The sequence below is a fragment of the Streptomyces sp. MNU76 genome (assembly GCF_020982545.1).
Classification (GTDB): domain Bacteria; phylum Actinomycetota; class Actinomycetes; order Streptomycetales; family Streptomycetaceae; genus Streptomyces.
The window spans coordinates 1-230,686 of sequence record NZ_JAJKLK010000009.1 but is presented as its reverse complement, the minus strand read 5'-3'; the positions used below and the strand labels follow the sequence as shown (position 1 = coordinate 230,686).

Annotated in this window: 179 protein-coding genes, 13 tRNA genes, 3 rRNA genes, 1 other RNA gene, 22 pseudogenes and 1 riboswitch (1 of these 219 cut by a window edge); of the genes and pseudogenes, 105 read left to right on the top strand and 113 right to left on the bottom strand. The window is 70.1% G+C overall.

Going from position 1 to position 230,686, the window contains the following annotated elements; all coding sequences use genetic code 11:
• Positions 1-631, bottom strand: a pseudogene (locus E4N62_RS23420) (bifunctional DNA primase/polymerase); its annotated part reaches 239 nt to the left of the window's first position; the annotation flags it as partial.
• Between the two features lie 398 nt (positions 632-1,029).
• Here E4N62_RS23420 and E4N62_RS23415 point away from each other — a divergent pair.
• The 6 genes and pseudogenes from E4N62_RS23415 to E4N62_RS23390 all read left to right on the top strand — a co-directional run bounded on the left by E4N62_RS23415 (position 1,030) and on the right by E4N62_RS23390 (position 6,893).
• Positions 1,030-1,335, top strand: coding sequence for a hypothetical protein (locus E4N62_RS23415; protein ID WP_215456812.1), 306 nt, complete (start codon positions 1,030-1,032; stop codon positions 1,333-1,335).
• Positions 1,336-1,576: 241 nt separating this feature from the next.
• Positions 1,577-2,604: pseudogene (locus E4N62_RS23410) on the top strand (OB-fold domain-containing protein).
• Positions 2,601-3,014, top strand: coding sequence for a MaoC family dehydratase (locus tag E4N62_RS23405; protein ID WP_230217373.1), 414 nt, complete (start codon positions 2,601-2,603; stop codon positions 3,012-3,014). The pseudogene E4N62_RS23410 and the gene E4N62_RS23405 overlap by 4 nt, the downstream one beginning before the upstream one ends.
• Positions 3,011-4,177, top strand: a complete 1,167-nt coding sequence (locus E4N62_RS23400; RefSeq protein ID WP_230217371.1) for a lipid-transfer protein — start codon at positions 3,011-3,013, stop codon at positions 4,175-4,177. The genes E4N62_RS23405 and E4N62_RS23400 overlap by 4 nt, the downstream gene beginning before the upstream one ends.
• Before the next feature lie 226 nt (positions 4,178-4,403).
• A complete protein-coding gene (locus tag E4N62_RS23395; RefSeq protein WP_230217369.1) occupies positions 4,404-5,069 on the top strand; it encodes a SigE family RNA polymerase sigma factor in 666 nt (221 codons plus the stop codon).
• Positions 5,070-5,234: 165 nt separating this feature from the next.
• Entirely contained in the window at positions 5,235-6,893 is a 1,659-nt protein-coding gene (locus tag E4N62_RS23390; protein ID WP_230217367.1) for a long-chain fatty acid--CoA ligase, read from the top strand.
• Positions 6,894-6,985: 92 nt separating this feature from the next.
• Here the strand turns inward: E4N62_RS23390 and E4N62_RS23385 are convergent, their stop codons facing one another.
• On the bottom strand, positions 6,986-12,409 hold the full coding sequence (locus E4N62_RS23385) for a PAS domain-containing protein (protein ID WP_230217365.1): 5,424 nt from the start codon (positions 12,407-12,409) through the stop codon (positions 6,986-6,988).
• 362 nt (positions 12,410-12,771) lie between these two features.
• Positions 12,772-13,122 (bottom strand): SSI family serine proteinase inhibitor, encoded by a 351-nt coding sequence (locus E4N62_RS48835; protein ID WP_230217363.1) that lies wholly within the window; start codon positions 13,120-13,122, stop codon positions 12,772-12,774.
• Between the two features lie 457 nt (positions 13,123-13,579).
• Between E4N62_RS48835 and E4N62_RS23375 the strand changes: the two genes are divergently transcribed.
• The 10 genes and pseudogenes from E4N62_RS23375 (at position 13,580) to E4N62_RS23330 (ending at position 24,801) form a co-directional block, all read left to right on the top strand.
• Positions 13,580-13,670: transfer RNA gene (locus E4N62_RS23375), tRNA-Ser, on the top strand.
• 200 nt (positions 13,671-13,870) lie between these two features.
• Positions 13,871-13,943, top strand: a tRNA-Arg gene (locus tag E4N62_RS23370).
• Positions 13,944-14,251: 308 nt separating this feature from the next.
• Positions 14,252-14,473 carry a hypothetical protein gene (locus E4N62_RS23365; protein WP_033526723.1) on the top strand — a complete coding sequence of 74 codons (222 nt, stop codon included), beginning with the start codon at positions 14,252-14,254 and terminating at the stop codon, positions 14,471-14,473.
• 220 nt (positions 14,474-14,693) lie between these two features.
• Complete coding sequence (locus E4N62_RS23360; RefSeq protein WP_230217360.1) at positions 14,694-15,581, top strand: DUF2797 domain-containing protein; 888 nt, start codon at positions 14,694-14,696, stop codon at positions 15,579-15,581.
• Positions 15,582-15,939: 358 nt separating this feature from the next.
• The gene (locus E4N62_RS23355; RefSeq protein ID WP_033526721.1) at positions 15,940-16,680 is read left to right on the top strand and encodes a response regulator transcription factor; all 741 of its coding nucleotides are present in this window, start codon (positions 15,940-15,942) and stop codon (positions 16,678-16,680) included.
• On the top strand, positions 16,677-18,446 hold the full coding sequence (locus E4N62_RS23350; RefSeq protein WP_230217358.1) for a HAMP domain-containing sensor histidine kinase: 1,770 nt from the start codon (positions 16,677-16,679) through the stop codon (positions 18,444-18,446). Before E4N62_RS23355 ends, E4N62_RS23350 begins: the two co-directional genes overlap by 4 nt.
• A 40-nt stretch (positions 18,447-18,486) precedes the next feature.
• On the top strand, positions 18,487-19,923 hold the full coding sequence (locus E4N62_RS23345) for a bifunctional glycosyltransferase family 2/GtrA family protein (RefSeq protein ID WP_230217356.1): 1,437 nt from the start codon (positions 18,487-18,489) through the stop codon (positions 19,921-19,923).
• Positions 19,920-22,184: a glycosyltransferase family 39 protein gene (locus E4N62_RS23340; RefSeq protein ID WP_230217354.1), complete on the top strand. Its 2,265-nt coding sequence runs from the start codon at positions 19,920-19,922 to the stop codon at positions 22,182-22,184. The genes E4N62_RS23345 and E4N62_RS23340 overlap by 4 nt, the downstream gene beginning before the upstream one ends.
• Before the next feature lie 169 nt (positions 22,185-22,353).
• A pseudogene (locus E4N62_RS23335) lies at positions 22,354-23,790 on the top strand (MFS transporter); the annotation flags it as partial.
• Between the two features lie 249 nt (positions 23,791-24,039).
• Positions 24,040-24,801, top strand: a complete 762-nt coding sequence (locus E4N62_RS23330) for a TetR/AcrR family transcriptional regulator (RefSeq protein WP_230217352.1) — start codon at positions 24,040-24,042, stop codon at positions 24,799-24,801.
• A gap of 99 nt (positions 24,802-24,900) precedes the next feature.
• Here E4N62_RS23330 and E4N62_RS23325 read toward each other — a convergent pair whose 3' ends face one another.
• From E4N62_RS23325 to E4N62_RS23310, 4 genes are all read right to left on the bottom strand, one after another.
• Entirely contained in the window at positions 24,901-25,365 is a 465-nt protein-coding gene (locus tag E4N62_RS23325) for a PPOX class F420-dependent oxidoreductase (RefSeq protein ID WP_230217350.1), read from the bottom strand.
• A 109-nt stretch (positions 25,366-25,474) separates the two neighbouring features.
• On the bottom strand, positions 25,475-26,338 hold the full coding sequence (locus E4N62_RS23320; RefSeq protein ID WP_230217348.1) for a YceI family protein: 864 nt from the start codon (positions 26,336-26,338) through the stop codon (positions 25,475-25,477).
• Between the two features lie 139 nt (positions 26,339-26,477).
• The gene (locus tag E4N62_RS23315; RefSeq protein ID WP_230217346.1) at positions 26,478-29,018 is read right to left on the bottom strand and encodes an MFS transporter; all 2,541 of its coding nucleotides are present in this window, start codon (positions 29,016-29,018) and stop codon (positions 26,478-26,480) included.
• Positions 29,019-29,158: 140 nt separating this feature from the next.
• Positions 29,159-29,647 (bottom strand): MarR family winged helix-turn-helix transcriptional regulator, encoded by a 489-nt coding sequence (locus E4N62_RS23310; protein ID WP_230217344.1) that lies wholly within the window; start codon positions 29,645-29,647, stop codon positions 29,159-29,161.
• A 172-nt stretch (positions 29,648-29,819) separates the two neighbouring features.
• Here E4N62_RS23310 and E4N62_RS23305 point away from each other — a divergent pair, with 172 nt between their 5' ends.
• Positions 29,820-30,020, top strand: coding sequence for a hypothetical protein (locus E4N62_RS23305; RefSeq protein WP_230217342.1), 201 nt, complete (start codon positions 29,820-29,822; stop codon positions 30,018-30,020).
• A gap of 396 nt (positions 30,021-30,416) precedes the next feature.
• On the opposite strand, the gene E4N62_RS23300 is transcribed toward E4N62_RS23305, so the two are convergent.
• The 8 genes from E4N62_RS23300 to E4N62_RS23265 all read right to left on the bottom strand — a co-directional run bounded on the left by E4N62_RS23300 (position 30,417) and on the right by E4N62_RS23265 (position 35,516).
• Positions 30,417-31,337 carry an RNA polymerase sigma factor SigF gene (locus E4N62_RS23300; protein ID WP_184892098.1) on the bottom strand — a complete coding sequence of 307 codons (921 nt, stop codon included), beginning with the start codon at positions 31,335-31,337 and terminating at the stop codon, positions 30,417-30,419.
• 509 nt (positions 31,338-31,846) lie between these two features.
• Positions 31,847-32,734: an RNA polymerase sigma factor SigF gene (locus E4N62_RS23295; RefSeq protein WP_184892100.1), complete on the bottom strand. Its 888-nt coding sequence runs from the start codon at positions 32,732-32,734 to the stop codon at positions 31,847-31,849.
• Positions 32,735-32,983: 249 nt separating this feature from the next.
• The gene (locus tag E4N62_RS23290) at positions 32,984-33,277 is read right to left on the bottom strand and encodes a Dabb family protein (protein ID WP_045562519.1); all 294 of its coding nucleotides are present in this window, start codon (positions 33,275-33,277) and stop codon (positions 32,984-32,986) included.
• Positions 33,278-33,319: 42 nt separating this feature from the next.
• A complete protein-coding gene (locus tag E4N62_RS23285) occupies positions 33,320-33,496 on the bottom strand; it encodes a hypothetical protein (RefSeq protein WP_184892104.1) in 177 nt (58 codons plus the stop codon).
• A 148-nt stretch (positions 33,497-33,644) separates the two neighbouring features.
• Positions 33,645-33,729: transfer RNA gene (locus tag E4N62_RS23280), tRNA-Ser, on the bottom strand.
• A gap of 77 nt (positions 33,730-33,806) precedes the next feature.
• On the bottom strand, positions 33,807-34,292 hold the full coding sequence (gene tadA / locus E4N62_RS23275) for a tRNA adenosine(34) deaminase TadA (RefSeq protein WP_230217521.1): 486 nt from the start codon (positions 34,290-34,292) through the stop codon (positions 33,807-33,809).
• A 109-nt stretch (positions 34,293-34,401) separates the two neighbouring features.
• Positions 34,402-34,923, bottom strand: a complete 522-nt coding sequence (locus E4N62_RS23270; protein WP_230217519.1) for a hypothetical protein — start codon at positions 34,921-34,923, stop codon at positions 34,402-34,404.
• Between the two features lie 407 nt (positions 34,924-35,330).
• The gene (locus tag E4N62_RS23265; protein WP_230217340.1) at positions 35,331-35,516 is read right to left on the bottom strand and encodes a hypothetical protein; all 186 of its coding nucleotides are present in this window, start codon (positions 35,514-35,516) and stop codon (positions 35,331-35,333) included.
• 302 nt (positions 35,517-35,818) lie between these two features.
• Between E4N62_RS23265 and upp the strand changes: the two genes are divergently transcribed.
• Positions 35,819-36,454, top strand: a complete 636-nt coding sequence (gene upp, locus E4N62_RS23260; RefSeq protein WP_184892106.1) for a uracil phosphoribosyltransferase — start codon at positions 35,819-35,821, stop codon at positions 36,452-36,454.
• Between the two features lie 30 nt (positions 36,455-36,484).
• Here upp and E4N62_RS23255 read toward each other — a convergent pair whose 3' ends face one another.
• From E4N62_RS23255 to E4N62_RS23235, 5 genes and pseudogenes are all read right to left on the bottom strand, one after another.
• Positions 36,485-37,153, bottom strand: a complete 669-nt coding sequence (locus E4N62_RS23255) for a LytR C-terminal domain-containing protein (protein ID WP_230217517.1) — start codon at positions 37,151-37,153, stop codon at positions 36,485-36,487.
• Positions 37,154-37,445: 292 nt separating this feature from the next.
• On the bottom strand, positions 37,446-37,742 hold the full coding sequence (locus E4N62_RS23250) for a type II toxin-antitoxin system VapB family antitoxin (RefSeq protein WP_003999914.1): 297 nt from the start codon (positions 37,740-37,742) through the stop codon (positions 37,446-37,448).
• 1,675 nt (positions 37,743-39,417) lie between these two features.
• The gene (locus E4N62_RS23245; RefSeq protein ID WP_230217338.1) at positions 39,418-40,011 is read right to left on the bottom strand and encodes an HhH-GPD-type base excision DNA repair protein; all 594 of its coding nucleotides are present in this window, start codon (positions 40,009-40,011) and stop codon (positions 39,418-39,420) included.
• A gap of 126 nt (positions 40,012-40,137) precedes the next feature.
• A pseudogene (locus E4N62_RS23240) lies at positions 40,138-40,382 on the bottom strand (SIP domain-containing protein); the annotation flags it as partial.
• Positions 40,383-40,550: 168 nt separating this feature from the next.
• Positions 40,551-41,032 (bottom strand): annotated as a pseudogene (locus E4N62_RS23235) (siderophore-interacting protein); the annotation flags it as partial.
• Between the two features lie 79 nt (positions 41,033-41,111).
• On the opposite strand from E4N62_RS23235, the gene E4N62_RS23230 reads away from it, so the two are divergent.
• The 4 genes and pseudogenes from E4N62_RS23230 to E4N62_RS23215 all read left to right on the top strand — a co-directional run bounded on the left by E4N62_RS23230 (position 41,112) and on the right by E4N62_RS23215 (position 47,131).
• Positions 41,112-43,457, top strand: a complete 2,346-nt coding sequence (locus E4N62_RS23230; RefSeq protein WP_230217336.1) for a penicillin acylase family protein — start codon at positions 41,112-41,114, stop codon at positions 43,455-43,457.
• Positions 43,447-44,076 carry a GNAT family N-acetyltransferase gene (locus tag E4N62_RS23225; protein WP_230217334.1) on the top strand — a complete coding sequence of 210 codons (630 nt, stop codon included), beginning with the start codon at positions 43,447-43,449 and terminating at the stop codon, positions 44,074-44,076. The genes E4N62_RS23230 and E4N62_RS23225 overlap by 11 nt, the downstream gene beginning before the upstream one ends.
• Positions 44,077-44,104: 28 nt before the next feature.
• A pseudogene (locus tag E4N62_RS23220) lies at positions 44,105-44,452 on the top strand (cupin domain-containing protein); the annotation flags it as partial.
• 594 nt (positions 44,453-45,046) lie between these two features.
• A complete protein-coding gene (locus E4N62_RS23215; RefSeq protein ID WP_230217515.1) occupies positions 45,047-47,131 on the top strand; it encodes a copper resistance CopC/CopD family protein in 2,085 nt (694 codons plus the stop codon).
• 100 nt (positions 47,132-47,231) lie between these two features.
• Here E4N62_RS23215 and E4N62_RS23210 read toward each other — a convergent pair whose 3' ends face one another.
• Positions 47,232-48,260, bottom strand: a complete 1,029-nt coding sequence (locus tag E4N62_RS23210; protein ID WP_230217332.1) for a DUF72 domain-containing protein — start codon at positions 48,258-48,260, stop codon at positions 47,232-47,234.
• 99 nt (positions 48,261-48,359) lie between these two features.
• Positions 48,360-49,340: a TauD/TfdA family dioxygenase gene (locus E4N62_RS23205; RefSeq protein ID WP_230217330.1), complete on the bottom strand. Its 981-nt coding sequence runs from the start codon at positions 49,338-49,340 to the stop codon at positions 48,360-48,362.
• 234 nt (positions 49,341-49,574) lie between these two features.
• Here E4N62_RS23205 and E4N62_RS23200 point away from each other — a divergent pair, with 234 nt between their 5' ends.
• On the top strand, positions 49,575-50,525 hold the full coding sequence (locus tag E4N62_RS23200) for an NAD(P)-dependent oxidoreductase (RefSeq protein ID WP_230217328.1): 951 nt from the start codon (positions 49,575-49,577) through the stop codon (positions 50,523-50,525).
• Positions 50,526-50,698: 173 nt separating this feature from the next.
• Here E4N62_RS23200 and E4N62_RS23195 read toward each other — a convergent pair whose 3' ends face one another.
• Positions 50,699-52,066: a cation:proton antiporter gene (locus tag E4N62_RS23195; RefSeq protein ID WP_230217326.1), complete on the bottom strand. Its 1,368-nt coding sequence runs from the start codon at positions 52,064-52,066 to the stop codon at positions 50,699-50,701.
• 7 nt (positions 52,067-52,073) lie between these two features.
• Positions 52,074-52,559: a TrkA C-terminal domain-containing protein gene (locus E4N62_RS23190; RefSeq protein ID WP_230217324.1), complete on the bottom strand. Its 486-nt coding sequence runs from the start codon at positions 52,557-52,559 to the stop codon at positions 52,074-52,076.
• 350 nt (positions 52,560-52,909) lie between these two features.
• Between E4N62_RS23190 and E4N62_RS23185 the strand changes: the two genes are divergently transcribed.
• The 5 genes from E4N62_RS23185 (at position 52,910) to E4N62_RS23165 (ending at position 56,705) form a co-directional block, all read left to right on the top strand.
• Positions 52,910-53,353, top strand: coding sequence for a hypothetical protein (locus tag E4N62_RS23185; protein ID WP_230217513.1), 444 nt, complete (start codon positions 52,910-52,912; stop codon positions 53,351-53,353).
• Between the two features lie 131 nt (positions 53,354-53,484).
• Complete coding sequence (locus tag E4N62_RS23180) at positions 53,485-54,444, top strand: GlxA family transcriptional regulator (RefSeq protein WP_230217322.1); 960 nt, start codon at positions 53,485-53,487, stop codon at positions 54,442-54,444.
• A gap of 140 nt (positions 54,445-54,584) precedes the next feature.
• Complete coding sequence (gap, locus tag E4N62_RS23175; protein WP_230217319.1) at positions 54,585-55,625, top strand: type I glyceraldehyde-3-phosphate dehydrogenase; 1,041 nt, start codon at positions 54,585-54,587, stop codon at positions 55,623-55,625.
• Positions 55,626-56,025: 400 nt separating this feature from the next.
• A complete protein-coding gene (locus E4N62_RS23170; protein ID WP_030973973.1) occupies positions 56,026-56,310 on the top strand; it encodes a hypothetical protein in 285 nt (94 codons plus the stop codon).
• A complete protein-coding gene (locus tag E4N62_RS23165) occupies positions 56,292-56,705 on the top strand; it encodes a DNA-binding protein (protein ID WP_230217317.1) in 414 nt (137 codons plus the stop codon). The genes E4N62_RS23170 and E4N62_RS23165 overlap by 19 nt, the downstream gene beginning before the upstream one ends.
• A gap of 246 nt (positions 56,706-56,951) precedes the next feature.
• On the opposite strand, the gene E4N62_RS48830 is transcribed toward E4N62_RS23165, so the two are convergent.
• Positions 56,952-57,044, bottom strand: coding sequence for a plasmid pRiA4b ORF-3 family protein (locus E4N62_RS48830; RefSeq protein ID WP_230217511.1), 93 nt, complete (start codon positions 57,042-57,044; stop codon positions 56,952-56,954).
• Between the two features lie 96 nt (positions 57,045-57,140).
• Between E4N62_RS48830 and E4N62_RS23155 the strand changes: the two genes are divergently transcribed.
• Together E4N62_RS23155 and E4N62_RS23150 are read left to right on the top strand one after the other, a co-directional pair.
• Positions 57,141-57,641: a hypothetical protein gene (locus E4N62_RS23155; protein ID WP_230217315.1), complete on the top strand. Its 501-nt coding sequence runs from the start codon at positions 57,141-57,143 to the stop codon at positions 57,639-57,641.
• 39 nt (positions 57,642-57,680) lie between these two features.
• Positions 57,681-59,171, top strand: coding sequence for a helicase-associated domain-containing protein (locus tag E4N62_RS23150; RefSeq protein WP_230217313.1), 1,491 nt, complete (start codon positions 57,681-57,683; stop codon positions 59,169-59,171).
• 165 nt (positions 59,172-59,336) lie between these two features.
• Here E4N62_RS23150 and E4N62_RS23145 read toward each other — a convergent pair whose 3' ends face one another.
• Positions 59,337-60,170: a hypothetical protein gene (locus tag E4N62_RS23145; protein ID WP_230217311.1), complete on the bottom strand. Its 834-nt coding sequence runs from the start codon at positions 60,168-60,170 to the stop codon at positions 59,337-59,339.
• A 128-nt stretch (positions 60,171-60,298) separates the two neighbouring features.
• Between E4N62_RS23145 and E4N62_RS23140 the strand changes: the two genes are divergently transcribed.
• Positions 60,299-60,766: a hypothetical protein gene (locus tag E4N62_RS23140; protein WP_230217309.1), complete on the top strand. Its 468-nt coding sequence runs from the start codon at positions 60,299-60,301 to the stop codon at positions 60,764-60,766.
• A gap of 25 nt (positions 60,767-60,791) precedes the next feature.
• Here E4N62_RS23140 and E4N62_RS23135 read toward each other — a convergent pair whose 3' ends face one another.
• Positions 60,792-61,304 (bottom strand): hypothetical protein, encoded by a 513-nt coding sequence (locus tag E4N62_RS23135; protein ID WP_230217307.1) that lies wholly within the window; start codon positions 61,302-61,304, stop codon positions 60,792-60,794.
• A gap of 31 nt (positions 61,305-61,335) precedes the next feature.
• Entirely contained in the window at positions 61,336-61,680 is a 345-nt protein-coding gene (locus E4N62_RS23130; RefSeq protein ID WP_230217305.1) for a hypothetical protein, read from the bottom strand.
• Positions 61,681-62,390: 710 nt separating this feature from the next.
• Between E4N62_RS23130 and E4N62_RS23125 the strand changes: the two genes are divergently transcribed.
• Positions 62,391-62,957, top strand: coding sequence for a Uma2 family endonuclease (locus E4N62_RS23125; protein ID WP_230217303.1), 567 nt, complete (start codon positions 62,391-62,393; stop codon positions 62,955-62,957).
• 232 nt (positions 62,958-63,189) lie between these two features.
• On the opposite strand, the gene E4N62_RS23120 is transcribed toward E4N62_RS23125, so the two are convergent.
• Both E4N62_RS23120 and E4N62_RS23115 read right to left on the bottom strand, forming a co-directional pair.
• On the bottom strand, positions 63,190-64,518 hold the full coding sequence (locus E4N62_RS23120; RefSeq protein ID WP_230217301.1) for a helicase-associated domain-containing protein: 1,329 nt from the start codon (positions 64,516-64,518) through the stop codon (positions 63,190-63,192).
• Positions 64,493-65,242 carry a hypothetical protein gene (locus E4N62_RS23115; RefSeq protein ID WP_230217299.1) on the bottom strand — a complete coding sequence of 250 codons (750 nt, stop codon included), beginning with the start codon at positions 65,240-65,242 and terminating at the stop codon, positions 64,493-64,495. The genes E4N62_RS23120 and E4N62_RS23115 overlap by 26 nt, the downstream gene beginning before the upstream one ends.
• A 447-nt stretch (positions 65,243-65,689) precedes the next feature.
• Here E4N62_RS23115 and E4N62_RS48825 point away from each other — a divergent pair, with 447 nt between their 5' ends.
• A complete protein-coding gene (locus E4N62_RS48825) occupies positions 65,690-67,831 on the top strand; it encodes a 2OG-Fe(II) oxygenase (RefSeq protein WP_230217297.1) in 2,142 nt (713 codons plus the stop codon).
• 14 nt (positions 67,832-67,845) lie between these two features.
• On the opposite strand, the pseudogene E4N62_RS48820 reads toward E4N62_RS48825, so the two are convergent.
• Together E4N62_RS48820 and E4N62_RS23100 are read right to left on the bottom strand one after the other, a co-directional pair.
• Positions 67,846-68,046 (bottom strand): annotated as a pseudogene (locus E4N62_RS48820) (transposase); the annotation flags it as partial.
• A gap of 90 nt (positions 68,047-68,136) precedes the next feature.
• A protein-coding gene (locus tag E4N62_RS23100) for an IS3 family transposase (RefSeq protein ID WP_230213881.1) occupies positions 68,137-69,389 on the bottom strand; the annotation gives its coding sequence in 2 pieces (ribosomal slippage) (positions 68,137-69,107 and positions 69,107-69,389; 1,254 coding nt in all).
• A 530-nt stretch (positions 69,390-69,919) separates the two neighbouring features.
• Between E4N62_RS23100 and E4N62_RS23095 the strand changes: the two genes are divergently transcribed.
• On the top strand, positions 69,920-70,543 hold the full coding sequence (locus E4N62_RS23095) for a restriction endonuclease (RefSeq protein ID WP_374117049.1): 624 nt from the start codon (positions 69,920-69,922) through the stop codon (positions 70,541-70,543).
• Between the two features lie 91 nt (positions 70,544-70,634).
• Here E4N62_RS23095 and E4N62_RS23090 read toward each other — a convergent pair whose 3' ends face one another.
• Together E4N62_RS23090 and E4N62_RS23085 are read right to left on the bottom strand one after the other, a co-directional pair.
• On the bottom strand, positions 70,635-71,129 hold the full coding sequence (locus E4N62_RS23090) for a hypothetical protein (RefSeq protein WP_230217293.1): 495 nt from the start codon (positions 71,127-71,129) through the stop codon (positions 70,635-70,637).
• Positions 71,130-71,157: 28 nt separating this feature from the next.
• A complete protein-coding gene (locus tag E4N62_RS23085) occupies positions 71,158-71,544 on the bottom strand; it encodes a hypothetical protein (RefSeq protein ID WP_230217291.1) in 387 nt (128 codons plus the stop codon).
• A 310-nt stretch (positions 71,545-71,854) separates the two neighbouring features.
• Between E4N62_RS23085 and E4N62_RS23080 the strand changes: the two genes are divergently transcribed.
• The gene (locus E4N62_RS23080) at positions 71,855-72,214 is read left to right on the top strand and encodes a hypothetical protein (RefSeq protein ID WP_230217289.1); all 360 of its coding nucleotides are present in this window, start codon (positions 71,855-71,857) and stop codon (positions 72,212-72,214) included.
• 329 nt (positions 72,215-72,543) lie between these two features.
• On the opposite strand, the gene E4N62_RS23075 is transcribed toward E4N62_RS23080, so the two are convergent.
• The 3 genes from E4N62_RS23075 to E4N62_RS23065 all read right to left on the bottom strand — a co-directional run bounded on the left by E4N62_RS23075 (position 72,544) and on the right by E4N62_RS23065 (position 75,778).
• Positions 72,544-73,392 carry a hypothetical protein gene (locus tag E4N62_RS23075; protein ID WP_230217287.1) on the bottom strand — a complete coding sequence of 283 codons (849 nt, stop codon included), beginning with the start codon at positions 73,390-73,392 and terminating at the stop codon, positions 72,544-72,546.
• Between the two features lie 152 nt (positions 73,393-73,544).
• Positions 73,545-74,471 (bottom strand): NAD-dependent epimerase/dehydratase family protein, encoded by a 927-nt coding sequence (locus tag E4N62_RS23070; RefSeq protein WP_230217285.1) that lies wholly within the window; start codon positions 74,469-74,471, stop codon positions 73,545-73,547.
• 11 nt (positions 74,472-74,482) lie between these two features.
• Positions 74,483-75,778, bottom strand: coding sequence for a nucleotide sugar dehydrogenase (locus E4N62_RS23065; RefSeq protein ID WP_230217282.1), 1,296 nt, complete (start codon positions 75,776-75,778; stop codon positions 74,483-74,485).
• 341 nt (positions 75,779-76,119) lie between these two features.
• On the opposite strand from E4N62_RS23065, the gene metG reads away from it, so the two are divergent.
• Complete coding sequence (metG, locus tag E4N62_RS23060) at positions 76,120-77,844, top strand: methionine--tRNA ligase (RefSeq protein WP_230217280.1); 1,725 nt, start codon at positions 76,120-76,122, stop codon at positions 77,842-77,844.
• Between the two features lie 32 nt (positions 77,845-77,876).
• On the opposite strand, the gene E4N62_RS23055 is transcribed toward metG, so the two are convergent.
• The 6 genes from E4N62_RS23055 to E4N62_RS23030 are packed head-to-tail and all read right to left on the bottom strand — an operon-like array spanning position 77,877 to position 83,793.
• On the bottom strand, positions 77,877-78,515 hold the full coding sequence (locus tag E4N62_RS23055; protein WP_230217278.1) for a histidine phosphatase family protein: 639 nt from the start codon (positions 78,513-78,515) through the stop codon (positions 77,877-77,879).
• A 23-nt stretch (positions 78,516-78,538) separates the two neighbouring features.
• On the bottom strand, positions 78,539-79,093 hold the full coding sequence (locus tag E4N62_RS23050) for an FkbM family methyltransferase (protein ID WP_230217277.1): 555 nt from the start codon (positions 79,091-79,093) through the stop codon (positions 78,539-78,541).
• The gene (locus E4N62_RS23045) at positions 79,045-80,640 is read right to left on the bottom strand and encodes a hypothetical protein (protein WP_230217275.1); all 1,596 of its coding nucleotides are present in this window, start codon (positions 80,638-80,640) and stop codon (positions 79,045-79,047) included. Before E4N62_RS23045 ends, E4N62_RS23050 begins: the two co-directional genes overlap by 49 nt.
• A gap of 6 nt (positions 80,641-80,646) precedes the next feature.
• Positions 80,647-81,789: a glycosyltransferase family protein gene (locus E4N62_RS23040; RefSeq protein WP_230217273.1), complete on the bottom strand. Its 1,143-nt coding sequence runs from the start codon at positions 81,787-81,789 to the stop codon at positions 80,647-80,649.
• A 13-nt stretch (positions 81,790-81,802) separates the two neighbouring features.
• The gene (locus E4N62_RS23035; protein ID WP_230217270.1) at positions 81,803-83,119 is read right to left on the bottom strand and encodes a N,N-dimethylformamidase beta subunit family domain-containing protein; all 1,317 of its coding nucleotides are present in this window, start codon (positions 83,117-83,119) and stop codon (positions 81,803-81,805) included.
• The gene (locus tag E4N62_RS23030) at positions 83,116-83,793 is read right to left on the bottom strand and encodes a trans-aconitate 2-methyltransferase (RefSeq protein WP_230217268.1); all 678 of its coding nucleotides are present in this window, start codon (positions 83,791-83,793) and stop codon (positions 83,116-83,118) included. Before E4N62_RS23030 ends, E4N62_RS23035 begins: the two co-directional genes overlap by 4 nt.
• Before the next feature lie 668 nt (positions 83,794-84,461).
• Here E4N62_RS23030 and E4N62_RS23025 point away from each other — a divergent pair.
• The 4 genes from E4N62_RS23025 (at position 84,462) to E4N62_RS23010 (ending at position 88,053) form a co-directional block, all read left to right on the top strand.
• Positions 84,462-85,625, top strand: coding sequence for a helix-turn-helix transcriptional regulator (locus E4N62_RS23025; protein ID WP_230217266.1), 1,164 nt, complete (start codon positions 84,462-84,464; stop codon positions 85,623-85,625).
• A gap of 25 nt (positions 85,626-85,650) precedes the next feature.
• A complete protein-coding gene (locus E4N62_RS23020; protein ID WP_230217264.1) occupies positions 85,651-86,370 on the top strand; it encodes a 5-formyltetrahydrofolate cyclo-ligase in 720 nt (239 codons plus the stop codon).
• A gap of 182 nt (positions 86,371-86,552) precedes the next feature.
• The gene (locus E4N62_RS23015) at positions 86,553-87,485 is read left to right on the top strand and encodes a hypothetical protein (protein ID WP_230217262.1); all 933 of its coding nucleotides are present in this window, start codon (positions 86,553-86,555) and stop codon (positions 87,483-87,485) included.
• A 181-nt stretch (positions 87,486-87,666) separates the two neighbouring features.
• On the top strand, positions 87,667-88,053 hold the full coding sequence (locus tag E4N62_RS23010; protein WP_230217260.1) for a hypothetical protein: 387 nt from the start codon (positions 87,667-87,669) through the stop codon (positions 88,051-88,053).
• 334 nt (positions 88,054-88,387) lie between these two features.
• Here the strand turns inward: E4N62_RS23010 and E4N62_RS23005 are convergent, their stop codons facing one another.
• From E4N62_RS23005 to E4N62_RS22985, 5 genes and pseudogenes are all read right to left on the bottom strand, one after another.
• Complete coding sequence (locus E4N62_RS23005) at positions 88,388-88,780, bottom strand: hypothetical protein (protein WP_230217259.1); 393 nt, start codon at positions 88,778-88,780, stop codon at positions 88,388-88,390.
• 207 nt (positions 88,781-88,987) lie between these two features.
• Positions 88,988-90,714: pseudogene (locus E4N62_RS49570) on the bottom strand (mobilization protein).
• Positions 90,711-91,379, bottom strand: coding sequence for a MobC family plasmid mobilization relaxosome protein (locus E4N62_RS22995; protein ID WP_230217255.1), 669 nt, complete (start codon positions 91,377-91,379; stop codon positions 90,711-90,713). The pseudogene E4N62_RS49570 and the gene E4N62_RS22995 overlap by 4 nt, the downstream one beginning before the upstream one ends.
• 124 nt (positions 91,380-91,503) lie before the next feature.
• Entirely contained in the window at positions 91,504-92,487 is a 984-nt protein-coding gene (locus tag E4N62_RS22990) for a DUF2637 domain-containing protein (protein ID WP_230217253.1), read from the bottom strand.
• Positions 92,488-92,855: 368 nt separating this feature from the next.
• Positions 92,856-94,376, bottom strand: coding sequence for a DnaB-like helicase N-terminal domain-containing protein (locus E4N62_RS22985; protein ID WP_230217251.1), 1,521 nt, complete (start codon positions 94,374-94,376; stop codon positions 92,856-92,858).
• 281 nt (positions 94,377-94,657) lie between these two features.
• Here E4N62_RS22985 and E4N62_RS22980 point away from each other — a divergent pair, with 281 nt between their 5' ends.
• The 6 genes from E4N62_RS22980 (at position 94,658) to E4N62_RS22955 (ending at position 100,362) form a co-directional block, all read left to right on the top strand.
• On the top strand, positions 94,658-95,197 hold the full coding sequence (locus E4N62_RS22980) for a helix-turn-helix transcriptional regulator (protein ID WP_230217249.1): 540 nt from the start codon (positions 94,658-94,660) through the stop codon (positions 95,195-95,197).
• 166 nt (positions 95,198-95,363) lie between these two features.
• The gene (locus E4N62_RS22975; RefSeq protein WP_230217247.1) at positions 95,364-95,660 is read left to right on the top strand and encodes an excisionase family DNA-binding protein; all 297 of its coding nucleotides are present in this window, start codon (positions 95,364-95,366) and stop codon (positions 95,658-95,660) included.
• Between the two features lie 11 nt (positions 95,661-95,671).
• Positions 95,672-97,435, top strand: a complete 1,764-nt coding sequence (locus E4N62_RS22970; protein WP_230217245.1) for a site-specific integrase — start codon at positions 95,672-95,674, stop codon at positions 97,433-97,435.
• Positions 97,436-97,490: 55 nt separating this feature from the next.
• Positions 97,491-98,003, top strand: a complete 513-nt coding sequence (locus tag E4N62_RS22965; RefSeq protein ID WP_230217243.1) for a hypothetical protein — start codon at positions 97,491-97,493, stop codon at positions 98,001-98,003.
• A 190-nt stretch (positions 98,004-98,193) separates the two neighbouring features.
• Positions 98,194-99,246, top strand: a complete 1,053-nt coding sequence (locus E4N62_RS22960) for a hypothetical protein (RefSeq protein WP_230217241.1) — start codon at positions 98,194-98,196, stop codon at positions 99,244-99,246.
• A 456-nt stretch (positions 99,247-99,702) separates the two neighbouring features.
• Entirely contained in the window at positions 99,703-100,362 is a 660-nt protein-coding gene (locus E4N62_RS22955; RefSeq protein ID WP_230217239.1) for a hypothetical protein, read from the top strand.
• Here E4N62_RS22955 and E4N62_RS22950 read toward each other — a convergent pair.
• The 3 genes from E4N62_RS22950 to E4N62_RS22940 all read right to left on the bottom strand — a co-directional run bounded on the left by E4N62_RS22950 (position 100,319) and on the right by E4N62_RS22940 (position 103,135).
• Positions 100,319-101,068: a PaeR7I family type II restriction endonuclease gene (locus E4N62_RS22950; RefSeq protein WP_230217237.1), complete on the bottom strand. Its 750-nt coding sequence runs from the start codon at positions 101,066-101,068 to the stop codon at positions 100,319-100,321. The genes E4N62_RS22955 and E4N62_RS22950 overlap by 44 nt on opposite strands.
• Positions 101,069-101,094: 26 nt before the next feature.
• Complete coding sequence (locus E4N62_RS22945) at positions 101,095-102,726, bottom strand: Eco57I restriction-modification methylase domain-containing protein (protein ID WP_230217235.1); 1,632 nt, start codon at positions 102,724-102,726, stop codon at positions 101,095-101,097.
• A 321-nt stretch (positions 102,727-103,047) separates the two neighbouring features.
• Positions 103,048-103,135, bottom strand: a tRNA-Ser gene (locus E4N62_RS22940).
• A gap of 130 nt (positions 103,136-103,265) precedes the next feature.
• Here E4N62_RS22940 and ffs point away from each other — a divergent pair.
• From ffs to E4N62_RS22910, 7 genes are all read left to right on the top strand, one after another.
• An RNA gene (gene ffs, locus E4N62_RS22935) (signal recognition particle sRNA small type) lies at positions 103,266-103,362 on the top strand.
• A gap of 45 nt (positions 103,363-103,407) precedes the next feature.
• A complete protein-coding gene (locus tag E4N62_RS22930) occupies positions 103,408-105,330 on the top strand; it encodes a DNA polymerase III subunit gamma and tau (protein WP_374117043.1) in 1,923 nt (640 codons plus the stop codon).
• The gene (locus tag E4N62_RS49565) at positions 105,327-105,917 is read left to right on the top strand and encodes a DNA polymerase III subunit gamma/tau (protein ID WP_374117042.1); all 591 of its coding nucleotides are present in this window, start codon (positions 105,327-105,329) and stop codon (positions 105,915-105,917) included. Before E4N62_RS22930 ends, E4N62_RS49565 begins: the two co-directional genes overlap by 4 nt.
• A gap of 114 nt (positions 105,918-106,031) precedes the next feature.
• Positions 106,032-107,285, top strand: a complete 1,254-nt coding sequence (gene purD, locus E4N62_RS22925) for a phosphoribosylamine--glycine ligase (RefSeq protein WP_230217233.1) — start codon at positions 106,032-106,034, stop codon at positions 107,283-107,285.
• A 526-nt stretch (positions 107,286-107,811) separates the two neighbouring features.
• Positions 107,812-109,857 carry a hypothetical protein gene (locus E4N62_RS22920; protein ID WP_230217231.1) on the top strand — a complete coding sequence of 682 codons (2,046 nt, stop codon included), beginning with the start codon at positions 107,812-107,814 and terminating at the stop codon, positions 109,855-109,857.
• 256 nt (positions 109,858-110,113) lie between these two features.
• On the top strand, positions 110,114-111,637 hold the full coding sequence (locus E4N62_RS22915) for a N,N-dimethylformamidase beta subunit family domain-containing protein (protein WP_230217229.1): 1,524 nt from the start codon (positions 110,114-110,116) through the stop codon (positions 111,635-111,637).
• Positions 111,638-111,757: 120 nt separating this feature from the next.
• The gene (locus tag E4N62_RS22910) at positions 111,758-112,657 is read left to right on the top strand and encodes a phosphoribosylaminoimidazolesuccinocarboxamide synthase (protein ID WP_230217227.1); all 900 of its coding nucleotides are present in this window, start codon (positions 111,758-111,760) and stop codon (positions 112,655-112,657) included.
• Positions 112,658-112,813: 156 nt separating this feature from the next.
• Here E4N62_RS22910 and E4N62_RS22905 read toward each other — a convergent pair.
• From E4N62_RS22905 to E4N62_RS22870, 8 genes and pseudogenes are all read right to left on the bottom strand, one after another.
• Positions 112,814-112,886 (bottom strand) — tRNA-Gly (locus E4N62_RS22905).
• A gap of 23 nt (positions 112,887-112,909) precedes the next feature.
• Positions 112,910-113,542 carry a response regulator transcription factor gene (locus E4N62_RS22900; RefSeq protein WP_230217225.1) on the bottom strand — a complete coding sequence of 211 codons (633 nt, stop codon included), beginning with the start codon at positions 113,540-113,542 and terminating at the stop codon, positions 112,910-112,912.
• On the bottom strand, positions 113,539-114,930 hold the full coding sequence (locus E4N62_RS22895) for a sensor histidine kinase (RefSeq protein ID WP_230217223.1): 1,392 nt from the start codon (positions 114,928-114,930) through the stop codon (positions 113,539-113,541). The genes E4N62_RS22900 and E4N62_RS22895 overlap by 4 nt, the downstream gene beginning before the upstream one ends.
• A 13-nt stretch (positions 114,931-114,943) precedes the next feature.
• On the bottom strand, positions 114,944-115,687 hold the full coding sequence (locus tag E4N62_RS22890) for an ABC transporter permease (RefSeq protein ID WP_230217221.1): 744 nt from the start codon (positions 115,685-115,687) through the stop codon (positions 114,944-114,946).
• A 277-nt stretch (positions 115,688-115,964) separates the two neighbouring features.
• Positions 115,965-116,918: pseudogene (locus tag E4N62_RS22885) on the bottom strand (ABC transporter ATP-binding protein); the annotation flags it as partial.
• Between the two features lie 169 nt (positions 116,919-117,087).
• Positions 117,088-117,160: transfer RNA gene (locus E4N62_RS22880), tRNA-Gly, on the bottom strand.
• A gap of 78 nt (positions 117,161-117,238) precedes the next feature.
• Positions 117,239-117,310 (bottom strand) — tRNA-Gly (locus tag E4N62_RS22875).
• A 158-nt stretch (positions 117,311-117,468) separates the two neighbouring features.
• Complete coding sequence (locus tag E4N62_RS22870) at positions 117,469-117,786, bottom strand: Lsr2 family protein (protein WP_215456724.1); 318 nt, start codon at positions 117,784-117,786, stop codon at positions 117,469-117,471.
• 353 nt (positions 117,787-118,139) lie between these two features.
• Here E4N62_RS22870 and purS point away from each other — a divergent pair, with 353 nt between their 5' ends.
• From purS to purL, 3 genes are read left to right on the top strand one after another with little or no spacing between them, the layout of a single operon-like run.
• Positions 118,140-118,403, top strand: a complete 264-nt coding sequence (gene purS / locus E4N62_RS22865; protein ID WP_033526749.1) for a phosphoribosylformylglycinamidine synthase subunit PurS — start codon at positions 118,140-118,142, stop codon at positions 118,401-118,403.
• On the top strand, positions 118,400-119,080 hold the full coding sequence (gene purQ, locus E4N62_RS22860) for a phosphoribosylformylglycinamidine synthase subunit PurQ (protein WP_184892151.1): 681 nt from the start codon (positions 118,400-118,402) through the stop codon (positions 119,078-119,080). Before purS ends, purQ begins: the two co-directional genes overlap by 4 nt.
• Entirely contained in the window at positions 119,077-121,335 is a 2,259-nt protein-coding gene (purL, locus tag E4N62_RS22855) for a phosphoribosylformylglycinamidine synthase subunit PurL (RefSeq protein ID WP_230217219.1), read from the top strand. The genes purQ and purL overlap by 4 nt, the downstream gene beginning before the upstream one ends.
• Before the next feature lie 108 nt (positions 121,336-121,443).
• On the opposite strand, the gene E4N62_RS22850 is transcribed toward purL, so the two are convergent.
• Positions 121,444-122,004 (bottom strand): L,D-transpeptidase family protein, encoded by a 561-nt coding sequence (locus E4N62_RS22850; protein ID WP_230217217.1) that lies wholly within the window; start codon positions 122,002-122,004, stop codon positions 121,444-121,446.
• Between the two features lie 64 nt (positions 122,005-122,068).
• On the bottom strand, positions 122,069-123,118 hold the full coding sequence (locus E4N62_RS22845) for a helix-turn-helix transcriptional regulator (RefSeq protein WP_230217215.1): 1,050 nt from the start codon (positions 123,116-123,118) through the stop codon (positions 122,069-122,071).
• On the opposite strand from E4N62_RS22845, the gene E4N62_RS22840 reads away from it, so the two are divergent.
• From E4N62_RS22840 to purM, 4 genes are all read left to right on the top strand, one after another.
• Positions 123,117-124,058, top strand: coding sequence for a maleylpyruvate isomerase family mycothiol-dependent enzyme (locus E4N62_RS22840; protein ID WP_230217213.1), 942 nt, complete (start codon positions 123,117-123,119; stop codon positions 124,056-124,058). The two genes, E4N62_RS22845 and E4N62_RS22840, sit on opposite strands and share 2 nt — an antisense overlap.
• A gap of 98 nt (positions 124,059-124,156) precedes the next feature.
• A complete protein-coding gene (locus E4N62_RS22835) occupies positions 124,157-124,975 on the top strand; it encodes an META domain-containing protein (RefSeq protein WP_230217509.1) in 819 nt (272 codons plus the stop codon).
• Positions 124,976-125,059: 84 nt separating this feature from the next.
• The gene (purF, locus tag E4N62_RS22830) at positions 125,060-126,586 is read left to right on the top strand and encodes an amidophosphoribosyltransferase (protein WP_184892164.1); all 1,527 of its coding nucleotides are present in this window, start codon (positions 125,060-125,062) and stop codon (positions 126,584-126,586) included.
• 67 nt (positions 126,587-126,653) lie between these two features.
• The gene (purM, locus tag E4N62_RS22825; RefSeq protein WP_230217211.1) at positions 126,654-127,724 is read left to right on the top strand and encodes a phosphoribosylformylglycinamidine cyclo-ligase; all 1,071 of its coding nucleotides are present in this window, start codon (positions 126,654-126,656) and stop codon (positions 127,722-127,724) included.
• Between the two features lie 236 nt (positions 127,725-127,960).
• Here the strand turns inward: purM and E4N62_RS22820 are convergent, their stop codons facing one another.
• Positions 127,961-128,218 carry a DUF3073 domain-containing protein gene (locus tag E4N62_RS22820; RefSeq protein ID WP_184892168.1) on the bottom strand — a complete coding sequence of 86 codons (258 nt, stop codon included), beginning with the start codon at positions 128,216-128,218 and terminating at the stop codon, positions 127,961-127,963.
• A 312-nt stretch (positions 128,219-128,530) separates the two neighbouring features.
• The gene (locus E4N62_RS22815; protein ID WP_230217209.1) at positions 128,531-129,625 is read right to left on the bottom strand and encodes a Glu/Leu/Phe/Val dehydrogenase dimerization domain-containing protein; all 1,095 of its coding nucleotides are present in this window, start codon (positions 129,623-129,625) and stop codon (positions 128,531-128,533) included.
• A gap of 223 nt (positions 129,626-129,848) precedes the next feature.
• On the opposite strand from E4N62_RS22815, the gene E4N62_RS22810 reads away from it, so the two are divergent.
• Both E4N62_RS22810 and bldC read left to right on the top strand, forming a co-directional pair.
• A complete protein-coding gene (locus tag E4N62_RS22810; protein WP_230217207.1) occupies positions 129,849-130,706 on the top strand; it encodes a hypothetical protein in 858 nt (285 codons plus the stop codon).
• Positions 130,707-131,318: 612 nt separating this feature from the next.
• On the top strand, positions 131,319-131,525 hold the full coding sequence (bldC, locus tag E4N62_RS22805; protein WP_003949541.1) for a developmental transcriptional regulator BldC: 207 nt from the start codon (positions 131,319-131,321) through the stop codon (positions 131,523-131,525).
• Positions 131,526-132,057: 532 nt separating this feature from the next.
• On the opposite strand, the gene E4N62_RS22800 is transcribed toward bldC, so the two are convergent.
• The 7 genes from E4N62_RS22800 to E4N62_RS22770 form a co-directional block, all read right to left on the bottom strand.
• Entirely contained in the window at positions 132,058-132,249 is a 192-nt protein-coding gene (locus tag E4N62_RS22800) for a DUF6274 family protein (RefSeq protein WP_230217205.1), read from the bottom strand.
• A 245-nt stretch (positions 132,250-132,494) separates the two neighbouring features.
• A tRNA-Asp gene (locus tag E4N62_RS22795) sits at positions 132,495-132,569 on the bottom strand.
• A gap of 100 nt (positions 132,570-132,669) precedes the next feature.
• Complete coding sequence (gene hrpA / locus E4N62_RS22790; RefSeq protein WP_230217203.1) at positions 132,670-136,680, bottom strand: ATP-dependent RNA helicase HrpA; 4,011 nt, start codon at positions 136,678-136,680, stop codon at positions 132,670-132,672.
• A 138-nt stretch (positions 136,681-136,818) separates the two neighbouring features.
• A tRNA-Phe gene (locus E4N62_RS22785) sits at positions 136,819-136,892 on the bottom strand.
• A gap of 24 nt (positions 136,893-136,916) precedes the next feature.
• Positions 136,917-136,991 (bottom strand) — tRNA-Asp (locus tag E4N62_RS22780).
• Between the two features lie 37 nt (positions 136,992-137,028).
• Positions 137,029-137,101 (bottom strand) — tRNA-Glu (locus E4N62_RS22775).
• Positions 137,102-137,181: 80 nt separating this feature from the next.
• On the bottom strand, positions 137,182-138,780 hold the full coding sequence (locus tag E4N62_RS22770) for a metallophosphoesterase (protein WP_374117041.1): 1,599 nt from the start codon (positions 138,778-138,780) through the stop codon (positions 137,182-137,184).
• Positions 138,781-138,923: 143 nt separating this feature from the next.
• Between E4N62_RS22770 and E4N62_RS22765 the strand changes: the two genes are divergently transcribed.
• The 6 genes and pseudogenes from E4N62_RS22765 (at position 138,924) to E4N62_RS22740 (ending at position 144,863) form a co-directional block, all read left to right on the top strand.
• Positions 138,924-139,274 carry a metallopeptidase family protein gene (locus E4N62_RS22765; RefSeq protein WP_230217201.1) on the top strand — a complete coding sequence of 117 codons (351 nt, stop codon included), beginning with the start codon at positions 138,924-138,926 and terminating at the stop codon, positions 139,272-139,274.
• A gap of 233 nt (positions 139,275-139,507) precedes the next feature.
• Complete coding sequence (locus E4N62_RS22760; RefSeq protein ID WP_230217199.1) at positions 139,508-140,047, top strand: hypothetical protein; 540 nt, start codon at positions 139,508-139,510, stop codon at positions 140,045-140,047.
• 852 nt (positions 140,048-140,899) lie between these two features.
• Entirely contained in the window at positions 140,900-143,116 is a 2,217-nt protein-coding gene (locus E4N62_RS22755) for a DEAD/DEAH box helicase (RefSeq protein WP_230217197.1), read from the top strand.
• Positions 143,117-143,200: 84 nt separating this feature from the next.
• A pseudogene (locus tag E4N62_RS22750) lies at positions 143,201-143,770 on the top strand (amino acid permease); the annotation flags it as partial.
• A 338-nt stretch (positions 143,771-144,108) separates the two neighbouring features.
• Positions 144,109-144,181, top strand: a tRNA-Lys gene (locus E4N62_RS22745).
• Between the two features lie 241 nt (positions 144,182-144,422).
• Positions 144,423-144,863, top strand: a complete 441-nt coding sequence (locus E4N62_RS22740; RefSeq protein ID WP_230217194.1) for a hypothetical protein — start codon at positions 144,423-144,425, stop codon at positions 144,861-144,863.
• A gap of 57 nt (positions 144,864-144,920) precedes the next feature.
• Here the strand turns inward: E4N62_RS22740 and E4N62_RS22735 are convergent, their stop codons facing one another.
• Positions 144,921-145,496 (bottom strand): DUF4232 domain-containing protein, encoded by a 576-nt coding sequence (locus E4N62_RS22735; RefSeq protein ID WP_230217192.1) that lies wholly within the window; start codon positions 145,494-145,496, stop codon positions 144,921-144,923.
• A 256-nt stretch (positions 145,497-145,752) separates the two neighbouring features.
• Here E4N62_RS22735 and E4N62_RS22730 point away from each other — a divergent pair, with 256 nt between their 5' ends.
• The gene (locus E4N62_RS22730; protein ID WP_230217189.1) at positions 145,753-145,971 is read left to right on the top strand and encodes a hypothetical protein; all 219 of its coding nucleotides are present in this window, start codon (positions 145,753-145,755) and stop codon (positions 145,969-145,971) included.
• Positions 145,972-146,201: 230 nt separating this feature from the next.
• Here E4N62_RS22730 and E4N62_RS22725 read toward each other — a convergent pair whose 3' ends face one another.
• The 3 genes and pseudogenes from E4N62_RS22725 to E4N62_RS22715 all read right to left on the bottom strand — a co-directional run bounded on the left by E4N62_RS22725 (position 146,202) and on the right by E4N62_RS22715 (position 149,211).
• Positions 146,202-147,440 carry a chloride channel protein gene (locus E4N62_RS22725; protein WP_230217505.1) on the bottom strand — a complete coding sequence of 413 codons (1,239 nt, stop codon included), beginning with the start codon at positions 147,438-147,440 and terminating at the stop codon, positions 146,202-146,204.
• A 450-nt stretch (positions 147,441-147,890) separates the two neighbouring features.
• Positions 147,891-147,964 (bottom strand) — tRNA-Met (locus tag E4N62_RS22720).
• A gap of 90 nt (positions 147,965-148,054) precedes the next feature.
• Positions 148,055-149,211, bottom strand: a pseudogene (locus E4N62_RS22715) (dihydrofolate reductase family protein).
• Positions 149,212-149,259: 48 nt separating this feature from the next.
• Between E4N62_RS22715 and E4N62_RS22710 the strand changes: the two are divergent.
• From E4N62_RS22710 to E4N62_RS22690, 5 genes are all read left to right on the top strand, one after another.
• Positions 149,260-149,802, top strand: a complete 543-nt coding sequence (locus tag E4N62_RS22710) for a MarR family winged helix-turn-helix transcriptional regulator (protein ID WP_230217187.1) — start codon at positions 149,260-149,262, stop codon at positions 149,800-149,802.
• Between the two features lie 213 nt (positions 149,803-150,015).
• Positions 150,016-150,675 (top strand): GTP cyclohydrolase II, encoded by a 660-nt coding sequence (ribA, locus tag E4N62_RS22705; protein WP_184892217.1) that lies wholly within the window; start codon positions 150,016-150,018, stop codon positions 150,673-150,675.
• 146 nt (positions 150,676-150,821) lie between these two features.
• On the top strand, positions 150,822-151,925 hold the full coding sequence (locus E4N62_RS22700; protein WP_230217503.1) for a PP2C family protein-serine/threonine phosphatase: 1,104 nt from the start codon (positions 150,822-150,824) through the stop codon (positions 151,923-151,925).
• A 310-nt stretch (positions 151,926-152,235) separates the two neighbouring features.
• Positions 152,236-152,398, top strand: a riboswitch (cyclic di-AMP (ydaO/yuaA leader).
• Positions 152,399-152,408: 10 nt separating this feature from the next.
• Positions 152,409-153,470 (top strand): M23 family metallopeptidase, encoded by a 1,062-nt coding sequence (locus E4N62_RS22695; RefSeq protein WP_230217186.1) that lies wholly within the window; start codon positions 152,409-152,411, stop codon positions 153,468-153,470.
• 115 nt (positions 153,471-153,585) lie between these two features.
• Positions 153,586-154,530, top strand: a complete 945-nt coding sequence (locus E4N62_RS22690; protein WP_230217184.1) for an aldo/keto reductase — start codon at positions 153,586-153,588, stop codon at positions 154,528-154,530.
• 254 nt (positions 154,531-154,784) lie between these two features.
• On the opposite strand, the pseudogene E4N62_RS22685 reads toward E4N62_RS22690, so the two are convergent.
• The 4 genes and pseudogenes from E4N62_RS22685 to E4N62_RS22670 all read right to left on the bottom strand — a co-directional run bounded on the left by E4N62_RS22685 (position 154,785) and on the right by E4N62_RS22670 (position 160,266).
• Positions 154,785-156,132 (bottom strand): annotated as a pseudogene (locus tag E4N62_RS22685) (PrsW family intramembrane metalloprotease).
• A 77-nt stretch (positions 156,133-156,209) separates the two neighbouring features.
• Positions 156,210-157,097 (bottom strand): tRNA (guanosine(46)-N7)-methyltransferase TrmB, encoded by an 888-nt coding sequence (trmB, locus tag E4N62_RS22680; protein WP_230217182.1) that lies wholly within the window; start codon positions 157,095-157,097, stop codon positions 156,210-156,212.
• Between the two features lie 298 nt (positions 157,098-157,395).
• Positions 157,396-158,607, bottom strand: coding sequence for an L-2-hydroxyglutarate oxidase (lhgO, locus tag E4N62_RS22675; protein WP_230217180.1), 1,212 nt, complete (start codon positions 158,605-158,607; stop codon positions 157,396-157,398).
• A 234-nt stretch (positions 158,608-158,841) separates the two neighbouring features.
• Positions 158,842-160,266 carry an MFS transporter gene (locus E4N62_RS22670; protein ID WP_184892229.1) on the bottom strand — a complete coding sequence of 475 codons (1,425 nt, stop codon included), beginning with the start codon at positions 160,264-160,266 and terminating at the stop codon, positions 158,842-158,844.
• A 714-nt stretch (positions 160,267-160,980) separates the two neighbouring features.
• Here E4N62_RS22670 and E4N62_RS22665 point away from each other — a divergent pair.
• Both E4N62_RS22665 and E4N62_RS22660 read left to right on the top strand, forming a co-directional pair.
• Complete coding sequence (locus tag E4N62_RS22665; RefSeq protein ID WP_230217178.1) at positions 160,981-163,074, top strand: asparagine synthase-related protein; 2,094 nt, start codon at positions 160,981-160,983, stop codon at positions 163,072-163,074.
• Between the two features lie 176 nt (positions 163,075-163,250).
• Positions 163,251-164,021 carry a calcium-binding protein gene (locus E4N62_RS22660; RefSeq protein WP_230217176.1) on the top strand — a complete coding sequence of 257 codons (771 nt, stop codon included), beginning with the start codon at positions 163,251-163,253 and terminating at the stop codon, positions 164,019-164,021.
• Between the two features lie 17 nt (positions 164,022-164,038).
• Here E4N62_RS22660 and E4N62_RS22655 read toward each other — a convergent pair.
• A pseudogene (locus tag E4N62_RS22655) lies at positions 164,039-165,759 on the bottom strand (sigma-70 family RNA polymerase sigma factor).
• Positions 165,760-166,348: 589 nt separating this feature from the next.
• The gene (locus tag E4N62_RS22650; RefSeq protein ID WP_230217174.1) at positions 166,349-167,152 is read right to left on the bottom strand and encodes a TetR/AcrR family transcriptional regulator; all 804 of its coding nucleotides are present in this window, start codon (positions 167,150-167,152) and stop codon (positions 166,349-166,351) included.
• 485 nt (positions 167,153-167,637) lie between these two features.
• Between E4N62_RS22650 and E4N62_RS22645 the strand changes: the two genes are divergently transcribed.
• Together E4N62_RS22645 and E4N62_RS22640 are read left to right on the top strand one after the other, a co-directional pair.
• Positions 167,638-169,002: an NAD(P)/FAD-dependent oxidoreductase gene (locus tag E4N62_RS22645; protein WP_230217172.1), complete on the top strand. Its 1,365-nt coding sequence runs from the start codon at positions 167,638-167,640 to the stop codon at positions 169,000-169,002.
• Between the two features lie 225 nt (positions 169,003-169,227).
• Positions 169,228-170,934: a SpoIIE family protein phosphatase gene (locus E4N62_RS22640; protein ID WP_230217169.1), complete on the top strand. Its 1,707-nt coding sequence runs from the start codon at positions 169,228-169,230 to the stop codon at positions 170,932-170,934.
• Between the two features lie 30 nt (positions 170,935-170,964).
• Here E4N62_RS22640 and E4N62_RS22635 read toward each other — a convergent pair whose 3' ends face one another.
• The gene (locus tag E4N62_RS22635) at positions 170,965-171,612 is read right to left on the bottom strand and encodes a response regulator transcription factor (protein WP_230217167.1); all 648 of its coding nucleotides are present in this window, start codon (positions 171,610-171,612) and stop codon (positions 170,965-170,967) included.
• 298 nt (positions 171,613-171,910) lie between these two features.
• On the opposite strand from E4N62_RS22635, the gene E4N62_RS22630 reads away from it, so the two are divergent.
• From E4N62_RS22630 to E4N62_RS22620, 3 genes are read left to right on the top strand one after another with little or no spacing between them, the layout of a single operon-like run.
• A complete protein-coding gene (locus E4N62_RS22630) occupies positions 171,911-172,279 on the top strand; it encodes a peptidase inhibitor family I36 protein (protein WP_230217165.1) in 369 nt (122 codons plus the stop codon).
• A 1-nt stretch (position 172,280) separates the two neighbouring features.
• Positions 172,281-172,973 carry an ABC transporter ATP-binding protein gene (locus E4N62_RS22625; RefSeq protein WP_230217163.1) on the top strand — a complete coding sequence of 231 codons (693 nt, stop codon included), beginning with the start codon at positions 172,281-172,283 and terminating at the stop codon, positions 172,971-172,973.
• A gap of 34 nt (positions 172,974-173,007) precedes the next feature.
• A complete protein-coding gene (locus E4N62_RS22620; RefSeq protein ID WP_230217161.1) occupies positions 173,008-175,737 on the top strand; it encodes a hypothetical protein in 2,730 nt (909 codons plus the stop codon).
• 45 nt (positions 175,738-175,782) lie between these two features.
• On the opposite strand, the gene E4N62_RS22615 is transcribed toward E4N62_RS22620, so the two are convergent.
• Complete coding sequence (locus E4N62_RS22615) at positions 175,783-177,084, bottom strand: MFS transporter (RefSeq protein ID WP_230217501.1); 1,302 nt, start codon at positions 177,082-177,084, stop codon at positions 175,783-175,785.
• Positions 177,085-177,241: 157 nt separating this feature from the next.
• On the opposite strand from E4N62_RS22615, the gene E4N62_RS22610 reads away from it, so the two are divergent.
• From E4N62_RS22610 to rrf, 4 genes are all read left to right on the top strand, one after another.
• A complete protein-coding gene (locus tag E4N62_RS22610) occupies positions 177,242-177,799 on the top strand; it encodes a MarR family winged helix-turn-helix transcriptional regulator (protein ID WP_230217159.1) in 558 nt (185 codons plus the stop codon).
• A gap of 693 nt (positions 177,800-178,492) precedes the next feature.
• Positions 178,493-180,017 (top strand): 16S ribosomal RNA (locus tag E4N62_RS22605).
• 306 nt (positions 180,018-180,323) lie between these two features.
• Positions 180,324-183,446, top strand: a 23S ribosomal RNA gene (locus tag E4N62_RS22600).
• 95 nt (positions 183,447-183,541) lie between these two features.
• Positions 183,542-183,658: ribosomal RNA gene (rrf, locus tag E4N62_RS22595) — 5S ribosomal RNA — on the top strand.
• The 16S, 23S and 5S rRNA genes sit together here, the layout of an rRNA operon.
• A gap of 83 nt (positions 183,659-183,741) precedes the next feature.
• Here the strand turns inward: rrf and E4N62_RS22590 are convergent.
• Positions 183,742-183,963: pseudogene (locus tag E4N62_RS22590) on the bottom strand (response regulator transcription factor); the annotation flags it as partial.
• A 379-nt stretch (positions 183,964-184,342) separates the two neighbouring features.
• Here E4N62_RS22590 and E4N62_RS22585 point away from each other — a divergent pair.
• Both E4N62_RS22585 and E4N62_RS22580 read left to right on the top strand, forming a co-directional pair.
• Positions 184,343-184,920 (top strand): annotated as a pseudogene (locus E4N62_RS22585) (GNAT family N-acetyltransferase).
• A 46-nt stretch (positions 184,921-184,966) separates the two neighbouring features.
• Complete coding sequence (locus E4N62_RS22580; RefSeq protein ID WP_230217157.1) at positions 184,967-185,344, top strand: signal peptidase I; 378 nt, start codon at positions 184,967-184,969, stop codon at positions 185,342-185,344.
• A 37-nt stretch (positions 185,345-185,381) separates the two neighbouring features.
• Here the strand turns inward: E4N62_RS22580 and E4N62_RS22575 are convergent.
• The 7 genes and pseudogenes from E4N62_RS22575 to E4N62_RS22545 form a co-directional block, all read right to left on the bottom strand.
• Positions 185,382-187,150, bottom strand: a pseudogene (locus E4N62_RS22575) (type IV secretory system conjugative DNA transfer family protein).
• Positions 187,147-187,332 carry a hypothetical protein gene (locus E4N62_RS22570; protein ID WP_230217155.1) on the bottom strand — a complete coding sequence of 62 codons (186 nt, stop codon included), beginning with the start codon at positions 187,330-187,332 and terminating at the stop codon, positions 187,147-187,149. Before E4N62_RS22570 ends, E4N62_RS22575 begins: the two are co-directional and overlap by 4 nt.
• Before the next feature lie 52 nt (positions 187,333-187,384).
• Positions 187,385-188,818, bottom strand: a complete 1,434-nt coding sequence (locus E4N62_RS22565; RefSeq protein WP_230217153.1) for an ATP-binding protein — start codon at positions 188,816-188,818, stop codon at positions 187,385-187,387.
• A 54-nt stretch (positions 188,819-188,872) separates the two neighbouring features.
• Positions 188,873-190,429 (bottom strand): SCO6880 family protein, encoded by a 1,557-nt coding sequence (locus E4N62_RS22560; protein ID WP_184892260.1) that lies wholly within the window; start codon positions 190,427-190,429, stop codon positions 188,873-188,875.
• Positions 190,426-191,757 (bottom strand): annotated as a pseudogene (locus E4N62_RS22555) (hypothetical protein). Before E4N62_RS22555 ends, E4N62_RS22560 begins: the two are co-directional and overlap by 4 nt.
• Positions 191,747-192,613: a hypothetical protein gene (locus E4N62_RS22550; protein WP_230217151.1), complete on the bottom strand. Its 867-nt coding sequence runs from the start codon at positions 192,611-192,613 to the stop codon at positions 191,747-191,749. The pseudogene E4N62_RS22555 and the gene E4N62_RS22550 overlap by 11 nt, the downstream one beginning before the upstream one ends.
• A 202-nt stretch (positions 192,614-192,815) precedes the next feature.
• Positions 192,816-193,124, bottom strand: coding sequence for a hypothetical protein (locus tag E4N62_RS22545; protein WP_033525053.1), 309 nt, complete (start codon positions 193,122-193,124; stop codon positions 192,816-192,818).
• 636 nt (positions 193,125-193,760) lie between these two features.
• Between E4N62_RS22545 and E4N62_RS22540 the strand changes: the two genes are divergently transcribed.
• The 4 genes from E4N62_RS22540 (at position 193,761) to E4N62_RS22525 (ending at position 197,980) form a co-directional block, all read left to right on the top strand.
• Positions 193,761-195,335 (top strand): hypothetical protein, encoded by a 1,575-nt coding sequence (locus E4N62_RS22540; protein WP_230217149.1) that lies wholly within the window; start codon positions 193,761-193,763, stop codon positions 195,333-195,335.
• On the top strand, positions 195,292-196,326 hold the full coding sequence (locus E4N62_RS22535) for a hypothetical protein (protein ID WP_230217147.1): 1,035 nt from the start codon (positions 195,292-195,294) through the stop codon (positions 196,324-196,326). The genes E4N62_RS22540 and E4N62_RS22535 overlap by 44 nt, the downstream gene beginning before the upstream one ends.
• Positions 196,326-197,189 (top strand): immunity 49 family protein, encoded by an 864-nt coding sequence (locus E4N62_RS22530; RefSeq protein ID WP_230217145.1) that lies wholly within the window; start codon positions 196,326-196,328, stop codon positions 197,187-197,189. Before E4N62_RS22535 ends, E4N62_RS22530 begins: the two co-directional genes overlap by 1 nt.
• A 179-nt stretch (positions 197,190-197,368) precedes the next feature.
• Positions 197,369-197,980: a hypothetical protein gene (locus tag E4N62_RS22525; protein WP_230217143.1), complete on the top strand. Its 612-nt coding sequence runs from the start codon at positions 197,369-197,371 to the stop codon at positions 197,978-197,980.
• A 72-nt stretch (positions 197,981-198,052) separates the two neighbouring features.
• Here the strand turns inward: E4N62_RS22525 and E4N62_RS22520 are convergent, their stop codons facing one another.
• The 4 genes from E4N62_RS22520 to E4N62_RS22505 are packed head-to-tail and all read right to left on the bottom strand — an operon-like array spanning position 198,053 to position 199,749.
• A complete protein-coding gene (locus E4N62_RS22520) occupies positions 198,053-198,352 on the bottom strand; it encodes a hypothetical protein (protein ID WP_230217141.1) in 300 nt (99 codons plus the stop codon).
• Positions 198,353-198,412: 60 nt separating this feature from the next.
• Complete coding sequence (locus tag E4N62_RS22515) at positions 198,413-198,676, bottom strand: DUF397 domain-containing protein (protein WP_230217499.1); 264 nt, start codon at positions 198,674-198,676, stop codon at positions 198,413-198,415.
• A gap of 21 nt (positions 198,677-198,697) precedes the next feature.
• Positions 198,698-198,889: a DUF397 domain-containing protein gene (locus E4N62_RS22510; protein ID WP_230217139.1), complete on the bottom strand. Its 192-nt coding sequence runs from the start codon at positions 198,887-198,889 to the stop codon at positions 198,698-198,700.
• An 11-nt stretch (positions 198,890-198,900) separates the two neighbouring features.
• On the bottom strand, positions 198,901-199,749 hold the full coding sequence (locus E4N62_RS22505; protein ID WP_230217137.1) for a helix-turn-helix transcriptional regulator: 849 nt from the start codon (positions 199,747-199,749) through the stop codon (positions 198,901-198,903).
• A 142-nt stretch (positions 199,750-199,891) separates the two neighbouring features.
• Between E4N62_RS22505 and E4N62_RS22500 the strand changes: the two genes are divergently transcribed.
• The 3 genes and pseudogenes from E4N62_RS22500 (at position 199,892) to E4N62_RS22490 (ending at position 202,357) form a co-directional block, all read left to right on the top strand.
• Positions 199,892-200,320 carry an ATP-binding protein gene (locus E4N62_RS22500; RefSeq protein WP_230217135.1) on the top strand — a complete coding sequence of 143 codons (429 nt, stop codon included), beginning with the start codon at positions 199,892-199,894 and terminating at the stop codon, positions 200,318-200,320.
• Between the two features lie 66 nt (positions 200,321-200,386).
• Positions 200,387-201,394, top strand: coding sequence for a bifunctional lytic transglycosylase/C40 family peptidase (locus tag E4N62_RS22495; RefSeq protein WP_230217133.1), 1,008 nt, complete (start codon positions 200,387-200,389; stop codon positions 201,392-201,394).
• Positions 201,395-201,629: 235 nt separating this feature from the next.
• Positions 201,630-202,357, top strand: a pseudogene (locus E4N62_RS22490) (phosphatase PAP2 family protein).
• Between the two features lie 151 nt (positions 202,358-202,508).
• Here the strand turns inward: E4N62_RS22490 and E4N62_RS22485 are convergent.
• Positions 202,509-204,061: pseudogene (locus E4N62_RS22485) on the bottom strand (FAD-binding oxidoreductase).
• Between the two features lie 647 nt (positions 204,062-204,708).
• Here E4N62_RS22485 and pstS point away from each other — a divergent pair.
• The 4 genes from pstS (at position 204,709) to pstB (ending at position 208,859) form a co-directional block, all read left to right on the top strand.
• Positions 204,709-205,836 carry a phosphate ABC transporter substrate-binding protein PstS gene (gene pstS, locus E4N62_RS22480; RefSeq protein ID WP_230217131.1) on the top strand — a complete coding sequence of 376 codons (1,128 nt, stop codon included), beginning with the start codon at positions 204,709-204,711 and terminating at the stop codon, positions 205,834-205,836.
• A gap of 144 nt (positions 205,837-205,980) precedes the next feature.
• Complete coding sequence (gene pstC / locus E4N62_RS22475) at positions 205,981-206,985, top strand: phosphate ABC transporter permease subunit PstC (RefSeq protein ID WP_230217129.1); 1,005 nt, start codon at positions 205,981-205,983, stop codon at positions 206,983-206,985.
• Positions 206,982-208,034: a phosphate ABC transporter permease PstA gene (gene pstA, locus E4N62_RS22470; protein ID WP_230217127.1), complete on the top strand. Its 1,053-nt coding sequence runs from the start codon at positions 206,982-206,984 to the stop codon at positions 208,032-208,034. Before pstC ends, pstA begins: the two co-directional genes overlap by 4 nt.
• Positions 208,035-208,082: 48 nt before the next feature.
• Positions 208,083-208,859, top strand: coding sequence for a phosphate ABC transporter ATP-binding protein PstB (pstB, locus tag E4N62_RS22465; RefSeq protein WP_230217125.1), 777 nt, complete (start codon positions 208,083-208,085; stop codon positions 208,857-208,859).
• 490 nt (positions 208,860-209,349) lie between these two features.
• On the opposite strand, the gene E4N62_RS22460 is transcribed toward pstB, so the two are convergent.
• Together E4N62_RS22460 and E4N62_RS22455 are read right to left on the bottom strand one after the other, a co-directional pair.
• A complete protein-coding gene (locus E4N62_RS22460) occupies positions 209,350-210,348 on the bottom strand; it encodes an inorganic phosphate transporter (RefSeq protein WP_230217123.1) in 999 nt (332 codons plus the stop codon).
• Positions 210,349-210,355: 7 nt separating this feature from the next.
• Entirely contained in the window at positions 210,356-210,976 is a 621-nt protein-coding gene (locus E4N62_RS22455; RefSeq protein WP_009326469.1) for a DUF47 domain-containing protein, read from the bottom strand.
• Between the two features lie 188 nt (positions 210,977-211,164).
• On the opposite strand from E4N62_RS22455, the gene E4N62_RS22450 reads away from it, so the two are divergent.
• The gene (locus E4N62_RS22450; RefSeq protein ID WP_230217121.1) at positions 211,165-211,566 is read left to right on the top strand and encodes a metal-sensitive transcriptional regulator; all 402 of its coding nucleotides are present in this window, start codon (positions 211,165-211,167) and stop codon (positions 211,564-211,566) included.
• Positions 211,567-211,685: 119 nt separating this feature from the next.
• On the opposite strand, the gene E4N62_RS22445 is transcribed toward E4N62_RS22450, so the two are convergent.
• Together E4N62_RS22445 and E4N62_RS22440 are read right to left on the bottom strand one after the other, a co-directional pair.
• The gene (locus E4N62_RS22445; protein WP_230217119.1) at positions 211,686-211,871 is read right to left on the bottom strand and encodes a hypothetical protein; all 186 of its coding nucleotides are present in this window, start codon (positions 211,869-211,871) and stop codon (positions 211,686-211,688) included.
• A gap of 142 nt (positions 211,872-212,013) precedes the next feature.
• Positions 212,014-212,846 (bottom strand): annotated as a pseudogene (locus tag E4N62_RS22440) (hypothetical protein).
• A gap of 299 nt (positions 212,847-213,145) precedes the next feature.
• Here E4N62_RS22440 and E4N62_RS22435 point away from each other — a divergent pair.
• The gene (locus E4N62_RS22435) at positions 213,146-213,313 is read left to right on the top strand and encodes a hypothetical protein (RefSeq protein WP_230217117.1); all 168 of its coding nucleotides are present in this window, start codon (positions 213,146-213,148) and stop codon (positions 213,311-213,313) included.
• Positions 213,314-213,356: 43 nt separating this feature from the next.
• Here the strand turns inward: E4N62_RS22435 and E4N62_RS22430 are convergent.
• Positions 213,357-213,674: pseudogene (locus E4N62_RS22430) on the bottom strand (NUDIX hydrolase); the annotation flags it as partial.
• Positions 213,675-213,813: 139 nt separating this feature from the next.
• Complete coding sequence (locus tag E4N62_RS22425) at positions 213,814-213,954, bottom strand: hypothetical protein (RefSeq protein WP_230217115.1); 141 nt, start codon at positions 213,952-213,954, stop codon at positions 213,814-213,816.
• A gap of 244 nt (positions 213,955-214,198) precedes the next feature.
• On the opposite strand from E4N62_RS22425, the gene E4N62_RS48815 reads away from it, so the two are divergent.
• Positions 214,199-215,467 (top strand): ice-binding family protein, encoded by a 1,269-nt coding sequence (locus E4N62_RS48815; RefSeq protein ID WP_308185435.1) that lies wholly within the window; start codon positions 214,199-214,201, stop codon positions 215,465-215,467.
• 261 nt (positions 215,468-215,728) lie between these two features.
• On the opposite strand, the gene E4N62_RS22410 is transcribed toward E4N62_RS48815, so the two are convergent.
• From E4N62_RS22410 to mshD, 9 genes and pseudogenes are all read right to left on the bottom strand, one after another.
• Positions 215,729-216,160 (bottom strand): NUDIX hydrolase, encoded by a 432-nt coding sequence (locus E4N62_RS22410; protein ID WP_230217113.1) that lies wholly within the window; start codon positions 216,158-216,160, stop codon positions 215,729-215,731.
• 50 nt (positions 216,161-216,210) lie between these two features.
• Entirely contained in the window at positions 216,211-216,339 is a 129-nt protein-coding gene (locus tag E4N62_RS22405; RefSeq protein ID WP_268269779.1) for a hypothetical protein, read from the bottom strand.
• A pseudogene (locus E4N62_RS22400) lies at positions 216,339-217,477 on the bottom strand (CHAD domain-containing protein); the annotation flags it as partial. The pseudogene E4N62_RS22400 and the gene E4N62_RS22405, both read right to left, overlap by 1 nt.
• A 79-nt stretch (positions 217,478-217,556) precedes the next feature.
• Positions 217,557-219,791: an RNA degradosome polyphosphate kinase gene (locus E4N62_RS22395; protein ID WP_184898311.1), complete on the bottom strand. Its 2,235-nt coding sequence runs from the start codon at positions 219,789-219,791 to the stop codon at positions 217,557-217,559.
• Between the two features lie 509 nt (positions 219,792-220,300).
• The gene (locus tag E4N62_RS22390; protein ID WP_230217111.1) at positions 220,301-221,281 is read right to left on the bottom strand and encodes an ABC transporter permease; all 981 of its coding nucleotides are present in this window, start codon (positions 221,279-221,281) and stop codon (positions 220,301-220,303) included.
• Complete coding sequence (locus E4N62_RS22385) at positions 221,278-222,294, bottom strand: ABC transporter permease (protein WP_230217109.1); 1,017 nt, start codon at positions 222,292-222,294, stop codon at positions 221,278-221,280. The genes E4N62_RS22390 and E4N62_RS22385 overlap by 4 nt, the downstream gene beginning before the upstream one ends.
• Positions 222,291-223,250: an ABC transporter ATP-binding protein gene (locus tag E4N62_RS22380; RefSeq protein ID WP_230217107.1), complete on the bottom strand. Its 960-nt coding sequence runs from the start codon at positions 223,248-223,250 to the stop codon at positions 222,291-222,293. The genes E4N62_RS22385 and E4N62_RS22380 overlap by 4 nt, the downstream gene beginning before the upstream one ends.
• The gene (locus tag E4N62_RS22375; RefSeq protein ID WP_230217105.1) at positions 223,247-223,651 is read right to left on the bottom strand and encodes a GntR family transcriptional regulator; all 405 of its coding nucleotides are present in this window, start codon (positions 223,649-223,651) and stop codon (positions 223,247-223,249) included. The genes E4N62_RS22380 and E4N62_RS22375 overlap by 4 nt, the downstream gene beginning before the upstream one ends.
• A gap of 139 nt (positions 223,652-223,790) precedes the next feature.
• Positions 223,791-224,732, bottom strand: coding sequence for a mycothiol synthase (gene mshD / locus E4N62_RS22370; protein ID WP_230217103.1), 942 nt, complete (start codon positions 224,730-224,732; stop codon positions 223,791-223,793).
• Positions 224,733-225,016: 284 nt separating this feature from the next.
• Between mshD and E4N62_RS22365 the strand changes: the two genes are divergently transcribed.
• The gene (locus tag E4N62_RS22365) at positions 225,017-226,819 is read left to right on the top strand and encodes a bifunctional UDP-sugar hydrolase/5'-nucleotidase (protein ID WP_230217101.1); all 1,803 of its coding nucleotides are present in this window, start codon (positions 225,017-225,019) and stop codon (positions 226,817-226,819) included.
• An 11-nt stretch (positions 226,820-226,830) separates the two neighbouring features.
• On the opposite strand, the gene E4N62_RS22360 is transcribed toward E4N62_RS22365, so the two are convergent.
• On the bottom strand, positions 226,831-227,682 hold the full coding sequence (locus E4N62_RS22360) for a TioE family transcriptional regulator (protein WP_308185431.1): 852 nt from the start codon (positions 227,680-227,682) through the stop codon (positions 226,831-226,833).
• A gap of 122 nt (positions 227,683-227,804) precedes the next feature.
• Between E4N62_RS22360 and E4N62_RS22355 the strand changes: the two genes are divergently transcribed.
• Complete coding sequence (locus tag E4N62_RS22355) at positions 227,805-228,821, top strand: erythromycin esterase family protein (protein ID WP_308185428.1); 1,017 nt, start codon at positions 227,805-227,807, stop codon at positions 228,819-228,821.
• On the opposite strand, the gene E4N62_RS22350 is transcribed toward E4N62_RS22355, so the two are convergent.
• Both E4N62_RS22350 and E4N62_RS22345 read right to left on the bottom strand, forming a co-directional pair.
• A complete protein-coding gene (locus E4N62_RS22350; protein WP_230217099.1) occupies positions 228,818-229,126 on the bottom strand; it encodes a hypothetical protein in 309 nt (102 codons plus the stop codon). The genes E4N62_RS22355 and E4N62_RS22350 overlap by 4 nt on opposite strands.
• On the bottom strand, positions 229,123-229,350 hold the full coding sequence (locus tag E4N62_RS22345) for a hypothetical protein (RefSeq protein WP_230217097.1): 228 nt from the start codon (positions 229,348-229,350) through the stop codon (positions 229,123-229,125). Before E4N62_RS22345 ends, E4N62_RS22350 begins: the two co-directional genes overlap by 4 nt.
• A 149-nt stretch (positions 229,351-229,499) precedes the next feature.
• Here E4N62_RS22345 and E4N62_RS22340 point away from each other — a divergent pair, with 149 nt between their 5' ends.
• Together E4N62_RS22340 and E4N62_RS22335 are read left to right on the top strand one after the other, a co-directional pair.
• Complete coding sequence (locus E4N62_RS22340) at positions 229,500-230,339, top strand: helix-turn-helix transcriptional regulator (RefSeq protein ID WP_230217096.1); 840 nt, start codon at positions 229,500-229,502, stop codon at positions 230,337-230,339.
• Positions 230,323-230,523: a DUF397 domain-containing protein gene (locus E4N62_RS22335; RefSeq protein WP_230217095.1), complete on the top strand. Its 201-nt coding sequence runs from the start codon at positions 230,323-230,325 to the stop codon at positions 230,521-230,523. Before E4N62_RS22340 ends, E4N62_RS22335 begins: the two co-directional genes overlap by 17 nt.
• Positions 230,524-230,686: the final 163 nt, after the last annotated feature.

Below are 230,686 nucleotides of genomic sequence, written 5' to 3'. Positions count from 1 at the left end.
CGGCAGCAGGAGGTGGAGCAGCGCGGGCGGGCAGGGGGCCGGGAGGAGGTGGGACGTGCCGGGGCCGCGGCGTAGGCGCCGTGTTCGGTGCGGGAGCCGGGGCCGACGAGGTAGCCGCCGGCGCCGCGGATGTCGATGCCGGGGGCGAGACGGCCGGCCGAGTTGGGGACGGCCACGTCGGGCGGGCCGGTGAGCCAGATGTGGCGGCCGCCGCTGGGGGTCAGCACGACCACCGTCTCGGGGATCGTGAAGAGGTGGCGCAGGGCCAGCTCACGCAGGGCCGCCGAGGAGTCCGTACCGGACTTCGTGTCGAGGTCGACCCCGATCAGGTGGTGGGGGCCGACACCGCAGGCGATGCCGTAGCCGGTGGCCCACGGGGCCGCGGCGAAGAGTTCGCGGATGCGTCGGGGGTCGGTGGAGGCGTCGTACACCCCGTGACCGAAGCGCCCGCACTCCCCATGGCATGGGGCTGGGCGGGGCCGGTGTGGTGGAGGCGGGAGCGGCGGGGCGGTGGGGAGCGTAGGGCCGGGAGCTTGGTGCGGGACAGGGGGATCACCGCCAGTCCGCGTTCGGCGGCGGAGAGCGCGTGTGCCAGGGCCAGGGTGCTGGCCTGCCGGTCCGTGGTGGCCATAACTCCATGTTCGTACGAGTGTTCGATAAAGGGAAGAGAGTTCGGGGTGTGCTTTCGGCCGTCGCGGACCTGTTCGCGGGCTGGCCGGAAATGTGCCCGAACGCTTCACCCCTTGTCTCGCTTGATCTTGCGGTCGCTTCTCGCCGCCATCCCGTCTGAACTGGGAGTTCCTTGATTCAAGGGGGTTTATCGACTTGTCATCACGCTTCAGGGGGAATGGGAGCTTCCGGGGTGGTTCGCCGGGGATTCGGTGGGCAACTCTTGATTCGCGACGTCGAAGAAAGTCCCGAAGTCCCGAAGTCCCGAAGTCCCGAAGTCCCGAAGACCCGCACCGAGGCGGTCGGCCAACTGCCCTGGCGCAACCCGTACTTGTGTGAAAGGCCCTGGAGGAAATGCACATGGCAAGCATCCGTACCGCCCGCGTTCTCGCCGCCGTCTCGGCTCTCCCGCTCGCCGCCGCCCTGTTCACCGGCGTCGCGACGGCCGACAACGGTGCCATCGCGGACAACGGATCGAACGCCGGCGTGGCGAACATCGTCGGCAGCGGTGTCGGCCACGACAACAACGGCAACTCGTCGACCTCGCAGCAGCAGGCGAACGGCTCGGGTGCCTCGAACCAGAACAACACCGCCCAGGTCAACGGCTCCGGCTTCACGGCCATCGACCAGGACAACGCGGTCGTCAGCTTCACCAACCTCTGGTGAGCCGAGCGAGGGCGGCCGGCCGGGCCGGGGGTGGACGGATGAGGTCGCCCCGGCCTCGGGGCCACCGCCCTCGGACCACGTAGGACGAGTGGGGCATGTTTTGTGGGGTGTGACACGCCTGTGCGGCGGTGCTGCGGCATCGCCGCACAGGCGTTTCCCGTCCCACGGCGACCTTGACAGTCGTGGCGGCAGGCCCTCAATCTGACGGACAGTCAGAAAAGTCGGAGGGGGCTGCGCCACCATGGTCGAGGACCTGTCCGTACGGCTCAAGGCCTACGAGGGGCGCGCGGCCGTCCTCGGCGGCCGTGGCAAGGATCCCGTCAACTCGCCCATGATCCGGCACTGGTGCGAGGCCATGGGGGACACCAACCCCGCGTACACCGGACCGGACGCCGTCGCGCCGCCGACCATGCTCCAGGTGTGGACGATGGGCGGACTGAGCGGCCACGAGACCCGCGCACCGGCGTACGACGAACTCCTCGCGCTGCTCGACGACGCGGGATGCACCTCCGTCGTCGCCACGGACTGCGAGCAGGAGTACCTGCGGGCGCTGCGGCCGGGGGACGAGGTCACGTTCGACTCGGTCATCGAGTCGGTGTCGGAGCGGAAGACCACCAGGCTCGGCACCGGGTACTTCGTCACGACCCGGATGGATGTGCGCGTGGGCGACGAACTCGTGGGCACCCATCGCTTCCGGATCCTCAAGTACGCCCCGGCCCACGCGCCCTGGCCGTCCCCAGAACGTCCCCACCCCAGGAACGGCCCCGTCGTCCCCGCCCTGTCGTCAACCGCGACAACGCGGGCTTCTGGGAAGGCGTTTCACGGCACCGGCTGCTCATCCAGCGCTGTGCCGACTGTGCCACGCTCCGCCTCCCCTGGCTGCCCGGCTGCAACGCGTGCGGTTCGGCCGCGTGGGACACGGTCGAGGCGAGCGGCGAGGGGGTCGTGTACTCGTACGTCGTCATGCACCACCCGCCCTTCCCGGCCTTCGATCCGCCGTACGCCGTTGCGCTGATCGAGTTGGTGGAGGGGGTGCGGACGGTCAGCGACGTCGTCGGGGTGCCGTACGACAAGGTGCGGATCGGGATGCCCGTCCGGCTCGAATTCGAGCGCTACGACGAGGAGTTGGAGCTTCCGGTGTTCCGCGCGGGTCCCGAGGGGGCCGCGGAGCCGGCGGGGCCTGCGGAGCCGGCGAGTCCCGCGGAGGTGGCGGGGCCCGCGGAGCCGACGGATCCCGCGGAGGCGCAGGAGGGGGCGGTGTCGGCGTGAGGGTCGAGGCAGGGGACGTGATCCCGCCGTCGGAGATCGAGATCACCCGCACGCTCGTCGTCGCGGGGGCGATCGCCTCGCGCGACTACCAGGACGTGCACCACGATCCGGAGCTGGCGCGGCGGCGTGGGTCGCCCGATGTGTTCATGAACATCCTGACGACGAACGGGCTGGTGGGGCGGTACGTGACCGACCACTTCGGACCGGACGCCGTCCTGCGCAAGGTGGCGATCCGGCTCGGAGCGCCCAACTATCCGGGCGACACGATGGTGTTGACCGGCACGGTAGAGACGGCCGACGGACCGACGGTCACGGTCAAGGTGATCGGCGACAACGGCGTCGGGCGGCACGTCACCGGCACGGTGACCCTGACCCTGCCCCGACCCCTGCCCCCGAGGGAGGCGGTGTGAGCGTACGGACCAAGGACCGGCTCGGCGGGCGGGCCGCGATCGTCGGCATCGGCGCGACCGACTTCTCCAAGGACTCGGGGCGCAGCGAGCTGCGGCTGGCCGTGGAGGCGGTGCGCGCGGCGCTGGACGACGCGGGGCTGGCGCCGGCGGACGTGGACGGCATGGTGACGTTCACGATGGACACGAGCCCGGAGATCACGGTCGCGCAGGCGGCCGGCATCGGCGAGCTGTCCTTCTTCTCCCGTGTCCACTACGGCGGCGGCGCCGCGTGCGCGACCGTGCAGCAGGCGGCGCTCGCGGTCGCGACGGGCGTGGCGGAGGTCGTGGTCTGCTACCGGGCCTTCAACGAGCGCTCGGGGCGCCGGTTCGGGTCCGGGGTACGGCACCGGGAGCCGTCGGCGGAGGGCGTGGCCCTGGGCTGGACGCTGCCGTTCGGGCTGCTCACGCCCGCCTCGTGGGTCGCGATGGCGGCGCAGCGCTACCTGCACGCGTACGGGCTGACCCCGGAGGCGTTCGGGCACGTGGCCGTGGTCGACCGCAGACACGCGGCGACGAACCCGGCGGCGTACTTCCACGGCCGCCCCATCACCCTCGACGAGCATGCCGCCTCGCGCTGGATCGTCGAGCCGCTGCGGCTGCTCGACTGCTGCCAGGAGACGGACGGCGGTCAGGCGCTCGTCGTCACCTCGGTGGAGCGCGCGCGGGACCTGCCGAGACCGCCCGCCGTGGTCGTCGCCGCCGCCCAGGGCGCGGGCCGGGCGCAACAGCAGATGACCGGCTTCTACGACAGCGATCTCACCGGGCTGCCGGAGATGGGCGTCGTCGCCCGACAGCTCCGGCGTACCTCGGGGCTGGGCCCCGACGACGTCGACGTGGGCATCCTGTACGACCACTTCACGCCGTTCGTGCTGATGCAGCTGGAGGAGTTCGGGTTCTGCGGGCCGGGGGAGGCGGCGGACTTCGTCGCCGAGAACCGGCTGCCGCTCAACACGCACGGCGGGCAGCTCGGCGAGGCGTATCTGCACGGGATGAACGGCATCGCGGAGGCCGTACGACAGCTGCGGGGCACCTCCGTGAACCAGGTCGCCGGTGCCGAGCGGGTGCTGGTCACCGCGGGGACGGGGGTGCCCACCTCGGGGTTGGTGCTGGGGACGGACGGGTGAGCGGTGCGGGCGGGGCGGCTGAGGGGGCTTCGGGCACTCGGGGGTCCGGTGGGACGGGCGCCGTACACCCTGGGCAGGTGGTTCTCAGGGCTACACCCTCAGTACCTGGGGGCTGTTCATCCACCTCCAGTAGGTGGGGTCCGCCCCACTCCTACAACCTGAGGGGGATTCGTCTTCGGGACCTGCGGCCGATCCGCCGGGCGGGGCCCGCTCCTAGCGTGGAGCCATGACCACACCCGTCTGCACCAGCGCTTCGCAGGCCGCTGCACCAGTGCCGCGGACCCTGTCGACCTCGGCTCGTTCGACCACGGCTCGTTCGACCTCGGCTCGTTCGACCTCGGCCCGCTCGCACTCCGCCCGGTCGACCCGCCAGACCCTGCCGGGCCTGGCGGAGCTGTCGTACCCGTCGTTCTCGGCGTACGTGAAGGCCCGCCAGCCGGTGCTGCTGCGGACCGCCCGCTCGCTGACCGCGAACCCGTGCGACGCCGAGGACCTGCTGCAGACCGCGCTGGCCAAGACGTACGTCGCCTGGGAGCGCATCGAGGACCACCGGGCCCTCGACGGCTATGTCCGCCGGGCGCTGCTGAACACCCGGACGTCCCAGTGGCGCAAGCGCAAGGTGGACGAGTTCGCGTGCGACGAGCTGCCGGAGCCCGACGGGGTCCAGGCCGCCGACCCGGCCGAGCAGCAGGCGCTGCACGACGCGATGTGGCGGGCGATCATGAAGCTGCCGGCACGGCAGCGGGCCATGGTCGTCCTCAGGTACTACGAGGACCTGAGCGAGGTCCAGACGGCGGAGGTGCTCGGCGTCTCGGTCGGCACGGTGAAGTCGGCGGTGTCCCGCGCGCTGGGCAAGCTGCGCGAGGACCCGGAGCTGGAACCCGTCCGCTAGCCCGATCGTTGGCCTGACATGCGGCTGCGATCAAGCTTCTCCAAGCTCCTCGGGCAACGTTCTCTGATCGATCATCCCGACACCTAGTGACATACCGCGCGGTATGTGAGCAGAATCAGCGCAACCGTTACCACCGCGTAGGCAGAGCCGCCCCGGGAGGACGCCGTGCTGAGCACCATGCAGGACGTACCGCTGTTGATCTCCAGGATCCTGGCCCATGGGTCGAGCATCCACGGGACGTCGCAGGTGATCACCTGGACCGGCGAGGGTGAGCCCGACCGCCGCTCCTACGCCGAGATCGGCGCCCGCGCCGCGCAGCTGGCCCACGCCCTGCGCGAGGACCTCGGCGTCGACGGCGACGAACGGGTCGCCACCCTCATGTGGAACAACGCGGAACACGTCGAGGCGTACTTCGCGATCCCCTCCATGGGCGCCGTCCTCCACACCCTCAACCTGCGGCTGCCCCCCGAGCAGCTCGCCTGGATCGTCAACCACGCCGCCGACCGCGTGATCATCGCCAACGGTTCGCTGCTCCCCCTCCTCGCGCCGCTCCTCCCGCACCTCAAGCCGGTGGAGCACGTCGTCGTGGCCGGGCCCGGCGACCGGTCGCTGCTCGCCGGAGCGAGCGTCCAGGTGCACGAGTACGAGGACCTGATCGCCGGCAAGCCGACCACCTACGACTGGCCCGAGCTGGACGAACGCACCGCCGCGGCCATGTGTTACACCTCCGGCACCACCGGCGACCCCAAGGGCGTCGTCTACTCCCACCGCTCGATCTACCTGCACTCCATGCAGGTCAACATGGCCCAGTCCATGGGCCTGACGGACGAGGACCTCTCGCTCGTCGTCGTCCCGCAGTTCCACGTCAACGCCTGGGGTCTGCCGCACGCGACCTTCATGACCGGCGTCAACATGCTGATGCCGGACCGCTTCCTGCAGCCCGGGCCGCTCGCCGAGATGATCGAGACGCTGAAGCCGTCGCACGCCGCCGCTGTGCCCACCATCTGGCAGGGCCTGCTCGCGGAGCTGTCCGCCCGCCCGCGCGAGGTCGCCTCGCTCACCCAGGTGACCATCGGCGGCTCGGCCTGCCCGCCCGCCCTCATGCAGGCCTTCGACAAGCTGGGCATGCGCGTCTGCCACGCCTGGGGCATGACGGAGACCTCCCCGCTCGGCACGATCGCCCGGCCGCCGGCCGGTGTGGAGCCGGGCTCGGAGGAGGAGTTCGCCTACCGCCTCACCCAGGGCCGCTTCCCCGCTTCCGTCGAGGCCCGCCTCACCGGCCCCGGTGGCGAACGCCTCCCCTGGGACGGCGAGTCCGCCGGTGAGCTGGAGGTCCGGGGTCCCTGGATCGCGGGTGCCTACTTCGGCGGCCAGGGTGCCGAGCCCATCCGCCCCGACGACAAGTTCAGCGAGGACGGCTGGCTGAAGACGGGCGACGTCGGCACGATCAGCCCCGACGGCTTCCTCACCCTCACCGACCGGGCCAAGGACGTCATCAAGTCCGGTGGTGAGTGGATCTCCTCGGTCGAGCTGGAGAACGCGCTCATGGCCCACCCGGACGTCGCCGAGGCCGCCGTCGTCGCCGTGCCGGACGAGAAGTGGGGCGAGCGCCCCCTCGCCACGGTCGTGCTGAAGGAGGGCTCCACCGCCGACTTCGCCGCCCTGCGGTCCTTCCTCGCCGACGAGGGCCACATCGCCAAGTGGCAGCTCCCCGAGCGCTGGACGATCATCGAGTCGGTGCCGAAGACGAGCGTGGGCAAGTTCGACAAGAAGGTGCTGCGGAGGCAGTACGCGGAGGGCTCGCTGGACGTGACGCAGATCTGACGCAGATCCAGCACGCGCACGTAAGGCAGTTGGGGCGGTGTTTCACGTGAAACACCGCCCCAACTGTTGCTGTCCGTGGGCTCAGTTCTGGTTCAGTTCGTGCCGACTCGTGCCAACAGGTCCACGATCCGGGTCTGTACCTCGGGGCTCGTCGAGCGTTCCGCGAGGAAGAGGACCGTCTCCCCCGAGGCCAGGCGCGGGAGTTCGGACTGGTCGACGGCGGCCGTGTAGACGACGAGCGGGGTGCGGTTCAACTGGCCGTTCGCCCGCAGCCAGTCGATGATGCCGGCCTGACGGCGGTGCACCTGGAGCAGGTCCATCACCACGAGGTTGGGCCGCATCTGCGCGGCCAGGGTGACGGCGTCCGCGTCCGACGCCGCCCGCGCGACCTGCATGCCACGCCGTTCCAGCGTCGCGGTCAGGGCGAGCGCGATCTCCGCGTGCTCCTCGATGAGCAGCACACGCGGCGGATGCTGCTCGGAGTCACGCGGCGCGAGCGCCTTCAGCAAGATGGCCGGGTCGGCTCCGTACGCCGCCTCACGCGTCGCCTGACCGAGGCCCGCCGTGACGAGGACGGGGACCTCGGCGGCCACGGCGGCCTGCCGCAGCGACTGAAGGGCCGTGCGGGTGATGGGACCGGTCAGCGGGTCCACGAACAGGGCGGCCGGGTACGCGGCGATCTGGGCGTCCACGTCCTCGCGGGAGTTCACGATGACGGGCCGGTAGCCCCGGTCGCTCAGCGCCTGGTGGGTGGTCACGTCCGGCGCGGGCCACACCAGCAGCCGACGCGGATTGTCGAGCGGCTCCGGCGGCAACTCGTCGTCCATCGGCTGCGGATGCGGCCGGTCGGGGACCTCCACCGCGCCGCCGGGCCCGTCGAGAGGCTCGGGACCTTCGTCCGCGTTCTCGTCGGGCGCCCCTATGGCGTACGACCGCCCGGCACCCTCCGTACGGCCCGTCAGCCGGGACTGTCCCGCGAGGGACGGCTGCGGCGGAAGCGGAACCTGGCCGGCGAGCGAGGGCTGCGGCGGGAGCGGGACCTGCCCGGCGAGAGAGGGCTGCGACACCTGCGCGGCCGTCTGTGGCTGGGCCGCGGCCTGGCCGGCGGGCGGAGTCTGACCGGTGCCGACCCGCAGACCCGTGCCATTGCTCGGGGTGGACTGCGGGTGAGGGCGCGCGGCCGTCTCGGGGCGGTCGCCGGTCGGCTGGGGCGGTGTGCCCAGCTTGCGGCGCCTGCCGGAACCGCCGGGCTGGTTCGGGGCGGGCGTGGACCCGGCCTGGGGCTGCGCCTGCGCGGCGGCCTGTACGCCGGACCGTGCTGCCTGCGCCTGCGCCTGCGCCTGCGCCTGTGCCTGCGCTTGGGCCTGTGCCTGCGCTTGGGCCTGGGGGCCGCCCTGACGGGAGAAGGGGACACCCTGGCCGAGCGTCCGCACGCTGATCGACCGTCCCTGGGTGGAGTTGGGGTCGACAGGGGCGGCGGCGGGGGCGGCGGTTCCTGCGGCGTGCGCGGTCGGCGTCGGTGCGGCCTGCGCCTTCACCTGGGCCTGGGCCTGAGGTTGGGCTTGGGTCTGAGCTCGGGCCGGGGCTGCGGCTTCGGCCGGCAACGGCTGTGCGGCGCGCGGCTGCTGGACGGCGACCTCAGGCGGCAGCGGGGTGCCCGAGGACGGGGTCGACTGCGGGGGCAGCGGTGCCTGAGGAGCCGGTCCGGGGATGCCGGCGCCGGAGATCTCGTGGCGCGGGTCCGGCCAGGACTGCGGCGGCTGTTGCGGCTGGGCCGTTCCGGGGGCGGCGACCTGAGCGGGAGCGGACTGGGCAGGGGAGGGCTGAGCGCCGGGTACGCCCTGCATACCGGGCATGGCCTGGATCCCCGGTACGCCCTGTGCGCCCGGTACGACGACGGAGTGCCCGAGGGCTCCGGCCTGCGCGGGCACCTGCTGCCGGTCACCGGGCGCCCCTTGCGGCGGGACGACTCCCTGGACGGCACCGGGCTGTCCGACGACAGGCTGTCCGACGACGGGCTGTCCGACGGTTGGCTGTCCGACGACGGGCTGTCCGACGGTTGGCTGTCCCGGGGCGTTCTGAACAGCGGCGGCCTGCGCGGCGAGAGGCTGCCCCATGGCCGCCTGCCCGGGGAGGGCCTGACCAGGAAGAGCTTGTCCGGGGGCTGACTGAGCGGCGACGCCGGGGACCCCTTGCGGAGCGACGGACTGCGCGGCCGCGATCCCCGCGGGGACGGGTTGACCGGGAACCACCCCGGCGCCCTGGGCGGGTACGGGCTGCGGGCCGCCGGGGACACCCTGTACGGGTACGGCCTGTGGAGAGCCTGGGATCCCCTGCGCGGGAACGGACTGCGCGGCGGCCATCGGCCCGCCCTGGGCGGGGACCGGCTGAGCAGGGCCCCCCTGCGAGGGAATGCCCTGCGGGGCGGCGCCCTGCGGCGTCGCCCCTTGCCCCGGTGCCGTCATGCCCGCGCCGTCGCCCTGCTGGGGGGCGGGCTGCCGTACCGCGCGGCGTCGGCCCGTGGGCGTGGGCACCGGGTGCGGCTGCGGCGGGGTGTGGTCGTCACCGGCGTCGTGGAACGCGGCGTCATGGCGACCGTCGTCGGCACCGCCGACCGGGGCTCCCGGCAGCGCCCCCGCGGCGGCCACTTGGCCACCTCCGGGTGCCGGCCCGGCACCGGCCACCTGCCCCGAGCCCGGCCCGGCAACGCCACCCGGCGCCCCCGGACCGCTCTGCGGAAGCGGCTGTCCGACACCGACACCGCCACCGCCACCGACACCGACGCCGACGCCGGCTCCGGTGAACTGCTGCCCCGCACCGGCGGCGGGCACCGGCCCTCCGGCAGGCACCGCCCCTGCGCCCGGCACGACTCCCCCGGGCGGCACGGGCCCACCGACGAGGACCTGTCCACCGGCGGCGGGCACCCCGGCAGCGGCAGCCGCCGCACCCTGGTCACCCTCGCCGTCATACCCCTCCCCGGCCTGGACGGGAACAGCCGTCCCGGCGGCTCCGGCGGGCAACGGCATCGGCATCGGCATCGGCATCGGTCCGCCGGGGGCGCCGGGCGCCCCCGGCAGCGCAACCGGGCCGAGGCCGGTGGCCTCCGTGTACTCGGGACCCCGGTCGGCCTCGGCCGGTGGCAGGGCGAAGACCGCTCGCGGGCCCGGCTCGGGCGCGGCGGCACGCTCCTCGACGCCCCCGAGGGCACGACGACGGCGACCGGTGGGCTGCTGGGCACCGCCTGCCTCGGCGGCGGTGGCGTCGGCGGTCGCCTCGTTGGCCGCGCCCGGCCCGGCCGGCAGCGCCGGCGGCAACGCGTTCTGTGGCGCGTTCGCGTTCTGTGCACCGTTCTGCGCCGCGGGCTCCCGGCGCGCACGCCGTCCGCCGGGCGCGGGCACACCCTGCGGCGGTACGGTCCCGCCCAATCCGGTGGCGTTGGCAGCCGCACCCGCCGCGTGCTCGGCCGCCGTGACGACCGCGCCCTCGGTGGCCACGCCCTCACCGGCCGCCTCGGCAGCGGCGGCACGTCCACGGCGCCGTCCGGTACCCCCGGAGCCCTCGCCCTCGGCGCCCTCACCGGAACCGGTCGCGCCGACGGCCGCGCCCGGCACACCCGCCGCGTCCTCCGCCCTGCGCCGGCGCCGACCGGTCGGGGCGACCGCGGCCTCGGCGTCCGGGCCCTCGGGAGCGTCCTCGCTCTCCAGGAACGCGTCCACCGATGAACGCCGCGCCCGCCGCCGCCCGCCACCGACGGGGGCCTGCTCGGGCAGGGCGATCTCCGCACCGGTGGCCACGGCCCCGGGATCGGCCTCGACGCCCATCGCGGCGGGCAGCTGCGCGACCGGCATCGCCCCGGCGCCACCGCCGAGCGGTACCTCCAGCACATACGCGCTGCCGCTCATCCCCGGAACCTCGACCGTCTGGAGCACACCGCCGTGCGCCCGCACGATCCCCTGGACGATGGGCTGGTGCACCGGGTCTCCCCCGGCGTACGGCCCGCGCACCTCGATGCGCACGACCTCACCACGCTGCGCGGCCGCCACGACGACGGTGTTGTCCATGTAGCCGCCGGCGGACATGGGCGCGTTGCCCGTCGCGTCGACACCGGCGACATCGGCGACGAGATGCGCGAGGGCGGTCGCGAGCCGCGCCTGGTCCACCTCGGCCTCGATGGGCGGCGCGTGCACGGCGAACTGCACCCGCCCCGGCCCGACCAGCTCCACGGCCCCGTCGACACCGGCCGCGACGACCGCGTCGAGCATCACCGCCGTACGTACGAGGTCGTCCTCGCCCGCGTCGATGCGCTGGTAGCCGAGCACGTTGTCGATGAGTGTCGTGATCCGCGAGTACCCGGCGGTCAGATGGTGCAGGACCTGGTTCGCCTCGGGCCACAGCTGCCCGGCGTCGTCGGCGGCGAGCGTGCCCAGCTCGCTGCGGAGCTGGTCGAGCGGACCGCGCAGCGAGGTGCCCAGCACGGCGAGCAGCTGCTCGTGCCGCGCGGCCAGCGCCTCGTATCGGTCCTTCTCGCGCTCCCCGAGCGCCGCGTACCGCTCGTCCCCGGCGGCGAGTTCCTCGGCGTGCTGCTCGCCCAACTCGGCCAGCTCGGCGGCGTGCTCCTCGCGCACACTCGCGAGTTCCTCAGCGTGCTCCTTGGCGAGCCGCTCCAGCTCCTCCGCGTGCGTCTCGGCCTCGGCGTCCTTCTCCTCGGCGAGCTTGTCGTACGGCCGCCGGTCGGTGAACGTCATCACGGCACCGACGAGCTGGTCCCCGTCGCGCACCGGCGCGGTCGTCAGGTCGACCGACACCTTCTCGCCGTTCTTCGCCCACACCACCTGCCCGCGCACCCGGTGCTTGCGCCCGGACTTCAAGGTGTCCGCGAGCGGCGACTCGGTGTACGGGAAGGGGGCGCCGTCCTCGCGGGAGTGCAGCACGAGGGTGTGCAGCTCGCGTCCGCCGAGGTCACTGGCCCGATAACCCAGTATCTGAGCGGCGGCCGGATTGACGAGGACGATCCGACCGTCGGTGTCGGTCCCGACCACGCCCTCGGACGCGGCCCGCAGGATCATCTCGGTCTGCCGTTGCGAACGCGCGAGTTCGGCCTCGGTGTCGACAGTGCCCGAAAGATCCCGTACGACCAGCATGAGCAGCTCGTCATTGGCGTAGCCGTAACCGTCGTACGCCTGCTGCCCGTTCTCCAGATTCGCGCTTGTGACCTCGACCGGGAACTCGCTGCCGTCGGTCCGGCGGGCGATCATCCGGGTCGGCTTGGTCCGCCCCGTCGGGTCCATGGTGTCGGGCCGCCGCATGGAGCCCGGGATGAGCCGGGAGTCGAACTCGGGCAGCAGGTCCAGCAGGCCGCGTCCGACCAGGGCGGTGCCGGGGGCCTCGAAGGCCTCCAGCGCGATGGTGTTGGCGTTGACGACGGTCCCATTGGCGTTGACCAGCACCAACGCATCGGGCAGTGCGTCCAGTATGGCTGCGAGGCGAGCAGCGCCTCGGGATGGCCTGCTGCTCACGAGACGCTTCCTCCCTGTTACCGCACCTTGCCGACCGCTGGGCCCATGGCCATCTTGCCAACGGGCCCGCAACGTGTCACGCGAGGGAGTCTACGGGCAGAGGTTGCGCTCGCGACGCCGGATGAGAGGGAGGTCGCACACCGAACATACGGAGATGCCGTGACCGCACGGACGGGGATGCCGTGACCGTGTGTTTTGCCGGAGGACCTTGGCGGAGGCACATATGTACGGTCTGGGCGCGGGCACCGGGACGGGTGTATGTGCCGCCCGAGGCATGGCCGATTTCGCGCCCCTCCTCTCTCCTCTCCTCTCCTCCCTCTTACGTCCCTCTCCCTCCCTCCCTCCTCCCTCCCTCCCTCCTCTTACGCGCGGAGGTCGGGCAGGACGGGAACCATGTCGTCCCATCGGGCGATCTCGCAGCCGTCGCCGCGGTCGAAACGGGCGTCGACGCGGCGTCCGGCCCAGGTCCCGGTCACGTGCGCGGTGGCCGGTCCGCCGTACTGCATCGTGCACACGGTGCCGGACCGGACCGGTGCGAAGGGATCCGTCCCCCAGGTCGTCCGGCGATCGAGCCGCCCGCATGCCTCCCGTACGTCCGGGTGCGTGCCCCCTTCCGGATGGCACCGCAGCTCGAAGGTCCCGTCCGCGCCGCCGCCGGCCTGGCGCACGGTGACGGTCAGCCGGTCCCCGGGCCTGGCGGCCGGGCTGGGCATGGGCGGCGCGGGACGCGACACGGCCTCGGCGGCGTACGCGCCCGGCGCCGCCGGCGCGAGGGTGCCGGCGGCACCCGCGGCGACCGAGGCGACGACCCGAGGAGGACCCGGCCCAGGGTGGGGGCGGGGCGGGTGGGGTTTGGGGTGGGGGTGTGGCGGTGGGGAGCGCGGAGGGAGACGTGGCGGCGAGGGGGTGGATGAACCTGTGGGGGCTTCCGGCGCGCGCCGGGAAGGCTCTGCAACATGACCTGACTAACGCCATGCCCGCCCTACGGTTGCGGCGCCGTCGTGCGCCGTGTCCGCCCCGCGCGGCCGGTGCGCCGCACCGCTCCCGACGTGCCATACGGCTTTGCTCTGCGGCCTCTCCGCCTAGTACCGTGGGAGGCGATTGGTGACAGCCCACCAGGCTGTGTCATCATCTGCACGCACCACTCGCGCTCGCGCGGGCGGTTGTGCTGGAGGCGTCGCCTAGTCCGGTCTATGGCGCCGCACTGCTAATGCGGTTTGGGACTTCAATCCCATCGAGGGTTCAAATCCCTCCGCCTCCGCGCTTGATCACCGAAGCCCCGGTCCACGCGACCGGGGCTTCGTCGTTCCCGCACTCGTCCCAAGACCACCCTCACAAGGCGTTTTCCCAGGTCACAAGGGGTGTGGCAAACGGATTTCACATGCCGACGGCAGTCATGTAATGTTCTTCCTGTCGCCGCGAACGGGCCGAAAGGACCGGGACCGGCGAAAAACAGAACAAGCACTCGTAGCTTAACGGATAGAGCATCTGACTACGGATCAGAAGGTTGCAGGTTCGAATCCTGCCGAGTGCACAGCAGACCAGAGGCCCTGTGGAGTGATCCACGGGGCCTCTGGCTTTTGCCGTGTCTGCGGAGTGGGGAGAGAGGCGTACACACCACCCCGGGTCTGGTCGGTGGCGAGGCTCGATCACCGCTGACCCGGGCCCGGAACCAGCGTGGTTCACCTGCCGCGAGCGACCGGAGACTCCCGCTTTCGGCTGAGTGGGGCTGCAGTGTTGACGCTGGCAGAGCTGTTGGAGCGCTGTGCGGCGCTCTGCGGATGAAGATCAAGTGGCTCTTGGCCGGTCGGGGGTCCCGGTGGTTGGCGCATACTGGTCGCAATGACAAAGCCAGGTGCACCGAAGCGTTATCTGCCCACCAGTCCCTTCAAGGCCCCGGTCGCCCCGCCTCCCAAGCACTTCGCGGTGGGCGACCAGGTCACGCATGACATGTACGGTCTCGGCCGGGTGATCGGTATCGAGGACGGGATCGCGGCGCTCGTCGATTTCGGTTCGGCGCGGCAGCGGATCCTCAGCCCGTACAGCAAGATGAGCAAGCTGTAGGACGACGCACGGCCGGACGGCCGGACGGCCGGACGTCCGCATCGCGGTCGGGTTTCGATCGGGAGGGGCGCGCCCCTCGGTTCCGCCATGCCCCGAGTCCGCCATGACCGCAAGAGCCCGGCCGAGTCCGTCGTGCCGCTCCGAGGTCGCCGTACCCGACGTCCGCGTCCCGCTCACCGGGCGGACGCGTTGTCAGTCGTGCCCTCTACTGTCGTGAGGGATGGCACGCGTGTGGAGATGTACGGGGCTGCGCTGGGGCGAGGACGGGGCGCCGTCCTTGCGGTGGGCGGGTGGACGGGGCAGTCCGCTGCCACGGGGGAAAGCGGTGGCCTTCGAGGTCGTGAGCGACGGGCGTACGTGCGTCGGCGCTCGCGGGAACCCGTGTCCGGTGCGGGCCGAGGTGCCCGGGCGTAGTACGGGCGCCCGGTGCGAGGAGTGTGCGCGGCTCGACCGGGCGCACTCCGTGGCCGCCGACACGATCGCCGACGACCCGCGGCCGTATCACGTGTACCTCGCGTGGTTCGGGCCCGGCATGGTGAAGGTCGGGATCACCGCCGTCGAGCGGGGGCCGGCGCGGTTGTTGGAGCAGGGCGCGGTCTGCTTCGGGTGGCTCGGGCGCGGGCCGTTGATGGCCGCCCGGCGGTCGGAGGAGATGCTGCGGGCCGCTCTCGGCGTGCCTGATCGGATTCCGTACGCCGAGAAGCGGGTCGTGCGGGCCGGGCTGCCGACGGTCGAGGAGCGTGTCGGGGAGTTGGCCGAGCTGCACGGGCGCGCCCAGGGGCTCGCGGCGTGGCCCGAGTCGTTGGAGCGCCTTCCCTTCCAAGCCGTCGACCACTTCGGGGCGTTCGGGCTCGACGGGTTGCCGGCCGCCGACGGTGTGGTGACCGAGCTGGCCCCGGGCGGGGCCGTGGGCGGTGAGATCCTCGCCGTCGCCGGACCCGATCTTCATCTGGCGACCGGGCGCGGAGTCGTCGTGCTCGACACACGGCTCATGACCGGCTGGGAACTGACCGCACCCGTGGGCGAGGGCTCCCGGGACGTCCTCACCCTGCCCGTACGGGAGTTGCGGAGCCGAGGGGACGGGAGCGTGCAGGACGGGTTGTTCTAAGACGACGACGGCGTTGTTCTGAGACGACTGGTTGTCGTGAGACGACTGGCTGTTCTGAGACGACGGGTGCGGGAGCGTCGCTCTCGTGGGGCGGGGGCATCATGACGGCGCTTTCGTAAAAGTGGGGTGAGTGAGGGGCCGTGCCGGGGGCGTCCCTGAGGTCGCGGGGCTGTGGGGCCCCAGTGAGGCAGCCTGGGGAACGCCGTGCGGACGATCAGAAAACTGCTGGTCGGAGGGGTCAGTGTCCCAGAAGTCGGGGATCTTCCCAGGGGGTTCCTGAGAGGCGCCTGTGCGTTTCTCAGAAAAATCACAGGTTCCGGAAAGGGTGTTCTCAGGGGGCCTCGACAAGGTGTTCAGCATGACCACGACCTCGCCCCAGGGGCGCACCGAACTGCTGAGGCCGGACGGGAGCCCCGTCCGAGTGCTTGTGGTGGACGACGAGCTGTCGATCACCGAACTTCTGTCCATGGCCCTGCGCTATGAGGGATGGCAGATCCGGAGTGCGGGGGACGGCACGGGTGCCCTCCAGACCGCCCGGGACTTCCGGCCCGACGCCGTCGTCCTCGACATGATGCTGCCCGACATGGACGGGCTGACCGTCCTCGGTCGGCTGCGGCGTGAGCTGCCGGACGTGCCGGTGCTCTTCCTGACGGCGAAGGACGCGGTCGAGGACCGGATCGCCGGGCTCACCGCCGGTGGCGACGACTACGTCACCAAGCCGTTCAGCCTCGAAGAGGTCGTGGCGAGACTGCGCGGGCTGATCCGCCGGTCCGGTGCCGCCGACCGTCGTTCCGACTCCGTGCTCGTCGTCGGTGACCTCATGCTCGACGAGGACAGCCACGAGGTGTCGCGCGGCGGGGCGAACATCCACCTCACCGCCACCGAGTTCGAACTGCTGCGGTTCCTCATGCGGAATCCGCGGCGCGTGCTCAGCAAGGCGCAGATCCTCGACCGCGTGTGGTCGTACGACTTCGGTGGCCAGGCCAATGTGGTCGAGCTCTACATCTCGTATCTGCGGCGCAAGATCGACGCCGGGCGTGAGCCGATGATCCACACCCGGCGTGGAGCCGGCTATCTGATCAAGCCCGCCTCGTCATGAGCGGGCGACGACGGACGCGTACGCAGAGACAGCCGCGGCCGTGGCTGAGGCGAGGACGGCCGCGCACGCTGCGTACGCGGCTCGTCGTCTCCGCGGTGGCGTTGATCGCGGTGGTGGCCTCCGTCATCGGAACCGTGACGACGTTCGCGCTGAGTGAGCATCTGTACCAGCAGCTGGCGTCCGAGGTGAAGGACATCGCCAAGCGCACCGACGGGCCCAAGGGGCCCGGGGGCGTGAGGATCGTCACGCCGGGCGACTTCGACACCAGCACCTTGACGACGGACGAGAAGCTCCAGTTCGTCACGAGGGGCGGTTCGCCGGAGTACACCATCGGCGCCGTCGTGCAGAACGGGACCATCGTCAAGGGCGTCGTCGGCGAGCTGGCGAACTCCAGCACCACCGGCCTGCCGGACATGAGGGCCATCACGCTGAGCGACGCGGACCTCGCCGCGCTCGCCACGGTCGCCAAGGACGGCGACACGCACAAGGTCAGCCTGCCCGACCAGGGCGATTACCTGGTCAAGTACGAGCCCAACCAAGACGGTGACGCGTTCTACGTGGGCCTGCCCACCAAGTCCGTCACCAATACCCTCAGCACCCTCATCGCCGTTGAACTCAGCATCACCGGCGCCGGGCTCGTCGCCGCCGGTATCGCCGGGTCCGTGCTCGTCGGGGTCGCGCTGCGGCCCTTGCGGAAGGTGGCGGCCACCGCGACCCGGGTCTCCGAGCTGCCGTTGCACACCGGTGAGGTGACCCTCAACGAGCGGGTGCCGGCGTCCGAGACCGATCCGCACACCGAGGTCGGCCAGGTCGGCGCCGCGCTCAACCGCATGCTCGACCACATCCACGGCGCCCTGCACTCACGCCAGGAGAGCGAGACGCGCGTACGGCAGTTCGTGGCCGACGCCAGTCACGAGCTGCGGACGCCGCTCGCGTCGATCCGCGGGTACGCCGAGCTGACCCGGCGCGGCCGGGAGGAGATCGGGCCCGACACCCGGCACGCGCTCGGGCGGATCGAGTCCGAGTCCGGGCGGATGACCATGCTCGTCGAGGACCTGCTGCTGCTCGCGCGGCTCGACGCGGGACGCCCGTTGCAGTTCGAGCAGACCGACCTCATCCCCCTCGTCGTGGACACCGTCAGCGACGCGCGCGTCGCCGGGCGGAGCCACAGCTGGCGGCTCGACCTGCCGGACGTGCCCGCCCTCGTGTCGGCGGACGCGGCCCGGCTCCAGCAGGTGCTCGTCAACCTGCTCGCCAACGCCCGGACGCACACGCCACCCGGCACCACCGTCACCGCACGCGTGCAGCGGCGCGGGCCGTGGATGTGCGTCGACGTCGAGGACGACGGACAGGGCATCCCGGAGGAGTTGCTGCCGCACGTGTTCGAGCGGTTCGCGCGCGGGGACTCGTCGCGGTCCAGGGCCTCCGGCTCGACCGGACTCGGGCTCGCCATCGTGCAGGCCGTCGCCGACGCGCACGGCGGCGCCGTGACCGTCGACAGCGGGCCCGGCAGGACCGTGTTCACCGTGCATCTGCCGGCCCTCGGCCGGGACGTACCGCTGCTCGACGACGCCGCGAACTGGGAGCTCGACGGCGTCCAGTACGACGGTGAGCACCACAGTGAGCACCACGGTCAGCACGACGGTCGGGACGACGGCGTGTTCGACGACGCCTTCGACCGTGCCGTCGACCGCGCCTTCGACGACAACGGGCTGGTGACCGGCGCGACACCTGACGATCGGACTCACAGGCGCACCACAGTGTGAGCACACGGGCATAACAGAGCGGCTCGCGAATGTGGTTGGCATGCGAACCGACTCTTCTCCCGACACCCTGCCGGCGCGGGAGCACCTCCCGGCCGGAAACGCCGGTACGCCTGTCCTGGACGTAGTGATCCCCGTCTACAACGAGGAGAAGGACCTCCAGCCGTGTGTCCTCAGACTGCACGAGCACCTCGCGCGCACGTTCCCTTACACGTTCCGCATCACGATCGCGGACAACGCGTCGACGGACACCACCCCGCGGGTGGCGGCACGGCTGGCGGCGGAGCTCCCCGAGGTGACGTCCTTCCGCCTGGAGCAGAAGGGACGCGGGCGGGCGCTTCGGACGGTGTGGTCCGGGTCCGACGCGCCGGTCCTCGCCTATATGGACGTGGACCTGTCGACGGACCTCAACGCCCTGCTCCCGCTCGTCGCCCCGTTGATCTCCGGCCACTCGGACCTCGCGATCGGCTCCCGGCTCGCCCGCTCCTCGCGGGTGGTGCGCGGCACCAAGCGGGAGTTCATCAGCCGCGCGTACAACCTGATCCTGCGCGGCTCGCTGCAGGCCCGGTTCTCCGACGCGCAGTGCGGGTTCAAGGCGATACGCCGGGACGTCGCCCAGGCGTTGCTGCCCCTGGTCGAGGACACCGGGTGGTTCTTCGACACCGAGATGCTGGTGCTCGCGGAGCGGGCCGGGCTCAGGATCCATGAGGTCCCGGTGGACTGGGTCGACGACCCGAACTCGACCGTCCACATCGTGAAGACGGCCACCGACGACCTCAAGGGTGTCTGGCGGGTGGGCAAGGCGCTGGCCACGGGATCCCTCGCGCTCGACCGGCTCGCACGGCCGTTCGGGGACGATCCCCGGGACCGCGAGATCCAGGACGTGCCGCGCGGCCTCGCCCGCCAACTCCTCGGTTTCTGTGTGGTGGGTGGCCTCTCCACCCTGTTCTACCTGCTTCTCTACAGCGGCTTCCGGGCCTTCTCCGGCGCGCAGATCGCCAACGCGCTCGCCCTGCTGGTCTCGGCGATCGCCAACACCGCTGCCAACCGACGGCTCACCTTCGGCGTCCGGGGCCGCGGCGGTGTCATCAAGCACCAGGCGCAGGGGCTGGTGGTGTTCGGCATCGGACTGGCCCTCACCAGCGGCTCGCTCGCCGCGCTGCACGCGGCGACCTCCGCCCCCGCGCACTCCACGGAACTGGCGGTCCTCGTCGCGGCCAACCTCGCGGCGACGGTGCTGCGGTTCCTGCTCTTCCGGGCGTGGGTGTTCCCGGACCGGCGTGACGGTTCGTTCGTCGACGGCTCGTTCGTCGACGGCTCCCTTGCCACGGGCTCGACCGTCGTCGCCCCGCACCGCCCGGCTCCGCACCGCCCGGCCCCGCACCAGCTGGTTTCGCACCGCCCGGCTCCGCCGGTCCACGTGACCGCGGCGACGGTGACGGTACGCCCGCACGATCAGGATTCGAGGAACGCACGATGACCACGCACTTCGAGACGACGAGTAGGCCGGGCGATCCCGCCCCGGTCCTGCCCCGCCCCGCCCCCGCCCCCGGTCCCGGTCCCGGTCCCGACTGGGGACCCCCGCCCTCCGCGACCGCCGTACAGGAACCGGTCGTTCCGGAGGCGCCCGCCGAGCCCTCGGCCCCGAGCGCGGGCGAGCCCGGGCAGCCCTTCGCCAGGCGCCTGTGGAGAGGCAGGCCCGAGGACCACCGCTGGATCCGCCCCGTCTTCCTCCTCGCCCTCCTGCTCATCGGCGGGCTCTACACCTGGAACCTCACAGCCTCCGGATACGCCAACTCCTTCTACTCGGCGGCCGTACAGGCGGGCAGCCAGTCATGGAAGGCCTTCTTCTTCGGCTCGCTGGACTCCGCCAACGCGATCACCGTCGACAAGCCCCCGGCCTCCCTCTGGCCGATGGCCCTGTCGGTACGGCTCTTCGGCCTCAACTCCTCCGCGATCCTGTTCCCGCAGGTCCTGATGGCCGTCGCCACCGCCGGGGTGCTGTGGGCGGCCGTGCGCCGGCGCTTCAACGCCACGGCCGGCTTCGTCACCATGGCGGTGTTCGCGCTCACGCCGGTCGCCGCGCTGATGTTCCGCTTCAACAACCCGGACGCGGCGCTCGCGCTGCTGATGGCCGCGGCGGTCTACTGCACGCTGCGCGCGATGGAGAAGGCGCAGACGACGTGGCTGGTCTGGGCGGGTGTCGCCATCGGCCTCGCCTTCCTGGTCAAGACGCTGCAGGCGTTCCTGATCCTGCCGGTCCTCGCGCTCGTGTACGTCGTCTTCGCACCGGCCTCGGTGAGGAAGCGGGTCAGCCAGGTGCTGCTCGCCGGGCTCGCGATGGTCGTGGCCGGCGGCTGGTGGGTCGCCATCGTCGAGCTGTGGCCCGCGTCCTCCCGCCCGTACATCGGCGGCTCGCAGAACAACTCCTTCCTCGAACTGACCTTCGGCTACAACGGTCTCGGCCGTCTCAACGGCGAGGAGACCGGCAGCGTCGGCGGTGGCGGTGGCGGCGGTGGCGGCGGTGGCGGCAACTGGGGTGAGACCGGCTGGGACCGGATGTTCAGCTCCTCCGTCGGCGGTCAGATCTCCTGGCTGATCCCGGCCGCGCTGATCCTCCTCGGCGCCGCGATCTGGGCCACGCGGAAGCTGAAGCGCACGGACGCCACCCGTGCGGCCTTCCTCCTCTGGGGCGGCTCGCTGCTGATCACCATGGTGGTCTTCAGCTTCATGCAGGGCATCTTCCACGAGTACTACACGGTGGCCCTCGCCCCCTACATCGCTCCGCTGATCGGCATAGGCGCGGCGCTGCTCTGGGACCAGCGGGACAAGTTCTGGGCGTCGATCACGCTGGCCGCCGCCCTGACGGCCACGGCCGTCTGGGGTTACGTCCTCCTCAACCGCTCCTCCGACTATCTGCCCTGGCTGAAGTGGGTCGTGCTCGTCGGTGGTCTGGTCGCCGCGCTCGGGCTGGTCTTCGTGGCCAAGCTGGGGCGGCGGCTGGCCCTGGCGGTCGTCGGACTGAGCCTCGTCACGGCGGTGGCAGGCCCGACGGCGTACACCCTCACCACCCTCAACGAGGGGCACACCGGTTCGATCGTGACGGCCGGTCCGTCGACCCGCGGCGGCATGGGCGGTGGCCCCGGCGGCGGTGGCGGCATGGGCGGTGGCCCCGGTGGTGGCGGTGGCGGAATGCCGGGTCAGAACAACCAACAGGGCAACGGTCGGATGGGCCAGCCCCCGGCCGGCGGCTTCGGCGGCGGCCAGAACAACCAGCAGGGCCAGGGTCAGCAGCAGCAGGGTCAGGGCAACGGCCAGGCGCAGAACGGTGACGGCGGTCGTACGGCCGGCGGCGGCGGTGACGGCATGGGCGGCCTGATCAACGGCAGCTCCGTCAGCGACGAGGCCAAGGAACTGCTGGAGAAGAACGCGGGGGACTACACCTGGGCGGCCGCCGCCATCGGCGCCCAGAACGCGGCGAGCTACCAGCTCTCCACCGGCGACCCCGTCATGGCGATCGGAGGCTTCAACGGCACCGACCCGTCCCCGACCCTCGCGGAGTTCAAGAAGTACGTGGAGGACGGCAAGATCCACTACTTCATCGCCGGTGGCTCGGGCGGCCGCATGGGCGGCGGCGGCAGCGACGGCACCGCCTCGCAGATCAGCTCCTGGGTCCAGGAGAACTTCGAGTCGGTGACGGTCGACGGCACGACGTTCTACGACCTGACGCAGGCGAAGTAGACCAAGGCCGCGACGTGAGCGGGGCGGTGGCCCGGGATGCGGACGAACTCCCGGGCCACCGCCCCTTTCGTATGCCGGGAGGGCTGGGAGGGTCGGGAGGGCTGGGAGGGCTGGGAGGGCTGGGAAACCGCGTTGTACGCCGTATAAGAGCTGTTCTACGGTGTACAACATGTCGACCCCCGCCGTCCCCGCCGCCCCTCCACCCAGGGGCACCCACAGCGCTGGCTCATCCTCGGTGTCATCTGTCTCGCGCAGCTGACCGTGTTGCTGGACAACACCGTGCTGAACGTGGCGATCCCGTCCCTCACCGAGGAGTTGGGGGCGGCCACCTCGGACATCCAGTGGATGATCAACGCGTACTCGCTGGTGCAGTCGGGCCTGCTGCTCACCGCCGGCAGCGCGGCCGACCGCTACGGCCGCAAGAAGATGCTGATCGCGGGGCTGGTGTTGTTCGGTATCGGCTCGCTCGTGGCCGGACTCGCCCAGTCCACGGGGCAGTTGATCGCCGCGCGGGCCGGGATGGGTGTCGGCGGCGCGCTGCTGTTGACCACGACCCTCGCCGTCGCCATGCAGATCTTCACGCCCGAGGAGCAGCCGAGGGCGATCGGCATCTGGGCGGCGGTCAACGCGCTCGGCTTCGCGGCCGGCCCCCTCCTCGGCGGCTTCATGCTCGGTCACTTCTGGTGGGGCGCCATCTTCCTGATCAACCTGCCGGTCGCCGCGCTCGGCGTGGTGGCCGTGATCGCACTGGTCCCCGAGTCGAAGAATTCACAGGGCGACCGGCCGGACCTGCTGGGTGCGCTGCTGTCGACCGTCGGTATGACCGCCCTCGTCTACGCGATCATCTCGGGCCCCGAACACGGCTGGACCTCGGGCCGCGTGCTCGCCACGGCCGCCGTCGCCGCGGTCGTCCTCACGGCGTTCGCGTACTGGGAGAGCCGTGTCCCGTACCCCATGCTGGACCTCCAGTTCTTCCGCGACCGCCGTTTCACCGGTGCCGTCGCCGGGGCCGTCCTCATCACGTTCGGCATGGGAGGCGCGCTCTTCCTCCTCACCCAGCATCTGCAGTTCGTGCTCGGCTACGACGCGTTGGAGGCGGGGCTGCGGACCGCGCCGCTCGCCCTGGTCGTCGTCGTCCTCAACTTCTCGGGCCTGTCGGCGAAGTGGACGGCGAAGCTCGGGACGCCGGTGTCCATCGCGCTGGGGATGGTGCTGATGGCGGGCGGTCTGGTCTCCATCGCCACGATGGCCTCCGGCGGCTACGCCGGGACACTGCTCGGGCTGGTGCTGATCGGGGTGGGCTGCGCGGTCGCCAACCCGGCGATGGCGCACGCGATCATGAGCGCGATCCCGCCGGCCAAGGCGGGGGTGGGCGCCGGGATCAACGGCACGCTCGCGGAGTTCGGCACAGGGCTGGGCGTGGCGGTGCTGGGGGCCGTGCTCAACTCGCGGTTCGCAGCGCTGGTCTCGGTGGCGGCGGCGTCGCTGCCGGCGGCGTTGGCGGGGGCGGACACGGCTGCTGAGCGGGCCGCGGTGGTGTCGGCGTTCTCCTCCGGAGTGGAGACGGAGTCTGCTGGTGGGGGCGGTGGCTGTGCTGCTCGGGGGTTGGTGGCGGCGGGCTGCTGCACCGGGCGGAGAAGGGGAGCGGAGTTGGTGGGCGCCTCATAGGGTGGGGGTCTGTTGTCGGGCGGCTGCGGGTCGTTCGTGGTTGCTCGCGCCCACGCGGCGGAGCCGCACATCGATACAGCCCCGCGCCCCTGGAGGGCGCGCTGCGCGCGGCCCTTCCAGCCGGTGGTCTCCGCCTAGCATCGTCACCGGCGGAGAAACAGAGGAAGCCGTTCTCGGAAGGTGCGTCATGGTGAAGGGAGCCGGTCGGTCCGGAGGTTCCGCGCGGGCCAGTGTGTGGCTGGACGAGAAGGCGCGGGGCGGGCGGGGCGGACAGCCCTCGGGGCTGGACCGGGAGCGGATCACCGTGACGGCCGTACGGCTGCTGGACGCCGAGGGGCTCGCCAAGTTCTCGATGCGGCGGCTGGCGGCCGAGCTGCACGTGACGGCGATGTCGGTCTACTGGTACGTGGACACCAAGGACGACCTGCTGGAACTGGCCCTCGACCAGGCCTTCGACGAGATGCGGCTGCCCCCGCCCGACTCCGACGAGGACTGGCGGGACCAACTGCGCACGCTGGCCGGGGAGTACCGGGCGGTCCTGGTCCGCCACCCCTGGGTGTCACCTCTCGCGGGCACCTTCCTCAACATCGGCCCGCGCGCGCTGGACTTCTCGCTCGCCGTGCAGCGCGTGATCCGCCGCACCGGGCTGCCGACGCGCGGCCAGGCCGGTGCCATCGCGGCGGTCTTCCAGTTCGTGTACGGCTTCGGCACCATCGAGGGCCACTTCGCGCAACGCTCCGCCACGGCCGGGATGACCCAGGAGGAGTACTTCCGCAACGCCATGAGCGCGGTGTCCGACTCCCTCGCACCCCATGAGGTCATCCAGCACTCCGCCGACCTCATGGAGGCCCGCGGCGGCGAGACCGTCGAGGCGATGCGTGAACGCGACTTCGTCTACGCCCTGGACACCCTCGTCGCCGGCATCGAGGTGATGGCGACGAGGGGTTGAGGAGCGCTCGACGGGGACGGCGACGAGGGGTTGAGGAGCGCGCAACGAGGGCGGCCACGAGAGGTCGAGGCGCCCTCGTCGCGGACGGCGACGAGGGTTCTACTGGGCCAGCCGTGCCGGGAAGCCGCCGGTGGCCACCGGTCCCCACCTCACCGGGGTGATCCGGATGATCGACTTGCCCTGCTTGATCATCGCCTCGCGGTACTCGTCCCAGTCCGGGTGCTCGCCCGAGATGTTGCGGAAGTACTCCACCAGGGGCTCGACCGAGTCCGGCGAGTCGATGACCTCGGCCGTGCCGTCGATCTGCACCCAGGGGCCGTCCCAGTCGTCGCTCAGCACGACGACGCTCACGCGCTCGTCCCGCTTGGCGTTCCGGGTCTTGGCCCGCTCGGGGTACGTGGAGACCACGATCCGGCCCGAGTCGTCGACACCGCAGGTCAGCGGGGAGGCCTGAGGACCTCCGTCGGACCGCCGGGTGAGCAGGAGCGCCCGGTGCCGGGGGCGTACGAAGTCGAGCAGTTCTTCGAGGGAGACCGAGGTGTTGGTCGCGATGTTCCGTGCCATGCGCTCAGCGTAGGGCCGGGGGCGCCTCATGGCTCGGGGGGTCCTGTTGTCGGGCGGCCGCGGGTCGTTCGTGGTTGGCCGCGCGGTTCCCCGCGCCCCTGGCGGAGCGCTACGCGCCCCGCCCCCGCCCATCCCGCACAGCCTGCACGTCCAGTTCGACCCTCAGTGTCGTGCCGATCGCCGCGATCCCCGCCTGCACCACCTGGTTGTAGTTCATGGCGAAGTCCTCACGGCGGAGTTCGGCAGTGGCCAGGAACGCGGCGCGGGTGCCGCCCCACGGGTCCGCGCCGGTGCCCAGGTACGCCAGGTCCAGGTCGACCGGCCGTACGACCCCGCGCATGCCCAGCTCGCCGTGGACGGTCCACCGGTCCGGGCCGACGGGCGTGAGGCCGGTCGAGACATAGGTGATCTCGGGGTGCCGTTCGACGTCGAGGAAGTCCGGGGAGCGCAGGTGCTGGTCCCGGGTCGCGTTCCCCGTGTCGATCGAGGCGGCCCGGATCACCGCCTCCACCCGGGACTTGGTTCCCTCGTCGGAGGTCGGGGCGATCTCGACGGAGGCCGAGAATTCGGTGAAGCGGCCGTGCACGCTGGAGATCCCGAGATGCTGTGCCACGGCGGCGACGGAGGAGTGGGCGGGATCGACGGTCCAAAGCCCGGGCGGCGGCAGTTCCGTACCGCCCAGCCGGGTCAGCGTGACCGTGCCGACCTCCGCCCCTCCGGTCGCGGTCACCAGGACGCTGGCGGCCATCGGCGTGTAGCCGACCGCCGTCACGATCACCGTGTACGCGCCCGGCGCGAGAGGCGCGGGGTCGTGCGCGACCCCCTCGGCGTCCGCCTCGGCCCGCAGCACCTGCGTACCGGTCATGTCCGTCACGGTGACGACCGCGTGCGACACGGCCCAGCCGTCCCGCGTACGAATCCTCGCGGTAAGCCCGGCCCGCCCGATGGGTCCTGCCTGTCCTGTCGGTCCCATGTTCGTCAACTCCTCAGCATGCGACCGGCCGGTGGAGCGGGGGAGGCTCCACCGGCCGGTGGTTCAACTGTCATCTGCCCGAAGGCCCGAGAGCCCGAAGGCCCGAGAACTCGTAGGCCCGGAGGTCCGAAGATCCGAACTACTCGCCGGGGTGCGCGAGTTCGATGTCGTGGCCGTCGATGCCGGGGCCGCTGACCGTCAGGGCCGTGGCCACGGGCGGGTAACCGGTCGCGATGACCGTGTACTCGCCGCCGTCCAGGTCGGCGAAGGCGTACGCCCCGTCCGCGCCGGTGGTGGCCGTGCCGACCACGTTGCCCGCCGCGTCGACGAGGGTCACGCTGGCGTCGGCCAGCACCCCGCCCGGCGCCCGTACGACCCCCTGGAGCCGGGCCCCGGCCTCCAGGTCGATCTCGATCCGGGTGATCCCGGTGCCGCCGACCTTGACGGGCAGGGCACGCGGGCGGAACCCGGCGGCGTTCACCGCGACGGTCACCTCACCCGGCACCAGCTCGCCGAAGCCGAACTCGCCCTGCTCACCGGTGACTCCACTGGCCAGCACGTCGCCACGCACATCGGTCACGACGACCATGGCGTCCTTCACGCCCTGTCCGGCCCCGGCGGCCCGCACCACACCGCTCAGCCCGCTGGTCCCGCTGAGCAGGATGTCGTACGCGACCGGCTCGTCGTTCACGACGACCGTGGACGCCTGGGGCTGGAACCCGTCGGCGGCCGCGATCAGGACGTACGACCCGGCGGCGGGCGCGTCCACCGCGTAGGCCCCGTCGGCCCCCGCGACCGAACGGCCGAGCTGCCGCCCGCCGAGCGAGATCAGGGTGACGGCGGCCCGCGGCACGGGCACGCCCTCGGCCCCGCGGACCTGCCCCCGTACGGGGATGCCGCCGCTACCGCTACCGCTACCGCTGCCGGCGCCCGTGACCGGGGCGGCCTCGGCCGAGGCCGTTGCCGCTGCCCGGGGCGCGTCGGCCGCGGCGGAGCCGGTGGACACCGTGGTCGGAGTCCCGGCCGGGACCGCCTCGGTCGGCCGGGTCGCGTCGGTCGCCCGAGGCGCGTCGGTCGCCTGGGCCGCCTGGGCGAGCGCTCCGGTGGTCCTCAGCGGGACCTCCTTGATGAAGAGGGAGAAGACGAGCGCGAGGACGGCGAAGGGGGCGGCGTAGAGGAAGACGTCTCCGATGCCGTGTCCGTAGGCGCTCTCCATGACCGTGCGGATCGGCGCGGGCAGCGCGTCCAGGTCGGGGATCTCACCGTGGCCCGAGCCCGAGCCGGAGACCCCGAGCCTGGCGAGGCCCTCCTCGGCGTAGTGCGTGATCCGGTGGCTCAGCACCGCGCCCAGCGCCGAGACGCCGATCGCGCCGCCGAGGGAGCGGAAGAAGGTGACGACCGAGCTGGCGGCGCCGAGGTCGCCCGGGGCGACCTGGTTCTGGGTGCACAGCACCAGGTTCTGCATCATCATGCCGACGCCGAGCCCGAGCAGCGCCATGAAGATCGCCACGTGCCAGTATGGGGTGTCGTGGCGGAGGGTGCCCAGCAGGCCGAGGCCCGCGGTGACCAGCACACTGCCGGCGAGCAGCCAAGCCCTCCAGTGGCCGGTGCGGGTGATGACCTGTCCGGAGACGGTCGAGGAGACGAACAGACCGGCGATCATGGGGATGGTCAGGACGCCGGACATGGTCGGGGACTTGCCACGGGCCAGCTGGAAGTACTGGCTGAAGAAGATGGTGCCGGAGAACATCGCGACGCCGACGAAGAGCGAGGCCAGCGAGGCCAGGGTGATCGTCCGGTTGCGGAAGAGCCGCAGCGGGATGATCGGCTCGCTCGCCTTCGCCTCGACGAGGAGGAAGAGCCCCAGCAGCAGAACCGTGCCGCCGACCATCGCGTACGTCTGCCACGACACCCAGTCGTACTTGTCACCGGCGAACGTCACCCAGATCAGCAGCAGGCAGACCGCGGCGGTGATGAGGAACGCGCCGGCCCAGTCGACCTTGACCTTGCGCTTGACCACCGGCAGGTGCAGCGTCCGCTGCAGCACGACCAGCGCGATGACGGCGAAGGGGACGCCGACGTAGAAGCACCAGCGCCAGCCGAGCCAGCTGGTGTCGGTGATGACACCGCCGACCAGCGGACCGCCGACCATGGCGGTGGCGAAGGTGGCGCCGAGGTAGCCGTTGTACCGGCCGCGCTCACGCGGGGAGATCATCGCCGCGAGGATGATCTGGGCCAGCGAGGAGAGCCCGCCCATGCCGATGCCCTGGACCGCGCGGAACCCGATGAGCATCCCGGCGTTCTGTGAGAGTCCGGCGGCGGCCGATCCCAGCACGAAGATCACGAGCGCGAGCTGGATCAGCAGCTTCTTGGAGAACAGGTCGGCGAGCTTGCCCCACAGCGGGGTGGACGCGGTCATCGCCAGCAGCGACGCGGTCACCACCCAGGTGTACGCGCTCTGGCCGCCGCCGAGGTCCTTGATGATGTCCGGCAGCGCGTTCGACACGATCGTCGACGACAGGATCGCCACGAACATGCCGAGCAGCAGCCCGGTCAGCGCTTCCATGATCTGCCGGTGGGTCATCGGGGCGTGGTCGCCACCGCCGTGGGGGGCACCCTTGGCGGGTCCTCCACCGTGCTTGGCGTGAGCCCGCACACCGGTTGGTGTGGTCGTTGCCATGGGGCTTCCTTTTCCTACGGGTCTTTGCGGGTGTACGGGTTGTGGTGGTGGCCGCCGCGACGCGGACGTACGGGTCGGCCGTGCCCTCGGCCGAACTCGGCGCGCTCGGCGAACCAGGTCGCGCTCGGCGAACCAGGTCGCTATACGGACGTGCGGGTCGACGGGGTCGGCGGGGTCGGCGAGGCCGTTGTCCGGGCCGGCGCGGGGGCGTCGAAGCTCTCCCGCAGTCGGCCCAGGAGTCGGGCCAGCTGTCCGACCTCGTCGTCGGACCAGTCGCTCAGCCGGGCGGCCATCAGCCGGCTGGTGCGCCGGTACAGCTCGGTGACCACGGCCCGGCCCTCGGGGGTCAGGCGCAGGATGCGTGAGCGTTTGTCCGCCGGGTCGGGGAGGCGTTCGATCCAGCCCCGCTCGGCGACGTGCGCGACGTGTCGGCTGGTCACCGACATGTCGACGGAGAGCAGTTCCGCGAGCCTGCTCATCCGCATCTCGCCGTGCCGGCCGAGCAGCGACAGGACTCCCGCCGATCCGCCGGGGCACTCGTACGGCAGCGTCCGTGCGATCTCCCGTTTGACGGCCCCGACGGCGCTGAGCTGACGGGCCAGCTCCTCGTAGTGCGCTTGCCCGGCCATCGAGCCCCTCCCGGTTTGTTGCTTAGGGCAACCATAGGACTGGATGGTTGCTGCAGGCAAATGAAATCGGGGTTCGCGTGGCTCAAGTCTTGGCAAAGGGCAACGCTCGGAGTCTCCCGGGCGGACAACCCCGCTTGGGCCCGTCCTGCCGGATTCGCTAAGGTCTCGGGCCATGGCCGACAACCAGAACCCCCAGGGCAACTACGACCCCGCGGGGAGCACGCAGATGTTCCGCGCCTTCGTCGACGAGACGCCGGCGGGGGGTCGACAGGCCGCCGCGACGGGGTCCTCCGGGCCGCGGGTCGGTGTGATCGTCGGGGTGATCGCGGCGGTGGCGGTGGTGGCCACGGTGGTGTGGCTCGCGGTGGCGTGAGGCCGTAGGTGGGCTGCCGGTGCCTACTCGGTGGCCGGGTGAGGTGCGTTGGCGGCCGCGGGCCCGGTGGGGCTTCTCGCGCAGTTCCCCGCGCCCCTGAAAAGCAGGGGCTGCGCCCCATGCTTTTCATCGGCCGCAGCTCCGCCGTCTTCAGGCCCGCGGGGCCTGGTCTTTGTCTTTTAGGGGCGCGGGGAACTGCGCGAGCAACCACGAACCACCCGCACCCGCCAACGCACCGCACCGCACCCGGCAGGCAACCAGGCGCACCCGGCAGCCGAGTACGCACCGGCAGCTGAATTAGGCGCCCGCAGCCGCGTGCGCTCACACGCCGACCGCCGGGCTGCCCTGGAACTCGGCAACCCGGCGGTCACGCGTCAACGCGTGGCGGACGCGGCCTCAGTCGGAGATCAGGCCCTCGCGGAGCTGCGCCAAGGTCCGGGTCAGGAGCCGGGAGACGTGCATCTGGGAGATGCCGACCTCTTCGCCGATCTGGGACTGCGTCATGTTCGCGAAGAACCGGAGCATGATGATCCGGCGCTCGCGCGGCGGCAGCTTGGCCAGCAGCGGCTTCAGGGACTCCCGGTACTCCACGCCCTCCAGCGCCGTGTCCTCGTAGCCGAGGCGGTCCGCGAGGGAGCCCTCGCCGCCGTCGTCCTCGGGCGCCGGGGAGTCGAGCGAGGACGCCGTGTACGCGTTGCCGACGGCGAGGCCGTCGACCACGTCCTCCTCCGAGACGCCCAGCACCGCGGCGAGTTCGGTGACCGTCGGCGAGCGGTCGAGCTTCTGCGAGAGCTCGTCACTGGCCTTGGTGAGCGCCAGCCGCAGTTCCTGCAGCCGCCGCGGCACCCGGACCGACCATGACGTGTCGCGGAAGAAGCGCTTGATCTCGCCCACGACCGTCGGCATCGCGAACGTCGGGAACTCCACGCCCCGTTCGCAGTCGAAGCGGTCGATCGCCTTGATCAGGCCGATCGTGCCGACCTGGACGATGTCCTCCATCGGTTCGTTGCGCGACCGGAAACGTGCGGCGGCGTAACGCACCAGCGGGAGGTTGAGCTCGATCAGGGTGTCCCGGACGTAGGCGCGCTCGGGGCTGTTCTCGTCCAACGCGGCGAGCCGCAGGAACAGGGAGCGGGACAGGGTGCGGGTGTCGATGTTCGCCGAGGCCGACAAGGCCGGGAACTCAGACGCCGGCGGAGCCTGGGGACCGGGAAGGCCCTCGAGCGCCTGAAGGTCCTGAGGGGCCTGGATAGCTTCGGGCGCGGTTTCGCTCTTGGCGAGCGTGAGCACCTTCGAGCTGCCCTGGTCTGCGGACATGCCACCCCCTTTGGGTCGCGGACGGTCGCGGCGGACGCTCCCGTCGTAAGGAACGCAGCCTCCACCTGAATACCGGCGGCGAGGCCACGGCAAACGCGCTGGGGGAAGAATGTCACACGTCGGCAACGCGATGTAGTGACATGTCGACATGGAGAGGGTGAATAGGCCCTGGAAAGAGGTGTTCTGATGGGATTTCAGAGTGGATCGACCTGAAAGAGCGTCAATGTGCGTTTCGCTCTCACCGGTGACATCTCGACAGCGCATTCGGTCACGCCCATGGCCTGCGCACGCGTACCGCTGGCCGATTCTGTGCGCCCCGCCTGCCATCGTGCGCCCCGCGTGCCCCATGGTCCATCCGGGAAGGGGTGGACGGTTCCTTGTTACCGAGGGTCACGCGTGAAGGCCCTGAAGGGGTGCGGGGAACTGCGCGACCGGCCTCGAGTGCACCCGCACCCGCAAAGCGACATAAACCCGGCAGACGCAGAGGCGCCCGGCGGCCGGACGGAGCCCTACACCTCGATCCGGTTGGCCGACCGCAGCCGCGCGAAGCTCCGCGCCAGCAGCCGCGACACATGCATCTGGGAGACCCCCAGCTCGGCACTGATCTGCGACTGCGTGAGGTTGCTGTAGTAACGGAGCAGCAGGATCCGCTGCTCGCGTTCGGGGAGTTGGACGAGGAGGTGCCGCACGAGGTCACGGTGTTCGACCCCGTCGAGTTCGGGATCCTCGTAGCCGAGCCGGTCCAGCAGCCCCGGCAGCCCGTCGCCCTCCTGCGCGGCCTCCAGCGAGGTCGCGTGGTACGAGCGGCCCGCCTCGATGCAGGACAGGACCTCCTCCTCGGTGATGCGCAGCCGCTCGGCGATCTCCGCGGTGGAGGGGGTGCGGCCGAAGGCGGTGGTGAGGTCCTCGGTCGCGCTGTTCACCTGGACCCACAACTCGTGCAGCCGGCGCGGGACGTGGACCGTGCGGACGTTGTCGCGGAAGTACCGCTTGATCTCCCCGACGACGGTCGGCATGGCGAAGGTCGGGAACTGCACGCCGCGGTCGGGGTCGAAACGGTCGATCGCGTTGATCAGTCCGATGGTGCCGACCTGGACCACGTCCTCCATGGGCTCGTTGCGGGAGCGGAAACGGGCGGCCGCGTAGCGCACGAGCGGGAGGTTCGCCTCGATGAGCGCCCCGCGCACGCGGTTGTGCTCCGGAGTGCCCGGCGCGAGATGCTTCAGCTCGCCGAACAGGACCTGGGTGAGGGCCCGGGTGTCGGCGCCGCGGCGTTTTTCCGGGGCGGGGGCCGTGGCCTGGCTGGTGACCTGGGCCGGTGCGGCATCGGGAGCGGGGACGTCTTCCTGGGGAGGCGCAGTACTGGCCGACACGGTCAACGCCACCTCTTCATCCATCAACTCAACCGTCAAAAGCGGTCATAGCATCACAAGACATGTGCACTGTGATCAAGCACCGCATATCGCCGTGTTGAGAAAAAAGCCCCGCGCTGCGGGAGCGGGGGGCGGAGAAGACGTGAGGAACGAACGCCGGAAAGGGGTCGGGGGAGGGCGAAGCCGGACCGCGGAAGCGGGTGCGGCTGAGGCTGAGAACGAGAGGGTGCAGCCCAGCGCGGGCGGGCGCGGCTCAGGGTGCGCGGGCGCGGCTCAGAACTCGTAGTCGGCGATGATCCACGTCGCGAACTCGCGCCACAGCGCCACGCCCGCCTGGTGGTCCGGGTGTTCGACGTACGTCCGCAGCGCGTCCGCGTCGTCGAATGCGGAGTTGATCGCGAAGTCGTAGGCGATGGGGCGGTCGCTGACGTTCCAGCCCAGCTCCCAGAAGCGGATCTCGCCGATCGTGCCGTCCAGCGCGCGGAACGCGTCCACACCCTTCACGACCCGCGGGTCGTCGCGCTCGACGCCCTCGTTGAGCTTGAAGAGGACCAGGTGGCGGATCATGGGAGCTCCGGAGTGGTCGTACGAGGTGCTGGGGCCGACGGCCTACTGGGCCCCGTCGGCGATCCAGGTGAAGAAGTCGCCGATGGCCCCAGCGGCGTTGGAGATGCCCTCGAACCCTATCTGGACGTAGCCGGCGGCCCCTCTCGGGTCCGTGATGATCACGTAGGCCACGAAGACCACGAGCACGTACAGTGCGATCTTCTTCCCCTGCACCGCCACCGCGGCCTCCCCCGCCTCTTGTGCCCTGTGGGCCCCATGGGTCCCTCTTTGTCGGCGGCGAGTGTAACCCGATCATGCGTTCGTAGGAGAGGTGGCGGAGCCGGGGAACGCAGGAAGGGCCCCGTCTGACGACGGGGCCCTTCTCCAGCGGTAGCGGAGGGATTTGAACCCTCGGTGACTTGCGCCACACTCGCTTTCGAGGCGAGCTCCTTCGGCCGCTCGGACACGCTACCGAGGGAGACCTTACAGCAAGGTGGGGCGTGCTTTGAAATCGGTATCGGGCGGGGACGGAGCCCGGTGCCGGCGGGGCTCAGCGGGTGCGGAAGAAGTCGGTGAGGAGACGGGCGCAGTCGTCGGCGAGAACCCCCTCGACGACTTCGGGGCGGTGGTTGAGACGCCGGTCGCGTACTACGTCCCAGAGGGAGCCGGCGGCTCCGGCCTTCTCGTCGCGCGCCCCGTAGACCACGCGGTCGACCCTCGACTGCACCAGGGCGCCCGCGCACATCGTGCAGGGTTCGAGGGTGACGACCAGGGTGCAGCCGGTCAGCCGCCACTCGCCCGCCCGTCTCCCGCCAGCACCCTTGCCGGAGGCGCTGCGCGCCGCTGAATCGCTCAAAGCCGCGGCGGCGCGGCGGACGGCGAGCACCTCCGCGTGCGCGGTGGGGTCGCCGGTCGCCTCGCGTTCGTTGTGTCCGGCGGCCAGTACGGTCGTGCCGTCCGGGGCCAGGACGACCGCGCCGACCGGGACGTCACCGCCCTCGGCGGCCCGCCCGGCCTCGACCAGGGCGAGCCGCATCGCGGCCCGCCACCGGTCGCGCACGGGATCGATCCCGCCCGATGCGTCCGCTCCGGTCGCTCCGGTTGCCTCGGTCACCGGCGGAAGAGCCCCGACGGGTACGGCGGAGTCAGCGGACCGTCTCCAGGACTTCCGACGCTCCGAGGGCCTCGGCGATCGAGCTCAGGGCGTCGGCGTCGAGAGCACGCAGCTCCTTCTCGCTCACCCCCAGGTCGTCGAGGATCTCGGTGTCGCCGACGGGACTGTGCGGAACGGCCTCGGCGCCCGTGTCGTCGTCATCGTCGTCCGGATCGCCGTCCTCCGTCCCGTCCAGGTCGAGGGATTCCAGGTCGGCGTCGTCGTCGCCGGGCTCCTTCCCGAGCAGTTCGTCGGTGAGCAGGATCTCGCCGTAGCTGCTGCGGGCGGCGGCGGCGGCGTCCGACACGTAGATACGAGGGTCGTCCTCGCCATCGATGCGGACGACGCCGAACCACGCGTCCTCCTGCTCGATGAGCACCAGCACCGTGTCGTCGTCGGGCGAGGCTTCACGGGCCAGGTCGGCCAGATCCGACAGGGTTTCCACATCGTCGAGCTCTGTGTCGCTCGCTTCCCACCCGTCTTCGGTGCGCGCGAGCAGTGCGGCGAAGTACACCGTGACTCTCCCACTGGTCATAGGTGTGCCGGTCGGGGGTCCCCCCGGCGGAGGTTGTGGGTGGGGAGGTTTGCGGTCCGAGCCCCACCCACTCGGAATCGTGGCAGAAACAGAGCGCACAGGGGACGTCTTCGGCTCCCTGTGTCCGGCTCTTTTGATCGCCGGTGGGTCCGCCGTTCACCTGCGCACCTGTTGCCGCCACCAGCGGATCGTACGCGCAGTTCCTGGCCGCATATGCACGACCACCCCGTGAACGCCCCACACATACCCCACGAACCCGACGCATGGCCCCCATGGGCGCGTCCGCGGAGGGCCGGGGACGGCGGTGGGGCGGGGCGAGGGCCGGAGGAAGGGCGAGGAAGGGCGAGGAAGGGCGAGGAAGGCCCGGAGGGCGGGGCGCCCCTCGGTCACCAGCGGAACGTGCGCATGCGCATGGCGTGGCGCAGGCGCGCGGCCTTGGCGCGGCGGGGCTGGACGCGGTCGCGCAGCTCCCGCGCCTCCGTCAGCTCCCGCAGGAACTGCGCCCGCCGTCGCCGTCGCGCCGAGTCGCTCTCCGAGCCGGTCTCGCGTGTGCTCTCGGCCGCTCCCGCCATCTCCTCGACCCCCTGGCTCGCACGGTCCGACGCCTGCCTGCCCCTGCGGGGTGCCTCGGCCGGTCCACCCCTGGTCCGCGCGGTCCCGCCCGCCCTTCGTGCTGGCTTGTCGGTCATGTGCCCCCGCTCGGCCGTCGGCTGCTGATCGGCGGCGGTTCCGGAGTGGGCGAACGTCGGGTCTCGGCTCGTTCGGGCGCCGCTCTGTTCATCCCACTTTCCCTCTGATGGCGGGTTTGATGCCATCGGGAAGGGCGGACCGTGCGGGGGCGCTCGCGCGTGCCGCCCCGGTTACTGTTGTGGACATGCGTCTCCATGTCGTCGACCACCCCCTGGTCGCTCACAAGCTCACCACGCTGCGCGACCAGCGCACCGACTCCCCGACCTTCCGTCGTCTCGCCGACGAACTGGTCACCCTGCTCGCCTACGAGGCCACGCGGGACGTGCGCACCGAGCTCGTCGACATCACGACGCCGGTCGCCGCGACCACCGGTGTCAAGCTCTCCCACCCGCGTCCGCTCGTCGTGCCGATCCTGCGGGCCGGCCTCGGCATGCTCGACGGCATGGTCCGGCTGCTGCCGACCGCCGAGGTGGGCTTCCTGGGCATGATCCGCAACGAGGAGACGCTGGAGGCCTCCACGTACGCCACCCGCATGCCGGAGGACCTCTCCGGGCGCCAGGTGTACGTCCTCGACCCCATGCTCGCGACCGGCGGCACCCTCGTCGCCGCGATCCGTGAGCTGATCGCCCGCGGTGCCGACGACGTGACCGCCGTGGTGCTCCTCGCCGCCCCCGAGGGTGTCGAGGTCATGGAGCGCGAGCTGGCCGGCGCCCCCGTGACGGTCGTGACGGCCGCGGTCGACGAGCGCCTCAACGAGCACGGCTACATCGTGCCGGGCTTGGGAGACGCGGGCGACCGGCTGTACGGCGCCGCCGAGTAGCCCGCCGAGCAGCCGGAGCGGGGTTCCGCCTCAGCAGGTCCTCGTCGTGGTGGGCGTCGGCTCGGGGCTGGTCAGGTCGGCCAGTGCCTTGTCGGCGTCCTTCTGCTTGCTGAGGGCCTTGAAGCCGGTACCGATGATCAGGTCCACCTCGGTGGCCTTCGTACGGCCGTCGGTCTTCAGCCGCGCTCCGGTGAGCTGGGTGTTGAGGACCGGTAGCGCCGCGTCCTCGGCGGCCTTCGCGCCGAGCAGGAGCGCGGCGCCCTTGACCTTCTTGTCGTACTCCTTGGTCGCGTTGCCCACGTTGCCGATGCGGAAGCCGCGCTTCTTCAACTCGTCGGCGGTGTCCTTGGCGAGGCCCGCGCGGGGCGTGGCGTTGAGGACGTTGACGGTGATCTTGCCGGGCGCGGGGAAGCCGTTCACGGACGTACCGGGCTTGTCGGCCTTGCCCTTGCCGGACTTCCCGGCTGATCCGCTCGCCTTCGGGGACGGGCTCACCCGGGTCGCGCAGTCGGCCTTGGGGCCGGCCGCCGCAGCCTGGTCCTCGTCGCCGGTGAAGACGTCGATGAGCTGCAGGGTTCCCCAGCCGACGAGGCCGAGTGCGGCCGTGGACGCGACGACCGCGAGGACGAGCCTGCGGCGCCTCCTGGGCCGGCGCAGCCTCGGGTACTTGTCCCCCGTGATCCGGTACTGGCCGCCCATGCCGGGAGGAGTCAGCATGCTCATGGGCGCAGCGTAGTGCCGTTGGGCGGCGATGCCTACTAGATGATCATTCACCGCGCTGCAGTCCAACCCGAAAGGGCCAATGGGTCGGTGGGGCGGGCGGGTGGGGCCCGACGGGCCGGTGGGCTAAACGCCGATGGGCTGACGGGCGTTGGGGCCAAGCGCCCCGATGGGCCGACGGCCGATGGGGCCAAGCGCCCCGATGGGCCGACGGTGGTCAGGCCTACGGCGGTGGGGCGGGCGCGGGGGAGGAACCGCCGAGCGTGGAGGGCTAGTCCAGTTCGAGGACGCGCGCGTGGAGCACCTGGCGTTGTTGGAGGGCGGCGCGGACCGCGCGGTGGAGGCCGTCCTCGAGGTACAGATCGCCCTGCCACTTCACCACGTGCGCGAAGAGGTCGCCGTAGAAGGTGGAGTCCTCGGCGAGGAGGGTCTCCAGGTCCAGCTGCCCCTTGGTCGTCACGAGCTGATCGAGGCGGACCGGGCGCGGAGCGACGTCCGCCCACTGCCGGGTGCTTTCCCGGCCGTGGTCGGGGTACGGCCGGCCGTTTCCGATGCGCTTGAAGATCACACGGAAAGCCTACCGGTCCAGACGTTCCGGGCGCAGCCATGGCGACGGAGTGCGACCCCCGAAAAGGCGCCGTGAAGTGGGGCAAAAGGGTAATTCTGTGGGGGTTCGGTGGTGGTCATGGGTGCTCGGTGGGGCCATTTGGGGCGCGAAGGGGCGCTGTGCGGGGTGTCGTGAATTCTCGGCGCTCGTGGGCAGCCCATCCGCGGTTCTTCCGGCCTTCAACTGGATCGCCCGGATTTCGGCCGGGCTTCCGGTGCGCGTGGAGGGTGAACGCCCTGGAGCTGGTGGGGTACAGGGCGCTTCACCTGGGTGGGTTGACGCATCGGCGTCGGGTCAGCCGCGGTTCGGGTCCCGCCGCGGCTGCTTGTCGGTGTCGCCGGCCCGGGAGTGTTCGGATGTTCGTTCGGATTCTGGCTTGGTGGCGGGGGCGCTGCGATGAGCCTCTGCCTGGAGGAGCGCGCGAAGGACCGTGTAGTGGTCTGCGGGCATGGGGGTCTCCTGTCCTGTGCTTGAGGTGTGGTCTGCGGGTCGAGTGAGCTGGGGCTCGCTCAGCAGCGGAGGACCACGGAGCGCAGGGCGTGCAGGGCGTACGTGTGCCCGGGCCAGGGTGGGACGGGGTGGAGGTGGTGACCGGGCGAGGGCGTCGGCGCGGGGGGGGGGACCCGACCGGGGCCGAGCGAGCTGGGGCGACCGGGCGGGGCGTGGCGCGGTTCTGCGGTCCGGGGGCGCTCCGAGCAGGTCGCACTCGGCCGCGGGGAGTTCGCTCGACAGCGCGAGCGGGAGGGAGGGAGCGGCGTGGGTGGCGGGGACGAGCAGGACGATGGTCAGCGCGAGCACCCTCAGCCAGACCCTGCGCCGGGCGTACCGCCTGACTCGGACACGCGGGTGTCCGTGGGGCGGGAGCGGGCGATGGGGTGCACGGGGGATGTTTTCCAGGGTCGGGTGTACGTGTACCGGGTGAAGCCGGGGAATCGCTCGGTCGGCGTACGGGGAAGGGGTGGGGTGGGGAGAGGGGTGGGGGCAGGCGGGGCCGCGGGCGAGGTGGTCTCGCTGTCGCCCGGTACCGGCGGCCAGGCGGCTCCTCTACGGCCGAGCGGCCACCCCGACGGGCCACCCCGGCGGCCTGGCGACCACCCCTGCGGCTCCCTGACCCCCGGGCTCTTCCCGGCCTCCTAAACTCCCGTGCCTACCGTGCCTCCCGCCTTCGCGTTTCGGCCTTTCGAGCGCCGATTCCCGGGCCTCCCGGCCTCTTGGCTGCAGCCTCCGAGTCCTCCAGGTCTTTGGCCTGTCGGCTTTTGGGGCCCGGCCTTCCGGCCTTCCGCGCTCCCGGGAATTTCGTGGCCTCCAGGCCTTGTGCTCTTCCGAGAGCCCGGGCCTCCCGAGCCCCGGCCTCCTGGCTTCCGAGTTTCCGAGTCCTCCAGGTCTTTGGCCTGTCGGCTTTTGGGCCCCGCCTCCCCGCCTTCCACGCTCCCAGGAACCTCGCGGCCTCCCGGCCTTGTGCTCTTCCGGCGCCCAGGCGCCCGGGCGCTGAGTCCTCAGGTTCTCGGCTTTTCGGGTTTCCGCGCTCCCAAGCCTTCCGGCCTTCCGCTCTTGCAAGCCGCCCCGGGCCTCCCGGCCCCCGCGTTCCTGACCGGCTCCGCTCTATTTCAGGCTGCCGGGGGCGACCGGCGCCCCGTTACTTGCCGGAGGCCTTCGCGGCTTTGGCTGCTGCTTTCATCTCCTGTTTGTACGCGCGCACCTTGGCCAAGGATTCGGGTCCCTTGATGTCGGCCACGGAGCGGAAGGAGTCCGGGTCGCCGTACGAGCCCGCGGCCTCGCGCCAGCCGGTGGGGTGGACGCCGAGTTGTTTTCCGAGAAGGGCCAGGAAGATCTGGGCCTTCTGGTGGCCGAAGCCGGGCAGGGATTCGAGGCGGGCGAGGAGTTCCTTGCCGGTCGTCACGTCCTGCCAGACCGCGCTCGCGTCACCGTCGTAGTGCTCGACGAGGTACTGGCACAGCTGCTGGATCCGTTTCGCCATGGAGCCCGGGTAGCGGTGGACCGCGGGCTTGGTGGACAGCAGTGCGGCGAAGGACTCCGGGTCGGTCGCCGCGATCTCGTGGGCGTACAGGTCGTCGGCGCCGAGGCGTTGGGCGATGGTCCAGGGGCCCTTGAACGCCCACTCCATCGGTACTTGCTGGTCCAGCAGCATGCCGACCAGCGCGGCGAGGGGACTGCGGCCGAGGAGGTCGTCCGCCTCGGGATCCTGGGCGAGGTGAAGGGTGACGTTCATGCCCCGATGATCACCCGTCACCCGCCGGGCCGCAGCCTGGCCCCGGATCGGCTTCACCGGGGCGACGGACTTGGGCGCGGTCGTGTGTGGTGGTGGGGGTGGGGGAGGACGGGGCGTCGGGCGTCGTCAGGGGCGCCAGTAGCCGAGGGCGTGGATGCGTTGCTTCGGCAGGCCCAGTTCCTTGCGGAAGTGTGCTGTCAGGGAACGGGTCGTCGCCGTGTCGCAGGCGATCCAGACGTAGGGGTCGGGGTGTCGGCGAGCAGGGCGGGGGTGTCGGCCTTCACCTGGGCGATCAGGCGTGCGCCGGCGTCCTGACGGGAGATCGGGCGGACGTCGTGGCGTGAGGGATCGACACGGAAGGGGAGGCCGTCGACGCCAGGGACAGCGCCCGTCCCCGAGCCGACTTCCGGCCCAGAGCCGCCCTCCGGCCCAGAGCCGCCCTCCGCCCCCGCGCCGCCCCCGGCCCTGAGCCGGCTTCCCTCCCTGAGCGGACGGCCCTGGATGCCCCCACCGGCCCCGAGGTCCGCGTCTCGCGTGTCGCCCCGCGTCCGTAGGGGTCTCGAACCAGATCGTCGCCGGGGTCGAGGGAGGGCGGTGAGGAGGGAGTTGATGGCGGGGAGGGAGGCCGGGTCCCCGATGACGAGGAGGTGGGAGGGGCCGGGTCGGGGTCGGTGAAGGCGGTGCCCTGGACCGTGGCCTCGATGGTGTCACCCGGCTTCGCGGCGCGAGCCCAGTCGCTGGCGTGACCGTCGTGGAGGGCGAACTCCAGGCTGAGGGTGCCGGCCGCCGGGTCGGGGTCCACGAGGGTGTACGCCCGCTGGTGCGGCTTGCCGGCGGCGTCGAACCAGAGGCGGACCCACATCGTCGGATGGACGCCGGTGACCGCGAGCATGCCGCCGTCGGTGAGGTGGATCCGGCGGTAGTGCTCGGTGACTTGTTCCGCACCGGTCACCGTGAGGACGAAGTCCTTTCCCCGGAGCAGTTTGAGGACCGCCCCCTCCCAGCCGTGCCCCTGCCCCATGGCTTCCGCACCCTTCACGTACGCTTTGATCACAGATTGCTTAGGTGAGGCTAACCTAAATCACAGGCGGGATACAGGGATGCGGGACATCAGCGGTGTGCGGGGGCGAGGTCGGGGGAGCGATTCAAGCCACGCGAACCACGGAAGCAACGCGAGCCATTCGAGCCATGCGGCGTACGGGACTTTCCGTGATGCCTGGGGCATTCCGCATCTGCGCGCCGCTGACGCCCGCGCCCTCGCCCACGCCCAGGGCCGGGTCACGGCCCTCGACCGGGCCTGGCAGCTGGAGGTCGAACGCCACCGCGTCCAGGGCACCTCGGCCGCCTTCCTCGGCGTGGACTCCCTCGGCTGGGACCGGTTCGCGAGACGGGCGCGTCTGGAGGACACGGCCCGAAGATGCTTCGCCCGGCTGGAGCGTACGGACCCGCAGAGCGCCGACTGGGTCCGCGCTTACGTGGAGGGCGTGAACGACGGACTCGCCGAGGGCGCCCGGCGCACGCCCGAGTTCGCTCGTGCCGGGCTCGTGCCCGGGCGCTGGGAGGCCTGGCACCCGCTCGGGGTCTGGATCGCCACGCACATCCTGTTCGCCGGGTTCCCGGCCAAGCTCTGGCGCGAGGAGGCCGTACGGCATCTCGGCGCCGACGCGATCGGACTCTTCGCCACCGACGGGCCCGCCACCTCCGGCAGCAACGGGTGGCTCGTCGACGGGTCCCGGACGGCCACCGGACAGGCCGTCATCGCCGGTGATCCGCACCGGTTCATCGAGGAGCCCGGGGTCTACCAGCAGATCCACCTCTCCTGCCCCGAGTTCGACGTCGTCGGCCTCGCCGTCCCGGGGATGCCGGGCATCGCCCACTTCGGTCACACCGGCGACGTGGCCTGGGCCATCACCAACGCCATGGCCGACTACCAGGATCTGTACCGGGAGCGGCTGCGGGTGAGGGTGCGCGAGCAGGCCGGCCACCGGCCCCGGGCCGGGGAGGGCGGAGATGTCGTCGAGGCGCTGGACCCCGATGGGGTGTGGCGGGCCGTGCACCGGCACGTGGAGGTCATCGAGGTCGCGGGCGGGGAGCCCGTCGAGGTCGAGGTGATCGAGACCGCTCGGGGGCCGGTCGTCATCGGGGGCCTCGGCACCGACCCCGCTCCGGGTGACTCCGAGCCGGTCGGTCCCCTCAGTCTCCGGTATCCGCCGCGGGTCACCGGGGAGCTCGGGATCGAGGCGCTTCTGCCGCTCCTCCGGGCCCGTGAGGTCGCCGACGTGGACCGCGCGTTCGACCGGTGGGCCGAGCCGGTGAACGTCGTGCAGGCCGCGGACACGCGGGGCGGGGTGCTGCACCGGGTGGCGGGCCGGGTGCCGGTGCGGAGCCGGGACAACCGGACGCGGGTGGTCGCGGCCTGGGAGCCGGGGCACGAGTGGGAAGGGTGGCACGAGACGCCGTACGGCACGTTCGAGGACGGTGTCGCGGTGATGGCCAACCAGCGTGGCCCGGCGACCCCGTTGGGCGTCGAGTTCGCTCCGCCGCACCGGGCGGAACGCATTCGCGCGCTGCTGGACGAGAAGCGGGTGTGGTCCGCCGCGGACATGCCCGCGATCCACATGGACACCCATCTGGCCTCCGCAGGGCCCCTGTTGGAGCGTGTGGCCGCCGTCACCACCACCGACGCCGCCGCGGCCGTGCTGCGCGAGCGGCTGCTCCGGTGGGATCGGCGGATGGGGGCCGACAGTGTCGACGCGGCGGCGTACGCGGCCTTGCGGGGGGCCGTCGTACGGCGGCTCGCCGCGGAGCCCGCCTTCGCGGCGCTCGCGGTGCCGCCGACGTACCCCGAGGTCTTTCGCCCGTGGCTGTCGCTGACCGTGCGGATCGGGTTCGCGCTCGAACATCTGCTGAGGGCCGAGGAGTTGTACGGGATCGACCGGGACGCGCTCGTGCGGGAGGCGCTGGAGGAGGTCGCCGGCCTCGGCACGGGGCGCTGGGGCGACAGCCACAGGCTCGTGCCGTGGCGTGCGCTCCCGGACGACGACGCGGACGGGCGTCCTGGCGGCGGCACGGACGAGCGTGCCGGTGCCGGTGCCGACGGCCTTCCCGGCGACGGTGCCGGCGGCCGTCCGCCCGTCGCCCCCGAGCCGGGGCTCGCCGGTGATCACGACTGTGTGCTCTGCACCTCCGCCGTCCCCGGCATCACCGACCTCAGCGCACGTGGGCCCGCCGCCCGGTACGTCTGGGATCTGGCCCGGCGCGAGGACAGCCTCTGGGTGGTGCCGTTCGGGGCGTCCGGCGTCGGCGGATCGCCTCACCACCGCGATCAACTGCCTCTGTGGCTCAGGGGAGATCTCGTACCGGTCGTCACGGACTGGGACCGGTTCACCAAGGACGACGACGTCGACGTCGACCACAGCAGTGAGGAGAAGCGCCATGACCGTTGAGTCCCAGGAGCCCCGTGCGTCGTACGCCGATCGTGCGGCCGTGCACGAGCAGGAGGCGGGCGGGTTCGGGACCGTGCGGATCCTGCCGTTGGACGCGAAGGCCGACGCCGCCGTGGTGCACGGCTGGGTGCGGGAACCGAGGGCCGCGTTCTGGGGCATGAACGGGCTCACGGAGGAGCAGGTCCGGGAGATCTACGAGGGCCTGGAGGCCTTCGACACGCACCACGCCTACCTCGCGGTGCGCGACGGCGAGCCCGTCGGGCTGCTGCAGACGTACGAGCCCGAGGCCGACCGGGTCGGCGAGTGCTACGACGTCCAGCCCGGGGACATCGGCGTCCATGTGCTGCTGGCGCCCGCCGGGGAGGCGGGAGCGCGGCCGGGGTGGTCGTCCGCGGTGCTGGCGGCCTTCACCTCGTACGTGTTCGTCGGGCTGGACCGGCGGCGGGTGGTCGTCGACCCCGACGAGCGGAACGAGAAGGCGATCGCGCGGTTCACCCGGCAGGGGTTCGAGTCCGGGCCGGCCGTCGTACTGCCGGAGATCGATCTGCCGGAGGTGTATCTGCCCGAGAAGCGGGCCCGGTTGGCCTTCCTGCGGCGGGAGACCGTGCTCGGTCAGTAGTTCGGGTGGTGGGCGTAACCTCGGGCGGATGACTCCCGAAGACCTCATAGCGCACTACGAGTTGGAGCCCATACCGCGCGAGGGCGGACGTTTCCGTCAGACGTGGGCCGGGCCCGAGCGGGGTGACGGGCGGCCCGAGGGGACCGCGATCGTCGCCCTGCTCACCACCGAACCCGGCGACTACTCCGCCCTGCATCGGCTGCCCGGCGACGAGATCTGGCACTACCACCTCGGCGATCCGCTGCGGATGCTGCTGCTCGCCCCGGACGGGTCCTCGCGGATCGTCGTCCTCGGGCCGGACGTGCTCGACGGACAGCACGTGCAGTACGTCGTGCCCGCGGGGACCTGGATGGGGGCGCGGGTGCTGGGCGGTGGTGGGGGCTGGACCTTGTTCGGGTGCACGATGGCGCCGGGGTTCACGTACGAGGGGTACGAGCACGGGGACGCCGCGGAGCTGGCTCGGCTGTACCCGGACCGGGCCGCGGAGACAGGGAGCTGGGGCGGGCGTAGGGACGACGGCGGCCAGGGGCGGGACGTGGCGGGACGTGTGGCGGGACGGGGCGTCACGTCGTCGGGGCTGGAGCGGAGGGTGCGGATCGCGTTGAACGCGGCGTTCGCGGTGTGCGTACCTGTTCGAGGAGTCCGAGAGCCGGCGACCGTGGATCCGGAGCACTACGTGGACCGAGGCAGGTACAGCGACCCCGTCGACGACATGGCCAAGGGCTGGGGCTGGGACGAAGGCCGTACCCGAACCCAGGAATGGGAAGGGGACTGGGCGCGGGAACGGCAACGGGAACGGGTCGAGACCGGCGGCGAGGACAGAGGCGTGAGGCGACATGACGGAACCGGCGGGGCCACCGGCGGATCCGGAGGCCGGACGGCGACCTCTCTCGAGGGTCGGGTCGGAGGCCGGGGCTCCGGACGGGGCGGAGGGCCGGTCGGTCGGCGGGACCGAGGCGTTCAGCGCCTGGTGCTGCTGGGCACCGTGCTGGTCCTGTTCCTCCTCGGCGGGGCGGGCACGGCGTCCGCGCACGCCGCTCTCAAGGGAAGCGATCCCGTCGACGGAAGCGTCCTCGACGCCGCTCCCCGCGATATCACCCTCCGCTTCACCGAGTCGGTAAGCCTCCTGGAGGACTCCTTCCGCGTCATCGACCCGGAGAACCGGGCGGTCGACACGGGCAAGCCGGGGCGCGCGGGCGGCCGGGCCGACACGGCTCGGGTCACCCTCCCCACCGGCCTCGGCGACGGCACGTACACGATCGCCTGGCGGGTGATCTCGGCCGACAGTCACCCCATCTCGGGCGCCCTGATCTTCTCCGTCGGCGAGCCCTCCGCGATCGCCGCGGCCCTCCCCGCCGACCTCACCGAGGACCCGCTCACCTCGTCCCTTTACGACATCACCCGCTACTTCGCGTACGGCGCCCTCGCCCTGCTCATCGGCGTGACCTTCTTCCTGGCGGCCGTGCTCGGCGGGCCGAGCGAGGTGCTGCGCAAGCTGCTGCTGTCCGGCTGGCTGGCCCTGCTGCTGGCCTCGGCGGCCCTGCTGCTGCTCCGTGGACCGTACGAGCGGGGCAGCGGGATCGGGGCGGCGCTCGACCTCTCCCTGCTGCGCGACACGCTGGTCAGCCGGCCGGGACTCGCGCTGCTGGCCCGGCTGGGCCTGCTCGCGGTGGCCGCCTTCCTCCTCGTACGCGTACGTCGTCAGGGGGACCGGCAGGAGTGGGGGAAGGGCGCGCTCGTCTGCGGTGCGCTGCTCTGCGTCGGTCTCGCCGGGACCTGGGCGGCCGCGGAGCATGCCTCCGCCGGTATCCAGGTGCCGGTCGCGATGACCTCCTCCGTGCTGCATCTGCTCGCCATGGCCGTCTGGTTGGGCGGGCTGACCGCACTGCTGACCGTCCTGTACCGCGCGCCGAGGACGCTGACGGCCGCCGTGGTCCACCGGTTCTCCCGGCTCGCCTTCGTCTCGGTGGTCGTCCTGGTCGTCACCGGCGTCTACCAGTCCTGGCGCGGCCTCGGCTCCTGGTCCGCCTTCACCTCCACGGCATACGGGGAGGTCCTCGTCGCCAAGCTGGTCGCGGTGCTGCTTCTGCTGGCGGCGGCGGGGTTCTCGCGGCGCTGGACGGGCCGGGTGGGGGCGGCCGAAGGGCGGGAGCGGGGTGAGGTTCGTGAGCAGGGAGAGGTGCGTGAGTCGGGCGAGGTTCCTGAGCAGGCTGGCGCGGCCGTGCCGGCGGCGGTCTCGGCGGCTGTGGCGGTCTCGGCGGCGGTGAAGGTGACGGCAGGGGTGTCCGAGCGGGTGCCTGAGCGGGTGCCCGAGCGGGTGGGGCCGGCAAGGCGGCCGACGCTGCCGATGACGCCGCCGACCGGGCTTCGGGTGGTGCGGGCGATCAGGGGAGGGCGAGGGCTCGTCGGATGCGGCGAGGCCGGTGAGTGCGGCGAACTCTGCCGACACGTCGGTCCCCTCCGGCTCCTCCACCCCACCTCCTCCGACTCCTCCACCTCCTCCGACTCCTCCACCTCCTCCGACTCTTCCACCTCACCGTCTCCCGAGGATTCCCCCGGCGATCTGCCCCGCCAGGGGCTCAGGCGCTCCGTGCTCGCGGAGTTCACCGTCGCGGTCGTCGTGCTGGTGATCACCACCGTGTTGACGGGGACCCTGCCGGGGCGGGCGGCGGCGGAGATCGCCGACGAGAGCGCGGGGCAGGCGGCCGGCGGGGTCACGGCCTCCTCGTCGACGGTCCCCTTCGACGTCGGCACCCCGAACGGCCACGGCAAGGTCCAGATCGACCTCGGTCCGGGGCGGGTGGGCAAGAACTCCGTGCAGGCCGTGGTCTTCGGCCCCGACGACGGCATCGCCACCGTTCCGGAACTGCGTCTCACGTTCACCCTGAAGTCCCAGAAGATCGGCCCGATCGACGCGAAGCTCACCGACCGCGGCGGCTACTGGGCCACGGACACCCTCCAACTCCCCCTGCCCGGCAAGTGGACGATGAAGCTCACGGTCCGCACGACGGACATCGACCAGGTCACGGTGGAGAAGTCGGTACGGGTGAGCTAGAACCTGACCGGTGGGCTCTCCGTGGCCCTTCCGTGGCCCTTCCGCGGCCTCTCGGCGGCCTGTCCGGTTGCGCTCGGTGGGCTTTCCGGTGGCGGTGGGGTCACGTCGTGTCCAGCACCCGGCGCATCGTCTCCGCCGCCCTGACGGCCGCGTCGGCACAGCAGTTGTTGAAGAGGACGTGCAGTTCGTCGACCTGTTCGGCGGCCTCCCGCAACCGGGGTGCCCACACGCGCAGTTCGGCCTCGGAGTACGCGTACCGGAAGCGGTCCTCCTTGCTGCCGGTGCCCCAGGCCGGGCTGCGGCCGTGGAACCGTACGACGGCGAGGTCCCGGGAGGTGACGGGGACGAAGGGCGGCACGGAGGACTCCAGGCCCTGGGCCATGTCGACCCCCACGGCGACGAAGCCGAGCCGGGCGAGTAACGCCGCCGTACGGTCGGCCTGTTCGCCCTGCCACCACGCCGGGTGCCGGAACTCGACCGAGACGGGCCAGCCGGCCGTACGCTGCGCACACTCCTCCAGCGTCTGTTCCGGCGTCCTCTCGGCGAGCCTCCCGGAAGCCCGCACCGACGTGGTCCCGGAAGCCCGGACCGGCGTGGTCCCGGAAGCCCGCGCAGACGTGCTCCGAGAAGTCTTCACCGACGTGCTGAGGGCAGCGGCCCTCCTCGCCCCATGCCCGTTCGCCCCCTCCGGCCCTCGGCCCGGCGCGAACCACGGCGGGAACTGGAACAGCACCGCTCCCACCTTCCCCGCCGCCCGCAACGGCTCGATGGCGTGGGCGAACCGCTCCCAGACCCGGTCCAGTACGGCGGCGGGGGCCCCGCGGCGCAGCTCGGCCCCCAGGGACTCCCGCAGGTCCGCGGGGAGGGCCGCCGGGCGGGTCGGGTGGCCGGTGAGAAGGGAGAACGCCTTGACGTCGAAACGGAATTCGGGCGGGGTCCGCTCGGCCCACAGCAGGCTGTTGCGGCGGCTGGGCAGGGCGTAGTACCCGGAATCCACCTCGACGACCGGGAACCGCTCGGCGTAGTAACGGAGTCGGGGCTCGGGGTCGCGATGGCCGCGTGGGTACCAGCCGCTGGCCAGCAGCGCGCGGTCGGTCCAGGAGCAGGTTCCGACGAGTACATCACCCATGCGGTGCTGGTTACCCGAAATCCGGTCCTGACCACGCCCCGACCGACGACCGCGCGGAACGGGCCGACTCGCCTGCGGCGGGCCACGCGGTCTCCGTCGCTACTCGCTCCGGTCGTGCAGCGGTGCGCCGCAGAGGGACGTGGACGGGGTGCCGTCCACGCCGACCGGCGGGTCCCCGGCGACCATGACCCGGTGCATGATGCGCGGGAAGTCCAGGTGGGCGGTGTCGTTGGGGGCGAGGTGGACGGTGGCGCGGTTGTCCCAGAGGGCCACCGACCCCGGTTCCCAGCGGAAGCGGACCGTGTATTCGGGGCGGGTGATCTGCTCGACGAACAGTTCGAGGAGCAGCCGGCTCTCGGCCCGGGTGACGTCGACGATGTTCTCGACGTAGTACGGGTTGACGTAGAGGATCCGTTCGCCGGTCTCGGGATGGACGCGCACGACCGGGTGGACGGACGCGACCTGGTGGTCCTGGAGGTGGCGGAGATAGGGGTCCGGGCCGGAACGGGCGAGGTAGCCGACGCCGAGCCGGTGCTCGGCGCGCAGCCCGTCGGCGAACCGGCGTACCGGCTCGGACAGGCCCGCGTAGGCGGTCGCGAGGTTCGACCAGGTGGTGTCACCCCCGTACGGGGGCACGCGTTCGGCGCGGAGCAGGGTGAGCGCGGGCGGGTCGACGCGCGCGGTGTGGTCGGCGTGCCAGCCCCGGAGGGTCGAGTGGCGGCGGCGCTCCAGCCATTCGGCCTGGTCCATGCCGTGCTTGCGGCCCAGTTCCTGACGGTCGGCGGTGGTCTCGATCTCGGGGTGCCCGACGGGGGAGACCGAGCCCCGCGACCGCAGCCGGATCGGCTCCCCGAAGCGGCGCGCGAACGCGATCTGCGCGGCGTGGTCCAGCCGCTGCCCCCGGAAGAACACGACCTTCCAGCGGAGCAGCGCCGCGCGGATGCCGGCGACCGTCTCGTCGTCGAGCGGGGCGGCGAGGTCGACGCCGTGGATGTCGGCGCCGATGTACCCGGAGGCCGGTCGTACGTCCAGACCGCCGCCGGTGGGCCCCGTCGGGGACGTGTTCGTGTCGATGCTCACGTGGCCCGGTCTTCCCACGCCACCGCCCGCGCATGCGGCCCGGACGCGAGCTGACCTGATCCCTCAACCCGTCGGGTCCTGACCTGATCCCTCAACCCGTCGGGTTCTGACGTCCCTCGCGTTCAGGTATCCGCCGTGTCCGCCAAGTGACTCCCGCCCGGTGTCGTAGCGGCCTCCATCCCTCCCCGAGCTGCGAAACTGCCAACGCACTGTACGCGGCAGGAAGTTGGCGTCATGACTGACAAGCTCACCGTAAGCGTCCTGGGTACCGGCATCATGGGGGCCGCGATGGCCCGCAACCTGGTCCGCGCCGGTCACACCGTACGGGTGTGGAACCGCACCCCGCAGAAGGCCGAGGCCCTCGCCGCGGACGGTGCGCAGGTCGCCGGAACCCCGGCGGAGGCCGTACGCGGTGCCGACGTGGTGCTCACCGTGCTGTACGACGGGGCAGCTGCCAGGGACGTGATGCGGGAGGCGGGGTCCGCGCTGAGCCCCGGCACGGCCTGGGTCCAGTCCACCACCGCCGGACTGGAGGCCGTCGCCGAGCTGGCCGCACTGGCCGACGAACACGGACTGCTCTTCTACGACGCCCCGGTCCTCGGCACACGGCAGCCGGCCGAGGCGGGGCAGCTGACGGTGCTGGCGGCGGGGCCGGTCGCGGGCCGGGAGACGGTGATCCCGGTGTTCGACGCCGTTGGCGCGCGTACGGTCTGGACCGGCGAGGACGGCGCGGCGGGCACCGCGACCCGGCTCAAACTGGTGACCAACAGCTGGGTGCTGGCCGCCACCAACGCGGCCGGAGAGGTCCTCGCCCTGTCCAAGGCCCTGGATGTCGACCCGCACTCCTTCTTCGCGATCATCGAGGGCGGCCCGCTCGACATGGGATATCTGCGCGCCAAGTCCGCGCTGATCCTCGACGGTGGCCTGTCCCCGGCGTCCTTCGCGGTCGCGACCGCCGCCAAGGACGCCCGCCTGATCGTCGAGGCCGGGGAGCGGTACGGCGTACGCCTCGACGTGGCCGCCGCCGGCGCCGAACGGCTGGCCCGTGCCGCCGCACAGGGCCACGCGGACGAGGACATGGCGGCCGCGTACTTCGCGAGCTTCGCGGAGGGAGAGAGCGAGGGGGAAGGCGAAGGCGAACGTGAAGGCGAGGGAACAGGTGGTTCCGCAGGGGGACGTGGCTGACGCTCCCGCCTCCGGCACCGGAACTCACCTGGGCTGCACTGCACTGCACTGCACTGCACTGCCCCTGGGTGCCCGCCACCGTGGGCGCTGCCGTGCCCGCTGCCGCTGCCCTTACCGATACGGGCCATGCCAGGCCGGGCCGGGCACGCCCTCCTTCCTCAGCCCGCGCGCGGTCACCTGTCGGCCGACACGCCGTCACCTAGTTCGGCCGACACACCGTCACCTGGTTCGGCCGAAGCGCGATCACCTGGACCGGCCGAAGCTGGTTCACCTGGCCCGGTCGGCAGTCCTTGCGCCACGGCCGGCCCGCGCCCACCCCATCGGTCGGTGACCCACATCGCCACCGGCTCCGTCCACCGGGCGGTCAGCGGGCCGACGATCACCAGGATGAGGACGTACGCCGTGGCCAGCGGGCCGAGGGACGGTTCGATGCCGGCGGTGACGGCGAGCCCGGCGATGACGATCGAGAACTCGCCGCGCGCGACGAGCGTGCCGCCCGCCCGCCACCGCCCCTTGGTGGAGATACCGGCCCGGCGCGTGGCCCAGTACCCGGTGGCGATCTTCGTGGCGGCGGTGACGAGGGCGAGGGCGAGCGCGGGCAGCAGTACCGGCGGGATGCTGGCGGGGTCGGTGTGCAACCCGAAGAAGACGAAGAACACGGCGGCGAACAGGTCCCGCAGCGGCGCCAGCAGACTGTGCGCGCCCTCGGCGACCTCACCGGAGAGCGCGATGCCCACCAGGAACGCGCCCACCGCCGCCGACACCTGCAACTGCTGCGCGAGCCCGGCGACGACGAGCGTCACCCCCAGCACGACGAGCAGCAGTTTCTCGGGATCGTCGCTGGAGACGAACCGCGAGATGTGCCGGCCGTAGCGCACGGCCACCACCAGCACGACCCCGGCGGTACCGAGCGCGATGGCCAGGGTCGCGCTGCCCGCCACGAGCCCTGCCCCGGCCAGGAGCGCGGTGAGGATGGGGAGGTAGACGGCCATGGAGAGGTCTTCGAGGACCAGGATGCTGAGGATGACGGGGGTTTCGCGGTTGCCGAGGCGTCCGAGGTCGCCGAGGACCTTGGCGATGACGCCGGAGGAGGAGATCCAGGTGACGCCGGCGAGGACGACGGCGGCGACGGGTCCCCAGCCGAGCAGGAGTGCCATGGCGGCGCCGGGCAGGGCGTTGAGGGCGGCGTCGACGAGTCCGGCGGGGTACTGGGTCTTGAGGTTGGAGACGAGGTCGCTGGCGGTGTATTCCAGGCCGAGCATGAGCAGCAGCAGGATCACGCCGATCTCGGCGCCGATCGCCACGAACTCCTCGCTGGTCCCGAGCGGCAGCAACCCGCCCTTCCCGAAGGCGAGTCCGGCCAGCAGATACAACGGGATCGGCGAGAGCCGGAACCGCCCGGCGAACCGTCCCAGCAGCCCGAGTCCGAGGATGATCGCGCCGAACTCGATCAGGAAGACGGCGGAGGAGTGCCCCGAGGACGACGACTGGGCGAGAAGGAGTGCGGCGGGCTGATCGGTGACGTGGACAGAGAGGTGCATGAGGGGCTCACGTCCGCCCGAGTATCGCGGCGGCGGTGTCCACACCCTCCCGGGTGCCGATCACGATGAGCGTGTCACCGCCGGCCAGCCGGAAGTCCGGCGTCGGCGACGGAATCGCCTCGGCCCGCCGCAGTACGGCCACGATCGACGCGCCCGTTTCGGTCCGCATCCGGGTGTCGCCCAGGACCCGCCCGTTCCAGTGCGAGGTCGACGCCAACTCGATCCGCTCCGCGACGAGCCCCAACTCCGTGGTGGACAGCAGGTTCGGGCTGTGGTGGTCCGGCGCCAGCGCGTCGACGACGGCGGTCGCCTCGCCCGAAGTGAGCCGTACCGACAGCGCGCACGCGTCCGGATCGTCCTGCCGGTACGCGCTCAACGTCCGCGCACCGTCCCGATGAGCGACCACCGAGATCCGCCGCTGCTCCCTCGTCGTGAGGTCGTAACGGACCCCGATCCCCGGCAACGGGGTACTGCTGAGGCGCGGAGCACCCACAGCTGGCCTCCTGTCTGATTCGGATATGTCATCGGACAACCGACGGTGCCACCCTAACGAGACCTCGAACACCGGTCTCCGGCCGCCAGGTCGGCCCTCCGATGGAACAATCCCCCTTCACCCCCGGGACCGGCCCACTCACCCGGTCGCGAGGGCTGACCGAAAGGAACCAGCACCATGACCCCCACGGGTGTCCCCACACCCCGCACAGCGGGCACCCCGACGGCACACGCCACGGCCCCTCGGACCGCCACCCCACGACCGGCGCACGCGAGAAGCCGGACGAGGGGCCCCCACACCGCGCGGATACCCTCCTCTGCCGAAGCTCTCCAGACCCCCGGAGCGTGCCCGTGATCCAGTGGGTGTCCCTGGGGAGCGGCCCGCGCCCCGTCCCCCGACCCGTGGCGACCCCTTTGGTGTGGGCGACGGCCTTCGGGGGCGCGATGGCGCTGGTGGCCCTCCTGAACGCACTGGTCGGCACGGACCGCCCCGGCCTCGCCCTGGCGGCCCTGTCCCTGCTCGCCGCACTGCTCGGCGGCCACGCCCGCTTCATCGCGGCCCCCGGTACGGCCGCCCTGTGCTGGCTCTTCCTCAACGGCTTCGCCATCCCACCCGTAGGTGTCCTGACCTGGGTCAACCCCCGCGACACCTTCTGGCTGGTCTGCCTCCTCACCGCCGCCCTCACCGGCACGACCCTGGCCCGCCTCCTCCAGGCCCGCGCCGCCTACCGCCGCCTCACCACGGCCCACGCCCCACCCACCCCCGAGCCGCCGGACTGGCCGCACACCCACTGACCACGCCCGCGACGGCGACGCCCGCGACCGCGACGCCCGCGACGGCGACCGCGACAACATTCCCTGGTGGACAACGTTCCCTGGTGCGCGGGACGTAGGGACCGGCCCTCCGCTCCTCGTACCCTGTCCCCGTGCCGTCGTCCCCCCGCCTGCACCGCGTCGCCGTCCTGGTGCTCGTGGGTGCGAAGCCGCTCGATGTCGGCATCCCCGCGCAGGTGTTCACGACCCGCGCGAGCATGCCGTACGAGGTGCGCGTGTGCGGGGCGACCCCCGGTCTCGTGACCGGCGGCGACGGCCTGTCGTACTACGTCGCCCACGGCCTCGACGCGCTCGCCTGGGCCGACATCGTCTTCATCCCCGGGTACCGGTTCCCGGCCCGCGACGACCCGCCGCGGGCCGTCGTAGAGGCGCTGATCGAAGCCCACACCCGTGGCACGCGGCTCGCCGCCATCTCGACGGGCGCCTTCGCGCTCGCCGCCACGGGCCTGCTCGACGGCAGACGGGCCACGACGCACTGGCACTACGCACGGGCGCTGGCGGCGAAGCATCCGCTGGTCCGGGTCGACGAGAACGTGCTGTTCGTCGACGAGGGCAGCGTGCTGACGTCGGCGGGCGCCGCCTCGGGCATCGACCTGTGCCTGCACATCCTGCGCGGCGACCTCGGAGTGGCCGCGTCGAACCACGCGGCCCGGCGCCTGGTCGCGGCCCCGTACCGCAGCGGCGGCCAGGCGCAGTACGTACCGCGCAGCGTGCGCGAACCGCTCGGGGAGCGGTTCGCCGCCACCCGTGAATGGGCGCTGCACCGGCTCGGTGAGCCCCTGACCCTGGACATTCTCGCCGGGCACGCGGCGGTCTCGCCACGCACGTTCTCGCGGCGCTTCGTCGAGGACACGGGGTACACGCCGATGCAGTGGGTCATGCGTGCCCGTATCGACGTGGCGCGTGAACTGCTGGAGCGCTCGCAGCGGAGCGTCGAGCAGATCGCCGCCGACGTCGGGTTGGGCACGGGCGCGAATCTGCGGCTGCACTTCCAGCGGGTCCTGGGCACCACACCGAGCGAGTACCGGCGCACCTTCACCCAGGGCGAGTAGCCCGCCCGCCACCATGTGGCGCGATCCGCCGCCCCGCGGCCACGTGGCGCGATCCTTGTGAACCGTGGCGATCACGCCGCTGTCCCGGCGGTGTGCCGCGCGCGACGCTGGAGGCGAATCGAAGGGACAGGACACCACTCATGACTCGCATCGCGATCAACGGATTCGGCCGCATCGGACGCAACGTGCTGCGCGCACTGCTGGAACGCGACAGCACCAGCGGCAACGGCAAGGGCAGTGACCGCGCTCTCGATGGCGATCTCGAAATCGTCGCCGTCAACGACCTCACGGAGCCCGCCACCCTCGCCAGGCTTCTCGCCTACGACAGCACGGCCGGCCGTCTCGGGCGCCCGGTGACCGTCGACGGGAACACGCTGGTCGTCGACGGCCGCCGGATCAAGGTGCTGGCCGAGCGCGAGCCCGCGCAGCTGCCGTGGGGCGAACTCGGCGTCGACATCGTCCTGGAAGCCACCGGCCGCTTCACCTCGGCGAAGGCAGCCCGGGCCCACCTCGACGCGGGTGCGAAGAGGGTGCTCGTCAGCGCACCCTCCGACGGCGCGGACGTCACGCTCGCGTACGGCGTCAACACCGACGCGTACGACCCGGACGTGCACACGATCGTCTCGAACGCGTCGTGCACGACCAACGCGCTCGCGCCGCTGGCCGCGGTCCTCGACGAACTCGCCGGCATCGAGCACGGCTTCATGACGACGGTGCACGCCTACACGCAGGAGCAGAACCTCCAGGACGGCCCGCACCGCGACGCCCGCCGCGCCCGCGCCGCCGCCGTCAACATCGTGCCGACCACGACGGGCGCCGCCAAGGCGATCGGCCTGGTCCTGCCGAACCTGGACGGCAAGCTGTCCGGCGACTCGATCCGGGTCCCGGTCCCGGTCGGCTCGATCGTGGAACTCAACACGACCGTGGCCCGGGACGTGACGCGTGACGAGGTCCTGGCGGCGTACCGCGCGGCGGCGGAGGGCCCGCTCGCCGGCGTCCTCGAGTACTCGGAAGACCCGCTGGTCTCCGCCGACATCACGGGCAACCCGGCTTCGTCGATCTTCGACTCGGCCCTCACCCGCGTCGACGGCCGCCACATCAAGGTGGTCGCCTGGTACGACAACGAGTGGGGCTTCTCGAACCGAGTCATAGACACCCTCACCCTCCTGGCCACCCCCTGACGACACCCGACCCCGAGAACGCGTGATGTGACCCCAGACACGTCACCCACCCGCTGTGGACAAAGACCAGGACAACGAAGGCTGAGACACGTCGAAGGGCCCCACCGCTCGCGGTGGGGCCCTTCGACGTCGTGCCCGGTGAGGCACTGGCGGAGGATACGAGATTCGAACTCGTGAGGGGTTGCCCCCGACACGCTTTCCAACTGTTCGTCTGGGGGTTCGGAGGTGGTTGTGGGTGTTCTGACCTGCCGTGGAGCGGACCGTTCAGCGGAGTCCGGACGCCGCTGAACGTAGGTGAATGAGACCAGAACCGAGACCACGAGGTGACGGGTGGGCGCTCGCGTCCTTCGAGGGGTACTGCACCCAGGCCGAATTCCTACTGGTTTGATAATGTCGGTTCATGAGCGAGATTCCTTACAGCGTCGGCGAAGGGCCAGCCACCAGGGTCAGCCTCTCCCTCCCTGAGGGGACGGCAGAGGCGATCCGCCGACGGGTCGGCAAGCGTGAGTTCTCCGCGTTCATCACCGAAGCGGTGGAGCGCGAGCTGCGCGGTCAGATCCTGGATGAGTACCTGGCCGACTACGAACGCCGTCAGGGGCCGATCTCCGAGCACGAGCAGGAGCGGGCACGCCGGGTCTTCGACGAGGTGTTCGCCGAGGAGGGGCAGTGGCCCGCCGCAAGCTGAGTCACGAAGGCACTCTCGTTCTCGACTGTCAGGGCCTGTCGAAGTTCGTCAGTGATCATGAGCCCGTCGTCGCCCTCATCGCCGAAGCCCGCATGCGGGGCATGGAGGTGGTCATCAGCGCACTCACCATCATCGAAGGGGTGCATCGCCGGACCGACAAGGCGCGGCTCGCCTGGGTCCTGTCCGGCGTGCGGATCGTGCACATCGGCGACGAGGAGGCCAAGGCCGCCTCAGCCATGCTGATCAACGCCGGGCTGCATGGTCACAAATACGCCATCGACGCTGCCGTGGCCGAGATGGCGCTGCGTCAGCGCCGCCCGGTCGTCATGCTCACCTCGGACATCGACGACATGGCGAAGCTCTGCGGCGACAGAGTGCGCCTCGTCGCCGTGTAGTCGACACCGAAGACCCGAACGCGTGGGAGGGGAGGTCGGCCCGTACGTCCTTGTCCAAGCGTGGCGGGGCCGGTGGAGCAGCCGGTAGCACCCAGGGCCGTGAACGATGGCGTGGCCGGACGGCTCGTCTTTCATGGTGCTGTGGGGCTCAGCAGTCGTGCGTTGGCCTCGTCCGGCGTGAAACGGTCAGGGGCGGATTCCGTGGCGGACCGAAGTCCGAGCCAGACCAGCATGGCGTGGTGTTCCTCATGCGCCGGGTCGGCAAGGGTCACTTCGAGGGTCGCTGTAGCCGGGGGCGCCGCCGCAGTCCTCGGGCGGGCACGCCCCGGCGCCGTCCACGCAGTGCGGATGGCGGAGCCCGGCTGAGGCTGTCTGGAACTGCTTGCGGCCGGTGGTCGGCTGCTGGGTCAACGCGGGCTGAGCGCAGGACTGGACATGGCCGAAGCCCTGGCCTGGGCGGCGGCCGACCCCCTCGGTCAGGAGTCGGACCCGGGCACGGGCGGCTTCGCCCAGATTCTGCTGGCCCGCCAGGAACGTGGCAGCAGGGTGACCGTCACCGGGTTCCTGGTGGACGTGTACTGCCTGGGAGTCAAGAACGTCACCGATCCCGAGGTGATGGGGTCCGGATCCCTGACCACGTACGTACCGATGTACTACTCGGCCTTCGACCACCGGCCGCTGCCGATCGGCGTGGAGCAGGCGCAGACGATCGTGCACGATGCGGTCGCCTACGCGCGCGGTCTTGGCTTCGAGCCTGCGGACGGCTTTGCCGACGCCGCAGTGCACCTGGGTGCCCCGCCCGGCGACCGGCCCGTCATCGGTCGGGACGGCAAGCCGTTCTACCTCTCCGGCCCCTACGACAACCCGCGCAAGGTGGTCCAGATCCTTGAGCGCACCTGCGGACCGGACGACTACGACTACGTTGCCCATCCGTAGGAACGGGACGCAAGCGGCACGAGTCGGGAAGGACGGGCAGTGATACCGGTCGAGCAGCAACAGGAGCCCACCGGCACTCCCCGGAGCCGGCACACCGAGCACGCGGCGCAGGCCAGCCTGCTGGCGGTGCTGCGCCTGTGTATGACGGGGAAGCTGCGGTGCAGCGAAAAGACCCGCCGCCCCGGGGCCGCCACCGTCGCGACGGTGGCCGACGTCCTGGACGGCGGCGACTTCTATCCGCACGAGGCCATCGCCGCCTTCGCTTGGCCGATGCTGCTCCAGGCAGGCGGCCTCGCCCAGCTCACCGGCGGTCGGCTGGTGCTGACCGCGCGCGGGAAGACCGCGCTGACCCGGCCTCCGCACCTGACCATTGCCCAGCTATGGCAACGCTGGCTGAACAACAACCTCCTGGACGAGTTCTCCCGCGTCGAGAAGATCAAGGGCCAGCGCTCGGCGAACGTCCTGACCGCCGCCAAACCGCGCCGCAAGCTCGTCGGCCAAGCGCTGGCCGGCCTCACCCCGGGCGAGTGGACGTCCGTCGACGGCCTGTTCACGGACATGCGCGCGGCCGGCCTGAATCCGGTCGTCCACCGCAGTGAACGCGCCCTGTGGAAGCTGTACCTGGAGGATCCGCAATACGGCAGCCTCGGCTACGACGGCTACCACGGCTGGTCCCTCCTCCAGGGTCGGTACACCCTGGCGGTGCTCTTCGAGTACGCCGCCACGCTCGGTCTTGTCGACATCGAGTACGTCCCCCCGGCGGGCGCCCGCGATGACTACCGGGACAACTGGGGTGCCGACTACCTCGACCAGCTCAGCCGCTACGACGGCCTGTCCGCACTCCGCCTCAATCCCCTGGGTGCCCACGCAGTCGGCCTCACGGGCGACTACGCCCCTGCTCAGTCCCCTGTCTCGGCCGCCCTGACGGGCAGGGTCACCGTCCTGGCGAACTTCGACATCGTCGCCCTCGATGGGCTGCCCTCCGCCGCCACACTCCTCCTGGACGCCTTCTGCGACCGGAAAACCGACCGGATCTGGACGCTCACCACCGCTGCTCTTCTGCACGCCCTCGACCGCGGGCACACCCTCGACGAGCTCCGTGGCTACCTGAACCAGGCGGCCTCGCACCCCGTGCCCCAGACCGTCACCACCCTGCTCGACGACGCTGGCCGCCGCACCGGCCGGCTCCGCGATACAGGGCAGACCCATCTCATCGAGTGCGCGGACGAGGCACTGGCAGCCCTCGTCATCAGCGACCGCTGCCTGCGCGTGCTGTGTACCCGAATCGGTGAGCGCCATCTTGCGGTCTCTCCCGACCGTCTGCGATGTCGTTCCGCGGCACGGATTCCCCTCCGGCAGGGCCGCCCTCGGCGGACGCGGTGTACGGACCCTGGGACAGGATGTGCAGCGCGTTGCCGAGATCGCTCAGCCGATCGGCTCTCTGGGGGGTGTCGGCCTGGCTCAGCTCCACGGCCGTGCGGGAGGCCGTCACCGCTTCCAGGATCGCGCTCGTGTCTCCGGTCCGCTTGAACAGCTCCTGGTCGACGGCGCTCAGATTGCCGAGGTACCGGGCGAACCTGGCGTCGTCCGGCGCGGCCTTGGCGACCGCCTCCCGGCTGACCCGCACGGCCTCGTGGAGCGCGTCGAGTTCCCGGGTCTCCTCGAACAGCGTGCGCAGCGCGATCCCGAGGTTGCTCAGGCAGGACGAGCGGGCCGGATGCCCGTCCGGTGCCACCGCGACCGCTTGCCGCCCGTAGGCGATCGACTCACGCAACGTCGCCAGTGACCGGTCCTGCTTGACGAACAGTGCGTGCAGCGAGTTGCCCAGGCTGCTGAGGCAGAACGCGCGGTGCTCGTGCCCGGACGGACATCTCTCGACCGCCCGCAGCCCGATGCCGACGGCCTCCGCCAGATCCTCCGGGGCCCCGTCAGCAGGGCGAACGTGCGCAGGCCCGCGCCCAGGTCGCTGAGGAACGCCCCCACCTCGGGATCGTCGGCCGGGACGGAGGTCACCCTTTCCCGGTCCAGTGCGATGAGCTCCAGAAGCACGGTCGCGTCCTCGGTGCGCTCGTACAGTTCGTCCAGACAGACGATCAGGGCTTCGACGAAGACAGAACGGTGGGCAGGATCGGCTGCGGCTTCCCTGGCGAGGGGAACCGCACGGGCGAGCAGACCGGGCTGACGGGGCCCGGCCACGAGTACCGTCAGGACGTTTCGCAGGTTGTGACGGTGCAGGTTCCGCTGCGGGTGTTCCTCGGAAAGGCTCTGTGTGATCAGCTCGTCGACCTCCATGAGCCGGTCGAGGGCGGCGGAGTCCGACGTCCACTCGTACTGGAGGCGCAGCGCCGTGCTCAGGTTGCTGAGGCACGACGGCCGGTCCGGGTGGTGGGGCGACATGATCTCCAGGACGTCCTCGAACGCATGGCGCGCGGCCTCCAGCTTCCTGACGCTGCGTCTCTTGTGGGCGCGTTGCAGCAACCACAGCGCGCGACGCGCGAGCTGATTGTGCTTCATGAGCTGGTCGACCACCCGATTCCCCTTCCCCACGTGGTGCTTGCCGCCCCTCGCGCGCCATCTTGCGGTGATCCGGCCTTCGGTGCACGCTGACGCGACGGCCCACCGATGGTCACCGATGCGAGGTGAGGATGACAGGCGACGTGTCGAAATCCCCGTGCCCGGCCTGCGGTCACCAGCGAACTGCCGCGCGGTGCTGGAACTGCGACCTGAGCGACAGCGGTGAGCGCATCGGATTCCTGGATCTGGCGACGGCGGTCGTGACCACCGCGGCACTGCAACCCTTCGTCTCCGCCATCGCGACCAAGGCCGGCGAGGAGGTCTGGCCCAAGATCGCCGGCCTGGTACGCCACGGTCGACGCGAGGAGATCGACGCATGCCTCGCCGACACGGAACTTCTTGAAATCGTCGCGCGGGACGGCCGGTTGGTCATCAAGATGCCCAAGCGGCTGCCGGCGCAAGCCGCCCGGGATCTGCGGGACGTGGTGGCCACGCTGGAGAAGGCCGACGGGCGGTTCCGGATCTCCTACGACGCCGCGTCCCGGTCGTGGGACATCACTCCCGCCGACCAAGAAGGCGGGCGGCCCGAGGGCCAGTCGTCGGCCACCTGACCACGTTCCGGCCCCGCACACAAGGTCAGCCGACCCCGCCGACCCGCTGCGCCAGGGCGCCGGCGACCACCGATCCCAGGACGATCCCCAACGCCAGCGCCACAGGGCTGTTCCACAGCGCATACGCAGCCCAGGCCAGCCCGCCCACGACCAGCGGGCCCAGCCAGGCCACGGACCGCTGCCGGAACGGCACCATGCTGAAGGTCGTGGCCAGCAGAGCGAGCGCGAACGCCGCCAGTGCCATACCGAGGAATACACCGCGTGCCTGGCCGAAGCCCTCGCTCCCGAGCGCATAGCCGAGCACGCCCCCCGCGACCGTGCCGACCGCGACCAGCAGCAGGGCCACCGTGTCGTGGATCTCCACATAGTTGCGGGCGCTTCGCGCGTGCACGGCCTGCCACCCACCCATGAACAGATCGGGGAACGTCGACGCGCCCACGAACGCGCCGATCACCGCGCCGTTCCAGCCCGCCAACAGCCACCCGACGAGCAGACCGCTCAGTAGCCCCACGACGATGCCGGGCCCGGTCAAGTGCATGCCACCGTGCTCCCCGGGCCCGACAGGGAACTCAGGAGCCCCTTGCATACGGCTCGTGCACGCCGAGGCCCGTCCCAGGACCGGCCTCGGACGGACTTCCCTGCTCCGAGAGGTGATCGGCCGTGCGCACGATGCGCCGCGCCTCGCGTGGCGGGACCAGCAATGCGGTCAGGACCTTCAGCAGGAACTTGTCCCGCTGATCGTCGGTGTCCCGTCCGGCATGGCTCACGCCGTCGAAGACGGTGACCCCCCTCAGCCGTACGTATCCCAGCGTCCGGAACGCGTTCTTCTCCGGCAGGTAGACGTACTGCAACGGCAGATCGGCGTCACGGTCGATGTGCAGCACCGACACCCGGTGCCGGTTCGTCAGGGACACGTCGCCTCTCCTTCCCCCTCGGCTCCACGCGGCCGTTGTACCTGTCAATGGACCTGCACTACCAAACTGGGGCGCTGGTACGGCAATTGGGGTGGATAGCGGTCGCCGCCAGGTGCGCGCCGAGCCTGTGAGCGGGACACGTCCCGAACCAACGTGGCGGAGATCGTCAAGGCCCTCCAGGGGCACAACGCCAGCCGACGGCTCAGGGCAACCGCCGGGATATCTACTGCCGGGTTCCGCAGGGCATCGGACGCTTGGGTGGATCGGTCGCAGATGCGGAGCGTGCGCCTGTCTGTTGTCAAGATGTTCCGAATGCCGGCTGTGAACGCAACCAGAACTACAACCAGCGGACAGCGGGTTCCCGCTGGTCAGAGGGCTTGTGGTGTCGTCAGCACGATCGCGAGCCAGGAGCCACACGACTTGCTGGGCGCCGAGGCGCACTTCGGTGCCGACCTGGCCGCGTTCGTCACGACCACGCGCTTCAGCGGCCCTCCAAGAGGTTGTGCTGCAGAACGGAATCCTCGCCGGGCGTCGAGGTCGCCTCGGACTGTGGAACAACGGGCCGCCCTGCCGTCCCTGAGCGAGGTGAACGGCCGTGGACAGGGCGACTTCCGTCACCGAGCACGCTGGAAGCGGGCACATGGGAAGACCGGTGGCTCGTTGCATCCGGCCGTACGATGGCGGTACCCCGTGATGGGCATGGAGGCGCGATGAGCACGATGTATCCGGAGTACGCGCAGTGGTTGAGCCAGGTGCGACGTTCGATGAAGTTGCCCAAGGCGGTCAAACTGCTGTTCGACCAGGGGCGCCTGTACGTGTCGCCGGTGACGGAGGCGCACAGTGAGGCGGACGATTCGATCCGCTCCCAGCTGGCGGAGCAGCTGGGCGGGGAGTCCGGGCTGCACGTCACGCGTGACAAGGGAGTACTGCCAGAGCTGGACGGGTACACGCCCGAGCCCGATGTGCTGGTGGTGGACGCGGGCGCGCTCGGCCCCGGAGATGCGTTCGTCGATCAGAAGCATGTGCATTTCGTCGCGGAGAGCGTGTCCCGTTCGACAGTCGGGCAGGACTACGGGCGCAAGCTCAACCAGTACGCGGCGCGCGGGATTTCGACATATCTGATCGTGGACGTGCTGACTGGGGAGTGCGTGCTCTACCAAGTGCCGAAGGGCGACGAATACACCTCGGCCGTGCCTTACCGCTTCGGTGAGGAGATCGGGTTCAGCCTGGCCGGGGTCGAGGTCACGGTGCGCACTGACTTCAAGAAGATCCGCTGAGGCTGCTCCCGCGGTTTTGGCGGCACGGCTCCGTGGCCCTGCCCGTGGTTTCGTATGCCCACCGGGACTGGCTCCATCGCGGCGCACACCCATAAGTACGGCACGGGCGGGCACCCGATTGCGCCGGCCGACGGGCGCACCTTCACCCCCCTGACCTGGATGAGCTTCCTCGGCCTGAACCCGGGGACCACTGACTGTGCTGGTCCGTGTCCGGTGCGTACGAGGGCGTGTGTCAGCCGACGGGGTAGCCCTGGGCGACGGCGGCCTTGCGGAATGCGGGGAGTTTGTCGAGGGGGACGGCGAGGTGGCGTTCGCCGAGGCGGGTGCAGTGGGTGCGGGTGCGGCGGTCGGTGGCGAGGAGAGCCGCGACGGAGGGGTCCGCGCACTCGACGAGGTGCACCGGCCCGGTGTCGCGGACCTGTCCGACGCGGCGGGTGGCGTCGGACAGGAGCGTGGTGACCGTCTGCGGGAGGGGCACGGTGGTGGCGGTGTTCAGGTGGTGGCGGAGTTCGGCGAGGTCGCGGCCCGCGTCGACGGCGGCGAGCAGCGAGGCGGGGGTCAGGGTCCACACGCGGTCGCCGGTGCGCTCGGCGAAGGCGTCGAGGAGGAGGGCCTCGGCGGGGGCGAGTCCGTCGAGGGCCACCACGTCGTGGTTGGGGAGCACCTTCAGGCCGCCAGAACTCTTCGGGGCGGTGTCGGCCGGTGCGGGGGTGGGGAGGTAGGTGGCGGTCTGTCCGGTGGCGTAGGCGCCGAGCGGGTTGAGGCGGAGGGCGAGGAGGCCGTCGTAGCGGCTGATGCAGTCGGTCCAGTCGGCGCCCCAGTTGTCGCGGTAGTCGTCGCGGGCGCCCACCGGCGGCCGGTAGTCCACATCGATCAGGCCGAGGACGGCGGCGTACTCGAAGAGCACGGCGAGGGTGTAGCGGCCCTGGAGGAGTTCCCAGTTGTGGAACCCGTCGTAGCCGAGGCTGCCGTATTCGGGGTCCTCCAGGTAGAGCTTCCACAGGGCGCGCTCGCTGCGGGCGATCCCGGGATCGTGACCGGCCTTGCGCATGATGCGGAAGAGTGTGTCGACGTCGGTCCAGTCACCGGGTGGACAGGCGGCCAGGGCCGCGCCGACCTGGGCCCGGCGCGGCTTGACGGCGGTGAGGACGTTCGCCGCGCGCTGGCCCTTGATCGCTTCGACGCGGGAGAACTCGTCGATCACGCCACGGCTGAGCCAGCGCCGCCACAACAGGGCGAGCGTCTCGTGCGCCGGTTTGGTCAGTGCCGCCCTGCCGCGTGCGGTCAGCGCGAGTCTGCCGGAGGCGAGTTCAGAGAGTCCGCCGGCCTGGAGCAGCAGCGGCCAGGCGAAGGACGCGATGGGTTCCTCGGTGTAGAAGTCGCCGCCGCTGAGCGCTTCCGCGACCGCTTTGACCGTCGCCGCGGAGGGGCGGAGTGTCTTCTCGCTGCACCGCAGCCGGCCCGCCGCGCACAGCTGAAGCACTGCCTTCAGGTTGGCCTGCGCCTCGTGCTCGGTCGTGCGTACCTGATGCTCGTCATGTCCGTCGTGGTCGCTGATCACAGGGCCCCGTCCCCACGACGTAGTGGTAGTTTCCCGCGCCGCAGGTGCGCTCCAGCGTCCGTACGATCTTCTGGGCGTCGTCGCGTGGGCCGTTGATGTAGAACGGCTTCCCCTGGCGGCCGAAGCCGATCCGCGGGGCGGCCGGGCCGGGCTCGCCGAGGTGTACGGCGGCCTGTGCGAAGTCCGGTGCGGGCTCGAAGCCGAGGGTGCGGGCGTAGGCCACGCCACCGTGCACGATGCTCTGCGCCTGCTCCAGACCGATCCGCAGCGGAGGTTGGTCGAACGCCCGGTAGTAGTCGCGGACGTAGGCGTCCAGTGACCCTCCGCCCCTCACCTCTGGGCCGACGGTGTCCTTGACGCCGAGGCAGTAGACGTCGACGAGGAACCCGCAGACGGTCACCCGGCTGGCACGCTCCTGGCGGGCGATCAGGACCTGGGCGAAACCGGCGGCCTCGGGATTCCCGGCGCCTTCGTCGTCCGCGCGCGCCCAGTCGGGGGCCGCGGACAGCTCCAGGTCGGTGCTCCAGCCGGCATTGATCCAGCAGCCCACCACCGGGCGCTCGGTCGGCGTGGCCGTGCTCTGCTGTTCGTGGGCCACCTGGCGCACCAGCGCGCTCGCCCGGGCCGGTTTCAGTCCGAGGGCCCGCGCGATCTGCTTCGGTCCGCTGCCCTTCTCCCGCAACGACCGTACCTGGGACAGCAGTTGCGCATCGTCGTCGTTCACGGGGCCATTGTTCCGCAACGCCGGGGCGTCAGGTGCGGGGGTTGGCGGTTGCCGTTGTCCCCCGGGGGGGGCGACGCGCGGGCCCGAACCGGGTGTCCCGGTCGCCCGTCCGTGCGGAGGAAGGTGTTCCCGTCCCCGTACGGGTGAGACGGCCACCCGCGGTGCCGCTGCTCCATAGAGTCGGGTCGGGGCGACACGGCAGCGGGAACAGGGAGGGCGGAGTGATGGCCAATAGCGCCAGGGAGCGGCTGGGCGTGCTGCTCGGCGGGTCGAAGGCGGCGGAGTTCAGTGCCCGGCTCGAAGCACCGGCGGACGGCGTCGGCCTTGAGGTGGCCGGGGTCGGACCGGTGCGTCTGCCGCTGCGCGCTCCGCAGGTGAAGAAGCTGATCGCGGTGGCGCGTCCGGCACTGTTCGGCAGGGGGGGAGGACACCCTGAGCGACAGCAGTGTGCGCGACACCTGGCAGATCCCGCCGGACCAGGTCACGCTGGGCGGCCCGGCCTGGCCGACGCTGCTCGACGGCGCGCTGGAGTACTTCCGGGACGAACTCGGGCTGCCCGCGTCGACCCGGCTGAGGGCCGAGCCGCACGCCCTCCTCGTGTACGGCAAGGGGCAGTTCTTCCTTCCCCACCAGGACTCGGAGAAGGACGACGCCATGGTGGGCACGCTGGTGCTGTCGCTGCCCTCGGCCCACACCGGCGGCGAGCTGGTCATCGGGCACGCCGGGCAGAGCCGGACCTACCGTGCGTCGAAGACGGAGCTGAGCCTGGTGGCCTTCTACGCCGACTGCCCGCACGAGGTGACACCGGTCAGGAGCGGCTACCGGGTGACCCTCACGTTCAACCTGCTGGCCGAGCGAGGTGCTCCGGTGCGGGAGCCCGGCCCGCTCGACGACATGGCGCACTGCCTGGAGCGGCACTTCAACGCACCGGCCAGGCCGCGCTACGGCGGCCAGGACCTCGATCCGCCCCGTCGTCTTGTCTACCTGCTCGATCACGAATACACCCAGCGGGGTCTCGGCTGGGACCGGCTCAAGGGCGCCGACGCGGAACGTGCCGCGCTGCTGCGCGCCGCGGCCGCCCAGGCGGGGTGCGAGACGGTACTCGCCCTCGCCGAGGTGAAGGAGACCTGGGACGCCACTCCGGCCGGGTACGACCCCTGGGACGACTACGGCTACGACGAGGAGGACGGGGAAGGAGAGGAAGAGAGAGAGGAAGAGAGAGAGGAAGAGGGAGCAGCCGCGGCCGACGGCGCGGGTGCCGACGAGGACTACGAGCTCGGCGAGCTGATCGACGACGAGATCACCCTCGACTGGTGGACCGGTCCGGACGGCGCCGGCGGCGAGCAGATCTCGCTGTACGTCCGCGACTACGAGAGCTGCTCCAGTACCCCGAGTGCGGACCTGAAGCCCTATGACTCCCAGTACGAGGGCTACATGGGTAACTACGGCAACACGCTGGACCGCTGGTACCGGCGGGCCGCCGTCGTGGTGTGGCCACGAGAGCGGGCCTTCGCGGCGCGCGGCGAGGCCGGATCGCGGTGGGCACTGGAGGAACTGCAGGTCCGGGTCACCAAGGGCGACCGGGACGGCGCACGCGCCGCGGCCGAGTCCCTCGCGCCGTTCTGGAAGGACAGTGGTGTACAGCCCGGACAGCTGGGGAACGCGCTGCGGGTGGCCGAGCGACTCCAGACGGCCGGGACCGCCGCGATGCTCCTTCAGCCGTTCCGGATCGACGCACTCACTCCGGAACACACGGACGACCTGGCCGCGGTGGCGAAGCGGTACGGCGTCACGTGGCTGGGCCAGGTCACCGAGGGCTGGTTCGGCGGCGCGCGCAACCGCTTCGAGCAACACCGTTACGACTGGACCGAGCGGCTTCCCCAGCTGTGCGCGGCGCTGCGCTCCGCCCGGAGTCCCGCGGTGGCCGAGCTGCTCCTGACCGGGGCCTGGACCCTGGTGGACGGTGAACTGCGGCTGTGGACCGAAACCGGGCCGGCCGAGATCCGCCGCGCGCGGTTGGAACGGCTGAGCCTGCCGCTGCTGCGCATTCTGGAGGCGGCCGACGAGCAACTGCTCGGCCGGATCATGGCAGCGCTGCGTTCCTGCCCGGACACGGTCCTGGAGCTCCTGCTGCCGATGCTGCGCCACGCGGCGCAGGAACAGACGGAGGACGAGCCCCGGGCGACAGGACTCGGAGCGGTGGCACGGGAGTGCCGGAACCGGCTCGGCGCGCTCGTGCGACGGGCGCCGCGCGCCCCGGATGACTGGTCGGTGGCATGGACAGCAGGGTGCGGCTGCGAGCTGTGCGGCACCCTGGGCGCGTTTCTCGGCTCCCGTTCGCGGCGGACACTGGAGTGGCCGCTGGCGAAGGACGGACGGCGGCACGTGCACAGCAGGATCGACACGGCCGAACTGCCCGTAGACCATCAGACCAGGCGCCAGGGACGCCCTTACACGCTGGTGCTGACGAAGACCGAGGAGCTGTTCTCACGCGAGCGGGCCACCCGCCGCCAGGCCGGAGCCGACCTGACCTGGCTGGCCTCGACATGGAACCTTTCCGACGAGGCCGGAGTCGACCCGAGGCCGTGACACGAGTCCCGGGACGCGGGAGCGCCGCCGACGAAGGCCGCCAGGGCGTCCGGCGAGGCGAACTCCTCCCAGTCGCCGCCGACGACCGAGAGGAACTCCGGGCTCAGGACCGCGCCGATGCCGGGGACTCTCTGGACTGTGCCAGCGAGTTCGTGTTCGCGAAACCGGTCTTCGACGAGCTTGTCCAACTCGGCGATCTGCTCGTTGAGGGCCATCACGTCCCTGGCCGGGGTCGGCGACCACCGCGTTTTCTACACCGTTTTGAGGACGGTCAGCTGTGAACCGCCCCGGGTTCGGTGGAGATCTCAGTTGGTGGCTGTGAGCTGGGTTTTCGTGGTTGCTCGGTAGTAGTTGGCTTCGTATTCGACGGGCGGAATGTGCCCTATCTCACCGTGGAGCCGGCGGTGGTTGTACCAGTCGACCCACTCGGCGGTGGCGAGCTCGACGTGCGAGAGCGTCTTCCACGGCCGCTGCGGTTTGATGACCTCGGTCTTGAACAGACCGATCGTCGACTCCATGAGCGCGTTGTCGTACGCGTCGCCGACCGAGCCGATTGAGGCCGCGATGCGGGCCGCGTCGAGGTGTTCGGCGAGGCGAAATGAGGTGTATTGCGACCCGGCGTCGGAGTGGTGGACCAACTCGCCAGGGGCCGGCGGACGGCCGTCGCGGTCGCGCTGCCACAGCCCCATGTCCAGGGCGTCCAGGACGAGTTGGGTCTCCTTCGACAACGACGCGGACCAGCCGACAATGCGACGCGAGAAGGTGTCCACGACGAACGCGACATAGACGACGCCCGCCCAGGCCGCGACGTGTGTGAAGTCGGCGACCCAGGTGCGGTTCGGAGCCGGGGCGACGAACTCGCGGTCGAGCAGGTCCGGGGCCCGGGCGGCGGCCGGATCCGGCATGGTGGTGATGACCTTCTTGCCGCGGACGGCGCCGGCGATGCCGAGCTCGCGCATGAGGCGCTCGATCGTGCAGCGGGCCACCTCGTGGCCCTGGCGGTTGAGCTGTCGCCAGACCTTCCTGGCGCCGTAGACCCGGTAGTTGGACTGGTAGACCTCCTGGATCAGCTCCTTGAGTTCCTCGTCTCGCACCGCTCGCGGAGAGGGGCTTTCGAGGCGTTTCTTGCAGGCGTAGTAGGTGGAGGGGGCGATCTTGCAGCTGTGCTGGGTCAGTACGCGGCAGATCGGCTCGACGCCGCCGAAGCGGTCCCGGTGCTCGTCGATGAACGTTACGAGCGAGGAAGTGGCCGGTCGAGCTCGGCCGCGAAGAAACTCGCCGCGGCCTTCAAGATCTCGTTCGCGCGCTTGAGTTCGGCGATCTCCTTCTTCATCGCCTTGATCTGCGCGGACTCCTCGCTCGTCGTCCCCGGCAGGGTCCCGGAATCGATCTGGTCCTGGCGGACCCACTTGCGCAACGTCTCGCGCGAGCCGATGCCGAGCTTCGCCATCACCGCGTTGATCGCGGCGGACTCGGTCGGGTAGTCACCGCGGACCTCGGCGACCATGCGCACCGCGCGCTTGCGCAGCTCAGGGGGATAGGAGGAGGGACGTGCCATGACTCTGATCCTTACACGGAATCGAGTCTCCATTCGAACCGGGGCGGTTCACTCGGCCACCAGGCGGCGGGCCTGCAATGTCGTTCGAGGCGCGAGCACCCAGCGCACGAGGGAGAACTGCACGCGGCCGGTGCCAGCGGCCTTTCCTGCTTGCCCGGGCTGATTCTCCGGGGACGGGCCGGCGCCGTCGGGTGCATGCGATGTTGTGTGGGCCACGCCGCGAGTGTTGCGGCGCAGTCGGCCTCTACGGAGTAGATCAACCCTGTAACCACTGGAAAGAGCGGAAGAGACCGCTGCCGTTGACGTCGAGGCAGTCGCGTCGTTCACCGCTACCGCGGCTACACCGCCCCGCATGGCAGTCCAATCCGGCCATGGCCGACTCGCGCCCTTCTGTCGCCGCCTCAGGCTGCTCAGACTGCCGTACACGGACCTGTGGAGGAGGGGCTTCGATCTTGGCTGGGCGTAAACGTGGTGCGGCTGCCCGCAGGAGGCGTGCGGCGAGACTGAAGGCGCTGGCGGCCGGCGGTGGCTTGGTGCTGGTCCTGCTGGTGGTGTTCTGGTCGGCCGTGTGGCCGTACATCTCAGGTGCATTGGTCCTCGGTGGCGTTGGTGCGGCGGGCTGGTGGCTGTGGCGTACGGACCGGCTCGTGCGCGGGCGGGACCGTCTCTGGCGGCAGGAAGAGGCCGTGAAGGCCGGTCACCGGACGCTCGCCGAGGTGGACGCGATGACCGGCACCGAGTTCGAGGACCTGGTCGCAAGTCTGTGCCGACGGGACGGCTGCGCAGAGGTCCGGCGGGTGGGCGGTGCGAACGACAACGGCGCCGACGTCGTCGGCCGCCTCCCGGACGGGCGGACAATGGTGATCCAGTGCAAGCGCTATGCGCCAAGCAGCTCGATCGCGAGTCGCGAGCTACGCGATCTTCTGGGTGCCAAGGTGCACTTCGGGGCCGACCTGGCGGTGTTCGTGACGACCACGCGCTTCAGCCGTCCCTCCGAGCGGTTCGCGGTGCAGCACGGCATCCTCGCGGTGCACCGCGACCACCTCGGCCTGTGGAACAACGGGGCCTCCCTGCTGTCCCTGACCGAGGTGAACGGCCGCGGCCAGGGAGACTCACGGCACCGGGCGCGCTGGAAGCGGGCGTATGGGAGGTGAACCCCTCACGGGTGCGCGAGGCCGGATCCTGCAGGACGCGTGCAGCGCGGGGCTCAGGTCGCGCCGACACCGCTTGTCGACGGCGGCGTGACTATACGCGGGCGGGTACGCCCGCCAGGCCGTCGTCACCGTCCTCGCCGTCTTCGCCGCGCTTCTTGCGGTCGCGCGCTCCGTCTAGGCTGTCGAGGCTTCCGCGCAGGAAATCCGCGAGGGTGCTGGCAGTCTCCGCTCCAGCCGAGACGCCGGGTAGGCCCTCGATGCGCAGGCCGGAGATCGTGTGGGCTACGGAGTAGCCCAGTTCCTGGAGGATGCCGGTGAGCGCGTGGTGCACGTAGGCACGTGCGCTGCGGTGCAGGAGGCCGACGCGTCCGTCGGCCAGTCCTTCGGTCTGTTCGCGGGCCGCGGCGGAGCGCGCGGTGATGGAGACGAACCACTCCAGCGATGCGGCCCTTGTACCGGCTGACGAGATCAGCACGCCGACGGCTTGAGTGCGGTCGTCTGTTCCCGCGACAGGGAGCCCCATGCCTTTGCAGAGGGTCTCCAGTTCGGTAGCGATGTGGTTGCCGTCGTGACGGTGGGTGCCCATGAGGTGGGAAGAGGCTTGTCGGGAATTGCTACGCAGCGACTCCGGCAAGCGGCCTTTTTCCCATGTAGTACTCCAAGGTGACCTGCATCCCGTGGAGTGGCTCCACCATCCGCTCAAGTTGTGTTCTGGTGTCCGCCAGCTCGCTTCGAAGGGACTCCGCGCGCCTCTCGGCCGCAACCCGCCCCTCCTTCTCCTTGGCAACGCGACGGAGAGCCGCCGGCGGGAGCGTGCGGTCTCCCCCATGGGGAGATCCAGGAATCCCAAGCTCCCTCTTACGCTTCTGCACCCAACCGTTCACGGTCTTGCGTGAAACCGCGTATTCAATGCTCAGCTCCAGCACGGTCTTGGTCCCGGCGATCACGAGATCCGCCAGTTCAGTACGCTTCTCCTGTGACAGCTTGGACTGGAACGTCACTGCGCACTCTGCCTTTCGATCAAGGACTGTTCACGCGAAGTAACTCGGCTGCGGCTGAAGGGGTGCGAGCGTAGACGGAATCCCATCCTACTGTGCGACTAATGCAGTTGAAGGTGACGCGGCGTCAACAGGATGAGTACCCTTCGGCCAGTTCGTGGCCACCGGCGCGTCCCGGCCCAGTGTCGCGCTGCGTGCTTCGGTAGTGGGCAGGAGCGGATGGACTGGGTCAGGGTTTCGGGCTCTCACTTGATTGGGTGGCATCAGGCTTCTATCGCGTAGAGGGCATGACTGCACCCGTAGCGTCGGCAATATGACCAACAAGTACGAAAGCCACGGCACGCCACTGGCTGAGTATCGGCTTACACGAGATGATCATCGACGCCAGGAGGAGAAAGAGCGGAGCACGGCGTACGTTCGCCGCGTGGTGGACAGCGCGCCACCATTGTCCGCTGAGGTCGCCAGTAAGCTCCGGGATCTTTTGGGGCCCTTCCCGCGTCGGTCTCCGTCGGACTACATGCGCTGGCGCGTACGCCTCTACTGCGGTCATATCCAGGAGGTCGCGTGTCTCCTGAGCGAGCCCCGACCGGCAAGCGAGGCTCGCTGCAAAGAGTGCGGGAAGAATCCCTCGGTGATCGTGGCGTTCGAGCCTGATGGCCCGTTCGAGGAGTGACGGCGGTAGTGGGCGGACGGTGTCAATCGTTGGTGTGCGGCTACCGGCGTAGGGGGAGCCGTACCGCTGGAGGGGTGGCGTGCGAGTTGGCGCTGGGGTCGGGTCGCAGGAGCAGCGGTGAACGCGCCAGCGGGCGGGATCCGGGTACGACTGAAGGCTTTCTCCGGAGAAGGTTAGAACCCCACGCTCGGGTGCCTCGGCTTCAAGTTGCTCCCAGGCACGTTCGTTGACCGTCGCCTGCTCGATCTCCGGCATGTTCACCTAAAGGCTGCCCTCGCCGTCCGAAATGGGTTGCTTGCGCGCATCGCGGATGGCGACCAGTTCGTGCGTCACGGGTCAGACTTTCGTGTTTCGGTGGTCATGTGGCGTGGATTGCGTGGAGCTGTGGCGATTGGCGATGTCCACGCCGATGAAGGGGGCCGCACGCGAGCACCGTGCCGACCGAAAGGGTCCCGGCTGGCTATTCGTCGGTGCGTGCGGTCGACTTCCACGGTGCCCGAACCCGGCTGCCACACAGGTGCTGGCAAGGCGGACCAGTCGGGAGCCCCCGGCCGCAGTGCCTTGAGAGCCTCCTCTCCCATCCCGTGATTCACGCCGCCGCAGGCGCAGTCGCACGGTGTCTCTGGTGCGGCCAACGCACAGCTCGGTGAGCCACAGAAGGACGGGTCGTCGTCGCCTGAATGCTGCTGGCAGAGCACGGACCAGCAGGGAGTCTGCAGGTACCAGTCGAGACATCCGACGGCACCGGTCAGCTCACGATCGAGGACCGCCAGCATGACGGGAATGGTGTCCTCCACCATGGTGACGGTGCTCCAGTAGGACACCGGTGGCGCGTTTCCGAAGATTGCTTCTCGGTAGCCGGAGGCGAAGGTGCGCGCCATCGCGTGGTCGCTTACTGCGCAGAGGTCTGTACTCAGGCCGAGGGGGCGGAAGTCGCCGATTGCCAAGGAGTCGTCGGAGAGGTGAGCCCACCTACTTCCGGCGGGTCGGCCCTCGAAACTGCCTCCGCGGATCTCCTCCCACTCGGAGACCATGCCGATCAGGACGGTCTTTGTGCTGCGGCCGTCCGCGAGCCGTCTCTGCTCAGCAGGTGCTTTGGCCAGGATCCGGGCAATCGCCTCCTCAGCTTTGTGGGTCTGCTTCGTGCCGGAACGGCCTTTACCGCGTGATGAGTTCAACCAACACCTCCTGCCAATGATGGTGGCATGGGTGGCGAAAGCCAGTGAGGGCTCTTCACGTCACGGCCCGGCATCTGCCTGCTGGCATCGCGCGGGTGCTGCCGAATCCGTTGGGGTAGTTGCAGAAGCGGAGCATGGGCCCGTACCTGCAATCAGGCGCGGAGCCATTTTGCTGTAGCCGATATCCCTTCCTGCAGCGGTGTGAGCGCGACGGTCGGGAAGAGCGCTCGCAGGCGGGTGCCATCGGCCTGCGAGTGGGGGACGTCACCAACGCGGTGGGCTGTGTGCTCCCGCTGAGCGCGGAACCCGGTTGCGGCCTCGATCTCGGGGATCAGGGCCAGGAGGGACGTTCGCGTACCGAAGGCCAGGTTTACTGGCCAGGGTTCGGCGACTCGACGCAGGAGGGCGTCGGTGAGGACCTCGCAGACCGTGCCCACGTACGTGAAGTCGCGTGTCTGTGTGCCGTCACCGTGCACGGTCAGGGGGCGTCTGTTGAGCGTGGCGCTGATCCACTTCGGTATGACCGCGGCGTAGGGGTGGTCGGCGCGCTGGCCGGGCCCGTAGACGTTGAAGAAGCGGAAGGGCAGTACCGGGAGGCCGAAGCTGTAGTGGTACGCGCCCAAGTACGCCTCCGTGGCGAGTTTGGTGACCGCGTACGGGCTCATCGGGGCGGTGGTGAGGTCTTCGTGCTTGGGGAGGTGCGGGTTCGCCCCGTAGACGGATGACGAGGAGGCGGCGATCACGTGCAGGTTGCCGGCTCGGCGGGCTGTTTCGAGGACCTGGAGAGTTCCGGTCGCGTTGGCGTGATGGCTGGCCAGGGGGTCTTTCACGGAGCGAGGAACGGACGGCAGGGCGGCGAGGTGGACGATGGCGTCGGCGCCGTGAAATGCCTGCTTCAGGAGCGCGGCGTCCTGGACGTCGCTCTCGAAGAAGTCGACGTCGAGACCCGCGATGTTCTCCTTGCGGCCGGTGGAGAGGTTGTCGATTAGCCGGACCTGGCTGATCTCGGGGCGCCTCATCAGGTTCCGAGCCAGGTTGCTGCCGATGAACCCGGCACCGCCGGTGATCACGATCTTCACGTGGCTTCCCTTCAGAGAGAGTCGACGTGGGCGCCGGCGAGCCGGCGGCGGCAGTCGAGGATGTACGGGGCGTGGGCGGTGATCAGGTGGTAGTCGAAGGCGTCGTGGTCGGCGAGCAGGACCACGGCGTCGGCATCCGCGAGGCACTCGGGGGTCACCTCGACTCGCTGGAGGTTCTCCAGGTTGGCCGCGCGGGGGTGAGCGTCGTCGCTGACGTGAGGGTCGGCCACCTGAACCTCGGCGCCCATGCCTCTGAGCAGCTCGGCTATGCGTGCCGCCGGGGTCTCGCGGGCATCCCCGGTGTTGGCCTTGTACGCGAGTCCGAGGAGCACAATCCGGGAGCCGTTGAGGGACTTCCTGCGCTGGTTGAGGCCGTCGACGAGGCGCCGGACCACGTAATCGGGCATGTGGTTGTTGACGTCGTTCGCCAGCTCGACGAAGCGGAAGTTGCGGCCCAGGGTGCGCTGGACGCGCCAGGACAGGTACGACGGGTCTATGGGCAGGCAGTGGCCTCCCACGCCCGGTCCGGGGGTGAAGCGCATGAACCCGAAAGGCTTGGTGGAGGCCGCGTCGATCGCTGACCAGACGTCGATGTCCAGTTCGTGGGCGAAGATTGCCAGCTCGTTGGCGAGCGCGATGTTCACGTGCCGGAAGGTGTTCTCCAACAGCTTGGTCAGCTCGGCTTCCTTGCAGTTGCTGACCGGGACGACCGTGTCGATGAGGGACGCGTAGAAGCGGTGGACGGCTTCCTTGGAGGCGGGGTCGATGCCGGAGATGACCTTGGGGGTGTTCTCCAGCTTCCACGTGGAGTTTCCTGGGTCTATGCGTTCGGGGCTGTAGCCGAGGTGGAAGTCGCGGCCGGCGATCAGGCCGGAGGCGTGTTCGAGGAGCGGGCCGAAGACCTCCTCGGTTGTGCCGGGGTACGTGGTGGACTCCAGGACGACGGTCGCTCCGTGTGTGAGGTGGCAACCGAGTATCTGCGCCGCGTCCTCGACGTGGGACAGATCCGGCGCTCCCTCGCGGAGGGGCGTGGGCACCGTGACGATCGCAATGTCGAAGTCCGCGCAGTCGGAGGCGTCGATGGTCGGGCGATAGGCGCCGGTGGCAAGGAGCGGGGCAAGGCGTGAGTCCGGGATATCCTCGATGTATGACTCTCCGCGTACGAGCCGCTTGACGCGCTGTGCGTCGACGTCGAAGCCGACGACCTGGTGCCCGACCTCGGCGGCTCTGACGGCGAGCGGGAGTCCGACGTATCCCTGCCCGACTACGGCGACGCGGAGCTGCTGGAAGGCGCGATTCTTGATCATGCGGTCCACCTCTTGGGATTCGGGCGGGGGCGTGGGCGGTGCATGCGGATCGGCGGCGCGGCGAGCGCTCTAAGATGGGAAGTGCCTCGGCCGTACGAGACTCGCTTGGCCGCCTGTCTCGGACGGCCGAGCGCCTTTTCGGCTCTCTTCAGGTGGGTCGCAAAATCCGCAGGAGGGGCAAAGCGCTGGTTCGATACGATGGCGGTGGCCTGCAGACCCGTACCGTCACAGTGCGTGACATCAAGACGCGAGCTCAATGATCGCAAGGGCTGCAGCTTCCCGACTTGGGCCCGCCGTGGCACCGCCGCCGGCGCCGTACGTACGAAATGGAGCATCCGAGGATGGCTCGACACCTGGTCACCAGCGCGCTTCCCTACATCAACGGGATCAAGCACCTGGGCAACATGGTCGGGTCGATGCTTCCGGCGGATGTGTACTCCCGGTACCTCCGCCAGCGCGGTCACGACGTCCTCTTCATCTGTGCCACCGACGAGCACGGCACGCCGGCCGAGCTGGCAGCCAAGGAAGCCGGGCTCTCTGTCGCGGAGTTCTGCGCTCAGGCCCATGACGCGCAGAAGGCCGTCTATGACGGGTTCCAGCTGGCCTTCGACTACTTCGGGCGCAGCTCGTCGCAGCAGAACGTCGAGATCACCCAGCACTTCGCGCGCAGGCTGAACGAGAACGGTTTCATCGAGGAGCGCGCCATCCGGCAGGTGTATTCGCCGGTCGACGGCCGCTTCCTGCCGGACCGGTACGTCGAGGGCACCTGCCCTCACTGCGGCTACGACAAGGCTCGCGGCGACCAGTGCGAGAACTGCACCCGTGTCCTCGACCCCACCGACCTGATCAACCCCCGTTCGGCGATCAGCGGGTCCACGGAGCTGGAGGTCCGTGAGACCAAGCACCTCTTTCTGCTGCAGTCCAAGCTTCAGCACGAGGTCGAAGGGTGGATCGACGCAGTCGGTGAGGAGTGGCCGCAGCTGTCCTCGTCCATCGCCCGCAAGTGGCTGACCGAGGGCCTGCACGACCGGGCGATCACCCGTGACCTGGACTGGGGCGTCCCGGTCCCGGCCGACACCTGGCCCGATCTCGCGGCCGAGGGCAAGGTCTTCTACGTCTGGTTCGACGCCCCGATCGAGTACATCGGCGCGACGAAGGAGTGGGCGGACGCCGCCGAGGACGGCGAGGCCCGCGACTGGAAGTCGTGGTGGTACGAGGCCGACGACACCGTCCGCTACACCCAGTTCATGGCGAAGGACAACGTCCCCTTCCACACAGTGATGTTCCCGGCCACCGAGCTGGGCGTACGCGAGCCGTGGAAGAAGGTCGACTTCGTCAAGGGCTTCAACTGGCTGACGTACTACGGCGGCAAGTTCTCCACGTCTCAGAAGCGTGGTGTCTTCACGGACGCTGCCCTGGAGACCCTTCCCGGTGACTACTGGCGCTACTTCCTTATCGCCAACGCCCCGGAGTCGGACGACTCGTCGTTCACCTGGGAGCACTTCACCGCCACGGTCAACAAGGACCTGGCCGACACCCTGGGGAACTTCGTCAACCGCGTACTGTCCTTCTCCCGCAAGCGGTTCGGCGATGAGGTGCCAGCGGGCCATTCGGGCGGCGAGGCGGAGGCGAAGCTGGGCGAGGAGATCGCGCGGCTTCTTGCCGAGTACGAGGTGCAGATGGAGGCTCTTCAGTTCCGCAAGGCCGCGGCTGCTCTGCGTGCGCTGTGGTCGGCGGGCAACTCCTACCTGGAGGAGAAGGCTCCCTGGCTGGAGATCAAGACCGACCCGGACGGCGCCGCGTTGACCCTGCGTACCGCGATGAACCTGATTCACCTGTACGCGGTGGTCTCCGAGCCGTTCATTCCGTCCACTGCGGCTGCCATGCGTGGTGCCTTCGCGCTGGAGGGTGACACCGCGACCTGGGTGACCGCGGAGCAGACCAAGGCCCTGGACGCCGTCCCGGCCGGGACGGCGTTCACCGTTCCGCCGGTGCTCTTCACGAAGATCACCGAGGAGGACCTGGAGTCCTACCGGGAGCGTTTCGGCGGCTCCGAGGACGCCTGACCGCCTCTCTCTCACCCGTACCGCCCGCGCTCTCATCGGGCGGGGCGGGTGTTGAGGCGGCCGGACAATTCTGCGGCCGGCACGTTCGTCAGCCGGATTCGCGGGGCCCCGTCGTCGACCTCGACCCAGGTGACGCCGGCGGATCCAGGGACGTGATCCAGGTAGCGGTCGAAGCCGTTCCCCGTCAGACGCAGCAGGAGGCAGGCGATTCCTCCACCATGCCCGATGAGGACGGTGGTGCGGTGCGAACCTGCACAGACTTCCTCCCAGAGCTGCACGTAGCGGCTTTGGACGTCCTCGGACGACTCGCCGCCGGGCGTACGGAGCTGGTGGATCGGGACGCCTCGACGGGTGGCTTCGGCTGCTGCGAGCTCCCTGGGCCGGCCTCCGAGGCAGCCGCTGTTCTTGGCGGCAAGGCGCTCGTCCACTCGCACGTCGGCGGGAGTGAGCGGGGCGGTCAGCAGAGCGGCGGACTCACGGCAGCGGGACATCGGGCTGACGAGCATCTGGTCCACGGTGACGCCGGCTGCTGCGAGGGTGTCGCCGACCTTGCGGATGTCCTCGCTCCCACGCTTGCTGAGCCTGCCGCCGACAGCCTGGCCCTGGTGGATGCCCCGCAGGTTTTCCTCTGTCTCACCGTGCTTGATCAGGTAGATGTGCTTCGCGTGCATAGTGGGGTGTCCTCTTCTCCGGGTCAGTCCCAGTCGCGGACGTCGACGTAGGCGGATACCGCGTTGGCGACCTGGTCGTGGTCGGCCCGGCTCATGGCGGGGAAGCGGTCGTAGTGCCACTCGATGTAGAGGACGGAGATGAGATTGATCGTCCCGTCGCTGAGCAGCTTGCTGAGCACGGGATACTCGGCGCCCTCGATGTCCATCTTCACGACGACGTGATCATCCGCGGTGACCGTCCGGCGCAGCCAGGAACTGAAGTCGGTCGCCGGGACGGGGACCGGCGCGCTGTAGTCGATCTGCTGGTCGTACATCGGCGGCACGCGCTTGCCGGGCATCACGGTTGAGCTCTCGTGGTGGCCGAGGAACAGGTCGATCGTCCCGTCGTGGGTCCATGCCGCGCTGTGGAAGATCTCGACGCGCGGGGAGCGAGGGGCCTGCTCGACTTGCCGGTGGATGGAAGGGATCAGGTCCTTGTTGGGCTCGAACGCGTAGAAGTCGTGGTCCGGAAGCTCGTGAATGAAGCGGTTCAGCACGATTCCGAGGTTCGTGCCGCAGTCGATGAAGACTTTGCGCATGAGGTACTCCCGTGGTTTGCGCTGGGTGGCAGGAGGTCGATCGCCTGCACGGTGCGGTCGGTGAGCAGGAGGAAGTCGCCGGTGGCGGGGCGGTAACAGCGCTCCTCGTAGCGGATCGTGATGCGGCGGACCGGTTCCTCACCGCGAAAGGGAGGAAGGTCGCCCCATCGGTAGAGCTGGCCGCCAGGGGCCTTGAGGCGGCGCAGAGATCGAGGCAAGGGGCTCTTACGGGCACCGGCGTTGAGCTGGGTGAACATCCTGGTGAGGAAGGCGATGTGCTCACGCGCCTGTTGCTCGTCGGCCTGTACATGGCCGTACGTCTGCTTGAGCGCGCGCAGCTGATTCCGGTTGCCGTCCGCCTGGACGAGAAGATCGCGGAGTTCCCGGTCCCAGACGATGCCGAGGTGGCCATGGAGGAAGGGCTCGTCGGTGAGGAAGTAGCCCAGGACACGGCCGTACTCGCGCTCGTACGGGCACATGAAGTCGTTGTAGAGCCCGAGCGTCATCCCAGAGACGGTCTCCACCTGCCAATGGACGCGTGCCGTGAAGGGGGAGTCCCACCAGCCCAGGTGCCAGGGCTGCCACAGCAGGTCGGCGGTGCTGAGCAGAAGCATGGCGAGCGCGATCAGGGCGGTGGGCCAGCCGAAGACCGCGTCGTACTCCGCAGCGGGAAGCAGCGTGATCGTGATGGCGAGGGCGACGTTGGTGACGATGTTCTCCCAGAAGAGGATCCCGGAGGCGAGCGCCACGACAACGTTGAAGAGCGCGGTGGCCAACAGGGCCGCGATGAGCAGCCGGCGATCGAGGAACGCGATGAGGCCGGCAGCCTCGACGGCCATCGCGAGGAAGTTGACCGGACGATCGAGGACGCGCGCACGGCGCAGCACGCGCGACACGCTCTCGACCCGGAGGAAGCGAGCCCAGCCCCAGGAGTATGCGGAAGCCATGAGGTAGTGGGTGCGGTTGTGCCAGGCCCATGACCAGGGGTAGGGACCGAGACGGGCCTTGCTCCATGCTGGTTTGACATAGTGGGAGAGCGAGACGCAGCCGAGGACCATCAGCAGTGCCGCTGTGGAACACGTGGCACCAAAGAGCATCGCCACGAGGAACCAGGCCAGGTACGACTTGAGGAGACGCGTGGGCATCATCGCGTGGTGTTTCCAGCCGCGCAGCTTGCCGCAGTACACGGTCATCCACGGCAGCAGGGCCGCCGGCCACAGGCACGAGGCGGCTGCGAGGAGGAGCAGCAGCCGTTTGTCGCGGCGTTGAGGAGCGATGGGCTCTGTGACGTCGTAGTCGCTGGTCGCGCCCTGCCAGGTGAGCAAAACGATCACGGTGATGACGAACCAGCGCAGCGGGCCGGGCTCCGGTGATGGCCGAAACGCGGCCAGTACCGCGAGCGTAAGCGCGATGACCACGGCCAGCAGGACCCGGCGACGGCGAGCGAGGGCTCGTACCGCCGGAGAGACGGCGAAGCGATAGCAGGCCACGACGGCGGCCACTGACACGCCGACGTTCAGATGGGCGGGGAGCGAGGAAGTCGCCATGGCCGCCTACCGCGCGGATGGTGTGAGGGTCTGCTGACTGGCTACGGGCAGGGTCTCCAGATAGGAGGCGATCCGTTCCCGCGGATCGGCGAGGAGGTGCTCGTCCCGGTGGTGCACGACGTTGCTGCGCAGTTCCTGGCTTCGGTTGAGGAAGTTGAGCACCGCTCCGGGGGTGATCTGCGGTGCTGAAGTGCCCAGTCCGGCTTCGTGGATGACCTTGGCGCACCAGTGCTGGTCGTAGGTGGGCAGGGGAATCAGATGGACCGGTTTGCCGAGGACGAAGGCTTCGCTGATGAGGTTGAAGCCCGCGTTGGAGAAGACCCCCTCGGACCGTGCCATGTCGGCGATGAACGCCTCGCGGTCGAAGGTGCAGATCTCGATCCTGTCGCTGGCGTACTGGCGCAGGTTGCTGGTCTCTGCCGCCTGCGCGTAGATCCGCAGGTCGCGGTCCGGCACATGCTGGCGGAAGACGTCGGCGAGGGCCCGCACGGACTCTTCCGGACCGTGGTCGAAGTAGCGCGAGAAGTAGGCCGTGGCGAGGGGTTCAGTGGTGACCGGGGCGGAGCGGACCACGTCGGGGACGACGGGGGCGATCAACTCCAGCTTGTGGTCATCGGCGTCCAGCGGGACGAAGGAGCAGATGAAGGACCGGTCGACATGAGGCGCGAAGTAGCGCAGCCGCTGCTCGTCAGCGGTTCGGGCGTACCGGCCGACAGTGGGCAGGTCGAGGTGCCGGTATTTGCTCTGCTGGTCGACGGAGACCAGCGGCCTGCCGAAGTGGTAGGCCAGGCGCGGGGTGTTGGGCTCGTAGTCGGTGATGAACACGTCCGGGATGCCGGTGTCCCGAATGATTCGACGTAGACGCAGGTGTTTGGTGACGCCGGCGGGCACCTGCCAGATGTTGGCGCGTATGGCGTCGCTTGCGTGTATGCGGTCGTCTCGGGCCAGGAGCGTCGGCATCCATCCGTCCCATGCGGGAAAGCCGAGGTCGCGGAAGTACTCCACGCGCGAGGAGCCGTTGGTGATGATCCGCACCTGGTGACCGTGGTCGCGGAGGTACTGGGCGATCACGCTCTGCCTGACGGAGTGGCCCATGCCGATGCCGTTGACGCCGATGACCACGCTGAGCGGACGTGTATACCGAGACACGTTGATCCCTTCGTCAGGAGAGTCGAGTGATGACGTTGCGGGTGATGGAGGCGACCTGGGGGTCGGTGGCCAGCAGGCGAGCCCAGTCGGTGGTCGCGGCGGTGAAGACCGTGCCGGCCGCGGTGTAGAGGCCGAGAGTGGCCGCGCGAGGGCTGTTCGCCGGCTCCCTGGCGGCGAAGTTCCAGTCGGAGGGCAGCGGCGCGATGCCGAGGATCTCGAAGTCCTTCGGCGTCCCGTCCTGGCCTGTCGGGCCCGGCCGACCGGCTGCGTCGAGCTCGTACGCCGCCCCGTCGCATTCGTAGCCGATGAGAGCAGCCTCGCGTCCGAGGACGTCGCCGGTCCTCAACCCGGTGCCGGAGAAGATCCAGTGGTCCCCGTCCGTCACGGTGAATCCGAGCGGCGCACGAGGGCCTTCCCAGTGGCCACCGCCGTTGCGGTAGCTCACCCCGAGCAGGACGTTCTCGGGCTCCGACTCCCACCAGTGGTCCGGACAGCCGTACGAGCTGTCCGGATCGGTCCCTGTGGGGGCTCCGGGAGGAAACTTGGCGCAGCTCAGCCCCGCACCGTCGGGGGCGACGTCCACCCGCCACCAGCAGGTGTTGGCGCCGAAGTTGGCGATGTTGCCGCCGGCGTCGCGGAAGGCAGTGATGTTCCGGCGAGCGTCGGTGCTCCAGTACTCGTCATGTCCGGCGGAGACCAAGAGGCGGTATCCGTCGTTGAGGTGCCGGCCTTCGTGGAGATCCAGGTCGGTGCAGAAGTCGCTCTCTATCCGGTTCTCCTGCATCCATGCGATGAAGGGGGCGTCCCAGTGTGCGAACGTCTGCCGGGGAGACGTGGAGTCGTAAGGGTCGGGCAGCCCTTTGGCCGGGCCTCCGACACCACCTCCGGGGCGGCGCATGGTCACCTGAGAGGCGCTGTACAGGCTGCCGCCGCCTGCCGTGTTGTACGCCTGGTACGTGAAGGTCGGGATCTTGTAGAGGATCTTGCGGCCCGAGGGAGCGGCGGGTGTGACGACCAGCAGGATCCGTGCCTCGCGAGAATCCATCGGCGGTGTGCAGGAGTCCGGCTCCGTGCTCAGGACCGCGATGTAGACCCCGGAGCTCCAGCCGGGCGGTACGGGGAACTCGTACGCAGGCCACTGCCAGTCCCTGTCGAATGTGCCGGGATCGGCGGTGCGGCCCGGCCACTCGGTGTGCCCTGCGTGCTGAGGAGTCGCCCCCCAGCGGTAGAAGTCGATGCGGAACCGAGGGGCTGACGTGGCGATGTGCAGCCGGATCACCTCGCCGGCACGGACGCTTGGGCGAGCGGGGTAGCCATTGATACTGGTCATTCGCTCTCCCGGGGGCGTGCGATACCAGTGAGGTGATAGGCGTCGATCGGTTCGATGTGGGCTTCCCAGCCCAGGTCGTTCAGTCGCGATGTGAGACTGGGGGCGTCGTGCAGCACCTTCACGGTGAGGTGCTGGGATCCGTCAGAGAGGCGACGTCGCACGGTCGGTACCTGGGCCTCGGCGACCAGTTCTTCGACCTCGGCTTTCGCGACCGAGTCGTCGAGGAAGACAACGCAGCCACCAGGAGCCAGTGTCCATCTCAGCAGGGCCCAGAAAGCTTCCAGCTCCACGGGCGGAACATGGCTGAGCCAGAAGGCGAAGAAGACGGTGTCGTACTGGCGGCCCGGTTCCCAGCTGAAGATGTCCGCTTCAATGAAGTGAGTCGCCCTGCCTCGCATCCGGGCGCGTGCGATACGGAGCATCTCCGGTGCAGCGTCCAGCGCGGTCAGGCTGCGCGCGCGGTCGGCGAGCAGCTGGGTCCACTGTCCCGTTCCGCACGCGAACTCAAGGACGTCGCCGCTGATGGGCAGCTCATCGAGGACTTTCACGAGCTGAGGCATGGACATGCGTTCGTCGTATGCCCTGTCATACTCCGCGGCCCTTGCGCGGTAGTAGGCGATCTGGCGCTGAGACCAGTCCGATTGGTCCGAAAACTGCTCTGTCGTGTCGTGCAAGGTGGCCTCTCATTTCTTGGCGCGGTGTTGTCACGTGATCAGCCGCTTCGGGCAATGATGTGATCGAGATGCGGAAAGCGCGGTCCGATCTCAAGGGACAATGAGGATCCGAGGCGCCCGGACAATCACCGCTTCGGGGGCGTCCATGACACCGGCAGAGCAGGGCGGGGAGTATCACAAAGCAGTTGTCGTTGCTGGTCATCGGCTGGCGACCTGGCTTTTCAACATCTGCTAGATGGAGTTGGCGCGGCGGCCCAGAGATGGAACGAGGTCAGGGGCGCTTCCCACCTCTCAATCCGGTCCCCCAGCGAGGTGTGGATCTGGTGGTACCGGCTCAGCGCCTCACCGAGTGCTCCGCAACCCCTGCAGCGCCAACCTCGACGCGTCATGCGGAGCGCCGGGACCATCTGCCTGCCGTTCAGGCCCTGGGCCGGACGCGTAGCAAGATGGCGGCCTACTCGCTCAACTCGGCGAGCGGCGGAAACGAACGCGTCCTGCAGCATCGGTCATGGCCCTTCGGCGTGGGGAGTGCAGAACTCCACTCAACCGAGCCAACTCCCCTGCTCCCAGAGCAGAATTGATGCACTGGTGATGCATCCGTGTGGCATCAGCGGGCATGACCTGGGTGTCCTTCGTACGGGGTGGCTAGGAAATTGGGGGTCCGAGTCATGGCACGCAGACGGCAGCGCCTCGCCGAGCGACGCCAAGCCGTGGGCCTGACCCAGGAAGTACTCGCCGAGCGGCTGGGCGTGGACCGTTCTACGATCGTGCGTTGGGAGGCGGGAACGGCATCGCCACAGCCGTGGATGCGCCCACGTCTGGCGACTGAACTCAAGGTGACGGTCGACGAACTGGACGATCTGCTTACGCAGGAGTCAGAGCCGGGAGGCCCGGCAGCGGAAGCCCGGCTACGGGCTCTCGACCCCGCACAGACAGACCTGACCACAGTGGCGGAGCTGCGGAGCGAATTCGAGGAGCTCGCAGCACGGTACGACCGCACGCCGTCGGCCGGCCTCCTTGCCAAGGGCGGAGAACAACTCAGCCTGATCACCTTCATGGCGCAGAAGGCTCCTCGCGGACGAACAGAACGCGAGTTGCTTTCCCTCCAAGGCGACGCCTTCACGCTCATGGGGCAGCTCGTCTGGGACGCCTCACAGCGACGCGACCACGCCACGGCACGCGGCTACTACGACCAGAGTGTTGCGGTCGCCCGACGCCTGCGTGATCACGCTCTCGAAGGCCATGCCCTTCTGCGGATCTGCTATGTCGCGCTCTACGGAGCCCAAGACCCCCGGACGGGACTGGACCTCGCACTCCAGGCAGCGGCCACGGCCCGTTCGATCAGCCCGGCCTTGACTGGCATGGCGCTACTCCACGCCGGCGAAGCTCACGCCATGCTCGGAGAAGCACAGGACTGTGAGCGAGCACTCGACGCAGCCCAACGACATCTGGAGAGGTCCGACGGCGTGGATGCCGCAGCCGATCTCGTGTCCCCCGCCCAGTTCGGCCGCCTCGCCGGATCGTGCTACCTCTCCCTCGGGCAGCACCGACGCGCCCGGCAATTCCTGGAGAGAACGGCCGCGGAACTGCAAGATCGGCGAAAGTCTCGCGCGATCGTGCTGGGCAACCTTACGCTCGCCTATATTCGTCAACGCGAGGTCGACGCCGCGGTGATCACGCTCGCCGAGGCCATCACGGAACTGGAGGAGACCCGGGGCGGGGGAGGATTGAACGTCGTCTTCAGCGCCGCAAAGGAGCTGCGGCCCTGGCGGCAAGAGCCGATCGTCGCCGACGTCCATGACCGGCTGTTCGCGCTCATGGCAACGACGTAAAGCGTAAGGAGAACCTGTTGTGTCCGTGACTCACGATGACGCAAAAAGGCTTGTACGGACGCAGGTCTGGGATGCCCTCGACGCGGCCGGCGCGGTGCACGACGACACGGCTCACGGCCGCATACCCAACTTCAAAGGCTCCGAAGAAGCCGCTGCACGACTCGCCGGGCTTGAGGCTTGGAAGAACGCCACGGTCGTCAAGGCGGTGCCGGACAAGGCCCAACTCCCTGTTCGCGCACGCGCTTTGGAGGATGGCAAACTCCTCTACATGGCCGTTCCGAAGCTGGCCACGCTCAAGCCCTTTTACCTCCTCGACCCGGCTGTCCTGGAAGTACCACCGCATGAGGCCGCGAGCAGCCGCGTCGCGGCAACAATCGCACCGACGGTCGAAGTCGATGCCCTCCGTCCCGTCAGCGTCGTGGTCCTCGGCAGTGTGGCGGTCAACCGCACTGGCGTGCGGATCGGTAAGGGGGCCGGGTATTCCGACCTGGAGTTCGCGCTGCTCACCGAGGCTGGACTCGTCGGGCCCGAGACGCTCGTCGTCACCACCGTGCATTCCCTCCAGGTGATCGAAACCCTCATTCCATCCACGGCGCATGACGTGAACGTCGACGTGATCGTCACGCCCGACGAGGTCATCACGTGCAGTACGCCGCACCGGCCGCCGGGCATCCTTTGGGACCACCTTGAGGCGTCCAAGATCGCCGCGATTCCAGCCTTGCAGTCGAGGATCCAGGTGAACTGATCATGAGCCGCGTACTCCTACGGCAGGGCGGGAAGTGACTGCCCCGGTAGGCGAGCGGAGACAGGCCGTCAGCGCCAGCATCAGCGTCAAGCCGGCGGCCGTCACCAGGTCGTCATGGTGCGGTACTGCATTCCAGCACGCGTGCTGGAACCGGGTTGGCTCAGTTGATCGTTTCTCAACCTATGACGATGGTCGCCCGACTTCACGCCCAGGCTGAGCGAATTCCCCCTCGACGACGACTCTGGTCAGCCGGCGCGGCCGGCACCGCCTACTTCCTCTGCGGCATGGGCGCCGCCGTGCTCACAACGCCGCCAGTGTGGAAATCGACCTTCTTCGTCGGCTGGCTGGTCTTCTTGTTCGTCTTCGCAGTCCTGGGCACCGGCGTGACCGCTCACCTCGATCCGGACGCCAGACGCCGCTTGTTCACCTTGCGTAACGCCGCCTCGGCGGCCCTCTATCTAGGGCTGACCGTCGTCGCGGGAGGAGTGCTCAGCGTTGACCGTACGGGGGGAATGGTGCTCCTCGCCCTGGTGGCCATCACCAACTACTTCCTCACCGGACGGGGAGACGAGGAGCGCATCCCACTGACACGACTGCACGCCCGCATCACCAGAAAGGTCGCCTTCCGGATCATCGCCATCGTCTCGGCGACCATGGCTCTCGTCCTCTTCTTTTCCCTCAGCCGCCCGGAGCCCGACCAGCAGAACGCCAACTTCAGCTTCGCTATGGGCATGTTCCTCGCAGCAGGCGCCGCCTCCTTGAAGGTCCACTCTCGTGCGAGAAAGCTCTGCACACAGATCAACGCTCAAGCACGATCACTCATACAGGCACTGGATTCCCTGACCACCGCCACAGCCGACCAAGTGTCCTCCCACATGAACAGCGCCCGGCACGAATGGCATCAGCTGAGCCAGCTCCTGGAGAACCGCATCGAGACCGGACTTCCCCTCCATGGCACCGCACTTCTTCCGGCCTCGAACAGACGGCGTCTTGAGGGGCTGGTGAACATGGCCCTTGTCGACACCCCACAAGGCACGTTGTTCCTCTCGAAGGCTCGTACGGAGCTGCATCTGCTGGTCCAGGTATGCGCACGGCGAATCGATACGACACTCTGACCCGGTCCTGACGCAATCCAGTTCGCCGGAGGCAGACAGGGAAGATCCCGAAATGACTGGTGCTCTGCATCAGGGTCATGTCAACGTACAACGCCCTGTCGGGTACCACTTTCGAGCCCTTGGAGACGCCCCTGCACCCGCACCACCCCAACGATCCCTCCGCCCCGACCCACCGGACCGTGTGTACTGGGTCACTCCGCGCCATCTCGCCGGTGACGATGGTGTGCTTGCCGAGCGGATCGGCGACACCCTAATTGGCCTCGGCTGGCGGATGTGGCCCACCGCCCGCCACACCCTGCTGTATGTCAGCCAGGACGGGCTGCGGGGTGCCGAGTGGATTCTCGCGGCTTACCCGTTCGAGTTGGGCGGACGTACGTGCCCCGGGTGCGGTGCGTACCGGGACTGGATTGTCTTCTGCCTGCGCGACGACTCGGTATGGCTGCGTTGTCGGGCGGGCCACGAGACGAAGGAGCCCGGCCTGGACGCGGTCTGGTTCAACCGTAACTCCGGTCCCGTCGACCGGTTCCACCCCACTCTCGAAGAGGGCCTGCGCCACCTCGGCCATTGACCTCCCGAAAGCCCCGTTCCCCTTCGGACTGTCGGTGCCGGAGGGCCGACCTGGTCAGACCGTCCGTTTCGCAGGCCACAAAGGGGTTTCCTATGCGCGTTCACACCACGACCGTCCTCAGCCTCAGCGCCCTCGCTGTCCTGGCCCTGGCGGGCTGTACCCATGGCAGCGCTGCTTCCTCGGGCCCGAGGTCGTCCGCGACCGTCCCGGTGCAAGGAGGCGCTCGACAGAGCCCGTGCCGAGCGCTGTGCCGGAGTCCGCTGACGTACAAGAGCCGCTCTGCTCACGCGCCGACGGCGGCCCACAGGGTGGGCCGCCGTCGACGTATGGGCGGTCAGTTCTCGCTGTGCTCGGCGAGGTACTCCAGTGTGTCCTGCGCGGTGACGATCTTGACCAGGCGCTCGTACTCCGTGCGGTCCTCGTCGGTCATGATGGCGACGGCGTCGCTGACCACGGAGACCTTGGGGAGCCTGGCGAAGTACTTCATGAGCAACTCGACGAAGGCGTCCTTCATCGCGTCGAGTTCACGCTCCCATTCGTCCTCAAGCCGCATTTGAGCCTTCGCGGCGGCTATCTCTGCAGGTGTCATGGTGGAGAGCAGCTGGTGCTCGGCGGTGGTGAATGGACGTCCGTCGAGGTGGTAGCAGCGCGGCGGGTCCTCGTGACGGTCGAGGTCCAAGTCGGTGATGAGGAGGACGACTTCGGGGCGAACAGAGGAGGAGGGCATGGGCGGTTCCTTGTGTGGTTTCGGCAGTTCGGCTTGTGCTGGTGAGTGATTCGAGGGCGGGCCGGCAGGCGGCGCTCGGGGCATGGCGTGCCTTGTCTTGGTCGAAGGGGCGGGCTGAAGAGGGCGGAAAGGCTTCGTGCCAGGGCTGTTGGGTGGCCAGCGGTGGGAGTGCGACGCGCTCGGCCGCTGCTTGATGGGTGCTCGGGGTCACCGTGGCCGGTGCGGGCGGGATGACGGTGGCGCGGATGTCGGGGGTGTCGCGGCGGTGGCTCGCGCTGTGGACGGGACGTGGGCGATGCGGGGGCTGCGGGCTTGTGCGGCCCGTGTTTGGCGGCTGGGCACGTGCCGGTTGCCGAGGCGTTGGATGCGCCAGGTGAGGGTCCTGGCCGGGGACGTGGCGTCGTCCAGCGAGCGTCGCCCTGCTGCGTGGTGGAGGAGTTCGGCCGGGTCGTGCCCGGCTGCCTCGGCGGCGGCGAGGGTGGCGGCCAGGGACTCCCAGGCGGGTTCGGCGAGGATCTGCTCGGCGTAGGCCGGAACAGCGTCGCGGACGTGCTGGACGTACTGGCGGACGGTGTTGGCCGGAGGCTTGTGGGCGGCCATGGTGGCCAGGGGTGCGGGGGCTGTCTGGTCGTAGGCGGCCCTGAGGTGGAGCAGGGCTTGGCGGGCGGCGGCGACCTGCCGGTCGTGGTGCCGCAGCGCGTTGTGGCGCTGGACGGCGGTGACGACGAGGATGGCGGCGTCCAGGAGCATCGCCAGGCCGCTGCCGTCGGCGGGGTGGTGGCGCATTGCCTTGATTGCGCCGCGCAGTGCGCGGGCGTGCTGGTGGTCGACGCGGGCTCGGGTGTGGGCGGCGTGCTCGAAGGCGAGGGCGGCCCGGTGGAGTTCGGCCTTCAGGTGGGCGGGGGCGTAGAGGGGCAGGGCGTAGAGGGTTTCGCCGAGGGCGACCAGGTGGGCCTGCGTGACGTCGGCGGGGCTGTGGTCGATGTGGTGGCGGATGTGTTCGGTGGCCATGGCGGCCTGGTGCCACGGGTTGGGTCGGCGCCCGGCCGGTGAGGGTTCGATGGGGGGAGCTTCGGCGGCGGCGAGGCGCTGCCGTATCTGGGGAGGGAGAGGTCGGTGGCGAGGCTGGAGCCGGAGTAGAAGACGGGCTCGCTGTTGTCGTTGGTGTCGCCGGGCAGGGCGACCTTGTAGCCCTGCAGGTCGCCGGAGGGCAGCGTGCGGGTTTCGACCTGGAGGCCGGCGTCGGCGAGCAGGTTGAAGAACTCCTGAAGGTTTTCGGCGCGGGCGAGCGCCGTGCGGACGACGTGGCGGAGTTCTGCGCGTGTGTCCTTGCTGCGGCCGGTGCGCTTGGCCTTCTCCTGCTCGGCGCGGGTGGGGCGCTTGGCGGCCGGGGTGCGGGCGGCGGCCTGGCGTCCGCGGGGGACGCGGGTGAGGTCGAAGTCTTCCTCGATCGTCGTGAGTTCGGTCATGGCGCGGTGGTAGTCGTTCCAGTTGCGGGGCGGTCGCAGGTCCCCGCGCATCTTGGTGGCGACGATGTGGATGTGGTCGTCGGCGTGGCGCACCGCGATCCAGCGGCAGCCGTCCGGGTCGCCGGTGGGGGCGATGCCGGTCGCGTGCACGATGCGGCGCGCGATGTGTTCCCATTCGGCGTCGGTGAGGATGCGGTCATCGGGCGCCGCGCGCAGCGAGCAGTGCCACACGTGCCCGTCCGGGGCCTGGTCGCCGGCCTGTTTGACGCGCAGGTCGAGGGCCTTGACGAGCTGGTCCATCCGCTTCTCGTGGTCGGGGCTGCCTTCGGGGCCGGGGTCGGGTACGAAGCCGTCCCAGGAGGCGACGATGTGCTGGTCGCTGTGCACGGTGGCTTTGCCCCGGCCGAAGAGGTACCTCAGTACGCCGCGGGTGTTGCTGCCCGGTTTGACGATGTTCGCGATCACGCCCGGCTCGCCTTCTGCCCGGCGGCCCGGTGAGCGGCCTCGTCCACGGCCTTCACCGCGTCGCGGGCGGTGGCCAGGAGGCGTTCGGCCCGGTCTAGGACGGCGGTGTCCACAGGGTGGGGATCACCGCCGGAGTTGAGGCGGCGCGCTATCTGGTTGGCGTTGTTGCCGATCCGGGCGATCTCGGTGCGCAGGGCGGCGAATTCGTCGATGGCGTCGTCGTAGACGGTGCGCTGGTCGGGCAGGTGCGTCTCGCCGTTGACGAAGGCCATGACGACCGCGCCGACCAGGTGGGCGCCGGCGATGCCCATCGCCTTGGCCCTGGCCACGATCGCGGCCTTCTCGTCGTCGCTGTAACGGGCATCGACACGGGCCTCGCGACGGCCGTCGTCACAGCGTTCGCGGCGGCGCAGGACACGATAGAGCGCGGCTTCGTCGGTAGCGCGTACGGCAGCTGTCTGCTGCTCGGCAGCGACGTCTTCGCCCGCCCCCGACTCCTGCTCCGGCGCGCCCTCGCGCCGGAGCTGCTCCTCCGCGACCCCCGGCGCGGAGGGGTCCGCGTTGGACCGGCCGATGGACGGTCCAACGCCCTTGCTTGCTGCGCTGTTCAGGCCGGTGGTCATCTCCTGCTGGGGGGTGGCGAGTTCGCGGTGCGGATCGTGCATGGAACGGTTCTCCGTGGGTTGCTGGTGTCGGGTGCTTCGCTTCGCGCGGCCCTGCGTCCCCGTGCTTGTCTGCGCGGGGGCTCGGGGGAGCCGGAAAGGTGGGGCGAAGGTGCGTTTTGTGGGGTCAGGCGGAGCCGACGGGGGCAGTGTCGAGTTCCCTCTGCCGCTGGGAGACGGCTTCGTCGAGCCCGTCGAGAGGTTCGGTCTCGACGCCGTCGTACGCGGTGGGCTCGGCCTGGCTGGTGCGTTCGGCCTGCAGTTGGTCGCGCAGTGCGCGGGCGCGTTTCTGGCCGATTCGTAGTTCGCCGCGCAGGCGCTCGGCGGTGAGCCGGTCGTCGCTCCACTCGGCGGTCAGGAGTCGGGCCTCGTCGAGGATTTCGGCGTCGGTGCGGGTGCGGTCGACGGTCGACTTGGCGGTGGCGCGGACCCGACCGGTCGCCCGACGCGGGGCGGTTCCGGTCGACTCCACGGTGGCGGCCGACCGGGGCGGTCGGGTGGCGGGGGCCGACTCGTCGGCCTGGGTCGGCCTCGTCACGGATGCCTCGGCGACCTCCACGGGGGCCGACTCGGTCAGCTGCTCGGGGGCCGATTCGGCCTGGTCAGACCTCGACCGTGTGGCCTGCTCGTCGGCTTGCCGACTCTGCGACTGGGCAGAGGCTGCTTCGGCGGAGTCAGCCGACTCGGGGGTGTGGTGCAGCACCTTTGCCACGAGGTCCGACCCGAAGTAGATCGACCCGACCGGGAGCGAGGTCGCCAGCAGCACAAGGGCCCAGTTCGCAGGGTCCCAGTCGGCCAGTCGGCCCCACTGGACCGACTCGGTGTGCAGGGCCGGGATGAGGCCGTGCACGTAGTTCAGCAGGAGGCTGGCGATCGTGTAGGTCGCCAGGACCCGCAGCGCGAACTTCCGGTCGTTGCCGGTCAGCACGAGCGTGGCGACCAGCGCGAGGGCCATCAGCCCGTCGATGACGATCGGGTAGAGCAGGGCGGCGGTGGGGTCGGCGCCGATGGCGCGGGCCACGTCGGACAGCGCGTTCCACGAGACCCGGAAGGCCATGAGGACGACGGCCACCAGGCCGGCGACGAGGGTGATGCGTCCGTTGCGGTTCACGCGGCGACCTCCAGCGGGTGCGAGTGCTCGGCGGCCGGGGCGAGCGGGAGCAGGGCGATGCCGACGCGGCTGCCGCGTATGGCTGCCGGGGCTCGGGGCAGGGGAGTGCAAGGGCGTGGGCTCCGGGGGAGTGAGGCTTGCGGGGGTGGGGGTGAGCGGCGTTCACGGAGGGGCGTTCACGCGGGCCCCCTTCTAAAGGGGGGCCCGCGCGTGATCGCCTGGGCACGTGTACGGCGTGGACGCTCGCGTGATCGCTCTACCTGCGGTTTCGCGGTGAGCGTGCGCGCTGTGAACGGTTCACGGCGGGGTGCTCGCGTGAGGGCCGCGTGTACGGTCGCGTGATCGCTCCGCGTTGGCCGGCAGGGGGCTCAGCCGACGGCGGTGAGGTGGCGGGAGGAGGCGTAGTAGCGGGTCTGCTGCCCGCCTCCGGCTCCTCCGGCGGCGCCGTCGGCCCTGGTGGCCAGGCCGCTGTCGACCAGGCGGGCCAGGTGGCGCCGTGCCTTCTCGACGTCGGCGCGTTCGGGGTCGCCTCCACCGATGAGGACGGTCGCCAGGTCGCGGGCGGTCATGCCGCCTGGCGCGTTGCGCAGCAGGACGGCGGGGTCCTTGGTCGGGTCGACCGTGGTGGTGCCGCGCTTGTGGTCGTGGGTGACGTCCAGCGGGCCGACCTCACCGGTGGGGGTCTTGAGGTGGTGCAGGGTGACCGCCGGGTCGCCCGCCCGGCCGGTGACGAACAGGACGCTGCCCGCGCCGGCGGTGATCCAGGTGGAGCCGTAGACCTGGTCCAGGCTGGGGCGCTGGCCGCGTGGTGCGTCGGCGGTGGCCTTGCGCTGGTGGTGCAGCTCCAGGATCTCCACACCGCCTCGCAGGGCGCGCATGCGGGCGTTGTGGAAGGCGACAGCGAGGCTGTCGTCGACCATGGTGCTCACCGCGTCCTTGAGGCTGTCGATCACGATGGTGTCGGCCTGGTGGGCGGCGGCGAGGTCGGCGAGGAGGTCGGGCTCTTTGTCGAGGGTGGCGGGTAGTGGCCCTTCCCAGACGACGAGCCGCTCACGCAGGATCGCCTCGTCGGTGTCGAAGACGCGGCGGGCCATGGCCTTGGCGATCTGCTTGGGCCGGTCCATGGCCAGATAGAGCACCCGCCTGCTGGGGGCGACTGGCATCTCCAGGACCGTCTCCGACAGGCCGAGGCGGGCGAAGATCACCTGGTGGGCCAGAGTGGTCTTGCCGACACCGGGTGCGCCCACGATCATCAGGCTCTCGCCCGGCGCCCAGACGGTCTTGTCCCGGGTGCCCCACAGGGGCGCGGCGTCCGCGCCGGTCTCCTTGACGAAGGACCACCCATCGACGGCGAAGCGATTCAACCGGCCTTGGCCCGAGGCGAGTGCCCGCTCGCGCTCGGCCCGCATCTCCGCCTCGACCTCGCTGCGGATCGCCTCGGGGTCCGCGCCCGGCTCCTGGGCGCGCTGGACGGTGTGGATCGCGGAGGCGAGCAGACGGCGGAGGTTGGCCTTCTCGCGGATGATCTCCGCGTGGTGCTCCGCGCCACCGGTGCCGTAGTGCACGTCGGCGAGTTGATGCAGGTAGGGACGGCCACCGACGCGCTGCAGGTCCCCCTGCTGCTGGAGCAGCTCGGTCAGGACGATCGGGTCGGTCGGCCTGTCCTCGCGGTGCTGGGCGAGGAGCGCGCGCCAGATCGTCTCGTGCGCGGGCCGGTAGAAGGCGCCCTCGCCCAGGATGGGCCGGACCACGTCGATGACGTCGGATTTATGCATGCAGGCGCCGAGGACCGCGCGCTCGGCGTCCACGTTGTACGGAGGCTCCATCGGCGTGGCGCCCTCGTCGAAGCGGGATGGCATCTCGGACGGCAGGGTCGTACCCTGAGGCATAGAGCTCCTCACCCGGCAGGCCACTATGGGGCGGCAACCCCGGCCGGTACCGGTTTCGATCGTTCAGGGATGGATGGTTGTGCGGTGGAGCCTCTACCTCGGCCCCGGTGTTCGTAGCACCGGGGCCGCTCGCGTGTTCGGATCCGTCCACCGCTGTACGGCGGACTATGACCATAGCCCAGATTTTCGGAAGCGCAACGCCTTGCATTTCACTCCGCAATGATGTTTAGTTGTGGACGCTCGCCCCAGTGGGCCCGGTCGTCGCGTGAAGGGAGGTGCGGATGAGCGGCGAGGAAGGTACGGAGCGCGCCGGCCCAGGTCGTCCGATGCCGGAGGATCACGCCGCCGCACGCATCAAGCTGGAACGCGAGGTCCGTGGCTGGAGCACGGTGAAGCTCGCCGAGGAGATGGCCGCCGCCGGCCATCCGATCAACCAGTCGGCGATCTGGCGCATCGAGAGCGGCAAACCCCGTCGCAGGGTCAACCTCGACGAGGCGCTCGGCTTCTGCCAGGTCTTCGGCATCACCATGCAGGACCTGACCGGACCACCAGGAGAGCTGGCCACGCCCCGCATCCGCGAGCTCGCCCAGACGTACGTCCAGATGACGCTGGAGTACCGCCAACTGCGAGCGGCGATCGACCGGAACCAGATGCACCTGCACGAGATCCAAATGGAACTCGACGCCTACGGGGACAAGGGCCCCGAGCAGAGAGGACAGGTCGACGAACTCCTCCGACTCGAAGAACGAGCCGCGATGAGAAACCTGCACCCTTCGCAGGCACGCCGGCGAAACCAGGGGCAGCCACCCGCCGACGAGTAGCCGGCCATTGCCCCACCCACGGCGCTACGAACGCCGAGAACCCCCTCAGCGCGGCGCCCCAGGTGCCGCCGATCACCCAACCATCCATCCCTGAACGACGCCACCGGCCAGGCCGACGGGAGTTGCCGCTCCCGCGACGCCGCGATGCCGGCGGGAGGAGCCCCCATTGTCGCAGCCCGCCCTGCCCATATCCCAGATAGCCCAGCTCCTGGACGTCCCCGAAGACGCCCTGCGCACCCTGATGGCCGAGCGGCGAACTGCCGGCGACACAACCCTGGTCGCCCTCACCGTCGCCGAAGCCGCCCGCCGGATCGGCATCGGCCGCACCAAGCTGTACGAGTACGTCTCCTCCGGGGAGATACGTTCCGTCAAGATCGGTAGCCTGCGCCGCATACCCGCCGAGGCGGTCGGTGAGTTCCTAGCCCGTCGCTTTCGGGCCTCGGACTTCGACGCCGCGGCCTGAGGCGGGCGCGCATGGCAAAGCCCAAGAAGCCCAGCACGTCCCGCCAGCCCAACGGCGCCTCGTCCATCTACCTCGGCAAGGACGGACGCTGGCACGGCCGCGTCACCGTCGGCGTCAAGGACGACGGCACCCCTGACCGCCGCCACGTCAGCCGCAAGACGCGTGCTGAGGTCACGAAGGTTGTGCGCGAACTGGAGAAGCAGCGCGACTCCACCGGCGTTGCCAAGGCCGGCCAGACCTGGACGGTCCAAACATGGCTGACCCACTGGGTCGAGAACATCGCCGCGCCCAGCGTCGGCGAGAACACCATCGACGGCTACCGCGTGGCCGTCTACCACCACCTCATCCCCGGCCTGGGCGCCCACCGCCTGGAGAAGCTGGAAGCGGAGCACCTGGAGCGCTTCTACCGGAAGATGCAGGCGAACGGCAGCGCCGCCGGCACCGCCCACCAGGCGCACCGCACCCTTCGTACCGCGCTCAACGAAGCTGTGCGCCGTGGGCACGCTGTCCGGAATCCGGCGACGACCGCGAAGGCACCGCGTCTGGAAGAGGACGAAGTCGAGCCGTACTCGGTCGAGGAGGTCAAGAGCCTCTTGGCGGAGGCGGGAAAGCACCGCAATGCGGCCCGCTGGGTCATCGCCCTCGCGCTCGGTCTTCGTCAGGGCGAGGCCCTCGGCATGCAGTGGGCCGACATTGACTTCGAGCTCGGAGTCATCCGTGTCCGACGGGGCCGCCTCCGGCCCCGTTACGAGCACGGCTGTGGCAACCGCTGCGGGCGCAAGCCCGGCTACTGCCCGCAGAAGATCAACGTCCGGCGTGAGACCAAGAGCGTGAAATCACGAGCCGGTCAGCGGCCTATCGGCGTTCCGGACGAGCTGATGGCCCTGCTCCGCCGGCACAAGGAGGACCAGGGCCAAGAGCGCGCTCTCGCTCGGGACCTCTGGACGGAGAAGGGGTACGTCTTCACCTCGCCGGTCGGCGAACCCTTGAACCCAAACACCGACTTTCACCGGTGGAAGGACCTTCTGAAGGCGGCGGGGGTGCGCGACGGCCGCCTTCACGACGCCCGCCATACGGCGGCCACGGTCCTGCTCATCCTCGGGATCTCCGACGCCGTCGTCGACAGCATCATGGGCTGGGAGTCCGGGAAGTCCGCTCGGATGCGCCGCCGCTACCAGCACATGACCGGCCCCGTCCTGCAGCAGACCGCCGCCAAGATCGGAGCGTTGCTCTGGGCCGTGCCTGCGGACGTCGCGGAGGAGGCTGGCTCCCGTGCCGCCGTGCGCTCCGGCCCTGCCGCGGTCGACTCAACGGTCTACCTCGCCGACCTCGGCGGCCGACGCTTGGCCTTCGCCGCCCGCCAGCACGCGGAGCGAGTGGTTGCCCAGTGGAGCGAGGACCGGCCCGGCCAGTCTGCACAGGTCGAGGAGATGGGGCGGGAACGCTGGGAGGCGGGAGGCGGAGCCCAGCTCATCCGCCACGAGATTCCCGACCGCCGGATGGTGCACCACGCTCATGCCGTGTTCCTGACGGGAGGTGAACGGCTCAACGTCGGAAGTCCTGCCCGATGGTCGACGTGGGCGTGGGACTTCGAGCCCGATCTGTACACGGACCTGCCGGTGCGCTGGCACACTTCTCGTCGGCCAGGCCAGGAGATCGAGGCCCACGTGCGTGGCACGGACGAGGACGCGGTCTCGTCGGCCTATGGGGAGGCGTGCGCTCAGGCAGTGGACCGGGCGCGGAATTCCGCCACGTACGGCGATGGGCAGAGTTAGCGGCCCGCAGCGCGGAAGAACGCGCCGCGAAGAAGAGCAATGGAGGCCCCACAGCATGAAGTACAAGAACGAAGCCGAGATCATGCGCGCACTCGGTATCGACACCTGGAGACACCTCTCTAAGGAGAAGGCGGTCAGGTTCGCGGCCATGATGCCTGACATGGACACCGAAGTGGCCATGAAGATCGTCGAACAGTTCCCCGAGTTCAGGAAGTTTGCCACGGATGCTTTCGGCGCCATCGAGAAGGCCCACGAGGCCACTCTCGCGGACGGCAGGCATAGCCTGGATCAGGTTTACCAGGCCCTCCGGGAGAACCGGGAGATCTTCGAGCGGGAACTCCACAGGGGCGAGCTGACCTGGGAGCAGCGGAAGCACCTCCTCGAACTCATCCAGGAAACGGCAAGACTTGCTTCTCAGAAGGACACCGAGCACAAGCGCCACGTGGACGGGCTACTGAAGAAGACCATGGTTGGTGTTGGTTCCGCGCTCGCTCTCGGTGTGGTCTTCGTCGGAGGCCGGATCCTGGCCCAAGGCAAGGAAGCACCCGATGACTCCGGGGAGTTGTGAGACCCGGCGGGCGGCTCCGGTCCGTGATCTCGGTGACCGTCTCATCGACCGGGCCGCGCTGGGCTACAACCCCCCCCCCGCTGAGCGCGGGGGCGTTGTCAGTGGTGTGCGTCAGACTCGGAACACGGCACACACCCGTGCCGGCCGTCTGTCCACGCACCTCGCTCCTCTCCACCCGCAAGGAACGGTCATGGCACATCTGCACAAGCAGTTCGACGACCTGCTTACCCTTATCAACGTAGATCCCGACGTCCTCACGGCGACGCGCGAACGTCTCGCGCTGGCCCGCAAGTTGGCCGAGCAGCACCCCGAGGGCCGTACGTCGTACAGTTCGGGTTCGATCCCCGTTGGCACCCACATTCAGCCGCACGCGGGAGCGGTCAGCGACGGGGACGGCGGGATCATCCTGGACCGCGTCCGGCACCCGGAGCTCGGTCCTGACGGCGATTGGGAGGCCCCGCACGCCGTCACCGACGAACTCGTCGCGTTCATCGGTCCGAGGCTCCGCGACCCGGAGCGCACCCCGTCCTACCCCAAGGCGCGGGTGTGCACGTCCCGGCGGGGCCTCAAGATTCACTTCGGCGCTCCGGTCAACGGCACGGGTGTCACGGTCGATCTCATCGTGGCGCTGCGCCGCCGCGAGGGGCGCGGGCTGTGGATCCCCGACCTGGAGCGGGCCCCCGGCTCCAAGAAGGCTTGGAGTGCCAGCGACCCCCAGGGCCACGTGGAACTGCTGACGTCCGGCGCCGACGCCCTGCGGCGCACCCGGCGCCGCGCCATCCGCATCCTCAAGGCGTGGAATGCTCAGGCCACGAAGCCGGGCTTCTCCTCACACCAACTCTCCGTCTGGGCTTACGAGTTCGTCGAGCCGAGAATGGGCCTCGTCAGCGCCGTCCACACGGTGCTGCTGGAGGCCGCCCTGCGCCTTCAGCGCGGCGAGCCGACAAAGGATCCGCGCTCCGTCTCGCCCGACCTCAAGCCGCTGATCCCCGACGCGGATGCCGAGCGGCGGCTACGGGTCGCCGCCGACAGGCTCGCGAAGGCCATCGCCGACCCCGACGACATTGACACGGTGACGGAGGTCCTGGAGCACCTCTTCCCCAAGACGATGCGTGAACGCGAGCACGCCTTCTCCGCCGCCTCCACGCCCCTGAGCACCACCGCCAGCCTCGGTCTCGCGGGAGCGAGCCTGCTCCTGCCCAAGACGCGCTCGTGGCAGGAGGACACGGCCGTTGAGTGGTGACCGGCGTCCCGCACGCCGTCCTTGGTTCGCCCGTCCCATGGCCCGCACCGAGCTGCTGACCGGGATGCGCTCAACGGGGCTCGACGTGCGCGAGGTGGACAGGCCCGCCGACTTCGCGTCCGGGTTCACCATCCAGGTCTACCCGCACGTGCGGATCCTGCCCTTACACAGTCTCCGCATCGTCTTCGCCCCCGGCGATCCGGCAGCCCCCCCGCGTCCACGCACGCGGACCCGACTGCCCCGCCCACCGCAACCCCGACGGTTCCCTGTGCCTCTGGTACCCGAAGGACGCGCCCTCGCGCCGGTGGTCGCCCGGTGACGGCGGGCGGGTCCTCGTCGCGATCATCGTCCGCCATCTGCGATGGGAATCTGCCTATCGTGCCACCAACATCTGGCCGGGCTTCGAAGCACCCCACGGCCACGGTTCGCCGGGCCTCGACGAACAGGACCACATCATTGGCTGACGCGATCAAAGTCTTCGGCCCCTACGCCGCCGTTTTCGCCGCACTCGTGACCGGCCTCGTCCTCGGCGTCCAGGCGCGGATTGGCCGTCGCGCCCAGCTGCAGGAGCGGAAGCAGGAATTGTTCGCGAGCGCGTACCAGGCGAGCATCCAGTACGCGGAGATGGCTTACGCCGTGCGGCGCCGCCGCGCGGACGCTGCCGCCGAGGAGCGGGTCCGCCTGTCGGAGCAGCTGCGAGAGATCCAGTCCAGACTGACCTGGCACGAGGCGTGGGTCCGCTTCGAGGCTCCGGAGGTGGGCGCCGCGTACGACGAACTCGTCGCCCGCACCCGGACAGTGGCCGGGCAGAGCATGAAGGATGCGTGGCAATCGCCCCCTGTGGCGGACGACCCGGCGATGGTGATCCCGACGTCGGTCGTCGACCTGCGGGCGCTGGCGGATGTCCGCGAGCGATACATGGCCGCAGTGGAAGCGCACCTTCGCCCCGGGGCCGGTCCCGCCGCCTCCTCCCGCGCCCGCCCCGCGTCCTGCCGCCTCCTCCCGTGCCCGCTCCCGCGCCCGGTACTGGCCCTGGACCTACGTGATCACCGACGCCCTCGGACGGCTCGATTCAGTGTGTCAATGCGTCGAATACATCGTCCGGCAGCGTCTTGACGTAGGCGATGCGTGCACGGATGGCTGCCTCGAGATTGGCCAACGACAAGCTCACCGACGGCTCGATAAAGTGTTCGCTGCCCGCCTCGGCGGTGAGTAGCGCAGCAGCGTCGTAGTTGCCCTCCTTGACCATGCGTTCGAAGAAGATCTTGTACCGCCCTATGTACGACGCCCCCTCGAAGACTGGGTCCGGCGGGAACGGCATGTTCTTGGGCAACTCGACCTTGGTCAGTGATTTCGGCGCGCGTTCTACGAGCATGATGAAACCGAACCAGGGCTTCAGCTTGCCGAACAGGCCGCGCTCTGCGGCCATCTGGGAGTCGGCCGCGAGCCCGAGGGCTTCCTCCGTCCGGTTGTTGAAGTTGTTGCTGAACGAGGGGCCTCGCTGGGACTTGAACTCCAGCGCCGCGATCAGGGAGCCGCGGTAGAGCACCAGGAGATCCCAGTTCTTCGCCGGTCGAAAGTACGCCGGCAGATGGTTGTGACCGGTCGTGCGCACCTCAAGGCTGATGTCAGGATCGGCGCGCCAAATTTTCGCCACGACTTCCTGCATCGCGTCCATCTGCTTGCCGCCGGTGACGGCTGCGCGATTGCCGGTGTCCTTGACCCCGGTCGCTTGACCCTGCTTCGCGGCCTGTAGGTCCAGGCCCTTCCAGTAACCGAGAACAGCGGCGCGCCAGGTCTCGACAGGTGTCAGATCGCTCATGGCCCCCTCTTCTTCTTTCCGAATATTCAGATGCTGCCGACGGGCAGCCCGTACGCTTCTTCGGCCGCACGCGTCGCAGCCGCCCTGTCGCCGGCGCGGAACGCGTCACGGAGCCTGGAGGCGATGTCGTCAGGGATTGTGTCGGGGCGCGGAACGGCGATCTTCCGTAGGTACTGCGCCTGGAACCGCAGCGTGCCGCCACGCATCTTCACGCCATAGGCGCTCACGAAAGCCTCTGCAATCCGAGACAGCAGCAGCCCGCCGAGCACTTCCATATCCCACGACGACGAGACGATGTAGTACAGGTTGTGGTGCGGGTAATAGCCGCCCGGCTCCAGTACTGGTGTGATCTGGGCTTTCATGTCCTGAAGGAGCAGCTTCGGCCGCTCGGCGAGGCCCGGGTAGACCTTGTCGATGGTGCGGTGCCAGGTGCTCGGGTTCTTCCTTGCGACGAAGCGCTGCTTGACGTTCGGGTGCGACGCGAGCGCGGCCGCGAACTTCGGGTAGTCCGCGGGATCCACGAGCCTGCCCTCGCCGTCCCACGGGTTCAGCAGCATCTTCGAAGGCGTCGTGAGGCGACCTGTACGGATGTCGTCGGCCATGACGATGGGCGTCAGCCGATCTTGCTCGATGTCGTTGCCAGCCTCTGGGCTGATGATGTAAGCCTTGTCAGCTCCAGTCGCGACCCCGATGCTGATCTTCGTCGTGCCGTCTGCTTCAAGCGTCGGGAACGTCTCCTGTAGGTGCTCCAGCACCTTGATGGTGTGAGGAGATCCTGTGGGCCAGAAGTCGTCGGTGTCGAACCAGCTCGGAAGGCGCGCGCCTTCCCAGCCCTGGCCCGAAGCCTCCTCCACCCCGCTCTGCACAAACGACAGAGTTTCGCTCGCGGAGGCCGCTCCAAACGCGCCAGTGGTGTCGATGAACGTGGCGCTGCCCTGCTTGGAGTTGGCCAGTACAGTGATCGCCGGATAGGCCGAGACCTCTGCTTCAAATGCGTCCACGTCGTGCATCTGCCACACCGACTCGACCGCGTAGCGTGAGGTCACGAGACCCCGTAGGTGCTTCCCGTAGGCATTTCGCATCCAACGGTCCGCGCAGATGAACCCGACCTTCCCGTCGCTCGCGAGCATGGACAGCGAACGCTCGTAGAAGCCCACGTAGATGTCCGCCCGCCCACGCATCGTCCGCCATGTCTTGCGATAGGCGGCTTCGGTCTCGTCATCGAGATCTTCGGTGCGGATGTAGGGCGGGTTGCCGATCACGAAATCGACAGCCGTCGGTACGTCGTCGAGAAGGAAGTCGCCGTGACGCAGCCAGCCTGCAGACAGGGCTTGGGCTTGTGCAGGACTTGCCCCAGCGGCTTGGAGCATGTCCGTCGACTTCTTGCGGCAGGCAGTGACGTGCTCGTGCTGCAGATCAAGACCGTACAGACAGTCAGCCAGCTCTGACAGTTCCGTGCCATGGACCTTTGCAGACTCGAGCAGTCGCTCCAGTATGGGGACGAAGAACGCTCCAGATCCGATCGACGGCTCAACGAGCTTCATCTGGGCGAGGTCTCTGTCTACGGTGTAGCCGACCAGATCGAGAATCGTCTCGACGACCCATCGACGGGTGAAGACCTCGCCGTACTCGACCTCGTCGGGGGCGGCTGCAGCCATGCGTTCCTCTCGTCCTGGCTCACTGAACGAGCCTCACCTCAAGGCTATCTGTGGGCACCCCCGCCAGAGGACCTCCCGCAACTGCTCGGATGCGTGGCTCCATGGCGGCCCAGCGGAGTCCAGCCTCCGTGTGCCTCCGGCAACAGGCACGTGGCGCAGGAGAGCCCCCGACTGGGCCTCGGACTCACCCGCACCACAGGCGTGGTCGCGCATGTTCATGACCGTCCAGTAGCCCCAACTGAGACCAAAACTGAGACCACGCACGTCGAAGGGCCCCACCGCGAACGGTGGGGCCCTTCGACATCGTGCCCGGTGAGGCACTGGCGGAGGATACGAGATTCGAACTCGTGAGGGGTTGCCCCCAACACGCTTTCCAAGCGTGCGCCCTAGGCCTCTAGGCGAATCCTCCGTCGGAAACATTACATGACGGCGGAGGGTGCTTGCGAACTCGTTCGAGGGCCGGTGATCAAGGTGCGGGCGATGTGGGGGCGAGGGGTGGGGAGGCGGGTCGGCGGTCCCCGGGGATCGGGTAGGCTGGGGTCAGCCCCTCACGCGGCGCTATCTGACTGAACTCCCCCAGGGCCGGAAGGCAGCAAGGGTAGGTTGGCTCTGGCGGGTGCGTGAGGGGTCTTCGTCGTCTCGGGCGCCGGGTTGTCAGTGGGCGCCTATAACCTCGTATGCGTGTCGTCTCTCGCGCTGTACCGCCGTTATCGCCCGGAGTCGTTCGCCGAGGTCATCGGGCAGGAGCATGTCACCGACCCGCTGCAGCAGGCGTTGCGGAACAACCGGGTCAATCACGCGTACCTGTTCAGCGGGCCGCGCGGGTGCGGGAAGACGACCAGCGCGCGCATCCTGGCCCGCTGTCTGAACTGCGAGCAGGGCCCCACCCCCACGCCGTGCGGTGAGTGCCAGTCCTGCCAGGACCTCGCCCGCAACGGACCGGGGTCGATCGACGTCATCGAGATCGACGCCGCCTCGCACGGTGGCGTGGACGACGCCCGTGAGCTGCGGGAGAAGGCCTTCTTCGGACCCGCGAGCAGCCGGTACAAGATCTACATCATCGACGAGGCCCACATGGTCACGTCGGCCGGTTTCAACGCGCTGCTGAAGGTCGTCGAGGAGCCGCCGGAGCACCTCAAGTTCATCTTCGCGACCACCGAGCCCGAGAAGGTCATCGGGACCATCCGGTCGCGCACCCACCACTATCCGTTCCGGCTCGTCCCGCCCGGCACGCTCCGCGAGTACCTCGGCGAGGTCTGCGGCAAGGAGAAGATCCCGGTCGAGGAGGGTGTCCTCCCCCTGGTCGTGCGCGCCGGAGCCGGCTCCGTGCGTGACTCGATGTCCGTCATGGACCAACTGCTGGCGGGCGCGACGGACGAGGGCGTGACCTACGCCATGGCCACATCGCTGCTCGGCTACACGGACGGGTCGTTGCTCGACTCGGTCGTCGAGGCCTTCGCCGCCGGGGACGGGGCCGCGGCCTTCGAGGTCGTCGACCACGTCATCGAGGGTGGCAACGACCCGCGGCGGTTCGTCGCCGACCTGCTGGAGCGGCTGCGGGACCTGGTGATCCTGGCCGCCGTGCCGGACGCCATCGACAAGGGCCTCATCGATGCTCCGGCCGAGGTCCTGGAGCGGATGCGGGCCCAGGCCGGCGTCTTCGGCGCCGCCGAGCTCAGCCGCGCCGCCGACCTCGTCAACGAGGGCCTCACCGAGATGCGCGGCGCCAACTCGCCCCGCCTCCAGCTCGAACTGATCTGCGCCCGGGTACTCCTCCCCGCCACCTACGGCGACGAACGGTCCGTCATGGCCCGCCTGGACCGCCTGGAACGAGGGGTGAACTTCTCCGGCGGCGGCTCGGCGCCAGCCATGGGTTACGTGCCCGGGCCCGACGCGCACGGGGGAGCGGCCCAGCCCGTGGGCATGGCTGCGCGTCCGCAGGCCCCCTCGGCTCCGCACGGCGCCCAGGCTCCGGCCGTCGCGCAGGTTCCGCCGGGCGGTGGGCCCGCGGCGGCTCGGGCCGCGGTTCGCGGTGCGGGGGCCGGATCCACTCCCGGTTCCGGTCACGGCGGCGGAGCACAGGGCGCGCAGGGTGCCGGCCACGGCCCCGTTCCCGGCTCGGGTTCGAATTCGGGTTCGGGTTCGGGTTCGGACGGGTACGGCTCCGGCGGCGCCGCCGGAGCACCGGCAGCCGGCCCGGCCGCACCCCACGAGGGTGCGCCCGTCGCCCCGGCCGCCGCTGCGAGCGGTGCCCTGCCGGGCCCCACCACTCCCGCGCACGCCCAGCCGAGCGCGGGTTCCACGCCCCCGCCCACCCCAACGCGACGGGCGCCCCGGTGGCGCCGCTCCCGGCTCCTGGCCCACCCGGCCGCCGCGGGCAGCGGCCGCCGACCCGGCGGATGGCCGACCGCCGCGCCCGCCGGTGGCGGCTCCGCGCCCGGCGCCCAGTCCGTGCCCACCCCGGCCCGGCCGCACCCGCGGCCGCGCCCCCGGCGTACGCCCAGCCCGCTCCTCCGCGGCGGGCCCGACCCCGGCCACCTCCTACAACCCGGCCCCGGCGGACCCGACCCCGCACGCTCTGGCCCAACATCCTGGAGACGGTGAAGAACCGCCGCCGCTTCACCTGGATCCTCCTCAGCCAGAACGCCCACGTGGCCGGCTTCGACGGCACCACCCTGCAGATCGGCTTCGTCAACGCGGGCGCCCGCGACAACTTCGCGAGCAGCGGCAGCGAGGACGTCCTGCGCGCGGCCCTGGCCGAGCAGTTCAACGTGCACTGGAAGATCGAGGCCGTCATCGACACCTCGGGCGGCTCGGCCCCACCGGCCACCCCCGGTGGATACGGGTCTCCCGCCCCGGCCGCAGGCGGTTACGGAGGCGGCGGCTACGGCGGTGGCGCGGGCGCCGGTGGCTACGGCGGCTCCCCGGCCCCGTCCTCCCGCCCCGGCCCGCCCCAGGCGTCGGCCCCTCCTCCCGCCCGGCATCCCCGGTACGGCCGCGCCCCACCAGTCGGCCCCGGCTGCTCAGCCCGCCGCCCCGTGGCGCCCCGGCTCCCGAGCCCCGCCCGTCTCCCCGAGGACGACATCCCCGAGGACGACGATCCCGACCTCGACGAGACCGCCCTCTCCGGCCACGACCTGATCGTGCGCGAGCTGGGCGCGACGGTGATCGAGGAGATCGCGAACGAGTAGCGAAACGAGCAGCGAGGGGCGCCGCGCCGCGAGTCGTACGATCCGACAAGCCCTCGCCGTCCCACCCTTCGGAAGCCCCCACAAAGCCCCCCCCCCTCCGGCTAGGCTGACCCCGTGAAGGTCCTCGTCATTGGTACCGGTGCTCGTGAGCACGCGCTGTGCCGTTCGCTGTCCCTCGACCCCGATGTCACCGCACTCCACTGCGCCCCCGGCAACGCGGGCACCGCGGAGGTGGCCGAGTCGCACGCGGTCGACGCCCTGGACGGCGCCGCCGTGGCCGCGCTGGCCACGCGGCTGGAGGCCGACCTGGTGGTCGTGGGCCCGGAGGCCCCGCTGGTCGCGGGTGTCGCCGACGCCGTGCGCGAGGCGGGCATCCCGGTGTTCGGTCCGTCCGGCGAGGCCGCGCAGCTGGAGGGCTCCAAGGCCTTCGCCAAGGAGGTCATGGCAGGGGCCGGCGTGCCCACCGCCCGGTCGTACGTCTGCACGACGGCCGAGGAGATCGACGAGGCGCTGGACGCCTTCGGCGCGCCGTACGTCGTGAAGGACGACGGGCTCGCGGCCGGCAAGGGTGTCGTCGTGACGGCGGACCTCACCCAGGCCCGCGAGCACGCGCTCGCCTGCGGCCGGGTCGTCATCGAGGAGTTCCTGGACGGCCCCGAGGTCTCCCTCTTCGCGATCACCGACGGCGTGACCGTCGTCCCCCTCCAGCCCGCGCAGGACTTCAAGCGCGCGCTCGACGGCGACGAGGGCCCCAACACCGGCGGCATGGGCGCGTACTCGCCGCTCCCGTGGGCCGATCCGAAGCTGGTCGACGAGGTTCTGGAGACCGTGCTCCAGCCGACCGTCGACGAGATGCGGCGCCGTGGCACCCCGTTCTCCGGCCTGCTCTACGCCGGGCTGGCGATCACCAGTCGAGGCGTACGGGTGATCGAGTTCAACGCCCGGTTCGGCGACCCGGAGACCCAGGTCGTCCTCGCCCGTCTCAAGACCCCGCTGGCCGGTGTCCTGCTCGCCGCCGCCAACGGCACCCTCGGCGACATCGAACCCCTGCGGTGGAGCGCCGACGCGGCCGTCACCGTGGTCGTGGCCTCGCACAACTACCCCGGCACGCCGCGCACCGGCGACCCCATCACCGGCCTCGACGAGGTCGCCGCGGTGGACGCCCCGCACGCGTACGTCCTGCACGCCGGCACCAAGCGCGCCGGTGACGACGTCGTCAGCGTCGGCGGTCGCGTCCTCTCCGTCACGGCCACCGGCAAGGACCTCACGCAGGCCCGCGACCGCGCCTACACCGCCGTGGCCCGCATCGGCCTGGAGGGCTCCCAGCACCGCTCGGACATCGCGGCGAAGGCGGCGGCCGAGGCGTGACGGGCGGACGTGTGACGGGCAGAGCGTGACCGGCCGAGGCGTGACCGGCTAGCCATTCCCTTGCCGGGCAAGCCGCTGGCTTGAAGGGCGCGCCGGCGACTTGCGGCGCCCCCCCGCACACACAACCGAACACATCCGCCCCCTTCGCGACATCCGCATGCGAAGCATCACCGACGGGTACGAACCTCAGGCCCCGGCGTCCCTCGGAGACCCCCAGGAACCCCTGGAAAATCCCTCGGAATCCGGGGCCCGATCCTTGCCCGGCGTCACTCACCTCTCCCCAAAGCCATTCCATCGAGTGAGCGATGGTCCATCCGGCTGACGGCGGCCGGGCCCCCAACTAGGGTGCGGCGCAAGCGTTCCGGCACTTGGCCCACCGGCATTGCGATGTCAGTGGTGGGTGCCACAGTGGGGGAGTGAGCAACGTCAGGGCATTCGGCGGCGACCACTTCGACGAGCAGTCGTCGCAGTCGTCGCGGTGTGCGCCACACGGGACAGCAGGGGGTGACGTCGGGTCGTGACCGGTATGGCAGATGGTGAGGAGGCGGGCGCGCAGGCCGCGCGCTCCCGGGCCCTCGCCGTGCTGCGGGTCCGCAGCAGGGCGCTGGCCGTGGCATTGCTGCCCGCGGCGGCCGCCGTCGTCCTGCTGGCCGGCAGATCGACCGGCCGTCTGACCGGCCCGGGCTGGGCCATGGCGAGCTGGATGGTCTCCGGCCTCGCCGTCGTGGTGCTCCTCGCCGCCGTCGGTATCGCGCTCGTCGTCGCCCGCGCCCGGCCCGCCATGAGCCCCACGGTCTCGATCACCGAGCAGGCGGCCCCCGATCTCTACCGCCTGGTCCGGGACCTGGCAGACCGTCTGGACGTCCCGCACCCCTCCGCGATAGCGCTCACCCCGGACTGCGACAGCTGGCTGGAGGACCGCACCCACCCGTCCCACAGCTCGCCCGCGACCCGCGCGGGGACCGCCGGGCCCGAGTCGGCCGAGCGGGGCACCGGCGGCGCGGGCACCGACCGGGCCGACGAGATGACGGACGCCCGCGGATCCGCACCCGGCCTGCGCTCAGGTCTGGACTCGGGTCTGGACTCGGGTCTGAACTCGGGCCCGCGTCCAGGTGTGGAGCCCGGACTCTCCTCTCCCCGCCGACATCGCCCACCCACCGCCCCGGTGCTCGTCATCGGCTCACCCTTCCTGTGGTGGATGCGGGTCGGGGAGCTACGAGCGGTGCTGGCCCCGGTCGTCGCCGGTACGGGACCCTCGGCGCACCCGGACATAGCCGCGGCCCGCCGTTTCGTACGCGGACTGGACGCGGCCGTGGCCGTCACCTTGTCGCCGGCGCACGGCCCGCTCGTACGGTCGGTGCTGGCGGGGGTCGGCTGGGTCACCCGGCTGCTCCTGCGCGGCTGCCGGGGGCACGCGGCGGAGATGGAGCGCGGGGTCGCCGCCGCGGCGGCCGAGCGTGCACAGGCTGTGGACTACGGTCTGCGGATCGTCGCCCAGGAGCAGGTCGGCCTGGCCTACGCGGGCTGGGACCGCCTCCTCACCCGGGTCGCGCTGCCCGCCTGGCGGATGGGGCGCTGGCCGTCCCGTCTGGACGCGGGTGTCGTCGCCGCGCTCACGGAGCTGTCCCGCCGCGACCGCCTGGCCGAGGGCTTCGCCTCCCGGCTCGGTGAGCGCCCCGCCTGCGACCTCCTCGAGGAGCCCGGCACGGTCGACGAGGCCGCGTCCCTCCTCGCGGCCCGCCTCTTCCACGGCGGCCCCGCCGAGTCCGGCGCCGACTGGTCCCCGGTCGACTGGCACGAGTACCCGGACGAGGTCGTGGACCGCAAATGGCGCACCGACGCGGCCCGCCTCCACCGCGTCCTCGACACCCTGGGCGTCAGCCACACCGCGAGCGACCCGAGCCCGGACCCCACCGGCCCGGCCCCGGGCGGTCCCACTCTCTCCCGGGTCCTGAACCACCTGACGACCCTGACGGGCCCCACCCCGACTCAGGCCCCCGACCCGGCGCGCGAACACAACCCCGCCCAGGAACCGAACCGGCACCACATATCCCACCTCGGCGACGACGGCCACGACGGCACAGGCGTCGATGCTGACCACGGCCACGGCCACGGCCACGGCGACCTCGGTGAGGACGACGACGAACCCGGTCTCGCCAACGCCCGGTCCGCAGGCCTCGCCGCCGCGCTGACCGCCGAGTTGGCGCGGGAGGAGGCCACGGCCCCGGCTCCCGCGCCCCCCGCGGGCGGCGGCGCCGAGGCGCAGGGACCGGATCGGGCGCTGTGGGACGACGAACTGCTGCCGCTGTTCCCGATGCAGCCACCCCGCACGGGCCGTGAGCTGTTGGCCGAGCACGTCACCGCGATGGTCTGCTGCGCGGCGATGGACACAGCGGGCGCGACCCCGGGCCTGGACTGGCTGGACGGCCCCTCGCTCCTGGTCGGCGGCGAACGAGCGGCCGACCTCGCCCCCAGGGTGCTGACCCTCGTGGAGGACGGCGACCCCGTCCCCCTCCGCGACTGGCTCCGCCGCCTCGGCGTCCGTCCGGAGAAACCGGTCCGCCTGGTCTGAGGCATGGGACGGCTGATGCGCGGGATGGTCCGCAGCACGGGATGGTCTGGCGAACGGCTGAACCACCCCGGCCGCCCACACCCCCGCCCACCCGAGCCAACTCCCCACCCGGAGCCCTCTGTTCCACTCTCGCCACACTCTCGCCAATTAGCAACGAACGGTGACGGAGCGCGTGCGTAATGTGATGTGCTGGGACCGATCGCGTACATAGCAAGTGCTTGCGAAAGCTCACGGGGGACGAGGGAGGGGACCATTCATGGGCTCGGAGCACCACATCCGCCGTTGGGAGTCGGGCGCACTCGCCCACGCCGTGACGGACCCCTTCGGCCAGGGCCCCGTTCCCTGGCTACGGGGCAATGTGACGTACTTCGACGACACGGGCCAAGTCGTCCCCTGGTACGTGGAGCCGGGCCCGTCGGAGGCCGACGCCCCGGCCAAAGGCGGCCGCACCCGCGCGCCCGCCCGCGTCCCCGCTCCCCGTACCGCACCGGGCGGCCCCCGCTCCGCCGACGACGTGCGCCGCCAGATCAAGGGATTCACCGCGACCGGCGCCGCCGCCCCCGGTGAATCCATCGACTTCCACATCACGGTCGACCCGCCCCAGGAATTCGGCGTCGACATCTACCGCATCGGCCACTACAGCGGCGATGGCGCCGCGAAGATCACCACGAGCCCCCGCCTCTCCGGCATCGTCCAGCCCCCGCCCCTCACGGCCGACCGTACGGTCTCCTGCCATCACTGGTGGCTCTCCTGGCGGCTGCAGATCCCGAGCTACTGGAACACCGGCGCGTACGTGGCGGTGCTGACCACCGCCGACGGCTACCGCTCCCACGTGCCGTTCACCGTCCGCGACGACCGCCCGGCCGACCTGCTGCTCCTGCTCCCGGACATCACCTGGCAGGCGTACAACCTGTATCCGGAGGACGGGCATACGGGCGCCAGCCTCTACCACGCCTGGGACGAGGAAGGCCGGCTGCTCGGTGAGTCCGACGCCGCGACGACCGTCTCCTTCGACCGCCCGTACGCCGGCGCCGGCCTCCCCCTGCACGTCGGCCACGCCTACGACTTCATCCGCTGGGCCGAGCGCTACGGCTACGACCTGGCCTACGCCGACGCCCGCGACCTGCACTCCGGCCGCGTGGACCCGGCCCGCTACCGGGGCCTGGTGTTCCCGGGCCACGACGAGTACTGGTCGCCGCAGATGCGCCGCACCGCCGAACTCGCCCGGGACGGCGGCACCTCGCTCGTTTTCCTCTCCTCCAACACCATGTACTGGCAGGTGGAGCTGGGCCCGTCCCCGTCCGGGGCCCCCGACCGCCTCCTCACCTGCCGAAAACGCCGGGGTCCCGGCAAACCTGTACTGTGGCGCGAAATCGACCGCCCCGAGCAGCAGTTGATGGGCATCCAGTACGAGGGTCGGGTCCCCGAACCCCATCCCCTGGTCGTGCGCAACGCCGACCACTGGCTCTGGGACGCGACCGGCGCCCACGAGAACGACGAGCTGGAGGGCATGGTCGCCGGTGAGGCCGACCGCTACTTCCCGCGCACGCCGCTCCCCGAGCACCAGGGCCGCATCCTCCTCGCCCACTCCCCGTACCGGGACGCCGACGACGTCGTCCGCCACCAGGAGACCTCCCTCTACCGAGCCCCCTCCGGTGCCTGGGTCTTCGCGTCCGGGACGTTCGCGTGGTCCCCCGCCCTGGACCGACCGGGCCACGTCGACACCCGGGTCCAGCGAGCCACCGCGAACCTCCTGGACCGCATCTGCAAACGTGACTGAGTCCCGTACCGGGTGCACTGCCAGGTCCCGTGCCGACTCTCTGCGAGGCAACCCCGGGCAGGACCGGTCGCCCTCATACGGGAGAATCGAGCCACTTGGACATCACCACGGGGAGGAACCGTGTCCGGATTCGTAGAAAAGCCCGAGCCGATCCAGGTTCCGGGCCTGGTGCACCTGCACACCGGCAAGGTGCGCGAGCTGTACCAGAACGAGGCGGGCGACCTCGTGATGGTCGCCAGCGATCGAACGTCCGCGTTCGACTGGGTGCTGCCGACGGAGATCCCCGACAAGGGCCGGGTCCTGACGCGGCTGTCCCTCTGGTGGTTCGACCAGCTCGCCGACCTGGTCCCGAACCACGTCCTGAGCACCGAGCTCCCGCCGGGCGCCCCCGCCGACTGGGCGGGCCGCACCCTCATCTGCAAGTCGCTCACGATGGTCCCGGTCGAGGCCGTCGCCCGCGGCTATCTCACCGGCTCGGGTCTGGTGGAGTACAACGACTCCCGCACGGTCTGCGGTCTCGCCCTCCCCGAGGGCCTGGTCGACGGCTCGGAGCTGCCGGCGCCGATCTTCACCCCGGCCACCAAGGCCGCCGTCGGCGAGCACGACGAGAACGTGTCGTACGAGGAGGTCGCCCGCCAGGTCGGCGCCGAGACCGCCGCACAGCTGCGTCAGACGACGCTCGCCGTATACAGCCGGGCCCGCGACATCGCCCGTGACCGGGGGATCATCCTGGCCGACACCAAGTTCGAGTTCGGCTACGAGGGCGACTCCCTCGTCCTCGCCGACGAGGTGCTCACCCCGGACTCCTCCCGCTTCTGGCCGGCGGACCTCTGGGAGCCGGGCCGTGCCCAGCCGTCCTTCGACAAGCAGTTCGTCCGGGACTGGCTGACCTCGGAGGCCTCGGGCTGGGACCGCAAGAGCGAGCAGCCCCCGCCGCCGCTGCCGGAGGAGATCGTCGCCGCGACCCGAGCCAAGTACGTGGAAGCGTACGAGCGCCTGACGGGCACGAGCTGGAGCTAGGGTCCGTCGTTTGGATCACGCCGGCTTCGGGCGACGGCGACTGACAGCTGCCGGTGAGCCCCGCGGCCCAGGCGTGATCCAAACGACAGGCCCTAGCGCACAGCATGCCGGACACGAAGAAGACCCCGGTCCACTGGACCGGGGTCTTCTCTGCTGAGCGGACGACCAGGTTCGAACTGGCGACCTCAACCTTGGCAAGGTTGCGCTCTACCAACTGAGCTACGTCCGCGCTGCGCCGTGGCGCGAGGCCTACTATACCCAACCTCGCTCGCGGGCGAGCCGCACCGCCGCGTGCCGGTTCTCCACGCCGAGCTTGGAGACGGCCGACGACAGATAGTTCCGGACGGTCCCCTGGGACAGCGCGGCCCGGTCGGCGATCTCCGCGACGGGCGCACCGTCGGCGGCGAATTCGAGCACCTCGGCCTCCCGCGCGGTCAGCGGCGAGTCCCCGGAGGAGATCGCGTCGGCCGCCAACTCCGGGTCCACATAACGGTTCCCCGCGTGCACGGTCCGGATGATCTCCGCCAGCCGCTGCGCGCTGACGGTCTTGGGGACGAAACCGCGCACACCCGCTTCAAGCGCCCGCTTCAGATGACCCGGCCGGCCATGACCGGTCACGATCAGCACGCGGCAGTCCGGCAGTTCAGCCCGCAGCGATGTGGCGACCCTCACACCGTCCGCGCCCGGCATCTGCAGATCCAGCACCGCGACATCCGGTTCGTGGGCCCGCGCCATCGCCAACGCCTCCGGCCCGCTCGCCGCCTCCGCGACCACCACCAGGTCGTCCTCCAACCCCAGCAGCGCGGCCAGCGCCCCCCGGATCAGATGTTCGTCGTCGGCCAGCAGCAGCCGCACCCGCCGCCCCGCCTCCGCCACGTCGGTCATGAAGTGCTCTCCCGTACCGCAGCCGACCCGACGACGGCCCCCGCGCCCCGCGCCGCCGCTCCCGCTTCCTGCGCCTGCGCTTTCGCCGAGCCGGCAGTCTCCGCCGAATCCGTCGAGTACGCCGCCCCAGTAGCCCCAGTAGCCCCAGTAGTCCCAATGACCCCCGTAGCCCTCAGCGGCACCCGGGCCACCACCCGGAACGCCTCGCCGCCCACCGGACCCGCCTCCAGGGTCCCGTCGACGACCGCCAGCCGCTCCCGCAGCCCGGCGAGCCCCGATCCGGCGCCGGAAGTGGACCCCATCTCCTCCTGGCCGCCGCCCACCCGGATCCCGTCGTTCTCCACGGTCAGCACCACTTGCCCCTCTCCCACCCGCAGCGCCACGGCGCACTGACCGGCGTTCCCGTGCCGCAGCACGTTCGTCGTCGCCTCCCGCACCACCCAGGCGAGCGCGGACTGCACCTCGCCGGGCAGCCCGGCGGTGTCCGCCCCGTCGACCGAGCAGTCGATGCCGGCCGCCGCCAACACGCCCTGCGCACCGGAGAGTTCGACGCCGAGGTCGGCCTCCCGATACCCCCGTACGACCTCCCGCACCTCGCGCTGCGACTCATGGGCGATCCGCTGGACCTCGATCATCTGCTCGATGGCCTCGGGCCGTTCCCGGCGGGCCAGTTGGACGGCCAGCTCGCTCTTCAGGGCGATGACCGCGAGGTTGCGGCCTACCACGTCATGCAGATCGCGCCCGAAGCGGAGCCGCTCCTCGGCGACGGCGAGACGGGCGCGGGTGTCGCGGGCGTCGTCGAGTTCGTAGACCGCCCTGAGGAGCCAGACGGAGAAGACGCCGGTGAACGCGAAGAACGAGGTGCTGACCACCACCAGGACCGTCGCGGCCAGCGCCTCGCCCGCGTCCGAGCCCAGAGCGAGGGCCAGTGCTCCGGAGCCGCCGGCGAAGCCCGCGATCAGGTGGAGCACGCGCTTCCGCTCGCGGATGCCGAGCGTGATGAGGCCGATGCCGAACATCACCACCCCGGCGAACATCGAGCCCAGCACGGTGGCCGTGGCGTCGTCCTTCTCACGGTCGCCGAGAGCGAACGCGAGGCCACCGAGCACCACGCTGACCACGCCGAGGGCCCACATGAGCCGCAACGGCTGCTCGCGGGTGCCCCGCACCCAGTCGAGTGCGTGCGCCGCGGTCGCCGCGCCGAGTGCCGCGTGCACGCCGACCAGGACGAACAGCCAGCTCGACTGCGACAGCGGAGCCTTGCTCAGCAAAGGCAGTCCGAACGCGACGATCTCGAGCACCGCGAACGAGTGGAACGACCACCGCGTGTACGTCTCCACCTTGGCCGGTGTGCTCTTCGCCCGCCACCAGGCCCCCGGCCCCCGCATGGCTCAACTCCCCTCATCGGCGCGGTTCCCAGCGGAACCACCGCCGTACAGCAAACACCGCGAGCACGGTCCAGGCCAGTGCGGTGGCGACGGCGCCCAGGGCGTCGTACGCGGACAGGTCGCCGGTCCAGCCGCCGCGCACCAGCGTGATGACGGGGCTGAGCGGCAGCAGTTCGCAGACGGACGCCACACGGTCGGGCAGCACTTCGAGCGGCACGGTGATGCCCGACCCCAGCAGGGAGACGAACATCAGCGGCAGGCTGGTGACCTGGGCGCTCTCTGCGGTACGGCTGATGCTCGCGGTGACCGCCGCCAGCGCCACGCACATCACGACACCGAGCAGCACACCCAGGACGGCCAGGTGCGGCGCGGGCGGCGCTTTGAGGTCGAGCAGGACCGTGCAGCCGATCGCGAGGAGCAGGCACTGCACGAGGGCGATGCCGACGGCGGGCAGTGCGGCCCCGACCAGGATCTCCGGATCGCGCAGCTCACCGGTCCGCAGCCGCTTGAGGACGAGTTCCTCGCGGCGTACGACGTAGATGTTGGTGAGGGCGGTGTAGATCGCGAAGAGCAGCGAGAAGCCGACGGCGGCGGGGAGGATGACCATCCCGACGCTCAGGCCCGCCTCCGCCAGGTCCATCTGGTCGGTCGCCGACCGGACGCTGAGCGGCAGCAGGAGCGGGACGAACAGCGCCGAGATCAGCGTGGCCCGGCTGCGCCCCAGCAGCGTCAGCTCGGCTCGGGCGAGCGCGGTCATCCGGCTCCGCAGGGTCGTGGTCCCGGCGGTGACGACAGCCCCCGCACCCGTCGTGCCCGCGCCCGCACCGGTGGTGCCCGCGGTCGTGGCCTTGCCTGTGGTCGTGCTCATGCCCTCGTCCCGCCCTTGAGCGATCCCATGCCCGAAAGGAGCCCCGAGCCCGTACGCGATCCGGTTCCCGCCCCGGCGCCCGGACCCTCCCCTGTCCCTTGCCGGTCCCGGGCCCACCGCCGGACTCCGCATCCGCGCCCGCACCCGCACGCGCGGCCCCCGCCGCCTCCGCCGTCTCCCGCGCGATCCGCAGGAACGCCTCTTCCAGCGAGGCGGACCGCACCTCCAGCCGGCGCAGTTCGACCCGGGACCGCTCGGCCCACAGCAGCAGCCCGGTGGCCGCCCTCTGGAGTTCGTTCGTGCGCAGCACGACCACGCGATCGTGCTCCTCGTGCCCGGTGACACCGAGTTCGCCGAGCGGTGGCAGGTCGCCGAGGAAGTACCCGGTGGGCAGTTCGAAGGAGATGCGGGACGGCTGGGACGCGGTCACCTCGGCCGGGGTGCCGGTCGCGGCGACGACGCCCTCGTGGAGGATGGCGAGCCGGTCGGCCAGGTCCTCCGCCTCTTCCAGGTAGTGCGTGGTGAGCAGCACGGTCGTCCCCGCGTCGCGCAGCTCCCGCACCAGTTCCCAGGTGTCCTGGCGGCCCTCCGCGTCCAGTCCGGTGGTGGGCTCGTCCAGGAACAGGACCTCGGGGCGCCCGAGGAGCGCGAGCGCCAGGTCGAGGCGCCGCTTCTCACCCCCGGACAACTGCTTGACCCGTACGCCGGCCCGTCGCCCGAGCCCGACGATGTCCAGGGCCTCGCCGACCGGCCGCGCCCCGCTGGTGCAGCCGGCCCACATCCGTACCGTCTCCGCGACGGTCAGCTCCGAGGGGAAGCCGCCTTCCTGGAGCATCACGCCGATCCGGGGGCGCACGGCCGCGCGCTCCCCGTGGGGGTCGTGCCCGAGGACCCGCACCCGGCCGCCGGACGGCGGTGCGAGGCCCTCCAGCAGTTCGACCGTCGAGGTCTTCCCCGCGCCGTTGGTGCCGAGCAGCGCGAAGAGTTCTCCCCGGCCGACGGAGAAGGTGATCCCCCGTACGGCCTCGAAACCGCCCCCGTACACGCGCCGCAGGTCGGTGACCTCGATCACGTTCTCGTGATCGTGAGTGCTCACGTCCTCGTGCCCGTTCGTTTTCATGTCCCCAGCGTCCCGGCGGCACGGGACGGGAGGCAGTGCGCGGTGTCATCACTCGACATGACAAATGTCAGACGAGGAGATCAAGAACGATCGGAGGGGGAGATCGGGAACGGCGGTGGGCGAACACGAAGAAGACCCCGGTCCAGTGGACCGGGGTCTTGCTTTCCAGAGCGGACGACGAGGCTCGAACTCGCGACCTCAACCTTGGCAAGGTTGCGCTCTACCAACTGAGCTACGTCCGCATTGCCTCCGACCGGCTCCCACCGATCGGCGCGAAGACCACGTTACCTGATCCACTGGAGTGGTCGGTAAGCGATCAGAGCGGGTGACAGGAATTGCACACTGCGCCTTCCCCCTGGAAGGGGGATGTTCTACTACTGAACTACACCCGCGTGACTCCGGTGAGCCGGGCCTTTTGGCCTTGCCCCTCGGCGTGCTCCAGACTCTAGCTGATCCGCCGGGGGGCAACGCAAGTCGGTTGTCCCCGGGGTCCAAGTCGGCCGCCCCCGGGGCCCGCTGACGGGCCCTGAGGGCGGCCGACGCCGGGCGGCTACTGCGCCTCGGCGAACGCCTCGTAGACCTTCTTGGGGATCCGGCCGCGCGCGGGGACCTCCAGCTTGTTGGCCTGGGCCCAGGCGCGCACGGCCGCCGGGTCCGGGGCGACCTGGGTCTGCTTGTACGCCTTGCCCGACTTCGACCGCTTGCGGCCGGCCTCGACGTAGGGCGCGAGTGCCTTACGCAGTTTCTTGGCATTGGCTTCGTTCAGGTCGATCTCGTACGACTTGCCGTCGAGTCCGAAGGCGATCGTCTCCGCCGCTTCCGAGCCGTCGATGTCGTCGGAGAGAGTGACCACGACACGCTGCGCCACGAATATCGGTCCCTTCGTGCGACATCCCTCCGGTTGACGTGCCCTGACGTCAGGAAGATGTCGGCTGTCCGGCTGTTAATTGGGCAAAGTATCGGCTATTGCCAATTCATTTGTACAGTGCCCGGCATTGCAATGTGAACACAGACTTAATCCGCCCGCGTGTCCCTCGCGCAATAGGGTTCCGGGATCTTTCCCGGAAGTTTTCGTGAGGGTGATCGTCCGATGCCTGATCGTGACCGCCGTCACCGACAATCCCTGTAGTTTCCTACGAATCTACCCGCGTAGAAATTTTGTACGGGTAGTCTGAAGGCACCTGTAGGAACCTGCTCAGCACCACAACACCGGGAGTGCCAGTGGCACGCGTCGTAGTCGACGTCATGCTCAAGCCGGAGATCCTCGACCCCCAGGGCCAGGCGGTGCAGCGCGCGCTGCCGCGCCTCGGTTTCGAGGGCGTCTCCGACGTACGTCAGGGAAAGCGATTCGAACTGGAAGTTGACGGACCGGTGGACGACGCCGCGCTCGCCCGCATCCATGAACTGGCGGAATCCTTCCTCGCCAACACCGTGATCGAGGACTTCACCGTCAAGGTGGAGGAAGTCGCGGAGGTCGGAAAGTGACCGCACGTATTGGTGTCGTCACTTTTCCCGGCAGCCTCGACGACCGGGACACCCAGCGCGCGATCAGGCTCGCCGGTGCCGAACCCGTCGCTCTCTGGCACAAGGACAAGGACCTCCACCAGGTCGACGCCGTGGTGCTGTGCGGCGGGTTTTCCTACGGTGACTATCTGCGCGCCGGAGCCATCGCGCGCTTCTCGCCGGTGATGGAGACGCTCATCGAGCAGGCGAAGGCCGGACTGCCGGTCCTCGGCATCTGCAACGGCTTCCAGATCCTCACCGAGGCGCACCTCCTGCCGGGCACGATGCTGCGCAACGACCACCTGCACTTCATCTGCCGCGACCAGAAGCTGCGGGTGGAGAACGCCGAGACCGCCTGGACCACCGACTACACGGCCGGCCAGGAGATCCACATCCCGCTGAAGAACAACGACGGGCAGTACGTCGCCGACGCGTACACGCTCGACAAGCTGGAGGCGGAGGGCCGTGTCGCCTTCCGGTATCTCGACTTCAACCCCAACGGCTCCCAGCGGGACATCGCCGGCGTCACCAACGAGGCCGGGAACGTGGTGGGCCTCATGCCGCACCCGGAGCACGCCGTGGAGCCGCTGATCGGCACCGGCCGCACCGACGGCCTCCCCTTCTTCACCTCGATCCTCAAGAAGCTGGTCAACGTATGAGCCGGACGCCTCTGGACACGGTCGAGCACGCGGCCGCGACCCCCGACGTCGAGCTGCCCTGGGCCGAACTGGGCCTGAAGAAGGACGAGTACGAGCGCGTCGTCGAGATCCTCGGCCGCCGGCCCACCGGTGCCGAACTCGCCATGTACTCGGTCATGTGGTCCGAGCACTGCTCGTACAAGTCGTCGAAGGTGCACCTGCGCCAGTTCGGCGAGAAGGCGCCCCAGTCGGACGCCCTGCTCGTCGGCATCGGCGAGAACGCGGGTGTGGTCGACGTCGGCCAAGGCTACGCGGTCACCTTCAAGGTCGAGTCGCACAACCACCCCTCCTACGTCGAGCCCTACCAGGGCGCGGCCACGGGCGTCGGCGGCATCGTGCGCGACATCATCGCGATGGGCGCCCGCCCGGTCGCCGTCGTGGACCCCCTGCGCTTCGGCGCGGCGGACCACCCCGACACCAAGCGCGTCCTCCCGGGTGTCGTCGCCGGCATCGGCGGCTACGGCAACTGCCTGGGCCTGCCGAACATCGGCGGCGAGGTCGTCTTCGACGCCTGCTACCAGGGCAACCCGCTGGTCAACGCCGGTGCCATCGGCGTCATGCGGCACGAGGACATCCACCTCGCGAAGGCCTCCGGCGCCGGCAACAAGGTCATCCTCTACGGGGCCCGCACGGGCGGCGACGGCATCGGCGGCGCCTCGATCCTGGCGAGCGAGACCTTCGACGACGCCAAGCCGTCGAAGCGCCCCGCCGTCCAGGTCGGCGACCCCTTCCAGGAGAAGCTCCTCATCGAGTGCACCCTGGAGGCCTTCCGGGAGAAGCTGGTCGTCGGCATCCAGGACCTCGGCGCGGCGGGCCTGTCCTGCGCGACGAGCGAGCTGGCGTCCAACGGCTCCGGCGGCATGCGCGTCACCCTCGACAACGTGCCCCTGCGCGACTCGACCCTCTCGCCCGAGGAAATCCTCATGAGCGAGTCGCAGGAACGCATGTGCGCGGTCGTGGAGCCCGAGAAGGTCGACCGCTTCCTCGCGATCTGCGACAAGTGGGACGTCATCGCCACGGTCATCGGCGAGGTCACCGACGGCGACCGCCTGGAGATCTACTGGCACGGCGGCAAGATCGTCGACGTCGACCCGCGCACGGTCGCGCACGACGGCCCCGTCTACGAGCGCCCGTACGCCCGCCCGTCCTGGCAGGACGAGCTCCAGGCGGACGACGCGAACAAGCTGCCGCGTCCGGCGACGAGCGAGGAGCTGCGGGAGCAGGTCCTGAAGCTGGTGGCCTCCCCGAACCAGGCCTCCAAGTCCTGGATCACCAGCCAGTACGACCACTTCGTGCAGGGCAACACGGTCCTCGCCCAGCCCGAGGACTCCGGCATGATCCGCGTCGACGAGGAGAGCGGCCTCGGCGTCGCCATCGCGACCGACGGCAACGGCCGCTACGCCAAGCTGGACCCGTACCACGGTGCCCAGCTGGCCCTGGCGGAGGCGTACCGCAATGTCGCCACCACCGGCGCCAAGCCGCTGGCCGTCTCCGACTGCCTGAACTTCGGCTCGCCGGAGGACCCGGCGGTCATGTGGCAGTTCGCCGAGGCCGTACGCGGTCTGGCGGACGCCTGCCAGCAGCTGGGCACCCCGGTGACCGGCGGCAACGTCTCCCTCTACAACCAGACGGGCGAGGTGGCCATCCACCCCACCCCGGTCGTCGCGGTCCTGGGCGTCATCGACGACGTGGCCCGGCGCACGCCGGTCGCCTTCCAGGAGGAGGGCCAGCTGCTCTACCTGCTCGGCGACACCCGTGAGGAGTTCGGCGGCTCGGCCTGGTCCCAGGTCGTCCACGACCACCTCGGCGGACTGCCCCCGCAGGTCGACCTGGAGCGCGAGCGCCTGCTGGCCGAGATCCTGATCTCCGCCTCCCGTGACGGCATGATCGACTCCGCGCACGACCTCTCCGACGGCGGCCTGATCCAGGCGGTCGTGGAGTCGGCGCTGCTCGGCGGCAAGGGCGCGCGCCTGATCGTCCCGGACGGTCTGGACGCGTTCACCTTCCTCCTGTCGGAGTCGGCCGGGCGGGCCCTCGTGGCCGTCCCCCGCTCCGAGGAGGTCCGCTTCAACGACATGTGCGGCGCCCGGGGACTCCCGGTCACCCGCATCGGCGTCGTGGACGGTGACACGGTCGAGATCCAGGGCGAGTTCACCCTCACGCTGGACGAGCTGCGCACGGCCCACGAGGGCACGATCCCGGCGCTGCTGGCGTAGCCGCCGTCGAGGTCGTAGTCGTACCGCCGCTCGTACGGCGTGCGGCCGCCGCCCCAGGTATCCCTCGTGTGCCTGGAGCGGCGGTCTGGCGTCAGCGGTGGTGCCGGGTCAGCTGACGACGGTGAGCTGCGTCGGGAAGCCGACGCTCTTGGCCTTGTTGTAGACGGCCTTGATGTCCGCCGGCTTCAGCTTGATGCAGCCGGCCGACTTGTAGTCGTTGTCGCCGTCCCAGCGGGTGGCCTCCGTGTTGCCGGAACTCCCGTTCTGCTTCATCTCGCTGTGGATGAACAGCTCGGTGCGGGTGGTGGTGCCGTCGGAGCACTTCTTGTCCTCCAGGGCGAAGGCGTAGCCCTTGATGAGCGACCCGTTGTACGTGGTGTAGTACTTCTTGATCTTGTACTTGCCGTTCGGCAGCCACCCCACGTTCTTCTTGCAGCTGTCCGTGCCGTGTCCCGACCCGGCCCGCCAGTTGGCGATGGCCCGCTCCGGCTTCTCCGGCCGCCGCTCGATCAGGTAGAGCCGCGAGTCCGTGTTCTTGTACTTGTCGAACTTGAAGTAGTACGTGGACTTCTCCTGGGCGCCGCTCGGCGCTGCCTGGGCCGGCGTCAGCCCGCCGATGAACCCGCCGAGCGCGAGAACGCTGCCGGCGACGGCAACGCGCTTGGTCATACGCATGGTTGTCCCTCCCGTTTCTGGTCGGCGCGCCGTGTCTGTCCGCGCCGTGCTGATCCCCTCAGCACGCCTCAACGGTCCCAGCGGGCCCCGCCGCGGAGCCACGACTTTCGACGCGCCTCGAAACACGCTGCTCGCACCGGTCACGGCCCAGCAGAGCCGCTCCGGTCGGCGTGAGGGTATGCAGCACCTTGTTGGACCGGCGCAGACTGGTCACGAGGCCCGCGTCGCGCAACACGGTCGTGTGGTGGGTGGCCGTGGCGGGGGAGATGCCTAGGATGCGGGCGAGTTCGCAGGTGGTGGCGCCATGGGCGAGCGTCCGCAGCGCGGCGGCCCGGGTCCGGCCGAGCAGCGTGGCGAGGGAAGCGTCCGTGGGCCGCTCCGGCGCGGACGTCCGCTCGTGGAGGAGGGGGTAGGCCAGGGTCGGCGGCAACTCCGGGTCCGCCAGGGAGGTCGGGGTGCGCCAGCAGAAGTACGACGGCAGCAGTCGCAGCCCGCGCCCGCCGAGGTGCAGATCGCGGTCCTCGCAGTAGTCGACCTCCAGGACCGGCGGACGCCAACGGATCCCGGGTGCCATGCTGGAGAGCAGACCGTCGACCCCGCCGTCCAGGAACGCCCGGGTGCGCAGCGCGCGTTCGCTGTCCACGCGGGACCGCATGACGTCGTGGTGCGGGGCGATCACCGCGTCGTGGTAGGCGCGCAGCACGTCGGTGAACTCACGCAGCCGGTCCGGCTCCGCGAGCCCGGCGGTCCAGGCGGGTGCCCCCACGAGGCGGTGGAGCGTCCGGATCTCGTGCCGTATCCGCTCGCGCGGGGTGTCCAGGATCGCGGCGAGGCCCTGCTCGAAGCCTGCCCCGGCCTCCGGCGGGGTGACGAAGTCGGGAAAGTAGACCGCGCGCGGCAGCACGGGCATGAGCACCTTCCCCACGGCCCTGCCCAGCGCGGTGCCGGCCAGCCCGGCGCGCGCGTCACGGTGCCACTCCGCGTACGCCCAGCGCCCGGCCCTGCTCCGCAGACGGTGCAGGCTGGTGACGAGCTCCCAGAGCGGGTCCGGCCCCGTCGCGACCGTGACCCGCCCCAGGTCCTCCGGTCCGAAGTGAATGCGCAGCATGGTCGACGTCCCCCGTTCGTTCCGTGTGCACGACATTCACCTCGCAGTGGAGGATGCGGACATCGGTACGGGCAAACCGGCGCGACCGGCGGGCACAGGACCTCGACGCCCCCTCCTCGCCGGGCCGCCGCATACGCTCACCCCATGCCCCCGCCAGGAAACGCCCCGCGTCTACGACCCCGTCAAGACCCGCAAGGCCGTCCTGGCCCAGTTCGGGCACGTGCGGGAAGCCGTGGGCGGCCTCTCCGCGGAGCGGCTGGCGGCGCCGACCCGGCTCGGGGAGTGGACGGTCCGGGACCTGGCCGCGCACATCACCATGGCCGTGGAGAGCGTCCCCCGGGCCCTGGCGCGCCCCGAGCCCCCGAAGGCCGAGCTGAACCCCCTCGACTACGCCTCCGTGACCGCCGCCCATGCCGCCGCCATCGCCGAGGGCAGCCACGGTCTGGCCGAGACGAACCCGGACCTGGTCGCCCTCTACGCGGGCGTGGAGCAGCGGATCACCGAAGCCCTGGCCGCCACCCCGCCGGGCCGGATCATCGACACCCGGGCCGGCGGCATGCTGCTCGACGACTACCTGCTCACCCGCACCATCGAGCTCGTCGTCCACACCGACGACCTGAACGCGGCCGTCCCCGGCCTGGACGTCCCGTACGACCGGCACGCCCTCGCCACCTGTGTCCGGTTGCTCGCGGACACCCTCGCCGCGCGGGCGCCCGGCGGCTCGACGGAGGTGCGGATCCCGCCCTACGCCGTGGTGCAGTGCGTGGAGGGGCCCCGGCACACCCGGGGCACGCCGCCGAACGTCGTCGAGACCGATCCGCTGACCTGGATCCGGCTCGCGACCGGACGGGTGGAGTGGGCCGCCGCCCTGGACGCGGCCAAGGTCAGCGCGAGCGGCGAGCGGGCGGACCTGAGCGGGCTGCTGCCCTTGATGCGCTGAGGCCGCCGGACCCGGTGACCTGGGCCCGCCGGACCCATGACCTGGGCCCGCCGGACAACTGGGTGGAACCACCCACGCACCCCACCCGTCCCACCGCCATGGACAAGCGACTGACCCTCACCGCCCTGGCACTGCTCCCGCTCCCGCTGCTCGCGGCCTGCGGCACCGAGTCGGCCGACGACTCCGGCAGCGGCAACGTCGGCTCGGCCGCCACGAAGTCCGCGGTCACCGGAGTCCGCTGGAAGGTCGACAGCCTCACCGTCGGCGACAAGACGGAACAGGCCCCCGACGGCGCCTGGCTCAGGATCGCCGACAACGGCGAGGTCGACGGCAACTACGGCTGCAACACCTTCGGCACCACCGCCGCCTTCGAGGACGACGGCATCGACTTCGAGACCGCCCGGTCCACCGAGATGGCCTGCGGCGACGCCCCGATGAAGTTCGAGAAGAGCTTCGCCCGCACCCTCGACACGGAAAAGTTCACGGCCGAGACCACCGACGCCGGCAAGCTCATCCTCACCACGGGGGACGGCGACACCGTGAAGCTGACCGAGGAGAAGCCCGCGGAGCTGTACGGCACGAAGTGGCGGATCGATTCGCTGCTCGACCACGACGTGGCCACGTCCCTCCCCGAGGCCGCCCAGGGCAAGGCCTGGTTCACCCTCGACAAGAAGGCGGGCACCCTCAGCGGGAGCGTCGGCTGCAACGAGATCTCCGCGAAGGCCACGGTGAGCGAGGACGAGATCACCCTCGGCAATCCGCGGACCACCCGCAAGATGTGCTCCGACTCACTCATGGCCGCCGAAAGCAGCCTCCTGGAGCTCTTCAAGGGCACGGTGAAGTATCGGATCGATCACCGCAGTATCACGCTGACCAGCGAAAACAACGCGGGTGTCGGAGCCGTCGCCGACAAGTGACGTGCGAAGGCCCGCAGTCGGGGACCGGGGCGGGCGAGATCACCGGATTCGGACCGGTGCGCGATCTCGCCTACACTCGGTGGCGTGCCACGTGGTGACGGACGACTCAACCACGACCTTCTCCCCGGCGAGAAAGGCCCCCAGGACGCGTGTGGCGTCTTCGGTGTCTGGGCTCCGGGTGAAGAGGTCGCGAAGCTCACGTACTTCGGGCTCTACGCCCTCCAGCATCGGGGCCAGGAATCCGCGGGTATCGCGGTCAGCAACGGCTCCCAGATCCTCGTCTTCAAGGACATGGGCCTCGTTTCCCAGGTCTTCGACGAGACCTCGCTCGGTTCCCTCCAAGGTCACATCGCGGTCGGTCACGCCCGCTACTCGACCACCGGTGCCTCCGTGTGGGAGAACGCCCAGCCGACGTTCCGTGCCACCGCGCACGGCTCCATCGCGCTCGGCCACAACGGCAACCTGGTCAACACGGCGCAGCTCGCCGAGATGGTCGCCGACCTGCCCAAGCAGGAGGGCCGTACGCCGCGCGTCGCGGCCACCAACGACACCGACCTGCTCACCGCGCTCCTCGCGGCCCAGGTCGACGAGGACGGCAAGCCGCTGACCATCGAGGAGGCCGCCCACACGGTCCTCCCGCAGGTGCGCGGTGCCTTCTCCCTCGTCTTCATGGACGAGCACACCCTCTACGCCGCCCGTGACCCGCAGGGCATCCGCCCGCTGGTCCTCGGCCGGCTGGAGCGCGGCTGGGTGGTCGCCTCCGAGTCCGCCGCCCTCGACATCTGCGGCGCGGCGTACGTCCGCGAGATCGAGCCGGGCGAGTTCATCGCCATCGACGAGAACGGTCTGCGCAGCTCCCGATTCGCGGAAGCGAAGCCCAAGGGCTGTGTCTTCGAGTATGTGTACCTGGCCCGCCCGGACACCGACATCGCCGGCCGGAACGTGTACCTCTCCCGCGTGGAGATGGGCCGCAAGCTGGCCAAGGAAGCCCCGGTCGAGGCCGACCTGGTCATAGCGACCCCGGAGTCCGGCACCCCGGCCGCCATCGGCTACGCGGAGGCCTCGGGCATCCCGTTCGGTGCGGGTCTGGTGAAGAACGCGTACGTCGGACGTACGTTCATCCAGCCCTCCCAGACGATCCGCCAGCTCGGTATCCGGCTGAAGCTGAATCCGCTCAAGGAAGTCATCAAGGGCAAGCGCCTGGTGGTCGTCGACGACTCGATCGTCCGCGGCAACACCCAGCGCGCCCTGGTCCGGATGCTCCGCGAGGCGGGCGCGGCGGAGGTCCACATCCGGATCTCCTCGCCCCCGGTGAAGTGGCCCTGCTTCTTCGGCATCGACTTCGCCACCCGCGCCGAGCTCATCGCCAACGGCATGACGATCGACGAGATCGGCACATCCCTGGGCGCCGACTCCCTGGCCTACATCTCCATCGACGGCATGATCGAGGCGACCACCATCGCCAAGCCGAACCTCTGCCGGGCCTGCTTCGACGGCGAGTACCCGATGGAGCTGCCGGACCCCGAGCTGCTCGGCAAGCAGCTCCTGGAGACCGAGCTGGCGGCAGGTCCCGCCGCCACCGCCGCGGCCGACGCGATCCGTCGCCCGTAAGACTGCCCGTAGACGGCCGGTGACACCTGCTCGCCGGCCGCCGTACGACACGAAAGTTCTCACCGTCATGTCTGAGACAACTGGTGCCAGCTACGCAGCAGCGGGCGTCGACATCGAGGCGGGCGACCGCGCCGTAGAGCTGATGAAGGAGTGGGTGAAGAAGACCCAGCGCCCCGAGGTCCTCGGCGGCCTGGGCGGCTTCGCCGGCCTCTTCGACGCCTCCGCCCTCAAGCGCTACGAGCGCCCGCTGCTCGCCTCCGCCACGGACGGCGTCGGCACGAAGGTCGACATCGCGCGTCAGCTGGGCGTCTACGACACCATCGGCCACGACCTGGTCGCCATGGTGATGGACGACATCGTGGTCTGCGGCGCCGAACCGCTGTTCATGACCGACTACATCTGCGTCGGCAAGGTCCACCCCGAGCGGGTCGCCGCCATCGTCAAGGGCATCGCCGAGGGCTGTGTCCTCGCGGGCTGCGCCCTGGTCGGCGGCGAGACGGCCGAGCACCCGGGTCTGCTCGGCCCGGACGACTTCGACGTCGCCGGCGCCGGTACGGGCGTGGTCGAGGCCGATCGCCTGCTCGGCCCTGATCGCATCCGTACGGGTGACGCCGTGATCGCCATGGCGGCCTCGGGCCTTCACTCGAACGGGTACTCGCTCGTCCGGCACGTCCTGCTCAACCAGGCCGGTCTCTCCCTGGACGCCGAGATCGCCGAACTCGGCCGCCCCCTCGGCGCGGAGCTGCTGGAACCCACCAAGATCTACTCGCTGGACTGCCTGGCGCTCACCCGCACCACCGAGGTCCACGCCTTCAGCCACGTCACCGGCGGCGGCCTCGCCGCCAACCTGGCGCGGGTGATCCCCGACACCCTCCACGCCACGGTCGACCGCTCCACCTGGACCCCGGCCCCGATCTTCGACCTGGTCGGCAGGACGGGTCAGGTCGAGCGCCTGGAGCTGGAGAAGACCCTGAACATGGGCGTGGGCATGATCGCCATCGTCCCCCAGGAGTCGGCGGACGTGGCCCTGACCACCCTGGCGGACCGTGGCGTCGAGGCCTGGGTCGCGGGCGAGATCACCGACCGCGCCGACCGCACCACGGGCGCGGAGCTGGTGGGCGACTACGCACGAGGCTGACCGGCGGCGCGTTCCGGACGCTCTGTCCCGGGCACGTCAAAAGCGCCCCTGATGAGGGCCGAAGGCCCAACCATCAGGGGCGCGGGGAACTGCGCGAGCAACCACACGCGACCCGCAGTCGCCGAAGTGCGGTGGACCCGAGCTATGAGGCGCCCCAGCCCCGAGCGGAGCGGGACCGCACAAAACCCGGTCCGTCGGAGCAATCCGCCCGGACCGGGTGAAGCGCGGCTGAATCGTCAAGCGCCGCGACGATGAGAGGCGGGACCGGACTGCTCGTCCTCGTCGTCCTCATCGTCGACGTTGTAAAGATCCGCGTACTGGGCGTACGGGTCGTCGTCGTCTTCGTCGTCCTCGAACGGTTCGCCGTTCGGAGGTTGGCTCGAAGTCGATGCGCCCAGCTCGCTGGCCAGACGCGACAGGTCAGTCCCGCCGCTGTTGTACTTCAGCTGGCGGGCGACCTTCGTCTGCTTGGCCTTGGCCCGGCCGCGCCCCATGGCTCGACCCCCTCGGTGACGGGGCTCGACGGCCCCAGAGTCTTGACACGCGTTCATGATCTGGAACGGGCTCTCCGTGGAGAGACCGGTCCGTAGGGCTTCCACGGTACCTGAGCCCACGCCCATACGGTACGTCGCCCGCAGGACGTGCCCGTGCCCAGAACCTGCGAGGAGCCCTTTCCCCGCTGGTCAACGGTGATTTTAACCGTTTCTGGACGGGCGACCCGCCGACGGAAGTGAGAGTTGTCTCTAAAGCCGCCGACGGGTACCGCCGACGCCGCGCGCAAGCCGCCCGGCGTCGGCCCGTCAGGCTCAGCGACCGCGTGCCGCGGCCGCCTCGTGCATCCGCTGCTCGGCGATCCGGTCGGCCGCGGCGGCCGGCGGAATACCGTCCAGCTTCGCACGTGCGAAGATCGCCAGAGTGGTGTCGAAGATCTGTGCGGCCTTCGCCCTGCACCGCTCGAAGTCGAACCCGTGGAGCTCGTCGGCGACCTGGATGACTCCGCCGGCGTTCACCACGTAGTCCGGCGCGTAGAGGATCCCGCGGTCCGCGAGGTCCTTCTCGACGCCGGGGTGCGCGAGCTGGTTGTTGGCAGCGCCGCACACCACCTTGGCGGTCAGGACCGGCACGGAGTCGTCGTTCAGGGCCCCGCCGAGCGCGCAGGGCGCGTAGATGTCGAGCCCCTCGGTCCGGATGAGCGCGTCGGTGTGCGCGACGGCGCTGACCCCTTCCGGGTGCCGGTCGAGGATCCGCCGTACGGCGTCCTCGCGCACGTCGGTGATCACGACCTCGGCGCCTTCCGCCCGCAGATGCTCCACGAGGTGGTGGCCGACCTTGCCGACGCCCGCGACACCGACCCTGCGGTCGCGCAGCGACGGATCGCCCCACAGGTGCTGGGCGGAGGCCCGCATGCCCTGGTAGACGCCGAAGGCGGTGAGGACGGAGGAGTCCCCGGCGCCGCCGTTCTCGGGGGACCGGCCGGTCGTCCAGCGGCACTCGCGTGCCACGACGTCCATGTCGGCGACGTAGGTGCCGACGTCGCACGCGGTGACGTAGCGGCCGCCGAGGGAGGCCACGAAGCGTCCGTAGGCGAGCAGCAGTTCCTCGCTCTTGATCCGCTCGGGGTCGCCGATGATCACGGCTTTGCCGCCGCCGTGCTCGAGACCGGCCATGGCGTTCTTGTACGACATGCCGCGCGCGAGGTTCAGGGCGTCGGCGACGGCCTCCGCCTCGGTCGCGTACGGGTAGAAGCGCGTCCCGCCGAGAGCGGGGCCGAGCGCGGTGGAGTGAAGGGCGATGACGGCCTTGAGGCCGCTGGCCCGGTCCTGGCAGAGCACGACTTGCTCGTGACCGCCCTGGTCCGAGTGGAACAGGGTGTGCAGGACGCCGTCAGATACTTCGGTCACTGTGGTGACTCCTGGGTAAGAAGCGGCGGTTGGTTACAGGCTCCCGTACGGGTGGCGGGGTCTGTGAGCATGAGATTAGAGCCTTCGTCCGCCGTACAGCGGCGCAGCATCAGGATCACCCCCCGGCCGGAGTACGGACGTGGTGCGACCCGCACAGTTTTCCGGCCCGCCCGTGGGCGGGTTCCGCAGGTTTCCCCGGTGGCAGCCGGGGGAGGGAGCAGGCGTGCCCAAGGTGTCCTCGGTGATCGTCCCGTACGCGTCCTACCTCCGCGTGTACGAGCCGCTGGCGGCCTTCCCCGAGCCCGAGCGCGGCCACTGGGCCCGCTACGCCCGGCGCCCCGACCGCCCCTCGTACCAGGACGAGCTGCGCCGCTCGCTGGCCGACCTGCTGCCGACCCCGCCGGTGCCGGTTCCGGTGCACGAGAGCGACGACGCCTTCGTGCTGGAGGTCGACGGGGTGGTCTGTGTCTGCCCCTGGCGGACCCGGCTGCGGGGCTGGCAGGCGCTCGGCGACCTGGCCGAGGAGCTGCCGGCCCCCGTCCTGGACGCGGTGCTGCCGCCGCTGGTGCGCCACCAGGCGAGCCAGGACTACGAGCGCTGGATGGCCGGCAACCCCGACGCCCGGCCGTGGATCCGCACCGCGACCTGGCAGGTGCCGCTGAGCTGGTTCGTCCTCGTCTCGGACGAGGAGCGGACGTACGAGAAGGGGTCGGGCGAGAAGGAATCCGGCGAGATCTCGCCGGTGCTTCGCTATCGCACTCCCATGGTGCAGGCCCGCCGGCGCGTGGCGCGGGGGCTGCGGACCCTGCGGGACACCATCGACGAGGGCCCGCTCATCGACGGCCTGATCGACGTGGGGCGCTGGCTGGAGGAGTTCCACCCGCGCTCGCTGGTCGAGCTGGACTACGGCGGCCTCGTGCACGTCCTGCCCGCCGCCGAACTGGACGGGGACCACTCCGCCGCCGACGTCGCCGAGGGCATCGAGGCCCTGCGCGGCGGGGACGGCCTCGCCGCCGGGGAGGCCTACGGGCGCCTGGTCGAGCGCTGGCGGGCGGTACGGGACCGGCGCTCGGCGAACTGAACCGGGCCGAACCGGTTGAACCGGCTCAACGTCGCGTCCGTACTTGTGACTTGTGGGGCCGATGGGAAAAGGCTTTCCACGAAAGCCGAACCATGGTGAACTGTCCACCCTTGACCCAAGCTTGACGCAGCGCACTGACCTGCGCGTGTCATCGTGGGACGTAGGTCCCTGTTCCGGGCTTTTGTGTCAAGAAGCCGCCAAGCGTGACGGATTGCACTTACGCGGGCCTTGCCTCTTACGCACCTCCTCGTGTCAAAATAGGACAAGGAGCCCGGGGGAGGCTCCTTCTGCCCACGTATGGGTGGAATCTCAGCATTGCACGCTATTGGGGGGTCTCGTGACTCCTGCACGCCACTGTGACTGATCGTCACAGTGGCGTGACTGTCCGCTATGGCATGGTCCATCGGCATCCGTCGCTGATGAACACCTGGGAGGGCAATTCCATCGGTTTGGCCGACGCGGCTGGACAGATGGTGTAGTTGTAGTGCCGAGGACAAGCCGTTCGTCCTATAACCGACTCGACTCGCGTCCGCCATTTCGGGCAACGCGGGTCAAGGTGCAGAATTTAGAGGAAAGAACCGAGAAGGTTCGGTTCTCCCGAGGAGGCCGCTCATGACCGCTCGCACCCCTGATGCCGAGCCGCTGCTGACCCCGGCTGAGGTCGCCACCATGTTCCGCGTCGACCCCAAGACGGTCACGCGGTGGGCGAAGGCCGGCAAGCTCACGTCCATCCGCACGCTCGGCGGACACCGCCGTTACCGCGAGGCTGAGGTCCGCGCACTGCTCGCGGGCATTCCGCAGCAGCGCAGCGAGGCCTGAATCACCGCATGACAGGGCATTTCGGCTGGTCCCCCAATCGGTCGGAAGCCTGAAAGCACCGCTCAGCAGCTTCAAGCGACGCGGGTTCTGCCCCAACAGTTCCCACGCCCGAGCCACACAGAGCTTTCCGGGAGGCCCAGGCTTCCCGGGTTTTCGTCAGGCAAGCACCAAGGGTGCGTCGTAGATCGCGCTGGACTCCGCCGGGTCCAGCGCGATCTTTTTGTGTGCGGACCAGGGGCCGGGACCAGTCGATCGGGTGGTTCCAGGTCCGGAAGCGGCGGGTTGTGAGCGGGCTTGTCGGACTCTGGGGAGGGGTGTCGGATCTCCTGTGCAGGACTCCGGTGACTGGTGCAATTGCACATATTAAATTGACTAGTTGTAGGGGACTGGTAAGAACCGGCGTTCCGAAAACTCGTTCAGTGACACCCGTCACACACCGGGCTGCTTGTTGCCCGGGCGACATCTGCGGTAGAGGGGGCGGGAGTTGAGCGTGGCAGGCCCCTCGCCGAGTGTGTTCCCTGCGGGACGCGTCTCACGCCTTGGCGGGCGTCTCGACCTCCGTGGGGCTGTCGGTGCCGTCCTCGCCGCCCGTGGGGTGCTCCGTCGCCAGCCGCAGCAGGCGGTGGCAGATCGGGCAGTGGCGGGTGAGGTGACGGTACGAGGAGGCGGCCGACAGGTGAGCACGGAGCAATGCGCGGGTCTCGTGCCGAACGGACGCCGCCATACGCCACCTCCGGGGGTCTCTGGGCCCTGAATTCTGAAGTACCGGCGGAATGTGACGCCGTCAACCCCCACGGCGTCGAGGGTGGGGCCGCAGACTCCCTCCAGGGGCGCGGGGAACTGCGCGACAGCCCCATGGGACCCGCACCCGCCCAACAGCCTCAGTGTCCCGCGCTCTTGGGTGATCGCCCGCCGTCGCACACGGAAGAGGCCCGCATCCTCATCGGATGCGGGCCTCTGGCGATCGTGCGGTCCTGACGGGATTTGAACCCGCGGCCTCCACCTTGACAGGGTGGCGAGCACTCCAAACTGCTCCACAGGACCAGGTTTCGCAGTCCGCGCCTTGTTGCCGCGCTGGCCTGCGAGAAGAGACTGTACAGGAGCGGTGGCCCCGCGGTCGAACTCACCCGGTGTACATGGCCGATTACGGAACCGCCGCGTCGATCGCCTTCACGATCCGCTTGTCGGAGACGGGGTAGGCCGTGCCCAGGGCGTGCGCGAAGTAGCTGACCCGCAGTTCCTCGATCATCCAGCGGATCTCCGTCACCGAGGAGGGCACGGGCCGCCCCTGGGGCAGCTGTTCCAGCAGCCAGGCGTACTCGTCGCGCATCTCGTGGACCTTCTCCATCCGGGAGGTGTCCCGCTGGACGCCGGTCGGCATCTGCTGCAGCCGGCGGTCGGCCGCCACCAGGTAGCGCATCAGGTCCGGCAGCCGCCGCAGCCCCGCCTCCGTGACGAACCCGGGCTTCACGAGGGCGTCCAGCTGCCCCCGTACGTCCGTGAGGTTGGCGAGGAGGGCCGGGCTGCGGGTGGACTTCAGGCGGCGTTCACAGGCCTGCCAGGCGGCCAGCACCTGCTGCACCTGGCCGACCGTGCGGACCGTGGTGTCGACGATCTCCGCGCGCACCTTGTCGTACAGCTTGCGGTACGAGGACTCGTCCCACGCCGGCCCGCCGAAGTCGGCGACCAACTTGTCGGCCGCGGCCATCGCGCAGTCGTCGAAGAGTGCCTGGATCGAACCGTGCGGATTGGCGGACAGTGCCAGCTTCTGTGCGTTGGTGAGCTTTTCGCTCGCGAACTTCGCAGGGTTGACCGGAATGTTTCGGAGGATGAGTCTGCGGGTGCCCTTCCACATCGCCTCCGCCTGCTCCGCCTCCGTGTCGAAGAGGCGTACGGAGACGGTGTTCGCCGTCGGGCCGTCGTCCACCAGTGCGGGATAGGCCTTCACGGGCTGCCCGGCCCTGCGGGTCTCGAAGACCCGGGGGAGCGAGCCGATCGTCCAGTCCGTCAGCCCCGTCCGCTCCACGGACTCGCCGCCCTGGCGCTCGGCGGTGGCGGCGGCCGCCTGGGAGAGGGCCTGACGTGCCTTCGGCTTCAGCCGCAGTCGCAGCGACTCCAGGTCCTTGTCCTCGGCGAGTTTCCGGCGCCGCTCGTCGACGATCCGGAAGGTGATCTTCAGGTGGTCGGGGACCCGGGACCAGTCGAAGTCCTCGGGGGTCAGCGGCACCCCCACCATGCGCTTGAGCTCGCGGGCCATCGTCACCGGCAGCGGCTCCTGGAGCGGGACCGCCTGGTCCAGGAAACGCCGGGCGAAGTTCGGCGCCGGTACGTAGTTCCTGCGGATGGGCTTCGGGAGGGAACGGATCAGCTCCGTCACCACCTCCTCCCGCAGGCCCGGGATCTGCCAGTCGAAGCCCTCGTCGGTGACCTGGTTGAGGACCTGGAGAGGGATGTGGACGGTCACACCGTCCGCGTCGGCGCCCGGCTCGAACTGGTACGTCACCCGGAACTTCAGCTGCCCCTGGCGCCAGGAGTCCGGATAGTCGGCCTTGGTGACCGCCTCGGCGGACTCCCGGATGAGCATCTCGCGCTCGAAGTCCAGGAAGTCCGGCTGCTCGTGGCGTTTGTGCTTCCACCAGGAGTCGAAGTGGGCGCCGGAGACGACATGCTCCGGGACCCGCTGGTCGTAGAAGTCGAAGAGCGTGTCGTCGTCGACCACGATGTCCCGACGCCGCGCCCGGTGCTCCAACTCCTCGACCTCGCTGAGGAGCTTGCGGTTGTCGGCGAAGAACTTGTGGTGCGTCCGCCAGTCGCCCTCGACGAGCGCGTTGCGGATGAACAGCTCGCGACTGGCCTCCGCGTCGATCCGGCCGTAGTTGATCTTCCGTTGGGCGACGATCGGCACGCCGTACAGCGTGACCTTCTCGTACGCCATCACGGCCGCCTGGTCCTTCTCCCAGTGCGGCTCGCTGTACGTGCGCTTGAGGAGGTGCCCGGCGAGGGGTTCGACCCACTCGGGCTCGATCCTCGCGTTGACCCGGGCCCAGAGGCGACTCGTCTCCACCAGCTCCGCGGACATCACGAACCGCGGGGGCTTCTTGAAGAGGGCCGAGCCCGGGAAGATCGCGAACTTGGCGTTCCGGGCGCCCAGATACTCGTTCTTCCCCGTGTTCCGGCCGCCCTCGCTCCCGGCGTCCTTCACGTCCTTCATGCCGATGTGGGAGAGCAGGCCGGCGAGGAGGGAGACATGGATGTGCTGTTCCGGGGCGTCGTCCTCGTTGAGATGGATGTCCATCTGCTTCGCGACCGTCCGCAGCTGGCTGTAGATGTCCTGCCACTCACGGATGCGCAGGAAGTTCAGGTACTCCTGCTTGCACATCCGCCGGAACGACGACGAGCCGCGCTCCTTCTGCTGCTCGCGTACGTACCGCCAGAGGTTGAGGAAGGCGAGGAAGTCGCTGGTCTCGTCCTTGAAGCGGGCGTGCTGCTGGTCCGCCTGGGCCTGCTTGTCGGCAGGGCGTTCGCGCGGGTCCTGGATGGAGAGAGCGGCGGCGATCACCATGACCTCGCGGGCGCAGCCGTTCTTGTCGGCCTCCACGACCATGCGGGCCAGGCGCGGGTCGACGGGCAGCTGGGAGAGCTTGCGGCCCATCGGGGTGAGGCGCTTGCGTACGTCCTTCTGCGCCGGGTCGAGCGCGCCGAGCTCCTGGAGGAGCTGGACGCCGTCGCGGATGTTGCGGTGGTCCGGCGGGTCGATGAAGGGGAACTTCTCGATGTCGCCGAGGCCGGCCGCGGTCATCTGGAGGATGACGGAGGCGAGGTTCGTCCGGAGGATCTCCGCGTCCGTGAACTCGGGGCGGGCCTCGAAGTCCTCCTCGCTGTAGAGCCGGATGCAGACACCGTCGGACGTACGGCCGCAGCGGCCCTTGCGCTGGTTGGCGCTGGCCTGGGAGATCGCCTCGATCGGGAGCCGCTGGACCTTGGTGCGGTGGCTGTAGCGGCTGATGCGGGCGAAGCCGGGGTCGATGACGTACTTGATCCCGGGGACCGTCAGGGAGGTCTCGGCGACGTTGGTGGCCAGAACGATCCTGCGGGCTGTTCCTGCATCGGGCCGCTGGAAGACGCGGTGCTGCTCGGCGTGCGAGAGCCGGGCGTAGAGGGGGAGGACCTCGGTGGCCTGCCCATGAGCGCTTCCGGCGCGGGGGTAGTTCTTCTTGTTCAGGGCGTCGGCCGTGTCCCGGATCTCGCGCTCACCGGAGAGGAAGACCAGGATGTCGCCCTTGCCCTCGCCCTGAAGCTCCTCGACCGCGTCGCAGATGGCGGTGATCTGGTCGCGGTCGGCGTCCTCGGAGTCCTCTTCGAGGAGGGGGCGGTAGCGCACCTCCACGGGGTACGTCCGACCGCTGACCTCGACGATCGGCGCGTCGCCGAAGTGGCGGGAGAAGCGCTCGGGGTCGATGGTCGCGGAGGTGATGACGACCTTGAGGTCGGGGCGCTTGGGCAGCAGCTGGGCGAGATAGCCCAGCAGGAAGTCGATGTTGAGGGACCGCTCGTGGGCCTCGTCGATGATGATCGTGTCGTAGGCGCGCAGCTCGCGGTCCGTCTGGATCTCGGCGAGCAGGATGCCGTCCGTCATCAGCTTGACGAAGGTGGCGTCCGGGTTGACCTGGTCGGTGAACCGCACCTTCCAGCCGACGGCCTCGCCGAGCGGCGTCCGCAGTTCCTCCGCGACGCGCTCGGCCACCGTACGGGCGGCGATACGGCGGGGCTGGGTGTGCCCGATCATGCCGCGTACGCCACGCCCCAGCTCCATGCAGATCTTCGGGATCTGGGTCGTCTTGCCGGAGCCGGTCTCGCCCGCGACGATGACGACCTGGTGGTCGCGGATGGCGGCCGCGATCTCGTCCTTCTTCTGGCTGACGGGCAGCTGCTCGGGGTACGAGACGGCCGGCACGCGTGCGGCGCGCTCAGCCATGCGGGACTCGCCCTTGGCGACCTCCGCCTCGATCTCGGCGAGAACGGCGGCCCGGGCCTCGGGCTTACGGATCTTGCGCGCGCCTTCGAGTCTGCGGCCGAGCCGGTGCGCGTCGCGCAGGGACAGCTCGGCCAGACGGGGGGCGAGGGCGCCGAAGGCGGGGGCGGGGTGAGTGGACATACGCGACCCAGGATCTCACCTCCGGGAAACGAGGGGCGAACGCTTTTGCGTGGGGCCGTCACGGCGCACCGCGCACACGTCCGCTGCCGTACACGCGAAGACCCCCTCCGGTTGCCCGGAGGGGGTCTTCGTTCGCTGTGGCTGGGGCCGGGGTCGAACCGGCGACCTATCGCTTTTCAGGCGATCGCTCGTACCAACTGAGCTACCCAGCCGCGATGTTTCACGTGAAACACCAGCGGTCCTGACGGGATTTGAACCCGCGGCCTCCACCTTGACAGGGTGGCGAGCACTCCAAACTGCTCCACAGGACCAAGCTTGTGCGGGACTAGTCTCGCACAGTGTGTTGCGTGCCCCCAACGGGATTCGAACCCGTGCTACCGCCTTGAAAGGGCGGCGTCCTAGGCCGCTAGACGATGAGGGCTATCGGCCCGCCTGGGCGCTTCTCAGCGCGTCGGGGACGTGAGAAGCATATGGGATGGCGGGAGGTATCGCCAAAACGGTTTACGGGCCGCCGGGGGCCCCGTCCGTCGACGTGGTCCCGGTGGGTGACGGGGACCGCTCGTCCCCGGGTTCGGCCCCCGGCTGGTTCTCCTTCGGCAGGTGGCGACTGACCTCGGCCGTCGTCAGGCCCAGCCCGCCGAGCTTGATCTCGTCCCAGGCCTGCAGGCGCCGGTTGTCGCGGTCGAGGTACAGGACCGAGGCCTGGATGGGATCGGGGTACTTGCCCTCCACGGCGCGCAGACCGCTGCCGCCGGTCGAGCCCTCGATGCGCAGGCGGGTGCCCCGGTCGAGGACCTCCATCTCCGGGTGGTGCACATGCCCGGCGAGCACGAGCGGGACCTGGCCGTCCGTCTCCCGGGCCGCGTCCGGGTTGTGGGCGATCGCGATGTCCACGGGACTGCCCGCCGCCCGCTGGGCGCGCAGCGCGTCCGCCAGCTGCCGTCCGGCCACCTCCTCCGAGGGCAGGCCCGCCTTGTCGGTCGAGCGGTCCGGGGTGAACTGCGGGTCCCCGATCCCCGCGAAGCGCAGCCCGCCGACGGTCACCGCCCTGCCCTCGTCGAGGACGTGCGTGTTGTCGATGCCCTCCAGATAGCGCTGTGTCTCGCGCGAGTCGTGGTTGCCGCGCACCCAGACGTACGGCGCGCCGAGGTCGGCGATCGGGTCCAGGAACGCGTTCTCGGCGGCGCTGCCGTGGTCCATGGTGTCGCCGGAGTCGACGATGACATTGATCTCGTACTGCTCCACCAGCGAGGCGATGATCTTCCAGCTCGCGGGGTTCAGATGGATGTCGGAGACGTGCAGGACGCGGATGGTCGTGGGGTCCGGCTGGTACGCGGGGAGCGTGGACGTGACGTCGTACAGCTTGGTCACGTTCGTCACCAGGCGGGCCAACTCCTTCTGGTAGATGTCGAACTCCGTGACGATGCTGCGCGCGTTGCCGACCAGGGAGGGCGCGGAGGAGAGCAGGCCCGAGAACTTGGGTTCCAGGACGGAGTTGGGGTTCCAGGTGGCGGCGGCCGTACCACCGGCGCCGGCCAGCAGGGCGAGCGCGAGGCCGCCCGCGGCGAGGGCGCGGCGGGGGCGGCGGAACACGGCGAGGCCGAGCGTGGTGGCCCCGACGACGACGGCGACGCCCGACCGTACGGCCAGGTCGACGGTGCCGTGCTGCACGTCCGAGGCGATCTCCTCCTGCAGTCCGGAGATCCGCTCGGGGTGGTCGACCAGGGCCTGAGCGCGTTCCGGGTCGAGCTGGTCGACGTTCACGTCCAGGCGTACGGGGGCGTTGTGGCTGGCCAGTTCCAGGGCGCCGAGCGGGGAGACGTTGATCTTCGTGCCGCCGGTGAGGGACGGGCGCAGGGTCATCGTCGTGTTCATGGGGCCGACGGGGGTGCGGACGTTCCCGACGATCAGCAGGCCCAGCCAGGCGCCGAGCAGCACGACCGCGACGAGGCCCAGCGCGCGTCCCCAGGGATGGGGGTGGTGGACCAGTTCGAGGGTCGGCTGGGTGCGGCGGGAGCGGTAGTGCCGGGCCAGAGCGCGAGGGGCACGTGGCATGGCCCGGGAGACGCGGCGCAGAGCGGTCCGCACAACGGTCCTCATGGCGGTGTCGGGGGTGTCGGGGTGTCGGCGTCGGTGGTGCGGTGGGCCGGGGCGGCGGGGACGCGTGCCATTGGTCCCGTATGCCCAGGGGTGAGGACGGATATGCGGGGGCGGGTGGCGGGGTCGTGCATGACAATGGCCGTGTGCTGGAGATGACGCGCGAGGAGTTCGAGGAACTGGTCGCCGAGGCGTTGGACCGGATTCCGCCGGAGCTGACACGGCTGATGGACAACGTGGCGGTGTTCGTGGAGGACGAGCCGCCCGCCGACGATCCCGAGCTGCTCGGGCTGTACGAGGGGACTCCGCTCACGGATCGGGGGGAGTGGTACGCCGGGGTGCTGCCGGACCGGATCACGATCTACCGGGGGCCGACGCTGCGGATGTGCGACTCGCGGGAGGAGGTGGTCGCGGAGACCGAGGTGACCGTGGTGCACGAGATCGCGCACCACTTCGGGATCGATGACGCGCGGTTGCATGCGCTGGGGTACGGATAGTCGCGGTCGCCGAGACGCTTTCGGGGCGGGCTGCCGTCTCGGGTGTGCCGGCTGCGTGGGTGCGTCGGCTGCGCGGGTGGGTGGGTCGGCGCCGTAGGTCCGTACGGGTGGGTGGGGCTGGTCGCGCGGTCCCCGTGCCCCTTCGGGGCGCTGCCGGTGTGCGCGTGTCCTCTTGTCGGCGGCGGGAGTTGGGCAGGGGGACTCCTCACTCGCCCCCCTCGGAGGTGGCCGCCGTGCGCGCCTTGAACGTATCCGTCCGTCTGGCCGCCACGGTCCTGGCCGTCGCGGCAGCCGGCGGCTGTATGAGCGTGGGGGACGACGGGCGGAAGCCCGGGCCGTCGCCGTCCGTGGGGCAACCAGGTGGGGAGAAGCCGGACGGGGGCTCCGCGGTGACGGGCGGAGGCGGCACGGGGTACCAGTCCGGGCAGGGCAAGCGCCGGGGTTCCGCCTCGCCCGACCCCTCCGCCGCCGAGTCCGCGTCCGCCTCCGCGTCGGCGTCCGGGGCGGCGAAGCCGTCCGGCAAGGCGGCGCCGCCCAAGGGGGGCAAGGACGAGGGGAAGGGGGAGCGGCCGGAGAAGCCCGAGCCGACTAAGGGCGAGCCGACTCCCACGCCGACGGTGGTGCCGCCCGAGCCGGAGCCGACGAAGCCGACGAAGCCGGTGGAGCCCTCGCCGTCGCCGGAACCCTCGGCCGAGCCGTCCTCGTCCGCGCACGAACAGGGAGCACAACTGATGGAACGCGAGCCGGCACCCCAGGCGGGCAACACGGCCTAGCCCTCCGGCGGTTGGGCGGAGGGCGTGTCGTGTGTGGGCGGGGAGGGGAGCGCGCAGGCGGGCTCGGCCGGATTGCCGGGGCGGGCGCGGGGCGGGTGCGGCCGGTTGGGGGCGCGGATGAGGGCGCGGGTGGGGACGGTGCTGTCCGGTCGGCGGGCGTGTGGACGGTGGTGGTCGGATGGCGGGCGTGTGGGCGGTGGTGGTCGGATGGCGGGCGTGTGGGCGGTGGTGGTCGGATGGCGCCGGTGGGGTCCGGTCGGGGCTGGGGCTGCGCCACGCCCTGGCGGGCCTCGGTGCGGCCCGCGGCGGGAGCCCGCGCTTTGGGGCCGCCGGTTCTGCGCCGTCCCACCGGCCACACGGTTGGTCCCGTCGCGCCCGCTGAAGGCGCTGCCTCGGGCCGCGCCGGTCTTGTCGCGTCGCCACCATCCGGACGGGTGGTACGGGTGGTACGGGTGGTACGTCCGCCGGAGGCGCCGCGCTTGAGGCCGCCGCTTCTGAGGGCCCCTGCCTCGCGTCCGCCGCAGACGCTGCGCTCCGGCCCCGCTGGTTTCGTGGCGTTGTTCACTGCGCACACGGGTCTCGCCGCAGCCCCGTCGGCGGCCCTCCCCGCGCCCCGTGCCCCGCTGATCGGCCGCACATCCCTGACCTGCGGCTATCTGCTCAGTTTGCCTTGGGGGGTGGTGGGTGCGTATGGTGGTAGATCGTTTGATCCCATTTGCCCGGCGCCACCGCAGAGCGCGCCGTGTGGCGCGTACTCTCCCTTGCCGTGGCGGACCGCATAGAGGCGGTCGTGTGCGAATCACGGAGTTGACGGGCGCGTGCCGACGAGACTCCGGAAGGTTTCGCATACGCATGTCCATTTCCAGTACTGATCACGTTGTCGTGCCCGAGAACGGCGAGAACGACTCCGTCGAGACGGCGGCCCCCGAGGTCACCTTCGCGACCCTCGGTCTCCCCGAGGGCGTCGTGCGCAAGCTCGCGCAGAACGGCGTGACCACCCCCTTCCCGATCCAGGCCGCGACCATCCCGGACGCCCTGGCCGGCAAGGACATCCTCGGCCGAGGCCGCACCGGCTCCGGCAAGACCCTCTCCTTCGGCCTGCCGACCCTGGCCACGCTGGCCGGCGGCCGCACCGAGAAGCACAAGCCCCGCGCCGTCATCCTCACCCCGACCCGTGAGCTCGCGATGCAGGTCGCGGACGCGCTCCAGCCGTACGGCGACGTCCTCGGCCTGAAGATGAAGGTCGTCTGCGGCGGTACGTCGATGGGCAACCAGATCTACGCCCTGGAGCGCGGCGTCGACGTCCTCGTCGCCACCCCCGGCCGTCTCCGCGACATCATCAACCGCGGTGCCTGCTCGCTGGAGAACGTCCAGATCGCCGTCCTCGACGAGGCCGACCAGATGTCGGACCTGGGCTTCCTGCCCGAGGTCACCGAGCTGCTCGACCAGGTCCCGGCCGGCGGCCAGCGGATGCTGTTCTCCGCGACCATGGAGAACGAGATCTCCACCCTGGTCAAGCGCTACCTGGTCAACCCGGTCTCGCACGAGGTCGACAGCGCCCAGGGCAACGTCACGACCATGTCGCACCACATCCTCATCGTGAAGCCGAAGGACAAGGCGCCGGTCACGGCCGCCATCGCCTCCCGCAAGGGCCGCACGATCATCTTCGTCCGCACCCAGCTGGGCGCCGACCGCATCGCCGAGCAGCTGCGCGACGCCGGTGTGAAGGCCGACGCGCTGCACGGCGGCATGACCCAGGGCGCGCGGACCCGCACGCTGGCCGACTTCAAGGACGGTTACGTCAACGCGCTCGTCGCGACCGACGTCGCCGCCCGAGGCATCCACGTCGACGGCATCGACCTCGTCCTCAACGTGGACCCGGCCGGCGACCACAAGGACTACCTGCACCGGGCCGGCCGTACGGCACGTGCCGGGCGTACGGGCACGGTCGTGTCCCTCTCCCTGCCGCACCAGCGCCGCCAGATCTTCCGGCTGATGGAGGACGCGGGCGTCGACGCCGGGCGTCACATCATCCAGGGCGGCACGACGTTCGACCCCGAGGTGGCCGACATCACGGGCGCCCGGTCGATGACCGAGGTCCAGGCCGAGTCCGCCGGCAACGCCGCGCAGCAGGCCGAGCGTGAAGTCGCTCACCTCACCAAGGAGTTGGAGCGGGCCACGCGCCGCGCCGGCGAACTGCGCGAGGAGGCCGACCGGCTGACCGCGCGTGCGGCCCGGGAGCGGGGCGAGGACCCGGAGGCCGCTGTCGCGGCCGCGGCCGCCGCGGCCGCCGAGGCCGCGGAGTCCGCCGTCGCCCTCGTCGAGGCGGACGGTGCCTCGTCGGTCGAGGCCCCGGCCGCGATCGTCGAGCAGCCCGTGCACGAGCGTCCGGCGTACGACCAGCCGCGCCAGCGCCGCGAGGAGCGGGGCAACGGCTACGAGCGTCGTGACAACGACCGCGGCGAGCGCGGCGACCGTGGCGGGTTCCGCCGCGACGGCGAGCGCGGTGGCTTCGACCGCCGTGACGACCGTCGGGACGGCGACCGTGGCGGGCGTTCCTTCGAGCGTCGTGACAACGACCGTGGTGGCTTCCGCCGGGACAACGACCGTGGCGGCCGTTCCTTCGAGCGCCGCGACGACCGTGGCGGGTTCCGTCGGGACAACGAGCGCGGTGGGTTCGAGCGTCGTGACGGTGAGCGCGGTGGGCGTTCCTTCGAGCGCCGCGACGACCGTGGCGGGTTCCGCCGGGACAACGAACGCGGTGGGTTCGAGCGCCGTGACGGTGAGCGCGGTGGGCGTTCCTTCGACCGTGACCGCAACGACCGTGGCGGGGTCCGCCGGGACAACGACCGTGGCGGTCGTTCCTTCGAGCGTCGTGACGAGCGCGGTGGGCACCGGGGCAGCGACCGTCCCTTCAACCGCGACCGCCAGGGCGACCGTCCGGGCTTCCGCTCCGGCGGCCACGAGCGCCCGTACGGCCGTCGTGACGACCACCGCGGCAGCGGCAGCGGCACCGGCTCCTCCTTCGGCCGTCGTGACGACAAGCCGCGCTGGAAGCGCAACGGCTGACGCCAACTGAAACAGAGAAGGGCCCGTACGACTTCGGTCGTACGGGCCCTTCGGTTTCCCCTCCCCCCGCCGGTTTTCGGCCACGGTGTGGCGCATGTCACGTCCCCGGAAAGGGGCAGAGACGCCTTCTCGCGCGACGGGGCGCTCCCGTTCTCGCACGTCTGGCACACGGTCAGCCCCCGCACACGGTCAGCCCCCGCACGCGCTACCCCCGTGGCGGCGGTCTGGCTGGCGGCGGGCGGCGCGCTGCTCCTCGGCCTCCCGTATCTGATCAATGTGACGGCGTACGCCGCCGTCACCTCCATCGCGGTGATCGGCCTCTACATCGCGTACGTCATCCCGACCCTGCTGAGGCTGCGCAAGGGCGACGCGTTCGAGCGCGGGCCCCGGCACCTGGGCCGCTGGTCGCGGGTGATCGGCATCGTCGCGGTGGTCTGGGTCCTCTTCATCACCGTCCTGTTCATGCTCCCGCAGCTCTCCCCGGTCACCTGGGAGAACTTCAACTACGCCCCCGTCGCCGTGCTCGTGGTGCCGGGCTTCGCGGCGCTGTGGTGGGCCGTATCCGCCCGCCATTGTTTCCTCAACCCCGAGCACGAGCGGAGCGTGGCTCGTGAGGCGGCACGGAAGGCGACGCCGGAGCCGATCGTCGATCCGCGATCCGCGATCCGCGATCCGCGATCCGTGATCCGTCGATTCCGTCGATCCGTGATCCCGCGTGATCCGTTGATTTGTGATCCGTCGTGACGTCGTGAGTTCGTGAGTTCGTGAGTTCGTGGCCGGGCTCGGTCCCCTGCCGTTCGGTCGGTGCGACGCGCCGCCGTTCCGTGGCGACGGGAGGGGGCCCGGCCCGGCCAACTCGCCCGACTTCCGCCGATCTTCCGCCCGTTCTGTTCTGCGGCGGACCTTTTTGCGGCCCTCCGACGCGGCCGGGTACCGATACCCGATCGGACTCCCGGCCACGTCCGGCTATGCTCGGGGAGGCAACATCGCCTGGGCCCTTAGCTCAATTGGCAGAGCAGTGGACTTTTAATCCATTGGTTGTGGGTTCGAGTCCCACAGGGCCTACGGTTCGCGGGTGGGGGACATCCCTCCGACCTGCGGTGCAGCGCCCGAGTCGACTTCGGTCGGGTCGGGCGCTGTGGCGTTCCCGGGGCGACTGGCTCGATCTATAGAGCTCGATCTACGGAGGCTGACGCGCTCTGTCGCCAACCGGTGCTGTGCCCTACCGTCAGCGCATGGGGGACAGTGGCGGTGGGAAGCCCATGAAAGGGCCAGGCGTCGAGAACGATCTTGCAAAGGGGGTTCGGTGGAAGCTGAGTTGATGGCACTCGCTGCCGCGGGAGCCACGGCATTCGTTCAGCAGATGGCGACGGACTCCTGGACACAGGCCCGTGACCGCATGGTCTCGTTCTTCTCGCGTCACCGTGGTGGTGAAGAGGACGTGATCGAGGGGGAGCTGGAGACGTCGCGGGACGAGCTGACGGCGGCGCTGGAGGCTGGTGACGAGCAGACGGCCCTGGATGTGGAGTCGGAGTGGCGAACGCGGTTGCGTCGCACTCTGCAGTCCAACCCGGCCGCCGCGTCCGAACCGCGGTCGATACTCGATGACTTGATGCCCGGCGGGGAGAGGCAACAGGCCGCGGATGTGCACAACACGATCAGTGGTGGCGTTCAGCATGGCCCGGTGATTCAGGCCGGCAACGTCGGTTCGCTCCATTTCTCGGGTCGCGAGCCGCCCCTGTCCTGAACACCGGGCCCACGGTTCGAGGGCGGGCGGGGGCATCCGTCCGATCTGCCGTACGCGCTACCAGGCGAGGGCGTCCGCCGCGTTGCCCTGCCAGTAGGTGACGGTGGCGGCGCTGTTGAAGAAGACGCCGCCCTTGGACAGCTTCAGGGTCTTCTCCGCGCCCGTCGCGTCGCCCTTCCTGTCGGCGAAGATCACGCCCAGGGTCTTGATGCTGCTGCCGCCCTCACCGTCGGGGGAGTACGTCGTGATGCCGGCGTACGCGGACTTGCCGGGCTCGAGCATCAGCACGGACTGCGGCGTCGTCTCCTCGGCCCACGCCACCGGGGCCTGGGCGTCCGCGCCGGCCCTGAGGAACGGGGCGCTGTAGACGTAGCAGGGCTTCGAGCCGGTGTTGGTGGCCTTGAGCAGCAGGTGGTTGATCGGGCGGGTCGGCGTGGAGACGGTCACCTCGGTGTTCGCCGCGGTGCACGTGACGATCGAGGGCGCCTTCTTCTGCGGGGCGGCGGAGGCGGCCTGCCCGGCGCCCTGGAAACCGATCACCGCGAGGGCGGCCGCGACGACCATGGAGGAGGCGGCTGCTCGGGCGGCGAAACGAGCGGCGGTACGAGGGGCGGTACGAGTGGTGATACGCATGAGGGACTGCTTTCTCTGAGCATTCGGAAGAGGGCCGTCGTACGGCGAACGGGCGCAGGGGCGCCCTGTTCGCTCGTGCCGATCACGGAGTCCCCGCTCGTTCCGGTGGGACGCCGTGGTGGCGATGACCCAAGACTGTGCCCGGCCCCGTCCCAGCCGCCATTCCTCCGGGATCTTCGGGACGCTGGAACGCTCAGACTTCCGCTGACCTGCGCATACGCGGCACTTGTGGAACGCCGGACGGAACGGCGGCAGGGTGCCGAACGGCGCTGCCAGGGTGCGGGACGCCCGCGGTGGCGGCGCGGACGCCGATGCGGACCTCCCCGACGGCGTAAAGGTCGAGCCGGTTCTGTCCAGCGATCCCCACGGGCCCCGCGTCTTCCTCTTCGACAGCGGACACGGCTGGATGATCTACACCTTCATCCGGCGCGTCGAGGACCCGCGGATCATCGTGGAAGAGGTGTTCTGGCAGTGAACCGAGGCCGGTCGCGGCGGTGAACCCGGTCCCGCCGCCGCGACCGGCATGAGGCCGCCACCCGCTTCCGGATCCTCGGGTTGCCCGGCCCTGTTCTGGGCGGGCAGAAAATCCTCCTGGCTGATGTCGGTGGGGTGCGTCGAGGAACCAGGCGACGGCATACGGCGCCCCGGCACCGGATGCTGCGGTCGGCGTTGGTGGTGGCGGCCCGTCCTGCCCGGTGCTGCTGCTCAGCGGCCGGCGGGAACATCGGGCAACGGTGTCAGCCTCACCGTGGCGACGTACGCGACCACCACCGCGACGATCACCAGCGGCATGACGGTGATGCCCTGGGCCCCGAGCAGCAGGGTGGCCAGCAGGACGGAGACCAGCGGAAGCCGCAGCATGGCCGCGCTCATCGCCCCGATGCCCATCGCGAACCCCGCGACCAGGCTCAGTCCCGGCAGATGGGAGCAGAGGATGCCGCCCGCCGCCCCCACGAACATCGCGGGGAAGATCGGGCCTCCCCTGAACGCGCTGAGCGACACGCAATAGGCGAGGCCCTTGCACAGCACCAGCAGCGCCAGCGCGCCCACCGAGTACGCGGCGCTGTGGGTGAGGAAGGGGTCCAGCGCCGTCTGCCCCGAGTACAGCACGTCGGTCGCCGGTTTGTCGGTGCCCTCCGCGTAGCCGATCGCCAGTGCCGCCACGACCAGGCCCATGACCACGGTGGTGGTCACCCGCCGCCGCTCGACGCGCTCGCGGAGCCGCACGGCGAGCCGCCGGATGCCCGCACCCACGAGCGCGGCCGGCAGCCCGATGACCAGGGCCCAGCCGAACTCCGCCGCTGTCGGGCGCATGGCCTCGGGTACGTCGTGCAGGGCAAGCGAGTAGGTGCCCAGCCCGGTCCAGGAGCCGAGCCCGACGAAGACGAGCGCGCCGATACCCGCGGCCAGCAGGCCGGGCACCAGCACCATCGTCATCATCGGCCCGCCCAGCCCGGAGGCCTCCATCAGGAGGAACGCCCCCAGCAGCGGCGACCCCAGCAGCGAGCTGACGGCCGCGAAACTCCCCGCCGCGCCCAACACCGCGCTCATCTGCTCCGGCGGGTCGCGTCTGGCCATCCGTACGGCACCGGCGGCGAGCCCGCTGCCGAGTGCCAGGAGGGGTGCCTCGGGCCCGAGGACGGCGGCGAAGCAGAGCGTCGCCAGGGCGGCGAGGAAGATGCCGGGCAGTTCGACGGGTGGGGGCGCGCCGGTGGCCTGGAACCCGGCGGTCGGTTCATGACCGCCGTGCCCCGGGAGGTACCGGACCGTCAGTCCCACCAGCAGTCCGCCGACGGCGAGCAACGGCAGCGGCCACCAGGCCGGTGTTCCGTCGAACCCCAGTGCTTCGGGCAGATCGGAGTACATCAAGGGCTGGACCTCGCCGACCAGGGCGAGAAACCCGAACGCCGCCGCGGACACGGGTACGCCGATCAGCGCGGCCATGGCCAGAAGCACCAGGTACGCGCGACTCCGGAGAAGCGCCACCGGATCCGGCGGCGACACGGCCCCGGATCCGGTCCTCTCCACCGACACGCGTACTGCCTCCTCGCATCGCCACCGCCGCACCGAACCCGGAAGGCCTCCGTGACCGAGGTGCCTGCCACGATTCCGAGCCTCACACGCCGTCCTGAGGCAGGCATGCCGACACGGCCCATGTGTGTCACGTCGACGGCGTCACCCCGACTGGTCGGGGCAGAGCCGAAGGCCCGTGTCCGTGTGCCGGAGGTGGTCGCGCGGGCACTCGACGAATCGGGGGCTGGTAGGTCCGGGACCTACCAGGACACGTATCAGGGGGAAAGATAACGGGGCGAAAGGACATGCGGCATCACAGCATGCACAGACACAAACATCTGAGGCCGGAATCCTTTTCGGATTCCGGCCTCAGGTTTTCAGTAGCGGGGACAGGATTTGAACCTGCGACCTCTGGGTTATGAGCCCAGCGAGCTACCGAGCTGCTCCACCCCGCGTCGTTGAAACCAGTGTACGCCATCTGCGGGACCCCTGAGCACACGGTTGAACGGCGGCCCCCGTCCGGCCCGCCGTCACGGCGGTCGCGCTCACCCCACCAGATGCCGGTTGGGCTCCTTCGCCCGCTCCTCGTACTCCGGCACCACGACCACCTCGGCGCCCTCCGCCGACAGCACCGCGTTGCTCGCGGCCGCGTCCTTGACGAACGTGTCCGGCTCGCGCCAGGCCGTGACGACGCGGCGTACGCCCGCGTCGAGGACCAGCCGGGCGCAGGGCGCGGGCCGGGAGGCGCGGCGGGCGCACGGTTCGAGGCTGCTGTAGACCGTGGCGGAGGCGAGGCGCGGGTCGGCGGGGTCGAGCTTGGCGAGGGCGGCCTCCTCGGCGTGGACCACGGGGTCGTCACCCTCGCGGGAGTGGCCGCGGGCCAGTTCCGTCCCGTCGGCCGCGACCACGACCGCCCCCACGCTGAACGCGGTCCGCGAGGGTGGGCACGCGGCGGCCAGGGTGCAGGCGAGGTCGAGCCAGTGCCGGTCGGCGGGGAGACGGCCGGGCCGGTGCCGGGGACGGTGGGGGCGTAGCGGATGAGGACGACGTCGCCGACGGGCCGGGTCTCCAGCAGCCGCAGCCTGCTCTTCGGCCCTCCGGGGTAGGGGCCTGTCCCGAACAGCCGGGGCGCGTCCGCCTCCCCCACGAAGAGCGGTGCGACGGCCAGCTGCACCTCGTCCGCGAGCCCCTGCTGCAGGAGCTGGGTGTGGACCCGGCCGCCGCCCTCCACCATGAGCCGGCGCACACCGCGTACGTCTCCGAGGTGGTCGAGGACGGCCGTCCACTCCAGCTCGGGGCCGACGGAGACCACGGCCACGCCGTTCGGCCCCGTCGGCAGGCCCAGCCCGTGCAGCCGTGCCGCGCCCTTGTCGGTCGTGTACACGACCTTCTCGCCGCCGGTGTGCCAGAACCGGGCCGCCGGATCGAGTTCGCCGGAGGCACTGACCGTGACCTTCAACGGGTACTCGGGGAGCCCCGCGGCGATCCGGGCCGCGCGTCGCTCGGGGGAGTTGACCAGCAGCCGGGGGTTGTCGGTGCGCAGGGTGCCGGCCCCGATCAGGATGGCATCGCTGGCCGCGCGCACCTCGTCGACCCGGTCGAAGTCGGCCGGGCCGGAGAGCAGCAGCCGCTCGGGTCCGGTGTCGTCCAGGAAGCCGTCGAGGGAGACGGCAGCGGACAACAGGACGTAGGGCTGGGGCATGGACGCGCTCCCTTGGTTCAAGTTTTAAGCAATAACTACACTGTACGTATGACGACCCGCTGGCTCACCCCCGACGAACAGCGTGCCTGGCGCGCCTACGTCGCCGCGAGTTCCCTCCTGGAGGACGCGCTCGATCGGCAGCTCCAGCAGGAGGCCGGCCTGCCGCACCTCTACTACTCGGTGCTGTCCGCACTCTCCGAGGCGCCGGAGCGCCGGATGCGGATGACCGAGCTCGCCGAGCGGCTGAAGATCACGCGCAGTCGGCTGACGTACGTCGTGACCAGGCTGGAGAAGGACGGCGTGGTGCGGCGCGAGGACTGTCCGTGGGACAAGCGCGGCAGTGTCGCCGTGCTCACCGACGAGGGCATGGTCCTGCTGGAGCGCACGGCGCCGGGCCATGTCGAGACGGTGCGGCGTGCCGTCTTCGACCATCTCAGCCCCGAGCAGATCGGCCAGTTCGAGGAGATCTGCGCGGCCATCGCGACGGCGATCCAGGGCGGGGATCCCCGGACGGCCCCCGGCTCGGACGACCTCCCCTGGCGCCGCCGCGCCTGCTCGTCGGGCCAGCAGGACGAGGGCAATCGTGTGTGACGGCCGAGCGATGGCGTGTGACGGCCGAGGGGATCGCGTGTCCCCGGTCGGGCAGGGCCTCGCGTGTGACGGCCGAGCCGGCCTCGCGTGACGGGAATGTGACGTGCCCCCAATCCTGTTGCTTGAAATTTGAAGCACGGGTTAGAGTCGCTGCGAGCGCTGTGCTTCAAAACTGAAGCACAGCGATGCCCGCACCAGGACCGGAGAACCCGCATGCCCGACTTTCCCGCTGCCACCCCGCGTGCCCGCGTCCGGGTACCGCTGCGCTTCCACGACGGCTACGGCGTCGACGCCGAACTGGTCACCTTCCACGACCTCGTCGACGGCCGGGAGCACCTGGCGATCGTCCTCGGCGACCCCGCCCCCGGCACGGCCCCGCTGGTCCGGCTGCACTCCGAGTGCCTGACCGGCGACGTGTTCGGCTCGGCCCGCTGCGACTGCGGTCCGCAGCTGCGCGAGGCGGTGGAGCGGATCGCCGACCGCGGCGGCGTCCTCCTCTACCTCCGCCAGGAGGGCCGGGGCATCGGCCTCTACAACAAGCTGGACGCATACGCCCTCCAGGACCAGGGCCTCGACACCTACGAGGCGAACGCGGCGCTCGGGCTGCCGGAGGACGCCCGTGACTACACGGCGGCGGCCCAGATGCTGGGCGCCCTCGGTATCGACGAGCTGGACCTGCTCTCCAACAACCCCGACAAGGCGCAGCAGCTGCGCGGCCTCGGCGTGGCCGTGCGCGACCGCGTGCCCACGGGCGTCTTCACCACCGCCCACAACGTCCGCTACCTGCGCGCCAAGGTCCTCCAGACCCAGCACACCCTCCCCCTCCACGAGCTGACGGGCGCGACAGGACTGACCGGCCTTTCGGCGGGCTGAGCCCCGCCCGGCTTCCCGATGGCCTCAACCCGCCCGCCCTCCGCGTCCCTCCCCGTCCCCCGCTAACCCACTCGGCCCCGTCGGCTCGCCCCACCGCCCACCCCGGAAACCCTGTATCCGTGGGGCAGCGAGAGGGTGCGGAGGTCATGCGGGAGCCGGGTGGGCGGCGGTTCTCGTACGCCCGCAGGCTCGCCTGCGTCCTTCCCGCGCTGCTGATCGCCGTCGGACTCTTCTACGACCACTTCACCCCGCGCGAGTTCACCGCGCTCCCCTTCTTCATCGCCGCGCCCCTGGTGGCGGCCCCGCTCTTCTCGTTGCTCGGCACGGTGGTCACCGGCGCCGCGTCGGGGGTCGGCATCACCGGCGTCCGCCTCTACTACGACGACGCGGGCCATGAGGACGCGATCACCGAGATCGCCACGGTGGCCACCGTCGCCGTACTGGCCGTACTGATCAACCGCCTCGTCCGTCGCAGCGACGCCCGGCTCGCCACCGCCCGGGAGATCGCCGAGGCGGCGCAGCGGGCCGTGCTCCCGGTGCCGCAGGAGCGGATCGGCGGGCTGGAGATCGCCGCGCGGTACGAGGCCGCGCAGGCCGGGGCGTCGATCGGCGGCGATCTGTACGCGGTGCAGGACTCGCCCCACGGCGTACGGCTCATCGTCGGCGACGTACGCGGCAAGGGGCTGGGAGCGGTGTCGGCGGTGGCGGTGCTGATCGGGGCGTTCCGGGAGGCGGCCGAGCAGGAGGCGACGCTCGAAGCGGTGGCCCAGCGACTGGAACGGGCGCTGGCCCGGGAGGGGACGCGGCGGGAGGCGGCGCGGAGGGACGCGGCGGTGGAGTACGAGGGGTTCGTGACGGCCGTGCTCGCGGAGTTCCCGCACGGCGAGGGCCGCGCCCGGATCGTCAACCGGGGCCACCCCTCTCCCCTGTTGCTGCACGCCGACGGCACGCTGTGCACCTTGGACGCCCCGCAGCCCGCGCTGCCGCTCGGCATGGACGACCTGGCCACCTGGCCCGACCGCGCGGAGGAGACCGGGTTCCCGTCCGGCGCCACGCTGCTCTTCTACACCGACGGCCTGTCCGAGGCGCGCGACGCACACGGTGTCTTCTACGACCCGGCCGCGCGCCTCTCGGGCCGTGGGTTCGCCGCCCCGGGCGCCCTGCTGACGACGCTCGCGGAGGAGGTGCGCCGGCACACGGGCGACCGCACCACGGACGACATGGCCCTCCTGGCGGTCCGCCGCCCGTGAAGTGCGGCCGTCCGCCGCCCGTGGAGTATGGCCGTCGGGCGTCCGTGACGTGTGGCCGTCCGACGTCCGCGAGGTGGAGATGTCACCGAGCGTCTCCGCTCCGCCGTTCTCCGTATAAGAACTGACGCCACGTCAGGCCGACTGTTACTCGCGAGTCCAGGTCAACTCGCCCGTTTTCGGCCCTTCATGACCCGTAAAGTCCCGCGCGAAAAGCGGAACGATCATTCAGAACAGCTTGGAATGGAGTGCTCGCGTCTATTAACGTTCGATAACGCAGCGCGGTCGTCCCAGCCGTCACAAGAGACGGCTCCGTGCTCACGCGCCGAATCCCGCAAGGGAACCGGGGAACCACCAACCCTGGGGTGAATCGCACGGAAACCGCCGTGGCAGTACGCACGACCGGTTTACGCGCGTAGGAGACCTTCCTGCTCCGAACCCGTCAGCTAACCCGGTAGGCGAGAAGGAAGGAAGGAGTACGCCCACGTGGCGTCGAACCGGTCCGCGACCGAAGCCCCGTTCGTGCCGGCCCAGCGTGACGGCGAGAGCCAGACGTTCGGCTACGGCAGCTACAACAGCGACAACGAGGGCCCCTGGCAGGAGTGGAACCCCAGCGAGGATTCCCTTCGCCCCGTTCGCGGTCGGCACCGCGTGGCCAAGAAGACCGGCGTACTCGCCCGTAACGGTCTCGCCCGCAGCTCCACGGTCCTCGGCGTCGGTGTCATAGCCGCCGTCAGCGGTGCCGGGATGGCGAGCGCGCAGTCCGGCAAGGCCCCCGTCTCCATATCGCTGCCCGACCTGCCGAACGTCGGCTCGGTCTTCGAGGACGAGGCCGACGAGCCGGAGCCCCAGGGCTCCGCCTCCCCCCTCAGCAACGCGGGTCTGATCGCCGCCGACACCGAGCAGGGCACCGCGGACGCCGGCGAGGCGCTGCGCGCCCGCATCATGGCGCAGGCCGAGTCCCAGCAGGACGCCTTCGACAAGGCCGCCGCCGAGGCCGCGCAGACCGCCGCCGCGGAGAAGGCCGCCGAGCAGGCCGCCAAGGAGAAGAAGGAAGCCGAGGCCAAGGAGGCCGCCGCCAAGAAGAAGGCGGAGGAAGAGGCCGCGGCGAAGAAGGAGGCCGAGCGTCTCGCCGCCCTGGCCAAGCAGTTCACGCTGCCCACCTCCTCGTACACCCTCACCTCCAGCTTCGGTCAGGCCGGCCCTTACTGGTCCTCCGGCTACCACACCGGCCTCGACTTCGCGGCCCCCACCGGCACCCTGATCAAGGCCGTCGGCAGCGGCACCATCACGCAGGCCGGCTACGAGGGCTCCTACGGCTACAAGACCGTCCTCACCCTCGATGACGGCACCGAGATCTGGTACGCCCACCAGTCCTCCATCGGCGTGAGCGTCGGCCAGAAGGTCGCCACCGGCGACGTCATCGGCCGCGTCGGCGCCACCGGCAACGTCACGGGCGCCCACCTCCACATGGAGGTCCACCCCGGCGGCTCCACCACCGGCATCGACCCGGCGGCCTGGCTCCGCAGCAAGGGCCTCAACCCGTAACGGTCGGCCTCACCCCGAAGCAACGACGCCGCGTACGCCCCGCCCTGCGTGGCGTCGACGTCGATCTCGATCTCGATGGGAATGTGGGCGTCCGGTCCGCTCGTTGACGTCGGACATGACTTCTCTTCGCAAGCTGGGCGCATCCGACATCGAGGTCTTCCCGCTCGCCCTCGGTGGCAACGTCTTCGGCTGGACCGCGGACGAGGCGCGGTCCTTCGCCGTCCTCGACGCGTACGCGGCCGCGGGTGGCAACTTCGTCGACACCGCCGACTCCTACTCGGCCTGGGTCGAGGGCAACGAGGGCGGTGAGTCCGAGCGGATCATCGGCAAGTGGGTCAAGTCCCGCGGCAACCGCGACGACGTGGTCATCGCGACCAAGGTGAGCCAGCACCCCGAGTACCGGGGCCTGACGGCGGCCAACATCAAGGCCGCCGCCGACGCGTCCCTGGCCCGCCTCGGCACGGACCACATCGACCTCTACTACACCCACTTCGACCAGCCCGAGGTCCCCGTCGAGGAGATCATCACCGCCCTCGACGACCTGGTGAAGGCCGGCAAGGTCCGCGCGATAGCCGCGTCCAACATCACCCCCGAACGACTGAAGGCCTCCCTGGACTTCTCGGCCGCCGAGGGCCTGGCGCGCTACGTGGCGCTGCAGCCCCACTACAACCTGGTCTCCCGGGACACCTACGAGAGCGCCCTCCAGTCCGTCGCCGTCGACTCAGGCCTCTCCGCCGTCCCGTACTTCGCCCTCGCCAAGGGCTTCCTCACGGGCAAGTACCGCCCCGGCACGACGGTCGACAGCCCCCGGGCGGCAGGCGCCGGCGCCTATCTCGACACCCCGGCCGGCCCGCGCGTCCTCGCGGCCCTGGACGACATCGCCACGTCCCGAGGCGCAGCCCACGCCACGGTCGCCCTGGCCTGGCTGGCCGCCCAGCCGACCGTCACGGCCCCCATCGCCTCCGCCCGCTCCCTGGACCAACTCCCCGCCCTGCTGGCCGTAGCGGACCTCACCCTCACCCCCGAGGAACTGAACCACCTGACGGAGGCTTCGGCGTAGTCCTGGTAGTCCTCACAGTCCCAGGTACGCCAACGGGCGGCGCGATGGGCTGCCGGAAGCGACTGGGGGCTTTGGCGGGGAGGAGGAGGCGGGTCGTAGGCGGGCGAAGGCAGAGCCGAGGGACGGAGCGGGAGGCGCGGTCGGGGCGCCGGCAGGTCGGGAGCGGTTCTGTTCCGCGACATCGGGGCCGCACATGGAGACGCGCGCCCGCGCGAAACGGCCCCGACCCGCACCGACGGCACGCGAAACACGCCCTAGTTCCGATAGGGGTTGTACGCGGGTACGCCGCCACCCCATATGCCCCGTACACCCCACACCCCACAGGCTGCCCGTACGCCCCGCATTCATGGCCGTACCCGTACCCGTACCCGTGCCCGTATCCGTACTTCGCCCCCACCTCCCGCCCGCATACCCCATGGTACCGGGCCAACTCCCGCCTGCGCCACAGCTCGAACAGCAACTCCCGCTCCCGCAGCGCGAAGTCACCCCGGCCCGCCCCGCAACCCCCGATACCGATGGAGGCCAGCTTCGTCGCGTAGACCTCGTACTCCGCGATCGACCGAGCCCCCGCCTTCCCGAAGTGGTGCGCCGCATACTCCCGCGCCACCCGCCGCCCCGCATCGACCCCAGCACATACGGCTCGACCGGCGTCAGCCACCCCGCGCCCGCATACGCCGGCAACGCCTCCCGCACGGTCCGCAGCTCCCGCTGCCGGGCCCAGATCACCCACCACGTCAGCAGCCCGAACGTCGGCACCATGAACCCGGCGTACACGGCGAAGAACCCGTACTCCCCGAACGTCGCCGACCCGTTCCAGACCGAGTGCATCCCCATGGCGAGCAGCAGCCCGCCCGCCGGTACGAGCACCCGCCGCGCCCGCTGCCACTCCGCGGAGAACGCCGCCACCCCGAACCCGATCCCCGTCAGCACGGTGAACAGGGGATGCGCGAACGGCGACATGATCACCCGCACGAAGAACGTGGCCGCGGTGACCGACGCGAGACCGCTCCCCCCGCTGAGCTGGTCCGTCCCGAACGCGGTCCCCAGGTACAGGATGTTCTCGGTGAAGGCGAACCCCGTCGCGGTGAAGCCCGCGATCACCACCCCGTCCACGACCCCGGTGAAGTCCCGTCTCCTGAACAGGAACACGAGTAGGACGGCGGCGGCCTTGGCGGTCTCCTCGACCACGGGGGCTATGACGGTGGCGCCCAGGGTGTCGGCGTGCGAGGGATCGGCCGTGGCCGTCGCTATCCACCGCGTCGCGAAACTGTTCGCCACGATGGCTATCAGCGCCGCCGCGCACGCCCCCCAGGCGAACGCGAACACCAGGTTCCGCCACGGCCCGGGCTCCACCCGGTCCAGCCACCGGAACGCCGCCATCAGCAGAGGTACGGGCAGCACCGCGAGCCCGAGTCCGACGAGGAACCCCTCCGTGCCGGTCTGTTCCCGGACGAGCGCGAGGATGACGAGCCCGGAGACCGCGAGCAGTGCTATCAGCGCCCCGTATCTGACGCTCTTCCGCTGCCACCAGCGAGTGGGCCTGAACGCATACCCATCGGGGGAGCCGCTGGGGTGCGTCGGGTAGGGGGAACCGGTGGCCATTGCATTGACCCTAACGAGGGACGGGCGCCGCTCGCGACGGCGCGTGGTACGCCCCGCCGGGCGGTGAAGGCAAGTCGTCAGGCGCCTGTGGGGGGCTGTTCGGACTGCTGCTTCTGCTCCTGGTCCTGCTTCCGCTCCTGCTCCCGCTTCGGATTCCGCTCCTGCTCACGCTGCTGTACGCGGCGGAAGAGCAGATCGTTCACCACATGACCCTTGTCCAGTCCCTGCCCCTCGAAACGGGTGAGCGGGCGGAAGCCGGGACGTGGCGCGAACCCGCCGTCCGCCCGGGTGTTCTCGAAATCGGGGTGTGCGGTGAGCACTTCCAGCATCTGCTCGGCGTACGGCTCCCAGTCCGTCGCGCAGTGCACGATCGCCCCCGGCCTGAGCCGGGACGCGACGAGGGTGAGGAACTCCGGTTGGATGAGGCGCCGCTTGTGGTGACGCTTCTTGGGCCAGGGGTCGGGGAAGTAGACCCGCAGCCCGTCGAGCGAGTCCGGTGGGAGCATCTCGCGCAGCAGGATGATCGCGTCGCCGTTGGCGACCCGGACGTTGGACAGACCATCCTGGTCCGCGAGGTTCAGCAGGTTGCCTTGGCCCGGCGTGTGCACGTCCACGGCGAGGACATTGGTCTCGGGGTCGGCGGCGGCCATCTGCGCGGTCGCCTCGCCCATGCCGAAGCCGATCTCCAGGACGACGGGCCGGTCGTTCCCGAACAGCTCGACGAGATCCAGGGACCGTCCGTCGATGTCGAGCCCCCACTTGGGCCACAGCCGCTGCAGGGCGTCCGCCTGCCCGGCGGTGACCCGGCTCCGCCGCGGCTGGAAACTCCGGATCCGCCGCTCGAAGTGCGACCCGGCGGGATCCGCCTTGGGTCCGTCGGGGAAACGGGGCGCCCCCTTGGCACGGGTATGCCGAAGGGAGGCACCGGTGGTGCGAGGTTCGGGAGAATCGACGGAGTCAGACACAGTGCCCCAATTTTACGGTGCCGAGCAGCCCCCGGACGCGCCCGGTGCCCCACGGCCGAGACCGAAGGGACAGCGCCGCTGAAGGACGGGACGGCTAAAGGCCGACGGTGATCCGTCGGGACGGGCGAGGGCGATCTGTCAGGGCGGGCGAGGGCGATCTGTACGGACGGGCGGCGGCGGATCCGTCAGGACCGGCGGCGGCGATCCACCAGCACCTGCGGTGGTGCCCCCCCCAAGACGGCGGCGGCGATCCCCCAAGACGGCGAGGGTCATCCACAAACCCGGCGAAGGCACCCCCTCACACCCGAGCCAACGCCTCCAGCGCTCTCCTGCCCACCTCGCGCCCGATCGGCAGTGAAGCCGTGGCCGCCGGTGACGGCGCGTTCAGTACGTGGACCGCCCGTGCTCCCTCCCGGATCAGGAAGTCGTCCACCAGCGTCCCGTCCCGCAGCACGGCCTGGGCCCGTACCCCGGCCGCGGCCGGCACGAGATCCCCCTCCGAGACCCCGGGCAGCAGCCGCCGCACCGCCCCGGTGAACGCCTTCTTCGACACCGACCGCCGAAGCTCCCCCGCCCCGTACCGCCAGTGCCGCCGCGCTATCCGCCAGGAGCCGGGCCACGCCAGCGTCGCTGCCAGCTCCCGCGGCCGTACGGTCCCCCACCCGTACCCCTCGCGGGCCAGCGCGGGTACGGCGTTGGGCCCGATGTGGACGCCCCCGTCGATCCCCCGGGTCAGATGAACCCCGAGGAACGGGAACGCGGGGTCGGGCACCGGATACACGAGTCCGCGCACCAGCTCGGGCCGCGCCAGCTCGTAGTACTCCCCCCGGAACGGCACGATCCGCATCCCGGGGTCGTCCCCGGTCAGCCGGGCCACCTCGTCGCAGTGCAGCCCGGCGCAGTTCACCAGCACCCGCCCCCGTACGACGTCGCCGCCCCGCACCCGTACGGCGACGCCCAGGGCCGCCCGCCGGTCGATCCGCTCGACCTCGGCGCCGTAGCGGATCTCGGCGCCGGAGGCACGGGAGAGCTGCCGGGCGACGCCCACGAAGTCACAGATCCCGGTGGTGCCGACGTGTATGGCCGCGAGACCGCGCACCTCCGGCTCGTACTCGGAGATCTGCGCGGCGCCCAGCTCCCGCACCGGAATCCCGTTCTCCCGGCCGCGCTGCACCAGGGCGTGCAGCCGGGGCAGCTCGGAGCGCTCGGTGGCGACGATCAGTTTCCCGGTGACGGCGTGGTCGATGCCGTACTCGGCGCAGAACTTCACCATCTCGGCGGCGCCCTTGACCGCGTACCGCGCCTTCAGCGAGCCCGGCCGGTAGTAGATCCCGCTGTGGATGACGCCGCTGTTCCGCCCGGTCTGGTGCCGGGCCGGTCCCGGTTCCTTCTCCAGCACGGTGACCCGCGTGCCCGGCGCCGCCCGCGTGATCGCGTACGCCGTCGACAGCCCGACGATCCCGCCGCCGACGACGAGCACATCACAGTCGTAAGCGCCCTGCCTCCGCACGCGCCCCACCTCCCGACTCCGATAGTGCACTGCACCACTGACAATGCCCTCAAACCCGGAAGCCGCCTACATGGCGCTGGTCACGTTCTCCGATGCCGTTCTCCGATGCCGGGCGCCCAAGGCCGCGCCCCAAAGGGGGCGCGGGGAACTGCGCGACCAGCCACAACCCGCCCGCACCCGCAAAATCCTCACAAACCCGACAGGCGAGCAGGCGTCGACAGCCAAGCGGAGCGCTCACGCCGGCGTCATCAAAAGAGGCCGCGCCCTCTCCCGCAGCTCGATGACCCGCGGCTCGTCCCCGTACGGCTCCAGCCGGTGCAGCAGATCCTTCACGTACTCGGTCGTGCGCGCCGAGGAGATGCGCCCCGCGACCTCCACCGCCCGCACCCCCTGCTCGCACGCCGCATCGAGGTTGCCGGACTCCAGCTCCGCGACCGCCGAGACGACCAGCCGCAGCCCGTGCGAGCGTACGAACTCCTCCGTCGGCCGCGACAGCGCCTGCTCGGTGAAGCGGCGCACCTGACGCGGTGCCTTGAGGTCGCGGTAGCACTCGGCCGCGTCAGCGGCGAACCGGTCGTACCCGTAGAACCCGAGCCAGCTCGGGTCGTGGTCGCCGTCCCGGGCCCGCTCCAGCCACCCCTCGGCGGCCTTCAGGGCCGCCCCGGCGGCCGCCGCGTCGCCCGCACGGGCGTGCGCCCGCGCCTCGACGAGCCGGAAGAAGCTCATCGTGCGCGCGGTGGCGAGCCCCCGGTTGCGTTCCAGCGCGGCCTGCGCGAGGTCGACGCCCTCGTCCCCGAAGCCCCGGTAGGTCGCCTGCAGCGACATCGTCGCCAGGACGTACCCGCCGAGCGGCACGTCGGCCGCGGCCCGCGCCAGCCGCAGCGCCTGGATGTAGTACCGCTGCGCGGCCTCCTGTTGACCCGTGTCAAAGGCCATCCAACCGGCGAGGCGGGTGAGTTCGGCGGACGCTCCGAAGAGGGCGCGGCCGACTTCGTCGGAGTACGAGCCGAGCAGCAGCGGTGCCGCCTCGACCCGCAGGCACTCCGGCACCATCGACGAACGCCAGTCGCCGCCTCCGTACTTGGAGTCCCAGCGCCTGGCGTCCTCGGCGGCCTCCCGCAGCTTCTGCACATCGCTGTGGCCGACCTTCAGCGGCGACCCGGAGCCCTCCACGGAGCCCGCTTCGCGCGCCACCGAACTGTCGGCCGGGGTTATGAGCCAGCGTGACGCGGGCGTCGCGTACGCGCTCACCGCGAACGACCCGGCGAGGGACTGCCAGATGCCGCCGGTGCCCGCGCGGCGGCCGGCGAGGTCGAGGCGGTAGAGCTCCGTCGCCGCGCGCACCGCCTGTCCGACGTCACGGGGGAAGGCGAGGCCCACTTCGGGGGCGGGATCCGCGTCCGCCAGGCCGATCTCGTGCAGCGGTACCGGGCGGCCGAGCTTCTGCCCGATCGCGGCCGCGATGAGATGCGGCGCGGCACCCTGGGGGACCATGCCCTTGGAGACCCACCGCGCCACCGAGGTCTTGTCGTAGCGAAGTGTCAACCCGCGTTGAGCGCCAAGATCGTTGACGCGACGCGCGAGTCCTGCGTTGCTGATTCCCGCGAGGGCGAGAACGGCGCCGAGCTTTTCGTTCGGCCCGCGTTGCTCCCTGGACATTGCGCCACCCCTCGAACAGACGGCTGCCGCGGCGGCATAGGCACGCGGCATTCGTAAACCCAGCGTAGTTCGCCGCATCCCAAGCGTTAAGGGGCCCAAATCCGGATGGCGGGAATGTGGTCCGTACGAAAGTGCGGACGAAGTACGGAGTGTTGTCACGTGCTCCCGCTGTGTGGCCGTGCGCCCGTCCGTGCGCTCTTCTCCGGCCACCGGGGGAGCGGTTCCATGGTCGTGCGTGGGTCGGCCCGCTGTACTGGATCCAGTGGGCTGGGGGACACCGCCGCCTACATCCCCGCGGGCGGCGGACCGGTCCGGGGGGCGAACTCCGCCTCCCGGACTGTGCGTTGACGCTGTGTCGTCATCGGGGGCGGTACGGAGGGCGGGCCAACTTCGCCCTTCGCGGACGATTTGGCCGAAAATCGACGGTGGTCGTCGAACGTGAATACCGCTCCGACCACGTCTGTTGAGGGCGCGTTAGGTGTTTTGGGGGAGCGTACCGGGGGCGCATTCACGTCGTAGACCCGGGGTCCGCCTTTGTCGACCGCCCCTCCTCCAGGGCGACATGAGGGTGTGACGGGGGAGCGCTCAAGGCTCCCCAGGGGCGCACTTGCCGGTGTGCAAGCCGTGCCGCGCGCCCTCCGAGGGGCCTCCTTCGTGGCAGCATGGGACCCGTTCGTACGGTGCACCGGTTGTCCACAGCCCGTGGAGGCGTCGATGCGGTGGTTGGTGGGATGGAGCAGTACCGCCGCTGGCGCGCCCGCCCACGGCTCCGCCGGCACCACCGGACGCGACGGCGAGACCGTGCACCCGGTCGGCTCGCACCTGCTCTGGGGCGACCCCGACCCGCTGTGGGCCGTCGGCGACTGGCGCCCCGACGAGGTGCGGGTGGTGCAGGCCGACGACCGGACGCGGATCGCCGTCCTCGGTATCTGCGGAGCCTCCGACGAGCAGCTGCGCGTGGGCCTGTTCGCCGCCCGCGGCGGCGCCCTGCGCCATCTCACCGCCTGGCCCGGCAGCTACACCGCCGTCGTCCAGGTCGGCCGCCGGGTGACCGTCTGCGGCGACCTCGCGGGCGCGCGCCCGGTCTTCCACACCCCCTGGGCGGGCGGCACGGCGTACGCGACCGCGGCCCTGCCGCTGGCCGACCTCGTCGAGGCCAACCTCGACTTCGGGCACCTGGCCGCCCTGCTGGCCGCCCCCGACGTGCCGGACGCCCTCCAGGACTCCACACCGTACGACGGCGTGCGCCGCATTCCTCCGGGGCACGCACTGATCCTGCGCGCCGGGGCGCGTGAGATCGCGGGCTACGAGCCGGTCGCCTCCCTCGCCGTGGCAGCCCCCTCCGCCGACCCGGCCAGCGCGGTGGACGCCGTCCGCGACGCTCTGGTGGAGTCCGTACGGGTCCGCCTCGCCGCTCCCCGGCACGTGCCGGACGTCGATCCCGGCCCGGTCCCCGGCATGGGCCCGGCCGAGCGCCGCGCCGCCCGGGGCATGCCCGTGCCGGGCATAGGAGCCGACGTCTCCGGCGGCCCCGCCTCCGGCACCCTGGCCCTGCTCGCCGCCGGCCTGCCCGGCGCCCCCGGCACGGTCCTCGGCCACGGCACCGGCGCCGGCGAGCGCCTCCTTGCCGTCACCTTCAACGACCTGGTCACCTCCGGCCGCGAGACCGAACTGGAACGCGCGGGCACCCTGGCCGCCAACCCCCGCCTCCACCACGTCGTCGTGACCGGCGGTGAGGAGGTCCTCCCGTACGCCGACCTCGACGTCCCCCTCACCGACGAGCCGGGCCCCTCCCTGGTGACGGCCGCCCGGCACCGCGCCCGCCTGGCCTCCGGCAGCGCTGACCACTTCACCGGCTACGGCGCCCGTCAGGTCCTGGACGCCCACCCAGCCCGGCTGGCCGACCTCCTGATGGACCGCAAACGCCGCCACCTGGTCCGCCCGGTCGCCGCCCTCGCCAAGGCCGACGGCTCGGTGATGGTCCCCGCGCGCGTCTACAGCGCCGCCCGCAAGCTGTCCCGCACCCCGTACCGCTCCGGCGTCGAAGGCCTCGCCACCCGTCTGATGCAGCGCCGCTTCGAGGAGCCCGGAGGCGCGGTGGGCGCCTCCCTGGCGGCGCTCACCTGGGCCAGACCCGGGCCCGCCGCCCGCTGGCTGACCGGTGAGGCCCTGGCAGAAGTATCGATTCGCCTGGGTGCGACGACCGGCCGCCCCACCGTCGGCCCCGGCCAGCGCCCCGGCGACTTCCGCGCCCGCGCGGCCCTCGCCCGCCACGCGGCCGACCTCAGAGTCCTCGAACAGGCGGCGGAGATCCGCTCCCAGCGCCTCCACACCCCCTTCCTCGACAACCAGGTCGTCCGCGCCTGCCGCGCCCTCCCCGAGGCCCTCCGCGTCCAGCCGGGCGCCCGCGCCGCGATCCTGCGTACGGTCCTGGAGGGCGCCGGCGTCACCGACCTCCCGCCCGGCTGGGGCGCCCCGTCGCACGCGACCTCCACCGCGGCCGCCCGTACCGGCCTGCGGATGGCCGCCGACACCCTGATCACCCTCTTCGACACCCCGCTCCTCGCCCAGGCGGGACTGGTGGAGGCCCGGGTGGTCCGCAAGGCCCTGCGCGCCGCCGCCGAAGGCGAACCCCTTCCGCTCGACGGCCTCGCCGACCTCGTCGCCCTCGAACTGTGGCTCCGCCGCCTCCTCTCCCGCCGAGGCACCTGCTGGACCGGCACCCCGGCCAGACAGCGCGCGGTCCCGGCCGGGATCACCCCCCAGCGGGGCGCCCTGGGCGCGGGGGCGACGGCCCGCCGGGCGTAGCGGATCTGCCCGACCGGTGCAGCGGAATCTCGGCATCCGGATGCGTACAACCAACGGGGTCCGCCGATGGTCTCCTCTGGATCGGACAGACGTCCGACTCCCCAGCACCTCACGTGCATGTGAGCGCCCCCACGCATGGCGCACCGAGGTGCCGTAGCTCTTGCGCCAGGAGAACCATGCGTACACGTACGGCCGCCGCCGCCACCCTCGGCACCTCGGTGCTGCTCTCGCTGCTCGTGCCCGCCGCCGCCCACGCGGACACCGCGAAGGGCGACACGGTCTTCACCTCGGTGAACTTCAACAAGAAGACCTTCAACGTGGGCGTCAGCGCCGCGCAGACGGTCAGCGTCGCCGCCACGGCCAAGGACGGGTCGGGCATCAAGGGCATCCTCGGCGCCAAGCTCGTCAGCTCCGACGACCGGATCATCCACGCCCACGCCGCCGACTGCACCAGACCCTCGTCCACCACCATGAAGTGCGTCTTCAGGTTCACCTTGGACGCGAACCGCTCCGACTACTACGACCTCAGGAACAGCTCGGCGGGCACCTGGCGCTTCACCGCCGAGGCCGTCGCCAACGACAGCGACTTCTACGACCTGGAGACCAGCGCCAAGATCCAGGTGAAGCGCCTCGCCAGGCTCGCCACCACCCAGGCCGGCCCCGAGCCGGTCGCCAAGGGCACCAAGCTCACCGTCACCGGCACGCTGACCCGAGCCGACTGGAACACCAACACCTACACCCCGCACGCCGGGCGCTCCGTGGCCCTCCAGTTCAAACGGTCCGGCACCTCGACGTACACGACGGTCAAGACGGTCACGACCGACTCGGCCGGCAAGCTGCGCACCACCGTCACCGCCAACGCCTCGGGCACCTGGCGCTGGAAGGCCGCCTCGACCTCCACGACGAGCGGAGCGACTGCGTACGGCGACTCGGTGACGGCGAAGTAGGCGCCGGGGCCGAGCCGTCACTCACACCTGAACGACGACTCGGCCCAGTCCGCCGGCACCGCCAGGTCGTGGGGGCCGTGCGGCTCGACGACCAGTCGTACGGTCTCCCGCCCGCTCAGGTTCACCCGGACCGGGACCGCCGGATCCCCGCCCCGCACCAGCCCGGACTTCCACAGCCGGACACCGTCGCCGTAGACGGAGAAGTAGACCCGGCCGAGGCCGTGCGACAGTCGTCGACACCGAGGAACGCGCTGTACGAGGCGCACCGGCGGTTGAGGTCGATGGCCACGGAGGAGCGGCCGTGCACGGTCACCCCGTTCGCGTACCGCTTCCCGGCGATCGCCATCCCGTACCGCTGCCACACCCAGCTGCTCTCGCCGAGGCGCATCTCGGGCTCGGTGCCGTCGCCGAGGACGCCGTACCGCAGCTCGTTCCACCGGTAGACGGCCGAGGGCGGCGGGGGCGGGGAGCGGGCGTCGAGGGGTGTGGGGACGGCTTCGGCGGCGCGGGGACGGAGTGGGGTCGGCGTGGGCGTGGGGTCGGGGCGGGCGTCGGCTTCGCGGAGGGAGCCGGAGTCGGGGCCCGCGACGGCGAGGACTTCGGTGTCGGCAACGGCTTGGACACCGGGACCATCTGCGCGGGCGCGTCCGGCGCGGGCCGCGACTTCGGCGGCGTCGGGGAGCCGGCTCCGGGCGGCCTCGACGGGCTGCGAGGCGGGCGGCCTGGCCAACGGCTCCCGGGGTTCCACCTCGTCGTTGGCCAGCGCGAGCGCCACCGCCGCGGCGACCATCCCGGCCACACTCACCGCGATCCCGGCCTTGGCCGGCGCGCCGAGCCCTTCCGCGGCGGCCCCGCCACCGGCACCGGCGCCCGCGCCGCTGGACCCACCACTCGCCGCGCCCGCCGCGGCCGCGGCCCCGGCCGCACCGGCCCCCGCGCCGCCGGCGACGAGCGCGGCCACCTTCGCGTATCCGGCCGCGCCGAACCACCCGATGACCGCCACGGGTACGACGGCGGGGATCCCGCTCGCGACTTCCTTGATCTGTCCGGCCGCCAGCCGGCACGCCGCGCACTCCTCCAGATGGGCGCGCAGCCCCCGCTCTGCGCGGGTCCGCAGGCTGCCGCGAGCGTACGCGCCGAGCCGGTCGGCGTAGCGCCCGCACTCCGCCGAGCTCCCGGCGAGCGCGGCGCTCACATGGGCCTGCAGATACGCCTGTTTGAGACCCTCCCGCGCCCGGCTGGCCAGCACCCGGGTGCCGTTGGCGTCCAGCCCGAAGAGCGTGGCGACCTCGCTCGGCGACTCGTCCTCGACCTCCGTGTGCCAGAGCACGGCCTGCCACCGCTCCGGCAGCGAACGGAACGCCCGCATCGCCAGCAACTGCTCGGCCTCGTGCATCGCCCGCACATCGGCCCCCAGGTCCAGCGTGTCGCTGTCCGACCCATGGCCCCCGCGCGACGCCTGCGCCGCGAACACCGCGAAGTCGTCGACCAGCTGCTCCCGCTTGGCGGAACTCGTCCATGTCGCGGCGACCCGGCGCACCGACGTCAGCAGATAGGCCCGTACGGCGTGCTCCGGTCCGGAGCCGCCCCGTACCGCCTGCAGCATCCGGGCGAAGACCTCGGCCGTCAGGTCGTCGGCGGTGTGGGTGTCCCGGCAGCAGGTCCGGGCGTAGCGGCGCACGGCCTGCGCGTGCCGCCGGTACAGCTCCTCGTACGCCGAGTCGTCCCCCGACCGCATCCACTCGATCAGATCGGCGCCCGCGGCGGCAGCACACCGGAGTCGGAACGGTCCCACTGCGCGGGAACGCCGCGCCCCCCTTGCCTCGGAACCTGCGGCTCCGCCTCGGCCTCCGCCCCCTCCGCCGACTTGGACTCGTCCCGCCCGTCAACACCCATCGCGGAAGCCCCCGCCGCCAGCCGACCCAGTCCCCAACACCAGGGCAGCGTGCCATATTGGCTTTTGTTCAGTCCCTGGCACTACGGGCATACCACTCGTCCGAGGTCACTTCCCAGACCGCGGTACGCGGCTTCACTCATATGAGTAACGCGCATAGGGCGGCGCTCCCGTCGGAACGGTCCCGTCGGTCCGCCGGTCAGAAGCGCCCGTAAGGGGCGCGGGGAACTGCGCGAGAACCCCCACCGACCCCGCACCCGACAACCCACCCCACGCACCCCACCCACCCCACCCACCCCACGGGGTCGAGGGGAAGCGCCCCTGGGGATGGGAACGGGTAGGGGCGGCGGGGCGAAAACCCACCCCACACCGCCCCTGAGCAGACCGCTAACCGGCTGACCGCTAACCGCGACCGCCTCTCACCCGCCCACGATCAGGCAGGCCGAGACCGCAACCCCTCCAACAGAATGTCGAGCAACCGAGCAGACGCGGCCGCCTGCTGCGCCGCGTCCGGCAGCGAAGGCGCCCCCGTGGCGATCACAAGCAACACATCCGCCACAGTCACGTCCTCCCTCAACTCACCTGCGGCCCGAGCCCGCTCCACCAACTGCCCCACGACCTCGAGCAGCGCGGAAGCCCCGGCGTCGTCCACCGGCCCACCAAGGCCACCGGCGGAGCCATCCGCACCGGAATCCGCCGACACCAGCCGAAGCTCGGCCGTCGGCTGTATCCGCTGCTGCGGCACCCGCGCCTCGTCGAGGCCGATCCCGCCGATCCCGCCGACCGTGTCGGCCTCGTCCTCGGCGACGCCGACCCGCAGGACCTGCGGCGGCAGCAACCGTCCGGCACCCGACGCCACCGACGTCCGCAGGAACCGCGACAGCGCCTGCCACGGGTCCTCCTCCTGCCCGAGCGCCACCCGGGCCTGTTCGGTGAGCCGGGACGTCTCCTCCTCGGCTATCCGGCGGACCAGGACGTCCTTGCTCGGGAAGCGCCGGTACACCGTGCCGACACCGACCCGCGCGCGGCGGGCCACGTCCTCCATCGGCGCGCCGTACCCCAGCTCGCCGAAGACCTCGCGCGCCGCGCGCAGCACGTGCTCGAGGTTGCGCTGTGCGTCTACGCGGAGCGGAGTGGAACGCACTCCGTCACCGCGTCCGTTGCCGCCCGCCGAGCCGATCGCACCGCCGGGTGCGATGGTGGACGCGGACGACCAATGGGACTCCTGAATATGCATACGTGTTCCCCCGGTAATGACGTCTCCCCCCGGAGACTCTCCCCGTCATCGGAAGCCGGAGCGGCGGAACGAGCGTCCAAGGTCCTCGGCGGTCACCGATCACCTTCGCCGGAGACCCGACCCGGCCCCCGGGCCGATCCGCCCGTCGCGGACCACCCGGAATCCGGACCCGAACCCGAAACCCACAACCCCGATCCCGGACCCGACCGAACCTCTTGAACGCATCCCCCTACACCCCGTCGACACACGAACATAGTTGAGAGGGAGTCAATTCAGAAGGGGCACGTTCCGCGCAGAGCGCCCCTCGATCGGAGTACGGGCGGTTTACGTCCGTTTTGCGCCCCCTCCCGCAACCGGTCTCACGCCACCTGACCTGCGCACCTGCCGCACGCGCCGGTGAATCGGCCAACCCCGCGCCCTCATGGAGACCGGTCACACAAATTGCCGGGCCTGTGGACAAACCAGCGAGCAAGGTGCGTCATGGGATGGTGAAGGAACCGATGCGCATCCTTATCGTCGGCGGCGGATACGTCGGGCTGTACACAGCGCTGCGCCTGCAGCGACAGCTGAAACCGGAACTCGGACGCGGAGACGTCGAGATCGTCGTCGTGTCCCCCGACCCCTATATGACGTATCAACCCTTCCTTCCGGAGGCGGCCGCGGGCTCGATCTCGCCCCGCCACGTCGTCGTGCCGCTGCGCCGGGTCCTCGACAAGTGCAAGGTCGTCATCGGCGAGGCCACCGCGATCAACCACGCCAAACGCGTCGCGACCCTCACCACCCTCGCCACCGAGGAGGAGGGCTCGGCCGCCGAGCAGCTGACGTACGACGAACTGGTCCTCGCCCCCGGCTCGATCGCGCGCACCCTGCCCATCCCCGGGCTCGCGGACCACGCCATCGGCTTCAAGACCGTCGAAGAGGCCATCGGCCTGCGCAACCACGTCATCGAACAGATGGACATCGCCTCCTCCACGCGCGATCCCGCGATCCGCGACGCGGCCCTGACCTTCGTCTTCGTGGGCGGCGGCTACGCCGGCGTGGAGGCGCTCGGCGAGCTGGAGGACATGGCCCGCTACACCGCGCGGTACTACCACAACGTCAAGCCCGAGGACATGAAGTGGATCCTCGTGGAGGCCTCCGACCGCATCCTCCCGGAGGTCGGCGAGGAGATGGGCCGCTACACGGTCACCGAGCTGCGCCGCCGCAACATCGACGTACGGCTGCACACCCGCCTCGAATCGTGCGCCGACCGCGTCGCCGTCCTCAGCGACGGAGCCCGCTTCCCGACCCGTACGGTCGTGTGGACGGCCGGGGTGAAACCGCACCCGGTCCTCGCCGCCACCGATCTGCCGCTGAACGAACGCGGGCGGCTGAAGTGCACCGCCGAGCTGTCGGTGGAGGGCGTCGCGCACGCCTGGGCGGCCGGTGACGCGGCCGCCGTCCCGGACGTCACGGCCGAGGCCGGCAAGGAGACCGCGCCCAACGCCCAGCACGCCGTCCGCCAGGCCCGCGCCCTCGGCGACAACATCGCCCGCTCCCTGCGCGGCGAACCGCTGGAGACGTACTCCCACAAGTACGTCGGCTCGGTCGCCTCCCTGGGCCTGCACAAAGGCGTCGCCCATGTGTACGGGCGGAAGCTGAAGGGCTACCCGGCCTGGTTCATGCACCGCGTGTACCACCTCAGCAGGGTCCCCACCTTCAACCGCAAGGCCCGCGTCCTCGCCGAATGGACCCTCTCCGGACTCTTCAAACGGGAGATCGTCTCGCTCGGATCACTCGAACATCCCCGTGCGGAGTTCGAACTCGCGGCCGGTGGAAAGCCTCCTGAGAACCCGAAGGGGTCGTCCTGACCGGATCCAGGAACTCCATCGGTCGGGCCGACGTCTGACGGATGTCGGTCCGGTCGGCCAGACTGGTCCGCGACGGGATCCATGATCCCGGGCGGGGCCACCCCCTCGCCCACACGTACCCACGACCAGGCGCCCCCACCGCCGCACCCGGGGCAACCCCTCGGGCCACCGGCCGGATCCGGAGCCGGCCACAGACAACCACACGAGGCACGAGGCAAGGATTCGGTGAACTTCACGCGCTGGAGCGCCCGGCTCCCCGGTACGCAGCGCCGCGCCGCAGCGCGGACCGAACACACGGTCACCCCGGACCGGCGCGGCGAAGGCTCCGTGCCCGCGGCCCGCGTCGAACGGCAGAGCGACGACCCTCCGGACGGCCACCCGACCGTGCCCGCCGTCGACGACCTCCCCACCCGTGAGATCCTCGACCGCATTCCGGCCCTCGTCGCCCTCGTCCACGGCCCCGACCACCGCACGGCCTACGTCAACGACGCCTACACCAAGGCCTTCGGCGCCCGCCCCCTCGGCGAACCGGCCCGCGCGTCCCTGCCCGAGCTGGACGCCCTCGGCCTCCTCCCGCTCCTCGACCAGGTCCTGCGCAGCTCCAGACCCCGCACGGTCAAGTCCCGCAAGGCACCCGGTGGCCGCAGCTACACGATCACCTGCACCCCCGTCGCCGTACCGAGCGGTGCCGAGCGGAGCGAGGGCGGCGTACTGATCTTCGCCGCCGACGTCACCGACCACGCCGAGGCCGGCGAACGCCTGCGCGCCAGTGAACGCCGCCAGCGCGAGACCGCCGTCACCCTCCAGCGCTCCCTCCTCCCGCAGGAACTGGAACAGCCCGACGACCTGCGCATCGCGGCCGTCTACCACCCCGGCGGCACCGAGACCGCCGTCGGCGGCGACTGGTACGACGTCATCACCCTCGGCGGCGGCCGCACCGCCCTCGTCATCGGCGACGTCATGGGCCGGGGCGTGCGCGCCGCCGCCGTCATGGGCCAGCTCCGTACGGCCGTCCGCGCCTACGCCCGCCTGGACCTGCCGCCCCACGAGGTCCTGCAACTGCTCGACGGCCTGGCCACGGAGATCGACCCCAACCAGATCGCCACCTGCGCCTACGCCGTCCACGACCCCAACGAGGGCCGTCTCGTCTACGCCTCCGCGGGCCACCTCCCCATCCTCGTCCGCGACGAGAGCGGCACGGTCCTGCGCGCCGACGAACCGACCGGCCCGCCGCTCGGCACCGGCGGCTGGACCCACTCCTCCGGTTCGATCCCCCTCGGCCCCGGTTCCACGGCCGTCTTCTACACGGACGGCCTCGTGGAGCGCCGCAACGAGGACCTGGACGAGGGCATCGCCGCCCTCGAGCGCGCCCTGTCCGGCGCCACGGGCACCCCGCAGGTCGTCTGCGACCGCCTGGTGCGCTCCACCGGCGTCACCGCCGACCACGACGACGACGTCGCCGTCCTCGTCCTTCAGCACCCCGCCCGCACCGGTCCCGACAGCGAACTCTTCCGCAACGCCGCGCTGGAACTCCTCGGCGGTGTCGAAGCGGCGCCCCGCGCCCGCGCGTTCGCCTCCGGCGTCCTCACCAGCTGGCGCTTCCCGCCGGAACTCCACGACCTGGGCGTCCTGGCCGCCAGCGAACTCGTCGCCAACTCCCTCCAGCACGGCACCCCGCCCATGCGGCTGAGGCTGCGCCGCACCGACCGCCGCCTCATCGTCGAGGTCACCGACGGGAACGACCACCTCCCCCGGCGCCGCCGCGCCGACCCCGCCGACGAGTCCGGCCGCGGCATCGCCATCGTCGCCACCATCGCCTCCAACTGGGGCAGCCGCCGGGCACCGGGCGGCGGCAAGGCGGTGTGGTGCGAGTTCGCCCTGCCCGGGACGCCCTGCCCGGGACGGCCTGAGCGGCGGCCGGGGACGGCCTGACAGAGCTGGGCCGCGGCTGAGCCGCGGCCCTCACACGGACTCGGGCACCTGCGCGTCCGCCCGGCGGGCGGTGTCGATCTCGGCGCGCCAGGCGACACGGGCCGCGTGCAGGCGGGTCTCGACGCCGAGTTTGGTGTAGATGCGCCGGAGGTGGTCCTTGACGGTGTCGGGGCTCAGTCTGAGCCGGTCGGCGATCTCCCGGTTGGGGAGCCCGTCGCCGACGAGCGCGAGGATCTCCCTCTCGCGCGGTGTGAGCGCGGACACCAGCGCCGCCGCCGGGGCGCGTTCCCGGTCGGGCGGGGCGGGTCTGGCGTAGGCGCTCTTCACGGTCTCCGTCAGACAGGGGTCCAGCGCGAGACCGCCGTGGGCGACGGCCGCCACCGCCCAGGGCAGGTGCAGGGCGGCCGTGGCACGGCGCAGGATGCCCGTCGCGCCGTGCCGGAGCAGTTGGCGCGTGCCGTGGCCGGTGAGCTGCTCGCAGAGGACGACACCGGCGGGTCCGCCGAGCCGGAGAAGCGTGTGCAGGGCCTCGCTCTCCGCCGCGTGGCTGATCACCACGACGTCGGGCCGGGACCAGCGAACGATGTCGGCCAGAGTGCCGGGAGCGCCCTCGGCGACGAGAGTGAACTGCTGTACTTCCTCCAATACCGTGCGAACCGCGATGCGTGCGGAGAGCATGGGAGCCACCAACGCGACACGAACCATCTGTTCCCCCGTCAGGTCAGGCTGGTTGGACACGAAAGACGCGCTGTGGTCAAGAGCGCATTGTCAAGACCTCAACAACCGCGTGCAGCTTCACACTTGGGATGGGGCCGGTCAAGCGCAAAGGGCCCCTACGGGGAGGCGGCCCCGGTGTCAACTCCCCGGCCGGGTGGTAGACGACGAGGATTCCCCCGACAGTGGGGTACAGCGGTGACGGGTGATGCCCCCAGGGTTGTGAGTCGAACAGACCGCACACGATGGGGGAACGAAAGCGATGCGAATCAAGACAGCCATAGCGGCGACGATGTTCGTGGGGGCGAGCCTGCTCACCACAGGGGGCGTGGCCCACGCGGCGCTGAGCGACTGCAACTCCAACAACATGTGCATGTGGGGCAACAACGACTTCCGCTGGATGATCGGCGAGCGTGCCCACGGCTCCACCACGTGGACCAACCTGACCGGTGACCGCAACGACGAGATGGACTCGTGGGCCAACCGCTCGGCCACCCACACCGGTTGTATGGCCGAGCACTCCAACGGCTCGGGCGACAAGCAGGACATGCACAGGAACGACAACGACAACAATGTAGCCCCCTGGAACAGCGACGAGATCACGTCATGGCGTACGAGGAACGGGTGCTGAGTTGACGACAGCCGCTGGCGCACCGCTCGTCCGGACGAGCGGAGTGTGCAAGGCCTACCACTCCGCGGCCGAGACGGTCTGGGCCGCGAGAGACGTGGACTTCACCGCCCGGGCGGGGGAGTTCGTGTGCATCTACGGCGCCAGCGGCTCCGGCAAGTCGACGCTGCTCAATCTGCTCGCCGGCCTGGATCTCGCCGACTCAGGCGAGATCCGGGTCGGCGGTGTGGACGTGAGCACGGCCGACGAGGCCCGGCGCGCGGAGCTCCGGCTGCGCACCGTCGGGGTGGTCTTCCAGGAGCACAACCTGATCGAGGAGTTCAGTGCGGTGGAGAACGTCGCGCTGCCCCTGGAGGCATGCGGTGTCCCGGTCGCCGAAGCGCGTGAGCAGGCGCTGGCCCAACTGGCCCGCGTCGGCCTGGCCGGGCTGGAGGACCGCATGCCGTGGCAGATGTCCGGCGGGCAGCGTCAGCGGGTCGGCGTCGCCCGGGCGCTCACCGGACAGCGTTCCGTCCTGCTCGCGGACGAGCCGACCGGTGCCCTGGACTCGACGACCACACGCGAACTGTTCGAGCTGTTCCGGACCCTGTGCGACGACGGCGTACTCGCCGTGATCTGCTCGCACGACCCCCGCTGCCGCGACTTCGCCGACACCGTCTACGAGGTCGTCGACGGCCGACTGGAACCCCGCTCGTGACCACCACGGAGACGACACGGGGGCCCGGCGCCGCATGACCCACGACAGCACGACCCATGACCGCTCGGCCGACGACAGCACGACCGACGACCGCTCGGCCGCCGGCCCTTCCGGTGACGACGCGGTCGGCGATCGCCCGGCTCGGGACCGTACGGCGTCCGCCCGTACCGCGCCCGGCCCCGCGGCGTACGGGCGCATGGCGTTCGCCGACCGGGCCCGGCTGACCGCACGGCTGGCCCGGCGGCTGGCCCGCTCGCGTGCGCTGGCCCGGTCGGTGGCGATCGTGTTCGTCGCCGGACTGCTGGTGATGGGCATGTTCGTCACCCTGCGGACCCTGTCCCTGTCCGGCGAGCAGGTCGCGCAGAACGAACTGGGCCGCTTCGGCGCCAAGGTCGGCTACGGCAGCGGCGTGTCCCTGCCACCGGGCGACGACACCTTCCTCACCGACCTCCGCTCCCGGATGCGCGACGCCGACGCCACGGACGCCGAGATCGTGCTCAGCGCCACCGACGTCCAGCTGAACACCACACCGGCCCGCAATGTGACGGCGCTGGAGAGCGACTGGCCCGCACGGCCCTACCCCGAGCGGTACGAGCTGCTGTCCGGCGCGTGGCCGAGCCGCCCCGGCGAGGTGGCCGTCACCGAGCCGGACGACGTACGCACCCCGGTGGGCACGACGCTCACCGTGCTGGGCGACGTACGGCTCAAGGTCGTGGCCACTGTCGACGACCGGGCCGCCGACACCACCAACCTGCTGCTGGGACCGGGCACCTGGGCCGGACTGGACCCCGCGCTCAGCGAGGGATTCCCCGTGCTGACCGCCCAGATGGACGTGATGTGGGCGGGGGACAGGCAGCAGGAGGTCGTCGACACCTTCACGGCCGCGGCCCGCACCTGGGCCGAGAACGGCGACAGCCCCGAGGCCGCCGCGATCCGGGAGGACGGGCAGAACGCCGTGGCCGCCACCCTGGTGACCAGGGACCAACTGGTGGCCCATCCGCAGAAGACCTGGATCGAGAAGACCCCCGCCGGCTACACCGTCCCGTCGATCCTGGTACCCGCCGCGGCCGTCCTCCTCGTGTTCGGCCTCAACAGCCGCCGCTTCCGCCGCACCACCGCCTCCCTGACCTCCGTGGGCGTCTCCCGTACGACGGCGGCGCTGGCCCCCGCGCTGGCCGCACTGGCCTGGTCCCTGGCCGCGGCCGCGTGCGGAGCCGTGGCCGGTGTCTTCGTGGGCCTCGGCGCCCGTCTGCTCATCTCCCACCTGAGGGACAGCCCGGCGGGCCCGCTCGACGACCTCGCCTCGCCCGCACTGCGCCTCCTCGCCGTGGTCCTCGTGACCGGCCTGATCGCCGGCGCCGTACTCGCCCGCACCCGGCGCGACGCACCCGCCCGCCCGCACACCGACGACGACGCCGCTCGGGCCGAGGAGCGCCCCGGCGCCCGCCGTGCCCGTGACGCCCGGCATCTGCTGGCCGTCGCCGCCTGGTGCGCCACGGTCGTGTACGCCACCTGGGTCGACTCGCCCCCACAGGCCATGATTCTCACCGGCATCCTGATCGCCGCCGTGCTGCTGATCATCCCCGAGGTGTTCTCCGGGGTGCTCCGACTCCTCCCGGAAGGCGGGCCCCGCCGCCGGCTTGTCCGCCGCCAGCTCGCCGCCGACCGGTCCCGGGCCTGTGCCGCCCTGGCCGTCCTCACCGTGCTCTTCGGCGCGTCCCTCGGGTACGTCACCCTTCTGGACACCCTGATCCGCACGGCCGAGAAGCAGTCCTACCCGTCGGTGCTGCCGGGCCAGGTCCTGCTGGCCGGCCACGAGAGCGACACCTTCCCACCCGGCAAGGCCCTGCTCCGCACCGTCGAAGCCTCCGGGGTACTCGACGGGCTGCGCCGCACGGAACCGCGCTATCTGATGGACGGCGACGCCGACAACCCCCGCATGGCCGGCCGGGAAGGCGGCGACGGCAGCCTGCTCGCTGCGGACACACCCGCTGACGTCGAACGGCTGATCGATCGTCGACTCGACCCGGCCCAGACCTCCGTCCTGCGGAACGGCGGCCTGCTCGTCTGGGCCCACACCCCCGATGCCCCCACCGGCCCGGACGCGCGCACCTCCCTCGTCGTCCGCCAGGGCGACGAGGTCCTCGGCAGCACCGCCGAACTGCCCGAGGCCGCCGTCGAGGTCAGCCCGGCCGAGTGGCGCACCGGCTCCGACGGCATCATGCTGCGCGCCACCGCCGACGCCCTCGACCTGCCGATCCAGGCCCATGGCCCGATCATGGTCACCGGCGTCCCCGACACCGAGGCGCGAGCCCTGCAACAGGCCGTCGTCGACGCCGGCATGGACGCCGGAGCCGTCCTGATCCACGTGGAACCCGACGACCCGGTGCCCCCGGCCGCGCTCCTGGCCACCGCCGTGGGTCTGGTGCTGCTGGCCCTCGCCGCCGTACTGGCCGCGACCCGCAGCCAGACCCGCATCCTGCGCCGCTATCTCGCCCGACTGATCGCCGTGGGCATTCCGCCGAGCTGGGCCCGTCAGGTGCTGCTCTGCCAGCACGGCATCCTCATCGCGGTGAGCACCCTCCTCGGTCTGCTCATCGCCGTGATCCCCACCGTGGTGCTCGCCTCCCGGATCTCCGGATTCGTCCTCAGCGTCCCCTGGTGGCAACTGGGCGTACTCGCCGCGGCGACCTACACCGCGGCACTGCTCGCCGCCGTCCTCTCCGCCCACAAGCTCCGCGTGACCGAAGCCCGGGGCACCTGAGGGCGCCGCGCACGACACCCTCGCCGGCCGGGCACCCGGCCCGGGTCATCGGGCCCGGGCCGCCATCGACTCGGCAGCACCGGCACCAGTACCGGCATCGGCCCCGCTTCCGGCGACCACGCGGCTGCTCGCGAGCGCGGGCTGATCCTGCACGGCCGTGAGCTGCCGCCCGAGCCGCAGCGCCAGCACACTGATGCCCAGCGAACACAGCAGGAACGCCACGATGTACGGCGCGTGCAGCGAGGCGCCCATCGGTCCGCCCACCGCCGGACCGACCGCCAGCGCAAGCTGCTTCACCAGCGCGAAGGCCGAGTTGTACTGCCCCGCCAGCCCGGCCGGAGCGAGATCCGCGACCAACGGGGCGACCGTCGGCGACAGCATCGCCTCCCCCAGCCCGAACAGCGCGTACGTCGACACGAACGCGGCCACGGCCATCTCCTGGCTCCCGTGCCCGAGGCCCGCGAAGCCCGCGACAGCCCAGGCCACGGCCCAGATCAGCCCCACGGCCGCGATCACCCGCGACCGCCTGCGCCGCGTCACGAACCGCAGCACGGCGAACTGCGCGATCACGATCACCGCCGTGTTGGCCGCCAGCGCCGTACCGAGCGCGGAGGTCGATATGCCGACCGCCTCCACCCCGTACGCGCTGAGCCCCGACTCGAACTGCCCGTAACAGGCGAAGAACAGTACGAAGCCCAGCACACACAGCTGGACCATGGCCCGGTTGCCGAGCAGCTGCTTCCAGCTCCCCTTGGCCGACGGGCCCGCGGGCACGTTTTCGACCTTGGGCGCCCGCGGCATCCGCACGGTCGCCATCACACCCACGAGCAGCAGGAACATCACCGCCTGTATGGAGAACAGCAGGACGAAGGAGCTCGCCCGAGTGGCGTCGACGAGGTGCCCGCCTATCAGTCCGCCGACCCCGAGCCCGAGGTTCTGCAGGAAGAACTGGGTGGCGAAGGCCCGCGACCGGTTCTCCGGACCGGAACAGTCGACGATCATCGTCGCGAGCGCCGGCTGCATCACGGCCTGCCCCGCTCCGAGCACCGCCGCGCACGACAACACAGTCGTCGCACTGGCGGCCAGGCCGAGGCCCAGCGACCCGACGGCGGCGGTGACCAGGGCGGTGAGCAGCACCGGAAGCGGCCCGCGCCGGACTATGGCCCGCCCCGCGAAGGGCAGCACCACCAGCGCGGCGACGGCGAAGACCGCCAGCACCAGCCCCGCCGTCATCGCGCCGAGGTCCCGCACCTGCGCCACATAGACGTACAGATACGGGACGGTGAAGCCGAGTCCGAACGCGCCGAGCGCGTTGCCCACATGAATCCGGCGCATCGCTGCGCCCATCCCCCTGGTCACGTTCACCTGCCTAGGTAAGGGAAGCCCTCCGCCCGCCCACTCAGCAGGCGTTAGCAGTGAAGACTTCGAAGCTAAAACTTAGAACCTAAACACTACACTCCGAAGGACTTCGATGCCAAGCGACGGCGTGCCATACTGCGGTCCCATGGGCGACACCCCAGGCACCTCCGGCAGCGCCGAGCCGACCCTCGAAGAGCAGATCGCCGCCTACCAGCGCGAGTTCCAGGACCTCGACCCCCAGGTCGAGAAGATCGTCTCGGCCCTCTCCCGGCTCCACCGCCGTATGAACGTCGCCTACGGCCGCCAGACCTCGGAGCTCGGGATCAGCAACGCCGAGTGGGAGGTCCTCAAGGCTCTCGTCCTCTCCGGCGCCCCGTACCGGATGGGCCCGAGCGAGCTGGCCAAGCGACTCGGTCTGACGCCGGCCGCCATGACCCACCGCATCGACCGCATGGTCGCGGAGGGCCTGGTGACGAGGGAACGCGACGAGAACAACCGCGTCCGCGTCATCGTCGAGCTCACCCCCGTCGGTCGAGAGAAGTGGCTGGCGGCCATGCGCCTCGCCTCGGTCTTCGAGGAGGACCTCCTCCAGGACCTCTCACCGCTGGAACGCACCGTCCTCGGCGAGGTCCTGACCCGACTCCTCCGCCGCGTCGAGCACGCCCAGCCGGACGCCGGCGGACGTCTCACCGACCTCGACTGAGGCCGTACGCTCGGGGCGGCCGAGGTTTGGCCGCGGCTCACCAGGGGGAGGCTTGACAGTCCACCCCGCGATCCGTAGAGTTCTTCGGGTTGCCGCGGAGCCGTAACGGTTCTGCGACAGCACCTCCGCCGCTTCGAGCGGCACCCAAACCAACCAGCTCGATCTCCCAACCGGGGTGAATTCGGTGTGCCCGAATTCAATTCGATTTGGGTTCGGACGAGTTCGACAGGCCCGATTGGGAACTGCCGGACAGATCCGCTAAGGTTTGGGACGTCGGAACGGCCCAACAGCCGCGAAGACAACTCCCGCTGACTGGGAATCAGGCCCGAAAGGATCTGATAGAGTCGGAACCGCCGGAAAGGGAAACGCGGAAGCGGAAACCTGGAAAGCGCCGAGGAAATCGGATCGGAAAACGATCTGATAGAGTCGGAAACGCAAGACAGCAAGACCGAAGGGAAACTGCCCGGAGGAAAGCCCGAGAACAGCTTGGGTGAGTACAAAGGAAGCGTCCGTTCCTTGAGAACTCAACAGCGTGCCAAAAATCAACGCCAGATATGTTGATACCCCGTTCCCAGCCGATTCCGGTTGGGGCGAGGTTCCTTTGAAACAAACACAGCGAGGATGCTGTGAACCATCGGACTATTCCTCCGGTGGTTCCGCTCTCGTGTGTGTGTACCGGATTACCGGTAAACATTCACGGAGAGTTTGATCCTGGCTCAGGACGAACGCTGGCGGCGTGCTTAACACATGCAAGTCGAACGATGAACCACTTCGGTGGGGATTAGTGGCGAACGGGTGAGTAACACGTGGGCAATCTGCCCTTCACTCTGGGACAAGCCCTGGAAACGGGGTCTAATACCGGATACAACCACTAGGGGCATCTCTTGGTGGTGGAAAGCTCCGGCGGTGAAGGATGAGCCCGCGGCCTATCAGCTTGTTGGTGAGGTAACGGCTCACCAAGGCGACGACGGGTAGCCACCTGAGAGGGCGACCGGCCACACTGGGACTGAGACACGGCCCAGACTCCTACGGGAGGCAGCAGTGGGGAATATTGCACAATGGGCGAAAGCCTGATGCAGCGACGCCGCGTGAGGGATGACGGCCTTCGGGTTGTAAACCTCTTTCAGCAGGGAAGAAGCGAAAGTGACGGTACCTGCAGAAGAAGCGCCGGCTAACTACGTGCCAGCAGCCGCGGTAATACGTAGGGCGCGAGCGTTGTCCGGAATTATTGGGCGTAAAGAGCTCGTAGGCGGTCTGTCGCGTCGGATGTGAAAGCCCGGGGCTTAACCCCGGGTCTGCATTCGATACGGGCAGACTAGAGTGTGGTAGGGGAGATCGGAATTCCTGGTGTAGCGGTGAAATGCGCAGATATCAGGAGGAACACCGGTGGCGAAGGCGGATCTCTGGGCCATTACTGACGCTGAGGAGCGAAAGCGTGGGGAGCGAACAGGATTAGATACCCTGGTAGTCCACGCCGTAAACGGTGGGAACTAGGTGTTGGCGACATTCCACGTCGTCGGTGCCGCAGCTAACGCATTAAGTTCCCCGCCTGGGGAGTACGGCCGCAAGGCTAAAACTCAAAGGAATTGACGGGGGCCCGCACAAGCAGCGGAGCATGTGGCTTAATTCGACGCAACGCGAAGAACCTTACCAAGGCTTGACATACACCGGAAACGGCCAGAGATGGTCGCCCCCTTGTGGTCGGTGTACAGGTGGTGCATGGCTGTCGTCAGCTCGTGTCGTGAGATGTTGGGTTAAGTCCCGCAACGAGCGCAACCCTTGTTCTGTGTTGCCAGCATGCCCTTCGGGGTGATGGGGACTCACAGGAGACTGCCGGGGTCAACTCGGAGGAAGGTGGGGACGACGTCAAGTCATCATGCCCCTTATGTCTTGGGCTGCACACGTGCTACAATGGCAGGTACAATGAGCTGCGAAGCCGTGAGGCGGAGCGAATCTCAAAAAGCCTGTCTCAGTTCGGATTGGGGTCTGCAACTCGACCCCATGAAGTCGGAGTTGCTAGTAATCGCAGATCAGCAGTGCTGCGGTGAATACGTTCCCGGGCCTTGTACACACCGCCCGTCACGTCACGAAAGTCGGTAACACCCGAAGCCGGTGGCCCAACCCGTAAGGGAGGGAGCTGTCGAAGGTGGGACTGGCGATTGGGACGAAGTCGTAACAAGGTAGCCGTACCGGAAGGTGCGGCTGGATCACCTCCTTTCTAAGGAGCATCTAGCTGCCGCAAGGCAGCCAGGGCCACAACGTCGGCGAACGTCCGACGGTGGTTGCTCATGGGTGGAACGTTGATTATTCGGCACTCTCAGTCATCTCGGGCTGCCAGTACTGCTCTTCGGAGCGTGGAACGCTGATCACGAGTGGCGGGGGTGCCGGGCACGCTGTTGGGTGTCTGAGGGCACGGCCGTATGGCTGCCTTCAGTGCCGGCCCCAGTGCACTCGAATCTACTGGTTCGGGGTGATGGGTGGTTGGTCGTTGTTTGAGAACTGCACAGTGGACGCGAGCATCTGTGGCCAAGTTTTTAAGGGCGCACGGTGGATGCCTTGGCACCAGGAACCGATGAAGGACGTGGGAGGCCACGATAGTCCCCGGGGAGTCGTCAACCAGGCTTTGATCCGGGGGTTTCCGAATGGGGAAACCCGGCAGTCGTCATGGGCTGTCACCCGCTGCTGAACACATAGGCAGTGTGGAGGGAACGCGGGGAAGTGAAACATCTCAGTACCCGCAGGAAGAGAAAACAACCGTGATTCCGGGAGTAGTGGCGAGCGAAACTGGATGAGGCCAAACCGTATGCGTGTGAGACCCGGCAGGGGTTGCGTATACGGGGTTGTGGGATCTCTTTTTCACAGTCTGCCGGCTGTGAGACGAGTCAGAAACCGTTGATGTAGGCGAAGGACATGCGAAAGGTCCGGCGTAGAGGGTAAGACCCCCGTAGCTGAAACATCAGCGGCTCGTTTGAGAGACACCCAAGTAGCACGGGGCCCGAGAAATCCCGTGTGAATCTGGCGGGACCACCCGCTAAGCCTAAATATTCCCTGGTGACCGATAGCGGATAGTACCGTGAGGGAATGGTGAAAAGTACCGCGGGAGCGGAGTGAAATAGTACCTGAAACCGTGTGCCTACAAGCCGTGGGAGCGTCGGAACGAGGTTTGCCTTGTTCTCGTGACTGCGTGCCTTTTGAAGAATGAGCCTGCGAGTTTGCGGTGTGTTGCGAGGTTAACCCGGGTGGGGTAGCCGTAGCGAAAGCGAGTCCGAACAGGGCGATTCAGTAGCACGCTCAAGACCCGAAGCGGAGTGATCTAGCCATGGGCAGGTTGAAGCGGAGGTAAGACTTCGTGGAGGACCGAACCCACCAGGGTTGAAAACCTGGGGGGATGACCTGTGGTTAGGGGTGAAAGGCCAATCAAACTCCGTGATAGCTGGTTCTCCCCGAAATGCATTTAGGTGCAGCGTCGTGTGTTTCTTGCCGGAGGTAGAGCACTGGATAGGCGATGGGCCCTACCGGGTTACTGACCTTAGCCAAACTCCGAATGCCGGTAAGTGAGAGCGCGGCAGTGAGACTGTGGGGGATAAGCTCCATGGTCGAGAGGGAAACAGCCCAGAGCATCGACTAAGGCCCCTAAGCGTACGCTAAGTGGGAAAGGATGTGGAGTCGCAGAGACAACCAGGAGGTTGGCTTAGAAGCAGCCACCCTTGAAAGAGTGCGTAATAGCTCACTGGTCTAGTGATTCCGCGCCGACAATGTAGCGGGGCTCAAGCGTACCGCCGAAGTCGTGTCATTCCAGCATGAGGGCCAACGCCCGCTGGGATGGGTAGGGGAGCGTCGTGTGCCGGGTGAAGCAGCCGCGGAAGCGAGTTGTGGACGGTTCACGAGTGAGAATGCAGGCATGAGTAGCGATACAAACGTGAGAAACGTTTGCGCCGATTGACCAAGGGTTCCTGGGTCAAGCTGATCTGCCCAGGGTAAGTCGGGACCTAAGGCGAGGCCGACAGGCGTAGTCGATGGATAACCGGTTGATATTCCGGTACCCGCTGTGAAGCGTCAAACATTGAACCAGGCGATGCTAAGTCCGTGAAGCCGTCCCGGATCCTTCGGGTGAAGGGGAGTGGTGGAGCCGACGAACCAGACTTGCAGTAGGTGAGTGATGGGGTGACGCAGGAAGGTAGTCCATCCCGGGCGGTGGTTGTCCCGGGGTAAGGGTGTAGGACGGTGTGCAGGTAAATCCGCACATCATTAAGTCTGAGACCTGATGCCGAGCCGATTGTGGTGAAGTGGATGATCCTATGCTGTCGAGAAAAGCCTCTAGCGAGTTTCATGGCGGCCCGTACCCTAAACCGACTCAGGTGGTCTGGTAGAGAATACCGAGGCGTTCGGGTGAACTATGGTTAAGGAACTCGGCAAAATGCCCCCGTAACTTCGGGAGAAGGGGGGCCACGCCTGGTGATCCGATTTACTCGGTGAGCTGGGGGTGGCCGCAGAGACCAGCGAGAAGCGACTGTTTACTAAAAACACAGGTCCGTGCGAAGCCGTAAGGCGATGTATACGGACTGACGCCTGCCCGGTGCTGGAACGTTAAGGGGACCGGTTAGTCATTCTTCGGGGTGGCGAAGCTGAGAACTTAAGCGCCAGTAAACGGCGGTGGTAACTATAACCATCCTAAGGTAGCGAAATTCCTTGTCGGGTAAGTTCCGACCTGCACGAATGGCGTAACGACTTCTCGACTGTCTCAACCATAGGCCCGGTGAAATTGCACTACGAGTAAAGATGCTCGTTTCGCGCAGCAGGACGGAAAGACCCCGGGGACCTTTACTACAGTTTGATATTGGTGTTCGGTTCGGCTTGTGTAGGATAGCTGGGAGACTGTGAAGCTCGGACGCCAGTTCGGGTGGAGTCGTCGTTGAAATACCAGTCTGGTCGTGCTGGATGTCTAACCCGGGTCCGTGATCCGGATCGGGGACAGTGTCTGATGGGTAGTTTAACTGGGGCGGTTGCCTCCCAAAGGGTAACGGAGGCGCCCAAAGGTTCCCTCAGCCTGGTTGGCAATCAGGTGGTGAGTGTAAGTGCACAAGGGAGCTTGACTGTGAGACCGACGGGTCGAGCAGGGACGAAAGTCGGGACTAGTGATCCGGCGGTGGCTTGTGGAAGCGCCGTCGCTCAACGGATAAAAGGTACCCCGGGGATAACAGGCTGATCTTCCCCAAGAGTCCATATCGACGGGATGGTTTGGCACCTCGATGTCGGCTCGTCGCATCCTGGGGCTGGAGTCGGTCCCAAGGGTTGGGCTGTTCGCCCATTAAAGCGGTACGCGAGCTGGGTTTAGAACGTCGTGAGACAGTTCGGTCCCTATCCGCTGTGCGCGTAGGAGTCTTGAGAAGGGCTGTCCCTAGTACGAGAGGACCGGGACGGACGAACCTCTGGTGTGCCAGTTGTTCTGCCAAGGGCATGGCTGGTTGGCTACGTTCGGGAGGGATAACCGCTGAAAGCATCTAAGCGGGAAGCCTGCTTCGAGATGAGGACTCCCACCCCCATGAGGGGTTAAGGCTCCCAGTAGACGACTGGGTTGATAGGCCAGATATGGAAGCCTGGTAACGGGTGGAGTTGACTGGTACTAATAGGCCGAGGGCTTGTCCTCAGTTGCTCGCGTCCACTGTGTTGGTTCTGAAACCACGAACAACCCCATTTCTCATGGTCACGAGGGATGGTGCGGTATTCATAGTTTCATAGTGTTTCGGTGGTCATAGCGTGAGGGAAACGCCCGGTTACATTCCGAACCCGGAAGCTAAGCCTTACAGCGCCGATGGTACTGCAGGGGGGACCCTGTGGGAGAGTAGGACGCCGCCGAACAATTTTTGAGAAAGCCCCTGCCGGGTTACCGGCGGGGGCTTTCTGCATTTACGGGTCGGCCGTCTTCCGGGAATCAACAGGAATCAGGACGGCTCCACCAATTTCGTGTCGTACGCCAGGATCACCGCCTGGATGCGGTCCCGTGAACCGGTTTTCGCGAGGATGCGGCCGACGTGGGTTTTGACCGTCGACTCCGCGAGATGGAGCCGGGCGGCTATCTCGGTGTTCGTCCAGCCCTTGCCGATGACCGTGAGGATCTCCCGTTCGCGGTCGGTGAGAGGTGAGAGACGGGGGTCCATGGGGGCGGGGGCGATGGCGTCGTCAGGAGGGCCGCGAAGGGGTGGGTGCGGCGCTGGAGGAGCGGGAGGGTGAAACCGAGGGAGAGGGTGACGATCAGCCAGCCGGGGAGGGTGGGGTTGTCGGTGATGTTCCGCCAGCCGCCGCTGGTGTAGTCGATGAGGGCGGCGGTGGTCGAGATCCCGGGCTCGCTGGGTGAGGCGGCGGAAGTGCTGGGTGAGGGGTTGCGGGCCGGTCGGCTGCCAGGTGCTGTCGGTGGTGTCGGTGTCGCGTTCGGTGCCGTCGCTCGTCACGTGGGCATCCTCGTACGTGGGGTGGGCTCGGGGCGTGCGACCGGGGCCGGAAATCCGGTGAAGGGTGTAGTACCCCGATACTACCGTGACCCCCATGAAGCTGCCTACGCGTGCTGAGGGCCCCGTTCTTCCCGAGGGGTACCGGATCCGGTCCGTCCGCGCCGAGGAATGGCGTGAGGTGCGGGAGTTGAGGCTGGTCGCGCTCCGGGACCCGGTGGCTCATCTCGCGTTCCTGGAGACGTACGAGGAGGCCGCGGCACGTCCGGACGGATTCTGGAAGGAGCGGGCGGAGGGGGCCGCGGAGGGTTCGGGAGCGGCGGCAGTTCGTGGTGGAGAGCGCGGCCGGTGAGTGGGTCGGGACGGTGACCGTGCTCGTGGAGGAGGCCGGGGCTCAGGACTTCTTCGGTGGGGTCGTCGAGCGGCGGCAGGCGCACCTGGTGGGCGTGTTCCTGCAGGACGGGCATCGGGGCAAGGGCGTGGGCGAGGCGCTGTTCGCGGTCGCGGTGGGGTGGGCCCGGTCGGCCGGGGTGGAGCAGGTGCGGTTGTTCGTGAACAGGGGAACGGGCGGGCCGCCGCCTTCTACCGGCAGGTCGGGTTCGTGGGCAGTGGGGTGACTGTCGAGGGGACGAGGGGCGGGAGTTGGAGTACGCGCTGGAGTGGGCGCGGGTGTAGGGCGTGGGGCGTAGGGCCTGAGGCTCGGGTGTTAGCGTTCGGCGGCATGGACGACAGCGTGTATGTGGGCAATGCGGGCAAGGACGCGGCGCTGGACCGGGGTTGGCTGCTCGGACACTTCAAGGCGGAGGGGGATCCGCGGCGGAGTGAGGCGGTGGAGATCAAGTGGGGTGTCCATCCGCGGGGTGACACACGCGCTCAGTGGGTCCGGGGTGAGGAACGGACCGCTCTGCAGGTGCTGATCAGCGGTCGTTTCCGGGTCGACTTCCCCGGCCGTAGCGTCGTGTTGGAGCGGCAGGGCGACTATGTCGTCTGGGGGCGCGGAGTGGACCACTCCTGGGTCGCCGAGGAGGAGTCGGTGGTGCTGACCGTGCGGTGGCCGTCCGTGGCCGGGTACGCGGTGCCGGACGAGGGCGCTTCCTGATTGTGTGACTGTCTTACTGTCTGGGCGCCTGGCGTGGTCAGGGCAGCGGGAGTTCGGCGTTCGGCCAGCGGGAGCGGGCCTGTTCGCGGGAGCGGAGGAGGGCCAGGGTGGGGAGGCCCTGGTCGGCGCCGCCGGTCAGGAGCGCGGGGAGCTGGGGGAGCGGGGCCACGGCCGCCACGTCGTCCAGGACCAGGGTGAGTGGTGGGTCGAGGCGGCCGGAGGATGACCGTTCGGCCATGCGCCGGCCGCGCTCGACCACGCTTGAGACGAGGGCCGTCAGGAGAGGCATGGCGGAGGGGTTCGCCTTGGGGTCCTCGATGGGGTCGCCGACCACATAGAGCGTTCCCCCCTCGTGCACGAAGGAATCCAGCGCCAGGGAGTCGGCTCGGTTCGGGGCGCATGCCTCCCGGACGTTGACCGTGGACAGCGCGGAGAGGGCGCGGGCCGTCAACTGCTGTGCGATGTCCCGGCGTTCGGGGTGCGAGGTGAGCGCCGACTCCAGCTCACCCGCCGCGCCGGGGGCCGCCTTCGGGTTCGTCCGCAGGGTGCGGACCGCTTCCTGGACGTTGCTGCCCTGGGCCCAGCGGTGCAGGTGGCGGATGGTGCGGGTGTCTATGGCGGCGGCGTGGAGGTAGCTGCGCAGGAGGGTCTCGGCGGTGTCCGCCACCGCTTGGTCGATCCTGGCGGTGGGGCGGATGGGGGCGAGCAGGGCGATGGCCCTGGCCAGCGCCGTCGGCTTGTCCTCGCAGCCGGAGATGGGCGACCAGTGGAGGCGGGCCGGGGTGTCGCAGCGGTGGGCGGGGTCGTAGAGGAGGACCGGGCCCAGTTTGGCGCGGGCGTCCTTCGTGTCCGACCAGAGGGTGGGGTCGGAGGTGACGACGAGGGCCGGGCCTTCGGCGTCCCGTACGGCCTGCGCGGCGACCGGGCGACGGGACTCGGCGGGGCCGAGGACGACCGTGGGGGCCGGGTTCGCCCAGGTGGCGCCGGTGTCGAGTGCCGCGCCGGCCTCGGCTGCCGGGGCGGTGGCGATGGGGGCAGGGCGACCGCGGTCGGCGTCGGGTTCGGGCCGGTGAAGCCGGCGGGTGGGGCGAGGCCGCCGCCGCTGAGGGTGGTGGTGTTCGGCGTGGTGGGAACGGCGGGCTGCGCGGACGCGTCGGCGTGTGGGGGCCCGTGCTGGGTGGTGGGGTCTCCCGTGTGCGGCTGGACCGGGGATGCCTGTTCCACGGGGACGGCGGTCGGGGCCGCGCTCTGGGCGTGCCCCGGGGCGTGTGGTGCGGCGTGCCCCGGGGCGTGTGGTGCGGCGTGCCCCGGGGCGTGTGGTGCGGCGTGCCCCGGGGCGTGCGGTGCGGCGTGACCAGGGGCGTGCGGTGCGGCGTGGCCGGGGTGCTGGGGCGGTGCTCCCGCCGTCGGGGTGCCCTGCCCCTGGGCCCGTGCTGCCTTGTCCCTCGCTCGTACGGCTCGCCAGCGGGCCAGGGTGCCCATGGTGAAGACGGTCAGGACGAGCAGGACCATGAGCTGGCTGATGAGGAGGCCCCAGAAGAGGCCGTAGCCGGACAGCTGGGCGGCGGGGGTGTCCGGCCAGGCGGCGGAGAGGTCCTGGGGGGCTGAGATCAGACTGCGTACGGCCAGGGGGGTGCGGGTGAAGGTGACTGCGTCCGGCCAGGCGCCGTGGGCGAAGAGGCCGGCCAGACCGGTGGCCGACCAGACCAGCAGGGTCACGCTCACCAGGAAGCCCAGGAGGGCGATCAGCAGCCCGTCGGGGATGCCGCCACCGCCCTGCTGAGGGTGCCGCTCGTTTGGTCTCACCGCACGCCGCCGTGCACGCGCTTGCCCCGGCCGCCGTACCCGCCGTGGGCCCGGCCGCCGTACGCCCGGCCGTTGCCCACGCCGTACGCCCGGCCGCCGTACACCCGGGCATTGTTCGCGCCGTACGCTCCGCCACCGTACGCTCGGCCGTCGTTCGCGCCGTACGCCCCGCCGTCGTTCACGCCGTTTCCTCGTCCTGACCCTGCTCGTTCCGGCTCATCGCTGCTGTCCCGCTCAGGCCACCGTCGACTCGGAGGAGCCGTATCCGTCGACCTCGCTCAGTTGCTGTTCGACGAAGGCGGCCGCTCGTTCCTCCGCTTCCAGTTCGGCGGCGTGCAGGGCGTCGTCGTCCAGCAGGTGGTCGACGGACGATTCGGTCATCGCGCGGTCGGTGAAGACGAGGGGGCGTTCGGTCTCGGTGATCAGGTGTTTGACCACCTGTACGTTGCCGTTGACGTCCCAGACGGCGATGCCGGGAGTGAGGGTGGGGATGATCTCCACCGCCCAGCGGGGCAGGCCCAGGACGCGGCCCGTCGCCCGGGCCTCGTCCGCTTTCTGGGCGTAGATCGTCCGTGTGGACGCCATCTTCAGGATGGCGGCGGCCTCCTTGGCCGCCGCGCCGTCGATGACGTCGGACAGGTGGTGGACGACCGCGACGAAGGACAGACCGAGCCGCCGGCCGAACTTCAGCAGGCGCTGGAAGAGCTGGGCGACGAACGGGCTGTTGATGATGTGCCAGGCCTCCTCGACCAGGAAGATGCGCTTCTTCCGGTCGGGGCGGATCCAGGTGTGCTCCAGCCACACGCCGACGATCGCCATGAGGATCGGCATGGCGATGGAGTTGCGGTCGATGTGGGAGAGGTCGAAGACGATCAGGGGCGCGTCGAGGTCGATGCCCACGGTGGTGGGGCCGTCGAACATGCCGCGGAGGTCACCGTCGACCAGGCGGTCCAGGACCAGTGCCACGTCCAGGCCCCAGGCCCGGACGTCGTCCAGGGCGACGTTCATCGCCTCCGCGGACTCCGGCTCGGGGTGGCGGAGTTGCTCGACGATGTCGGTGAGCACCGGTTGGCGTTCGACGATCGTCTCGTTGACGTAGGCGTGCGCGACCTTGAGGGCGAAGCCGGAGCGTTCGTCCAGGCCGTGGCCCATCGCCACCTCGATGATCGTCCGCAGGAGGGCCAACTGGCCCGTCGTGGTGATCGAGGGGTCGAGGGGGTTGAGGCGGATGCCCATGTCGAGGGCGGCCGTCGGATCGAGGCGGATGGGAGTTATTCCCAGCTCCTCCGCGATGAGGTTCCACTCGCCGACGCCGTCCTCGCCCTGGGCGTCGAGGACGACGACCTGGCGGTCGCGGAAGCGCAGTTGCCGCAGGACGTACGTCTTCTCCAGGGCCGACTTGCCGTTGCCGGACTCGCCGAGGACGAGCCAGTGCGGGGCCGGGAGCTGCTGGCCGTAGAGCTGGAAGGGGTCGTAGATGTAGCCCTTCCCGGAGTAGACCTCGCGGCCGATGATCACGCCGGAGTCGCCGAGGCCGGGGGCGGCGGTCGGGAGGTAGACCGCCTGGGCCTGTCCGGTGGAGGTGCGGACCGGCAGGCGGGTCGTCTCGACCTTGCCGAAGAGGAAGGACGTGAAGGCGTCGGTGAGGGCGGAGATCGGGTCCCTCATCAGCGCTTCACCTCCAGGTGCGGTTGGATCGGATGGTCCCGCATCGCGATGGCCCTACCTTCGGATTCCGGTGGCGAACGGGAGCGTGTTGACGAAGGCCCGGTGGTGTTCGCGGTCGCACCACTCCAGCTTGAGGTACGACTTGCCGGCCGAGGCCCTTATCGTCCGCTTGTCGCGGGCCAGTGCCTCCGGAGAGCGGGAGGAGACGGTGATGTAGCCGACGAGGTTGACGCCGGCGGCGCCGCTCGCGAGGTCCTCGCCGCGCTGGTCGAGGCGGGAGTGGGAGGCCACGTCACGCGGGTCGACCGTGCGGTTCATCTTGGCGGCGCGGGACGCCTCCGCCTCGTCGTTGGTCTTCTCCGTCAGCATGCGTTCGATGGCGACCTCGGTGGGTTCGAGGTCCATCGTGACGGCGACGGTGCGGATGACGTCCGGGGTGTGGACCAGGAGGGGCGCCAGGAAGTTGACGCCGACCGGGGTCATCGGCCACTCCTTGACCCAGGCCGTGGCGTGGCACCAGGGGGCGCGGGTGGAGGACTCGCGGGTCTTGGCCTGGAGGTAGTCCGGCTCCATCGCGTCCAGTTCGGCCGGCCAGGCGTTGCGCTTGGTCATGGCCTGGATGTGGTCGATGGGGTGGTCCGGGTCGTACATGGAGTGGATGAGGGAGGCGAGGCGGCCCTGGCCGAGCGGCTGCCGTACGCGGATGTCGGCCTCCTGGAGGCGCGAGCAGATGTCCGTCAGCTCGCGGGCCATGACGACGGCGAGGCCGGCGTCCTTGTCCAGCTTGCGGCCGTGGGGGCGGGCGGCGCGGGCCATGGCGTGGCCCTCGGCGGCCAGTTCGCGGGTGTAGTGCATACAGGCGACGAGGTACGCGCGGTGCTGCTCGCTGCTGGTGGAGACCATGGACTGCAGCTGGTCGTACGACTGCTGGAGCCAGCCGGGGGCGCGGTCGTCGCCGCGCTGGGCGACGTCCTTGGCGTGGGCGTCCGGGTCGGCGGGGAGCGTGCGGGCGAGCATCTGCAGGCGGGTGACGAAGCCGTCGCCGTTGGCCACGTGCTTGAGGAGGGTGCCGAAGCGGTCGACGAGGGCTTCCTGGTCCTCGGAGTCGCGCAGGCCGACGCCGGGGCCCTCGATCTCGATGGCGGCGGTGACGGTCCGGCGGTCGGCGTGCAGCAGGACGGCGATCTCGTCGGGGCCGAAGGGGGCGGCGAGCCAGGTGATGCGGCCGATGCCGGGCGGGGGGCCGACCTCGACCTCACGGCCGTCGAGGCGGGTGCCGGCCTCCATGTTGGCGGAGCGGTACGTCGTGCCCTTGCGCAGGCTGCGCTTGTAACTGCGGTTGATCTCGAACCACTTGTAGAAGGTGCGCCGCTTGTACGGCACGTACACCGCGGCCAGCGCCAGCATCGGGAAGCCCGTCAGCAGGGCGATGCGCGGGACGAGCACCGGGACGAGGAGGCCGCACATCATGCCGAGGAACGCGCCCGCGATGATCAGCGCGATCTCGCCGGACTCGCGGTTGCGGCCGATGATCGCGTTCGGCCGGGCGCGGCCGATCAGATAGGTACGGCGGGGCGTGATCGCGTGGGACAGGTGGGAATCGGTCGTCAACGCCCTTCACCTCCGGTGCGGTTGTTGCTGCTGTTGCGGGTGTTGCCGGCGTGCGGGGTGTTGATGGGGCTCGAACGGGGCGGGGGTGCGGCGGAGGGGACAGTTCCGCCGCCGCCGCCTCGAGCTGCGCGAGCTGTGGGCGGCCACGCCGCCGGATGCGGGTTGGACGGGCGGGGGGTGCTGCTGCCACCGCCTCCGCCGTTGTTGTCGGCCCGGGAGCTGTGGGTCTTGATGCCCTGGGCGACGAGGGTGGCGGGGGAGCTGATGACGGCGGCGGCCTTGCCCTCGGCGCCGCGCATGATGCGGTTGTTGCGGGAGTTGGCGATCTCGTCGCCGAAGCCCGGGACGAAGCGGTAGATCATCGCCGAGGCGAAGATGGCGAGCAGGATGATGGCGAGGCCGGAGACGACCGCGGCGAGGGAGTCGGGGCCGTCCTCGGTGGTCAGGGCGCCGGCGAGGCCGAGCACGATGACGATGACGGGCTTGACCAGGATGATCGCGATCATGATGCCCGCCCAGCGGCGGACGTGGCCCCACAGGTCCTTGTCGACGAGGCCGGCGTAGACGACGACGCCGAGGAGGGCGCCGACGTAGAGCAGGACGGCCCTCAGGTACAGCTCCAGGTACAGCACGCCGGCGGCGACGATGGAGACCAGCGACACCAGGATCAGCATGATGGGGCCGCCGCCGATGTCGTTGCCCTTCTTCAGGGCCTCGGAGAACGTGCCGAAGAAAGTGTCCGTCTGGTTGCCGGTGGTGCGGGCGATGATGTCGCTGACGCCGTCGGTGGCCGAGACGATGGTGTAGAGGATGAGCGGGGTGAAGGCGGAGGCCAGCACGGTCAGCCAGAGGAAGCCGATGGCCTCCGAGATGGCCGTCGTGAACGGCACGCCGCGGACGGCTCGCTTGGTGACGGCGAGGAGCCACAGCACGAGCGTGAGGATCGCGGAGGCGGCGAACACGACCGCGTAGTGCTTCAGGAACGTCATGTTCGTGAAGTCGACGTTCGCGGTCTCGTTGACGGCTTCGGAGAGCTTGTCGACGGTCCAGGAGGCGGCGTCGGCGCAGCCTTGGGCGAGGGAGGAGAGGGGGTCGAGGGTGGTGGTTACGTCGTTGGGGAGGGTGTTGGTGTCGGCTTTTTGGCCGGCGCCTCGTTCGCAGTAGTCCTTGGCGGGGCCCGAGATCAGCGAGCAGGGGTCGTCACTGGTCGTGGGCGACGGTGTCGGAGTGGGGGCGGCGAAGGCTCGGGTCGCCAGCAGGACGGCTCCGACCTGAACGGCTGCCACCGCACCGGTGACCGTGAGTGCGCGACGCGGGCTACCGGGCATACGTGAACCCTCCGAACTCCTCGACCGCCTTGCCGATCTCGTCGGCTCCGGAGACCGGATCGTCTGCGTTGACGGGGGTTGGGCCGGTCCTCTGGCTGGTCTCGAGGACCTTCCAGTCGCCATCGGTCCAGCGCAGCTTCAAGGTCACGGTGAACCAACCGTTGGTCACCGGGTTGGTCGTGCTTTCCCCGGTGAGCCCGAAGAGGCTGTTGCACCAGACCTCGACGGTTGCCGCCTCGGAGCTGTAGGCCGTGGCCTTGGTGCCGACCGGCAGTGTGCGGTTGACGAACGTGCTGCCCGAGGGCGCGCTGCCGTCCTCCCCGAGGCCCAGTGACTTCAAGAACTCGGCGGAGTAGTCGGCGTCGAAGCCGTCCTGGAGGCGGTCCATGGCGCTGGGATCGGCGATGGTTTCGACGATCTGATGGCGTGTGGCGGTGTTGAACATGCCGTCCGAACCCAAGGCGGCCGTGTAGTTGGTTGCCGCGCTCTGGGCCCCTGCCTCGCTCCGCGCGAACCCCGTAGGGATCCCCGCCGTCTTCGACTTCACCGGCCGCTCCCCCGAAGCCGCCGTAGGCGCCGTTTCCGGTTTGTCGGCGGTGGATCCTCCGGACGTGTCGGAGCCCCCGCCGCCCCGGTTCGCGAAGGCGATCGCGGCGATGAGGAGGACCACCACGCCGACGACGGTGACGAGGCTTCTGGAGGAGGAGCGGGGTCGGCGGGGGGCGCCGCCGTAGGGGTCGCCGCCGCCCTCGGGGAGGCGTGTCCGGGTCTGTCCGGTGCCGGCGTACCCCCCGTACGCCCCGTCGTCCCCGGAGCGCGAGGACTCGCGGTACCCGTGCTCGTCGCCGAGACTCATGCCGCGGTCGCCCCTTCAACTTCGACGTCGTACCGAAAGGCGTAGCAGTACGACGGTAGCCGCGCTGGTTCCCGCGCGGGCGCGGTGTGGAGACTCGACATCAGGGAAACGCAACCTCAGCCGGTGGGCACGACGGACGGGTGGGGTGGAGGGGAACCGGGCGAGGCCGGTGGTCCGGCCGGGGCGGGTGCCGGCGGCCGCGCTACACGGCCATGCCGTACACGATGGTGAAGAGCGTGCCCAGTGAGCCGATGATGAAGACGCCGGTGAGGCCGGCGATGATGAGGCCCTTGCCCTGTTCGGCGCTGAAGGTGTCGCGCAGGGCGGTCGCGCCGATGCGCTGTTTGGCCGCACCCCAGATCGCGATGCCGAGGCAGAGGAGGATGGCGACCGCCATCACGACCTCGATCATCACGCGTGCCTCGTTGCCCAGGTCGCCGAAAGGCCCCCAGTCCGGGGCGATTCCGCCGATGATGGTGGTGATGTCGCCCTTGTCGGCCGCAACGAACATGTAAGTCACCGCCCCTAGTGGGTAGTTCTGTGTGTCTGTGTGTCTGTGCTGGTTGTGTGCTTGCTGTGCGGCACGTACGCCTCGGCGTCCGCTCCGCACGCCTCCGTGCGGTTGCGCAGAGGTCGGGCCCATTCTCGCCGACAATGACGCTGTCGTATGTCGACTTGGCGTCATTGATTGGCGGGTTTCGTACGGATCCCTTGCCGCCGGCCCGCGAGGGACCCTAACGGGGGGCGCGGAACGGTAAACGAAGGGTCGTATCGTCACTCTGTGTATCACAGCAGGTCACGCCGGGCGATGAGGGTCAAGCGGAACCTGTGGTGTGGTTCCGTCGTTATTCCTCTTCTGTGACCTCAGGAGGCCGGGCCTGTCCCGCTTCTGACGGGATGTCGACCCTGGCTCGCCCCTTCTTCGTGGGTTCGAGTGTGCCTGATGGGGACGTAAGGGTCGTGTGTGAGGGCTGCGAAGCCCCTGAACGGCGAGCTTTGGCCAGAAGTGCATGGGATCGCGATCGCAACTTTGGTACAAATGATCGACTGGGTGTTCCGGTGCCCCCGGTGTCGCGACGTCAGGTGTGCGGGCGGAGGGCCGGGTTGAGGGAACGTATCTGCTGCTAAGGCGTCCACGGGGGTAGACGTGAGCGAGGACAGGCCCGTTGTCTCGGCCGAGATACCGGAGTTCACGGGAAATCTGGAGCAACTGGAGAAGGACGCCGGTGACATCGCGTTCGACGGGATGGCGGTCGGCGCGGCGGGGCTGCTGATCGACGCCAACTTCAATCTGCTGGAACCTTTCTACAAGGCTCCCGAGGCCGACCAGCTCTTCGCGACGACCGCGCCGGTCGCGGCGGCCGGCCAGGACCTGCAGACCGAACTGGGCACCGTGTCCAAGGCGTTGCTCGACTACGCGGCCGAGGTCCGGCCGCTGGTGGACCGGCTGAACTCGCTGCGCGAGGAGGCGGCGGCGTTCGAACGGCGCGTCGCGGACGACGAGGACTGGGTCGCTGACGGCGACCTCATCGACGAGAACACCGCCCGCCGCAACGCGGTCTACGCGGCCTGGACCGCCTTCCAGGCCGCCGAGCGGGCCTGCTACAACAAGATCGTCGCGCTGGTCGGCGGCGAGCCGCTCGCCGTCGGCGACGGGACGGACAAAGAGAACACTTACGGCTACCGCGCCGAGGACCTCAACAACGCCGCCGGCCTGCCCTGGGGCGACGTCGTCGAGGAGTCCAACCCCTGGTACTACTTCCACGAGCACGCCTGGGACTTCACCGTCGGCTTCGTCGTCGACGGCGTGTGGGGCACGATCAAGGGCCTGGGAACGCTGGTCGGCTTCAACGGCTGGGACGCTGCGGGCCAGGCCTGGGTCGGCCTCGGCAAACTCGCGACCGGCATCCTGATCACGGGAACGCCGCTGGGCGCCGCGTACTGGCTGACCCCGGCCGACAAACTCCCCTCCTGGCTGCGCGACTCCCGCACCGCCGTCGTGGAGACCGGCAAGGCGCTGATCGCTTACGACGAGTGGGGCAAGAACCCCTCGCGGGCGGCGGGAGCGGTCACCTTCAACGTACTGACGACCGTCTTCACGGGCGGGGCGGGTGGAGCGGTCGCGGCGACCGGTAAGGCCGGTGCGATCGCGAAGGCCATCTCCTTCGCGGGCAAGGCGGGGCGGATCGTCGACCCGATGACGTACATCGCCAAGGGCATCGGCGGAACGGCCGTCAAGATCAGTGACGTCATGGCCGGGCTGCGCGGCATCACTGACGGCACGCACATCCGGCTCGGCGAAGGCACGTACCAGATCGCCGACCCGCCGAACATCGCCGACGACCTCCCGGCCGGCCTCACTCCCGAGAACTCCGTCCGCATGACCACCCCCGAGGGCGAGGTCGTCTACCTCGACACCAAGACCCTGGTCATGCACAACGCGGACGGGACGGTACGGGAGTCTCTGGACGCCGTCCGACATGAGCGGACGGCGGAGCAGCGGGCGGGGAGGCCGGGGCTCGGGGAACGGACGCCGGGGACGTCGGGTGTACGGGAGACAGCGGGTGCCGGGGTGGGTACGCGTGTGGGAGACGGCGCCGGGGTCGTCGGGCGAGGGGTGACAGCGTCACCGCGGGCGGTGGCCGGGGCGGTGGAGGTCTGCCGCCCGGGCAGGTGGCGTGGGCGGGTCGGGCTTTCTGGACGATCTGGGCCGGTCCGGTGACGACGCGGTCGGTGACGCGGGTGGGCTTGGTGACGAGTCGGCCGGTCCGGGCGGCCGTACGGGCAAAGGAGCCGGCGACGGAGACGTGCCGGAGGCGGGGCCTTCCGGCCCGTCGGACGCGCGGGCCGTCATGCAACGACATGTGGATCTCGCCAACAGCGATCCGCGCTGGTTCAAGGAGCATTACCGGTCGAACGGCTACCGCAGGTCGGCCTCGGCAGAGGTGTTCGGGCAGCGTCTGCCCATTCTGGTGCGGGACCCGGCGGATCCCACCAAGTGGATATCCAAGAGCGACCTGCCGCCCGCTATCCAGGCGAAATACTTGGATCCAAACCCACATGGAACCGGGGTTCGGGCGAACGTCGAAAGCGGTGTGCTGAAGCGACTCGATGAATGGGCGGTGACGCGTCGTGATGCCATCACGGCCGACAAGGCGGCGGAGAAGGCGCTGACCCGGGCCGAGAAGGAGTACATGGCGAACAGGACGGCCGAGGCGGAGGCGGCGATGGACGCCGCCGAAGCCGCGCACTCCCCGCTGCATGGCGACATGCTCAAGCAGAGCGAGTTGTTCGGCGAGCGGGTCGCGGAGCACCACGCCATACCGGAGCGTTATTCGGGAGCGCGGCGCGTGGACGACGGGGCCTTCGGCAACAATCGGTTCGACCAGATCTATGAGAAGCCGGGTGGCGGGTACGTCGTCGTCGAGGCCAAGGGGTCTCTCAAGGCTCAGGTGGGCGAACGCACGAGCCATCTGGGAAACCGGGTCCAGCAGGGCACCCGGGAATACTTCGAAACGATTCTGAAGGAAATGGACAAGCGAGCCGACAGGGTGAAGGACAGCGCCGAGGCGGACCTCGCGAGCAAGCTGCGCATGGCTCTCGCCACAGGGAAGGTCGACTACGTCCTGATCAAGGCGGATGCCACGCCGGACGGCAAATATGCTGGTTATGAGATGCGGCAGTTCAACATCGGCAAACCCGGGAGCAACTGATGATCGTACGTGTGCCACGGGTCGAGGAGCCTTCGCCCGGGGATCCGACGGACTTCATCGAGTCGGCTGACCGGCGCTTGCTTGAAGAGATCGAGGTTCTCTCGGAACATCCCGAGATGTTCGGCCTGATCTTTAGCAGCGCCTTGAGCAAGGCTGCGCTGCACTGCCTGCATGATGCCACCGCCGACAAGTCCGAGACGTGGGAAGCCTGGGTGACGGCGATGCAGGTCGGATCCGCCCTGTTCGCGGCGGCCACCACGGACCAGGATTCGGTTGAGTGCCGGATCGCGCACAAGGCCCGTACGATCCCGGCCATCGGTGCTCAGCATTTCACTGACGCGGGCAACTGGATCACCGCGTTCTGGCTGGCGATCATCTGCCGCGATCAGGATCGCATGACACAGCTGTCAGACGTGCCGGTCGATCTGCTGCGTGGTTCTGGGGCGGTCTACGACGAATACATCTACGACTGGGTCGACGCTTTGCAGGTGTACTGGATGGAACGTCCGGGACTCGGCGAGAAGTTCACCGCGGCCTTTCAGGGCACCGACCCAGACCGTCTCCGGGTCGCCGACCGTGAGCTGATGCTGAAGGTCCTGTACCCGCCGCTCAACCTGTTCCTGCAGTTCCTCAAGCGGGATGAGGGGCAGTTCAACACCGGGCTCGCCGAGGCACTCCGACTCCACAAGGAGTACTGGACCGCGGACGAGGACCGCGAACAGAGCACCGACGGCGCCGTCGCTCTCGGCCCCCTCTCCGTAGCCTGCCTCGCCTACGACGTGGGAATGCCCATCCAGGTCGAGTCCGAGTACCTGCCCAAGCATCTCCTGGAGCGGTCCTGGGTGGGCGAGTTCGAGACGTGAGCTGGTGCGGCAGGTGGTGCATCTCGACCAGTTCCACCGGTCTGGACGCACGAGGACGGGCGGGTCGTCGTCATCGAGACCAAGAGCAGTCCGAGAACAGTTTCGGCAGACGTACGCGTCCAAACGGAAAGCATGTCTCCTGCTGAGGGAGTGTCAGTGGCTGCGGTTACGTTGAGGGCATGAGTTCTTCTCTGAGTGTGTATCTGCTGGATGTGGCTGCCACCCGGGCGCTCGTCGGGTCGGGTGACCAGCAGTTGTTGGATGTCGTGCGGAGCGAGTTCGGGGACGATCTGGCGCGGGACGACGAGTGGTTCGCGTCCGAGATCGAGGACGGGGCTCCGACGGCGTACGAGGCGTTGCGGGCCGTCGTGCACGCGGGGCCGTTCGGTGAGAACAAGGAGCATGCCTTTCAGTACGGGTACGCGTACAAGCGGCTGTGTTCTCTCACGGGGGCGTTCCTGGACAACAGTTGCTTCACGCCGCACCGGGGCGACTGGCTGTCGGTGGTCGACGAGGGGTTGAGCGCACTCGGGATCACCGCGGTGTCCGTGGAGGAGTTCGGGTACAGCGATCTGCCGGCTCCGATTCCCTCCACGTACATACCGGGGTGCGGTGAGTGGACGCACGAGCAGTGTCTGCGGGCGTTGGAGCAGTTCGAGGCGACCAAGGCGAAGGACGGGGCTCCGCCGCCGCTGGAGCCGGAGGTCGTGGAGGCGGTCATGCAGGTTCTGCAGTGGCTGCGCCATGCCGAGTCGCGACCCGGGTTCGGGGTGATCGGGTTCAAGTCCTGAGGGCGCTTCCCATGGGCCCGGCGACCTGACCGACCAGGGCCATCAGCATCCCCGTGTCGTACACGACCACGTTCACGCGTCGGCCTCGTTGCGCGGTGTGCGGCCGAGGATCGTGTCGATCTCAGCCTGCTCCTCCTTGGTCGGCTCGATGTCGTCACCTGCCCAGATACCCGTACCAGCCTCCTCCTCGGCCTCCAGGCGGGCCTTCTCGAGGGGCTCGAAGATCTTCCTGACCCGGTCCTGCTGATCCATCTGCGCCTGCGCGGCGATGGTCAGGAAGGTGGAGACGTCGAGTCCGGCGTCTGCGGCGTGCTCCCTGATTCGGTCGCGCATGGTGGCAGGCATGCTGATCGAGAAACGTACGGTTGCCATGCCACCACGGTGACACCGAGTGCTACCGGGGTTGCGCTCTTCAGGGCCATGGGGACGGCGTCACTCGGGCCGAACCTGGGCCTCCGGCTGTCGTACCGTCGGCTCGAAGCCCTCGGCCCCCTCCACGAAGTGGTCGAACTCGCCTGCCTGGACTCCCAGTACGAACGCGTCCCACTTCCGGCGGTTCGTTGTCACGACGTTGTCCGGGTCGCTCGTCTCGCGGATGTAGACGGGGGCTTCGGGGTCGTCCTCGCCGTTCCCCTCGCCGAAGGCGAGCTCGATCCAGGGGCCGGGGCCGGTGGCGTCGTCGGGGGCGGCGCGGATCCAGTCGAGGTCCGGGGGATGTCAGACACGGGAGGGGGCCTTGTCGAGTTTGAGTGTGTGGAGGAGGGCTCGAAAGCCTTGCGGGGTGGCGTTGAGTATGGCTCGGGTGGGGTCGGCGGATTCGGTGAGGTGGATGGTGGCGGGGCCGTTGGATATGTGGACGCAGGAGGCGCCCTCGGAGCAGTACGAGGATTTTTGCCAGCGCGGGTTCATGGGCGTTCCCTTCACAGCTCTCGCATCACGTTGTGGATGAGGTCTCGGGTCTTCTCGGGGGCGAGTGTGACGGCTTCGATCCTGTCGAACAGTGTTCGGTACTTGTGCAACTGTGCCTCGGCGTCGAGGAACGCGAGGCCGTGGGACTGGTCGAGATAGACGGTGTCCAGCTGTGGCACGTGGGCGAAGGCGTAGTGGATCGACTGTCCGGACCCCGGGTAGGCACCGGCGTCGAAGGAGATCGCTCGCAGGGTGATGTGGGACAGGTCGCTCATGTCGAGCAGGTGCTGCAACTGCTGTCGGGCAACCGTGGAACCGCCGACGCGCATGCGCAGAGCGGCCTCGTGGATGACGGCCTCGTAGGGAGTCGGGTCGTCCTCGTGGAAGAGAATGGCCTGTCGCTTGATGCGGAACGAGAGCCGGTGCTCGATGTCGGGCGGTGAGAGTTCGGTGACCGCCTGGCGGAAGATCTCCAGGGCGTACTCGCGGGTCTGGAGCAGACCGGGGATACGGGCTGTGATGGCGTCGCGCAACGACTTGGCGTAGTGCTCCAGTTCGGCCAGGTCGAGCAGCGGCGTCGGCAGTAGCTCGCGGTACTCCTCCCACCAGCCGCGCTGCCGGGTGCGCGTCATCCGCGTCAGGGCTTCGACGAGAACCTTGTCCGGGCACTCGTAGTGGCAGGCCAGCATGCGGACTCGGTCGGGGCTCACGCCCAAGCGGCCAGCTTCCATGTTGCTGACCTGGTGCTGCTTGATACCCAGCAGTTGGGCTGCTTCGGTCGATGACAGTCCCGCGCGTTCGCGCAGTTTGCGCAGCTCCGAACCCAGTCTGGCCTCCCGCCCGGTGGGCGTGCTCTTCATGGGCACGTTCGTTCTCCCGCCATGTCACCCACACGGGTGGTTGAGTCAGGTATTTAGCTTGCTGGGACTAATAACTTATTCGGTAACGCTATCTTGCTGCTCACAGCTTTCATTCAACTCCCCTCAGTAACCGGAGACTTCCATGGCCACCGTATCCCCGTCCTGGAACTACACGCTGCGCCTCCCCCGCGATCCCCGGTCTCCCGGCGTCGGGCGCGCCACTCTGCGGGCCGTGCTCTCCGCGCGCGACATCTCTGAACTGGCCCCCACCGCAGAGCTGTTGGCCGCCGAGCTGCTCAGCAACGCCCACCGGCACACCGTGGGCGAGTACGCCCTGCGGGTGCTGGAGATCGGCGGGAGGCTGCGCGTGGGGGTGTGGGACCGGGACTGGCGGGTGCCGGTGGGGTTCGGAGGGGGTGACGTCCGGCCCGTCGACCTCGACGCCGAGTGCGGGCGTGGGTTGCGGCTCGTGCGCGCCTGCTCCGAGGGGCGGGGTGTGTCCGTGTGGAGCGACCTCGGTGTCTCGCACGGCGGAAAACTGTTGTGGGTCGACTGCGGCGCCGTCGAGTGATCATTCCTAAGAAAGCGGGCCGCCTCTACACTTGCTGGCGGTGGACTGGCGCGCGGTGAGGGGCGGTTGACGGTGCGTAAGGCATGGATCGTGGTGATCGCTGCCGGCAGCGCCGGGCTCGCCTTCGTGATGGTGTTGGTCGTGGGTGTCTATCTGGTCGCCGGGAACCTCGCCGCCGGGATCGGCGGAAAGTCGGTCGGACTGGCCAAGGGGGCCGTTCCCGCCGCTTATCAGGCGCTCGTGCAGAAATGGGGCAATCTGTGCGACGCCATCAATCCCGCACTGCTCGCCGCGCAGCTGTACCAGGAGAGCGGGTTCAATCCGAAGGCGCAGAGCCCCGCCGCCGCGCAGGGGATCGCGCAATTCATTCCGGGGACCTGGGCCGCGCACGGGCTGGACGGTGACGGGGACGGCGACCGTGACGTCTGGGACCCGAATGACGCGATTCCATCGGCCGCCTCGTACGACTGCTCGCTCGCGAAGTACGTGAAGGACGTACCCGGCGATCCGACGGCGAACATGCTCGCTTCCTACAACGCGGGGGCGTACGCCGTGATCAAGTACGGGGGTGTTCCGCCGTACAAGGAGACCCAGAACTATGTGAAGACGATCACGACGCTGTCGAAGAGCTTCGCCGCTCCGACGAGCAGGGTCGACCCGAGCGAGCAGGCGGCCGGGGCCATCGCGTACGCGCAGAAGAAGCTCGGGACGCTGTATCTGTGGGGCGGCACCGGTACCGCTGAGCAGGGCGGACGCTTCGACTGCTCCGGGCTGACGCAGGCGGCGTACGACAGTGTGGGGATCACTCTGCCGCGCGTCGCGAACGATCAGTACAACGCCGGGCCGCACCCCTCGCGCGACGAGCTGCTGCCCGGGGATCTGGTGTTCTTCTCCGACGACCTCACCAACTCGCGGGCCATTCGGCACGTCGGGATTTATGTGGGAGGCGGATACATGATCGACGCGCCGCGGACGGGAGCCGTCATCCGATTCGACCCGATTGACACCCCCGACTACTTCGGTGCGACCCGGGTCACCGAAGATGGCGCGAAAGCGTTGCCCACGACGGTCTGACAGCGCCGTAATTCTCTGTGAACCACTGCCCTGAGCTGCGCAGACGTGTCTCTCTTCGATAACGTCTGAGTGATCATTCAGTGGAGGGTGGAACGTATTGAGAAGGAGTGTGCGTTCCTATCTGACGTAGCGCGTTGACGCTCATGCGGAAGCACTACGGACACCACGGGGGTGGCAAAGCGCGGCGCACGTACGGGTGCGGTCGCGAGAACGATGACGAAAGGGCCGCAGCACGATGGCTGGACTCGCCGCGCATGCCGCTACCTCACTGGCCGCTGAATCCGGATCGAATCCCGACGTCGAGCTGCTGTACGACATCAATGGTCTGGCCAAGGACGCGCCGCACTGGCTGGACCGGGTGATGGAGTTCGTGGGGGAGTACGGGCTCCTCTTCGCGATGGTGCTGCTGATCCTGGGGTGCTGGTGGGGCGTACGGAAGCGGGGCGGCGAGGACGCCGCCTCCTCCGTGGCCGCGTTGGTGTGGGCGCCGCTCGCCGCCGGGGTCGCCGTGCTGGTGAACGTGCCGATACGCGGGTTCGTGGAGCGGCCCCGGCCCTTCCTCGATCACGAGGGGCTGGAGGTGCTGGTCTCCGGCAAGACCGACTACTCGTTCGTGAGCGATCACGCGACGCTGATCATGGCGATGGCGGTGGCGCTGTTCGTCGCCAACCGGAAGTTCGGGCTGGTCGGGCTGGTCATCGGGCTGCTGGGCGGGTTCATCCGGGTCTACATGGGTGTGCACTACCCGACCGATGTGATCGGGGGGTTCGCGCTCGGGACCGCGGTCGCGTTGCTGCTGTCGCCACTGGCCATGGCTCTGCTGACGCCGTTGATGAAGGCGGTGGAACGGTCGGGGCGTGTGGGGTGGATCGTGCGGGCTCGGGGGCGTGATGGGGGCGTGCGGTGATTCCGGGGGCGCGGGTCGAGTCGGCGTCCGCGGAGGAGCGGGATCTGGCGGCCTGAGGGTTCCCCGATCTTTTCGCCCCCGCCGCCCCTACCCGTCCCATCCCTCAAGGGGCTGTGCCCCTATGACCCCCAACTGGCGGTCCGGTGGGGGTTCTCGCGCAGTTCCCCGCGCCCCTGAGGCCTGCGGCCTCAGCAGGGCCTGTGGGCCTTACAGCGCCTGGGGGAACGTGAAGAAGCGGGTCGGGTCGTACTTCTTCTTCACGGTGGTCAGGCGGGGGGTTGCTTCGCCGTAGTACGCCTTTTTCCAGTTGGTCAGGGTCGCGTCGGTGTAGTTCTGGTACGCGGCGCCCGAGGCGTGGCGGGTCATGGACGTGTGGGCCTTGTCGAGCCAGGACTGGGCCGTCGTGCCGGTGGTGCCGGGCTTCCAGGAGGCGAGGTACTGGGCCAGCATCCGGGAGCGGCGGTGCACGAACGCCGTGGCCGTGGGCGAGACCCGGTTGACCTGGCCGCCGAGTGCCGTGAGGGTGATGCTGCCTGCCCCGCCCTTCACCCCGGTGATCTGGGTCAGGAGGGTCTGGACGCCCGCCGACGAGATCGAGCGGTCGAAGAAGTCCGAGCGGGCCGCGTACGTCTCCCTGCGCAGTGCGCCCTGCGGGGAGCGGCCCGGCGTCGAGCCGGGCAGGTGGCACTTGGCGTCGGTCGAGAACGAGCCGCAGCCGGCGTAGCCCTCCATGGCGTCCTCGTACGAGCGGCGCTTGAGGGAGACGCTGCGGGCCGGGGTGCCGACGCGGTCGGCGAGGCGGTCGAGAGCGTTCTCCAGGTCGCCGTAGCTGCCGAGGGAGAAGGCGGCGACGGCGACGGTCGGGGTGCCGCCGTTCTCCAGGTGGCAGGAGGACCAGATCTCGTCGGCCTGGGTGGGGCCCCACTCCTGCCAGGCCTTCAGTACGGCGGCGGCCTTGGACCACGGCCAGGTGAGGTACGCGGTGACGCCCTGGCGGGCGGGGTGGGTCTTGAAGCGGAGTTCCGTGACCACGCCGAAGTTGCCGTTGCCCGCGCCTCGTAGGGCCCAGAAGAGGTCCTTGTCGGTGGTGGCGTTCGCGATCAGTTGCCTGCCGTCCGCGGTGATCAGGGTGGCCTGGGTGAGGCTGTCGCAGGTCAGGCCGTAGGCGCGGGAGGTGACGCCGTGGCCGCCGCCGAGGGTGAGGCCGGAGACGCCCACGGTGGGGCACGAGCCGGCGGGGATGGTGACGCCCTTCGCGGCCAAGGCCCGGTAGACGTCGATCAGTTTCGAGCCCGCGCCGACCACGGCCTCGTTCTGGGAGGCGCGGATCTTGTTCAGTTTCGAGACGTCTATGACCAGGCGGCCGTTGCCGGAGGACCAGCCGGCGTAGGAGTGGCCGCCGTTGCGGATCGAGACCTTCAGGGCGTGGGCCTTGGCGTAGGCGAGGGTCGTGCGGATGTCGTCGGGGTGGGCGACGTAGGCGACGGCGGTGGGTTTCAGGGTGTCGAAGCGGGTGTTGTAGAGCTGGCGGGCTGTGGACCAGGACTTGTCACCGGGGCGGATGAGGGGACCGTCCAGGTCTCGGGCCAGGGCGGACCAGTTGGCGGTGGCGCCGGTGACTGTGGTTGTGGTGGTGCGCAGGGAGGTGTTTGTGGCGTCTGTGGCGCGGGGGTTGGGGTGGGGGTGGTGCAGGCGGAGGCCGTGGTCAGGGTGGTGGTGAGTGCGGCGGCTGCTCCGCCGAGGAATGTGCGCCGTTCCATGTGGGTCTCCCGGTGCGCCGTTCGTGGGTTCGTGGAACGAGACGGGGTTGGTGGGGTGCGGGTTCCCAGGATCTCCGCCCCCGCCGCCCCTACCCGTCCCTCCCCCACTCTCGGCTTCGCTCGAGCGGGAGGTGCCCCATCCAGGGGCTGTGCCCCTTCGTCCCCCCGCCCCGCGCCCCTCTCGCTACACCCCGCGCCCCTGACCGCTGAACGAACGTTCCCCGGCCCTCGCGCAGCCCCCAGCCCCGCACCCCGCAGCCCTCCTCTTTCGTCGGTTCGGTGGGCGTGGAGTTGAGGGGAAGTGGGGATGGTTTCTCTCTGTAGCCAGATGGGTGCGGAGAGTTATCAGGTGGAGAGGGGTGGCGCGGTGTCGGGATCCTCGCGTGTTCTGGCCGTAAGCGTTCCGTGACCTCACCGCACTGTCGGCAGGGGTTCACTCGCCGTTCACTTCCGTCCATTGGCGGCTTCACCTGATCTGCCTAATTTCAGCCTTACCCGGTGCGGGATGTGGACCGAAATGCGGCCTCACAACCCGTGACGACAGCAGTCTGAGGGACCGAAGGCATCCGTGGAACGGGTCCCGAGGCTGATACGACGACTTCGCACGCCGCCATGTGGACGGCGGCTCCTGGAAGGAACTCCCGAAAGTGAAGCTTCAGCGCAAGAACCGACTGCGCGCCCTTTCTCTCGGTGCTGTCGCCCTCACCGGCGCCCTGGCTCTGACGGCGTGCGGGTCCGACGACACCTCCACCGGTACCGACGCCTCGGGCGACGGCACGAAGGCGGCGAGCGACATCGACTGCGGCGATGCCAAGGGGCAGTTGCTGTCCGACGGTTCGTCCGCGCAGAAGAACGCCGTCGACGCCTGGGTCAAGCAGTTCTCCGCCGCCTGTGGCGTGGAGATCAACTACAAGGCCGGCGGCTCCGGCGCCGGTGTCACCGCGTTCACCCAGGGTCAGGTCTCCTGGGCCGGTTCCGACTCCGCGCTGGACTCCGAGGAGGTCAAGGCTTCCCAGGAGGTTTGCGAGGGCGGCCAGGGCATCAACCTGCCGATGGTCGGCGGTGCGATCGCCGTGGGCTTCAACGTCGAGGGTGTCGACAACCTCGTCCTGGACGCCCCGACCCTCGCCAAGATCTTCGACAGCAAGATCACCAACTGGAACGACGAGGCGATCAAGAAGCTGAACCCGGACGTCGAGCTGCCGGACCTCAAGATCCAGGCGTTCCACCGCTCGGACGACTCCGGCACCACGGACAACTTCACCGCCTACCTCAAGGCCGCGGCCGCCGCCGACTGGAAGTACGAGGGCGGCAAGACCTGGCAGGCCAAGGGTGGCCAGTCCGCCCCGCAGTCCTCCGGCGTCGCCCAGCAGGTGAAGCAGACCAACGGCGCCATCGGCTACTTCGAACTGTCGTACGCCAAGGACGGCATCAAGACCGTCGCCCTCGACACGGGTGCCGGTGAGCCGGTCGCGGCCACCACCGACGGCGCCACCGCCTTCATCGGCTCCGGCAAGGTCGTCGGCACCGGCAACGACATGGCGATGGACCTGGACTACGCGACCAAGGCCGAGGGCGCCTACCCGATCACCCTGGTCACGTACGAGATCGTCTGCGACAAGGGTGGCGACGCGGAGACCCTGCCGACCGTCAAGGCGTTCCTGAAGTACGCCGCCAGCGAGGACGGCCAGAAGCTCCTGCCCAGCGTCGACTACGCCCCGATGCCCGAGGAGATCATCACCAAGGTCCGCACCATCATCGATGGCCTGAGCTGACCCGAGTGCGGTCCGGTCCGGAGCCTCGAACTCCGGTCCGGACCGCATCGTCCGGTGCACCGCCGCCCGGAGCCGTCGCGGATCGCGTACGGCTCCATGGGGCCGTACGCACACCGCGTGTGGCTCCGCAGACCGGAGAACCCGATGAACACCACACAGATAACAGACGCGCCTCCCCCTGCCTCCCAGCCCACAGAGGTCGAGCAGAAGCGCGCGGCACGCGCCGCCACCCGACCCGGTGACCGGATCTTCCTCGGTCTCTCCCGCGGTTCGGGCATTCTGCTGCTCACGATCATGGCCGCGATCGCGGTCTTCCTCACCTGGCGGGCCGTCCTCGCCATCGGCGAGGACGAGGGCAACTTCCTCACCACCTTCGAGTGGAACACCAACACCGACCCGCCGGTCTTCGGTATCGCCGTCCTGGCGTTCGGCACGGTCGTCTCCTCGATCATCGCCATGGCCCTCGCGGTCCCGGTCGCCGTCGCGATCGCGCTCTTCCTCACGCACTACGCCCCGCGCAGACTGAGCGGTCCCATCGCCTACGTGATCGACCTGCTCGCCGCCGTGCCCTCCATCGTGTACGGCCTGTGGGGCGCGCTGGTCCTCGTACCGAACCTGACCGGTCTCTACAGCTGGCTGGACACGTACTTCGGCTGGACCGGCATCCTGGAGTGGTCGGGCGGTGCCCCCCGCTCGATGCTCACCGTCGGCATCCTGCTCGCGATCATGATTCTGCCGATCATCACGAACGTGAGCCGGGAGGTCTTCAAGCAGGTGCCGCAGGCGCACGAGGAGGCGGCTCTGGCCCTCGGCGCCACGCGCTGGGAGGTCGTCCGCATGGCCGTTCTGCCGTTCGGCCGCTCCGGAGTGATCTCCGCGTCGATGCTCGGTCTCGGCCGTGCGCTCGGCGAGACCATGGCCGTCGCGACCGTGCTCTCCCCGACCTTCACCATCAACGCCAGCCTGCTCGACCCGGGTGGCGGCACCTTCGCCCAGAACATCGCCAGCAAGTTCGGTGAGGCGACGGAGTTCGGCCGTGACGCGCTCATCGCCTCCGGTCTGGTCCTGTTCGTCATCACCCTGCTGGTCAACGGAGCGGCCCGCGCGATCATCGCCCGCCGCAAGGAGTACTCGGGGGCCAACGCATGAGCACCGAAGCCGTCGTGAAGCACCCCGAGACCCTGCAGGGTGCCCGTCTGCCGAAGTGGTTCCCGTGGGCGAACGCCGGGGGCTCCGTCGCCGTCGCCGTCGGTATCGGCCTCGTCGCCGGTCTGGACAGCAAGGTCCAGTGGGGTCTGATCGCCGCGATCCTCTACGTCCTCGGCACCTACGCCATCGCCACCCTCGTCGAGGGCAAGCGCCAGGCCAAGGACCGTATCGCGACCTCCTTCGTCTGGGTCGCGTTCCTGCTGGCCGTCGTGCCGCTCGCCTCACTTGTCTGGGTGACCGTGGCGCGTGGTGTGAAGGTCCTCGACGGCTACTTCCTCACCCACTCGATGGGCGTGGTCGCCGACTCGGAGCCGGGCGGTGGCATCTACCACGCCATCCTCGGCACGCTGGAGCAGGTTGGCCTCGCCACGCTGATCGCCGCGCCGATCGGCGTGCTCACCGCGATCTACCTGGTGGAGTACGGGCGCGGCAACCTCGCCCGGGCCGTCACCTTCTTCGTCGACGTCATGACCGGTATCCCGTCGATCGTCGCGGGCCTGTTCATCCTCAGCATCATGCTGATGTTCGACATGCAGCCCTTCGGCTTCGCCGGCGCACTGGCCCTCGCGATCCTGATGATGCCGGTCGTCGTCCGCTCCACGGAGGAGATGCTCAAGCTCGTACCGAACGAGCTGCGCGAGGCCTCCCTGGCACTGGGCGTGCCCAAGTGGCTCACTATCCTGAAGGTGGTTCTGCCGACCTCGATCGGCGGCATCACGACCGGCATCATGCTGGCGGTCGCCCGTATCGCCGGTGAGACCGCGCCCGTGCTGCTGCTGGTGTTCGGTAGTAAGTTCATCAACGCCAATCCCTTCGACGGGGCACAGGCGTCGCTGCCGCTGTACATCTACCAGCAGTACGGTTCGGGCGAGATCCCGGCGTACGACCGGGCGTGGGCGGCGTCGTTGACGCTGATCGCCTTTGTGATGATCCTCAACCTCGGCGCCCGCGGCATCGCCCGCTGGAAGGCCCCGAAGGCGGGCCGCTGACGCGGCCATGGACGAACAGTCAGCGACTCGAAAGAAGCAGTGATTCACATGGCCAAGCGCATCGATGTCAGCGGCCTCAACGCCTACTACGGCTCCTTCCTGGCCGTCGAGGACATCTCGATGACCGTCGAACCCCGCACCGTGACGGCCTTCATCGGCCCCTCCGGCTGCGGCAAGTCCACCTTCCTGCGCACCCTGAACCGGATGCACGAGGTCACGCCCGGTGGCCGCGTCGAGGGCAAGGTCATGCTCGACGAAGAGAACCTGTACGGCGCCGGGGTCGACCCGGTCTCCGTGCGGCGTGAGGTCGGCATGGTCTTCCAGCGCCCGAACCCGTTCCCCACGATGTCGATCTACGACAACGTGGCGGCGGGCCTGAAGCTGGTCGGCAACAAGAAGAAGTCCGAGATGGACAACGTGGTCGAGAAGTCCCTCAAGGGCGCGAACCTCTGGAACGAGGTCAAGGACCGGCTCAACAAGCCGGGCTCCGGGCTCTCCGGTGGTCAGCAGCAGCGGCTGTGCATCGCCCGCGCGATCGCGGTCGAGCCGAAGGTGCTGCTCATGGACGAGCCGTGCTCCGCGCTGGACCCGATCTCGACGCTCGCCATCGAGGACCTCATCGGTGAGCTGAAGGAGCGCTTCACGATCGTCATCGTGACGCACAACATGCAGCAGGCGGCGCGTGTCTCCGACCGCACGGCGTTCTTCAACCTCGCGGCCGTCGGACAGCCGGGCAAGCTGATCGAGATAGACGACACGGAGCGGATCTTCTCCAACCCGTCCGTCCAGGCCACCGAGGACTACATCTCCGGCCGCTTCGGCTGAGCCGACGCCGGGGCCTCCCCGGCCGCCGACTCCCAAGACCCCTCGCGGCGCTGCATGGCGGTGCCGCCGCGAGGTAGATAAAGGGCCCGCCCCCGGCTCCCGGGGGCGGGCCCGTCGGCTTTCGCGCTGCGGAGGGATTGCCATCCGAGGGCGCTCGCCGGGGAGCCAACGGCGGTCGCGGGGGCGGTGGAGCGGGCCGGGGCGCCGGGGCCAGCCCGCGCGAGGTGGTCGACGATCGGTTCGGTCGCGGCCGGTTCGGGGCGCCATGGCGGGGCCGGTCCGGGGCGCCAGGGGGCCGATGCCACCGGCAGGACCCGGTCGTGGCGTCAGGCCCGCGGCACCTGGTCGGTGTCCGGAGCTCTGCCTCGGCCCGGTGTTCGCCTGATCGCTTGCGCCCTACGACCTGGCAACAGGCCGGCGTGGCGCAGGTCCGTGTGCCCCGGGACTCCGCCTCACCCCGTGAGGCCGGGGCGGGGCGGACGCCGTGCGGTCAGAGGAACGCCAGGTTCACGATCCAGAAGCTGGTCGCGGCGACCAGGGCCGCCGCCGGCATCGTGATGAACCAGCCGAGGATGATGTTCTTGGCGACGCCCCAGCGGACCGCGTTGATGCGCTTGGTGGCGCCGACGCCCATGATCGCCGAGGTGATGATGTGCGTCGTGGAGATGGGGGCCTTGAAGATGAAGGCCGTGATGAACATGATCGACGCGCCGGTGGTCTCGGCGGCGAAACCCTGCGGCGGGTCGAGTTCGATGATCTTCCGGCCCAGGGTGCGCATGATGCGCCAGCCGCCCGCGTAGGTGCCGAGGGAGAGCATGACCGCGCAGGCGATCTTCACCCAGATCGGGATCGGGTCGCCGTAGTCCTCGACGTCCGCGATGACCAGGGCCATCACCACGATGCCCATCGTCTTCTGGGCGTCCTGGAGACCGTGGCCGAGCGCCATGCCGGCCGCCGACACGGTCTGCGCGATCCGGAAACCGCGCTTCGCCTTGTGCGGGTTGGCGCGGCGGAAGATCCACATGATGCCCGCCATCACCAGGTAGCCGACGACCAGGCCGACCACCGGGGAGACGAACATCGGGATGACGACCTTCTCCAGCACGCCGGACCAGTAGACCGTCGTACCGCCGGCGAGGGCCGCGCCGACCATGCCGCCGAAGAGGGCGTGGGAGGAGGAGGACGGGAGACCGAAGTACCAGGTGATGAGGTTCCAGGTGATCGCGCCGACCAGGGCCGCGAAGAGGATGCCCATCCCCTTGGAGCCCTCGGGCGTGGAGATCAGGCCCTCACTGACCGTCTTGGCGACACCGCTGCCGAGGAAGGCCCCTATCAGGTTCATGACCGCGGCCATCGCGAGGGCCGCGCGGGGCGTCAGCGCGCGCGTCGACACCGAGGTCGCGATCGCGTTCGCGGAGTCGTGGAAGCCGTTGGTGTACGTGAAGAAGAGCGCGACGCCGATGGTCACGACCAGAGCGAAGGTGTCCATGAAGGGTTCAGGACTCCTTGACCGCGATGGTCTCCACCGTGTTCGCCACGTGCTCGAAGGCGTCCGCCGCCTCCTCCAACACATCCACGATCTGCTTGAGCTTGAGGACCTCGATGGCGTCGTACTTGCCGTTGAAGAGGTGGGCCAGGAGCTTGCGGTGGATCTGGTCCGCCTGGTTCTCCAGTCGGTTCACCTCGATCCAGTACTCCGTGAGGTTGTCCATGGTGCGGAGGTTGGGCATTGCCTCGGCCGTCAGTTCGGCGGCGCGCGCCAGGACCTCGATCTGCTGCTCGACGCCCTTGGGGAGTTCCTCGACGTTGTAGAGGACGACCAGGTCGACGGCCTCCTCCATGAAGTCCATGATGTCGTCGAGGGAGGACGCGAGGGAGTAGATGTCCTCGCGGTCGAAGGGCGTGATGAACGAGGAGTTCAGCTGGTGGAAGATCGCGTGTGTGGCGTCGTCACCGGCGTGTTCCGCTGCCCGCATCCGCTCCGCGATCTCGGCCCGGGCGGAGGCGTCCGCCCCGAGCAGTTCCATCAGGAGCTTCGAGCCCGTGACGATGTTGTCCGCGGAGGCGGCGAACATGTCGTAGAAGCTCGTCTCCCTGGGGGTCAGACGAAAGCGCACGTGGGGTCCTCGGTATGCATGGGTTTCGGTCAGGCTGATGCTAGGCGCACCATCCGGCCACGGCTAATGGGCCGTCCCCCAGTGTCGCCCATCAGGGAGACGGGCCGACATGGGGGCTGCCCGCAGGGCGTATACCCGCCAAAGTTCGATACGATATACCCGGTAGGGGTATATGTCTGGAGGCTGCGATGACGACCACAGGGGCCGGAGCCGAGGTGCCCTCCGTCGTGGACGGTCCGGGACCGGGCGCGGAGTCGGGTGTGAAGCCGGATGCCCAGTCGGGTGTGGTGACCGACCACGACCGTGGAATCCACGGGTATCACAAACAGAAGGACGAACACCTCAAGCGCCTCAGGCGTATCGAGGGGCAGATTCGTGGGCTCCAGCGGATGGTCGACGAGGATGTCTACTGCATCGACATACTCACCCAGGTCTCCGCCTCGACCAAGGCGTTGCAGTCCTTCGCGCTGCAACTGCTGGAGGAACACCTGCGGCACTGCGTCGCCGACGCGGCGCTCAAGGGCGGCGCCGAGGTCGACGCGAAGGTGGAGGAGGCCACGAAGGCGATCGGGCGGCTGCTGCGGACCTGAGGGGCCGGGGCCCGGGGCCCGTCGACAGGGGCGTTTTTCGGCCACCGGGTGCGGGCTTCCGGCGGGGAGGACGGGGAGGGCAGGGAGGTGCGGAGCGGTCGGGCGTCCGCGGACAGGCCTCAGCGGGGCGGGTCGCCCTCGTGGGCGCGTTCTTCCCAGACGCGCAGGACCTCGTCGATGCGGTCGGGGCTGAGGCGGTCGCCGTCGGTGGCGGAGGCCGCGATGATGAGGTCGCCACAGAGCTCGATCTCGGCGAGGGCCACGTGGTCCTGAACCGCCGTACCGCCTGCCGGAGCCACGCGCATCACCTCTTCTCCGCCGTCACCGACTCCTAGGGTAGGCAGCGGCCCACAGCCCGCGCATGGCACCAACGGACCATTTCCGGCCCGGCGCCCTCCGCCCCGTCCGGGGCGGCCCGGGGCTGCCACGGGTGCCGGGTTGCCCGGGCTACTGCTCTGCGATCTTCCCGGCGTAGATGTCCTCCGGCCGCGGCAGGCGTACGGCGACGGGGACACCGAAGTCGAACAGCAGGGTCGTCGAGGCGACCGCCACGGTGCCCCGGCCGCCGCCGTTGACGAAGCTGAACCGGTGGCGGATCTTGCGGATGCGGCCCTCGTCGTCGAGGTAGGCGTCGAAGGGGACGCGGGCCGTGGCGAAGCCCTTGGCGGCGGCGCGCAGCGGAGCCCTGTTGCCCTCGGAGGCCGCGCGGGAGGCCGTCGTGAGGTCGGCGGTGCCGCGGTAGTGGCGGACCCGGGTGCCGTCGACCTCGGTCTCCCCGACGAACTCCGCCGTACGCGCCCCGCGCAGCACCTCGGCTGCGGCGAACGGGTCGGTGGCGCCGCCGGTGACCAGATTGCCGTCGGAGAGGGCGGCCGTGTCGACGCGGACCCATTTGTCGGCGGGGACGCCCGCGCCCCGGTTCTTCATGAACAGGGCGCCGGGGGCGAGGAGTTCGGTGATCGGGCGGTGCTCGCTGCGGCCGGCGGGGTCGTGCGGCAGCAGCACCTTGAGGCGGCCGAGCTGTCTGCCGTAGTCGTAGACGCCCTCGCCGTGGATGGTCACCCGGGTGCCGCCGGTCGCCATCTCCATCTCCGTACGGGCCTTGGAGCTGCCCGCGCGGACGAGGGTGGGGGCGGCGCGGTGCATGAGGTCGACGGGGTCCGTGGGAGGGGGTCGTCGGTGACGCCGCCCAGGGCGCAGCCGGTGACGCCGGTCGCGCCGGCGATGAGTCCCACCGCGACGAGTGCCGCGCCCGTCCTGCTGTGCCGCCGCGTCACCATCGCCTGCCGATCCCCTGCCGGGTTTGCCGGGTTCCTGTGGTCGTTTCGGATAACGACGGCCGGGGTGGTCGTCACGCGGGGAGGAGGAGGGGCGCCTTATAGCTCGGGGCGGGGAGGGAGGGGCGCCTTGGAGCTCGGGGTGGGGGTTGTGTGGCGGGTGCGGGTGGGTGGGGCTTCTCGCGCAGTTCCCCGCGCCCCTTTGCGGCTGCGCCGCTTCACGGGCTTCGTCCGTTCAAGGGGCTTCAAGGGGCTTCGGTGCTGGGGGCGTGGGGGTGTTTCGCTTGGGTAGCTTTGTCGGTGTGGTGCATCAGGACGAGTCGGAGACGCCGCAGCAGCACCGTACGACCACCGTCGATCAGGGGCGCTTCTGCGTGGCGTGCTGCACCTGCGGCTGGCGTGGGCCGGCCCGGCGGGCGCGGAGTCTGGCCCGGACCGACGCGGAGGGGCACGCGTTGAGCGGGGTGTAGCCGGGCGTTCGGCGATGGGGGCACGGAACGGCATCGGCCCGTCCTACGCGTGGCGGAGGGTCGTCAGGAACTCGTCGATCGGTTCCCGGTCGCGGGGCTGGGTCAGCCGGTCGTGGGCGGTGGCCGGGGGCAGCCACGCGATCCGGTCCACCTCGGCGGCGGGCGCGAAGTGGCCGTCGGTCGCCTCGGCGGCCCAGTAACTCACCGTCTTGGCACGGCCGTTGACGAAGTAGCGGGCCTTGGGCAGCCGGGGGCCCGGCGCGCACCGGTGGCCGGTCTCCTCCTCGACCTCGCGCAGCGCGCCCGTGAGGGCGTCCTTGGCGCGCTTCAACTTGCCCTTCGGATGCGACCAGTCGTCATGGCATCCCTGGAGGACGGCTCACGTGGTGAGCTTCGCGAGCTTCTTGCGGCAGGTGAGGGCCGACGGCGAGGCCGAGCAAGGCGAGGGAGGGGGAGCCCTTTCGCTCGTACCGGAATGTGAGCCGACGGTAGCCGGACAGTCAGGCGATCGACCGCCCGTTCTTCCAGCGGTGGAGTCGAGCCCGGAACGACCGGTTCGAGCCGGTCGGCAGCTCCGTGATCCGGCTGGTGACCCCGCCCTCCCCGAGAACGGGCCGATGGTCGGAATCAAGCACCGACACGACCGGCAGGGTGAATAACGCACACCTTGCACCTCGTTCGGCCTCATGCGCATATGTACTTTATTGGGCTATTGATAGCTTTTGACTGGTTGATGACGGCTCATCATCATCGGCAGGGTTCCGCCCCGGCGGTCCTCTGCTCGCGGCCGGCGCCGCGGAACCTCGACACGAGACGCGGCTTCCGGCCCGACCGGAACTCGCCGCGGGAGTTCGGGATGCCCTTGTGCCGGTGCGGCTGAGTTCAATGACGACAAGAAAGGCCCGTCCCATGACAGTGGTAGACACACCACCTTCGCCGCGAGGCAGACCCCGTATATACCGCCGTCTCAAGGCGCGTCTCGCAGTGCTGCCCGGAGTGGTACTGCTGGCCACGGCCACTCTGGCCTGGAACACCACCGCGCAGGCAGCAGAAGCCCCCGTTCCGCTGGGGACCGCCGAGAGTTACGCGATCCTGGCCGGTTCGACGATCACCAACACCGGCGACTCCGACATCATCGGCGACGTGGGGCTCAGTCCGGGCACCTCCGTGACGGGCTTCCCGCCCGGAGAGATCTTCGGCACCCTGAACATCGCCAACGGGGCGGCCGGTACGGCGAAGTCGGATCTGACCACGGCCTACAACAACGCGGCCGGCCGAACCGGGACTTCCGTCGCGGTCGAACTCGGCGGACGGGTGCTGGGGCCCGGCGTCTACTCGAACCCGACGTTGGGAATCACCGGAGAACTCACGCTCAATGCCCAGGGTGATCCCAACGCCGTCTTCATCTTCCAGACCACAGAGACGCTGATCACCGCTTCGAACAGCAGCGTCAGGCTCATCAACGGTGCGCAGGCCTGCAACGTGTTCTGGAAGGTGGGCAGTTCCGCCACTCTCGGGACGAATTCAGACTTCGTGGGCACCATCATGGCCCTGGCGTCCATCACGCTGAATACCGGCGCCGACGTCCAGGGCCGAGTACTTGCGCAGACCGCCGCGGTGACGCTGGACAACAACGACATCACGAGGCCGTTCTGCGTGACCGGGCCCGCCGGCCCCAGTGGTCCTCCTGGACCCACGGGACCTGCCGGTCCCAGCGGACCTGCCGGTCCCACCGGGCCTGCCGGTCCTACCGGGCCTGAGGGCCCCCCGGGAGAGACCGGTCCCACCGGGCCTCCCGGATCAGTAGGACCGACCGGGCCTGCCGGTCCCAGCGGGCCTGCCGGACCAGTCGGACCCACGGGACCTGCCGGACCGACCGGTCCTGTCGGGCCCACCGGGCCTGTCGGACCTGAGGGCCCCAAGGGAGACACCGGACCTCAAGGTCCTGAAGGGCCTCAAGGTCCTGAAGGTCCGCAGGGTCCTGCGGGACCCGGCGGTGGCCACGGGGCCACGGGGCCACGGGGACCACGGGGCCACGGGGACCACGGCGGTCACAAGCACCACTGCTCCAAGCACGAGGGTCCTCCCCCCTGGGAGGAGCACGGGAAGGACTGGCTGTGGAAGTCCAAGTCCAATGCAAAGTGTGAGGACTGAGCGAGACCGCGGCCTCATCTTCTTGAGGAGGCATGCGAAATGAGCGAGGGGCGCCCTCCCTGGGGGCGCCCCTTGGCATTGAGCATGGACGGCTCACCCGGTCATCCGTACTGGCCCTGCCCGGGGCGGGAGTTCACGTGTTTCCGGGCCGCCGAGGCCGAGGTGCCGAAGCCCGTGACGAGGATCGGCCGGGGCATCCCTTGCCGCAACACGGGCGGGCAAAGGACTGGGAGAGCGCGCCTTCACGCGCGAGCCCGCCCTCTAACGGACCGTTCCTGTCTTGTGCAGCGCTTCGAGGAGCGAGGACACCACGGTTCGGTCCCTCTCGTGCGTGAGCCGCTGTGTCGCGGCCTCAGGAGGCAGCCAGAGGAGGTCGGAGACTTCGCTGTTCGGGGTGAATGTGCCGTGTGTGGCTCCGGCCGCCCAGTAGCGCACTTGCTTGGGGCGCCCCTGGTGGTCGGTGTAGTGGACGGTCGGGAGTTCCGGGCCGAGGGCGCAGTGCATGCCGGTTTCCTCAAGGACTTCGCGGAGAGCGCCGTCACGGGCCTCTTCGTGGCGCTTGAGCTTGCCCTTCGGCAGAGACCAGTCTGACCACTTCGGCCGGTAGACCAAGGCCAGCTCGATACCCCCGCCTGAGGGTGCCCGACGCCACAGGGCGCAGCCTGCGGCACGTACCAGTGGTGTGACGTCCATCACTACCTCGATCTCGTCATGCCTCTGACCTGCTGGTTTCTGCGCCGTTCTTAGCGATGACACGACTCGTCGTACTTCGGGCGGTGGACCAGGCAGATCTCCAGCTCTCCGCCCTCGGGGGAGTGGCGCCACAGGACGCAGCCGGCCGCCCGGACCACGGTGTCGGTGTTCTCGGTCACGACGTGCTCACCGCCTCCTTCTGCCAGCACTGCTGGAACGCGAACCGGGACGCCTCCACTTCGTGGCGCTGGTCGGCGTGCAGGACGCCGAGGGCGTAGGCGGTGGCCGGGGCGATCCGCGGGGTGCGGGCGGCGGAGGCCGCCGCGGAGGCCGCCTCGCTGGCGTCCCGGTGGCGGTTGAGCGCCTCACCGGCGGCGAGGAGGCGCAGGTCGACGGGGACGGCGTCGGGGTGCAGGACCTCCAGGGCGTAGCGGTGCAGGCGGAGCAGCAGCCGTACCTGGTGCCAGGGTGCGTCCTGGGGGTGGGGCGCGGTGTCCGGGGAGAGGCCGTGGATGAGGGCCTCGGCGTTGTAGGGCTGGCCGGCGGTGTGCAGGGGGAGGCCGGTGACCGCGTCGCGGAGGCGGTCGTGGGCGGCGGCGGCGAGCGGGCCGAGGTCCATGGCGGCGGCGGACGGGGTGAGGGGCACCTCGCTGGCGAGGACGGCGACGCTGTCGGCGACTGCGTGGAAGCGGGACGAGCCGAGGGCCTGGAGGGCGGCCGAGTGGGCCCGGGTGCGGGCGAGGGTGAGCTGGCGGTCCAGGAGGGCGCCCGCCTTCGCGGCGCCGACGGTGAGGTTGCCGCGGTCGGGGGTGGCCGGGGACGCGGGGCGGCACCGGCGGTGCCGGGTGCCGCCGCACCCACCCGAGCCGCCCCGGCGGCGGTACGACCGCCCGAGGCGGCGCCGGCCTGAGACGTACCGGTGCCGGGCTGAGACGTACCGGCGGCGCCTGGAGAGGTACCGGCGCCGGCCTGAGCCGGGCCGGCGTTGCCCGGGGCGGCGCCGATCGGGGACGTACCGGTGTCGGGGCGGGCCGCGACCGCCGTCTGCGTCGGGAGGTGTGTCGCGCCCGACAGGCGGTTCAGGGCGTTGACCAGGCGGTCCAGGCGGGCCGCGTAGGCGTGTTCGCGGCCCAACGTGCCGGAGAGCCAGGCCAGTTCGGGGCGGAGGGACTCCGACCACTCGGCGTCCAGCAGGGGCCGGAAGGTGTGCAGCGTGCCGCTGATGCGGCGGGCCGAGCGGCGCAGGGCGAGCGCCGCGTCGGTGGACTCCTCGGCTCCGGACGCCGCGCCCCCACCGGTCTCCCGGTGGGTGCGCAGCGCGCGGAGGAACTCCGTGGCCCGCTCCCGCAGATAGCCGGCGACGGCGTCCGCGGGAGCTGCCGTGGTGTTCGTGGGGTCAAGGTGTCGCTGTGCCACGCCGGCGCCTCCGGGCGTCAATGAGCATCTCCTGGACGTTGCGCAGGGGCTGTCCGTCGGCGTCGGTCGAGTGCCGGGTCCACTCGCCGTCGGGACCGAGGTGCCAGGAGGAGGTCGTGTCGGACATACCGGTCTCCAGCAGGCGGTTGAGCGCCGCCCGGTGGGCCGGGTCGGTGATCCGGATCAAAGCCTCGATCCGGCGGTCGAGGTTGCGGTGCATCATGTCGGCGCTGCCGAACCACACCTCCGGCTCGCCGCCGTTGCCGAAGCCGAAGATCCGGGAGTGTTCGAGGAAGCGGCCGAGGACGGAGCGGACGCGGATGTTCTCCGACAGCCCCGGGACGCCGGGCCGTATGGCGCAGATGCCGCGCACCCACACGTCGACCGGCACACCCGCCTGCGAAGCCCGGTACAGGGCGTCGATGAGCGCCTCGTCCACGATCGAGTTGACCTTGATGCGGACGTGGGCGGGACGTCCGGCACGGTGGTGCTGGACCTCCTTGTTGACGCGGGCGATCAGCCCGTCGCGCAGGGACTTGGGCGCGACGAGGAGACGACGGTAGGTCTCGCGGCGCGAGTAGCCGGAGAGCCGGTTGAAGAGGTCGGAGAGGTCCGCGCCGACCTGGGCGTCGGACGTGAGCACGCCCAGGTCCTCGTACAGCCGTGCCGTCTTCGGGTGGTAGTTGCCCGTGCCGACGTGGCTGTAGCGGCGGAGCGTGTCGCCCTCCTGACGGACCACCAGGGACAGCTTGCAGTGGGTCTTCAGGCCGACCAGGCCGTAGACGACGTGGCAGCCGGCCTCCTCCAGCTTGCGGGCCCACTTGATGTTGGCGTGTTCGTCGAAGCGCGCCTTGATCTCGACCAGGACGAGGACCTGCTTGCCGGCCTCGGCGGCGTCGATGAGCGCGTTGACTATGGGGGAGTCGCCGGACGTCCGGTACAGGGTCTGCTTGATCGCGAGGACGTCCGGGTCCTCGGCCGCCTGCTCCAGGAACGCCTGCACCGACGTCGAGAACGAGTCGTACGGGTGGTGCAGCAGCACGTCGCGGTTGCGCAGGGCGGCGAAGATGTCGGGCGCGGACGCCGACTCGACCTCGGCCAGGTCGCGGTGGACGCCGGCGACGAACTTGCGGTACTTCAGCTCCGGCCGGTCCAGGGAGGCGATGCGGAAGAGGCCCGTGAGGTCCAGGGGCCCGGTCAGCGGGTAGACCTCGGACTCCTTGATCTTCAGCTCGCGCACCAGCAGGTCCAGGACCTCCTGGTTGATGTTCTCCTCGACCTCCAGGCGCACCGGCGGCCCGAAGCGGCGCCGCATGAGCTCCTTCTCCAGGGCCTGGAGGAGGTTCTCGGCGTCGTCCTCCTCGACCTCCAGGTCCTCGTTGCGGGTGACCCGGAAGGCGTGGTGCTCCAGCACCTCCATGCCCGGGAACAGCTCCTCCAGATGGGCACCGATCACGTCCTCCAGCGGGACGTACCGGCCGGGGGAGGCCTCCAGGAAGCGGGAGAGCAGCGGCGGCACCTTGACGCGGGCGAAGTGCGAGGTGCCGGTGACCGGGTTCTGGACGCGGACGGCCAGGTTCAGGGAGAGACCCGAGATGTACGGGAAGGGGTGCGCCGGGTCGACGGCCAGCGGGGTCAGCACCGGGAAGATCTGGTGGCGGAAGAGCGTGAAGAGTCGGGCCTGCTCCTTCTCCGCCAGCTCGCTCCAGCGCACCAGGTGCACGCCCTCCTCGGCCAGTGCCGGGGCGACGTCCTCGTGGAAGCAGGCGGCGTGCCGGGCCATCAGTTCGCGGGAGCGTGCCCAGATCATCTCCAGCACCTCGCGGGGCTGGAGGCCGGAGGCGGACCTGGTGGCGACACCCGTGGCGATGCGGCGCTTCAGGCCGGCCACCCGGACCATGAAGAACTCGTCGAGGTTGCTGGCGAAGATGGCCAGGAAGTTCGCTCGTTCGAGCAGGGGGGTGGCCGGGTCCTCGGCCAGTTCCAGAACGCGCTCGTTGAACGCCAGCCAGCTGCGCTCCCGGTCGAGGAAGCGGCCCTGGGGCAGCCTCTCGCCGCCCTGTTCGTCCTCGTCGTACGCGTCGAGGTCGGCGTCGATGTCGGGTTCCAGGTCGGACACCACGGCCGACACCGTGTGGGGGCGGTGGCCGGTTATGGAGCCGACTGACGGCTGCGCGTGCTGGACCTGGGCTGCCTGGGCGTTGGACTGGCTCATGCCACCATTGTTCCGCGCCGCGAGCATCACGGGCGCGTCGGACAGGGCCGGTGGGAGTGCGGGGACGCGCGAGGAGGCGTTCGCGGCGGCGTTCTCGGCGATGTCGGCGTCGATGCGCGCCACGACGTCGATGATGTCCACGGCCTCGGCGGTGTGGTGCGGGGTGACGGGCGCGGGCGTGCTGGGGTCGTCCCCCGGGCTGTTCCCGCTGCTTGGGCCGCTGCGTGGGGGAGGCGCGGGCTCGGGCACGACGGGGTTCATTGCGGAAGCGTCGCAAGGTCGTCTGAATCGCCGGTTACGGAGACCTTACGTGCGGGATAGCGCGGGGAGGACCGCCGGTTCCGCGGGGACGTGTGGGGCGGCCCGGCGCACGCCTTCTCCGGAACGAGCGCCGCCTTCCCGCGGTTACGCGCCGTTCACCGACCGCACGCCGTCGGCACGCCCCTCCCCCCGTAGGAGGGGCGTGCCTGGTCCGGGGGCCCGAGTCGTGGCTCGGGCGGTGTGCGCCGTCAGCGGGTGCGGCGGCGCAGGAGCCAGAAGGCGGCGAGGGTGGCGAGGACGGCGACGGCGAGAATGACGCCGGTCGTCATGAGGTGCAGCGGCCAGAAGTGGGACGCCGGGTGCACCTCGGCGTACAGATCGGTGAAGCCCTTCCCGCTCATGCACCTGGTGTAGTCGAGGTCGGCATCGGCGTCGAAGCAGTCCAGGTCCTCGACGCGCGCACCCGAGCCGGTGACGGCGCCCAGCTCCAGCTGGTCCGCCGACATCGGCAGCCGGCTGGCGGCGGTACCGGTGAGCGTCGTGGCGGGCCACAGCTCGTGGTACCGCACGTCGAGCCACGCGTGGAACACGATCATGAAGCCGAGGGCCACGGCGAGCGCGGGCAGCGCCCGCCTGAGAACGATGCCCGCCAGGGCGCCGACGGCCAGCGCGCACAGGGCGTACGCCAGGACCGCGGGGCCGCGGTTCAGGAAGGGGTCGGTGTAGTACCACTCGTCGCCGCGCAGGTCCCGGTTCGTGGACCAGGTCCAGCGGTACACCAGCACCAGGACGGTCGTGCCGACGGTCAGCGCGACGGCGGGCAGCGCGAGCTTGGCGGTGAGCCATCGGACCGGGGTGACGGACTGGGTCCAGCTCAGCTGGGCCGTGCCCCGTTCCAACTCGACGCCGGTCAGCGCGGCCCCCGCCCAGGCGGCCACGCCGTAGGAGAAGTAGGCGATCAAGGTACCGATCCAGCTCATGGCCGAGGAGTAGTCGAAGGCGGACCCGAGGTCGATGCACCCGTCCGCCAGCCTCCGGCAGGCGTCCCGCTCCGCGCGTATCTCCGCGCCCGTGACGTACTGCAGCCACAGCATCCACCCGACCATGAGCAGGACGTACGCGCTCCACACCAGCAGTGCCGAGCGGTGCAGGCGCAGCACGGTCCAGGTCAGGCCGCCGCGGGCGGCGGTGTCCGCCGGGGGCGCGGTGGTGAGGGTCTCGGTGCTCATACGGCCCCTCCCGCAAGGCGGCGCAGCAGGCGGAACGACGTCCAGATCAGCAGGGCTGTGGCGGTCAGGACGATGGCCGTCTCGACCAGGTGCAGGGGCCAGAAGTGGGACGAGGGGTGGAAGTCGGCGTAGAAGCTGACGGCGTCGGTCCGGCCGCAGGAGTCGTCCGTGCACGCCATGTCCGAGACGCGTTCACCGGTGCCGGTGATGAAGCCGCGGTCGACCAACTCGCCGTTCCAGTCCCGGTCCGCGGTCTGGGAGACGAGGGTCTCCACGGGCCACAGCAGGTGCCGGGTCGACTGCAGCGTGCCCGCCAGGAGGCCGGTGCCGACCAGGCCGACGGCCAGCCCGGGGAGCGAGCGGCGCAGCAGCAGGCCGACGAGAGCGCCGACCGCGAGGCCCAGCAGGGCGTACGCCGTGCCGACGGTGCCGTGACCGGCGAAGACGGCGGACTCGAACCAGTCCCGGGTCCCCAGCGCCTCCCGCAGCCGCTCCTCGCGCCACCACACCAGACGGTTCAGCAGCGTCAGCAGGACCGTCCCGGAGACGATCACGGCGGCCGGGACCGCGAGTTTGGCGGCGAGCCAGTGGGCCGGGGTGACGGACTGGGTCCAGGCCAGCCGCGCCGTACCGCTCTCCAGCTCGCGGGCGATCAGGGCACCGCCCGCCCAGGCGCCGATCAGGGCCGGGGCGATGCTGAGGACCGCGGGGCCGAGGGTGGCGGCCAGTCCGTAGAGGGAGTACGCGGGGCCCGTCGAGCAGTAGTCGGCCGGCGCGCAGCCGCTCTTGAGCTGCTCGGTCCAGGCCGCGTCGAGCCCCGGTCCGGCGGCCCACACCAGTCCGGCGGAGACGAGGCCCACCAGCAGCCCCCAGAACCACAGGGCCGACTGGTGCACCCGGAACGTCGCCCGGATCAGCCCCCGGGTCGGGGTCAGGGCCGGGCGGGGGCGGGGCGGGTCGCCGGAGCGGGCGGTCCCGATGGTCTCCGTGGTCCCGGTGGTCGTGGTGCTCATACGGCCGCCCCCCGGGTCTCGGCGCCGTTGGTGTCGTCCGACCCGTCGGTGTGGTCAGTGTGGTCCGAGTCCGCGTCCGCTTCGTCGTTGTCGTCGATCGTGAGCGCCGGGGCCTCCGGCGCCCGCAGATGGGCGAGGACCAGCTCCTCCAGGGTCGGCTCGGCTGTCTGCCAGCCCCCGCCGACCGGGCCCTGCGGGCGGATCAGCGCGGTGAGCTGGCGGCCCTTCGTGCGGGACTCGACCACGGTGTGCGGGGTGAGGTCGCCTGCCGGGCCGGTGACCAGGGCGTGCGCGGCGAGGACCTCGTCCAGCGGGCCCGCGAGCCGGACGCGTCCGGAGCCCAGCAGGAGCAAGTGGTCGCAGGAGCCCTCCAGTTCGGCTACCACGTGCGAGGACATGACAACCGTGGTGCCGTGTTCGGCGGAGTCCGCGAGCAGTGTGCCCATCAGCTGGTGCCGGGCGAGCGGGTCGAGGTCGGCCATCGGCTCGTCCAGGAGCAGCAGTTCGGGCCGCTTGCCGAGGGCGAGGGCGAGCGCGACCCGGGTGCGCTGACCGCCCGAGAGGGAACGGATCTTCGCGTTCCTGTTCAGGCCGCCCTCGTCCACCACCCGCTCGGCGGCGGCCGCGTCCCAGCGCCGGGTGTTGAGCGCGTGGCCCAGCCGCAGGGTCTCGGCCACGGTCAGCTGGGGATAGAGGGGCTTGTCCTGGGCGACGTAGGCGATGCGCTCGCGGGCCGCGGCCGGGGTCGTGCCCAGCACGCTGATCGTGCCCTCGGTGGGGGCGAGCAGTCCGGCCGCGTGGGCCAGGAGGGTCGACTTGCCCGCACCGTTCGGTCCGACGAGCGCGCACACCCGCCCCGACGGCAGCCGCAGCGTGCACTCGCGCAGCGCCCAGCTCGTCCGCCGCCACCCGAACTGCTTGCCGAGCGCGGCCGCTTCCAACGCGGTCCCCGTCATGCCTGGTCCCCCTGATCTCGCTTGTCGATCGTGAAGTGTTCGTCGAGTACGGACGTGAAGAGGGCCTCCACGTCGTCCCGTTCGAGCCCGGTCTCCCGGGCCTGTACGGCCCATCTGTCCAACTCGGCCCGCAGCGGGGAGTCGACGGGCGCGGTGCCCAGTGACCTCCGTACGAACGTGCCGAGGCCGCGGCGGGCCTCGACCAGGCCCTCGCGCTCCAGTTCGCGGTAGGCCTTCAACACCGTGTTCGGGTTGATCGCGGTGGCTTCCACGACCTCGCGGGCCGTGGGGAGCTTGTCGCCCGGTTCCAGCAGCCCCATCCGCAGGGCCTGTTTGGTCTGCTGGACGATCTGGACGTAGGTGGCGACACCGCTGCGCCGGTCGATGCGGTACTCGACCACTCGGACAACCACCCTTTCACTAATTGAGTAGTGAAAGGGTGGCGCAAGAGAGGGGGCGGTGTCAACAACACCGCCCCCGCCTGTGGAAAACTCCGGGTGCTCCGGGTGCTCCGGGTGCGTCAGATTCCGCTGCGGTACATCAGGTTTCGCTGCGGTACATCAGGTCCGTCTCGTACGTCACGAAGCCGAGGCGCTCGTACACGGTCACGGCCGCCTTGTTGTCCGCGTCGACGTAGAGCATCGCGGTGGGCAGGCCCTGGGCGGCGAGATGGCGCAGGCCGATCGTGGTGAGGGCCTTGCCGAGGCCGCCGCCCTGCGCGCCGGGGCGTACGCCGACGACGTAGACCTCGCCGAGCTGTTCCGCCGCGTGCGCCTTCGTCCAGTGGAAGCCGACCAGTTCCTCTCCCCTGAAGGCCAGGAAGAAGCCCGCCGGGTCGAACCAGGGCTCGGCCTTGCGGTCGTCGAGGTCGCGCTGGGTCAGGGAGCCCTGCTCGGGGTGGTGGGCGAACGCCTCCGCGTTCGCGGCGAGCCAGGCCGCGTCGTCCTCGCCGGGGACGAAGGCGCGGACGGTGACGCCGTCCGGGAGCACCGGCTCGGGTGGGTCGAAATCGGCCAGGGAGCGGCGCATCTGGCGGAGTTCGCGGAAGAGGGTGAGGCCGAGCACCTGGGCCAGATGGCGCGCGGCGCTGTGGCCGCCGTGCGCCCAGACCCGCAGCCGCTTGCCGGACTCGGCCAGCAGGGCGGAGCCGAGGGCGCGGCCGTGCCCGTGACCGCGGTGGGAGGGGTGGACGACGAGTTCGGCGGCCGGGGCCTCGACGGGGTCGTTGTCCTCCAGCTGGGCGTACCCGACGAGGGTGTCGCCGACGGTGAGCAGGAGGTGGGCCACGCCTTCGCGGGGGCCGCCGCGGAGCTGGAGGCGGCCCTGCTCGGACACCGCCTGTTGGCCGTCCACCTGGGCCGCCTCGTCGAGAAGGGCGAGGACGGTGGCCTTCTGGTCGGGGGTGAGTTCCAGACGGGTTTCGATACTGCGGGCGGCTGCGCCGGCCGCTGCGCTCGGCCGGGCGGTGTCGTCGCTGGTCATGGGTTCGAGGTTAACCGGGGGGTGCGGTGGGGGAGCGCCTATGGACTCGGTTGGTTCCGTGGTCGGGCGGGAGCGGCCGGAATGTGGCTGGTCGCGCCCCGCGGCGGAGCCGCTGATTTCACTGCCCCGCGCCCCTATTGGCCCTGTTTCGTGCCCAGTTCGCCTTGATGGCAACCAGGTCGTAACCAAGAACCCTCTCCCGCGCTACGCGCGTTGACCCTAGGCTTCGGCCGGACGGGGCCTGTCTCACGTTTCTCTTACTTCCAAACGAACCAGGGGGGCACATGTCAGCCACACCCCATGCCCAGCACCGCAGAAACCGCCGTAACCGGATCCTCGCCGCCGCGGCCGGGCTGGCGACCGTCGGTGCGCTGGCCGCCGCGATCCCGGCGAGCGCCGGTGAGACGCAGACCGGCAAGGGCAAGCCGAACCGCTACCAGGACGTGCAGCTGCTGTCGTTCAACGACCTGCACGGCAACCTGGAGCCGCCGGCCGGTTCCTCGGGCCGGGTCACGCACGTCCACGAGGACGGCCACACCGAGACGATCAACGCCGGTGGCGTCGAGTACCTCGCCACGCACCTGCGCGAGGCCCGCCGGGCCGACGACTACACGATCACGGCCGCCGCCGGCGACATGGTCGGTGCCTCCCCCCTGATCTCGGGCCTGTTCCACGACGAGCCCACCATCGAGGCGCTCAACGGCCTCGACCTCGACGTCACGAGCGTCGGCAACCACGAGTTCGACGAGGGCGCGAAGGAACTGGCCCGCCTGCAGAAGGGCGGCTGCCACCCGACGGACGGCTGCTACGTCAAGGGCAAGAAGTTCAAGGGCGCCGACTTCCCGTACCTCGCCGCCAACGTCATCGAGAACAAGACCAAGAAGCCGCTCCTGAAGCCCTACTGGGTGTGGAAGAAGAACGGCGTCAAGATCGGCTTCATCGGTGTGACGCTGGAGAACACCCCGGGCGTCGTCTCCGCCGAGGGCGTCAAGGGCCTCACGTTCAAGGACGAGGTCAAGACGATCAACAAGTACGCCAAGGAGCTGGAGCGCCAGGGCGTCAAGTCGGTCGTCGCGCTGATCCACGAGGGCGGTGCCCCCGCCTCCACGTCGTACAACTACGACTGCGACTCGCCCGGCGCCGGTGACGGCATCTCCGGTCCGATCGTCGACATCGCCAAGAACATCACGGCCAAGGTCGACGCCGTGGTCACGGGTCACACGCACGCCGCGTACGCCTGCACCATCAACGACCCGGCGGGCAAGCCGCGCATGGTCACCTCGGCCGCGTCCTTCGGCCGCCTCTACACCGACACCACGCTGACGTACGACCGCAAGACCGGCGACATCAGCCGTACGGCCGTGGACTCCGCGAACCACGTGGTCACCCGTGACGTCGAGAAGGCCGCCGACATGACGGCCCTCATCAGCAGGTGGAACACCCTCGCCGCGCCCATCGGCAACCGCGCCATCGGCTACATATCCGCCGACGTGCCCAACGCCGGCACCGAGTCCCCCATGGGTGACCTGATCGCCGACGCGCAGTACTGGTACGGCAAGACGCTCGACCCCGAGGTCGACCTCGCGCTGATGAACCCCGGTGGTGTGCGCGCGCCGCTCACCTACGCGGCCAAGGGCACCGAGGGCGACGGCGTGGTGACCTACGCCGAGGGCTTCACCGTCCAGCCGTTCTCCAACACGGTCAACCTGCAGAGCTTCACGGGCACGCAGCTCCTCTCGATCCTCAAGGACCAGGTGAGCGGCACGAACGCGGCCTCGCCGAAGGTGCTGCTGCCGTCCTCGAACCTGAAGTACACGCTCGACCTGACGAAGACCGGCGCGGACCGGATCGTCGTCGACAGCGTCAAGCTCAACGGTGCGGCGATCGACCCGGCCGCCACGTACCGCATCGCGACCAACAGCTTCCTCGCGGGCGGCGGCGACGGCTTCCCGACGCTGGGCGAGGGCACGAACGACCTGGTCGGCGGGGACGACCTGGCCGCCCTTGAGCAGTACCTGCTGGCCAACTCCTCGGCCACGAGCCCGCTCGCGCCGCCGGCGGCCGACCGGATCACGATCATCAACTAAGTCGCACTGGATCACCGGGCGGGTCGGTCGACCGACCCGGGCGGTGCGTGACTGGTCACGCGGTTCTCCGCGCCCTTTCCGGGGCGCGGGGAACCGCTTTTTCGTGCCCTGTCCGGGACGCGGGGAACCGTCGCTTCTTCGTGCCCCGCGGCGTGTGGCCCGGGTGCTCCCAGATACCGGCTGAGGTGGGCCGACGCGTCCAGCATGGCCACGCCTCGTGCGGTCAGGCGTCGTCGCCAGTCGGACAGAGCGGCGGAGAGGGCGTCCGTGCCGCCGGCCGTACGGATCTGGCGGACCGCGGTGGCGATGTGGTCCACGGGGTAGTCCCCGCGACGGAGCAGATGGGCGAGTTCGGCGTCACGGACGTCGGCCGGGCGGTAGATCCGGTAGCCGGTGAGCGGGTCTCGCGCGGGGGTGAGGATCCCGGCGTCCTCCCAGTTGCGCAGGGTCGCGGGGGTGACGTCGAGGCGGTGGGCGAGTTCGCCGACGGTGAGGGTGTCGGAGCCCGCCGCTTCCACCGTGGGCTCCGCCCCCTCCGACGTGGCCGTCAGGTGATCCACCGCGTCGCGTACCGCGTCGAGGGTCTCCCGGTCGCGAAGCAACTGGGTGTGCCCACGGTCGACGACGGTCAGCGCGTCGTCGAGGGCGCCCTCGTGCACGGCACGCATGATGCGGCCCGCGGCGGAGTGGCCGAACGCCGGAACGAGGGCGAGAAACGCGCGGAGGGCCGCCGCGTGCACCTCGGTGTAGATCCGGTAGCCGCTGGCCGTCCGCTCGGCGGTCGGGAGGAACCCGTCGCGCTCGTAGTTGCGGACGGCCTGGGTCGAGAGGCCGTGCTCGCGGGCCAGTTCGGAAGGTCGCATGCTGATCACCAGTTTGAGACTTTACGCGACGGCTGCGAAGCAACTGTCTTTCCGGACAGCACAGGGGCGAGACCCATCCGCCCCAAGTCTCAACCGATCTTTCAAGGATACGATTGAGGCTCATGAGTCAGGACATTCGAGACTTCGTGACCCCGTCGTGCGAGCTGCTGGCGCTCGGTGAACCGACCCACCTGGAACCGGCCCACGGGCACGCCCGCAACGAACTCTTCGCCCACCTCGTCGACTTGGGCTTCCGTTCGATCGCCCTGGAGACCGACCGCATCCCGGCGTTCGCCCTGGACGACCATGTACGGGAAGGGGCCGGTGACTTCGACGAGGCGATGCGCGAGGGCATCGCGTTCGGCCGGGGTGAGATGGCCTCCAACAGGGAGCTGATCACTTGGATGCGCGAGTACAACCGGACCCGCCCGCTGGAGGAACGCCTCGCCTTCCACGGCTTCGACGCCGAGATGGAGAACATGAGCGCGCCCAGCCCGCGCCGCTGTCTCGAAGCCGCGCGTGCGTACCTGGCGCGTGAGGAGAACCTGCCCTCGTCCCTCGCCCTCACCGACGACCCCGCCCTCGACATCGCGCGCCTCGCCGGGGACGACGAACAGTGGAGCCGCACGGAGGCGGTCCTGGACCCGGCCCGGTCGATCGGCGCCACGCCGGAGGCCCAGGCGCTGCGCTGTCTCGCCGACGACATGCTCACCGAGTTCCACACCCGCGCGCCGCAGTTGATCGCGGCGACCTCACGCGCCGCGTGGTTCAGGGCGAAGGCCCACCTTGGCGCGGCCATCGGGCTTCTGCGCTATCACCGGCAACTGGCGCGCCCCGCCGCGGAGAACGTCCGGATCTCCCGCATGCTCGCCACCCGGGACGCCCTGATGGTCGAGAACCTGCTCGACATCAGAGCCGTCGAGGCCGGCCGCGGTCCGACCCTGGTCTTCGGCCACAACCTCCACCTCCAGGGCGCCCCCAGCCACATGCGCATGCGCGACCTGGACCTCCACTGGTACGGCGCCGGCGCGATCCTGGGTCCGCTGGTGGGCGAACGGTACGGGTTCCTCGCGGGGAGGCCGGGCGTCGACGGGTTCCTGCACACCGACGCCGACACCGACGCGGGTGCCGGCGCCTAGAGGCGGTTGTCGGGGGCGTCGGCGGTGCGCTGGATCCGCCACCCCCTGCTGACCGCGATCCGCACCACGTCCTCCAGGGACTCCACCGCCCGCGTCAGCGCGAACCGCACGGCCCGCTCACCGGCCGCCCCGTCCCCGAGTACGGCCTTGCTCCCGGCCAACACCTTCTCGGCCGACCCCAGTTGGGAGGCCTCCACGCTGTCGGCGAGCAGGGAGAGGGCTCCGGGGTGCGCGGTGTCCGGGTCGAGGTAGCAGGGCTTGCCGTCGGGGGTGGTCCACGGCAGCAGGCGCAGGCCGTCCATCATGCGAGCACCTCTTCCACGACGCCGTACACGTACAGCTCCTCTGGGCTCAGGACGTAGGGCCGTACGAGGTTGTCGTACGACTCGAAGGGCCAGATGTCGTCGGGCTTGCGAGGTGGCGGAGGGGGCGGGGCGGGTTGCGACGGCTCCGCCGCCCCGGACGGCGACGGCCCGCGCGCGGCCCAGCGGAGCAGGACCTCACAGAGCTGTTCGATGAATGCGCGCATGCCGGTGCCTCGACTTTCGTCTCAGGGTTTTTTCAGGGTGGGTCTGACGAGCGGTGATTACCGTTCGTGTCCTGATCGTCACCGGTGCGACCTATGCTGCGGAAGGGGGGCGCCGTTGCCTGGCGGCCCAGACAACGGCGAGGGGTGACATGGGCGAAGTCGTTGACGCGAAGGGCGAGTCGGGGCGTGTTGTGCTTGGCCGGACGCTTCGGTTTCTGCGCGAGAAGGCGGGTAAATCGCTGGGGCAGCTGGCCGACGAGACGGGGTACGACAAGAGCTACTTGAGCCGCCTGGAGTCGGGTGAGCGACTGTCCAAGGTGACGGTCATGGAGGACTTGGACGCGTACTACGAGGCCGGTGACCTGCTGGTAAGCCACTGGAGGGCGGCACGGCTCGACGCGTTCAAGGACCAATACAAGCGGTTCATGGAGCTGGAGGCGACGGCCCGCATCATGCGGGTGTTCACGCCGGCGGTGCCAGGCCTTCTGCAAACGGAGGATTTCTGTCGTGAGGTGTTGTCTGGGGCCCAGACAACGGCCGACGGCGACGTCTGGGTCGAGGAGCAAGTCGCGGCCCGGCTGGGACGCCAGTACCTGCTGAGGCGGAAGCCGGAGCCCAGCGTCCGCATCGTCATCGACGAGATCGCACTTCGGCGCACCGCGGCCACCCCCGAGACATGGCACGACCAACTCGTTCACTTGGAGACCGCCGCGACGCGGCCCAACATCGTGCTCCAGGTGCTGCCGATCTCCGCAGGTGTTCATCACCACATGACCGGGTCGCTGACGCTGCTCTGGCAGGAAGATGGAAGCGCCGTCGCCTACAAAGAAGGCAACGGTTGCAGCCAGTTGGACGAGGATCCGAACGAGGTTCTGCGGCGCCGACTGTCCTACGATCGGCTCCGCGATATGGCACTGTCACCGACCGACTCGCTTGCGTTCATCAGGGCCGTACTGAAGGAGCAGACCCACCATGACGCACACCCCTGATCTCGGCACTGCTGTCTGGCGCAAGTCGAGCTACAGCGAGGGGGGCGCCAACGATTGCCTCGAAGTCGCCGACGAAGTCCCCGGCATAGTCCCCGTCCGGGACAGCAAGGCCCCGGACCGGCGTCCTCTCCTGTTCTCACCCAGGGCCTGGTCGGCCTTCGTCAAGGTCGTCGCGGCTGACTGAGTACCTTCGAGTGAAGGCGGGCTCCGAGGCGGGACACCCGTGTCATGGTGTGGCTATGGTGAGTCCATGGCAGACAGTACGACCATCCAGGTCTCCAAGCAGGCCCGTGATCACCTCGCCCAGGTCGCCAAGGAACGTGGCATGACCCTCGGCCAGCTGATCG

Coding starts and splice junctions, on each gene's coding strand:
- E4N62_RS23415 (WP_215456812.1), top strand. CDS start 1,030: ATGGCAAGCATCCGTACCGCCCGCGTTCTCGCCGCCGTCTCGGCTCTC.
- E4N62_RS23395 (WP_230217369.1), top strand. CDS start 4,404: ATGACCACACCCGTCTGCACCAGCGCTTCGCAGGCCGCTGCACCAGTG.
- E4N62_RS48835 (WP_230217363.1), bottom strand. CDS start 13,122: ATGCCCAGCCCGGCCGCCAGGCCCGGGGACCGGCTGACCGTCACCGTG.
- E4N62_RS23365 (WP_033526723.1), top strand. CDS start 14,252: ATGACAAAGCCAGGTGCACCGAAGCGTTATCTGCCCACCAGTCCCTTC.
- E4N62_RS23360 (WP_230217360.1), top strand. CDS start 14,694: ATGGCACGCGTGTGGAGATGTACGGGGCTGCGCTGGGGCGAGGACGGG.
- E4N62_RS23355 (WP_033526721.1), top strand. CDS start 15,940: ATGACCACGACCTCGCCCCAGGGGCGCACCGAACTGCTGAGGCCGGAC.
- E4N62_RS23350 (WP_230217358.1), top strand. CDS start 16,677: ATGAGCGGGCGACGACGGACGCGTACGCAGAGACAGCCGCGGCCGTGG.
- E4N62_RS23345 (WP_230217356.1), top strand. CDS start 18,487: ATGCGAACCGACTCTTCTCCCGACACCCTGCCGGCGCGGGAGCACCTC.
- E4N62_RS23340 (WP_230217354.1), top strand. CDS start 19,920: ATGACCACGCACTTCGAGACGACGAGTAGGCCGGGCGATCCCGCCCCG.
- E4N62_RS23330 (WP_230217352.1), top strand. CDS start 24,040: ATGGTGAAGGGAGCCGGTCGGTCCGGAGGTTCCGCGCGGGCCAGTGTG.
- E4N62_RS23325 (WP_230217350.1), bottom strand. CDS start 25,365: ATGGCACGGAACATCGCGACCAACACCTCGGTCTCCCTCGAAGAACTG.
- E4N62_RS23320 (WP_230217348.1), bottom strand. CDS start 26,338: ATGGGACCGACAGGACAGGCAGGACCCATCGGGCGGGCCGGGCTTACC.
- E4N62_RS23315 (WP_230217346.1), bottom strand. CDS start 29,018: ATGGCAACGACCACACCAACCGGTGTGCGGGCTCACGCCAAGCACGGT.
- E4N62_RS23310 (WP_230217344.1), bottom strand. CDS start 29,647: ATGGCCGGGCAAGCGCACTACGAGGAGCTGGCCCGTCAGCTCAGCGCC.
- E4N62_RS23305 (WP_230217342.1), top strand. CDS start 29,820: ATGGCCGACAACCAGAACCCCCAGGGCAACTACGACCCCGCGGGGAGC.
- E4N62_RS23300 (WP_184892098.1), bottom strand. CDS start 31,337: ATGTCCGCAGACCAGGGCAGCTCGAAGGTGCTCACGCTCGCCAAGAGC.
- E4N62_RS23295 (WP_184892100.1), bottom strand. CDS start 32,734: ATGGATGAAGAGGTGGCGTTGACCGTGTCGGCCAGTACTGCGCCTCCC.
- E4N62_RS23290 (WP_045562519.1), bottom strand. CDS start 33,277: ATGATCCGCCACCTGGTCCTCTTCAAGCTCAACGAGGGCGTCGAGCGC.
- tadA (WP_230217521.1), bottom strand. CDS start 34,292: ATGCGGCTCGCCCTGGTCGAGGCCGGGCGGGCCGCCGAGGGCGGTGAC.
- E4N62_RS23265 (WP_230217340.1), bottom strand. CDS start 35,516: ATGGCGGGAGCGGCCGAGAGCACACGCGAGACCGGCTCGGAGAGCGAC.
- upp (WP_184892106.1), top strand. CDS start 35,819: ATGCGTCTCCATGTCGTCGACCACCCCCTGGTCGCTCACAAGCTCACC.
- E4N62_RS23255 (WP_230217517.1), bottom strand. CDS start 37,153: ATGGGCGGCCAGTACCGGATCACGGGGGACAAGTACCCGAGGCTGCGC.
- E4N62_RS23245 (WP_230217338.1), bottom strand. CDS start 40,011: ATGAACGTCACCCTTCACCTCGCCCAGGATCCCGAGGCGGACGACCTC.
- E4N62_RS23230 (WP_230217336.1), top strand. CDS start 41,112: ATGCGGGACATCAGCGGTGTGCGGGGGCGAGGTCGGGGGAGCGATTCA.
- E4N62_RS23225 (WP_230217334.1), top strand. CDS start 43,447: ATGACCGTTGAGTCCCAGGAGCCCCGTGCGTCGTACGCCGATCGTGCG.
- E4N62_RS23210 (WP_230217332.1), bottom strand. CDS start 48,260: ATGGGTGATGTACTCGTCGGAACCTGCTCCTGGACCGACCGCGCGCTG.
- E4N62_RS23200 (WP_230217328.1), top strand. CDS start 49,575: ATGACTGACAAGCTCACCGTAAGCGTCCTGGGTACCGGCATCATGGGG.
- E4N62_RS23195 (WP_230217326.1), bottom strand. CDS start 52,066: ATGCACCTCTCTGTCCACGTCACCGATCAGCCCGCCGCACTCCTTCTC.
- gap (WP_230217319.1), top strand. CDS start 54,585: ATGACTCGCATCGCGATCAACGGATTCGGCCGCATCGGACGCAACGTG.
- E4N62_RS23170 (WP_030973973.1), top strand. CDS start 56,026: ATGAGCGAGATTCCTTACAGCGTCGGCGAAGGGCCAGCCACCAGGGTC.
- E4N62_RS23155 (WP_230217315.1), top strand. CDS start 57,141: ATGGCCGAAGCCCTGGCCTGGGCGGCGGCCGACCCCCTCGGTCAGGAG.
- E4N62_RS23135 (WP_230217307.1), bottom strand. CDS start 61,304: ATGCACTTGACCGGGCCCGGCATCGTCGTGGGGCTACTGAGCGGTCTG.
- E4N62_RS23125 (WP_230217303.1), top strand. CDS start 62,391: ATGAGCACGATGTATCCGGAGTACGCGCAGTGGTTGAGCCAGGTGCGA.
- E4N62_RS23090 (WP_230217293.1), bottom strand. CDS start 71,129: ATGGGCACCCACCGTCACGACGGCAACCACATCGCTACCGAACTGGAG.
- E4N62_RS23080 (WP_230217289.1), top strand. CDS start 71,855: ATGACCAACAAGTACGAAAGCCACGGCACGCCACTGGCTGAGTATCGG.
- E4N62_RS23065 (WP_230217282.1), bottom strand. CDS start 75,778: ATGATCAAGAATCGCGCCTTCCAGCAGCTCCGCGTCGCCGTAGTCGGG.
- metG (WP_230217280.1), top strand. CDS start 76,120: ATGGCTCGACACCTGGTCACCAGCGCGCTTCCCTACATCAACGGGATC.
- E4N62_RS23055 (WP_230217278.1), bottom strand. CDS start 78,515: ATGCACGCGAAGCACATCTACCTGATCAAGCACGGTGAGACAGAGGAA.
- E4N62_RS23050 (WP_230217277.1), bottom strand. CDS start 79,093: ATGCGCAAAGTCTTCATCGACTGCGGCACGAACCTCGGAATCGTGCTG.
- E4N62_RS23045 (WP_230217275.1), bottom strand. CDS start 80,640: ATGGCGACTTCCTCGCTCCCCGCCCATCTGAACGTCGGCGTGTCAGTG.
- E4N62_RS23035 (WP_230217270.1), bottom strand. CDS start 83,119: ATGACCAGTATCAATGGCTACCCCGCTCGCCCAAGCGTCCGTGCCGGC.
- E4N62_RS23025 (WP_230217266.1), top strand. CDS start 84,462: ATGGCACGCAGACGGCAGCGCCTCGCCGAGCGACGCCAAGCCGTGGGC.
- E4N62_RS23015 (WP_230217262.1), top strand. CDS start 86,553: ATGACGATGGTCGCCCGACTTCACGCCCAGGCTGAGCGAATTCCCCCT.
- E4N62_RS23005 (WP_230217259.1), bottom strand. CDS start 88,780: ATGCCCTCCTCCTCTGTTCGCCCCGAAGTCGTCCTCCTCATCACCGAC.
- E4N62_RS22995 (WP_230217255.1), bottom strand. CDS start 91,379: ATGCACGATCCGCACCGCGAACTCGCCACCCCCCAGCAGGAGATGACC.
- E4N62_RS22985 (WP_230217251.1), bottom strand. CDS start 94,376: ATGCCTCAGGGTACGACCCTGCCGTCCGAGATGCCATCCCGCTTCGAC.
- E4N62_RS22980 (WP_230217249.1), top strand. CDS start 94,658: ATGAGCGGCGAGGAAGGTACGGAGCGCGCCGGCCCAGGTCGTCCGATG.
- E4N62_RS22970 (WP_230217245.1), top strand. CDS start 95,672: ATGGCAAAGCCCAAGAAGCCCAGCACGTCCCGCCAGCCCAACGGCGCC.
- E4N62_RS22965 (WP_230217243.1), top strand. CDS start 97,491: ATGAAGTACAAGAACGAAGCCGAGATCATGCGCGCACTCGGTATCGAC.
- E4N62_RS22960 (WP_230217241.1), top strand. CDS start 98,194: ATGGCACATCTGCACAAGCAGTTCGACGACCTGCTTACCCTTATCAAC.
- E4N62_RS22950 (WP_230217237.1), bottom strand. CDS start 101,068: ATGAGCGATCTGACACCTGTCGAGACCTGGCGCGCCGCTGTTCTCGGT.
- E4N62_RS22945 (WP_230217235.1), bottom strand. CDS start 102,726: ATGGCTGCAGCCGCCCCCGACGAGGTCGAGTACGGCGAGGTCTTCACC.
- E4N62_RS22920 (WP_230217231.1), top strand. CDS start 107,812: ATGGCAGATGGTGAGGAGGCGGGCGCGCAGGCCGCGCGCTCCCGGGCC.
- E4N62_RS22915 (WP_230217229.1), top strand. CDS start 110,114: ATGGGCTCGGAGCACCACATCCGCCGTTGGGAGTCGGGCGCACTCGCC.
- E4N62_RS22900 (WP_230217225.1), bottom strand. CDS start 113,542: ATGACCGACGTGGCGGAGGCGGGGCGGCGGGTGCGGCTGCTGCTGGCC.
- E4N62_RS22895 (WP_230217223.1), bottom strand. CDS start 114,930: ATGCGGGGGCCGGGGGCCTGGTGGCGGGCGAAGAGCACACCGGCCAAG.
- E4N62_RS22890 (WP_230217221.1), bottom strand. CDS start 115,687: ATGACCGCGCTCGCCCGAGCCGAGCTGACGCTGCTGGGGCGCAGCCGG.
- purL (WP_230217219.1), top strand. CDS start 119,077: ATGAGCCGGACGCCTCTGGACACGGTCGAGCACGCGGCCGCGACCCCC.
- E4N62_RS22850 (WP_230217217.1), bottom strand. CDS start 122,004: ATGACCAAGCGCGTTGCCGTCGCCGGCAGCGTTCTCGCGCTCGGCGGG.
- E4N62_RS22840 (WP_230217213.1), top strand. CDS start 123,117: ATGGTCGACGTCCCCCGTTCGTTCCGTGTGCACGACATTCACCTCGCA.
- E4N62_RS22845 (WP_230217215.1), bottom strand. CDS start 123,118: ATGCTGCGCATTCACTTCGGACCGGAGGACCTGGGGCGGGTCACGGTC.
- E4N62_RS22835 (WP_230217509.1), top strand. CDS start 124,157: ATGGACAAGCGACTGACCCTCACCGCCCTGGCACTGCTCCCGCTCCCG.
- purM (WP_230217211.1), top strand. CDS start 126,654: ATGTCTGAGACAACTGGTGCCAGCTACGCAGCAGCGGGCGTCGACATC.
- E4N62_RS22820 (WP_184892168.1), bottom strand. CDS start 128,218: ATGGGGCGCGGCCGGGCCAAGGCCAAGCAGACGAAGGTCGCCCGCCAG.
- bldC (WP_003949541.1), top strand. CDS start 131,319: ATGACCGCTCGCACCCCTGATGCCGAGCCGCTGCTGACCCCGGCTGAG.
- E4N62_RS22800 (WP_230217205.1), bottom strand. CDS start 132,249: ATGGCGGCGTCCGTTCGGCACGAGACCCGCGCATTGCTCCGTGCTCAC.
- hrpA (WP_230217203.1), bottom strand. CDS start 136,680: ATGTCCACTCACCCCGCCCCCGCCTTCGGCGCCCTCGCCCCCCGTCTG.
- E4N62_RS22770 (WP_374117041.1), bottom strand. CDS start 138,780: ATGAGGACCGTTGTGCGGACCGCTCTGCGCCGCGTCTCCCGGGCCATG.
- E4N62_RS22755 (WP_230217197.1), top strand. CDS start 140,900: ATGTCCATTTCCAGTACTGATCACGTTGTCGTGCCCGAGAACGGCGAG.
- E4N62_RS22735 (WP_230217192.1), bottom strand. CDS start 145,496: ATGCGTATCACCACTCGTACCGCCCCTCGTACCGCCGCTCGTTTCGCC.
- E4N62_RS22725 (WP_230217505.1), bottom strand. CDS start 147,440: ATGGCCGCGCTGATCGGCGTACCCGTGTCCGCGGCGGCGTTCGGGTTT.
- E4N62_RS22710 (WP_230217187.1), top strand. CDS start 149,260: ATGACGACCCGCTGGCTCACCCCCGACGAACAGCGTGCCTGGCGCGCC.
- ribA (WP_184892217.1), top strand. CDS start 150,016: ATGCCCGACTTTCCCGCTGCCACCCCGCGTGCCCGCGTCCGGGTACCG.
- E4N62_RS22700 (WP_230217503.1), top strand. CDS start 150,822: ATGCGGGAGCCGGGTGGGCGGCGGTTCTCGTACGCCCGCAGGCTCGCC.
- E4N62_RS22690 (WP_230217184.1), top strand. CDS start 153,586: ATGACTTCTCTTCGCAAGCTGGGCGCATCCGACATCGAGGTCTTCCCG.
- E4N62_RS22670 (WP_184892229.1), bottom strand. CDS start 160,266: ATGTCCAGGGAGCAACGCGGGCCGAACGAAAAGCTCGGCGCCGTTCTC.
- E4N62_RS22665 (WP_230217178.1), top strand. CDS start 160,981: ATGCGGTGGTTGGTGGGATGGAGCAGTACCGCCGCTGGCGCGCCCGCC.
- E4N62_RS22660 (WP_230217176.1), top strand. CDS start 163,251: ATGCGTACACGTACGGCCGCCGCCGCCACCCTCGGCACCTCGGTGCTG.
- E4N62_RS22650 (WP_230217174.1), bottom strand. CDS start 167,152: ATGCATATTCAGGAGTCCCATTGGTCGTCCGCGTCCACCATCGCACCC.
- E4N62_RS22645 (WP_230217172.1), top strand. CDS start 167,638: ATGGTGAAGGAACCGATGCGCATCCTTATCGTCGGCGGCGGATACGTC.
- E4N62_RS22635 (WP_230217167.1), bottom strand. CDS start 171,612: ATGCTCTCCGCACGCATCGCGGTTCGCACGGTATTGGAGGAAGTACAG.
- E4N62_RS22630 (WP_230217165.1), top strand. CDS start 171,911: ATGCGAATCAAGACAGCCATAGCGGCGACGATGTTCGTGGGGGCGAGC.
- E4N62_RS22620 (WP_230217161.1), top strand. CDS start 173,008: ATGACCCACGACAGCACGACCCATGACCGCTCGGCCGACGACAGCACG.
- E4N62_RS22615 (WP_230217501.1), bottom strand. CDS start 177,084: ATGGGCGCAGCGATGCGCCGGATTCATGTGGGCAACGCGCTCGGCGCG.
- E4N62_RS22610 (WP_230217159.1), top strand. CDS start 177,242: ATGGGCGACACCCCAGGCACCTCCGGCAGCGCCGAGCCGACCCTCGAA.
- E4N62_RS22580 (WP_230217157.1), top strand. CDS start 184,967: ATGGACGACAGCGTGTATGTGGGCAATGCGGGCAAGGACGCGGCGCTG.
- E4N62_RS22565 (WP_230217153.1), bottom strand. CDS start 188,818: ATGAGGGACCCGATCTCCGCCCTCACCGACGCCTTCACGTCCTTCCTC.
- E4N62_RS22550 (WP_230217151.1), bottom strand. CDS start 192,613: ATGAGTCTCGGCGACGAGCACGGGTACCGCGAGTCCTCGCGCTCCGGG.
- E4N62_RS22545 (WP_033525053.1), bottom strand. CDS start 193,124: ATGTTCGTTGCGGCCGACAAGGGCGACATCACCACCATCATCGGCGGA.
- E4N62_RS22530 (WP_230217145.1), top strand. CDS start 196,326: ATGATCGTACGTGTGCCACGGGTCGAGGAGCCTTCGCCCGGGGATCCG.
- E4N62_RS22525 (WP_230217143.1), top strand. CDS start 197,369: ATGAGTTCTTCTCTGAGTGTGTATCTGCTGGATGTGGCTGCCACCCGG.
- E4N62_RS22520 (WP_230217141.1), bottom strand. CDS start 198,352: ATGGCAACCGTACGTTTCTCGATCAGCATGCCTGCCACCATGCGCGAC.
- E4N62_RS22510 (WP_230217139.1), bottom strand. CDS start 198,889: ATGAACCCGCGCTGGCAAAAATCCTCGTACTGCTCCGAGGGCGCCTCC.
- E4N62_RS22505 (WP_230217137.1), bottom strand. CDS start 199,749: ATGAAGAGCACGCCCACCGGGCGGGAGGCCAGACTGGGTTCGGAGCTG.
- E4N62_RS22500 (WP_230217135.1), top strand. CDS start 199,892: ATGGCCACCGTATCCCCGTCCTGGAACTACACGCTGCGCCTCCCCCGC.
- pstC (WP_230217129.1), top strand. CDS start 205,981: ATGAACACCACACAGATAACAGACGCGCCTCCCCCTGCCTCCCAGCCC.
- pstA (WP_230217127.1), top strand. CDS start 206,982: ATGAGCACCGAAGCCGTCGTGAAGCACCCCGAGACCCTGCAGGGTGCC.
- pstB (WP_230217125.1), top strand. CDS start 208,083: ATGGCCAAGCGCATCGATGTCAGCGGCCTCAACGCCTACTACGGCTCC.
- E4N62_RS22460 (WP_230217123.1), bottom strand. CDS start 210,348: ATGGACACCTTCGCTCTGGTCGTGACCATCGGCGTCGCGCTCTTCTTC.
- E4N62_RS22450 (WP_230217121.1), top strand. CDS start 211,165: ATGACGACCACAGGGGCCGGAGCCGAGGTGCCCTCCGTCGTGGACGGT.
- E4N62_RS22445 (WP_230217119.1), bottom strand. CDS start 211,871: ATGCGCGTGGCTCCGGCAGGCGGTACGGCGGTTCAGGACCACGTGGCC.
- E4N62_RS48815 (WP_308185435.1), top strand. CDS start 214,199: ATGACGACAAGAAAGGCCCGTCCCATGACAGTGGTAGACACACCACCT.
- E4N62_RS22410 (WP_230217113.1), bottom strand. CDS start 216,160: ATGGACGTCACACCACTGGTACGTGCCGCAGGCTGCGCCCTGTGGCGT.
- E4N62_RS22395 (WP_184898311.1), bottom strand. CDS start 219,791: ATGAGCCAGTCCAACGCCCAGGCAGCCCAGGTCCAGCACGCGCAGCCG.
- E4N62_RS22390 (WP_230217111.1), bottom strand. CDS start 221,281: ATGAGCACCGAGACCCTCACCACCGCGCCCCCGGCGGACACCGCCGCC.
- E4N62_RS22385 (WP_230217109.1), bottom strand. CDS start 222,294: ATGAGCACCACGACCACCGGGACCACGGAGACCATCGGGACCGCCCGC.
- E4N62_RS22380 (WP_230217107.1), bottom strand. CDS start 223,250: ATGACGGGGACCGCGTTGGAAGCGGCCGCGCTCGGCAAGCAGTTCGGG.
- mshD (WP_230217103.1), bottom strand. CDS start 224,732: ATGACCAGCGACGACACCGCCCGGCCGAGCGCAGCGGCCGGCGCAGCC.
- E4N62_RS22365 (WP_230217101.1), top strand. CDS start 225,017: ATGTCAGCCACACCCCATGCCCAGCACCGCAGAAACCGCCGTAACCGG.
- E4N62_RS22360 (WP_308185431.1), bottom strand. CDS start 227,682: ATGCGACCTTCCGAACTGGCCCGCGAGCACGGCCTCTCGACCCAGGCC.
- E4N62_RS22355 (WP_308185428.1), top strand. CDS start 227,805: ATGAGTCAGGACATTCGAGACTTCGTGACCCCGTCGTGCGAGCTGCTG.
- E4N62_RS22350 (WP_230217099.1), bottom strand. CDS start 229,126: ATGATGGACGGCCTGCGCCTGCTGCCGTGGACCACCCCCGACGGCAAG.
- E4N62_RS22345 (WP_230217097.1), bottom strand. CDS start 229,350: ATGCGCGCATTCATCGAACAGCTCTGTGAGGTCCTGCTCCGCTGGGCC.
- E4N62_RS22340 (WP_230217096.1), top strand. CDS start 229,500: ATGGGCGAAGTCGTTGACGCGAAGGGCGAGTCGGGGCGTGTTGTGCTT.
- E4N62_RS22335 (WP_230217095.1), top strand. CDS start 230,323: ATGACGCACACCCCTGATCTCGGCACTGCTGTCTGGCGCAAGTCGAGC.